The sequence below is a fragment of the Microbulbifer sp. CAU 1566 genome, assembly GCF_023156515.1.
Classification (GTDB): Bacteria; Pseudomonadota; Gammaproteobacteria; order Pseudomonadales; family Cellvibrionaceae; genus Microbulbifer.
In genome coordinates, this window is sequence record NZ_JALNMG010000006.1 from 1 (window position 1) to 230,686 (window position 230,686).

148 protein-coding genes, 1 rRNA gene and 1 riboswitch are annotated in these 230,686 nt (G+C 57.9%); of the genes, 83 read left to right on the forward strand and 66 right to left on the reverse strand.

The window, feature by feature from the left end:
• The first annotated feature begins 8 nt into the window (after nt 1–8).
• Nucleotides 9–124 (forward strand): 5S ribosomal RNA (gene rrf, locus M0G74_RS14735).
• 767 nt (nt 125–891) lie between these two features.
• Here the strand turns inward: rrf and M0G74_RS14740 are convergent.
• The 5 genes from M0G74_RS14740 to M0G74_RS14760 form a co-directional block, all read right to left on the reverse strand.
• The gene (locus tag M0G74_RS14740) at nt 892–1,608 is read right to left on the reverse strand and encodes an outer membrane beta-barrel protein (protein ID WP_248219128.1); all 717 of its coding nucleotides are present in this window, start codon (nt 1,606–1,608) and stop codon (nt 892–894) included.
• 99 nt (nt 1,609–1,707) lie between these two features.
• Nucleotides 1,708–2,361: a replication protein P gene (locus M0G74_RS14745; RefSeq protein WP_248219130.1), complete on the reverse strand. Its 654-nt coding sequence runs from the start codon at nt 2,359–2,361 to the stop codon at nt 1,708–1,710.
• Nucleotides 2,273–3,589 carry a DnaT-like ssDNA-binding domain-containing protein gene (locus tag M0G74_RS14750; protein WP_248219132.1) on the reverse strand — a complete coding sequence of 439 codons (1,317 nt, stop codon included), beginning with the start codon at nt 3,587–3,589 and terminating at the stop codon, nt 2,273–2,275. The genes M0G74_RS14745 and M0G74_RS14750 overlap by 89 nt, the downstream gene beginning before the upstream one ends.
• Nucleotides 3,590–3,692: 103 nt before the next feature.
• Nucleotides 3,693–4,358 carry a metalloregulator ArsR/SmtB family transcription factor gene (locus tag M0G74_RS14755; protein WP_248219134.1) on the reverse strand — a complete coding sequence of 222 codons (666 nt, stop codon included), beginning with the start codon at nt 4,356–4,358 and terminating at the stop codon, nt 3,693–3,695.
• The gene (locus tag M0G74_RS14760) at nt 4,355–5,590 is read right to left on the reverse strand and encodes an MFS transporter (RefSeq protein WP_248219137.1); all 1,236 of its coding nucleotides are present in this window, start codon (nt 5,588–5,590) and stop codon (nt 4,355–4,357) included. Before M0G74_RS14760 ends, M0G74_RS14755 begins: the two co-directional genes overlap by 4 nt.
• Before the next feature lie 236 nt (nt 5,591–5,826).
• Between M0G74_RS14760 and M0G74_RS14765 the strand changes: the two genes are divergently transcribed.
• Entirely contained in the window at nt 5,827–8,094 is a 2,268-nt protein-coding gene (locus M0G74_RS14765) for a heavy metal translocating P-type ATPase (protein WP_248219138.1), read from the forward strand.
• Nucleotides 8,094–8,462, forward strand: a complete 369-nt coding sequence (locus M0G74_RS14770; RefSeq protein WP_248219139.1) for a cupredoxin domain-containing protein — start codon at nt 8,094–8,096, stop codon at nt 8,460–8,462. The genes M0G74_RS14765 and M0G74_RS14770 overlap by 1 nt, the downstream gene beginning before the upstream one ends.
• Before the next feature lie 25 nt (nt 8,463–8,487).
• Here the strand turns inward: M0G74_RS14770 and M0G74_RS14775 are convergent, their stop codons facing one another.
• Nucleotides 8,488–9,099 carry a TetR/AcrR family transcriptional regulator gene (locus M0G74_RS14775; RefSeq protein ID WP_248219140.1) on the reverse strand — a complete coding sequence of 204 codons (612 nt, stop codon included), beginning with the start codon at nt 9,097–9,099 and terminating at the stop codon, nt 8,488–8,490.
• Nucleotides 9,100–9,254: 155 nt separating this feature from the next.
• Between M0G74_RS14775 and M0G74_RS14780 the strand changes: the two genes are divergently transcribed.
• From M0G74_RS14780 to M0G74_RS14795, 4 genes are all read left to right on the forward strand, one after another.
• Nucleotides 9,255–10,313, forward strand: a complete 1,059-nt coding sequence (locus tag M0G74_RS14780; RefSeq protein ID WP_248219141.1) for an MBL fold metallo-hydrolase — start codon at nt 9,255–9,257, stop codon at nt 10,311–10,313.
• A gap of 217 nt (nt 10,314–10,530) precedes the next feature.
• Nucleotides 10,531–11,487 (forward strand): alpha/beta hydrolase, encoded by a 957-nt coding sequence (locus tag M0G74_RS14785; RefSeq protein ID WP_248219142.1) that lies wholly within the window; start codon nt 10,531–10,533, stop codon nt 11,485–11,487.
• Nucleotides 11,484–11,876, forward strand: a complete 393-nt coding sequence (locus tag M0G74_RS14790) for a hypothetical protein (RefSeq protein ID WP_248219143.1) — start codon at nt 11,484–11,486, stop codon at nt 11,874–11,876. Before M0G74_RS14785 ends, M0G74_RS14790 begins: the two co-directional genes overlap by 4 nt.
• Nucleotides 11,877–11,917: 41 nt before the next feature.
• Nucleotides 11,918–12,529 (forward strand): hypothetical protein, encoded by a 612-nt coding sequence (locus M0G74_RS14795; protein WP_248219144.1) that lies wholly within the window; start codon nt 11,918–11,920, stop codon nt 12,527–12,529.
• 43 nt (nt 12,530–12,572) lie between these two features.
• Here the strand turns inward: M0G74_RS14795 and M0G74_RS14800 are convergent, their stop codons facing one another.
• The 9 genes from M0G74_RS14800 to M0G74_RS14840 form a co-directional block, all read right to left on the reverse strand.
• Complete coding sequence (locus M0G74_RS14800) at nt 12,573–13,412, reverse strand: copper resistance protein B (protein WP_248219145.1); 840 nt, start codon at nt 13,410–13,412, stop codon at nt 12,573–12,575.
• 11 nt (nt 13,413–13,423) lie between these two features.
• The gene (locus M0G74_RS14805) at nt 13,424–15,307 is read right to left on the reverse strand and encodes a copper resistance system multicopper oxidase (RefSeq protein WP_248219146.1); all 1,884 of its coding nucleotides are present in this window, start codon (nt 15,305–15,307) and stop codon (nt 13,424–13,426) included.
• Nucleotides 15,308–15,314: 7 nt separating this feature from the next.
• The gene (locus M0G74_RS14810) at nt 15,315–15,848 is read right to left on the reverse strand and encodes a DUF411 domain-containing protein (protein ID WP_248219147.1); all 534 of its coding nucleotides are present in this window, start codon (nt 15,846–15,848) and stop codon (nt 15,315–15,317) included.
• Between the two features lie 207 nt (nt 15,849–16,055).
• Complete coding sequence (locus M0G74_RS14815) at nt 16,056–16,502, reverse strand: hypothetical protein (RefSeq protein WP_248219148.1); 447 nt, start codon at nt 16,500–16,502, stop codon at nt 16,056–16,058.
• A gap of 106 nt (nt 16,503–16,608) precedes the next feature.
• Nucleotides 16,609–18,480 carry an NADH:ubiquinone reductase (Na(+)-transporting) subunit F gene (gene nqrF, locus M0G74_RS14820; RefSeq protein WP_248219149.1) on the reverse strand — a complete coding sequence of 624 codons (1,872 nt, stop codon included), beginning with the start codon at nt 18,478–18,480 and terminating at the stop codon, nt 16,609–16,611.
• On the reverse strand, nt 18,477–19,208 hold the full coding sequence (locus M0G74_RS14825) for a hypothetical protein (protein ID WP_248219151.1): 732 nt from the start codon (nt 19,206–19,208) through the stop codon (nt 18,477–18,479). Before M0G74_RS14825 ends, nqrF begins: the two co-directional genes overlap by 4 nt.
• Before the next feature lie 96 nt (nt 19,209–19,304).
• The gene (locus tag M0G74_RS14830) at nt 19,305–22,028 is read right to left on the reverse strand and encodes a TonB-dependent receptor (protein WP_248219153.1); all 2,724 of its coding nucleotides are present in this window, start codon (nt 22,026–22,028) and stop codon (nt 19,305–19,307) included.
• 186 nt (nt 22,029–22,214) lie between these two features.
• A complete protein-coding gene (locus tag M0G74_RS14835) occupies nt 22,215–22,622 on the reverse strand; it encodes a hypothetical protein (protein ID WP_248219155.1) in 408 nt (135 codons plus the stop codon).
• 266 nt (nt 22,623–22,888) lie between these two features.
• Nucleotides 22,889–23,605, reverse strand: coding sequence for a 4'-phosphopantetheinyl transferase superfamily protein (locus M0G74_RS14840; RefSeq protein ID WP_248219156.1), 717 nt, complete (start codon nt 23,603–23,605; stop codon nt 22,889–22,891).
• A 286-nt stretch (nt 23,606–23,891) separates the two neighbouring features.
• On the opposite strand from M0G74_RS14840, the gene M0G74_RS14845 reads away from it, so the two are divergent.
• The 5 genes from M0G74_RS14845 to radA all read left to right on the forward strand — a co-directional run bounded on the left by M0G74_RS14845 (nt 23,892) and on the right by radA (nt 31,608).
• The gene (locus M0G74_RS14845; protein WP_248219157.1) at nt 23,892–24,329 is read left to right on the forward strand and encodes a hypothetical protein; all 438 of its coding nucleotides are present in this window, start codon (nt 23,892–23,894) and stop codon (nt 24,327–24,329) included.
• Nucleotides 24,330–24,396: 67 nt separating this feature from the next.
• Nucleotides 24,397–25,719: a TolC family protein gene (locus M0G74_RS14850; RefSeq protein WP_248219158.1), complete on the forward strand. Its 1,323-nt coding sequence runs from the start codon at nt 24,397–24,399 to the stop codon at nt 25,717–25,719.
• A 13-nt stretch (nt 25,720–25,732) separates the two neighbouring features.
• Complete coding sequence (locus M0G74_RS14855) at nt 25,733–26,665, forward strand: efflux RND transporter periplasmic adaptor subunit (protein WP_248219160.1); 933 nt, start codon at nt 25,733–25,735, stop codon at nt 26,663–26,665.
• A gap of 12 nt (nt 26,666–26,677) precedes the next feature.
• A complete protein-coding gene (locus M0G74_RS14860) occupies nt 26,678–29,830 on the forward strand; it encodes a CusA/CzcA family heavy metal efflux RND transporter (protein ID WP_248219162.1) in 3,153 nt (1,050 codons plus the stop codon).
• A gap of 383 nt (nt 29,831–30,213) precedes the next feature.
• Nucleotides 30,214–31,608 (forward strand): DNA repair protein RadA, encoded by a 1,395-nt coding sequence (gene radA, locus M0G74_RS14865; RefSeq protein WP_248219164.1) that lies wholly within the window; start codon nt 30,214–30,216, stop codon nt 31,606–31,608.
• Nucleotides 31,609–31,631: 23 nt separating this feature from the next.
• Here radA and M0G74_RS14870 read toward each other — a convergent pair whose 3' ends face one another.
• Nucleotides 31,632–32,015: a DUF6249 domain-containing protein gene (locus M0G74_RS14870; RefSeq protein ID WP_248219165.1), complete on the reverse strand. Its 384-nt coding sequence runs from the start codon at nt 32,013–32,015 to the stop codon at nt 31,632–31,634.
• 195 nt (nt 32,016–32,210) lie between these two features.
• Between M0G74_RS14870 and M0G74_RS14875 the strand changes: the two genes are divergently transcribed.
• The 5 genes from M0G74_RS14875 (at nt 32,211) to cobO (ending at nt 37,871) form a co-directional block, all read left to right on the forward strand.
• Nucleotides 32,211–33,083, forward strand: a complete 873-nt coding sequence (locus M0G74_RS14875) for an ABC transporter substrate-binding protein (protein WP_248219166.1) — start codon at nt 32,211–32,213, stop codon at nt 33,081–33,083.
• Between the two features lie 7 nt (nt 33,084–33,090).
• Entirely contained in the window at nt 33,091–34,059 is a 969-nt protein-coding gene (locus tag M0G74_RS14880) for an iron ABC transporter permease (protein WP_248219168.1), read from the forward strand.
• Nucleotides 34,056–34,838 carry an ABC transporter ATP-binding protein gene (locus tag M0G74_RS14885; protein WP_248219170.1) on the forward strand — a complete coding sequence of 261 codons (783 nt, stop codon included), beginning with the start codon at nt 34,056–34,058 and terminating at the stop codon, nt 34,836–34,838. The genes M0G74_RS14880 and M0G74_RS14885 overlap by 4 nt, the downstream gene beginning before the upstream one ends.
• A 106-nt stretch (nt 34,839–34,944) precedes the next feature.
• Nucleotides 34,945–35,140, forward strand: a riboswitch (cobalamin riboswitch).
• A 130-nt stretch (nt 35,141–35,270) separates the two neighbouring features.
• Nucleotides 35,271–37,145, forward strand: a complete 1,875-nt coding sequence (locus tag M0G74_RS14890) for a TonB-dependent receptor (RefSeq protein WP_248219172.1) — start codon at nt 35,271–35,273, stop codon at nt 37,143–37,145.
• 108 nt (nt 37,146–37,253) lie between these two features.
• Nucleotides 37,254–37,871 (forward strand): cob(I)yrinic acid a,c-diamide adenosyltransferase, encoded by a 618-nt coding sequence (gene cobO / locus M0G74_RS14895; protein ID WP_248219173.1) that lies wholly within the window; start codon nt 37,254–37,256, stop codon nt 37,869–37,871.
• Between the two features lie 83 nt (nt 37,872–37,954).
• On the opposite strand, the gene M0G74_RS14900 is transcribed toward cobO, so the two are convergent.
• The 6 genes from M0G74_RS14900 to M0G74_RS14925 all read right to left on the reverse strand — a co-directional run bounded on the left by M0G74_RS14900 (nt 37,955) and on the right by M0G74_RS14925 (nt 56,479).
• Nucleotides 37,955–39,400: a coniferyl aldehyde dehydrogenase gene (locus M0G74_RS14900; RefSeq protein WP_248219174.1), complete on the reverse strand. Its 1,446-nt coding sequence runs from the start codon at nt 39,398–39,400 to the stop codon at nt 37,955–37,957.
• Nucleotides 39,401–39,670: 270 nt separating this feature from the next.
• Entirely contained in the window at nt 39,671–50,191 is a 10,521-nt protein-coding gene (locus tag M0G74_RS14905) for an isopeptide-forming domain-containing fimbrial protein (RefSeq protein ID WP_248219175.1), read from the reverse strand.
• A 113-nt stretch (nt 50,192–50,304) separates the two neighbouring features.
• Nucleotides 50,305–52,605, reverse strand: a complete 2,301-nt coding sequence (locus M0G74_RS14910; RefSeq protein WP_248219176.1) for a hypothetical protein — start codon at nt 52,603–52,605, stop codon at nt 50,305–50,307.
• 39 nt (nt 52,606–52,644) lie between these two features.
• On the reverse strand, nt 52,645–53,949 hold the full coding sequence (locus tag M0G74_RS14915) for an HlyD family efflux transporter periplasmic adaptor subunit (RefSeq protein WP_248219178.1): 1,305 nt from the start codon (nt 53,947–53,949) through the stop codon (nt 52,645–52,647).
• Between the two features lies 1 nt (nt 53,950).
• Nucleotides 53,951–54,778 carry an efflux RND transporter periplasmic adaptor subunit gene (locus M0G74_RS14920; RefSeq protein WP_248219180.1) on the reverse strand — a complete coding sequence of 276 codons (828 nt, stop codon included), beginning with the start codon at nt 54,776–54,778 and terminating at the stop codon, nt 53,951–53,953.
• A 120-nt stretch (nt 54,779–54,898) separates the two neighbouring features.
• Entirely contained in the window at nt 54,899–56,479 is a 1,581-nt protein-coding gene (locus tag M0G74_RS14925; protein WP_248219182.1) for a TolC family protein, read from the reverse strand.
• A 372-nt stretch (nt 56,480–56,851) separates the two neighbouring features.
• Between M0G74_RS14925 and ugpC the strand changes: the two genes are divergently transcribed.
• From ugpC to M0G74_RS14945, 4 genes are read left to right on the forward strand one after another with little or no spacing between them, the layout of a single operon-like run.
• Nucleotides 56,852–57,952 carry a sn-glycerol-3-phosphate ABC transporter ATP-binding protein UgpC gene (gene ugpC, locus M0G74_RS14930; protein WP_282450237.1) on the forward strand — a complete coding sequence of 367 codons (1,101 nt, stop codon included), beginning with the start codon at nt 56,852–56,854 and terminating at the stop codon, nt 57,950–57,952.
• Nucleotides 57,946–60,195: an extracellular solute-binding protein gene (locus M0G74_RS14935; protein WP_248219183.1), complete on the forward strand. Its 2,250-nt coding sequence runs from the start codon at nt 57,946–57,948 to the stop codon at nt 60,193–60,195. Before ugpC ends, M0G74_RS14935 begins: the two co-directional genes overlap by 7 nt.
• Nucleotides 60,192–61,112 (forward strand): sugar ABC transporter permease, encoded by a 921-nt coding sequence (locus tag M0G74_RS14940; RefSeq protein ID WP_248219184.1) that lies wholly within the window; start codon nt 60,192–60,194, stop codon nt 61,110–61,112. The genes M0G74_RS14935 and M0G74_RS14940 overlap by 4 nt, the downstream gene beginning before the upstream one ends.
• 50 nt (nt 61,113–61,162) lie before the next feature.
• Nucleotides 61,163–62,011: a sugar phosphate isomerase/epimerase gene (locus tag M0G74_RS14945; protein WP_248219187.1), complete on the forward strand. Its 849-nt coding sequence runs from the start codon at nt 61,163–61,165 to the stop codon at nt 62,009–62,011.
• A gap of 10 nt (nt 62,012–62,021) precedes the next feature.
• Here M0G74_RS14945 and M0G74_RS14950 read toward each other — a convergent pair whose 3' ends face one another.
• The 7 genes from M0G74_RS14950 to M0G74_RS14980 form a co-directional block, all read right to left on the reverse strand.
• Entirely contained in the window at nt 62,022–63,035 is a 1,014-nt protein-coding gene (locus M0G74_RS14950; RefSeq protein WP_248219188.1) for a LacI family DNA-binding transcriptional regulator, read from the reverse strand.
• A gap of 295 nt (nt 63,036–63,330) precedes the next feature.
• A complete protein-coding gene (locus tag M0G74_RS14955; protein WP_248219190.1) occupies nt 63,331–68,244 on the reverse strand; it encodes a discoidin domain-containing protein in 4,914 nt (1,637 codons plus the stop codon).
• A 403-nt stretch (nt 68,245–68,647) separates the two neighbouring features.
• Nucleotides 68,648–70,687 carry a glycoside hydrolase family 97 protein gene (locus M0G74_RS14960; protein ID WP_248219191.1) on the reverse strand — a complete coding sequence of 680 codons (2,040 nt, stop codon included), beginning with the start codon at nt 70,685–70,687 and terminating at the stop codon, nt 68,648–68,650.
• 255 nt (nt 70,688–70,942) lie between these two features.
• Complete coding sequence (locus M0G74_RS14965; RefSeq protein WP_248219192.1) at nt 70,943–72,454, reverse strand: tryptophan halogenase family protein; 1,512 nt, start codon at nt 72,452–72,454, stop codon at nt 70,943–70,945.
• The gene (locus M0G74_RS14970) at nt 72,451–73,980 is read right to left on the reverse strand and encodes a tryptophan halogenase family protein (RefSeq protein ID WP_248219193.1); all 1,530 of its coding nucleotides are present in this window, start codon (nt 73,978–73,980) and stop codon (nt 72,451–72,453) included. The genes M0G74_RS14965 and M0G74_RS14970 overlap by 4 nt, the downstream gene beginning before the upstream one ends.
• Nucleotides 73,981–74,091: 111 nt before the next feature.
• Entirely contained in the window at nt 74,092–77,250 is a 3,159-nt protein-coding gene (locus M0G74_RS14975; protein ID WP_248219194.1) for a TonB-dependent receptor, read from the reverse strand.
• A gap of 558 nt (nt 77,251–77,808) precedes the next feature.
• On the reverse strand, nt 77,809–79,371 hold the full coding sequence (locus M0G74_RS14980) for an MFS transporter (protein WP_248219196.1): 1,563 nt from the start codon (nt 79,369–79,371) through the stop codon (nt 77,809–77,811).
• A 268-nt stretch (nt 79,372–79,639) separates the two neighbouring features.
• Between M0G74_RS14980 and M0G74_RS14985 the strand changes: the two genes are divergently transcribed.
• From M0G74_RS14985 to M0G74_RS15030, 10 genes are all read left to right on the forward strand, one after another.
• On the forward strand, nt 79,640–81,241 hold the full coding sequence (locus tag M0G74_RS14985; protein ID WP_248219198.1) for a sodium/sugar symporter: 1,602 nt from the start codon (nt 79,640–79,642) through the stop codon (nt 81,239–81,241).
• Between the two features lie 405 nt (nt 81,242–81,646).
• Nucleotides 81,647–84,637 carry a TonB-dependent receptor gene (locus tag M0G74_RS14990; protein WP_248219200.1) on the forward strand — a complete coding sequence of 997 codons (2,991 nt, stop codon included), beginning with the start codon at nt 81,647–81,649 and terminating at the stop codon, nt 84,635–84,637.
• Nucleotides 84,638–84,745: 108 nt separating this feature from the next.
• Nucleotides 84,746–85,477: a SapC family protein gene (locus M0G74_RS14995; RefSeq protein WP_248219202.1), complete on the forward strand. Its 732-nt coding sequence runs from the start codon at nt 84,746–84,748 to the stop codon at nt 85,475–85,477.
• 9 nt (nt 85,478–85,486) lie between these two features.
• The gene (locus M0G74_RS15000) at nt 85,487–86,542 is read left to right on the forward strand and encodes a cupin-like domain-containing protein (protein ID WP_248219203.1); all 1,056 of its coding nucleotides are present in this window, start codon (nt 85,487–85,489) and stop codon (nt 86,540–86,542) included.
• A gap of 57 nt (nt 86,543–86,599) precedes the next feature.
• Nucleotides 86,600–88,093 (forward strand): tryptophan halogenase family protein, encoded by a 1,494-nt coding sequence (locus tag M0G74_RS15005; RefSeq protein WP_348983716.1) that lies wholly within the window; start codon nt 86,600–86,602, stop codon nt 88,091–88,093.
• Nucleotides 88,094–88,370: 277 nt separating this feature from the next.
• Nucleotides 88,371–91,148 carry a di-heme oxidoredictase family protein gene (locus tag M0G74_RS15010; protein WP_248219204.1) on the forward strand — a complete coding sequence of 926 codons (2,778 nt, stop codon included), beginning with the start codon at nt 88,371–88,373 and terminating at the stop codon, nt 91,146–91,148.
• Nucleotides 91,149–91,329: 181 nt separating this feature from the next.
• Entirely contained in the window at nt 91,330–92,868 is a 1,539-nt protein-coding gene (locus M0G74_RS15015; RefSeq protein ID WP_248219205.1) for a glycoside hydrolase family 16 protein, read from the forward strand.
• Nucleotides 92,869–93,094: 226 nt separating this feature from the next.
• The gene (locus M0G74_RS15020) at nt 93,095–95,653 is read left to right on the forward strand and encodes a glycoside hydrolase family 3 N-terminal domain-containing protein (RefSeq protein WP_282450238.1); all 2,559 of its coding nucleotides are present in this window, start codon (nt 93,095–93,097) and stop codon (nt 95,651–95,653) included.
• Between the two features lie 363 nt (nt 95,654–96,016).
• On the forward strand, nt 96,017–98,143 hold the full coding sequence (locus M0G74_RS15025) for a glycoside hydrolase family 16 protein (RefSeq protein ID WP_248219206.1): 2,127 nt from the start codon (nt 96,017–96,019) through the stop codon (nt 98,141–98,143).
• 139 nt (nt 98,144–98,282) lie between these two features.
• Nucleotides 98,283–102,479 carry a glycosyl hydrolase gene (locus M0G74_RS15030; protein WP_248219207.1) on the forward strand — a complete coding sequence of 1,399 codons (4,197 nt, stop codon included), beginning with the start codon at nt 98,283–98,285 and terminating at the stop codon, nt 102,477–102,479.
• A 59-nt stretch (nt 102,480–102,538) separates the two neighbouring features.
• Here M0G74_RS15030 and M0G74_RS15035 read toward each other — a convergent pair whose 3' ends face one another.
• Nucleotides 102,539–102,682 (reverse strand): hypothetical protein, encoded by a 144-nt coding sequence (locus tag M0G74_RS15035; protein ID WP_248219208.1) that lies wholly within the window; start codon nt 102,680–102,682, stop codon nt 102,539–102,541.
• A 79-nt stretch (nt 102,683–102,761) separates the two neighbouring features.
• Between M0G74_RS15035 and M0G74_RS15040 the strand changes: the two genes are divergently transcribed.
• Complete coding sequence (locus M0G74_RS15040; RefSeq protein ID WP_248219209.1) at nt 102,762–105,008, forward strand: discoidin domain-containing protein; 2,247 nt, start codon at nt 102,762–102,764, stop codon at nt 105,006–105,008.
• A 115-nt stretch (nt 105,009–105,123) separates the two neighbouring features.
• Here the strand turns inward: M0G74_RS15040 and M0G74_RS15045 are convergent, their stop codons facing one another.
• Nucleotides 105,124–106,032 (reverse strand): hypothetical protein, encoded by a 909-nt coding sequence (locus M0G74_RS15045; protein WP_248219210.1) that lies wholly within the window; start codon nt 106,030–106,032, stop codon nt 105,124–105,126.
• A 347-nt stretch (nt 106,033–106,379) separates the two neighbouring features.
• Here M0G74_RS15045 and M0G74_RS18400 point away from each other — a divergent pair, with 347 nt between their 5' ends.
• A complete protein-coding gene (locus tag M0G74_RS18400; RefSeq protein ID WP_248219211.1) occupies nt 106,380–107,282 on the forward strand; it encodes a lipase secretion chaperone in 903 nt (300 codons plus the stop codon).
• Nucleotides 107,283–107,325: 43 nt separating this feature from the next.
• Here M0G74_RS18400 and M0G74_RS15055 read toward each other — a convergent pair whose 3' ends face one another.
• Nucleotides 107,326–108,489 carry an AraC family transcriptional regulator gene (locus M0G74_RS15055; protein ID WP_248219212.1) on the reverse strand — a complete coding sequence of 388 codons (1,164 nt, stop codon included), beginning with the start codon at nt 108,487–108,489 and terminating at the stop codon, nt 107,326–107,328.
• A gap of 611 nt (nt 108,490–109,100) precedes the next feature.
• Here M0G74_RS15055 and glk point away from each other — a divergent pair.
• The 4 genes from glk (at nt 109,101) to M0G74_RS15075 (ending at nt 118,189) form a co-directional block, all read left to right on the forward strand.
• Nucleotides 109,101–110,063 (forward strand): glucokinase, encoded by a 963-nt coding sequence (gene glk / locus M0G74_RS15060; RefSeq protein ID WP_160154678.1) that lies wholly within the window; start codon nt 109,101–109,103, stop codon nt 110,061–110,063.
• A 233-nt stretch (nt 110,064–110,296) separates the two neighbouring features.
• Nucleotides 110,297–113,083: a TonB-dependent receptor gene (locus M0G74_RS15065; protein ID WP_248219213.1), complete on the forward strand. Its 2,787-nt coding sequence runs from the start codon at nt 110,297–110,299 to the stop codon at nt 113,081–113,083.
• Nucleotides 113,084–113,209: 126 nt separating this feature from the next.
• Nucleotides 113,210–114,706 carry a tryptophan halogenase family protein gene (locus tag M0G74_RS15070; RefSeq protein ID WP_348983717.1) on the forward strand — a complete coding sequence of 499 codons (1,497 nt, stop codon included), beginning with the start codon at nt 113,210–113,212 and terminating at the stop codon, nt 114,704–114,706.
• A 411-nt stretch (nt 114,707–115,117) separates the two neighbouring features.
• Complete coding sequence (locus tag M0G74_RS15075; RefSeq protein WP_248219549.1) at nt 115,118–118,189, forward strand: hypothetical protein; 3,072 nt, start codon at nt 115,118–115,120, stop codon at nt 118,187–118,189.
• A 68-nt stretch (nt 118,190–118,257) separates the two neighbouring features.
• On the opposite strand, the gene M0G74_RS15080 is transcribed toward M0G74_RS15075, so the two are convergent.
• Nucleotides 118,258–119,103 carry a universal stress protein gene (locus tag M0G74_RS15080; protein ID WP_160154674.1) on the reverse strand — a complete coding sequence of 282 codons (846 nt, stop codon included), beginning with the start codon at nt 119,101–119,103 and terminating at the stop codon, nt 118,258–118,260.
• Nucleotides 119,104–119,388: 285 nt separating this feature from the next.
• On the opposite strand from M0G74_RS15080, the gene M0G74_RS15085 reads away from it, so the two are divergent.
• From M0G74_RS15085 to M0G74_RS15105, 5 genes are all read left to right on the forward strand, one after another.
• Entirely contained in the window at nt 119,389–121,149 is a 1,761-nt protein-coding gene (locus M0G74_RS15085) for an alpha-amylase family glycosyl hydrolase (RefSeq protein ID WP_248219215.1), read from the forward strand.
• A gap of 411 nt (nt 121,150–121,560) precedes the next feature.
• Entirely contained in the window at nt 121,561–127,212 is a 5,652-nt protein-coding gene (locus tag M0G74_RS15090; RefSeq protein WP_248219216.1) for a PQQ-dependent sugar dehydrogenase, read from the forward strand.
• 12 nt (nt 127,213–127,224) lie between these two features.
• Nucleotides 127,225–128,649 (forward strand): DUF1552 domain-containing protein, encoded by a 1,425-nt coding sequence (locus M0G74_RS15095; protein ID WP_248219218.1) that lies wholly within the window; start codon nt 127,225–127,227, stop codon nt 128,647–128,649.
• Between the two features lie 40 nt (nt 128,650–128,689).
• Nucleotides 128,690–130,420 carry an alpha-amylase family glycosyl hydrolase gene (locus tag M0G74_RS15100; RefSeq protein WP_248219220.1) on the forward strand — a complete coding sequence of 577 codons (1,731 nt, stop codon included), beginning with the start codon at nt 128,690–128,692 and terminating at the stop codon, nt 130,418–130,420.
• A gap of 178 nt (nt 130,421–130,598) precedes the next feature.
• Entirely contained in the window at nt 130,599–131,309 is a 711-nt protein-coding gene (locus tag M0G74_RS15105; protein ID WP_248219222.1) for a hypothetical protein, read from the forward strand.
• Between the two features lie 87 nt (nt 131,310–131,396).
• Here M0G74_RS15105 and M0G74_RS15110 read toward each other — a convergent pair whose 3' ends face one another.
• From M0G74_RS15110 to M0G74_RS15125, 4 genes are all read right to left on the reverse strand, one after another.
• On the reverse strand, nt 131,397–132,230 hold the full coding sequence (locus M0G74_RS15110; RefSeq protein ID WP_248219224.1) for a DUF3014 domain-containing protein: 834 nt from the start codon (nt 132,228–132,230) through the stop codon (nt 131,397–131,399).
• Between the two features lie 143 nt (nt 132,231–132,373).
• Nucleotides 132,374–134,266, reverse strand: a complete 1,893-nt coding sequence (locus tag M0G74_RS15115) for an alpha-amylase family glycosyl hydrolase (protein ID WP_248219226.1) — start codon at nt 134,264–134,266, stop codon at nt 132,374–132,376.
• Nucleotides 134,267–134,290: 24 nt separating this feature from the next.
• The gene (locus M0G74_RS15120; RefSeq protein ID WP_248219228.1) at nt 134,291–136,753 is read right to left on the reverse strand and encodes a TIM-barrel domain-containing protein; all 2,463 of its coding nucleotides are present in this window, start codon (nt 136,751–136,753) and stop codon (nt 134,291–134,293) included.
• Between the two features lie 71 nt (nt 136,754–136,824).
• Complete coding sequence (locus M0G74_RS15125; protein ID WP_248219230.1) at nt 136,825–138,696, reverse strand: glycoside hydrolase family 13 protein; 1,872 nt, start codon at nt 138,694–138,696, stop codon at nt 136,825–136,827.
• Between the two features lie 350 nt (nt 138,697–139,046).
• On the opposite strand from M0G74_RS15125, the gene M0G74_RS15130 reads away from it, so the two are divergent.
• The gene (locus M0G74_RS15130) at nt 139,047–140,666 is read left to right on the forward strand and encodes an alpha-amylase family glycosyl hydrolase (RefSeq protein ID WP_248219231.1); all 1,620 of its coding nucleotides are present in this window, start codon (nt 139,047–139,049) and stop codon (nt 140,664–140,666) included.
• Nucleotides 140,667–140,842: 176 nt separating this feature from the next.
• Nucleotides 140,843–143,674: an alpha-amylase family glycosyl hydrolase gene (locus M0G74_RS18310; protein WP_282450240.1), complete on the forward strand. Its 2,832-nt coding sequence runs from the start codon at nt 140,843–140,845 to the stop codon at nt 143,672–143,674.
• A gap of 88 nt (nt 143,675–143,762) precedes the next feature.
• Here M0G74_RS18310 and M0G74_RS15150 read toward each other — a convergent pair whose 3' ends face one another.
• The 9 genes from M0G74_RS15150 to M0G74_RS15190 all read right to left on the reverse strand — a co-directional run bounded on the left by M0G74_RS15150 (nt 143,763) and on the right by M0G74_RS15190 (nt 151,840).
• Nucleotides 143,763–144,263 (reverse strand): GNAT family N-acetyltransferase, encoded by a 501-nt coding sequence (locus M0G74_RS15150; protein ID WP_248219232.1) that lies wholly within the window; start codon nt 144,261–144,263, stop codon nt 143,763–143,765.
• Nucleotides 144,264–144,350: 87 nt separating this feature from the next.
• Entirely contained in the window at nt 144,351–146,954 is a 2,604-nt protein-coding gene (locus M0G74_RS15155) for a TonB-dependent receptor (protein WP_248219233.1), read from the reverse strand.
• A gap of 316 nt (nt 146,955–147,270) precedes the next feature.
• Entirely contained in the window at nt 147,271–148,167 is an 897-nt protein-coding gene (locus M0G74_RS15160) for an MBL fold metallo-hydrolase (RefSeq protein WP_248219235.1), read from the reverse strand.
• A gap of 48 nt (nt 148,168–148,215) precedes the next feature.
• Nucleotides 148,216–149,004 (reverse strand): phytanoyl-CoA dioxygenase family protein, encoded by a 789-nt coding sequence (locus tag M0G74_RS15165; RefSeq protein WP_248219237.1) that lies wholly within the window; start codon nt 149,002–149,004, stop codon nt 148,216–148,218.
• Between the two features lie 161 nt (nt 149,005–149,165).
• A complete protein-coding gene (locus tag M0G74_RS15170; protein ID WP_248219238.1) occupies nt 149,166–149,537 on the reverse strand; it encodes a VOC family protein in 372 nt (123 codons plus the stop codon).
• Between the two features lie 42 nt (nt 149,538–149,579).
• Nucleotides 149,580–150,641: an alpha/beta hydrolase gene (locus tag M0G74_RS15175; RefSeq protein WP_248219239.1), complete on the reverse strand. Its 1,062-nt coding sequence runs from the start codon at nt 150,639–150,641 to the stop codon at nt 149,580–149,582.
• Nucleotides 150,631–151,278 carry a hypothetical protein gene (locus M0G74_RS15180; RefSeq protein ID WP_248219240.1) on the reverse strand — a complete coding sequence of 216 codons (648 nt, stop codon included), beginning with the start codon at nt 151,276–151,278 and terminating at the stop codon, nt 150,631–150,633. Before M0G74_RS15180 ends, M0G74_RS15175 begins: the two co-directional genes overlap by 11 nt.
• 33 nt (nt 151,279–151,311) lie before the next feature.
• Entirely contained in the window at nt 151,312–151,602 is a 291-nt protein-coding gene (locus M0G74_RS15185; protein WP_248219241.1) for a hypothetical protein, read from the reverse strand.
• Nucleotides 151,603–151,669: 67 nt separating this feature from the next.
• The gene (locus tag M0G74_RS15190) at nt 151,670–151,840 is read right to left on the reverse strand and encodes a DUF2986 domain-containing protein (RefSeq protein ID WP_160154649.1); all 171 of its coding nucleotides are present in this window, start codon (nt 151,838–151,840) and stop codon (nt 151,670–151,672) included.
• A 165-nt stretch (nt 151,841–152,005) separates the two neighbouring features.
• Between M0G74_RS15190 and M0G74_RS15195 the strand changes: the two genes are divergently transcribed.
• The gene (locus tag M0G74_RS15195) at nt 152,006–152,701 is read left to right on the forward strand and encodes an MnmC family methyltransferase (protein WP_248219242.1); all 696 of its coding nucleotides are present in this window, start codon (nt 152,006–152,008) and stop codon (nt 152,699–152,701) included.
• 32 nt (nt 152,702–152,733) lie between these two features.
• Here the strand turns inward: M0G74_RS15195 and M0G74_RS15200 are convergent, their stop codons facing one another.
• From M0G74_RS15200 to M0G74_RS15215, 4 genes are all read right to left on the reverse strand, one after another.
• Nucleotides 152,734–153,132, reverse strand: coding sequence for a hypothetical protein (locus M0G74_RS15200; RefSeq protein ID WP_248219243.1), 399 nt, complete (start codon nt 153,130–153,132; stop codon nt 152,734–152,736).
• A 57-nt stretch (nt 153,133–153,189) separates the two neighbouring features.
• Nucleotides 153,190–153,609 (reverse strand): hypothetical protein, encoded by a 420-nt coding sequence (locus M0G74_RS15205; RefSeq protein WP_248219244.1) that lies wholly within the window; start codon nt 153,607–153,609, stop codon nt 153,190–153,192.
• A 202-nt stretch (nt 153,610–153,811) separates the two neighbouring features.
• The gene (locus M0G74_RS15210; RefSeq protein WP_248219246.1) at nt 153,812–155,143 is read right to left on the reverse strand and encodes a type II toxin-antitoxin system HipA family toxin; all 1,332 of its coding nucleotides are present in this window, start codon (nt 155,141–155,143) and stop codon (nt 153,812–153,814) included.
• Nucleotides 155,137–155,472 carry a helix-turn-helix transcriptional regulator gene (locus M0G74_RS15215; RefSeq protein ID WP_248219247.1) on the reverse strand — a complete coding sequence of 112 codons (336 nt, stop codon included), beginning with the start codon at nt 155,470–155,472 and terminating at the stop codon, nt 155,137–155,139. The genes M0G74_RS15210 and M0G74_RS15215 overlap by 7 nt, the downstream gene beginning before the upstream one ends.
• Nucleotides 155,473–155,845: 373 nt before the next feature.
• Here M0G74_RS15215 and M0G74_RS15220 point away from each other — a divergent pair, with 373 nt between their 5' ends.
• The 9 genes from M0G74_RS15220 to M0G74_RS15260 all read left to right on the forward strand — a co-directional run bounded on the left by M0G74_RS15220 (nt 155,846) and on the right by M0G74_RS15260 (nt 165,636).
• The gene (locus M0G74_RS15220) at nt 155,846–157,417 is read left to right on the forward strand and encodes an MFS transporter (protein WP_160154642.1); all 1,572 of its coding nucleotides are present in this window, start codon (nt 155,846–155,848) and stop codon (nt 157,415–157,417) included.
• A 221-nt stretch (nt 157,418–157,638) separates the two neighbouring features.
• Nucleotides 157,639–157,920 (forward strand): hypothetical protein, encoded by a 282-nt coding sequence (locus tag M0G74_RS15225; RefSeq protein WP_248219249.1) that lies wholly within the window; start codon nt 157,639–157,641, stop codon nt 157,918–157,920.
• Between the two features lie 43 nt (nt 157,921–157,963).
• Entirely contained in the window at nt 157,964–158,623 is a 660-nt protein-coding gene (locus tag M0G74_RS15230; RefSeq protein ID WP_248219251.1) for a helix-turn-helix domain-containing protein, read from the forward strand.
• 76 nt (nt 158,624–158,699) lie between these two features.
• Entirely contained in the window at nt 158,700–160,079 is a 1,380-nt protein-coding gene (locus M0G74_RS15235; protein WP_248219252.1) for an alanine/glycine:cation symporter family protein, read from the forward strand.
• A gap of 218 nt (nt 160,080–160,297) precedes the next feature.
• Nucleotides 160,298–160,906 (forward strand): polymer-forming cytoskeletal protein, encoded by a 609-nt coding sequence (locus M0G74_RS15240; RefSeq protein ID WP_248219254.1) that lies wholly within the window; start codon nt 160,298–160,300, stop codon nt 160,904–160,906.
• A 93-nt stretch (nt 160,907–160,999) separates the two neighbouring features.
• Entirely contained in the window at nt 161,000–162,211 is a 1,212-nt protein-coding gene (locus tag M0G74_RS15245) for a class I SAM-dependent methyltransferase (RefSeq protein WP_248219256.1), read from the forward strand.
• A 118-nt stretch (nt 162,212–162,329) separates the two neighbouring features.
• The gene (locus M0G74_RS15250; RefSeq protein WP_248219257.1) at nt 162,330–163,697 is read left to right on the forward strand and encodes a hypothetical protein; all 1,368 of its coding nucleotides are present in this window, start codon (nt 162,330–162,332) and stop codon (nt 163,695–163,697) included.
• On the forward strand, nt 163,697–164,419 hold the full coding sequence (locus tag M0G74_RS15255) for an OmpA family protein (protein WP_248219258.1): 723 nt from the start codon (nt 163,697–163,699) through the stop codon (nt 164,417–164,419). Before M0G74_RS15250 ends, M0G74_RS15255 begins: the two co-directional genes overlap by 1 nt.
• Entirely contained in the window at nt 164,419–165,636 is a 1,218-nt protein-coding gene (locus M0G74_RS15260) for a hypothetical protein (protein ID WP_248219259.1), read from the forward strand. Before M0G74_RS15255 ends, M0G74_RS15260 begins: the two co-directional genes overlap by 1 nt.
• 105 nt (nt 165,637–165,741) lie before the next feature.
• On the opposite strand, the gene M0G74_RS15265 is transcribed toward M0G74_RS15260, so the two are convergent.
• The 3 genes from M0G74_RS15265 to malT form a co-directional block, all read right to left on the reverse strand.
• Nucleotides 165,742–166,347, reverse strand: a complete 606-nt coding sequence (locus tag M0G74_RS15265; protein WP_248219260.1) for a L,D-transpeptidase family protein — start codon at nt 166,345–166,347, stop codon at nt 165,742–165,744.
• A gap of 584 nt (nt 166,348–166,931) precedes the next feature.
• Complete coding sequence (locus tag M0G74_RS15270; RefSeq protein WP_248219262.1) at nt 166,932–168,587, reverse strand: alpha-amylase family glycosyl hydrolase; 1,656 nt, start codon at nt 168,585–168,587, stop codon at nt 166,932–166,934.
• 134 nt (nt 168,588–168,721) lie between these two features.
• Entirely contained in the window at nt 168,722–171,448 is a 2,727-nt protein-coding gene (malT, locus tag M0G74_RS15275) for an HTH-type transcriptional regulator MalT (protein ID WP_160154632.1), read from the reverse strand.
• 401 nt (nt 171,449–171,849) lie between these two features.
• On the opposite strand from malT, the gene M0G74_RS15280 reads away from it, so the two are divergent.
• The 13 genes from M0G74_RS15280 to M0G74_RS15340 all read left to right on the forward strand — a co-directional run bounded on the left by M0G74_RS15280 (nt 171,850) and on the right by M0G74_RS15340 (nt 186,796).
• The gene (locus M0G74_RS15280; RefSeq protein ID WP_248219265.1) at nt 171,850–174,879 is read left to right on the forward strand and encodes a TonB-dependent receptor; all 3,030 of its coding nucleotides are present in this window, start codon (nt 171,850–171,852) and stop codon (nt 174,877–174,879) included.
• A gap of 130 nt (nt 174,880–175,009) precedes the next feature.
• Nucleotides 175,010–175,729 (forward strand): SapC family protein, encoded by a 720-nt coding sequence (locus M0G74_RS15285; RefSeq protein ID WP_248219267.1) that lies wholly within the window; start codon nt 175,010–175,012, stop codon nt 175,727–175,729.
• Nucleotides 175,730–175,763: 34 nt separating this feature from the next.
• The gene (locus M0G74_RS15290) at nt 175,764–176,807 is read left to right on the forward strand and encodes a cupin-like domain-containing protein (protein ID WP_248219269.1); all 1,044 of its coding nucleotides are present in this window, start codon (nt 175,764–175,766) and stop codon (nt 176,805–176,807) included.
• Nucleotides 176,808–176,828: 21 nt separating this feature from the next.
• Nucleotides 176,829–178,331 (forward strand): tryptophan halogenase family protein, encoded by a 1,503-nt coding sequence (locus M0G74_RS15295; RefSeq protein WP_248219271.1) that lies wholly within the window; start codon nt 176,829–176,831, stop codon nt 178,329–178,331.
• 423 nt (nt 178,332–178,754) lie between these two features.
• Nucleotides 178,755–179,642 (forward strand): hypothetical protein, encoded by an 888-nt coding sequence (locus M0G74_RS15300; RefSeq protein WP_248219273.1) that lies wholly within the window; start codon nt 178,755–178,757, stop codon nt 179,640–179,642.
• A 249-nt stretch (nt 179,643–179,891) separates the two neighbouring features.
• Entirely contained in the window at nt 179,892–180,542 is a 651-nt protein-coding gene (locus tag M0G74_RS15305) for an MBL fold metallo-hydrolase (protein ID WP_282450241.1), read from the forward strand.
• A 222-nt stretch (nt 180,543–180,764) separates the two neighbouring features.
• Nucleotides 180,765–181,346, forward strand: coding sequence for a DUF2799 domain-containing protein (locus M0G74_RS15310; protein ID WP_248219276.1), 582 nt, complete (start codon nt 180,765–180,767; stop codon nt 181,344–181,346).
• Nucleotides 181,347–181,390: 44 nt separating this feature from the next.
• Nucleotides 181,391–181,822, forward strand: coding sequence for a hotdog fold thioesterase (locus tag M0G74_RS15315; protein ID WP_160154617.1), 432 nt, complete (start codon nt 181,391–181,393; stop codon nt 181,820–181,822).
• Nucleotides 181,823–181,844: 22 nt separating this feature from the next.
• Entirely contained in the window at nt 181,845–182,555 is a 711-nt protein-coding gene (locus M0G74_RS15320) for a SprT family zinc-dependent metalloprotease (protein ID WP_248219277.1), read from the forward strand.
• Between the two features lie 97 nt (nt 182,556–182,652).
• Nucleotides 182,653–183,021, forward strand: coding sequence for a DUF2750 domain-containing protein (locus M0G74_RS15325; RefSeq protein WP_160154615.1), 369 nt, complete (start codon nt 182,653–182,655; stop codon nt 183,019–183,021).
• A gap of 82 nt (nt 183,022–183,103) precedes the next feature.
• On the forward strand, nt 183,104–183,508 hold the full coding sequence (locus M0G74_RS15330) for a VOC family protein (protein ID WP_248219279.1): 405 nt from the start codon (nt 183,104–183,106) through the stop codon (nt 183,506–183,508).
• Between the two features lie 30 nt (nt 183,509–183,538).
• Entirely contained in the window at nt 183,539–184,471 is a 933-nt protein-coding gene (locus tag M0G74_RS15335; RefSeq protein WP_248219280.1) for an SDR family oxidoreductase, read from the forward strand.
• 231 nt (nt 184,472–184,702) lie between these two features.
• A complete protein-coding gene (locus M0G74_RS15340; RefSeq protein WP_282450257.1) occupies nt 184,703–186,796 on the forward strand; it encodes an SLC13 family permease in 2,094 nt (697 codons plus the stop codon).
• Between the two features lie 26 nt (nt 186,797–186,822).
• Here the strand turns inward: M0G74_RS15340 and M0G74_RS15345 are convergent, their stop codons facing one another.
• Nucleotides 186,823–187,269 carry a CBS domain-containing protein gene (locus M0G74_RS15345; RefSeq protein ID WP_248219282.1) on the reverse strand — a complete coding sequence of 149 codons (447 nt, stop codon included), beginning with the start codon at nt 187,267–187,269 and terminating at the stop codon, nt 186,823–186,825.
• Nucleotides 187,270–188,038: 769 nt separating this feature from the next.
• Between M0G74_RS15345 and M0G74_RS15350 the strand changes: the two genes are divergently transcribed.
• The gene (locus tag M0G74_RS15350; protein ID WP_248219283.1) at nt 188,039–188,518 is read left to right on the forward strand and encodes a hypothetical protein; all 480 of its coding nucleotides are present in this window, start codon (nt 188,039–188,041) and stop codon (nt 188,516–188,518) included.
• Between the two features lie 334 nt (nt 188,519–188,852).
• Nucleotides 188,853–190,955, forward strand: a complete 2,103-nt coding sequence (locus M0G74_RS15355; RefSeq protein ID WP_248219284.1) for a hypothetical protein — start codon at nt 188,853–188,855, stop codon at nt 190,953–190,955.
• Nucleotides 190,956–190,990: 35 nt separating this feature from the next.
• Here M0G74_RS15355 and M0G74_RS15360 read toward each other — a convergent pair whose 3' ends face one another.
• A complete protein-coding gene (locus M0G74_RS15360; protein ID WP_248219285.1) occupies nt 190,991–193,096 on the reverse strand; it encodes a TonB-dependent receptor in 2,106 nt (701 codons plus the stop codon).
• Between the two features lie 273 nt (nt 193,097–193,369).
• Here M0G74_RS15360 and M0G74_RS15365 point away from each other — a divergent pair, with 273 nt between their 5' ends.
• Nucleotides 193,370–195,283 (forward strand): hypothetical protein, encoded by a 1,914-nt coding sequence (locus M0G74_RS15365; RefSeq protein WP_248219286.1) that lies wholly within the window; start codon nt 193,370–193,372, stop codon nt 195,281–195,283.
• A 99-nt stretch (nt 195,284–195,382) separates the two neighbouring features.
• On the opposite strand, the gene M0G74_RS15370 is transcribed toward M0G74_RS15365, so the two are convergent.
• On the reverse strand, nt 195,383–196,693 hold the full coding sequence (locus tag M0G74_RS15370; protein ID WP_248219288.1) for an NAD(P)/FAD-dependent oxidoreductase: 1,311 nt from the start codon (nt 196,691–196,693) through the stop codon (nt 195,383–195,385).
• On the opposite strand from M0G74_RS15370, the gene M0G74_RS15375 reads away from it, so the two are divergent.
• Complete coding sequence (locus M0G74_RS15375; RefSeq protein ID WP_160154606.1) at nt 196,692–196,892, forward strand: hypothetical protein; 201 nt, start codon at nt 196,692–196,694, stop codon at nt 196,890–196,892. The two genes, M0G74_RS15370 and M0G74_RS15375, sit on opposite strands and share 2 nt — an antisense overlap.
• A gap of 42 nt (nt 196,893–196,934) precedes the next feature.
• On the opposite strand, the gene selD is transcribed toward M0G74_RS15375, so the two are convergent.
• The gene (gene selD, locus M0G74_RS15380) at nt 196,935–199,355 is read right to left on the reverse strand and encodes a selenide, water dikinase SelD (RefSeq protein ID WP_248219289.1); all 2,421 of its coding nucleotides are present in this window, start codon (nt 199,353–199,355) and stop codon (nt 196,935–196,937) included.
• 338 nt (nt 199,356–199,693) lie between these two features.
• Here selD and M0G74_RS15385 point away from each other — a divergent pair, with 338 nt between their 5' ends.
• Both M0G74_RS15385 and M0G74_RS15390 read left to right on the forward strand, forming a co-directional pair.
• Entirely contained in the window at nt 199,694–205,312 is a 5,619-nt protein-coding gene (locus M0G74_RS15385) for a DUF748 domain-containing protein (protein ID WP_248219290.1), read from the forward strand.
• A 60-nt stretch (nt 205,313–205,372) separates the two neighbouring features.
• Entirely contained in the window at nt 205,373–207,310 is a 1,938-nt protein-coding gene (locus M0G74_RS15390; RefSeq protein WP_282450242.1) for an aconitate hydratase, read from the forward strand.
• A gap of 89 nt (nt 207,311–207,399) precedes the next feature.
• Here M0G74_RS15390 and M0G74_RS15395 read toward each other — a convergent pair whose 3' ends face one another.
• From M0G74_RS15395 to M0G74_RS15415, 5 genes are all read right to left on the reverse strand, one after another.
• Entirely contained in the window at nt 207,400–209,085 is a 1,686-nt protein-coding gene (locus M0G74_RS15395) for an NAD(P)/FAD-dependent oxidoreductase (protein WP_348983718.1), read from the reverse strand.
• Entirely contained in the window at nt 209,015–209,821 is an 807-nt protein-coding gene (gene fetB / locus M0G74_RS15400; protein ID WP_248219292.1) for an iron export ABC transporter permease subunit FetB, read from the reverse strand. The genes M0G74_RS15395 and fetB overlap by 71 nt, the downstream gene beginning before the upstream one ends.
• A gap of 27 nt (nt 209,822–209,848) precedes the next feature.
• Nucleotides 209,849–210,454, reverse strand: a complete 606-nt coding sequence (locus M0G74_RS15405; RefSeq protein ID WP_248219294.1) for an ATP-binding cassette domain-containing protein — start codon at nt 210,452–210,454, stop codon at nt 209,849–209,851.
• 28 nt (nt 210,455–210,482) lie between these two features.
• Nucleotides 210,483–210,935, reverse strand: coding sequence for a DUF2214 family protein (locus M0G74_RS15410; RefSeq protein WP_248219296.1), 453 nt, complete (start codon nt 210,933–210,935; stop codon nt 210,483–210,485).
• Nucleotides 210,936–211,013: 78 nt separating this feature from the next.
• On the reverse strand, nt 211,014–211,709 hold the full coding sequence (locus M0G74_RS15415; RefSeq protein ID WP_248219297.1) for an NAD(P)H-dependent oxidoreductase: 696 nt from the start codon (nt 211,707–211,709) through the stop codon (nt 211,014–211,016).
• A gap of 114 nt (nt 211,710–211,823) precedes the next feature.
• On the opposite strand from M0G74_RS15415, the gene M0G74_RS15420 reads away from it, so the two are divergent.
• Together M0G74_RS15420 and parC are read left to right on the forward strand one after the other, a co-directional pair.
• Nucleotides 211,824–212,717, forward strand: a complete 894-nt coding sequence (locus tag M0G74_RS15420; RefSeq protein WP_248219299.1) for a LysR family transcriptional regulator — start codon at nt 211,824–211,826, stop codon at nt 212,715–212,717.
• A gap of 90 nt (nt 212,718–212,807) precedes the next feature.
• Entirely contained in the window at nt 212,808–215,057 is a 2,250-nt protein-coding gene (gene parC, locus M0G74_RS15425) for a DNA topoisomerase IV subunit A (RefSeq protein WP_248219301.1), read from the forward strand.
• Nucleotides 215,058–215,165: 108 nt separating this feature from the next.
• On the opposite strand, the gene M0G74_RS15430 is transcribed toward parC, so the two are convergent.
• Nucleotides 215,166–217,604 carry an MMPL family transporter gene (locus tag M0G74_RS15430; RefSeq protein WP_248219304.1) on the reverse strand — a complete coding sequence of 813 codons (2,439 nt, stop codon included), beginning with the start codon at nt 217,602–217,604 and terminating at the stop codon, nt 215,166–215,168.
• A 13-nt stretch (nt 217,605–217,617) separates the two neighbouring features.
• On the reverse strand, nt 217,618–218,742 hold the full coding sequence (locus M0G74_RS15435; protein ID WP_248219308.1) for a YCF48-related protein: 1,125 nt from the start codon (nt 218,740–218,742) through the stop codon (nt 217,618–217,620).
• A gap of 266 nt (nt 218,743–219,008) precedes the next feature.
• Between M0G74_RS15435 and M0G74_RS15440 the strand changes: the two genes are divergently transcribed.
• The 3 genes from M0G74_RS15440 (at nt 219,009) to M0G74_RS15450 (ending at nt 223,441) form a co-directional block, all read left to right on the forward strand.
• Nucleotides 219,009–220,046, forward strand: coding sequence for an AraC family transcriptional regulator (locus M0G74_RS15440; RefSeq protein ID WP_248219311.1), 1,038 nt, complete (start codon nt 219,009–219,011; stop codon nt 220,044–220,046).
• A gap of 143 nt (nt 220,047–220,189) precedes the next feature.
• Nucleotides 220,190–222,046, forward strand: a complete 1,857-nt coding sequence (locus tag M0G74_RS15445) for a DUF1302 domain-containing protein (RefSeq protein WP_248219314.1) — start codon at nt 220,190–220,192, stop codon at nt 222,044–222,046.
• 15 nt (nt 222,047–222,061) lie between these two features.
• Nucleotides 222,062–223,441, forward strand: a complete 1,380-nt coding sequence (locus tag M0G74_RS15450) for a DUF1329 domain-containing protein (protein ID WP_248219318.1) — start codon at nt 222,062–222,064, stop codon at nt 223,439–223,441.
• Between the two features lie 60 nt (nt 223,442–223,501).
• On the opposite strand, the gene M0G74_RS15455 is transcribed toward M0G74_RS15450, so the two are convergent.
• The gene (locus M0G74_RS15455) at nt 223,502–223,690 is read right to left on the reverse strand and encodes a hypothetical protein (protein ID WP_160154594.1); all 189 of its coding nucleotides are present in this window, start codon (nt 223,688–223,690) and stop codon (nt 223,502–223,504) included.
• Nucleotides 223,691–223,744: 54 nt separating this feature from the next.
• Here M0G74_RS15455 and M0G74_RS15460 point away from each other — a divergent pair, with 54 nt between their 5' ends.
• The 5 genes from M0G74_RS15460 to M0G74_RS15480 all read left to right on the forward strand — a co-directional run bounded on the left by M0G74_RS15460 (nt 223,745) and on the right by M0G74_RS15480 (nt 230,015).
• On the forward strand, nt 223,745–225,100 hold the full coding sequence (locus tag M0G74_RS15460) for an 8-oxoguanine deaminase (protein WP_248219321.1): 1,356 nt from the start codon (nt 223,745–223,747) through the stop codon (nt 225,098–225,100).
• A 67-nt stretch (nt 225,101–225,167) separates the two neighbouring features.
• Nucleotides 225,168–226,559 carry a nucleobase:cation symporter-2 family protein gene (locus M0G74_RS15465; protein WP_248219324.1) on the forward strand — a complete coding sequence of 464 codons (1,392 nt, stop codon included), beginning with the start codon at nt 225,168–225,170 and terminating at the stop codon, nt 226,557–226,559.
• A 325-nt stretch (nt 226,560–226,884) separates the two neighbouring features.
• Nucleotides 226,885–227,331, forward strand: a complete 447-nt coding sequence (locus tag M0G74_RS15470; protein ID WP_248219325.1) for a MarR family transcriptional regulator — start codon at nt 226,885–226,887, stop codon at nt 227,329–227,331.
• On the forward strand, nt 227,328–228,410 hold the full coding sequence (locus M0G74_RS15475) for an HlyD family secretion protein (RefSeq protein WP_248219329.1): 1,083 nt from the start codon (nt 227,328–227,330) through the stop codon (nt 228,408–228,410). Before M0G74_RS15470 ends, M0G74_RS15475 begins: the two co-directional genes overlap by 4 nt.
• 69 nt (nt 228,411–228,479) lie before the next feature.
• Nucleotides 228,480–230,015, forward strand: coding sequence for a DHA2 family efflux MFS transporter permease subunit (locus M0G74_RS15480; RefSeq protein WP_248219333.1), 1,536 nt, complete (start codon nt 228,480–228,482; stop codon nt 230,013–230,015).
• 187 nt (nt 230,016–230,202) lie between these two features.
• Here M0G74_RS15480 and M0G74_RS15485 read toward each other — a convergent pair whose 3' ends face one another.
• Nucleotides 230,203–230,616 carry a DUF2147 domain-containing protein gene (locus tag M0G74_RS15485; RefSeq protein WP_248219336.1) on the reverse strand — a complete coding sequence of 138 codons (414 nt, stop codon included), beginning with the start codon at nt 230,614–230,616 and terminating at the stop codon, nt 230,203–230,205.
• Nucleotides 230,617–230,686: the final 70 nt, after the last annotated feature.

The window sequence follows — 230,686 nt, forward strand, 5'->3', positions numbered from 1 at the left end:
CCAGTTTGCCTGACGACAATAGAGTTGTGGAACCACCTGATCCCTTGCCGAACTCAGAAGTGAAACGCAACATCGCCGATGGTAGTGTGGGGATTCCCCATGTGAGAGTAGGTCATCGTCAGGCATCTAAATAAAAGAAAAGGCCACCCATACGGGTGGCCTTTTTTTTATTTTGGATTTGATGAATTGCTGCCACTACCTCGCAGCGCCAAGCGCTGCCATGTGACAAGCAATGCACCGCAGGTGCAAAGCTTGGGGCGCCGAAGGCGTCGCGCAGCGATGTCGAGCGTAGCTCGACACCCACTGTAGGTCATCGACCCCGCCGTCAGCACAGCACCCCGATCAAACAAAAAAAGCCCTGACTGCTAACGCGCTCAGGGCTTTTTTATGGCTGAATAATGACCATCAGGTTACCGACGCATTTTTAAACGGTTACTGAAACCCAGCAACCACGCCACTCAAACCGCCTATCCCAAACTTATTCACAACTCTATCCATGAATTCTGTGAATAACTGAGTCACTTAACGTGCCAAACACAAGGATCAGCCTGAATAATTCACAGAAAACACAAGACTGTGGCTAACTATCCAGTAGAGGAAAGGTAACTCTGTTGCCGCAGTGTAATAAAACCTGGTTTTCCAAAGGAACTGTGGGGCGATGCTTTTTTGTGCGGACTTCCGGAGCCCTTACAGTGCGGGGCTTGCGGCGCCTATACGCAAGTTATACACAAGACTATCCCAAGATTCTGTTAGTAATCAGGGTTGTGGGTAAGTAGAAAAAAATATATGAAATCAAACGCTAATTTAACTTGACCTGGTGGGTAAAAGGCTCGGTGCCAGCCTGAGCCTGAGGGAAATCCACAGGCGTGGCAACGAGCGAGGGTGAGCTGGCTAAAAGTGCATGGTCCAGCCCAGGGAGGCAGACTCCACTTCGTACTCGCCACGCAGGTCATTGCTGCCAACTTCTGGAAATAGCTCCCACTCGGCTCTTACCGTCCAGCGGTCTCGGAAGCGGTAGCTGACTCCGGCGCCGTATCCCCAGTGAAAGCCACTGCCATTTTCCGAGAAGCTAGCGTCTACAGGGAACGCCATTGGTCCCACGCTGCCATCGATAAAGCGAACCATGGCGATTGCCTGTCCCCGTTGACGAACATCAACCTGGCTCAGCCAAAAGCCGCCACCCAGTTTTCCGAATACGCTGAACCCGGAACTATTTAATGGCAAGTGCCCAACCAGGTAGGCATTCCCCATGCGGGTCTGGATACGCTCTTTGATATTGAGCTGGGGCAGTTCAGGGCTGCTGACGTTAAACGTGAGTTCCGACGTCGATGTCTGCCTGAAGTCCGCCTCTACGGCCATATACGGTGTCCACTGCCAGCCTCCATAGAGCTTCAGTCCTGCTCCATTATCCGCGCAGCCATCGACCACTGCGCTTCGATCGTCGCGATTCAAGCCGCTTACAAAGCGGCTGGCGTCACTGCAAAGGCCTGAAAACGCGCTGTTCTGGATGCTGAGGCCGCCGTAGCGGTGGGAGTAGAAGTCCGCTTTTACAGCAGTGGCTGCAAAAGAGAGAAGGGGTACCACAAGCAGAAGAGGGAGCCGGACCATGGCGATACCTGCTGTGCGAAGGGAGTGATTTGAATCTTCCGCGGAACTCCTGTGCGGAAACTTACAGGGCCAGCATTATTATCTAGCCCTAACATCAAATCATATTTTCAGTTGTGCACGCAATTCTGCCAACTTTTTGGCATTTTCGGACTTGGAGAGCGGTTTACCCTGATTGTGCTCCAGCTGTACCTGCTCCGGTGCAGGCAACTGCTCTCCCGCCATCAATCGCTCACAAATTTTTTTATAGTGGGCAGCGAATACCGGAAATGCCGACGATTCGGGATTGTTGGCGAGGAAGAACCAGTCCGCAGCGCGACCGGCGTGGTAAACCGCTGGGTGGCTCCACTTCTGATTGGCCTTGGGGCTGGGGGCGTTGCAGGCTTCACGATACGCGGCTCGCACCTCCGGCAAACCGCCTTCACCCTCAGCACACAGCTGCAGCATACGATGTACGGTAGGTAGGTACTCACACTGTTTGATAGCGCGCTTGGCACCTGCCAGTATCTGCTCCGGGGTAAAGCCAGAGAGAGACTCAAGCCATAGCCGCTTGGCGTGATTCAGTGTTTGCACGTCCTGAAATGCGGAGTTGAACTGGTTGTGATAACTCAGTTTCAGCAGTCCGAACACCTCATTGAGAGCCCGCTTGCGCGCTTCCAGTTCTGGATTACCAGTTTGTGTCTGTGACGATGTCCCAGACTGATGTGTCTCTTGTGCGCTGGTTAACTGGGTGCCCGGAATCTTGTGGCTTGCCATGATGTTGTCCTATTGCGAACTTGTTGCGCTCCGCCCATTGGTAGCGCGCGTGGCGTACGAAAACAGCGTCCCAGCTCTTGCGTGCACCGCCCTGTTCCTGCCAGTAAAGACGGAACTCGGGTACCAGGCCGAGGGCAAATTCGCGGTCGATTTCACATTGATTTAGCAGGTGCCCGAGGCAGTCACTCGAGGGCTGCCAGTTGCGGGACATGGGCTTGGCCACCGGGTTCTTCTCGATCCCCTGGCAGTAATAGGCCCATTCTTCCCGCGCGTATTCGATAAACAGCTCACCCCAGCGGGCACTGTGGCCGCCGCGCTCAAGCCATTTATAAATAAATTCCGGGAGTAATTCTGCGGCAAAATTGGGGTTGATGGCCAGCCGGCGCAATTGCTCCCAGGTGTGCTCGCTGGGTTGCCAGTCCCGGGTTATAGGCTCAGGTTTGCGCTTTTCAATGAAGGGGGTTTCCTGCTTCTCCCAGTCTTCCATTACCCAGTCATTGAACTCCAGGTCCCAGGAAACGGACTGCTTGCCACTACTGCGGTGGTACTCCACAAAACGCTGCATACAGCGGCGGACGAAAGTACTCGGAACTCCCTCGTCAGCGAGCTTGCCTAGAGTGCCTTCACCGGGGCACCACTGGGAAGGAAGCGGTAGCTTGCGTCCCTGAGTTGCGCGGAAAGACTCCCACTTGCTTTTAACCAGCTTGAGAAACAGGGAACCGAATGAATGTCGGCTCTCACCCCGGTCGCGCCAGTAAGTGACGAACTCGGGTAGTTGCTCGCGCACAAAGTGCTCCGGTACACCCAACTGGGCAATACGCGCCATGGTCTCTGCATCGGGCTGCCAGCTGGGGGAGATGGTGTTTGCTGCCCGCGGCGTCGGTGCCGGCGTCTGTGGGGCGGGAGCACGACCATGTGACTGCGCTGTTGGCAGTGCGAACTTGAGCATGGCACTGCTGCCGTAAGGTGCTGCACCCAATAGAAGCGCGCCCTGGTTTCGCAGGCTGGTGGACACCCGCTGAATATCAGCCGGCTCCCAGAAAGGCAGCAGTTGCTGCAGCTGGTCGCTATCGGCGGTATACCAGTCCCTTCCTGGATGTGACTCCACCGGTAAAAACGGTATCAGGTCTCCCAGCGCACTTAGCAATACCGACTCCTCCAGGCCCAGGGTTGCGGCCAGAGTAGGGGATATGACGAGGGGGCGTTCCGGGAGTAGGGGGTGTTTCATGCCGCGATGATACCACCCGGGGCGCGGGCATCGGGAGTGGATTTGGCCGCTGACCTGTGGTTCAGGTAAAGACTCTTGAGTCTCGCAGCCACTCAGGCTGAAGCTATTGCGGCCGTACGGAAACCCGGTAGGCACAGCGGCGCGCGCCGTCCAGCAGGTACTCGCAGCGCTCTACATGAGCTTCCGGCAGGCATCGGCGGAATATCTCCAGTTCTGATCGGCAGAAACCGCGGCACTGGCGTGCTGCGGCACAAATCGGGCAGTGGTTTTCCACCAGCAACCATATGCCGCGCTTTTCCCGTATTGCCTGAGCCATATAGCCTTCTCTGTCCCGCAATTCCGCGAGTTTTTTGACCTTTGCCCCCAGGGTCTGACAGTTTGCCAGCGCGCGCAGGTACTCTGCCAGTGACTCCTTTTCACGCTGGCCAATCAGCGTATCGAGGCCCTGCTCACCGAAGACTTCCCGCACACTGTCGATCAGCTTCACGGCAAGGTCGCCGTGGCGATCCGGAAAGCGCTGCTGCGCTTTATCCGTCAGCTCCCAGTAGCTGGCCGGTCGCCCTACCTTTTCCGCGCGGTCGCAGCGGCTCAGCAATCCTTCATCTGCGAGCTGGTTCAGGTGCTGGCGAGTACCCACAGTGGTGATTCCCAGACTATCGGCGATAAACCGCGCGGATTGCGCGCCGCGGGTTTTCAGTAAGTAGAGGATTTGCTCGCGGGAATTGCCGCTGTCGTTTGGTTGTGTGGTTCGCGATTGGGACATGGTCATTGTGCGTCTGCCTTTGCGGGCCAATCATCGGATGCGCGGTGCAGTATTGCAAACCAGGCCGCACCTGCGAGGCACAGCAGGCCGCCGAGCATCAGCGTCCACTGGCTTCCCAGCAATGCCAGGCCGCTACCCATCAACGCAATTGCGGTGCTGGTAAGGCAGAAGTTGGCTGTCAGCAGTCCCATCACCCGCCCCTGGCCATACTGTTCGAAACGTTCGGACATGATGGCCGGAAACACACCATTCACCGTGGATATCCCGACGCCAATCAGGGCAAACAGGGCGAATGCGCCCTGGGCATTCACCCAAGGCAGTAACAGCAACAATACCCCCAGGCCTACGGCGCCTTTGTAAACCACAAGCTGCGCGCCGAACCGCTTTTTCAGAGTAGGAATCGCCAGTGCACTGGTAGCGATCATTACACCTGTGACAATAACGGTATTCCATGCGATCTGGTGGGATTGGTAGCCGAATTTTTCCACCAGCCAAAAGGGATAAAACTCATAGAACGCATTGACGCCGAGACAGAACAGCAGGTTGAACAGCGCCATGGCGCGGATTGCGGGTTCACGCCAGAGCGCCAGCGAATTCTGCGAGCGCACCAGCGTCATCAGCGCAAGGCCTTTGGATTTACGCTGCGTATCTGCGGGCATCAGTATTTGCGCCAGTGTCGCGCACGCGATCACCGCCACAGCACCGCCGCAGAACACAGTTTCGGGGCCGTTCACGCCGAGGTATCCCCCGCTGAGTGGTCCCAGCAACCAACCGGCATAGGAACAGGCCATGGCCAGAGACAGCGCGCGGGTGCGGTCGATGGTCGGATGCAGGTCTGCCGCCATTGCCCGGGCGATGGCGATATTGCCCTCGCAAAGCCCGGTCAAAAAGCGCGCCGCGGCGAACAGCAGGAAATTCTGGGCGCTCAGCGCGAGCGCCGATAGCGCATATCCCGCGGCCGCCAGTAACAGGGTGAAGAGCAGCGTGCGCCGCCGACCCAGCTGATCGGACAGGGCGCCGACGATACTGCTGCCGAGCAGTAAACCAAGGGGAAATAGAGCAAGTACTATGCCCAGCAACAGCTTGGGCGGCATATTCATAAAGTGGGTAAGGTCATTCGCCGGGCCGTCAAGAAACAGCGGCGCGAGCACTGGGTAAGGAAGTGCAATGCCGGCGGTGCCAACCAGGGTCACCAACATCACTGCCAGCAGTGTCGTTTTTGCATTGGAAATTGGCATAGGAATTAAGATAAGCAATCTGTTTTTTTATTAAAGTAGCATGACTTCTCGATAAGAAAAGTAAATGCTTTCTTATTGGGGCTATAGCCTCGGCCAATCCGCCACTGTTAACCGGGCCTATCCACTATGCTGTGTGTGACCGCACACCGGCGATAAAACACGCGTACAGTTTAATTGCCTTACCCTCACTGGAACCTTTTAGTATCGCGTCACGAATCCCGTTGATGGAGAGCAACATGAGTGACAAGTCATCGGCCTCCCCGCAAACCTTCCGCCTCGAGGGCGTGAGTTGTGCGGGTTGTGTGAAAAAAATCGAGTCTGCCCTGGCCGATGTGCCCGGGGTGGATGACGCGCGCGTGAATCTGGGGGACAAAACCCTGGTGGTCCAGGGCAGCGCGGCGGCTCAGGATTGCATCGCTGCAGTGGAATCCGCCGGTTACGGGGCGGAAGAGGTGCGGGCAAGTGCGCGCGAGTTGCGCGAGCAACAGCGCGAGGATGAGCAGAACCATTACCGGCAACTGCTGTGGCGCGCGGGTATTGCGCTGGGGCTGGGTATACCGCTGATGGCCTGGGGACTGCTGACCGGTGAAATGGGTGTGCACAACACCTTCCAGCAGATGGCCTGGGGCAGTGTAGGTGTGCTGACCCTGGCGGTGCTGATTTTCTGTGGCGGGCATTTCTTTACCGGGGCCTGGCGCGCATTCCGGCACCACAGCGCCACCATGGACACGCTGGTTGCCCTGGGCACCGGTACCGCGTGGCTGTTTTCCATGCTGGTGGTGCTGGTACCTCAGCTTTTACCGGAATCCGCACGCCATGTGTATTTCGAAGCCAGTGCCATGATCATCGGCCTGATCAACCTGGGGCAGGCTCTGGAGGTACGCGCCCGCGGCCGCACCAGCGCTGCGGTGGAGAAACTACTGCAATTGCAGGACGCCAGCGCGCGGGTGGTTCGCGATGGCGAAGAGGTGGATATCCCCATTGAGCAGGTCCAGGTGGGAGACACTCTGCGGGTGCGCCCGGGCGAAAAAATTCCGGTGGACGGCAGCGTAGTCGAGGGGGAAAGCCTGGTGGATGAATCCATGCTCAGCGGTGAACCCTTGCCGGTCAGGAAAGCCGCCGGCGACCCAGTTACCGCGGGAACCCTGAATAAAAATGGCAGCCTGCTGTTTAAAGCGGAAAAGGTGGGGGCGGATACCCGCCTTTCGCAGATCATCCAGATGGTAAAAAACGCCCAGAGCTCGCGAGTGCCCATCGCGCGACTGGCAGATACCATCTCCGCCATCTTTGTACCCAGTGTCATGATCATCGCGGTGGTTGCCGCACTGGTCTGGTACAACTGGGGGCCGGATCCCAAGGTGGCGCACATGCTGGTGGTGCTGACCTCCGTGCTGATTATCGCCTGCCCCTGTGCACTCGGGTTGGCCACACCCATGTCGGTAATGGTCGGTGTGGGCAAGGGCGCGGAAAATGGCGTGCTGGTGCGCAACGGCAAGGCCCTGCAGCAGGCCACGGGGCTGGATACCCTGGTGGTGGATAAAACCGGAACACTGACCGAGGGTGCGCCCAAACTGACCGATATCGAAAGCGATGGCGATGCCGATACACTGCTTCAGCAGCTTGCGAGCCTGGAAAGTCGTTCAGAGCACCCACTGGCGGAAGCCATTGTCAGTGCGGCGAAGGAGAAAAATTTATCGCTCAGTGAGGTAACCGGGTTTGAAGCCATCACGGCTCACGGTGTGTCCGGTGATGTGGATGGAAAGAAAGTTCTCCTTGGCAACCGCAAATTGATGCAGCGCGAAGGAATCGATAGCGGACCCTGGCACAAACAGGCCGAAGCACTGGCCGGGCAGGGTCGCACCGCCATGTACGCGGCGGTCGATGGCGCCATGGCAGGGGTTATCGCGGTCGCGGATCCTATTCGCAAAGATGCCCAGGCAGCGGTCCAGCGACTGAAGAAGCTTGGCCTGCGCATCGAGATGTTGACCGGTGACAACAAGGCCACAGCAGAGGCGGTCGCCAGGCAGCTGGGGATTGATCACGTGCACGCGGACCTTTTGCCGGAAGACAAGGAAAAGATCGTAGCCGATTTGCAAAAGGGCGGCGCCAAGGTGGGTATGGCCGGAGACGGCATCAACGATGCGCCGGCGCTGGCGCGCGCGGATGTGGGCTTTGCGATCGGTGCAGGAACCGATGTTGCCATCGAGTCTGCGGATGTCACCCTGATGCGCTCCTCACTGCACGGTGTTGCCGATGCAGTGGAGTTATCCCGCGCAACGCTGCGCAATATCAAGCAGAACCTGTTCGGCGCCTTTATTTACAACACCCTCGGCATTCCCATTGCCGCCGGTGTGCTCTACCCGATTACCGGTATGTTACTGAGCCCGGTGATTGCCGGCGCCGCTATGGCATTTTCTTCAGTGACCGTGGTGAGCAATGCCAACCGTCTGCGCTTCTTCAAGCCTTCCCACAATTCTTCTGCTGACAATGGAGGTAAAAAATAATGACCTCTTTATTGATTAACCTGTCGGGGCTGGCGGCCATTGCGCTGACAGTTTGGTGGTTCTGGCTGGCTGCAAAAGGAAACAAACAGCAGTCTGTCAGTGTCGACGAAAAGCTGGAGATACAGGTCAAAGATGGTGTCTACGAGCCCGACCGAATTCGCGTTTCTGCAGGCGAGGAAACGGTGCTGCACTTTCGCCGGGAAGATGCTTCTCCCTGTGCCGAGTGGGTACTGTTTCCCGATCTGGAGGTGAGCGCACAACTGGGGGTGGATCAGATTACCGAAGTCACCATTCCCGCGGCGGATGCCGGTGAGTATCTCTTCCATTGCCAGATGCAGATGTATCGCGGCACTCTGATCGTTGAATAAGGATTCTGTGCTCGGGCAGTTTCAGTCACGCGCGATAGTGGCTGAGGAACAGGGCCGCCGTGCGCTCCGCAAGCGCATGGCGTTCCTGTTGGTTGAGCAGGGGATTGACCTGCATTAACTGTGGCCAGAAACAGCTGCCCTTGATCAGGTTGTGAATCTGTTTGCTGCCGATTTCGATATCCAGCTGTTGCAGTCGCCCGTCGGCCAAGGCCGCCTTAAGCCAGCGAGTGATGGCGGTTTCGTAAGCTGAGAACTTTTCCATCTGCTCGCGCAATGCTTCCGGCTGATGAAAAAAATGGTCGAAAGCCACCCGGTTCAGCTCGATATATTCGCGGCTGCAGATGACCTCGATTTCCGACTCGATCAGGTTACTGAGCTGCGACTGCAGATCGGTGCCCGCTTCATAGGCGCCACCGGCACACTGTGTCGCCTGCTGCCAGAGTTCGCTCATCAATGCCATGATCAGCGCTTCCTTGCTGGCGAAATGGTTGTACACCGTGCGCTTGGAGACCTCCGCCAGGGCGGCCAGTTCGTCCATGCTGGTGTTGTGTACGCCCCGCTCCTGAAACGCTGACTTGGCGGCCAGTAAAATGGCCTGGCGCTTCAGCTCACTTCTTGTTGGCTTTTTTTCAGACATCTGACTCACTGGTCTCTACCTTGCACTCAACGGGAACCCGGGAATTTTACACTAGGTAGTTTACTTTTGGAGATTCGCTATTACACTACACTGTATAGTTTACTTTTGGCTTGGTTATGAAGATACGCGGGTTGGCAATTGCAGGGGTATTACTGATGGCTATCGGTCTTTTAAATGGCTGTTCCGTGGAACAGCCGAAGTTCTACAACAGCGGCATGGAAGAAAGCGCCGGTGCGAGCGATATGTGGGAGATCGCCAAAATGTATTTTCGCGCCGAGCGGGCGGCGCCGAAACCGAGTGCGCCAATACCCATGCGCGAGATCCCGGCCGCAGAGTTGGCGGAACCTGTGAGTGCAGCGAAGGTGTATCGATTGGGACATTCCAGCGTGCTGATCCGGCTCGATGGAGAGACGGTGCTGACCGATCCCGTATTCAGCGAGCGCGCCTCGCCAGTTCAGTGGATGGGACCCAAGCGTTTCCACCCATTGCCGTTCGAACTGGCGTCACTGCCGCGCATCGCGGCGGTGGTCATCAGTCACGATCACTACGACCACCTGGACAAGGGCAGCATCCTGGCGCTGGATGAAAAAGTGGAGCGGTTTCTGGTGCCGCTAAAAGTCGGGGAACATCTGCGTCGCTGGGGCATTGCCGATGACAAAATCGTAGAGCTCGACTGGTGGCAGTCGCACGCCGTCGGCTCCCTGAAATTTACCGCCACCCCTGCCCAGCATTTTTCCGGCCGGGGGCTGGGGGATCGAGACGAAACCCTGTGGGCGGGCTGGGCCATCGAGGGGCGCGAAGGGAAGATTTTCTTCAGTGGCGACTCGGGATATTTCGATGGCTTTCGTGAAATCGGCAAGCGCCTGGGTCCGTTTGACCTGACCCTGATTGAAACTGGTGCTTACAACGCACTCTGGAGCAAAATTCATATGTTGCCCGAGCAGAGTGTACAGGCGCATATCGACCTGCAGGGGCGCGCCATGGTGCCGATTCACAACAGCACCTTTGACCTGGCGTTGCACGACTGGTTTGAGCCCCTGGAGCGAGCCGCGGCGGCAGCGTGGGAGCGCAATGTACGATTGATCACTCCGGTTATCGGTGCCGCGGTGGCCATTAAACACCCGCAAGTCGCCGAATACTGGTGGCAGGATATGGAGGAGGCGACCCTCGTTGAGGCCGCTTCACTGTCTGCAGAAGAGGACGCACTTCGTTAAACCCGACACCGGCGATCGGCAGATAACGGATGCTGGAGCCCGGTTGCACAGTGATCGCGTTCCTGCTCGGGATTTACCCGCTATCGCCGGTTTTTCGGCGAAAAATTGATAAATGCCATTTTTAGGATTATCCGGCCCTGTGACCCGCTGCCGAAACGCGACATCTTTATTGGTTGGCGTTGGATGAAAATCACTGGGCGAGCTGGGCGGGATAGTTATGTTGGCATTGATCTGGAGGTGGTCGCTGCGTTTTCTGGGGACGCTGCTGGTATTGTTACTGTTGTTTATTGTTTACGGCGGTTTTGCCTACCGGGACCAGCCACTGCGCAATAGCGAGGCTACTCGAGACGTCTCTTTCTTGAAAACAGGGCACGCCGAGATTGCCTACCGCGCCGATGGTCTGAACCACGACGACACAACCCCCGTGATACTGCTACACGCGATGTTTTTTCACATGGGCATGTGGGATACATGGGTGCCGGAGCTGGCCCGCAGTCGCCCGGTTTACCGCTTCGATGTGCCCGGCCACGGCCTGTCATCCCTCGCGGATAATAATGACTATTCCCTGCAGAGCACCATAAACACACTGCGGAACTTCATGGATCATCAGGGTATCGATCGCGCTATTCTGGTCGGCGCCTCCATGGGCGGTGCAACCCTGTTCAATTTTGCCGCCGAGTATCCCGAGCGCGTTGAGAAACTGGTGCTGGTCAATTCCGGGGGGCTGGAAGGGCACGATAAAGCGGACAGCGGTGGACTGCCGGACGGCGCCTACTGGGTACTGCGATACTTGCCGGACTGGTCCCTGAACCAATTTGTGGATTGGCTGACAGCGGATAACCGGGCCAGTGACGCATTCAAATCCGAGTTTATCCACAACTTCCGTAACCGCGATATTCGACGCGGAATTATCGGGCGCATGCAGGACTTTAAGTCTCCTGAAACTCTTACCATATTACCCCGGATCCAAGTGCCGACACTGGTCATGTGGGGAGAAAAAAATCCCCAGTTACCGGTAGCCCAGGCCGAGCGTTTCAGGGCGCTGATTGAGAGCGGCGGCAGTCCGGTGGCACTGCGAGTCTACCCGGGTGCCGGGCACTTGTTACCGGTCGAGGGCGTGGATAGCGCAATGCAGGATTTACTCGCATTCGTTAATGAGGAGGCCGGCGAATGAAATTCCTCAAGCGGCTCGTACTGGTTGTCGTTGCCCTGCTCGCCGGCGGATGGGGCCTTTACTCCCTGGTATTCAAACCCGCTCCAGTAGTGTTGGCGGAGGCGAAGCCGTTGCCGGCAGACACGCAACTGTCGGCAATTTATGGGCTCGATCCCGGTCCCAATCCCATCAAAATCATACCCGCAATCCACCTCACGACCCGCGATGGGCCGCTGACGTTGACGGCGTTTTACCCCGATGCGGAAGGTGTCTACCCGCTGGTCCTGTTTTCCCACGGCAATTTTTCCAATCGACGGGCCTACGATCGCATCCTGTGTCACTGGGTGAGCCACGGTTATGTGGTGTTGGCACCGGATCACCGGATCACCGGGACGCGGGGGGCTTGTTGAACGGCATTCTGGCGATGACACGATTCGGCAAGGATGGCGTAATGCAGCAACGCCCCCGCGACCTGATCAATATCCTCGATAACCTGAATGCCATCGCAGACCAGGCCGCGGAACTGGATCGACGCATTGACCGCAATCGAGTTGTCGCCGCCGGCCACAGTTTCGGCGCATTTACCGCGCAAATGCTGGGCGGCGCTGACGCCGCTGTACCTGGGGGTGACCGGCGTTTGCAGGAGCGGGACGGGCGCTTTCAGGCGGTTGTGGCCTTCAGCCCGCCCGGGCCGATGTTCGAGATGGTGGACGAACAGAGCTGGCAGAACATGACGGTTCCCCAGCTGGTGACTACCGGCACCTGGGACGTCGAGCCGCGTTTTTTCCGCGACTGGCGCTTGCATGCGATGAGTTACGAGCGCGGTGTGGAGGGACTGAATAGCCTGCTGGTGACCGAGGGTGCCGACCATTACTTTGGAAATTTGATTTGTCGCCTGGAGCTGGACGCGGAGCCGCAGACCGATGCGCTGAGGATGGCCAATGCGGTCAGCCTGGCTTTCCTGGATGCGGAGATGAAAGGGGTAGCGCAAGCGCGGGACTTTCTGGCCTCGGATACGCTCGCAATGGCTACCGCGGGTTTTGCCCGCTTATACCGGCGTTAATGCCGGTACGTGAGCCCGCCTTGCGGCGGGCTCGTGCGGTGGTTCAGAACCAGGCGTGCAACCCGATAACCCAGGTTGTTTCACTGGTGGCCTCGCCGTCGTCACGGGCGAAGTCCGCGGTGTTGCCGAATTTCTTCTCGTAATTGACACCAATATAGGGTGCAAACTGCGGAGTGAATTCGTAGCGCAAGCGCAGGCCCGCTTCGACGTCGGAAAGACCGGAGCCGGTGTGGGTTTCTGGTGTGTTCTGGCCGAAGAAATTCACTTCAATTTCCGGGCTCAGAATCCACTGCTGGGTGAACAGCAGCTCGTATTCTGCCTCCAACCGCAGGGCGGTGTCCCCGTCTTCGCCGACAAACAGCGATGTATCCACTTCGAAGAAATAGGGCGCAAGCCCATTCAGGGCAAGGACACCCCAGTTGCGGCTGTCGCTTTCCAGTTCGAAGTCGTGGCGCACGCCCATCTGCAGATCCCAGTAGGGGGCAATGGCGCGGCTGTACAGTGCCTGCAATTCGGCTTTTTCAGTTTCGCCTTCCGCCCGTTCGACTTCCGTCTTGAACCACGCCTTGTGCTTGTCGCCGCCGAACCACACGCTGCCTTCCAGCGCGCTGCCATCGTCCTCGCGCGCCTCCAGCTGGTCGATGGTGACTTTGGTCAGCAGCACCTCGTGGTCCATCACGTGATCGGGTTCGTTGGGGGCGTGACGGTGGTTCGGTGCGGCGGCGGCGCTGGCTTCTTGCGGTGCCGGATAACCGTGCCCCATGCGCTGATGGGCCGCGTGTTCATCGTCCTGCATCGAATGGGTGTGCTGTGTGTGCGATTCTTCCGCGGCGTGCGCCAGCGGCGCCGCCAGGGTTAATGCCAGTAGGGTTTTTCTGTTCATTTGCATCGTCCTCACACCACTCTTACTTCGCGGAACATGCCGGGCATGTGGTACAGCAGGTGGCAGTGGTAGGCCCAGCGGCCGTAGGCATCGGCGGTCACCAGATAGCTGATCTTGGAGCCCGGCTGCACAATGATCGTGTGCTTGCGCGGGATGTACTCGCTGTCGCCGGTTTCCAGTTCACTCCACATGCCGTGCAGGTGAATGGGGTGCGTCATCATGGTGTCGTTCACCAGGGTGATGCGGATACGCTCGCCGTATTTCAGCATCAGGGGCTCGGAATCGTTGAACTTGATTCCGTCCATCGACCACATGTAGCGGTGCATATTACCGGTGAGATGCAGCTGCAGCTCGCGGGTGGGCTCGCGCCTGTCGATAGTGGGGGTAAGGTTGCGGATATCCGCATAGGTAAGTACCCGGCGACCGTAGCGGGTATCGTGATCGCGCAGTCCGATACCGGGATCATTCAGTCCGTTGCCGGGCATCTCTGAGCGCATATCCACGCCGTAGCGGTATTCGCTGGGCAGGTGCACGATGGGGCTGTTGCTACCGTGTCCGGCGCGACCGAGGTTGTCGGTAAACCAGACGCCCTGCATACCGCCAAGTTCGGGGCGTCCGCCGTGCAGGCTGTACTGCCCTGCGTTACCGGATTGCATGCCGGCGTGCTGGGAGTGATCCATGCCGCCCATGTTGCCCATGTCGTGGCCGCTGTGGTCCATGCCGCTCATGCCGCCCATATTGTGGCCGGAATGATCCATGCCCATATCGCGGTGAGTGAGGACCGGGGCGTAATCCATCGCCGGGACTTCGGCGCGCAGCTCCGGGTGCGGTGTCAGGGTGCCGCGCGCAAAACCGCTGCGGTCGATGGTCTGGGCGAAGAGGGTATAGGCGCGGTCGTCCACCGGCTCCACCACGACGTCGTAAGTTTCCGCTACACCGATGCGGAACTCATCCACGGTAACCGGCTCGATGTTCTGGCCGTCGCTCGCCACCACCGTCATCTTCAGGCCCGGAATCCGGATATCGAAAATCGACATGGCAGAGCCGTTGATAAAGCGCAGGCGCACCTTCTCTCCCCGTTTAAACTGCGCCATCCAGTTGCCATCCGGGGTCTGGCCGTTCATCAGATAGGTGTAGGTGTAACCGGTGACGTCGGAGATATCGCGATCGGACATGCGCATCTCGTTCCACATCTTGCGGTCCTGCCAGGTCTGGGCGACGCCTTTCTGGCGGATCTCATCCCACAGGTCGCCGGCGGTGCGACGTCGACGATTGTAGTAGTGCCCCTCTTTTTTGAGCTTGGCGTAAATGTCGTGGGGGGATTCGTCGCTCCAGTCTGAGAGCATCACCACGTAATCGCGATCGCAGGCCACCGGGTCGCGCTCTGCCGGGTCGATAACGATCGAGCCGTAATGCCCCTGTTGCTCCTGGAAGTCCGAGTGGCTGTGGTACCAGTAGGTGCCGCTCTGGTTCAACTGAAACTGATAGGTAAAGGTTTCGCCGGGGCGGATACCGCTGAAGCTGAGCCCGGGTACGCCGTCCATACCCGTGGGCAGAATGATGCCGTGCCAGTGGATGGAGGTGTCGTGTGCCAGATGGTTGGTGACATTGAGGGTGACGGTTTCACCTTCTTTCCAGCGCAATATGGGACCCGGCACCGAGCCGTTAGTGGCGACGGCGGTGCGCTCGCGGCCGGTGAAGTTCACCGGCTGATAATTCACGTGCAGATCAAACTGGTTGCCGCGCAATGTCTGTGGCGTTGGATTGGCACGGGGTGCAGTACTGCTGGCACCCGCGGGCATACCCAGCAGCGCCGCGCCGGCGGCAACGCCGGTGACAAAGCGACGCCGGGACAGGGCCGGCAGTGCAATCTGGGGTTCTCGGGATCTGTTCATGAGTACCTCAGTGTTGTTGTTCAAAACGATCGATACTCGCGTATACCGTGGTGCCGCCATCTTTGTTGAGCTGTAGCACCTTGTAGGGAGTGAAGCGGTCGCCCACTTCCATGCCGGGGCTGCCCAGCGGCATGGCGGGTACCGCCAGGCCACGGGCACCCGCGGGCGGGTTTTGCAGGAACTGGCGAATCAGTTTCGCCGGGATATGCCCTTCGAAAACATAGCCGTTCGGCGACACACTGGTGTGGCAGGACTGGAATTCTGCGGCAATCTGGTACTTGTCCTTGACGGCATTCAGGTCAGAGACGTTCTGTGCGTCGACTTCGAAGCCGTTGTCGGCGGCGTGTTCCACCCACAATTTGCAGCAGCCGCAAGTGGAGCTTTTATAGGTGGTCAGCGTAGAGGCAATGGGGGCGACGGTCGCGGACGCCACATCGGCGCTGTCTTCGCTCATATCGTGGTCGTGATCGGCTTTGGCGCAGGCGGTCAATGCGAGCAGTGCGGAAATGGCCAGGCTGCGCAGAAAAATATTCTGTTTCATAAATCAATTCCAACCTTGTAGTGGTCACGTTTGCGTGACGGTACTGTTTTGGTAACGGTGCTGTGTTGATAGCGGTGCTGGGCCCGGTTTCGACAGTGGGAGTGCGGGCGACAGCAAAACGCGTGCGATGACAAAGTGCGAAGCGCGGTTATCGCAAGAGTTTGAAATGGGGAAAAATGCGCCAGTCGGCGCGCGGGGATCCCCGGGTCAGGCAGACCGGGGTGGCTTGATCAGGGATTCGGGCTCGGCAGACGAGGCGAGATCCCGGTAGGTTACTTGCAGGGCAGTACGAGGCATGGGGATACCGGCCGTTTCCACTGGCGGCAACACGGTGGCGCAGTGGCTGGGGCAGCAAGTACAGCTTGCACTGCAAGAGTCGTCCGTGGTGTTCACACCGGTATCGGAGGACTGCGTACAGTGATCAGTACCGCTGGGCGACGGAGCGGCGGGCATATCTCCACAATGTGCGGATGTCTGCGCGCTATCCACCGCCTGGTGGTGACCCGCTTGGACGTCGATATCGGAATCAATATCCATGACCGTGGCTTTGGCCATCGCCGGTGCTGACATTTCCGCGCACGGCTGTGCCGCCGCCTGTCCGAAGACAGACAGCAACATAAGCGTTGCCATGATCCGTGCGATGAATGTTTGCATGTCAGCCGGTTGTTCGTTGAAGCCTGAAGGTTAGGGGTTGATATCGACTATGGCAAGTGGACAGCGGCGCGTACCGAAAGGTTTCCGGTGCGCGCCGTTTTTCCGGTCAATTGCCGAAATCATCAAACGCGATCTGTTCTTCGCGCACGCCGAGTTGCTTCAGCATGGCGATGCTTGCGCGCAGCATGGCGGGCGGCCCACACAGATAAAATTCGCAATTGCCGATGTCCGCATGTTGGCGCAGGTAACTGTCCGCAGCGATATCGCTGATAAAGCCGGTCGCACCCTCCCAGGCATCTTGCGGGCGCGGGTCCGACAGGCCCAGCTGCCACTGGAAGTTGTCGTGCTGCTGCGCCAGTTCATCGAACAGTTCCGTATAAAACACCTCGCGCAGATTGCGCGCGCCGTACCAGAAACGCATTGGCCGCAGTGTGCCGCGATTGCGTAGCTGGTCGACAATCATCGAGCGCAGCGGCGCCATACCCGCACCACCGCCAATCAGGACGATCTCGCGCTCGCTGTCCTGCACATGGAAGCTGCCGAATGGGCCGCTCAGCTGGACCTGGTCGCCCGGCTGCAGATTGAACATGTAGCTGGAGCCGGCGCCCGCGGGCAGGGTTTCCTGTCCTGCGGGGGGTGGCTGTATCCGCACATTGAGCAGGATGGATTCACTTGCGCTGGTGCTTTCCTGTGGCGCATTCGCCATGGAATAGGAGCGACGCAGGGGTGCTGCGTGGTTGCTGCCGGCGGCACCTAGCCAGGGCTGCCAGTCGTCGCTGTACTGTGTATCCAGTGGCGTGTCGGCGAGGCGCAGCTGGTGCGGCGGAATCTCCACCTGTACAAAGCCGCCGGCGCGGAAGCCAAACGGGCGCTGGCCTTGCGGCGCCAACCGGATCTCCTTGATGAAGGGCGTCAGGAAGCGGGTCTCCTGTACCTCGGCGGTGAAGGCACCGGCCTGCAACACACTGTCATCCAGTGTCAGGCGGGTGGCGGCCACTGCGCGCTGCTGGCAGGCGAGGCGCTGGCCGGCCGCCAGTTGCGCTGCGGACAGCAGGGCCTTCTCGCTGCTGGTGATCGGCGCGTCGGTGCCGAGCTGCACCTGGCACAGGCCGCAGCTACCGCCGCCACCACAGTTGGAGGGCAGTTGCACGCCACTGGCGGCGAGGCCGTCGAACAGGTTGACGCCGCTCGGCAAGGCCAGCTCCTGCACCGGAGTGGCGGCCTGATCGAGTAGAGTTACCGCCACTTTGCTGCCGCGCGCTCGGTTTAACAGGGCCAGCAGATTGAAGTCGTGGCGGGAGAAGCTGGAAAACAGCATCACACAGCCGGAAATGGACAGCAGCAGGGCGCCGATACCGAAAATCACCACGAACGGATTGTTGAAATCCTGGCGCTCGGTGTAGTCCATGATGTGCAGCATCCAGAAGATATCGAACAGCCGCCAGGTGTCGTTGCGGCGCTCAAGTACGCGACCGTCTGCAGCGGAGATATACAGGCTGGTATTACCTTCATCCGCAATATCCACACGCCATACCGGCCCGTCGTGACGGCGGGATTCCATATTCGGCTGTGAAAGGCGCAGCGGGTTACCGATCAGGCTGTCGTTGCCGGCGTAATCCCGCGCGGCGATTGCCGTGGCCAGCGCAGCGTCGATCACCAGCGGGTTGCCACTTTGCGCATCGCGCAGCTCGACCCCTTCACTGGTCTGTACCCGGTACACCGGGCGGTCAAAGCCCGGTTGCAGGCGGATATCCACCACGCTGCTACCGACGTTTTGGTAAAGGCCGACAATCTCGCTATGGGGGACCAGCGATGTGCCGGCGGAAAGCGGCGCGGTCTCCTGGCGCTCGGCCAGATGGCGGCCGCTGACGATATTGGAATCCAGCAGAGCGAAGGCGAGACCACTGGCCAGCCACAGTGCCAGTTGCACGCCGATCACCAGGCTCAGCCATTTGTGCGCGATCTTGATGAAATTCATTGTGCACCTCCCGCCGCGGCCGCGGTGCCGGCTGCTTTTTCCCTGCGCGCAAAGCTGTAGAACAGCAGGATCAGGCCGGCGAGTACGCCGGTCAGGCTGACAAGGGTGACGATCAGCAGCAGCGGATTGTGGATATTTTCCCGCGCCTCGTAATCCATGATGTGCAGCATCCAGAAGAAATCGAACGCGCGCCAGTAGTTGTGGCGGCGGGTGACGAGGGCGCCGGTATTCGGGCTGATATAGAGACTGGTGCCGTAGCGGTCGTCAAAATTGACCCGCCACAGGGGCAGTGCGCGGGACTGCAGCTCGGTGGGCGGATTGTCGGTAATCAGTTCGGCGGATGTCGCCAGCAGGCTGCCGGAATAGTAGTGCTCCGCCAGTGCGCGGGCGCGGTCGCCATCGATGGGCGAGACTTCGCTGCCGCTGCGGGCGTCGACCAGGTGTGCACCGTCCGCGGCCTGGATCACGTAGTAGGGGGATGCCTGCAGCGCTTTCAGCTGGATGGATTTCACCCCGCTATAGCGCTTGAGTAATGCCTGGGTGGGCGCCAGGGTGCCCTGCTCCGTCGGCAGTGGCTCGCGCAGGTTTTTGACCAGGTGATCGCCGTGGATAAAGTCCAGGTCCATCACCACCATGTAAACGCCGCTCAGGGTCCACAACAGGGCCTGGACGCCGACAAACAGAAATAGCCACTTGTGGATCTTTCTGGAAAGGGATGCCGTTTGCATTGGTTTTATTCTCGGGTGTTTTCTCAGATACAGCTGGTGAGAAAATACACAGCTGGCGGGAGTGTACCCCCCGCCGCTGTGAATGTCTCAGGGGACTCAGTCGAACCGGTAGGTCACACGCAGGTAGCTGCGCATGCCGGCCAGGTCGTAGGTCATGGTGTCGGTGTTGCCATCGGTCCAGCTGGCTACCCGCGGTGCCTCCTGGTCGAACAGGTTGTCGATACCCACACTCATCCGCAGCGCGTCGTTCATGTCGTAGTTGAACTGCACGTTGTGGTAGAACACGTTGGGCATTTTCGAACCGATACCGCTGTCCACGTTGAAGTCATCGCCTTCCCCAATCATGCGCACCGAGTAGGTGCTGCTCCACTGGTTGCCGCGAGTGGTCAGTGATGCGTTGGTGCGCCAGTGTGGGAAGCCGCCATTGCCGCTGCCGATGTAACCGTCGAGCACGAAGGGCTCGTCGCCATCGAACGCGGTGGTTTCATATTCCTTCAGGTAGGACGCCTTGAAGTTGGCAGTGTGCGACAGGCCAAACATGTCGAAGTCGTACAGGGCGCCGAAGTCGATACCCTGCATCATCTCGTTACCGGTGTTGAACTTCTGTGTGGACAGGTAATTCACGTCACCGTTGACCGGGTTGCGGGTGTGCTGGTCCGGTGCGCAGAAGGCGTGGCTCAGGCCCGCAGACTCGTAACACATGGCCAGTTTGGTGGAACCGGATACCTCGCGAATGGCGTCATCGATCTCGATATCGAAGTAGTCCACGGTGAGCGACAGGCCGTCCAGCGGTTGCAGTACCACACCCAGGGTGAAAGTCTCTGCACTCTCCGGGGTGAGGTCGGGGTTGCCGCCACGGTCGGTGAGGATGGTGGTGCCGAGCTGGGAGTAGTTCAGCGGTACACCGGCTGCCTGACAGTTCTGGTACAGGGTGCTGGACGGATCCAGGGAGGCATAGTCGGAACAGGGATCGGTGGTGGTGAGGTTGCCCTCGGACACGCCGCCGAAAAGCTCCGGGATATTCGGCACACGGAAGGCGGTGGTCATGGTGCCGCGCACTTTCAGCATGTCATTTACTTGCCAGTTGAGGCCGGCCTTGTAGGTGTCCTCGCCCTCGAACAGGTCGTAGTCGGAGTAGCGTACGGCCAGGTCCATATCCAGCGACTGCACCAGTGGCATGTCCGCCAGCAGCGGTACCAGTACCTCGGCGTAGACCTCGCGGGATTCGGTAGAACCGCTGATCGGATCTTCCTGGTTGCCCAGCGCGTAGCCCGCCTGAACCAGGGAGTCCGGCTGGCGCCAGCCGCTGTCTTCACGCCACTCGACGCCCGCGGCAAAGCCCAGGGTGCCCGCGGGCAATTCCATCAGCGAACCGTTGATGTTGGCACTCACGCTCTTTTGCTCGTTGCCGCCGGTGCCTTCCTGACTGAATACGATGTAATCCAGCACTTCCTGGGTGACATCACCGTAACCCAGGTAGTCGCCACAGGGGATGCCGTTCATGCCGCACAGGCTGGTATCCAGGGTTTCGCCCACGCGCTGCATGTTGATGTTGTTGGCGATGCCGTCGGTGGCCGTGTTGCGGCCCCAGTTCAGCGCCACGTCGTAGCCCCAGTTGTCGTTGATATCGCCCTCAATACCGGTGACCACACGCCAGGTATCCACTTCCTGGTAGAAATCGCGGGCGCCGTTCTCTAATAGACGCCGGCGTTCCAGCACGAAATCGCTACCGGTGGGGTTGGTGGGGTGGTCCGCACTGTAGGCAATGTCGGCCAGGCTGCCGGGAGAGGCCGGCTGGCCGGACTGGCGGTTGGTGTACATCAGCTCGGTGAACAGGGTGGCGGATTCCGAGATCTCGTAGTTCCCGAGGGTGGTGAAGCTGAAGCGCTCGATCGGCTGCACGGCATTGAAGTAGGGGTTGTAGTTGAAGCCGTGCTTCAGCCCGTCGTAGCGCTCGTAGAAATCGCCGTCGCCATTCGGATCCTGGTTGAAGTTGATACGGGTGTTTTCGGTCAGCACGGTGCCGTCGGCCAGCACTGCGCCCGCGGGCAGGGTGGCGCGGCCGCCAATGGTGGAGGAGCTACCGCTGCACTCGCTGTCGTCATTCAGGGGGCAGGGGACGCGGGCGTCCAGTGGTGAGGCCTGGTTGTCCTGGTAGCTCATGTTCACCATCAGGTTGCCGCGGTCGCCGGACACGCCCCAGGTCAGGTCGAGTACGGTTTCCTCGCCGTCACCCAGTGCGGTCTGGCCGTATTTGCCCTCGATTTCCAGTCCGTCGAATTCTTTCTTGGTGATCAGGTTAACCACGCCGGCCACGGCGTCGGCACCGTAGGTGGCCGAGGCGCCGTCCTTCAGCACCTCAATGCTGGAAACCAGGGACATCGGGATCATGGACAGGTCGACGCTGCTGTTGGCGCCGGTACCGCCATTTACCACGCGACGGCCGTTGACCATCACCAGGGTGCGGTTGGTGCCGAGGCCGCGCAGGTTGATCTGGGCGGTGCCGTAACCGTTGGAGGTCCAGTAAGCGTTGGTCTGGTTGCCGCCGAAGCCCGCTGCGGACGGCAGCGATTGCAGCAGCACTTCCAGGGAGCTGGAGCCGCTGGCTTCAATGGAGGCTTCATCGAGTACGGTGACCGGGCCCACGCCTTCAATGTCGGCGCGCTTGATGCGGGTACCGGTGACATTCACTTCTTCAATTTGTTTTTGCGCGGTTTCGCCCGCTTGCTGGGCAGAAGCCACGGGGGTGAAACCCGCGGCCACCGTGGCGAGGGCGATAAACAGAGGGGTTCTGGTCAGTCTGAAGCTTGTTGCATTCATGTTGTTGTCCTTCTCTGGGAGACTTTTCGTTATCGTCGCGTCCGCTGCTGCGATGCACTATTTGGCTCGAGGCGTCGCGGAGGCTGATGGAAATAGTGTCGACAGACGGGAGTACGCGGTGGCGCGGAAATTTGGCGCTCCTGCGGATGACCCGGGCACATTTATGCCGGGCGCACTGATCCCGTGTCAGAGAAGAATGGGTGGACGCAACTGGGCTTCAGGGAGGGGGGAGGCGTGTGAGTTGGAATAGAAGGCGCTGTAGGAGGCCAGGGGGCTGAGTTGGCTGGCGTGCTCGGTAACGGTGATGACGCTGGCACAGTGTCCGGGGCAGCAGCTGCAGGCCTGCTCACAGCTTTGTGCGGATGTCTTATCCGCTGAGTCTACTGTGGTGCCGGAGCCCTGATGGCAGTGGTGGGCGTTTGCGTCACAGTGGTTGGACATCGCCGAGGTCATCTGGTGGTGGCTGCCACTTTCGTTACTGTCGCTACCTTCGCTACTTCCCCCGTTGATGGAACCGCAGGGCGCTGCAAATGCCTGACCGTTGAGGGTCAGAGCGAGCAGTAGCAATAGCAAGCGGTACAGGGGAGTTTGCATCGACTCAGAGATTTTTACTTATTTTTAACTGAATAGGCGCCGAGCATATGTCGATTTGCTTGTATGTACAAGTTGGCCTGGCGCAATCCTCCGACTACTGGATTCCGTCTAATCCGTGGAAAATGCCGTAAGTGTAAGAAAGGTTTTACCACTCTCGGTCATCCGTGAAAGGTTTCTCCTAACCCTGGCGATCAATTTGGGCTCAAACCGGTTTTTTGATCAAAAAGCGGATGGATCAGGCGTTTCCGTCACCAGTGTGCCCCATATTAACCGAGCCCTCTGTGGATACTTTCCGGCGATAGCTCCCCCAGTGCCGGGTCGCGCCCGGCTAGTGCCAGGTGCAGGTGGTTGCCGTCGCGCAGAGGGTGCATGGAGTAGTTGAATTGCCATGGGGCGCCGGCATCGTCGATGGCCGCATCCAGCGCAATACCCTGTCCCAAATGGAAGCCGGCCAGATTTATTCGCCCCAGCCCCTCTGAAATCCCGGTACCGCGGGCCTTGAAGAAGGCCTCCTTCATTGTCCACAAGCGGTAGAAGTGCACCGGTAACAACTCCGGCGGCGAGGCTTCCAGCAGGGCACACTCCTCCTGATGGAAGTAGTGGTGGGCAATGCGCAGAAAGTCCCGCGGTTTGAGTGGCTGCTCGATATCAATACCGATATCGGATTCGCAGGAAACCCCCAGTGCGATCCACCGGCCGCTGTGACTGAGGCTGAAGTGCAGTTCCGGAGCCGACACCAGCGCCGGCTTGCCGGTGTCACTGACGGCAAACGCCAGAGACTCGGGAGCGCAGTTGCTGATTCTTCCCAAGACATTGCGCAGCAATCCGCGGCTCAATAGAAACCCGTGGCGAGCTTCGCCACTGGCATAGCGCAACTGGCGGGCACGCTCCTCATCTGACAGCAGGTCGGTCATCGCCCTGGCTGCGTCACTGTCGGGGGCAATATCGTCGCGATTGAGAATCCAAACGGCAGGTAAGGTCATAGGGTTTCGTCTTATGCAACTGCTTGCTCGGGGCTACTCGTGCAAGTTGGGACTCAGTGACGTGTAATGAGTCCAGCGGTAAAAAGAATTTCAGGGCTGTTGTTGAGTAATGCTAAGCCTTGCCGGCGCATGCCGCCAGTTTCTGCTCTGCCAGCTTTTGTAGTTTGCGGCACTATTTGCTAATTTCACGGTCAGTTCAACTATCTGGAAAAGTAAGTGGGTATCTGGAAAGGTAAGTGGGACCTTTGTCTCGAGTGTGTGACAGCAGGGCTCCGGTAGATTATCAATGTTGAAGTTCCGCCCCGTGAAACTGATTGGCTTTGTGCTGAGTATGCTGCTGGTATTCCAGTCGGCACTCGCCTGCTATGACGGTCACGGTGAGCTGCAAGCAACTGCGGAGCATCTGCCTGCAGGACACCAGGATGCCGCTGATGGCACTCCTCACCTGGATCACCCACAACACAATGGGCATTCGCCACAGGAACTGCAACTGAGCCAGGAAGAATTTCCGCAGTTATTGCAGTTGGAGCCTGCAGAACACGACAGTCCTGATATCGCCCAAAACTGTAATCATTGTTGTCACTGTCACAGTTCTATTTCCCTCTGTTTGCCCATCAGTTTTTATTCTCCCGCGCTCGGCTTTGGACACCAGTGGTTCGCTGCCGCAGACGCCGGTTTACCGCACGGTTTTATTTCTACGCTGTATCGCCCTCCCATCGCCTGAGTTTTTAAACGGTTACACGGTTGCATAAGCGGCCGTGAACATGGATTTAATAACTCGGGAAATTCTTATGACGTTATCTGCTGCGCTCAATCGTGTGCGCGCAATGGTTCACGAGCGCCTGTGCCTATTGGCCTGTGCACTGCTCGCCGGGACCGGGGTGGCCGCAGACGCCGGCCCTCAGGTACCGGCTCCCCTGCTGACCTTGGATGAAGCGGTTGCCCGCACCATGGCACAGCACCCTTCACTGGCAGTCTTCGATTTTCGCCAGCGCCTACTGGATGGCCGTGCCGTCAGTGCCAGCCTGCGCCCCGCGCTCAGCCTGGACGCAGAGCTGGAAAACATTGCCGGCAGCAATGGCATGGACGATGCCGAGCTGACGGTGGCGCTCTCTTCCGTGGTGGAGCTGGGTGGCAAGCGCGCGGCGCGGGGTGAAGTAATCAATGCGGAGCGGCTACTGCTGGATGCTGATCGCCAGGTGCAGGCGATGGACCTGTTGGGGGAAGTGCTGCGCCGCTACGTGCGTGTCCTCTCCGCTACCGAAGCCGCCGCACTCGCAGACGCCTCAGTGCGTCTCGCACAGGATGCCGTATCCGGCGTGGAAGACCGCGTGGCTGCAGGTGCCGCCCCGCAGATGGAGCTGCTGCGTGCCCGGGCCGCTCTGGCAAGGTCGCAGCTGGCTCAGCAGCGGCGTCTACAGCAATTGAGCGCGGAAAGGGTTGCGCTAGCGGCCATGTGGGGCGATACCGCGGCACGCTTTTCGGTGACCGGCGGTCACCTGTACCGACCCGGACCGGCGGGAAGTTTCGAGGAGTATTTCACGCGCGCACAGCAAAACCCGCTGATGAGCCGCTTTGTTAGTGAATCCCGACTGCAGGCAGCGCAATTACGAATGGCCCGCAGTGAAGCCCGCGCGGATTTGGGGTGGGCTCTGGGGGTGCGCGACAGTCGGGAAACGGACAGCCGTTCGCTGGTCGCGGGCGTGAGTATTCCACTGTGGAGTGGTGAGCGTGCCCGCGGCGGTATTCAGTCCGCGCAAGCGCAACTCGACGGTGTTGCCCTTCGCCAGCGAGCGGCGTCACTGAATCTGCATACCCAGCTTTACCGCGCCTTCAATCTTCGTGCCCAGAGCATCGCCGCCATGCATCGGTTACAGGTGGAAATTATCCCTGCACTGAGTGGCGCATTGGAGGAGAGCGAGCGCTATTACCTGGCCGGGCGTTATGGCTATCAGGAGTGGGTGTCCGCTCGTGAGGAATTACTGGATGCGCGCCGCGCACTGATTGAAGAGGCGACCGCCGCACTATTGGCGGGTGCAGAAATCGAGCAGCTCACGGCCGCCCCTCTGGTGTCGACTCCGCCGGAAAGCCCGGCGCCGTTGTTGGAAAAATAATTCTGGAAGTGCAATGACTATTAAAACCCTTTACGGAAACCCACTGCGGTTTAACACACGCACCTTTTTTCTGGTCGCGCTGCTGCTCATCGGCTGCTCTGCGTTTGCGAATGACGGCGATCACCACGAAGAGGACGCTCGCTTCATTGAACTGTCGCCACAGGCACTTAAAAACATCACCTTCAGTACCGAGGTCGCTGGTGCCGGTGAGGTCGACCGGAAACTGATCCTCTACGGACAACTATTGCCGGAACCGACCGCCGTGAGTCATATCCGTGCGCGATACCCGGGCGTGGTATCCCAGGTGAATGTTCATATTGGCGATGAGGTCAAAAAAGATCAGCGGCTTGCCAGCATTCACTCCAACGAAAGTATGCGTGAATACCCGTTGCGCGCGCCCTTCGCCGGTATGGTCATTGCCAAACATGCAGGCCCGGGAGAATTTGTCAGCGATCAGGTGTTGTTTGAAATGGCAGATTACTCACAGCTGTGGGCGGAGTTGCAGGTTTTTTCCGCGCGTATCAGCAGTGTGCGACCCGGGCAGTCGGTTGAAATTCTCTCCGGGGAGGCGTCCTTCAGCGGTAAGTTGCGCAGTGTGGTGCCCGCGGGAAAAGGGCTTCCTTTTGCACGTGCGCGGGTGTTGATAAATAACGCCGATCGCCGCTGGACACCCGGGGTTTTTGTGGAGGGGCATGTTCAGCTTGCCCGCAAAAACGTGGCCATCGCGGTGGATAACCGCGCACTGCAGGATCTGGACGGCAACACGGTGGTGTTTGTACAGGCCGGACCCGGTCGTTTTGAGGCGAAAACCGTGCGACTCGGCGAGCGCGGCAGCGCCTTCAGTGAGGTGCTTTCAGGGCTCAAACCCGGGCAGCAGTATGCGGTGGAAAACAGCTACCTGCTGAAGGCAGAGCTGGAAAAATCCGCTGCCGGCCATGGCCATTGAGGGAGAAAAATTATGATTGAATCCCTGTTGCGCTTTTCCATCGAACGCCGGTTTTTGATGCTGGGCTTTGCCCTGATGATTGTTGCATTGGGACTGTGGAGTTATCCACGGCTGCCCATTGATGCAGTGCCGGATATCACCAATGTACAGGTGCAGATCAATACCGAGGCGCCCGGCTATTCACCACTGGAGGCGGAACAGCGGGTGACCTTTCCGGTGGAGACCGCACTTGCTGGACTGCCCGGCCTGGCATACACCCGCAGCATTTCCCGCTACGGACTTTCGCAGGTGACGGTGGTGTTTCACGAGAGCACCGATCTGCATTTTGCGCGCAACCTTGTCGCCAACCGACTGCTTTCTCTGGCAGGCGACTTGCCGCCCGGGTTGACGCCGCAGATGGGGCCCATCGCCACCGGTCTCGGTGAAATCTTTATGTACACCGTCACGGCCGAAGAATCAGCCCGGCAACCGGATGGAACACCCTACGACATTACCGCGCTGAGAGAGATCCAGGATTGGATCGTCAAGCCGCAGTTGGCTCTGGTGCCGGGGGTGACGGAGGTCAACACTATTGGCGGCTACCGCAAGCAGTTTCATGTGACCCCTGATCCGCGCAAGCTGTTGAGTTTTGGCGTCACCATGGACGACCTGCGCAACGCCCTGGTACGCGACAACCGCAACCGGGGTGCGGGCTTTGTCGAGCGTGGTGGTCGGCAGATACTGGTGCGTTCGCCGGGGCAATTGCGGACACTGACAGAAATCGAAAGTGTGGTCGTCAAGATGCCGGAAGGTGTGAACGCGGCTACGCCCGTAACCATCGGCGATGTGGCGAGTGTTGCTATCGGCCGGGAGCTGCGCACCGGTGCCGCTACGGAAAACGGCCGCGAAGCGGTGCTGGGTACTGCGATGATGTTGGTGGGGGAAAACTCTCGTGCCGTTGCCCTGGCGCTTTCGAAGGCGCTGGAAAACATTCAGGCATCACTGCCGCCGGGTGTGCGCGCAGAAGCGGTGTACGACCGCACGACGCTCGTCGACAAGGCGATTGCTACCGTGCAGAAAAACTTGCTGGAAGGTGCGCTGCTGGTGATCGCGGTATTGTTCATCATGCTCGGTAATTTCCGCGCAGCACTGATCACCGCGGCAGTGATTCCGCTGGCGATGCTTGCCACCCTGAGTGGCATGCGCGCGAGCGGTGTATCCGCCAACCTGATGAGCCTGGGGGCGCTGGATTTCGGCCTGATTGTCGATGGTGCGGTCATCATTGTGGAAAACGCGGTTCGGCGCCTCTCCCAGGAATGCCAGCGTCACGGCGGCGCGCTCCCGCTGCGGCAGCGGTTACATACGGTGTTTACCGCGGCCAACGAAGTCATACGCCCCAGCCTGTTCGGTGTGTTGATTATTACCCTGGTGTATATCCCGCTGTTTTCCCTTACCGGTGTTGAGGGGAAGATGTTTCATCCGATGGCGGCAACCGTGGTGATGGCACTGCTGGCGGCCATGGTGCTCTGCTTTACCCTGGTGCCCGCGGCGGTGGCGATATTCCTGCGCGGTGAAATCCGCGAGCGTGAAAATGCCGCAGTACGTGGGCTAAAGAAAATATATCGCCCGTTGCTCAGTGCCGCGCTGGCGATGCGATGGCTGGTTCTCGGCTTGGCCCTGGTATTGATGCTGTTTTGCACGTGGCTTGCGACAACGCTGGGTTCGGAATTCGTGCCGGAATTGAACGAAGGCGATGTCGCCATGCACGCGTTGCGTGTGCCGGGTACCGGGCTCGAGCAGTCCGTTGCCATGCAGAGACAGTTGGAAACGGTACTGCTGCAACAGCCGGAAGTCGCGCGGGTGTTCTCGAAAATTGGCACCGCCGAAGTGGCCACCGACCCCATGCCGCCCAATGTGGCAGACACTTTTTTAATGCTCAAACCTCGGGTGGAATGGCCCGACCCCGGTGTGACACAAGACGTACTGATAGAGCGTCTGCAGCAGATCGCCGCGGAGGTGCCGGGTAATAACTACGAGTTTACCCAGCCAATCCAGATGCGTTTCAACGAGCTGATCTCCGGTGTGCGCGCCGACCTCGCGATCAAGTTGTTTGGTGACGACCTGGAGCAGTTACACCGATCCGCGCAACAGATTCTTGCCGTGGTCGACAAGGTGCCCGGCGCGGCGGACGCGCGGCTTGAGCAGGTGGACAACTTGCCGGTTCTGTCGTTGCAACCGAAGCGGGTGCCGCTGGCGCAGTACGGACTGGATGTGCAGACACTGCAAGATCTGGTGGCAACCGCCATCGGCGGTGAACAGTTAGGCTTGATCTACGATGGTGACCGCCGCTTTGAATTGGTGTTGCGATTGCCGGAAAATCAGCGGCGGGATATCGAGCGTTTTGCCTCTCTACCTGTGCCGCTCGTCAATGGCGGATTCGTGCCGTTGGAGGAAGTCGCCGATATCCAGTGGCTATCGGCACCAGGCCAAGTGAGTCGCGAAAATGGAAAGCGCCGTATTGTGGTCTCCGCGAACGTGCGCGGGCGCGACCTGGGTTCATTTGTCGATGAGGTACGTCAGTCGGTGTCAGACTCAGTAACGCTGCCGCCGGGGTACTGGCTGGACTACGGCGGCACATTTGAGCAGTTGCAATCGGCCAGCGCGCGCTTGCAACTCGTGGTGCCTCTGACGCTGCTGATGATTCTGTTACTTCTGCTGATGGCCTTTGGTTCGCTCAGGGATGCGTTGATTATTTTTACCGGGGTACCTCTGGCGCTGACCGGTGGCGTTCTAGCCTTGTGGTTGCGGGATATGCCGCTGTCGATTTCTGCGGGGGTTGGGTTTATTGCGCTCTCGGGGGTGGCGGTACTGAACGGTCTGGTGATGCTGTCGTTTATTCGCGAGCGCTGGCGGGAGAGTGGTGAGCTGTATACCTCCATTGTGGATGGTGCCATGTTGCGGCTGCGGCCGGTGTTGATGACGGCGCTGGTGGCGAGTCTCGGTTTTGTACCCATGGCGTTGAATACGGGCACTGGCGCTGAGGTCCAGCGACCGCTGGCTACGGTGGTGATTGGGGGGATTATTTCCTCAACCCTGCTGACGCTGGTGGTATTGCCAGTGTTGTACCAGTGGGTGCATGGGCATATTCGGGCCCCTCGGTTTTCCTCACGCTTGGTGGAGGGGTAAACTGCGGGCCTGATTAGTGGCTCGAAGCGGGTCCCCGGCGCCCCATGCCGATAGCCGTCTCCGGGACACGCCGTGAACCCATCCCTGGGGGCTTGTCGAAAAGGTCCCTCTTTTCGACAGTCCCGGAGACGGCTATCGGCACGGGGCTTCGCATCAAGTTTCAGTGTACGAAGATGTTTCTGTGAGGAGTTCTTCGATGCGATCTCGGCTTGATGCGAAGGTGTCGATACCGGGAGTCCTCTTGTGAGACCTTCTAAAACAGGGATGTTTTAGAAGAGCCCCCAGGGATGGGTTTACGGCGTGTCTCACAAGAGGACTCCCGGTAGCGGCACCGCCAACTCACTAGAACAAAGCCACTGAAGACCACCGTAAGAGATAGAACCTTGGCCAAAAAATCCAAAACCGCATTTGTTTGCAATGAATGCGGAGCCGACTACAGCAAATGGGCAGGCCAATGTGGTGCCTGTGGGGCCTGGAACAGTCTGAGTGAAGTGCGGCTGGGGCCGGCGCATACGGACAGCCGCTCCGCCAACTTTACCGATGCCCAGGCGGGCTATGCCGGCGCTGCCGGGCAGGGCAAGGTCCAGAAGCTTTCCGAGATCGACCTCAGCGAGCTGCCGCGTATTCCCACCAATGCCAGCGAGCTGGATCGGGTGCTGGGCGGCGGGTTGGTGCCCGGATCGGTGGTGTTGATCGGCGGGCACCCCGGTGCCGGCAAGTCCACCGTGCTATTGCAGACCCTGTGTCACCTCTCGCAAACCCTGCCGGCACTCTACGTGACCGGTGAGGAATCCTTGCAGCAGGTAGCGATGCGCGCTAAGCGCCTGGGGTTGCCGGCGGACCACCTACAGATGCTGTCCGAGACCAACGTCGAGCAGATCTGCCTCACCGCAGGCGAAGTAAAGCCCAAAGTCATGGTGGTGGACTCGATCCAGGTCATGCACATGGCCGAGGTACAGTCTGCGCCGGGCTCGGTGGCGCAGGTGCGTGAGAGTGCCGCCTACCTGACCCGCTTTGCCAAACAGACCGGTACCGCGCTGATACTGGTGGGGCACGTGACCAAAGACGGCTCCCTTGCCGGCCCCAAAGTACTGGAGCACATCATCGACTGTTCCATCATGCTCGAAGGCACCCACGACTCCCGTTTCCGCACCTTGCGCGCGCACAAAAACCGCTTTGGTGCGGTGAACGAGCTGGGGGTGTTTGCGATGACCGAGCAGGGCCTGAAAGAAGTCTCCAACCCCTCGGCGATATTCTTGCAGCGCGCCGACGAGATTGCTGCCGGCTCAGTGGTGACTTCGGTGTGGGAAGGCACGCGACCGCTACTGGTGGAGCTGCAGGCGCTGGTGGACGACAGCAGCCTCGGTAATCCGCGCCGGGTAGCAGTGGGGCTGGATCAGAACCGATTGAACATGCTGCTTGCGGTACTACATCGCCACGGCGGTGTGCTGGTTGGCGATCAGGATGTGTTTATCAATGTGGTCGGCGGTGTGAAGGTTGTGGAAACCAGTGCAGACCTGACCCTGCTGATCGCCGTGGTATCCAGCTTTCGCAACCGTCCGCTGCCGCGGGACATGATGGTGTTCGGGGAAGTGGGCCTGGCCGGCGAAATCCGGCCGGTGCCTTCTGGACAAGAGCGCTTGCGTGAAGCGGCCAAACACGGTTTTCGCAAGGCCATAGTGCCGGCGAGTAATCGCCTGAAAAACGATATCGATGGGATGGAAGTGATTGCGGTCAAGACCCTGGCCGAGGCGCTCAACGCCATCGAAATGAGCTGAGCGCGGTCGGCCGGTTTTTTTGATCAGGCGACCTGATTACGCGCGAACTGGTGCATGGCCAGGTACCCAAGGCCGATTGCCAGGGGAAGTGCGGCAATCGCCAGGATGGCCGAGAAGGCCTGGTTGCTCGGATCCGGGATGCAGTAGCCGAACAGGGCCATCCCCACGGCAACGGCAATCCAGACGATGCCCCGGCGCACGTCTTTCAGCGGGTGCGGCTTGTTGTTGGCGCCCATCTGGTCAATCAGTTCCGGTGACAGCGGCATGCCTTTCTCCAGGGCAATGCGGACGGTCTCCTGTATCGCCAGTGACTGTTTGTTGCGGAAGTGCAGTACCATCCACAGCGACATGCCGACCAGCAGAAAAAAACCAAAAGGCACCAGCAGCGCCAGGGTGTCCTCGTTCATGATGTACTCCAGGGAGTGTTATTAAGGATTCATTAAGGATTCATTGTTACTGCCAGTAGGATGCAGCGACAAGGTGATTTGGATGCAGCGGATGGGATCTTATTCAATGTGGATCGGGTATCGAGCGAAGTATCCTGGCATCCGCGGGAGGTTACCCAGGGGAAAATGAACCAAGGAAAAATGAATCAAGGGAAAATGAATAAAGGCAGAAAAAAGGAAGTCGAACGCCGGCCATCGATCGCGATATTGGTAGCGGTACTCGCAGTGACGTTGCTGCCGGCACTGGTGCCTGCGCCGGTTTTCGCACAGGCCAGAATTGCCTCTCTCAATCTGTGTATGGACCAGATGCTGTTGCAGTGGGTGGATCCAGAGAAAATAGTTTCGGTGACCTGGCTTTCGGGAGAAAAGCACTATCGGCGCGCGCCCCTGCCGGAACACCTGTATCTGAACCGGGCACAGGCGGAAGAGCTGTTGCCGCTGAAGCCCGACCTGGTATTAACCGGGCAGTACGGGGCCCAGCGGGCATCGCAGCGTCTGGAGCAGCTGGGCTTTCGTGTTGTTCGAATCCCCGATGCCTACAACCTGGCACAGCTGCAGCAGCAGCTGGTGTCCCTGCAGCAGGCGCTGGGAGAGTTGCCGGGGTTACAGCAGGAGCAGGGAAAGCTGCAGACGCTTCTGGCACAGGTACCTGAGGCCGGTAACCGCAATCCCGGTGCCCTGATTCTTTCGGCGAATAACATCACCTACGGCGACGGCATGTTAGAGCACGAATTGCTGACCCGGGCGGGATTTACCAACCTGGCGGCGCAACAGGGGATACAGCAACTGGGGCGGGTGAGCCTGGAACAGGTCATCGATGCGCAGCCCGAACTGCTGGTTTTCTACGGGGGGGAGCAGGACTTCGCCATTGCCCACCTGGCGGAACGCCACCCGGTACTGCGTGACTATATCGAGGCGGGCAGGGTGTACCGCTTGCCACAGGAGCTGGGATTCTGCCCGGCGCTGGCCGTAGTGGATGTACTGCAGCAGCTGACGGATAAGAGAAAAGAAATTGTTGGGCAACCCTAAACTCATATTGAGCCTTCTGGCATGCGCGCTGCCCCTGGCCTTGTTGGCGGCGCTCTCCAGTGGTCCGGTATCCATTGACCTGCCAGCGGCGATCGCCAGTGGCTGGCACAGCGAAAGCAGCGATGCGGTTATCTTCTGGCAGTTGCGCCTGCCGCGGGCAATGCTCGCGATTGTGGTGGGCGCGGCGCTGGGCTTGGGCGGCGCGGCGATGCAGGGGATGTTGCGCAATCCTCTGGCGGAACCCGCGCTCCTGGGCGTCAGCAGCGGTGCGGCACTGGCGGCGATTTTGGTGCTCTATTATGGCGCCGCGGTAAGCGGATACCTGCTGCCGGTGCTGGCCATTGTGGGGGCGCTGCTGGCCGTGGGCAGTGTCTGGCTACTGGCCGGACATGGCGCCAGCGCCAGTCGCCTGGTTCTGGCGGGGGTGGCCATAAATGCCTTTCTCTCGGCGCTTATGGCGTTGGCCCTGAATTACGCCCCGAGCATGTTTGCCATGCAGGAAATTGTTTTCTGGCTACTGGGTTCGCTGGCCAACCGGGGTTGGGATCAGGTTTTACTGGCTTTGCCGTTTATCGTCCTCGGTGCGCTATTTCTGTTTCTTTCCCGCAACTATCTGCGCGCGCTTTCGCTCGGTGAGGCCAGTGCTGCATCCCTGGGATTCGCGGGCCGCCGCTACCCTCTGCTGGTGCTGTTCGGTATTGCCTTTGCCGTGGGCGCCTCGGTGGCGGTGGCCGGAACCATCGGATTTATCGGTTTGGTTGTGCCGCATCTGATGCGACCCACGGTGGGCCAGGACCCGGGGCGCTTGTTGTGGGCCAGTGCCCTTGCCGGCGCGCTGCTGTTGTTACTGGCGGATGTGCTGGTACTGAATACGGTGGGTACCCAGGAGTTGCGCATCGGCGCAGTTACCGCGTTTATTGGAGCGCCTTTCTTTTTCTGGTTGATTGTCCGTAGCCGGCAGGGAGTAAATCTGTGAGCGTCGACATTCCGCAAATTTTGCGTTGTCGCAACCTCGGGCTCATTCGTCATCACCGGCAGGTGCTGGCAGGCATCGACTGTGTGTTCAGCCCGGGAGAACTGACGGCGGTAATCGGCCCCAATGGCGCGGGTAAAAGCAGCCTGCTGGGTTGCCTTGCTGGCGTTCTGCCAAACACCGCAGGGCAGCTCTCGCTCAATGAGCGCCCCTGTTTGACTATTCCCCGTGCCGAGCGCGCAAGGCTCTCTGCCTTTTTGCCACAGCAGGAAAGCCCTGCCTGGAGCATGTCCGCTGAGGATCTGGTTGCACTGGGGCTGCTGCCCTGGGGTCAAAGCGTCAAGTATTCCCAGCGCCAAACCCGGGTGGCCGCAGCACTGCAACAGGTCGATGCCCTGGAACTTGCCCGGCGCCCGGTAACACAACTTTCCGGCGGTGAGTTGCGTCGGGTGCAGCTGGCGCGATTACTGGTGGGGGATGCCCCCCTGCTGATTGCCGATGAACCCGGTTCGGCACTGGATATCCGACACCAGCTGCAGTTGATGGCGACATTTCGCCAGCAGGCGGACGCCGGAAAGACCGTCATTCTCGCGATACACGACCTGGGTCTTGCCGCCCGTTACTGCGATCGGATCCTGCTGCTGGAAGGTGGCCGTCTGCGTGCCCAGGGCTCTGCAGAAGAAGTGCTGACCCCATCGCTGGTGGCGGAGGTTTACGGTGTGGATAGCGAGCTGCGCCGACGGGGTGGCCGTGTGGAGTTTGTCGCGGGTGACCTGATTTAACCCAAGGGGCGCCTTATACTCCTGGTTTATTTCGTCCTCTCTGTCCTGTCTTCTCTATCCCGCCCTATCTAGGTCCCCTCTCTATGGTCTTGCGCCGCATTCCGCTATAATCGCCCGCGCTTCAGGTGCCCAGCAGTCCTACCGCCACAAGCGGTGAATTTGGCTGGGTTAAACGGGAAGTCCGGTGAACCCCTATATAAAGGCTTAGGTTTTAATCCGGCGCTGCCCCCGCAACGGTGATTCTTTTCCCCTAACGGATAGAAGAGATAAGCCCGATACCGGCCTTGAGTGACTCTTAGACGATAAAGCGGAGGGCTTTGTCTGGGCTTGTTTCGGCCGCGAGGTTTCTCCTGGATTCCCTCGTTGCCAGTCACTTTTCTCGCCCTTGTATTCCCCTCCCTCAATCGACCATTTTTCTGATTGGGGCTTTCCATGCATAAAACTATTCTCGCCGGCGCCGTCGCGCTGGTCGCGCAATCTGCTCTTGCGGACGAACGCAATCTTCAAAATAGCATCGAGAACAACCTTGATAATCTTGAGCAAATCACGGTAACGGCCAGCCGGGTGGAAGTGCCCAAGGCGCAGACTGCGGTATCGGTATCGGTACTGACCGCGGCGGATATCGAAAAGCTCGGTTACAGTACCCTGCTGGATGTGGTGAAAACTCTGCCGGGTATTTCCGTGGCCAACAACGGCGGTCTCGGCAAAGTCAGCAATATCTATGTACGCGGCGAAGCCGGTTCCCGCACCCTGGTGCTGGTGGACGGGGTGAATGTGGCCGACCCCACCAACACCCAGGTTACCGCTCAGTTCCAACATCTGCTGTCCAGTGATGTGGAGCGCATCGAAGTGCTGCGCGGCCCCCAGGGCATGATGTACGGCGCCGGTGCCGGCGGTGTGATCAACATCATCACCAAACGCGCACGTCAGCCTTTGGAATTGCAGCTCAGTGGTGAAAGCGGCCGCTACAGCACCGACCGCGCTCAGGCGTCCCTGCGCGGCGAGTTGAATAGCTGGAGTTATGGCCTCAACCTGAGCCAGCTGAACAGCGACGGATTCAATGCGCGGGAAAGTGATACCAGCGGCGAGCGCGATGGCTACGATAACCAGACCGTCAGCGCCAAGTTGGGATACACCTTCAGCGAAAACTTTTCTGTGGATGGACAGTTCCGCGAGACCGATGCGGAAACCGAATTCGATAACTGCTTCGCGCTGACCGATCCCTCCGACTGCCTGGATATCTATACCCAGACCACTTATCAGCTAGGCGCAGACCTGAAAACCAGTGTCGCTGCCCACCGCCTGTCCGTATCCCGCCAGGAATTGGAACGCGATAGCCTGGCTGAAGGTTTCAGCAGCTATGCGGTGGATGGATCCATCGAAGAAGTGAACTACGGTGGCAACAGCGCCCTGGCCGGCGGCGCCCTGTCCTGGGGCGCGGATCTTGATCAGCAGGAATTCCAGTCCGACTTCGATGGCCAGTCGATTGACCTACTGGGTGTTTACGGCGAGTGGCGCTCGGACCTGGCGGACAAGTTGTTCTATTCCGTGGGCTTCCGTCGCGATCGCCTGGAAGAAGAGAGCAACAACAGTTGGCGGGTTTCCGCTGCACTGCCGCAACTGCTTGGTGAGAATCAGCAGATCAAGTACCGTGCCAGCGCCAGTACCGGCTTCCGTGCGCCCAGCCCTTACGAAGTTTCTACCAACGTGGTCGGCGGCGTGGACGCGGTAGGCCCGGAAACCAGCCGCGGCTACGAACTGGGGGTGGAATACGCCTATGCCGATCTATTGCAACTCGAACTGGTGGCCTTCCAGCAGACAGTGACCGATGCCATTGTGTATGTGAATGGCCTGGGCTCCGCCTGGGGCGCCTACGCACAGGATGAGGGCGAGAGCGATTCCGACGGTATTGAATTGTCACTCTCCGGTGATCTCGGTGACGCCGGCCGCTGGTACGCCAATGGAACCTGGCTCGACAGCAAGGACAGCGCAGGCGAGCAGCGCTTGAACGTGGCACAGACGGTCTACAACCTGGGTGCGAGCTACCGCTTGTGGGGTGACCGCCTGACCCTGGCTGGGAACTGGCAGCGGGCGGACGACCGCCTGAGTCCCAACCCCGCTTGGGGTGGTGCACCGCTGGCGCAGGACGCCTATAACAAGCTGGACCTCAATGCGATTTACCGCTTCAACCAGCAGTTGGCGCTGACGCTGCGCGGTGAAAACCTGCTGGATGAAAATTATCGCGAAGTGGCCGGATTCAATACTGCCGGCGCTGCGGTACATGCCGGCGTACAGTTCTCCCTGTAACCAGCCGCTGTTCCGGTAAACAAGAAGCGGGCCCTAGCGGCCCGTTTCTTGTTTGTGTGCGAACTTTGTTACCCTTCCGCTATTCCCAACCGCACGAGAGTTATCTCCATGACCGATGACAACAAGCAGCAGCGCCACAAGAAACGCATGCAGGCGCGCAAGGAAATTGTCGATGCCGGCGTTTCCCGGGCATTGGACGAGCGCGGTATCGTGATTGTCTACACCGGCGACGGTAAAGGCAAAACCACCGCGGCGGTCGGTACCGTTACCCGTGCACTGGGCTATGGCTACAAAGTGGTGGTGGGGCAATTTATCAAGGGTGTCTGGGAGTGCGGTGAAAAAAACCTGTTGAGTCAGCTGCCCGCAGATCAATATCCGCTGCAATGGTATGAGATGGGCACTGATTTTACCTGGGAAACTCAGGACTTCGAGGCCGACAAAGCTGCAGCCCTGGCCCTGTGGGGAAAACTGAAATCAGCATTGGCCGACGACAGTGTCTATCTGGTGGTGATGGACGAGTTGACCTATGCACTGAATTACAAATGGCTGGATAAATCAGAAGTGCTGGACGCTATCAAAAACCGCCCAGAGGAGCAGAGCGTGATTGTTACCGGGCGTGGTGCCAAGCGGTACCTCGTCGATATCGCGGATACGGTGACGGAGATGAAATCGCACAAGCACGCGTTTGAAAACGGTATTTCAGCGCGCAAAGGGGTCGAGTGGTAATACGGGGAAAGTGCTAAAAATGGAAATAAAAAAGCCGGCACAGGATAACTGGGCCGGCTTTTTTTAATTTTCTTTCGAGTACTTTATTTGGTTAAACGCAGCATCAACTTCATCATCTTGTCTGCAAGATTGCCGTAAGGCGGCATCAACAGTTTCAGCGGATCCAGCGGGCCCTGGTAAAAAACAGGGCGTAGTTTGGAGAAGGTGAGGAAACCTTCATAGCCGTGATAGTGGCCCATGCCGCTCTCGCCGACACCACCGAAGGGAATATCGTGTTGCCCTACATGCAGCACTGCGTTGTTCACACTGACACCGCCGGACATCACATTGTCGATGTAGTAATCCCGCAGTTCCTTGTCGTTGGTGAAGGGGTAGATCGCCAGTGGGCGGTCGCCGCTGTTGATATAGTCGGCCACTTCTTCACGATTTTTGTAGGTTTTGATCGGTAGCAGCGGGCCGAAAATTTCCCGCTGCATGACATCCATCTCTTCACTGACATTGATCAGCAGGTGCGCGGGAAATTTTTTCAGCACATCGTCGCGGCTGCCCTGGCCGTCGGTGAGGTCGATGGCGGTCGCCCCTTTTTGTACCGCATCGTCCAGAGTCTGCCAGATTCTTTGGAAGGAGCGTTCGTCGATTACTGACGTGTAATCTGTATGCTGGATATCCGGGTAGCGCTTTTTGAAGACCTTTTTGGCTTTTTCGACAAAGTCGCCCACCTTGTCTTCCGGTAATAGCAGATAGTCCACCGTGGTGCAGATCTGGCCGGCGTTGAACAGCTTCCAGAAGAGCACGCGCTCTACTGCGGTGTCGGTGCTGTAATCCGGACCGACAATCGCCGGGGATTTGCCGCCCAGTTCCAGGGTCACCGGGGTCAGGTTGGCGGCGGCGGCTGCCATTACCTTGCGCCCGGTGGCGCCGGAGCCGGTAAAGATCAGGTGGTCGAATTTGAGGGTGGAAAACTCGATCCCCACACCGCCTATCTCCTCGATAAACACCAGCTTGTCTTCCGGAAAATAATCTCCGCTAATGCGCTTCAGCAGCGCGGTCAGGTTGCGCGAGTTCTCCGACATTTTCACCATGGCGCGGTTGCCGGCGGCGAAGATATTGATCAGGGGGCCGAAGGACAGATTGATCGGGAAGTTCCACGGCACTATCACTCCCACCACACCCAGCGGCTGGGGAATTACCTTGGTGGAGGAGGTGGGGAAGGCGGTAAAGTCGATATGACGCCGCTGGGGCTTCATCCACTTCTTCAGACGTTTGATAGTGTCCTTGATACTGTCCAGTGCCGGGAAGATTTCCGCAAACAGCGTCTCGTGATGGGAGCGGTTGCCATAGTCGGCGCTGACGGCCTGTACCAGTGCGTCCTGGTGGTCGCGAATCATCCGCGCCAGAGCGCGCAGGTCGTTGACTCGCTGTTCGCGGTCCGGTGACGGGTTGGCGAGGTAGGCCTGGCGTTGCTGATCCAGTAGCGACTGCAGGTTCACAGTCTGCTGGTTTTCTACGGGGGCGACGATCTCGGTCATGCTGTTGGCTCGACTTACGCTGCGACTCACGCAATGGCAATGGGTTGCAACTGGTTGCGATTATTGTGGGTATTTATTCAATAGTCCCAAATTGTACGGGAGCTGGCCGCTGTCCTCTGGGTTTTTGCGGACGGATTTCGAAATTCGGCACGGGAATAACCCACCGCAGCAGGATACTGTATCCACTGCGGTGGGAATTGACCGAACCGGTCAGGCTTTTGACATATTGTGGCGTCTGACAGGCGGAACTACTGACTGTCCGCCGTCCGCCTATTTGGCGGGCTTGTCCCTGGCCTCCTCTGCACTGAGCGCGGCGAAGGCGGCAAGCAGCGGCGATACCTGTGCTTCGCTCAATTCGCGGGCGATGTCATCCAACTGGCGCTGCAACTGGCTGCGCTCTGGAATCAGGTTGAGCGGTTCGTCGGCGCCAGGGCCCGACTGGAAGGGCGATGACTGGAGTGGTGCTGGCAGAGGCGCTGTTACCGGTGCCGAGTTGGTTGCCCCAGCAGGCAGTTCCGGACTCGCTGCCGGCCGTTCAAAATCACCGAATAGTGAATTGGCGCGGTAGCGCCCCAGATCCTTGTCCAGTGCCAGGGGACTGGACTTTTCCATGCCGGCCGAGGCACTGGTGTCGATAGACAGATCGTTGCTGAATACTCGCGACCAGTCATTGGGGTAGAAGCGACCGTCCGCGCTACCAAACCCGGGGTCGAAGTTGCCACCATTACGTGCACCCTGCAGGTTCGCCCTGAGATCTTCGGTTTCCTTCGAGATCAAACGGCCGTGCAATTCAGGCTGTTGGCGCTCCCACTCCCTGGGCGGATAGATGTACTCCGGGAATAGTTGCGACAGAGTAATGTTGTCGACATTGGGCCCGGGGTTGAACAGGTCGGTGACATCGTCGTCGCGGTTGTTGTCGATCTCCTGGTCCGGTCCGTGATTGCCATCGTCGGTGATTTCGGCCGTATTGTTGATCTGCTGCACCGTAGCATCCAGCGGATAGTCGATGGTGACGGCAAAGGTAATGCTACCGGTTTCTCCTGCGGCGAGAGTACCGACATCAAAGGTAAAGACATCGCCATTCTGCACCCATCCCGGACTGGAGTTGGCGGCATCGAAACTGGTGTTCGGCGGCAGGGTTTCGGTGATGACCACCCCGGTGGCTTCGGCGGTGCCGGCGTTGCCGTAACTCAGGGTATATACCAGGGTATCGGTTGGGCCGGGTTCTGCGTCACCGTGGTCCTTGTCGACAAACAGATCCACAAACTCGATGATCAGGGTTTCGTCGTCGCGGTTGTTGTCCGGCGTTGGGTCCGGACCGTTATTGCCGTCATCGTCGACCACCACGGTGTTGGTTTGTGGGCCGACATTGGCGGGAACTGAGTCGGCAACCACCGCGGAAAGTGTCAGGGTGACGCTGTCACCCACTGCCAGATCGCCGATGTTCCAGGTGACAGTACCGGCGGCTAGATCAATCACCCCGCCGTTACTCGCGGTGAAGTTGTTGAACAGGCTGGTGTCAGGGAGAAAATCTGTGACTACAACGCCGGTACCGTCCTGGTTGCCGTTGTTCGCAACTTCGATTGTCCAGGAAATGGCATCGCCGGGGTTCACTGGATCGTCGAAATTTTCGATCTTATCGATTTCGTAATCGGGCGCGGCAAGCACGATTATTGTAGGGTTGTCGCGGTTAGTCGAGATGTTATTGTCTAGGTTCTGATCCGGCCCACTGTTGCCATCATCCTCAATCGTCGCCACGTTGGTAAAGGACTCTACGCCCGCCGGCACCGGATTGTCGATGATAACGGCGAACTGTACGGAACCGGTATCGCCCGGTGCCAGGTCTTCGATATCGATAACGTATTCGTCTCCGACCAGCGTCCAGCCAGGTGTCGAGTTGGTTGGATCGAAAACGGTGTTTTGTGGCAGGGTTTCGGTAATGGTTACCCCTGTCGCCGTTTCTGTGCCGAGATTGCTATATCGCAGGGTATAGGTAACCACTTCACCAGGTGATGCCACGCCATCTTCATCGTTGATCTCTTTGTTGATCGCCACATCAACAAAGGTAATATCGAAAGGTTCCGAGTCAACATTGTTCTCCGGCGTCGGGTCCGCTCCGTTAGCACCATCGTCACTGACCTCGACCGTATTGGTCTGCGGTGGGAAGTTACCCGGTAACCTATCTACAATGACCGCGGTCAGTGTGACACTAGCACTCTCGCCCACCGCGAGATCGCCAATTTCCCAATTCACTGTGCCTTGTACCCTATCGACAATACCTCCATCACTCGCAGAGAAGTCGGTTACTAATAACCTGTTAGGCAGGTCGTCGGTAATAAAGACACCTGTGCCGTCCTGGTTGCCTTCGTTGGTGATGGTAATAGTCCACTGAATGGTATCGCCTGGATGCGCGGGATCGTCGAAGTTCTCGATCTTGTCGATCACATAATCCGGGCGGCCGTCGATGGGGGTTACTTCATCGTCGTCATTGTCGTCGGTGTTCTGGTCCGGGCCGCTGTCGCCATCGTCGGTGATGCTGGTGGTGTTGCTGGTTTCCTCCACACCGGAGGGAATCGGCTCATCAATGATCACCGCAAATTCCACACTACCACTGTCGCCCGCGGCAAGGGCGCCCACGTTAAATGTGAAAGTGCCGTCGCCGTTGTCGATCCATCCGGCGGTGGAGTTGGCCGCATCGAAGGTGGCGTATTCCGGCAATGACTCGGTGATGGTCACACCGGTGGCATCCGCGGTGCCGTTGTTGGCATAGGTCAGGGTGTAAACTAGGGTATCGCCCGGCTCGACGGTGACACCGCCATCGTCCTTATCGATGGCGAGATCCACATAGGTAATATCCAGATCTTCACTGTCGGTGTTGTTGTCCGGGGTCGGGTCCGGGCCGTTGGTACCGTCATCGTCCACGGTCACGGTGTTGGTCTGGGTGGGAATTACCGTGGGCACGGACTCTGCCACCACGGCGGTAAGAGTGAAGCTCACCGAATCCCCGGCGGCGAGATCGCCGATATTCCAGGTTACGGTGCCGGCATCCAGATCGATCACACCGCCGTCACTGGCGACAAAGGAATTGAACAGGCTGGTGTCGGGCAGGTTATCGGTGACTACCACACCGGTGCCATCCTGGTTGCCCTGGTTGCTGACTTCGATGGTCCACTCGATGGTATCGCCGGGATTGGCGGGATCGTCGAAATTCTCGATCTTGTCGATCACATAATCCGGCTGTGCATCGATTGGGGTATTGTCATCGTCACTGTTGTTGTCGAGATTCTGATCCGGTCCGCGGCCGTCATCATAGGAAATCTCGGTGCTGTTCAGTACCTCCTCGACACCCGCCGGCAGAGGGTCGTCGACGATTACCGCGAAGTCCACGGTGCCGGTTTCGCCGGGGTCCAGAGTGCCAAGGTCGAAGGTGAAGGTGCCATCTCCCTGGTCCACCCAGCCCGCAGTGGAGCTCGCAGCATCGAAGGTGGTATTCGGAGGCAGCGTCTCGGTGATGAGCACGTTGTCTGCCAGCGCCGTGCCAAGGTTGCTGTAGGTCAGGGTATAGACAACGGTGCCACCGGGTGAGGTGGTGATACCACCGTCGTCTTTGGTAATGGAAAGGTCCACCTCGGTTATGTCGAAGGGTTCGCTATCGACATTGTTTTCCGGGGTCGGGTCGGGGCCATTGGTGCCATCATCTGTGACTTCCGCCGCGTTGACCTGCAGGGGAATACGCGGTGGCACTTCGTCTGCCACTATCCCGGTAAGGGTAACCGTCACGCTCTCGCCAACAGCGAGATCGCCAATGTTCCAGACCACGGTGCCCGCATCGACATCGACGATGCCACCATCGCTGGCGGTATAGCCAGAAACAAACGGGGTGGAAGGCAACTGGTCGGTGATTACCACGCCGGTGCCATCCTGATTGCCTTCGTTGACGACGGTTATGCTCCAGCTGATGGTTTCACCGGGGAAGGCCGGATCGTCAAACTCCTCCACCTTGTCGATGACATAATCCGGTGCCGCTTCAATGGGCGTAACATCCACATCGGTATTGTCGCCCGGTGTGGGATCGGCGCCGTTACTTTCATCGCCATCAATGGACACAGTATTGTTGGTTTCTTCCACACCGGAAGGCAGTGGATTGATAATGGTCACGATGAGTTCGACGGAGCCGGTTTCACCGGCAGCGAGATCGCCCACGTCAAAGGTCAGAGTGTCCCCGTTGAGTACCCAGCCGGGATTATCGGCGGGGTCGTAAATGACATAGTCCGGCAGAGTCTCAGTGATCACCACACCGGTGGCATCTAGGTTGCCACGGTTTCCGTAGTTGATGGTGTAGGTGATGGTGTCGCCCGGTGCTGCGGGGTTGTCTACATCAATGCCGCCATCGTCCTTATCGATAAACAGGTCGACCGCTTCGATATCTGCGGTAACTTCATCGCTGACTTCGTACTCGCGCTCTATGTCGCTGTCGTCACCACCGTCCGGCGTATCCAGACTGGTGTAATCGGCAACCGTGGTATTCGTCGTGGTTTGTCCTATGGCGGCGGGGTCGCTGGTCACCCTGGCATCAATGGTGATGGTAATGACCGTGGTGCTGTCGATTTCACTGATATCTAGTAGCAACAGGTCTGCGATGGAGTTGTCGATGATGGTGGGCGAGCCGCCGGTAACATCAATCTGAACATTTTCCACCGAGGCGATATAGGGTGGCAGCGCATCCTGAAGCACTACGTTGTAGGCATCAGCACCACTGGCGGGATCCAGTTGTACCGTAATCTGGTACTGCGCGAGACCGCCAAGGGTCAGCGGAGTGGGACTGAGCAGTTGTTTGTCGATCAGCAATAGCGGCTCAACGACATCCACCGATGCACTGCTATTGGCATTGCCATCCAGGCTGCCATCGCCGTCTGTGTCGTAATTTAACTCGACATCATTACTCAAGGTAACGCCATCCACGTTCGCCGGGATGTCGGTGACCCGCAGGCGGTAGGTAAAGGTGATCGTCTCGAGGGTCGAGTTGTCGGTATCGGTGTTCACCAGGGTACCGAAATCCAGTCCAATCGTGTTGTTGGCTGGGTCATCAATAACGGTAACAGCACCGGGGTCCAGGATAATCGCATCCGGGTCGCTCGCAGTGACGCTGACAAGGTCAATAAATTCAAAACCGGGGCCGTAATTGTCGGTGATCTGGCCGATGAGCGTGGCCTCGGGCAGTGTGATCGTCACCGAGAATGTAACAATCTCACCGATGGTGGCCTCGGTATCGTCATTGAGATCATCGTTTTGCGAGGTGGACACCAGCACTTTATCCACCGTCGGCGTGTTGACGGTGATTACCGCATCATCGCTTACGGCGTAATTATTAAGATCATTGCCTTCGCCGTCTTCGCCAGTCCGTTCGTTATCGTCATCGCCGTCGAGACTGCTCCAACGCAGGTCTGTGTCGTTGACGATATCGCTACCGGCAACGGTATTGATCAGGGTTCCGGTGATGGTAATGGTGACCGTGGTGCCGGGGATAATATCCAGTTCGGATTGGGGGTTTAGGACCAGCTGGTTGGTGCCACTGTCGTAGTTGAAAAAGCCGGTGACATCGGAAGTGGCCCCGCCCAGTTCCAGCGTGGCTGTGAAACTGATGTTGTCCAGTTCTTCGGGTAGCAGGTCAGTGAAGATGACATCGTAGGCGGTGGTACTGCTGCCATCGTCCGGATTGGTGGCGGTAATAGTGTAGGTAACCTGATCGCCGTTATCTCCACTGGTGACATCGGCCACCTTGTCGATAAGCAATTGTGGTTCTATGACAGTAACGGTCGTAGAAGCCTCGGTGGTGCTGTCATCGGTAATGAACTGCGCATTGTTGGTGAGCAGGGTGCCGGCCTGGTTGGAGTCGACATTGGTTACCCTTACGGTGTAGACGATGGTAATCAGGTCCGTAACGTCATCGGTACCGGTGTTTATAACGGATGCCGAACCGAAATTGAGGGTGGTAGTGCCGTCGCCATTCACGGTAACAATTGGCGCACCGAGCCCATCCGCTGGCACCAACGTAATATCGTCGGCGACAATGATTTCGTCAAAACTGACAAATTCCATGCCCACGGGCAGGGTGTCCAGGATTTGGGCGTTAAGTACTACCCCTTCAGGTATTTCAAAGCTCGCCTGGTAGGTGACTTCTTCGCCGATTACCGCTTCGGTCACGCCATTAAAATTATTTTCCAAAGAACTGCTGAGAATGCTTTTTCCTGCCACCACATTGGCAACGGTAAATTGGGCACTGCCATCGGTTTCGTAATCATCTAAACCGCCAGTACCATCCTCACCGGTACGTTCGTTGGGGTCATCGCCGTCAATACTTTCCCAGTCAACGGTCGCGGTATTGGTGACGACTGAACCCAGAACGACATCGTTAACGACCGTAGCGTCGATCACCAGCGTTAGGGATTGGCCCAGTTCAAGATCAAAGGACTGCCCCGGTGCTGTTGAAACGGTATTGCCGTTAACAACAAATAGTCCGGCCGGCACGGGGGTTCCATCGATTGTGGCACTTGCTATCGCGACGTTAGTGAGCTCTGGAGGCAGTGTATCGGTAAAAATTGCGTCGAACGCATCGGTATCGGAAAACGCGGAGTGGGAAATCACAATGGTGTACTGCACCGCATCACCGGCATCGATAGGTTGCGGCGTGTTGGTCAGGGATTTAACTACCTGCAGGTCTGGCTCGATAACAGTGATATTTTCAGCGGAGTCTGTATCGTTAATTGTAGGGTTGTCGACGCCATCGTCGGTGCTGTCCCAGGAAAATTGCGCGCGGTTATTGAGCTGGACGCCACTCTGATTAGAAAGAATATTTTGCACCAACACTCGGTAGGTGATGGTTATGCTCTCTGTGACGGTGTTGTCCCGGTTTACATTGGTTAAGTCGCCGAGGTCAAAATCCACCTGTTGACCATTCGGGGTAACAATCAAATCCGCTTGGCTCCACGGGTCGCCAGCCGCATTCTGGATATCGGCCGATGACGAAGTTGCGGAAATAAGCTCGACGAATTGCAGGCCAGGATCCAGGGTGTCGAGAATGGATGCACTGGGTGTAACGCCTTCAGCAATTTCTATTGTCAGCGTATAAATAGCCGTTTCGCCGATTACGGCCTCGGTATCATCGTTATTTGGGGTGACGATACTGGTGGAGTTCAGGGTCTTGTCCACGGTGTTTTGTTTCACTTCTACCGTGGCATCATCCTGCCAATCAATATCCGTATTGCCCTCGGTGTAGTCATTACCTCCGTCTACACCACCGTACTCTTCCAGCTGTGCGGTGTTCACAATTTCCTGCCCGGGTTGTACCGCGTCGGTGGCAATCAGGTCATAGGTAATGATGATGACGTTACTGCCATCGGTAGTGGGGCCCGTGTCGGGATCGCGGCCCTCGTTGAGTGCACCCTCATCAGCAGAAGGATCGTCCAGGGTAATGCCGCCCGTGAACAGGTCACCGGTAAAGCCGATGGGGTTGCCGTCGCCGGTGAATACCTGGAGGTTGAGTCCTCCGGGGGGAATGGCGAAACCATCCGGCAGGGTGTCGCTGATAACCAGGTTGAAGGCATCGGAACCACCGGTATTTTCCACCACTATCGCAAAACGTACGGTATCGCCGGCATCGATGTCACTGAGGTTGGAGTCGATGGGGTTAGTATCCAGATTGTCGCTGGTGATATCGCCGGTCCAAGGCGGGCCTCCTCCATCGGGAGTACCGGCCGGATCAAAAGTGACAGGTCCGGGTGGGGCGGGGTCAAAGGTACCGCCGCCGTCACCGGTAGAAATGACACCTTTAGTGACATTAATCTCTGGAGATACTACTTCGATCTGGGCGTTGCCTGGCGGTAGCGTTACCGTTTCTTCGGTACCACTGACATTAATCGAAGCCACATTGGTAAAAAATAGACCATCAGTAAATGGTTGGTCATTGACTTCTACGGTGAATAACAGCTGTACATGTCCGCCCGCGGAATCGATCTGCTCAATCGGAACAAAGCTCCAGGTTATGGAGTTATTTGTGGAATCTGCGGAGACTGAAACGTTAACGCTTTCTAAATAACCAGGCGGCCAGTTATCAAAATCCGTTGCCGGTCCAAAACCCCAAAAATTTACCGGAGGTACATTGGTACCTTCAGCTGTATCGATAAAGCTTGGTGTGATGGCATCGAATATTGGTTGAGGCAGATAGTCAGTGATGGTTAGCCCTTCACTATCAAGGGTGCCTAAGTCAATATCAATGGCAAAAGTAACTGCCTGCCCGACACTAACCTCACCGAGATCTGCTGGATCGGTACTGCCATCGATGGCATAGACACTTTTACCGGAATCCGCCCCATCAATCTGCACATTCTCATTGCCACTGTTACTGACGTCCTGTCCATTGGCGGAGTCAAGGCTTCCGGTGATAGTGGCCTGGTTGTTGATTACATCGTAAACATTCACCGCGTCCCCGGTGGCCAGGTAGGTTTCGCGAACGGTGGCTTCGTAAGTGATGGTGACGGTAGTGGTGCCATCGACGGCGGTATCTTGGAACAGGTCGCCATTCAGTCCGCCGTTGGGGCTGATTGAGCGGTCGATCAGTTCCTGGGATAAGTCAATACTGACATCGGTACTGCCATCGCCACCATTTTCCGTTACCGATAAATTGCCGCTACCAATCGCATCCGGACCGAAGGTATTACCGTTGGTAAATATTTCGAAGTTAAATGAATCCGGGTCAACCTCAAGGCCGTCCTGAATAGAGTCCGTCAGCAGCAGGCCTGTCAGACGAATATAATCCGACACTTCGAGAGTGAGGGTGTATTGCAAACGGTCACCGGGAGTAATACCTGTTCCACCCACATCATCAATAAGCACCACATCTTTTTGCAGCGCCGTGGCGACCGCGGTAATGATGGCATCGTCACTGTCACTGATGGTTTGATCCTGATATTCACCGGTAACCGATACCTCATTGCGTATCGCATCATTGGCGCCGTCATTAATCACGATGGGATCGCCGTTGGCATCCACGTCGGGCACATAGCCGGTATAGGTAATGACGATATCATTGGTGGCGAGTGTGCCAGTAATAGGGTCGTTAAACTCGATGATCAGTTCAGAACCGTTGTTCGCCCCCTCTGGCGGTTCGGTAATGGTGACATTGAGGGGGTTGCCACCGGAATCGGTGACCACCACGTTTCCGGGAACGTAGTAGAAATTGTTCGGCACCTCTTCGGTGACTACCAGATTTTCCACGGTGGAGAGATTCGCGATATCCACATTCACGCGCCAGACAACGGGCTCACTGGGACCGGTAACCGTTTCCCCGTCATCGCCAATGGAATTGTTATCGCCATCGCCATCCTGTGCCGTTTTTTCCACTTCAATCACTGTGGGCGTGACCGTGGTTTCAATGGGGTTGGATACGATGGGGGGATCGGTGTCAGGGTTGTTCAGCGGGTCATTACCGTAGGCAAAGCCAGGTCTTACCCAAACCGGGATGGGCACGCCAACCATGGCACCAGCGGCTTCATCCAGAATGACCGACACATCGAAATCAAAAGAAGGCTGATCGGGAGAGTATGAACCGAAGGGCAGCTGAATCGCATACCAGGTGGAACCTTCTTCGCCCGGTGGCAGGGGAATAGCGCCTGTCTGGTTGAAGTCGAACGGGTGGAACAGTACGGGATTGCCACCGCTATCGACCCACTGCCCATTTTCGTAGGTATAGGTTTCGACATTGGCACCATTCAGGCCACTGGTGCTGTCAACGGTCATCCCCGGGCCGGTAACCACATCAATAAAGGGACCATAGCCCACGGTATCACCATCATTCTCAAAAGAGATACCGATGTCCGTGGACTCATTGATGAAATCTTCGCTGGGCGCATCCACCGTGGCACCCGGTGTGGCCACCATCAACCCTTCCCAGGTGCCTTGCAATAGTTTGGAAAAAACAATATCGGTTTCCACTTCCCCCTTCTGTTGCTCCAGCTCCCAGTCGCCACCGCGCAGTGCACTGCCGGTGGCATCGTCGGAGGCCGCGACATCCGCACCGGTGAGGCTGGCAATCTGATCGATAAAGCGTTCGCCGGTAAGGCTGTAGCCGGTGTTGCAGCCGTACAGCAGAATGTCGGCATCTGTGCTCAGGCTACTTTCCCAGCTTCGCAGCTGTGCGCTGTGATTGCCGTCTTCAGTGGCGGTAAGGCTGGTCAGGGATAGCTCCTCCCCGCCCACGTCGATACCGCCGGCACCGCCGTGGGAGATCAGATGAATGGCATCAAAAGTCTGGCCGCTGTCGGCGAGGAAATCCGTCACCGTCTGCAGGCCATCGCTGGCATCCAGCGTCAGCAGGCTGACACTGCGCTCGCCGATGGCCAGGTGCAGAATGCCGTTCTCTTCGGTCACTTTACTGGCCTGCTGGACCAGGTCATCGATCAGAGCCTGGGCATCGTTTAGTTGCAGGTCGATGACGACCAGTTCCTGGCGCTGACCTGCATCCAGCGCAAACCCTTCTGCAGTGCTGTCCTGGCTGCCGTTGTTGTCGGATTTGTTATCAGGATTGCTATAGGAATTGTCGTGCCCGTTTTTCGCGTCCGCGCTTTCGGCAATTTCCGGGCCTGAAGTATCACTGGCGGAATGGCTGATATCCGCCGCCACGGAAGCATCCAGTAGCACCCGCTTTTCCAGCACGCGGCGCAGGCTGGTGAGCTGGCGACCCTGCTGGTTGATCGCCTGGGCCAGGGATGATCTGGAAAACTCATTGAGTTCCATGGGATACCTCTTTCCTTGTGGTTTTCTGGCGCTGGCCTTCCGGGCCGAACGAGAAATTTCTGTGTTAACTGCAGAGTTGTTAAATAGCTATTTAAGAGCTGTTTAAGCGTTGTTTAAACACCGCTTTCGCGAATCACTACACCGGCTACCCGGTCGACAAACAGTTGAATCAGGCTGACAGGTTCACCGAACAGCACCAGGGTACCGGTGCGCTGGGATCGGGCGATGGAGTGGTCGTCCGTCGCCATTGGCGTGTCACTGGCAGCCTGTAACTCGAAATTGACCAGGTGCAATGCTTCGGCACTGCGCTCCGGATTATCGGGTAGCACTTGTAGTGGGCCGCCGTGTTCGGAACTGAGCGCCGGGTCCTGAATACGTCGCGACGCGATCTGTTCAACGCGATTTACGGTGACAGGCAGCGGCTGCCAGCGGCCGGGAACAAAAAGCCTGCCGGTCAGTGTGGTTGTTGGTTTCGCCGCGGACGAGGTGTGTGGCAAGCGCTTGAGTTGCTGCGGCTGGCCATAGGCGTGGCCCCGCAAGCTACTGCGGTCGGCGATGGCGATAAACAGCTGGTTGACGTCCAGGTATTGTCCCGGTGCCAGCCCCGGTAGCATCCAGTCGACGGTGCCGGAGCTGCTGGCGATGATCTGCAGCTGTTGTTTTTCGGTTTCCAGCGCACGCAGTAACTGTTGTTTGCTGAGTAAGTCCTGTAAATAAACACCGTCCAGCACGTCGAGCTCTTCCGCAAAGCCGTCGCTGTGTTGGCGGTGGCTCAGTAATTTCAATTCCTGCCGGGTGCGGGCGATGCGGTAGTCCAATTCATTGTCATGCAGTTCGGCAATGACACTGCCGGCGCTCACTGCCGTGCCCGGCGCCACGGCCAGGGATTGCAGAACGGCGCCTGCCGGCGCCATGACTTTCTGCTGGCTGGCAAAGTAAGTGCTGGCCGGGAGCTGTACCGGCCAAGGCAAAGGGATCAGCAGCAGGACGGACAAAATACACAGGGTGCCGGTTACCCAGGGGTTCAATAGCTGCAGGGTCTGCTTCAATTGTTGCAAGCGATTGCGACTACTGGTGGAGACATTATCCGGTTGCTCGCTGGTTGAATGCTCCGGAACAGTATTTTCCATGGCAGTGTCCTGTTGCGACGGCTTGGGATTGCCCTGACGCAGGGCCTGCTGTTTTTTCATGTGATTGAAAAATGCGCTCGCTTCCCGATACGTGGGGATAGCCAGCAGCAAAAAAATACACAGCAGAAACAGAGCGAGGCCTGCGGCCTTGAACAGCAATTGGTAGGCGGCGTAACTGATGGTGGCGAATACCACAATGCGATATAGCAGGCTGGCGAAGCCGAACAGCGCCAGCAGCCGCTGGCGGCGTCCGACGAGTTTCGGTTGTCCTTGCAGCAGCTGTGACCAGACCCAGTTGCGAAACGTGCTGGTGGCACTCTGTTGCAGATTTTTTTCCCGGGTGAAATCACTCAGCAGGTAGTAGCCGTCAAATTTCATCAATGGATTGGCATTGATGAGTAATGTAGTGACCAGTGAAGTGGTAAAGAGGTAGAACGTCAGCGATCGCAACAGGCCATCGTCCAGCAGGCACCAGGCTACCGCGGCGCCCATCCCGAGGGTGGCTTCGAAAATTACACCGGCGGCGGAAATATGTAACCGCGCTTTTCTGGGAAGCCGCCAGGCGTCAGTAATTTCACTGAACATGATGGGCATCAGTGCGATCAATCCGACCCCGATACTGTTGGCGCGTACCCGGTAGAGTCTGGCCACGCTGGCATGGCCCAGTTCGTGAAACAGGCTCAGTAGCAGGTAACAACAGAAAAAAGTGAGGGCGCCGAGGGCGTTCCAGCTGGCATTAAAGTAGGCGAGGAATTCCGCCCAGTGCTGTCCCACTGAGACGGTACAGAAAACGGCTATCGCGGCAAGCAGCACATAGAAGCTGCGGGTATCGGTGCAGCGGGCCAGGGGTAACAACAGCCGGCTACTGAGGTCGGGTGTGAATAGCGGGCGTCGCCAGAAAATACCCCGCTGCAATTGCATAAGTCGCTGTTGCTGCGGACTGACGGAAGAGAGTTTTTGTGACAGCGCTTCGCTGTCGGTCTGTAGCAGCTCGTTGTCGACGGCAAAGCGATGCACCGCGGCAACCTGCTGGGGAGAAAGTCCGCAGCCGTGATCCCGAGCGATCGCCTCGGCAATTTTTTTCTCGCAGCCGAGATGCCACTGCTGCAATACCAGAATTTCCAGTTCACCCAGCTCCAGGTATTGCCCGCGCAGTGGGTCAAACAGCATCCAGGTGTGCCGCTGGGCCTCTTCCTGTACCCGGTGAAACTGCAGGTCTGTACGCAGTTCGGGCCAGGTGCCGGTTTGCCGGCTAATAGGGCTGATGAAGGGCGAAGACTGCAATGGTTTACCTCTTACCTCTCGGGTACTCCTTTGGTGCCGCTAAATTCCGGCCCAGCGGCGGGCCGCGGCCAGTGGTCGGCGGAGCAAATAATAGATAAGAGGCACCCGTGCACCGTAAATACGTGCGTGGCCGCGAGTGTTGATGCGAATCTGTGGTCGATCCTGCTGGATGCTGGCGAGCAGGCGGTAACTAGCGGGAAGATTTTCACCCTCTGTGGTCAGCAGGCTGTGGTAGCGCAGTTGTCCCTCGATGGGCGACAGTGGGTCGGATTCCGCATAGAACACCGTGCTGGCGTTTTCGGGAAGCGCGATGGCATCGGCGGTGGGCAGGTCGATCTGAATCTGACGCGCGGACGGTTGCACTATCTCCATGACTTTTTCACCGGCGCGGATGCGGCGGCCAATCCACTCCGCGGGATCGGTATAGATCACCACACCATCACTGGCGGCCTTGATGCGGGTTTTATCCAGCTGGGATTTTTGAAAATCGAGATCCAGGTTGCGAATCGACAGATCCGTTTCTGCCTGTGCCAGTTTGTGGCCGGCTGAAGCCTGTTGGAAATTGTATTGCCGGGTCATGCGCAGGCGCTCCTGGTAGAGCGCTATCTCTTGTTGGACCCGGTCAATTTCTGCGGTGACCTCGGCGTCTTCCAGTGTGAACAGCAACTGGCCCGCCGTGACCGTCGCATTGGGGTGAATATTGATTTCGCGAATCACGCCGTCGGTGCGGGCGGAAACGATGCGCGGTTCAATTGCGGCCAGGGTTGCCGGCGCAAGCACGCTTTGGCGTACGGGGATTATGCAGATCGCGGTAATGGCCGCGGCGATGACCAGCGGCCGGCGACGCAGCCAGCGCCTGAGGGAAAACCGTTTTGTACCGCGCAGCGCCAGTATCGCCTGGGTGATGGCCGCGGCGACTTCGCGCACGATTTCCTGTTCCTGCCCGGAGAGTGGGCGCGCGCGCAGCAGTGCCAGGCAGCCCTCATCGCCGCCGCTACCGAGGGGCACAAGGGCGAGAGTCTGCTGCTGAATATCCTTGCTGGATTCCGTGCTGCGGGGGAGTTCCAGCTGTAGAAGCCCGTGCTGGACGGCGCCGGGGAAATGTTTGCGCACCAGCTGACGCCAGCGCTGTGCCTCGCTGCTGGTGGCATCCACCGTGGTGACATTGGAGGCACTGATCAATTTCAGCTCGCGACCGGAAAAAAATAAACCGGCATCGAAGTGCAACAGCGACTGGCTGTCGTTGCAGGCGATGCGCGCGATCTGTTGTGCATCGGTGGCAGCGCGCAGTCTTTTCTCCAGTGCGAGAAAATGGTTGAGCTTTTCCAGCAGCCGGGTATCCACGTCAGTTGGCTCCGCTCAATGCGGGATCGGCGCCATTGGCAAGCAGGTCATCGCCATTTTCCGGCAGTGAAAAGCGCGCTTCGCCGCTCATGCCGGAAATCAGTAGTGCGGGATTGAATCCGCTGGCACCCGTTTCCTGCGGCTGCCCGATGGTGCCGATGACCCTGACGGTGCGTGTCACCGGGTCAACCACCGGCACTATGCGCTGCAGTTCGGCGCTGTACTGGCGACCTGTTTCATTGATGGTGACTTCAAAGTGCGCACCGATGGTAAGTTTTTCCAGCCAGCCGGAGGGAATGATGGCTTCTACTTCCAGCCCGCGATTGTCCACCAATTCCAATAGGGGCGCGCCTACTTCTACTCGCTGGTGGGGCTCTATCGAGCGGCTCACCACAAAACCGTCAAACGGCGCGCGCACTTCGCAGTGGCTGTTGCGGTGTCGCAATACCTTGGCATTGGCTTTGGCTTCCGCCAGCTGCGCTTCGCTCTGCACCATTTCCAGCTCACTGATGTTGCCGCCCAGCTGGCGCAGGGAAATGTTCGCGTCCAGTTGCCGGCGTGCCAGCGCCTGTTGCGATTCAGCGCCTTCCAGTTCGGCCCTGAGCTCGGTGCAGTCAAAACGGGCCAGCAGGTCGCCTCGTTGAAAGCGGTCGCCGGCGCGCAGGCGCACTTCGGTCAGTCGGGCGGCGAGTTCACTTGAGAGTTGTACCCGGCTGAGGGCGTTGAGTTTGGCCGGGGCACTGGTCTCAGCGCCGGCCTCGGCATTACTGAATGAAGCGAGCCCCAACACCAGAACAAGTGCCGTTTGGGCCAGAGTTTGAATTTGCATTGCAGGTACCACGCGTACATCTACCACAGGGTTTGGCTTGGAGGTCGGGACTACACGCGATCGAGATCCGGTGAAGCCCTGGCCTCCGAGATCTATCCGTTGCCAGTTATCAGTTTTCGGCTACCAGTGCGCGGAAGCCTGGCCGTCTTCACGGATTTCCGCCTCGCGCTTTTCCACTCCTTCCGGGTTGTAGCCGCCAATGGGCAGCAGCTCCATGCTGGCGCTCTGGGTGCGCATGTCGGCCACTTGTTGCCGGATCACCTCCAGCGGTTGGCGATAGTCGATATAAAATTCCGGCTGGAAGCCCACCGCATTGCTCAGGCGGCCGTTGGCGCTGCGCCAGTCGGCATAGCTCACGTCGCGTTCAACACTGGAGAGCAGGGACTGGGTCGCGGCGTGAATGCTTTCCAGTTCGGTGCCCTGGCTGGATTGCCAGCGGGCGCGGGACTGGCTTGCCATCTCGCGGTCGATATCCGCCATTTCCATCGCGTAACCGTGATTGAGTTGCGCGCGCTTCACATGGCTGTGCGCCAGGTCGACCTGGGTGAGCACGGCAATGGTGAGTGCGGCGCGGCGCACGTCGCCGAGGCGCTCGCTATCCCGGGCGTATTCCACCAGGTCCCGCCCGGCCACTACGGTGCCCAGCAGGTCCCAGGTCAGGCGCAGGCTGCTCTCGGCCCAGTCGTTGTAGAGCAGGTAGCTGTTGTCGTCGTAGAAGTAGCCGCTGCGCAATTCCAGCCCGGGCAGCAGTTGCAGGCAGGCCTTGCGAATTTCGGTGGCGGCGATGCGCTGGCGGTAATCTTCTTCCAGCAGTTCCGGGCGGTTGCGCAGGCTGTACTGCTCCAGCTCCAGCACGCTCATTTCCGCGAAGGGGCTGCGCAATACGTCGCTGGGTGTGGCGCTGACGGTAAAGGCGCTGCCCGGGGGCAAGCCCATCAGCGAGGCCAGCTCCATTTTGGCGTTGTGCATGTCGCCTTCCAGCGCCAGCAGTTGCTGCATCAGGTCGAGCAGGTCGCGGCGATAGGAAAGGCTGGCCTCGGTCTGGCGCAGGCCGCGCTCGGCACTCTGGCGGGATTTTTCCAGGGCGCTGCGGGTCTGTGCGATCAGCCCCGGTAACTGGTTCTGCGCGCGCTGGGCGGCGGCGGCCATCCAGAAGGCGTATTCCACGTCCATGATGACGTTGTGCATCAGTTTGCGCTGGCGCTCGATGGCGATCATGACCCCATCGGCGGCCTGTTTGGCGGACAGGTAATTGATGCCGAAGTCGAGCACATTCCACGACAGTTCCAACCCGGCAGTGCTGTAGGTTTTGTCGAGGGAGGTGGACTGGGCCAGGGACTGGTTGCCGTTGACGTCCTCGCTACTGGCAAAGTGCTGTTTGTTGCGGTGGTTGTAACCGGCGCTGGCGGCAATTTCCGGCAGCATGTCCCAGCGGGCCAGGCGCAGGTTGCGATTGGCGACTACCGCTTCCATCAGTTTCAGGCGGTTGTCCATGTTGTAGGCAATGGCGCGGGCAATGGCCTCATTGAGGTCGATGGGACCGGTGACGGGTTGTTGATTGCCAAAGGCGGTTTGCCAGTCGCTGCTGGCGCGTTGGTCGATGGTGGCGTCGTCGATGGCAACGGGTCTCACCGAACAGGCCGACAGGGTGGCCAGTGTCAGGCCAAAAGCCGTGACGGTGGCAATGGGAGCCAGGCGCATATCTCTTTGTCCTTAGCGTACTTATTGACTTCTGAGGGCGCGGTACAGCTGCGCCCGTTAAATCTAGTACAGGGGTCCAGAACTGAAAGTTGGCTGAGGAATTTCGGCGGCTAGGGCTTCCTGACAGGTCGGTATCAGCTTGTGATCGGGCGTATTCGCGACTACGAATTGTTTAAAGTTTGATCTGTTGGCGTCGGGGCCCGGGTTCAGAGGGAGGTGGATGACGTGGGCCTACCGCATACGGTAGGCTGATGACCGGCCTTCTCCGCTTGTGCGGCGATCAGCCGCCAGGAGCCATTGAAGCGCGTCCGACGAAAATAACAATGATCAAAGATCAGACGATGAGATTGACGATGAAAGAGTCCCTTGCCCTTGGCCAGTATTGAATTCCAGCGCGTCAGCAAAGGCTACGGCGACAGCCCCGCCACCGTGCCGGGGCTGGACCTGCAGATTCGCGATGGCGAGTTCATGGTGTTGGTGGGTCCGTCCGGTTGTGGCAAATCCACCATACTGCGCATGATTGCGGGGCTGGAAACCGTCACCGCCGGCGACCTGTTTATCGGCGGCCACCGGGTCAATGACCTGCCCCCCAAAGACCGGGACATCGCCATGGTGTTCCAGAATTACGCGCTCTACCCGCATATGACGGTGTTTGAAAACATGGCTTTCGGGCTGCGGGTGCGCAATTTCCCCAAGCTGGGTATCGAGCGCCGAGTGCGGGAGGCGGCGGAGACCCTCGGGCTTTCTGGCCTGCTGCAGCGCAAGCCGGGGCAGCTTTCCGGCGGTCAATCCCAGCGTGTGGCGCTGGGGCGTGCCATGGTGCGGGATCCGCAGGTGTTTCTGTTCGACGAGCCGCTGTCCAATCTCGACGCCGAGCTGCGGGTACAGATGCGCGGGGTCATTCACCGGCTGCACCGCCAGCTGGGCACCACCTCCGTATACGTCACCCACGATCAGGTGGAAGCCATGACCCTGGGAGCGCGTATCGCCATTCTCAACCAGGGCGCATTGATGCAGGTGGGGACGCCCCTGGAACTGTACAACGACCCCGACAATACCTTTGTTGCCGGATTTATGGGATCGCCGCCAATGAACCTGGTGGAGGTGATCAACGATGGCACACAGTTGAGCTGCGATCTGCTTACCCTGCCGCGCCCCCAGTTGCAGGGCCTGGCGCGCAAACTGCTGCTGGGACTGCGCCCGGAAAAACTGCTCTACGCCGCCAGCGCGCCGGCCAACTGGCCGCGCCTCAGAGGCCAGATCGAGCTGGTGGAAAGCCTGGGAGCAGAGATGCTGGTGCACCTGCGCGCTGGCAGTGCGCAGATGGTGGCACGCCTGCCAGGTTTGCGGGCATTCACTCTCGGTGATGCCCTGGAGCTCGCCTTCGACCCCACCGCGATCTATCTATTCGATGCCGAGAGCCAGCAGCGTATTCGCGCAGACAGCGCCAGGGCGGGAGTGGGGCAGTGCTGAGGCGGCTGGCCTCCCTGGCTATTGTGCTGCTGTCGATGGCGCTCGCCGCCGGGGTCAGTGCCGCCGAAGTCCTTAATCTCTGGCACGGCTATCGCGGTGCCGAGCGCGCCGCCTTCGAACAGTTGATCGATGACTACAACCGCAGCCAGAGCGCGATTGAAGTAAAAGCCCTGGCGGTGCCTTTTGGTGGCTATGCCGACAAGCTTTCCGCTGCACTACCCCGTGGGCAGGGGCCGGACATCTTTGTGTTCGCCCACGATCGTCTGGGTGGCTGGGCCAGTGCCGGGCACACGGTGGCGCCCATCGACCGCTATATCAGTGCGCGGTTGTTGCGGCGTTTTCCCCCCAACCTGATCGATGCCATGACCTTTGGCGGTGACCTCTACGGCCTGCCGCTCGCGTTCAAAAGCCCGGCCCTGATTCTGAACACCGACCTGGTGCAAACCGCTCCCGCCACCACCGACGCCATGGTGGCGGAAGCCCGCCGCCATACCGATCGCAAGGCCGGGCGTTTCGGCCTCGCCTACAGCTATACGGAACCCTTCTTTCACGGCGCGCTGATGAACAGCTTCGGGCGCGGCCCCTTCGACCGCGGTGGCAACCTGGACCTCGACAGCCGTGCCAATATCGACTCGGTGGAAATGCTGGTGCGCTGGGTGCGCGACGATCGCATCCTGCCGGAGGAACCCAGCAGCACCCTGGTGACCAGCCTGTTCAACCAGGGGCGCGCGGCCATGGTGATCAGCGGCCCCTGGATGCTGGGGGAGATAGCGCCGCAGGTGAATTACCGGGTAGTCCCACTGCCCAGCAACAGCGAGAGCGGTTTGCCGCTGTCACCCTGGGTGGCGGTGGAGGGGTTGTTTCTCTCGCCCTGGTCGAAAAACCCCGCGGCGGCGGTGGCGGTAATGGATTTCCTTACCAGCCGCCCTTCGGCGGAAAAAATGGGTATTGAGGGCGGGCAGCTGCCGGCCAATATCAGTGCCTTCGAGCATTCGGGGATCGCCACCAATGACACCGCCATGGCGTTCCGTCGCCAGCTGGAAGTGGCGGTGCCGATTCCCAACCTGCCGGCCATGACGCTGCTGTGGGTGCCACTGGGCAATGCCCTGAAAAAAGTCGTGAAAGGTGCGGCCAAACCCGAAGCGGAAATGCGCCAGCTGCAGCGGCGCATGAGTGCAGACCTGGCGCGACTGGAGCGCTCGCGTGCACGCGGGGAAACGCCTACAAGCATGCCCCGCTGGCTCTGGCTGCTGCCACTGGCCCTGGTGCTGTTGGCCCTCTGGGCTTGGCGGCGCTACCGCGCGCAACTGGCCGCCGGCTGGCAGGCAAATCGTACCGCTTACCTGTACATACTGCCCGCCATGCTCGGCATGCTGGTGCTGGTATTTTTCCCGTTGCTTTACGGACTGCTGCTGTCATTCACCGATACCACCGTATTCAACGAGCACACACCGCTGTGGTCGCGCCTTGTGGGGTTTGACAACTACGCTGCGATTCTCGGCGACTTCCACCTGTGGCGGGGGCAGGGCGCCGAGGCGAGCATCGATTTCGACAACTTTTACTGGACCCTGCTGATAACCGTGTTGTGGACCGCGACCAATGTCATCTTGGCGGTGGGGCTGGCATTGCTACTGGCGTTGGCCCTGGACAAACCCATCTTTGGCCGCAACGGGTTTCGCCTGCTGCTGATCCTGCCCTGGGCCATCCCCAACTACATTACCGCGCTGGTATGGAAGGGGATGTTCCACCCGCAATTTGGCGTGATCAATCAGGGGTTGCAGGTTCTGGGACTGGCGCCGGTGGCCTGGTTCGATTCCATAGGGGCGAGCTTTTTTACCGGGCTGGTGACCAATGTCTGGTTGAGTATTCCGTTCATGATGGTGGTCATTCTCGGTGGCCTGCAGTCGATTCCGCGGGAACTCTATGAAGTGGCCAGGGTGGAAGGTGCCGGGCGCTGGTTTCAGTTCCGCTCGATCACTTTACCGCTACTCAAGCCGGTGCTGATTCCGGCGGTCATCCTGTCGGTGGTGTGGACCTTTAATATGTTCAACGTCATTTATCTGGTGAGCGATGGTGCTCCCGCGGGCGCCAACGATATTCTGATTACCAAGGCATTCCGCATCGGCTTTGAGAAATACCAGTACGCTTATGCCGCTGCCTATTCCATGGTGATTCTGCTGTTGTTGTTCGGCTACGCCATGTGGCAGATGCGCATAAGCCGCACCCTGGAGGCCGCGCGATGAACGGCGTGGCCTTGCGGTTCAGGCATCTGCTGCCGTCGCGGTTGGTCGCGGCCTTGCGGGATATCTTCAGTTGGCGGTTTGCGCTGCTGGTGGCCTCCTGCCTGGTGGTGATCTACCCTCTGTTGTGGGTAGTGAGCCTGGCGTTTTCCGGGCAGCAGTCATTGACGCTGGTGCGCCTGCCGGAAGGCGCCAGTGTCGGGCAGCAATTGCTGGCGCTGGTGCCCCTGCCGGAGCGCTGGACCCTGGATAATTTCCGCGCGGTACTTACCGAACAGCCGTTCCTGCGCTGGCTGGGTAACAGCCTGGTCGTCGCCATTGCCACCACACTGGTTGGGTTGTCGCTGAGCTGCAGCGCCGCTTATGCTTTTTCCCGCTTCCGCTTTGCCGGTCGCAATCGCGGCATGGTGCTGTTCCTGATTTCCCAGATGTTTCCGGCGGTACTGATGCTGATACCGCTGTATGTGATCGTGGTGCAGTGGTTGGGGCTGGGGAATTCCTGGCTGGGATTGATCCTGGTGTACTCCATCACCGCCTTGCCATTCTGCGTATGGATGCTGAAGGGCTATTTCGACACTTTACCCTATGAGATTGAAGAGTCTGCGCTGCTCGAGGGTGCCAGCCGCTGGACCATTTTTACCCGCATTATTCTGCCATTGGCGCGCCCAGCCATCGCGGTGACCGGGCTGTTTGCGTTTATGACGGCCTGGAACGAATTTATTCTCGCCTCTATTTTTATGGACGACGAATCCCGTTACACGGTACCGGTTGGACTGCGCTTTTTTGTCAGCGACTATGCCTCCGAATGGGGCTTTTTTGCCGCCGGTTCCATTCTGGTATCCCTGCCGGTTATGCTGCTGTTCCTCTCGTTACAGCGATTCCTGGTATCCGGCCTGTCTGCCGGCGCAGTCAAGGGTTAGCGTCCCTTTGCCGTGTGGAACAACAATAATCCAGCCAAAAGTTTTGTCTTATGAACATACTACGTTTTTATCGCTATTCGCTGGCGGGCCTTATCCTGAGTGTTTCGGCCGGGGCTATTGCCGCGCCTTCTATGGCTACGCCATCTATTGTCGCCAGTGCCAAGCCACAACTGAACGGCGTGCAGCTGTATACCCTGCGTAATCAAATGCAGGAAAGTGTGGACACAGCCCTGACCAAGGTGGCGGACGCCGGATACCAAACCGTTGAGTTTGCCGGTTTCTTTGGTCGCAGTGCCGGTGAAGTGCGATTGTTACTGGAACATAACGGGCTGGCTGCGCCGGCCAGCCATTTTCCGCTGGAACAAATGGAAGCGGATTTTGCCTCGGTCATTTCGGATGCAAAAGCGCTGGGTAGCCAGTATGTGGTACTGGCCTGGCTGGACCCGGGCCGGCGCACTGCGGACGACTATCGTGCGCTGGTGCAGAATCTGAATGACTGGGGCCGCCAGTGCCGCGAGGCGGGCCTGAGCCTTGCCTACCACAATCACGATTTCGAATTTGAACGCACCGACGGATTTATTCCCTACCAGCTGTTACTGGATAACACCGACCCGGCCCTGGTGTTTTTTGAAATGGATATCTACTGGATGCACAAGGCCGGGCAGGACCCACTGGCGTATTTTGAACGCTACCCGGGACGCTTTCCGCTGTGGCATCTGAAGGACGCCACAGATGACGGGGCCATGGCCGATGTGGGGCAGGGCGTGATCGATTTCCCCGGGCTGCTAAAACATGCGGAAAAAGCGGGGCTGGAATACGGTTTCGTGGAGCGCGACGATGCCGTCGCACCTTACGACAGCATTCACCGCAGCCTGCGCGCCGTGAAAAACTGGGATTAATACTGTCGGGTCAGCCGGCCGGCGCTGGTCCGGTGCTTTTGCGGATCATCAGCCGGTGCGGCAGTATCTTGTTGCAGGCTTCCATTTTTTTGCCATTCAATTGCGGCAGTAACAGCTCCATACATTCGATACCGATTTCCGTCATCGGCTGGGCTACGGTGGTAAGTGCGGGGTAGCAGTACTCCGCATAGGAAATATCGTCAAATCCCATGACCGATACATCCTCGGGAATCCGCAGGCCCATATCGTGCAGGGTGGCCAGGCAGCTCATGGCCATTTCATCGCTAAAATTGAAAATCGCCGTGGGTCGGTTTGGCTGCGACATCAATTTGCGTGTCGCCTGCTCCGCATCTTTCAGCCCGTAATTTCCCGCCTCGATCAACGCATCATCCACCTGGATACCCGCACCGCGCAGGGCGTAGCGGTAGCCTTTGAGGCGATCTTGGGTGCTGGGGGATTTTACATGACCGGTGATGGCGGCAATGCGTTTGTGGCCGAGGGATATCAAATAATTTACCGCTTCTTCTGCGGCCGCCACATTGTCGATGTTCACCTTGGGCAGGCCAGGTAAATCGATGGCCTCACAGGCGTTCACCAGCGGTGGCAGCTGCTCGCTGAGTGGGGTATCCGGATCGATATCAAATGGCAGGTTGGCGCAGAACAGCAGTATCCCGTCGGCCTGGCGCGAGCGGGCCATGGCGGCGAAGGAGCGCTCGCGGCTTTCCAGTTCCTGGGTGTCGCCGAGCAGCAGGGAATAGCCGTTCTCCAGCGCGATACTCTCGATGGCACGGATCACCGGGTAATTGAAGGCGCTGGTGACGTCGGGAATGATGGCTACCAGATTGTTGGTCTTGGCCTTGCGCAGCCCGGCGCCGAGATTGCTGGGGGTGTAACCGGTGCGGTTGATGACTTCGAGCACCTGGTTGCGCTTCTCTTCGCTGACCAGCTCCGGGTTGTGAATCACCCGGGATACCGTGGACGGGGACACGTTCGCCGCTTTGGCGATCTCAATGATACCTGTCATGGCGTTTTCTCTCGTTTTTATAATTGTTTTACTTCTGTACAAGCACGTCTTATCGGTACTGCATAGATCCCCGATGATAGCGCTTGTCGCAAGCTTGTGCATTGTCCCTACTGTCTTTGGGACGGGGGTTTAGGTTTTTCTCTTGCCTTGGGATGGATCGTTTACTCGAAACGTTTTCAGAAGGCGGCTAGTTTTAGTGTTGACCCTTATCGACTTGAAAATATTTTCACAATTGCTGGTTTTAAAGCGTAAAAAAGGGGCGCCTGAGCGCCCCGCAACTTACTTCTGACGAGATTTACTGAATCAACAGATTAAAGCCGGACTGGATAAAAATTGTATCCGGATGGGCCACATCGCTGGTGGTCCAGTTGTTGATATTGACGGTGCCGTTGCCGGTATAGGAGAAAAACGCCGCTCCCGGGTGTGGCGAAGAGAACCGCGAGGTGGTTACACCGTCGAGGCCGGTGCCGTCGATGACGATATCGTTGAACACCACATTCTGGAATCCGCCGCCGTAACCCACCTGGATGGCACTGCGCTGGGTGTCATAGATGGCCACGCGGGAAACGGTGACGTTGCGGATCGGGTTGCTGGAGGCTTCCAGGTCGATCGCGCCGCGTTCGCCGTTGTACAGGTCCTGGCTGGTACCGCTGCGGATGATGGTGCTATCGGTAAACTCCACCCCGGTGTTGTTCTGGAAGTGATAGCCGGGGAATACGGTGTTCATACGGAAACCGGAACCGCCCACGGTATCCACGATCAGGTTGTGGCTGGCCTTGTGTCCGCTGCCACCAAAGAAAGCCACGGCCGCCGCGCGCCAGTTGTTTTCAATGGTGTTGTGGGTGAACAGGTTGTTTACCCCGGGCGGTGCCGCGTTGTAGTTGCTGGTCCACACCGCCAGGGCGTCGTCACCGTTGTTGCGCAGGTTGCAGTTGCGCACGATGCTGTTGCTGGTGCCCTGGGCGAAGTTGACCCCGTCTGCCAGGTTGTTGCGGATACGGCTGTGTTCGATGAGCAGGTTCTCTGCGTGAATCGCCGGGTTGTGCGCATAGTCTCCTACCCAGAATCCCGCTTCGAAATGCTCCACCCACACATTGTGGATATAGGAATCGTTGCCGAAGTTATCCATAAACGCTTTGTAAATCGCATTCTGGCTGTAGCGCGAGCGCAGGTTGGAATTCAGATATACATGACTGAAATCCAGCTGGCCCAGTATGCGCAGTGAAATACCACCACTGGCAGAATTGGCATTGGTGAACTGGATATTGGTGTGCCAGATGCCGGCGCCGAGTACCGTCAGGTCCTGGATCATATTGTCGGTACTACCCACCCGCCACATATCGTTCAGGTGGAAGGTGCCCGCCGGGATATACAGACTCTGGCCGGTGGCTACCGCCTGGTCCACTGCGCTTTCAAACGCGGCAAGGTCGTCGATACCGTCATTGGCGACAGCGCCAAAGTCGGTGACCGCCACCGCATTGGCCGGGCGGGGTATGGCCGCTGGCACGTCCTCGATCTCGATGAAGTCCACACCGTACTCGATGGCATCGGGGCCTTTCTGAATGCGGATGACATCGCCCGCCTGCAGTGGGGAATCCAGCTTCCAGTGCACCTCGTCAAAGCGGAACAGCGGGCGACCGCCGCCCGGGGCATCGTTGGGGTGATCGCCGGAGAAATATTGCCAGGCGAAGTAAGAAGTGAGATCAATGGACTTGGCATACTGGCCGTTGACGTACACATCCAGCGAGCCGTTCATACCCATACCATCGCCAGAATCCGGCATGGTAAAGCGCATGGTCACACCGGCACCGCCCTCACCGTTGCGCACCGTCCACTGGGCATAGCTGCCACTGGCGGGCAGGGCGATATAGCTTTGTGCGCTGGCTTCCGAAGCAATCTGACTCTGGTCGAAAGTAGGCGCACTGCGCACGACGGCGCCGCCGCCAGTGCTTGCGGTATCGGTGTCGTAACGGTGGTAGGGCATGGCCGCGCCGTGGCTACCATCGGGTTCCGGGTGGGGCGAACCGGAGCTGCCGCCACTGCTAGAACCTGATCCGGAGCCAGAACCTGAACCAGAGGAGCTCGAGCTGGAACTTGAGCTGGAAGAGCTGGAACCCGCACCGCTGGAACTGCTTGAACTACTGGAGCTGCTGCCGGTACCGGAACTACCTCCGGAGCTGCTACTGGAACTCGAGCTGGAACTGGATCCATTTAATCCATTGATGGTGATATGGAAATCTGGCGATTCATCCTTGATGTTCACCACATTGTTGAACAGGGTCAGGTTGTTGAATTCCACATTGCCCACCGCGGGGCCCTGGCCAGCTTCCGGCATGGGGTTGGACCAGATAGCGAAGCCGGAGCGGTTCGGGTATTGCGGATCGACCTTGGCACCGGAAATGGTGACATTGGTGAACACCGTATCCTCGAACACATTCTCGTGCTGGCTGCCGGAGTATTTGGTCTGGAACATGATGCCGTGATACGTGGGGTCGACAATTTCCAGATCCGAAATGCGAATGCCGCGGAAGGTGCTGGAGGCGGAGAACAGCCACATGGCCGGGAATACCTGATCTCCCCAGAAGTGCCCGCCGGAGCGCAGGATGGTAATGCCCTCGAAATTGGTGGTGGGCGTGTACTGGAAGCCGGTAAATGCATAGCCGAAGTCCAGTGAGCTGATGGTGACGCCGCTATAGGTTAGGGTATCTTCCACCTGAATATTGCGGAAACTGTTGCCCTGGCCGCCGTAGCTGGCGAGCCCAGCGGCGCGCCAGGGAGTCATGGCGGTGAGGTTTTCATACAGGTTGTTCTGCACGATACCGCCACCGTTATCCGTCGCCGCGAACAACGCAAAGCTGTCGTCGCCAGTGGAGCGGGCTTCGCTGTTGAACACATGGTTGCCGCTGGAGCCGTTGGTGAAATTCACCCCGTCGGCAAAGGTGTTACGGATACGCGCGTTCTTGATCACCGTATCGTGCACACTGGCGCCCCAGAACATGCACACCTGGTGTTCCACCCACAAATTGTCCAGCGTCATATTGCGCACGCCGTTGAAGTCGAACACCTTGCCGGGACCGTCAATGCGGCCGACGTAGTTACCGAAGAACGCAAAATTGGCAAAGGTCGAACCGTTGGCTGCCTGGGCTACTGCAAAGCCCGCATCCGTGTTGGTCTGGGTGGACGGGGTGTAGAAGCGTGTATACCAGGGGCCGGCGCCGACAATTTTCAGCGGCGCCTGGGTTACCTGAAACTTGTAATTGGTCTCGTAGTTACCCGCCGGCAGATAGACGCCTTCCGCACCGCTGCCGGCGGCATCGGTAATCGCCTGCTGCACCGCCTGATGTGTGAAACCATTCGGCACCACGAAGGTCCCCGGGTTCGGGTTTGGGATCGGTGCCACATTTTCCAGGCTGACAAAGTCGATGGCGTACTGGCTGTTATTGCCCGCGTCTTTCTGCAAGCGAATCACACTGCCCGCGGGAATGACCCGGTCGAACATCAGATTGGCTTCGTCGTAAATATGCCGTGGCGCGCCCGCGCCGGGATTGTCCTGGGGCGAGGCTTCGTTGCCGTACAGCCACGAGTGCTTGGAGGTCAGTGACAGTGCTTTTTCAAACTGACCGTTTACATAGACATTCAGGCTTGAGGAAATACCGCCGCCGCCCGCGGCATCGGGTATGGAAAAACGCGTAACCAGGGTATTGGTGTCTTCCTGGGTGGTGAATTCCACATAGGCACCGGTGTTATTCAGGGTTACCGCACTGCGACCGGAAGCCTCGCCGGCGAGGTCGCCGATAATACGATTGGGCGCAAGCACCTGGGCGCCACCACCAGTTACGCCGTTTTCCGCCTGGTAGATGGAATAGGGCATATCGGCACCGCGCACGGTGGGATCCGGGTTGGTGCCTTGTTGCTGAGTGGTACCGGTGACGCTGTTGCTATCACTGGAGGTGCCGAACTGATTGTAGGCACGCACCGCGTACTGATAACTGGTGGACGGGGTGAGCCCGCTGTCCGCGAAAGAGGTATCCGTGGTGTTGTTGATCACCTGGCCATCGCGCAGGATCTCATAGCCGTCGGCCAGTGCCGCTGCATCCCAGCTCAGGAACAATGTCGTGCTGGTGCCGCCGGATATGGAAAGGTTTTGCGGTACCTTGGGTGGTACCGGATCCGGGTAGCCGTGGATTTCCACTTCCGAAAACTGTCCCGCATTCCAGCCGGTATTGCCGGATACTTCTAGACGAATAAATCGCAGTGCGGTTTCGGCAAAGCTGGCAAAGGTGCTATTGCCACTCGCCGGGTCAAAGCTGTATCCCTGCGTTGCCGCTACCGGGAAGAAGTTCGAGCCATTGTCGCTACCGGTGATGGTAATGGTCTGGGTACGCGCCTGCCAGGCAAAATCCGGTGGCAGCTTCATGGTCACTTGATCTACCGTGTACTGGCTGCCGAGATCAAAGGTCGCCGTCTGCGGAAAGCCCGCACCGCTTTCCCAGTAACTGCTGCTATTACCATCGGTCATGTTCGATGGCGGAAGGTGGCCGACCGCACTGCTGGCACTGGCACTCGCATCGATCACCGGATAAGTGCTCGGTGTACCGCCACTGCTGCCGCCGCTACTGCTACTCGATGAACTACCGCCGGAACTGCTGCTTGAACTACTACTGGAGCTGCCACTGCTATCGCTGCCGTATATTTCCAGCTCCGAGGCTTGCGCCGCGGGCCAGCCGGTATTGCCGGTAACCGTAACCCGCAGATAGCGCGCGTCGGTTGCACCGAACGGAATGGTGACGGTGTTGCCGCTGCCCTGGTCAAACTGATAACTGGCACTGCCAACGATGGTGCTGTAATTGGCCCCATCACTGCTGCCGCTGACGCTCAGGGTCTGGTTGCGAGACTCCCAATTGGTCGGCAGTTTCAGTGCGATACTGGTGAGCGATTTACTGCTGCCGAGATCCGCGGTGAGTGACTGTGGAAATGCGTTGTTGGCACTTTCCCAGTAACTGGCCTGGTTGCCATCATTGGCGTTACCTGCGCCGTACACATCGGCGTAGGAGCTGGCGCTCAGCTGTGCGCCCGGTGCGAGATTGGTTTGTGCCTGCAGGGGCAGGGCGACCAACAGATTGATCCCGGCCAGGCCCATTGCGAGGCCAAAAGGCCTGCGCCCGGCACCGCGCCGACGCCTGTGGGCGCTTTGCGTTTTCTGATTCATCATCGATTCCTCGATCCTGTTTATTGTGTAGTTCTAGTTGGGTAGTTCTGTTTAATCAGGCATACCCAATCCTGTGAATTACGCGCGCACGAACCCCGTAAGGACACTCAATAACAAGTTCCAGGTTCGATAATCGTGCGTGTGGTTACCCCGGCCACAGGGCGCCGGACTGCCGGTAATAATTGAATACTGTTCGCGCTTGATGGAGCGCAAAATGACGGCGTGGTACAGAACTATCCGTACCGTCTGCTTTAGAGTGCTTTTATTATTGTTATTGTAAAAAGGGCACTGGCCCTGTCGGGTATGCCGCCCGGCTACCGATACCTTAGCCGGGCGGACTCATCTATGAATACTGTCCTCTGAGTACGAGAACCGAGATCGAGAGTGTGAGTTAGTGTGTGAGTTAGTGTGGGTCCGCCAGCAGGCTGATCGCCATACCGCCGCCGGCGGCCAATTGAGCGCGAACCTTATCGCCGGCTTTCACCTTGCGGGTTTCGATAACATAGTCTTCGGGGTTGCGGCGATAATCTGCCTTGTCACCATCGCGATAAATGGTGGCGGTGTAACTCAGGTCCTTGTTGAGAAAATCCAGATTTACCGCAATGTCGCGGGCCTTCTCATCGGTAATCGCGCCGACAAACCAGTTTTCACTATCCCGTTGCTGGCGCGCGATGGCGATATGCTCGCCGATTTCACCGGACAACACTTTTGTGGTTTCCCAGTCCGTCGCCACGTCCTTGATAAACTGAAAAGCATCCGGGTATTTTGCATAGTTTTCCGGCAGATCTGAGGCCATCTGTACCGGTGAGTAGATCACCACATAGAGCGCCAGCTGTTTTGCGAGGGTGGTATTGACCTGATTATCCGGCCGGCTTGGTAGCGAGATATCGAAAGTGCCTGGGGTAAAATCCATGGGGCCGGCCAACAGGCGGGTAAACGGGATGATGGTGGTGTGGTCCGGCGGGTTACCCCCGTCCTTGGCCCAGGCATCGTATTCCTGGCCCCGCGCGACTTCCCGCGAAATCAGGTTGGGGTAGGTCCGCCGCTCGCCGGTATCTTTCACGGTTTCATGGGCGACGACCATGACCTTGTGCGCGGCAGCCACTTTGGTGACCTTCTCCGCATGTTGCACAAACTTCTGTCCGTGGTGGTAATTGCCATTAGTGAGCAGTTCGCCGCTCTCCACATAGCCGGTTTTTACCGCTTTCATGCCGTGTTTCTGCAGGAAATCGTAGGCGTCTTCCAGCTGGCGCTCGTAGTTATCGGTTTCCGCACCGGTTTCGTGGTGGCCGATAATGTACACACCCTTGTCTGCGGCGTACTTACTCAACGTATCCACATCGTAATCCGGATAGGGCTTGGTGAAGTTGAACGCGGCCCCGCCGTGATTGAACCACTCGCCGTCCCAGCCCCAGTTCCAGCCTTCTACCAGCACACCGTCGAAGCCATTGGCGGCGGCGAAGTCGATATACTTTTTGGTATTTTCGGTAGTGGCTGCGTGTTTCGGGCCCTGGTTCCAGGTGCCTTTTTCCAGGTGTAACTCCCACCAGATGCCGACGTATTTACCGGGCTTTATCCAGGAAGCGTCACCCAGTTGATTGGGCTCGTTCAGATTCAGGGTAAGGTAGGAGGTAATCAGATCCGTTTCCTTCTCGGCAATCTGCACCGTGCGCCAGGGGCTGGCAAATGGCGTACTGGTTTCCACCTTGACCGGGCTGTCTTTATGAATGGGTACCAGTGCGGCCTTGAGGCCAGTGCCATTACCGGCAAGATTCATGGTGGCGTAATCTTTCAGCGCCGCTTCGTGAATGGCGATGGCAAGACCGGATTTATCTTTCATGGTAAACGGTGTATGTACCAGCTTTACCTGGTCCAGCGGCGTATTCTCGGTCAGGTACTCGTACTTTTCGCCCGCCAGCGCGGGGGTCCACCAGCTGGAGTGGTTCCCCAGCAGATTGAACTCGGTGGCCTCCTGCATGATTTCCACTTTGTCCAGACCTTGCTGCTGGGGGACCTGATAGCGGAAGGCGAGGCCGTCGTCGTAGGCGCGGAAAATCAGGTTGAGCTTGCGGGTGGCGGGTCCTTTTTCTTCCAGCGCGATCACAGCTTCATTGAAGTGGTCGCGAATATAATGCTCCTCACCCCAGGGCTGTTCCCAGGTGCTGTCGGCACTGCGGGTTTTTACGTCGACGATGGAAAAGTCATCCAGCATGTCACTGGCGGACTTGAAATCCAGTCCGAGCAGGGACTCACCAATCACTGGCTTTCCGGCAAAGCTGGCGCGATAGGCCGGTTGCCCCTTATCGGTCAGGTAGAAATCCACCGCGATCTTTCCCGAGGGCGACGCCAGGTTTGTTTTGGATATCTCGTCAGCGGTGGCGCCGGCGCTCAGGGCCATGGCGATACCGGCTGCTAGTAGAGAGGACAAAGGGAAGTTGTTCATCGCTGGTTAACTCTTTTTATCACAAATGATTTTTATCTGTTTTCAATGCATCGATGGTAAAGATTCACTTCGCGACCTGTCTATAGATTGAAATCGTTTTCAACCTTTTCATTTTCAGTTCTGAACATCATTACTTCGATACTGGAATAAAAAATCCCCGGGGCCGTTAATGCTGGACGCGGGGAAAGGCGAAGATGACTCAAGAGAGAGTCTGACATGCACAAGGTGAACACTTTCTAAAATGACGCTTGATTGCTATGCCGCCATGGGTTTCTCCGAGGGACAGTTTTTAAGGATAAACGACTGGTGATCCGGGAGTTGCTGGATAAAGTCTTCCAGAGCCTGGCGGTAATTGAGCAGGTGCGCGCGGGTGGTGTTGTAGTCGAAACTGTTGATCAATGGAGAATAAGATGCGGGGCGCAGACCCATGCCTTCGCACACGGAGCGCCAGCTGACCGGCGCAAACAGCGGGTCCATTGATTCCGGAAGGCCGCCCTGAGCCTGAAAATAGTCCAGGGTCTGACGCAGTGAATCCGGCAGTGTCATATTCTTGCACCAGCGCCAGAAGGCAGTATCTTCGCGCTGTGTCAGGCAGTAATGCAGTACGATGAAATCACGAATTTCCTCGTAGTCCATGGCCATGCGGCGATTGAACTCTTGGGCCAGTACCGGTTGGCAATCTCGTTCCGGGAAGTGGCGCATAAAATGCACCATTCCGCGGGCAATCAGGTGGATGGCCGTGCTTTCCAACGGTTCAATAAACCCGGAGGCCAACCCCAGGGCGAGGCAGTTGCCTTTCCATATCTCGCGTCGCATGCCGGTTTGGAACGGAATCACCCGTGGGTCGGTCAGTGGCCGTCCTTCCAGTTGTGCCATCAGGGTATCGATGGCCTCATCGTCAGAACAGTATTCGCTGGCGTAGACATATCCATTACCGGTGCGGTGCTGCAAAGGAATTTTCCAGCTCCAGCCCGCCGGCTGCGCGGTAGCGCGAGTGTAGGGCGGCGGCGCACTGACATTTTCTGTCTGTATGGCGATGGCGCGATCACAGGGCAGGAAATGGGACCAGTCTTCGTAACCCGCCTGCAGCGTCTGTTCGATCAGCAGGCCGCGGAAGCCGGAGCAGTCGATAAAGAAGTCGCCGGTAATTTCACGTCCATCCTGCAGTTGTACGGCTCGGATATGGCCGCTGTCCTTTTGATGCACTCGAACCACTTTCCCTTCGGTGCGCTTCACTCCCCGTTGCTCGGAGTATTCGCGCAGATAGCGCGCAACAAGGTTGGCGTCCAGATGCAGTGCATAGCGCGCCTCGGACACCGGTGTTTTGCTTGCGCCCTGGGGCAGGAAGAATTTTTGGTGCTTTGCCATCACCGAACAGGCGGAAAAATCCTGCAAGGCAAAGTCGTCGCCCTTGCTGCAGGATTTCAGCCAGTTCTGGTAAAACACATATTCATCCATATTGGCGCTGATGCTGCCAAAGGGATGGAAGTAGGACTTCCCCCGTTGCTTCCAGTCGGAGAATTCGATGCCCAACTTGAAGCTGGCCTGGGTCTTTTGGATAAAGTCTTTTTCGTCGATATTCAACGAGTGCAGCAGTTCGAGAAACGGCGGTATGGTGGATTCGCCCACGCCGATGGTGCCGATCGCCTCCGACTCCACCAGCTCCACCGTGAGTTCTTCCGGCGAAAACTGGTTGCACAGTACCGCAGCAGCAATCCAGCCTGCGGTGCCGCCGCCTACGATGGTAATTTTTTTCAGGGAATTCATGCGGCTTCCTCATCGGGTTCTGCGGCAGCGCCGTGCTCGCGAATAAACTGGTAGTGATCCGGTGCGCCCGCCACCGCGTTGCGCAAGCTAGAGCGCAGGCCCTCAAGGTAACTCTGCCGTTGTGCTTCCGGAATCTGGTTTAGGCGCAGGTCGTAGTGGTCGGGTAGCAGGTCGAAGCCGGAGAATATGGCCAGCCAGCTTGGCTGGTGGAACATCTCCCAGCGGTAATTGACGATATGTCCGCTGGCGAGAAAAAGATCCAGCTTGTGCTGGAGCGTGTCGGGGATGGACATGTTGCGGCAGTAACGCCAGAAATCGCTGTCATCTCGTGCCGTGGCTTTGTAGTGCAGAATCAGGAAATCCCGAACCCGCAGATACTCGAGTGCCGTAGTTTGATTGAATTCATTGACCATCGAAGGTTGTATATCAAAATGGGTAACCAGGGTTTTGATTTTTTCGATGGCAGTTTCGATCAGTGCGATACTGGTGCTTTCCAGGGGCTCAAGAAAACCCGCCGCCAGTCCGATGGCAATACAGTTCTTCTCCCAGGTGCGTACCCGTCGCCCGGGGGTAAACCGTATACGCCGCGGATCTCCTGTCAGTTGTCCGGGAATATTGTCGCGAAGAATCTGCTCTGCACGTTCGTCGTTCAGATATTCGCTGGCGTACACATGCCCGTTGCCGTCTCGCTGTTGCAGCGGAATCCGCCATTGCCACCCGGCAGTCTCGGCGTTTACACGGGTATAGGGCTTAGGCGTCTCGACCCTCTCACTCTGCACGGCCACTGCGGAATCGCACAGCAGCCAGTATTGCCAGTTTTCGTAAGGGACGCCCAGGGTTTCCTCGATGAGCAGCGCACGAAATCCGGAGCAATCGATAAACAGGTCGCCCTCGACCTCACTACCGTCTTCCAGGTGCAGAGCTTTGATCCGACCGTCTTCATGCTGGGATACCCGATGGATAACCGCATCTACCGCACGGACCCCCTTGCTGGTGGCGTGGTCCTTCATTAACTGTGCAAACAGCGCTGCGTCAAAATGCAGTGCCCAGTCATAAACCCAGAGCGACGATGGCGGATTGGGTGACGGAAAGGTAAATTTTTCCGCTTCGGCGAGCGTTACGCCCAGGGAGTATTCACCCAGTGGCGCGGCCTTTCCCTGGTGATGTTGCTGCAGCCAGAGTTGATGAAAATCGATGGATTGGCCAGAGGTCTGAATATTTTGTCCGTAGGTACCGAAGGGGTGAATAAAGGAAGATCCGGGCTTGTGCCAGTTGTTGAACTGAATACCCAGTTTGCAGGTCGCCTGAGTCGCCCGGATAACATCCAGGTCCTGCATTCCCAGGCTGCGATAGAAATTGCGGATGGTGGGGATGGTTGCCTCGCCGACACCGATGCTGCCGATCTTCGAGGACTCCACCAGAGTTATTTCCGCCTGAGAGCCAAAATGCTGCGATAGCGCTGCTGCCGTCATCCAGCCTGCAGTGCCGCCCCCGGCAATCACAATTCGATTGTTTGGCCTGCCCATTTTTATTCTTCTCTTTTTCTATTTCTTTTTTATATGAGTATTTTTATTGGTGTTTTAATCGGGTGCGGCCTGTTGTCCAGGCCGCACCACTACTACAGAAAAGACATTCGTTTAAAACTTGGCTCGAATACCCAGGGAGTAGCGTGCCTCATTGTCGTAGATCAATGCTTCCTGTTCCACGCCGTCGGCGATGCGATACACCTCGCGTACATCTTCGCCCGTCAGGTTGGAACCCTGGAGATATACCGTCACATCATCCAGTACATCGTAGGAGATGTTCGCGTCCAGATAGGTTTCCTCCGGTGCGTACTTGGCAAAGTTCAGCGGGCCGTAGGACTGGATAAAACGTTCGCTGCGGTGGTTCACCGCCACACGACCCTGCCACTTGTCCTTCTGGTACCAGGTGATGAAGTTGAAGGTATTCTCCGAGTTGTTCGCAAACGGATATTTCATGCCGGTTACGTCGGAGTGATCACCGGGCACCTCACTGGGTGAATAGGTGTAGTTCGCCTCGATACCGAAGTCGCGCACAATATTCATCTCGGTGAGATCGGACAGCGCCAGCTTGGCTCCCAGCTCGACACCTTTCACTTCACCGCCTTCACCCACTACCGGGCCATTACCGGTAATGTTATAGGTTTTACCGTTGTAGTCGACCTCGATGGTACTTTCCTGAGTCTCCAGGAAGGAATCAATTTTCACCAGGTAGGCGCCCATGCTCAACATGCTGGCATCACCGAAATAATATTCCGCGGAAATGTCAAAGTTGTTGGTGAGCCAGGGCTCCAGATTGATATTGCCCGATGAGTTCCAGCCACTGGGAATACGCTGGGTGGGATCATCCGGGTCCGCCGCGGTGAAAATGGTGCGGCTGCTGCCGTAATTGTCGAGATCGAGATCCTGCTTGTTCTTGGCCGCGGCGAATCGCAGCATCACATCATCGGTGACATTCCAGGCAAGGTTCAGAGATGGCAACACATCGGTGCGTTTCTTGGTCTCGGTGGTGCGGCCGGTGTAGTAGTTGGAACCGCCGTTGGTGCGGGTAACGCTGGTGGTTTCGTAGATGACCGCCTGGATCTCGGAGTCGATTACTTTAACCCCGAAGGTGCCGAACACATTGCCGAACTCGAAATCAGACTGTACGTAACTGGTCAGCTCGTTAAGGGTTAAATCATAGCTGGTGCCGGGATTCACAATGGGTTTGATATCGCCAAAGATTTTGCGGTTGATACCTTCGCCGTTATCCAAGCTTTTTGGATCTACCGCCCAGAATCCCGGAATACCACTGACGTTATCCCCCAGGTCATCCACAAAGGTCAGGCCCAGACCGTGGAAATCCAGTCCCTGCGGCGGCAGGGTGAAGTAGGGAACAAAGGACGAGCCATCATCCTCGGCGCCTACTAGGCGTTCGCCCGCGGAGCACTCGGCGCCGGTACCGCCACCGTCAAACTTCTGGTCGATGGAGCGCCACTGGGCATAACAGCCCACCTCGTTGCTTGCGGCGGCCAGTTCCGGACTGGTCAGGCGGTTGTCGGAGCCCACGTAGAACTGCGCCCAGTAATCGTAGTTTTCTTTTTCCACTGTACGACGGCTGGGACGCAAACCGAATTCCACGTCGGTGACGAACAGGTTTTCTGGTTTGAAGTTAACGTTGAGGTTAACCGCGTTCAGGTCCGATTCGATATTGCTGTTCTGCTCCAGCTGCAGGCCTTCCATGATCCAGCTGTCTTTGTTGGCCATATACTGCGCAAGGGTCTTTTCACCGTTGGCATCGGTGAGTCCCCCGGCAATTTTCTGGTCGAAGCCGGACAGAGCAACTTGGTAATCCCGGTAGGCCATTTTCAGGCGCGGGTCTTCGTTGTAGCCGAGCGGGTTGGGCAGTACAAAGCGGCCGCCGTTTACACCTACCTGATCCAGCTTGTCCGGATCCAGGGTGAGGTTGTAGCGCTCGATCACATCGCTGGGATAGAAGTGATTGTCGATGGTCTGAACCGTATTACCACGGAAGCTGTTGATACCGCCCTGGGCCGTGGCATAGACCTGATCGTTGTTGGCGGTGGCGCTGATGGCGCGCAGGCTACCACTCCAGGGGCCGCCGTTGTCCCAGTTCAACTCCACATTGAAGTTGGTGGAAGAGGTGTCGATTTTGCGGTTGGACGTGAGTGAGTAAATCCACAGCGGCTCGACATCAAACTCGTCTGCGACCACCCAGTTGCGCCCGTCCTTGCCGGTAACGGAATCACTGATGGACGTGGGCGCCGCAATCTGTGCACCGCTCCAGCCGTTGGGGTCACTGTAGCGGGGATGCCACTGTGCCTGGCGGTCGGCGCTGGTGTTGCCCTGGCCCTGCCAGCGGTTGGACAGGTTCAGGCCCACTCGGCGCTGGTATTCGGTGGCATCGGTGTGGAACCCTTCCACCACCAGGTCGAGACCGTTGCCCAGGTCTGCCTGCAGTGCCAGGTTAATACCGTCGCGGTTGCGCTCATTTTCCGCGTTGAAAAATTCGTAGCCGTGATTGGTGTTCACGGTCCAGGATCCGTTGAAATCGGATCCGGGGCCCATTTCCAGTCCCGCCGGGTCACCCACATGGCCGACATAGTCGTTGGCCAGGTTTTTCTGGCCGGTGACACCGGAGACCATCAGGCCGATATCGTCGTTACGCCAGTTCACCAGCGCATTGAAGGTGCTGTCTGCCTCGCCGCTGATTTCACCGTAGGAAACGTCATAGCCACTTGCGGTGCTGAGGCCGTCCTCGAAATCCAGCGGGCGGAAGGTTTCGATATCGATGGTGCCGGTAATACCGGAAACCGCGTTGCTTACATCCAGGGTTTTATACACATTGGCGCTGCGCAGCAATTGCGAGGGCACATCGGTGAAATTGGGCTGTGCGTTTGCCAGGTTACCGGCGGCGAGGAACTGTTCGCCGTTCAGCATGACCGCTACCTGTTGCATACCGCGTACGCTCAGGCTGCCGCCTTCACCGGCAGAGCGCTGGATCTGTACCCCGGTAATGCGCTGCAGTGAGTCGGTGATGGTGGTATCCGGCAGCTTGCCGATATCTTCCGCGGCAATGCCGTCAACGATGGATTTTGCGTCGCGCTTGGTGTTGATGGCGGTTTGCTGGGACTGTTTCACCCCGTAAACCACAACTTCTTCCAGTGACGCATCACTATTTTCCTGCGCCAGTGCGGCTCCCGCTACGCCAAAGAGCGCGTAGGAGGCGACCGCGGCAGCAAGGGTTTTCTTGCAAAAACGGTTGGAATTCTTCATGAATCTCCCCTGATCACCAATTATTGGTTACTTGTTATTGATCCCAAACAACGAAAGCCTGCACGTGACAATCTGAGCAAGCGCTTCGCCCGTGGGGTGGGCGAATCCGGTGGTGAAAGGAGCGGTTGGCGGGGTGCTGGCGGAATGCATTGCCAGGTCAAACTTTGCGAGCCGGGGTAGGAATCCCGGGCGCCACAAAGGCCGGTTGTCTCTTTCTCTCATCTGCTACGGCGTTCCGGTTGCTGGTGTTATTTTTGCAATGGAATCGCTTCATTTTTCGCGAAGTGTCGGAGTTTTCTGGCTCCGGTTTTCTGCGATTTTTTTCAAATGTAATGAAGTCAAATTCCGAGCGTCAACGGAATTCCCATGAAAACAGGATGAAAACGTTTTCTCCAGCTGAAAACGTTTTCAGTCGGAAAACGTTTTCAGAAAACATCAAATATCGGTGGGAGGAGACCTGGCGAGGCCGCAACGCCGGAAGCGACAGGAGGCAAGGGAGAGAAGAATCACAGGGGAGCAGTGAACACAGGCACGCATTGGCAGCCGCGGACACGCCGCTTAAATGGCGGCAGATCCTGCGGCTTCTGCGGGAGCGGATTCTATGCGGACAAAACAGGTGGCGCCGGCCGCGACAAGCAGCAGCAGACCAGCCAGCCCGAGCACGTAGATGGCCTGGCCGGCAAACAGGTGGTGCACGACCAGTGCCAGCAGGCTGGAGGCAAGAATCTGCGGAATCACGATAAACAGGTTGAAGATCCCCGCATAGGTGCCCATTTTATGTTGCGGCAGGGTGCAGGTAAGGATGGAGTAGGGGATCGCAAGAATGGATGCCCAGGCAAAGCCCATGGCGACCATCGAAACCAGCAGCCACTGCGGATCGCGAATCCACAAAAATGACAGCATGGCCCCAGCGCCAAGCACCAGATTGAGAATATGCGCGCGCTGAATACCGATCGCGCTGATCATCCAGGGGATGGCAATGGCGGCCAGCGCGGCAAAACCGTTGTAGGTGGCAAACAGAATGCCTACCCAGTTGGCGCCCTCGTTGTAGAGCGCGGAATTTGCATCACTCGCGCCGAAGTGAAAACTGGCAACCGCCGGCGTACCGTAAATCCACAGGGAAAACAGCGCGAACCAGGTGAAGAACTGGACTACCGCCAGCTGGCGCATGGTGGTGGGCATCTCCAGGATGTCGTGCATGATCTGATAAAGACCGTTGCGGTACTTGCGCCGTCGGTACATGTTGGCAGCGAGCAGCTGGAAGGCGCCGTAGCCGACAATCCCCAGAGTTAAAATCAGTAACTTCTTGTCCAGTGCCAGGGCCAGCACGGCGAGTGTCGCCAGCGCACCGGACAGGGTAAACAGGGTACCCTGGCGGAGAAAACGCGGCTGGTTTTTGGCCGCATTGTAGGTGTCCTGCCACTTCTCCCCCAGGCTGTGCTTTTCCCGTTGCAGCTGCTCCGGGCTGTACTCGCGGGTGCTTACGCAAGTCCACAGCACCGTAAACAGTACAATCGCCGCGCCGATGTAAAAGGCGTAGGTCACCGAATCGGGGATGGCTTTACCGGCGGTGGTATTGGTTACATCGAACCAGTGATTCAAGGTCCAGGGCATGGCCGAGGCCACCACGGCGCTGACACCGATAAAAAAACTCTGCATGGAAAAGCCGCTGGAGCGCTGTTCTTCCGGCAGCATATCGCCCACCAGTGCTACCGAGGGACCGAGCATCACATTCAGGGAGGCATCGAGAATCCACAGCATGGCCGCGGCCATCCACAATTCCGTGGAGTTGGGCATCACTAGCAGCGCTGTTGCCGCGGCAAAGGCGCCGGCAATCAGGAAGGGGCGGCGGCGACCGAAGCGGTTCCAGGTGTTGTCACTGAGGTAACCGACGATGGGCTGAATCAGCAGGCCGGTAATCGGCGCGGCGACCCACAGGATGGGAATATCTTCCACGCTGGCGCCGAGGGATTGGAAAATCCGGCTGACATTGGCGTTCTGCAGGGCAAAGCAAAACTGAATACCGGCAAAGCCAAAGCACAGACTCCAGATTTGCCAGAAATGCAGTTTTGGCAGTTTGGGTGCTTCCGGTGCTGTCTGTTCACGAGGACTGTGCAGCATTTTATTGTTGTTCTTTTGCGTTAGGTCCCACAGAGAGTATGGGGTGAAAACGTTTTCCGCAACCGCAAACCCCATGACCTTGGTCGCAATCCAGCACAAAATGGTTTTCCCACTATGTGAAAACGTATTCATGGGAAACCGCGGTGTTCCCCGCTACCCGTTGCCGTTAGCATTGCCCCCGTCGATCGACCACTGAATAACAATAACCGAAAACCGGAAGCGTCAGCCGTTGTGCGCAGCTTCCCTGTGGAAGAGAGAAAAGACAATCATGGATTTCCCGCTGATTGGCGGCTCGCTGGTGGATACCGGCGTGGTCGCTGTATATATCGTATTTCTGGTGACCGTCGCCTGGCTGGTATCCCGGGAGAAAGACGGGCGTCAGAAAAGTACCCGGGACTATTTCCTGGCCGGCAAGGGGTTGCCCTGGTGGGCGGTGGGGGCATCGCTGATTGCGGCGAATATCTCTGCGGAGCAGATTATCGGCATGTCCGGTTCTGGCTATGCCATTGGCCTCGCCATCGCCTCCTACGAGTGGATGGCGGCCATCACCCTGATCATCGTCGGCAAGTACTTTCTGCCGGTATTCCTCGCCCGGCGTATCTACACCATGCCCCAGTTCCTGCAACAGCGGTACGACAACCGGGTGAAAACCATCCTCGCGGTCTTCTGGCTCGGGGTCTATGTGTTCGTCAATCTCACGGCGATCCTGTGGCTGGGGGCACTGACCATTCATACCATCGCCGGTGTGGAGCTGGCCTATGGCATGGCGTTTCTGGTGGTACTGGCACTGGCCTATTCCCTGTACGGCGGGCTCAAAGCGGTGGCGCTGACCGATGTGATTCAGGTAGTACTGCTTATATTCGGTGGTCTGGTGCTTTCCTATATAGCCCTGGACCTGATCGGCGAGGGCGCCGGGGTGTTCGCCGGATTTACCATCTTGGCCGAGCGGGCCCCGGAAAAGTTCGACATGATCCTCTCTGCGGACAGCCCGCATTACGCGAGCCTGCCGGGGATCTCGGTGCTGGTGGGAGGGATGTGGGTGATGAACCTGTCCTACTGGGGGTTCAATCAATACATCATCCAGCGGGCACTGGCGGCGAAGGATCTGCGGGAAGGCCAGAAGGGGATAGTATTCGCCGCCTACCTCAAACTGTTGATGCCGCTGATAGTGGTGTTGCCGGGGATCGCCGCGGTGGTGCTGCTGCCGGACCTGGCACGCGCGGACCAGGCCTATCCGGCGCTTATGAACCTGATGCCGGTTGGGCTGAAGGGGCTGATCTTTGCCGCCCTGACTGCCGCCATTGTGTCTTCCCTGGGGTCCATGGTGAACAGCATTGCCACCATCTTTACCATGGATCTGTACTGCCACCGACGCCCGGATGAGAGCGAGGCGCATTACGTGCGCGTCGGTCGCATCGCCGGTGCGGTATCCCTGCTGCTGGCAGCACTGTGTGCCCGGCCGCTACTGGGCAACTTTGACCAGGCGTTCCAGTACATTCAGGAGTTCACCGGCTTCTTCACGCCGGGCATTGTGGTGCTCTGCCTGCTGGGGATCTTCTGGCCGCTGGCCACGGCCAATGGGGCGCTGGTGGCGGCACTGGCTTCGGCGGTGTTGTCGCTGTTGCTGAAGCTTGCCTGGCCGGAACTGCCGTTTATCGACCGGGTGGGGCTGGTGTTCCTCTGTTGTCTGGCGCTGGCGGTCATCGCCTCGCTGCTGCAATCCGGAGCGGTCGCTGGCGGAGCGGGGGAGCCGACAGAAGTTCGAGGGGATGTGGTCAGTCAAACGGGCTTTGCGACCGATCAGTCTTTTAACCTGGCGGGTATCGGCGTGGTGCTGTTGCTGACCGCGCTCTATGCCACCTGGTGGTAACCGGCCGATCAACATCCGCGGCGGTCGGCTTTGCTGGCCGCCGCTGTTTCTTCAGCGCATCTCGGTTGGGCAACTATGTCTAGCCGGTCATTCCTGTGTTGCGACCCCTGGGCCCCACTTTTCTCGCCGCTTGCCCTCATCTGGACGGCATTCTGCCCACGGCTGGTGCATAAATGCGCCAAATCTTTAAGTTGTTGAATTTAAAGGTTTTTTTCGTTCCCGCTTTGCCTGGTTCAAGGTGGGATAGTCCATTTTGGGCCATTTCCCCAAGGTGGGACGACTCATATTGAGGCGCAGCGGGAGTATAGCGTGGCGCCAGATCGGGTTATCCTATTGCGGTCTCTGAGGTACCCACCCTGGCGAAACCAATAACGAAAATGACGTGACGATGGGGGAGACAACTCCATGAATAAAATGACCGGATTCAAGAAGAATTCCATTGCGGTAGCCATCGCTACCCTCACGGGCATTAGTGGGCATGCCCTGGCTCAAACCGAACAGGATGCAGCACTGGAAGAAGTGGTAGTGCTGGGTATTCGCGGCAGCCTTGAGAAGTCCATGGATGTGAAGCGCGATGCCAAAGGTATTGTCGACGCCATCTCCGCAGAAGATATCGGCAAGTTCCCCGATACCAACCTCGCAGAATCCATGCAGCGTATTACGGGTGTATCCATCGACCGGGTCAACGGCGAAGGCAGCCGCGTTACCGTGCGTGGCCTGGGCCCGGACTTCAACCTGGTAACCCTGAACGGACGCCAGCTGGCCCGTACCACCGGTGGCCGCTCTTTTGATTTCCAGAACATCGCTTCTGACATGGTAACCGGCGTTGAGGTTGCCAAGACCAGCGATGCCACCCTGCCGTCCGGCGGCATGGGAGCCACCATCAATATGTTGACTGCGCGTCCGCTGAACACCCCGGAGCGCACCATGCGCTTTGCGGTGAAAGGCGTGATGGACGAGTCCTCCGAAGATGCCAACATCACCCCGGAATATAGCGGTTTTTTCTCCGATACCTTTGCCGACGGCAAATTCGGTGTGGCCATTTCCGGCAGCGTATCCGAGCGTGAGAGTGGCAGCGCCCAGGCTACCGTGCCCGGTGGCTGGATCAGTGTGCCCGGCCAGATGGACAACAACTGGGATGGCGTGAATGATGCCTGGGGTGCGGTACCGGTAGACAATCAGGTGAACCGTCCGGGTGAGGGTGACATCTCCTCCATTCCGCAAAACGCTGCATACAAGTTTGAAGAGCAGCAGCGCAAGCGTACCAACGGCCAGCTGGTACTGCAGTGGGCGCCGAATGACGACGTGACCGCGACTCTGGATTACAACTACTACCAGAACAAGATCGCCAAACAGTTCAACGATATTTCCGTGTACCACGCCTGGCAGGGCGACCAGCGCGCAGTGTGGAGCGATGGCCCCATTGCGACCCCGCTCATTTACTCCGAGTACTACGGCAGCCCGAGCGATGTGGCCATGGGTGGCGGCAGCACGGCGGAAGTCTACGAAGGCGATATGCTGGGTGTGAACCTGGAGTGGCAGGTGAGCGACCGCCTGAACCTGTTCTTTGACGGCCAGCATTCCGAAGCCGAGCGCCGCCCGGACAGCCCCTGGGGTACCAGTAACGTACTGACCGTTGCCGCCATGGTGCGCGAGGCTAGCAGCGTGGACTTTACCGGTGACCTGCCGGCAATCTACGTGGAAACGGCCAATGGCCTGAATGCATCGGATATCCAGGTGACCGGCTCCGTGTTCACCAACTCCAAGGACTTCTCCGAGATTGACCAGTTCCGCTTTGGCGGTAACTTCGAGCTGACCGAGTCCAGCGATATCGACTTTGGTATCTCTCGCCAGGAAGTCACCAACCGCTCGCAGTCCGCATTTGTACAGCGCAACTCCTGGGGTGGCGCCGGCCCGGCTTCCGACCTGCCGGATGGGCTGTTTACCGCGAAAAGTATTTCCAACCGCTTCAACGAATCCTGGGGTGACTTCTCCGAAATCGGCGGTCGCGATCCTCTGAACATCTATTACGCGTGGGACTTCGATGCGGTGCGCGCGGCGGCCGAGAGCCTGTACGGCAACGATGCAACCGACATCGCCAACAGCAACCGCATGGGTGACTGTGGCACTTCCTTCTGTGCCTCCACCGATTACGCGTCGGACACCGACCGCGCTACCACCGAAATTTCTACTTCGGTCTATGCCCAGTACAACTTCGCGTCGGAAATGTTCCGCATGCCCTACGAAGTACACGCCGGCCTGCGCTACGAAGAGACCGATGTGGATTCCACTTCCGTGGTGCCTTCCTACAATCGCGCCGAGTGGAACTCCAACAACGAAGTGGTCATTCTCGGCGACGGCGAGCAGGAATACCTGAGCGAACAGGGCAATTACGACTACTGGCTGCCGAGCCTGTCCTACAAGCTGGAAGTGACCGAAGATGTGGTCGCCCGCGCTGCGGTCAGCAAGGCCATCACGCGTCCGAACTACAACGACATCAAGGGCGGCACCACCATCGGCACCGTGGCCAATGGCGGTATTGGCGGTGGCTCCACCGGCAACCCGGGCCTGTTGCCGTTCGAGTCCGTCAACTACGACTTGTCGGTTGAGTGGTATTACGGCGAAGCCAGCTACGCATCCATCGGCCTGTTCCGTAAGGATGTGTCCAACTTCATCAGCGCTTCAAAAATCGACAAGACCATCTTTAACATCGCCAACCCGGCGGACGGTGCACTGGTCGATGAAGCGCGGGCCAATGGTGCCAACGACGCCCAGGCGGTGCGCGACTATATCGCGGCAAACTACGAAGACAGTGATTACGTCGACGTAGTGCGCGACGATATGGGCGAGATCACCAATATCTTCATCAAAGGCAATCCGGCCACCGACCGCGATATGGTTTTCCGCCTGGATACGCCGGTGAACGGCGATGTGGAAAACACCCTGGACGGTGTCGAGCTGGCGGTACAGCACATGTTTGGTGAATCTGGCTTCGGTATCCAGGCCAACTACACCCTGGTGAAATCCGAGCTCGAGTACAATGCCTTCCTGCTGGAAGATCATGAAGCAATGGATGGTCTGAGTGACTCCGCCAACCTGGTGGGTTTCTATGACAAGCATGGCTTCCAGGCCCGCGTTGCCTACAACTGGCGCGATGACTTCCTGATGTCTCGCGGCCAGAACACCGGTGCCAACCCGCAGTACACCGAGGGCTACAGTCAGATCGATCTGAACGTCAGCTACGAAGTGCAGCAACTGGATGGTCTGCAGGTTTTCCTGGAAGGTATCAACGTCACTGACGAGCACAAGCGTGACCACGGTCGTTCGTCCTATCAGTTGATGGGACTCTACCAGGGTGGACCGCGCTGGCAGTTGGGCGCACGTTACGCCTTCTAAACCATTCCACAGGATGGAATAGTAGTAAGCAGGGAAGCCGCTGGTCCTAAGGATCAGCGGCTTTTTTGCCTGAAAATAACAATGATAATTTGAGATGAGACAAGCGTTATGGCCAATGCAGTATTGCTGAATAACGTCGAACACCGCGAGTTACGCGTGATTACCGAGCGTTCCGGCAAGTTGGGCGACAACAGCTGGTATGCGCTGACCTTCCCACTGGAATTCCGCGCGTTACAGGGCCAGTACCCGATTTTTTTCCAGAAAGACGCCAACACCGGTAATTTCTTTCCGCTGGTACTGCTCGGCCTGCAGCCGGGAGAAAACCTGTACCTCCGAGGCGAACAGTGGGCTGCTTCACATATCCCACTGACCATTCGCCGCGACCCTTTCCTGATCGGTCGGCAAAGTTTTGTCGAAGATGGCATCCAGAAAAGCCGCCGTGTCATTCATATTGATCTCGACAGTCCGCGTATCAGCCGCGAGCAGGGTGAGCCCCTGTTTCTCGAATACGGTGGCAGCTCGCCTTTCCTCGACAGCGTCTCCGATATGCTGGATGCCATTCACATGGGGATCGAGCAGAGCGAAAAATTTGTTCGCGCACTGCAGATTCACGGGCTACTGGAATCCTTCACCCTCGATGTGACCCTGAACAACGGCGAGAGCAGTCAGCTCAAGGGGTTTTACACCATTGATGAGGAGCGCCTGCGCGCCTTGAATGGTGAAGACCTGAATGATCTGCACAAGGCCGGTTTCCTGGAGGCCATCTACATGGCGATTGCATCCCAGTCGCAATTGCGCCGGCTGATCGATGAAAAAAATCGCCGGCTTGCGCTGCAGTAAGGTGATTCGATGATGTCTACCCTTGCCGAAGAAAAAATACCCTATATCGAAAGCGCCGGTCTGCCGCATACGCAAGAGCTGCACGGGGTATCTCCGGATAATGTGTTGGAACTTGTGGCTGGCGCAACCCGCCCGCTGATTCTGCGGGATTATTGCAGCCACTTCCCGGCGGTAGTTGCCGGCAAAGAGTCCCCGCAGGCGACTGCTGACTATCTATTGCAGCAGTACAGCGGAAATCCGATCATTGGTTGTTACGGCAGCGCCGAAACCGGCGGCCGGGTTTTTTACAACGACGACATGAGTGGTTTCAATTTTGACAGCCGCCGTGTTCCGCTCCGCGAATTACTTGACGACATTCTGGCTTCTGCCGAAACGGCGGAAATGCCCATGCGCTATATGCCGTCCAGCGAAGTGTCCTACTGGTTTCCGCAGTTTGCCGCGGACAACGATGCCGGTGTCAGCAGTGTTTCCCCTATTGGGTCCCTATGGCTGGGGAACAAAGTGCGGGTCGCCGCGCACTACGATTTTCCCAATAATCTCGCGTGTAATATTGCGGGAAAACGCCGCTTTACCCTGCTGCCCCCGGAACAGATTGCCAACCTTTATCCCGGACCTCTGGAATTTGCGCCCGGCGGCCAGGAAGTGAGCCTGGTGGATTTTTACAGCCCGGATTTTGAAGCATTCCCGCGCTTTCGCGACGCCTTGCAGCAGGCACAGATTGCGGAACTGAATGCGGGGGATGCACTGTATATCCCCGGTATGTGGTGGCATCACGTGGAGAGTCTGGGTGTACTGAACGTACTCTACACCCACTGGTGGCGGGATTCTGAAGCCTACATGGGGCGGCCAACCAATGCCTTGCTGCATGCCATCCTCGGTCTGCGCAACCTGCCGTCTCACCAGCGCAAGGCATGGAAGGCACTATTTGATTACTATATTTTCGACGCCGAAGCCGGCGCCGCCGAACATATTCCGCAATCTGCCCGCGGCGTGTTACAGCAGCCGCTTGGGCTGGAGGCGGCAATGCAGTTGCGCGCGAAACTGCAGAACGATTTAAAACGCTGATATAAAAAACAGTATTAAGAAAAGCACTATAAATAAAAATATTGAGAGAGTATTTGCGTGAACGACGAGAATAGAATTCGCAGGGTCATCATTGCCGGCGGCGGTACCGCCGGCTGGATGACCGCCGCTGCCCTGGCCAAACTGCTGGGCAAGAATCTGGACATCAAACTGGTGGAGTCGGAAGCCATTGGCACCGTGGGCGTGGGCGAAGCGACGATTCCCACCCTCCATTTGTTCCATCAGCTGCTTGGCATCGACGAGCGCGAACTGATGGCCTACACCAATGCTACGTTCAAACTGGGCATTGCGTTTGAAAACTGGAAAGACGTCGGCCAGGACTATATCCACTCCTTCGGCGCTGCCGGCAAGGATTGCTGGGCGTGCAATTTCAGCCACTTCTGGGTGAAGGGGCGACAGCTGGGTATCCACCACGATATTGGCGATTACACCAGGGAACACCTGGGGGCACGGGAAGGACGCTTTGCCGTATCCCCACGCAGTGAGCGCACCCACGCTTATCATTTTGATGCGAGTCTCTACGCAAAATTTCTGCGCAACCTGGCGGAGAAGCACGGCGCGCAGCGTATCGAAGGAAAAATCGAACAGGTACAGCTGGATCATCACAACGGTCATATCAAGGCGCTGAAACTGGACAGTGGTAAGCTGCTGGAAGGGGATCTGTTTATCGACTGCACCGGCTTCCGCGGACTGTTGATCGACCAGGCGTTGCACACCGGTTATGACGACTGGGGCCACTGGTTACCCAGCGACCGCGCCGTGGCCGTACAGACCGGCAAGAGTGAAAATCCCGTAGCCTACACCCGCTCCATTGCGCGGGAATCCGGCTGGCAGTGGCGCATTCCCCTGCAGTCGCGCACCGGTAACGGGTTGGTGTACTGCAGTCACTATATGAATGACGATCAGGCGATGGAGCAGTTGCTGGAAAATGTGGAAGGCGAACCGCTGATCCAGCCGCGGGTGATTCCCTTCCGCACCGGTACCCGCCGCAAGCACTGGAATAAAAACTGTGTTGCCATCGGTCTATCCAGCGGATTTATCGAGCCGCTGGAGTCCACCAGTATTCACCTGATTCAGCGCAGTATTGTGCGCCTGATGACTTTCTTCCCGGCCAACGGCTTTGTGCAGGCGGATATCAAGGAATTCAATCGGCTGATTCGCGAGGAAACAGAAAACGTGCGGGATTTTGTAGTGTTGCACTACAAACTGACCGATCGCCAGGATACTGAGTTCTGGCGCCACTGCCGCGCCATGGAAGTGCCGGATAGCCTGGTTCACCGTATGGAAATGTTCGAGCAGGGCGGCCGGGTTTACCAGAATGGTACCGAGTTGTTTGGCGAGAGTTCCTGGTTGCAGGTTTTGCTCGGCCAGGGGTTGATGCCCCGTAGTTATCATCCGATTGTGGATATGATGAGCGACGAAGAACTGGCGCGCTTCCTGTCAGGTATTCGTAGCGATGTACGTGCGGCCGTAGACAGTTGGCCGAATCACCTGGAATTTATCAATCACTACTGCAAAGCCAGGTTAGAGTAAGTTTAGAAAACTCTTGTTAGAGTCTGATGATGCTCCGGCGTGCTCGCCACTCCGGAGTATCAGTATCACTTCATCTCACCAGCGCTGAGAGAAGCGCGTCATAAAATCTTCGCCTTATTCCTTCTTTCTCGTCAGTAAACGCACCAGCTTGGTGAAGTTCCTAAAGTGGGACGACGCCCTAGCGGGGGATAATTACGGTTACGCGTGTATTCGTTGCGATGATGAATACCAGTGTTCGCAATCCCGAATAGAAAATAAATAACGACGAGGATCGATCATGCGTCAACTCCCCTCAGGGCGAGGCAAGCTGCTGCGGCCTGCTTTTTCTCTCATGACTGCTGCAGTACTTTTTTCAATAAGCACGGTAAGCAGCGCGCAAGCTAATAATCTGGCAACCGGCGCTCCGGTTTCTGCCAGCACCGCAGATCTCGCTGCAAGTAATGCGGTCGACGGCGACAATGGAACCCGCTGGGCATCTGCGGCCCAGACCGATCCTTCCTGGATCAGTGTCGATCTCGGCCAGCCCTATGACCTGGATCAGGTAGATATTTTCTGGGAAGCGGCAAACGCTGAGACGTACCAGATTCAGGGTTCCAATGATGGCGCTCAGTGGTCCACGTTATCGACTCAGACCGGTGGTGTGTTTGGGCATAGAACCGATACCGTCGCGGTGGACGGCATTTACCGGTACGTGCGTATCAATGGCATAACCCGGAGTGCGGGCAATCAGTGGGGCTACTCCATCTGGGAGCTTGGCGTTTATGGTACGGCCGCCAGTTGTGATAACGGCTGTATCGTTGAAGTCAATGGAACTACGGCGCAGGCGCGCATGAGCGGCGGCGATATTGTGGATGTGCACTATTCGGTCAATGGCGGCGGGCAGCTGAACGTACGTATGACGCAGTCGGGAAATGACTGGTACCACGATATTCCGAATCTTTCTCCCGGCGATTCCCTTTCGGTTTACTACACAAAAATCACCAATGGTGTTGGTGAGACCACAAGTCCTGCGCAATACACGTTTACCGGGCAGGGTGGTTCTTCTTCCGGTGGCGGTTCCAGTTCCAGTAGTTCAAGTGGTTCTGGTAGCTCTTCTGGCAGTTCCTCGGGTAGTAGTTCTTCTGGTGGCTCCAGTAGCTCATCTTCCGGCGGAACGCCCAATCTTGGAAATATAGTCCCCTTGTATGACAGCGCTACCCCTCTGGAGCCGGTGCAACAATACGAAACCGCAACCGCGCTGGTTACCCGTTTCTCCGATCGTGCACGGGACCGTCATGCGAAAGAGGATCACTTCCAGGCCTACGATCATTACCTGAGTTTTTACTGGGAAGATCGCACGGCGTCGATTGAAATCATCGATGAAGTCGCCAAGGGCGGCGACACGGTACGGATGAATGTGCGTACCCAGTTCAAGCTGAGTGATACCGAGGCGGAGAATCGCTGGTTCTATCGTGGTGTTGGCACCGTAGCGGAGTACTGCGACAACGGTGTTATGACCGTGGTGGATAACGAGCACTACTTTAAAGAGCGCAGTTTCAATTGTCGGGAAAATCGCCCCATTCAGGTTGGCGATAAACTGGAATTTGAAATCAGCCAGTTTCTGGATGCCAGTGTCCCTAACGGGCGTGCGAATTATTACGGCACTACCTTCCTGTATATCGTCGGTGAGGGATTGGTCCCCTGGGATGTAGGTGGTACCACGCCGTTTGGCGGTATCAAAGACTCGTTCAAAATTCCGGAAAAAGCCTGGCTCGGTGGCGACACCAGCATTCATGCGCTGACTTCCGGAGAGACCGACAATCACTTCTTGCAGATGGCGACGAATCTCGGCTACGACAATGCGCAGCCGTTTATGCTTGGCCGCCGTGTATTACACAGCTCCGCCATCGACGGTGTGCACGATGAAAAGCCGCTGGAGAATCCCGCATTTGCACCCATGGTCAATCTTGCAGGGCCCCATTACATCAATAGCAGCTGCGGCAGTTGCCACGAGCGCAACGGTCGCGCAGCACCGGCAGCAGTGGGCGAGCCGCTGGAAAAATGGACCTTCAAAGTGGCCGATGCCAACGGCAACCCGGATCCGTACCTCGGTTCGGTATTGCAACCGAAGGCGCGCAGCGGTGCGGCCAGTGAAGGTAATGTCTCGATCGCGTACTGGAGCGAACAAAATGGTTTGCGCTCGCCGAACTATGCATTTACCGGGGTGACGCCCGCGCGCTTTTCCGCGCGCATCGCGCCCAACCTGGTGGGCATGGGATTGCTGGAAGCGATTGCGGAATCTTCGATTGTCGCGTTGGCAGATGCCGGAGATAGCAACGGCGATGGCATTTCCGGTCGCGTTAATCGCGTGATCGATCCGGAAACCGGCGACACCCGTCTCGGCCGCTTCGGCTGGAAGGCCGGTGCCGCCAGTGTTCGCCATCAGCTGGCGCGCGCGTTCAATACGGATATGGGTGTGACGACTTCCGTATTCCCCAACCCGGATTGCGGCAGCAGTCAGAGCGATTGTGGCAGTAGCGGGGCGGAACTTGCAGACAATCACCTGCGGGATCTGACCAAATATATCTCGCTGCTGGGAATCCGTCCGCAGCGGGATTACGACAATGCGGCGGTGGTCAGTGGTGAGCAGGTATTTGCGAATATCGGCTGCGCCGATTGCCATACACCGACAATGCAAACCGGGGAGTTCCATCCGTTGGCTGAATTGCGTAACCAGACCATTCATCCCTACACCGATCTGTTGCTGCACGATATGGGCGCGGGCCTGGCGGACAATCTGGGCGAGGGTGAAGCCAGTGGCTCTGAATGGCGCACACCGCCGCTGTGGGGACTGGGACTTTCCGCCTGCGTAACCGGTGGTTTGGAAAATCCGATCGGCGGCCAGGGCAATGAGGTGTGCACACCGGTACACAGCTACCTGCACGACGGTCGCGCGCGGACCATTGAAGAGGCCATCCTGTGGCATGGCGGCGAGGGCCAGGCGGCGAAAAATGCCTATCAGTCTTTGTCTGCCGGTAACAAGCAGAACCTGCTGCAGTTCCTCAATTCACTGTAACTGTCGATTTTCTGTCTACTTGGGGCGATATCTCTATCGCCCTTTTTTTATCTCTCTAAAACGTCGGCCCACCTTGTGCGCAGTGGCAAGGTGGGGCGACGGTTTTCACCGGCAGGCGCTAAAAGAACGCTTCTCTCCCGAGAGAACATGAAAACAATAAACAAAAGATGAGGAGGCAGCGATGTCCAGAATTCTGTTCAGATCTTCCGCTCTGGCAATGGCGATTGCCGCGACCGCCTGTGGCGGCGGTGGCAGCAACAATGATGACGATGGCCAGGTCAATATACCCAACGATCCGCCCGCGAACGAGCGGCCGGAACAGTGCCTGGAAGATCCGCTGAACAGTGGTTACTGCCTGGTGTGGGCGGACGAATTTTCCGGCGAAGCCATCGACAGCGAAAAATGGTCCCACGAAAAGAACTGTACCGGCGGCGGCAACAACGAGGCCCAGTGCTACACCGACGCCGCGGAAAACTCCTGGGTTGCCGGCGATATGTTGCACATCAAGGCGATCCGCGAGGACGCCACTGGCCCCAATCTGGTGGACGACGATCCGAATTACGATCCGGGCGATACCAGTGGCAGCGGTACCTACACCTCCGCACGCCTGCGCACCAAAGGTATGGGCGACTGGAAATACGGCCGCTTTGAAATGCGCGCGAAGTTACCGCAGGGGCAGGGCAGCTGGCCCGCTTTCTGGATGCTGCCGAGCGAGTGGAAATATGGCGGTTGGCCACTCTCCGGCGAGATCGACATTCTTGAGGCGGTGAACCTTAAAGTGGGTGGCGAAGATCATGTTCACGGCACTCTGCACTACGGCGATGTCTGGCCCGGCAACAAATACACCGGTGTGGCTTACCAGATTCCCGGTGGCCTGAATCCGGCGGATGATTTCCACACCTATGCGGCGGAATGGGAAGAGGGCGAGATCCGCTGGTATGTGGACGGTGACCACTACGCCACCCAGACCAAAGACGGCTGGTACAGCGCCGCGGCGCTGGGCAACCCCAACGCCCCGTTTGACCAGAGCTTTCATCTGATCCTCAACCTGGCGGTGGGCGGCGACTGGCCGGCCAACGTGAACGACACCGGTATCGACGAAAGCGCCTTTCCGCAGGAATACGTGATCGACTATGTGCGTGTTTACCAGTGCAGCGAGGATTTCGACACCGGCAAGGGCTGCGCCACTACCGACAGTGACTTTGTCCTCGAGCCCGGTATCGCGCCGCCCCAGGCGCCGGAAGGCGAAGAGGTTTCTGTTTTTGACGGAGAGGCCAAAGATCCCTACCAGTGGTTCACCTGGACCGCCTTCGGCACTGTGGATTTCGAGGTGGTGGATGCCGGAGGTGACTACGGCGACGTAGGCCAGATTTCCTGGAACACCGACCAGGGTATCGGTTTCTTCCAGTCCACCAACAGCTATGACCTGAGCGATTACACCTACATGGAATTTGACCTACGGGTTCTGGAGGAGCCGGATGATTCCGGTTCCGCATCACTCACCTTCCGCGCGGACTGCGGCCATCCGTGTTCCTCCGGTGACTACCCGCTGGATATGCCCGCGGTAGATCAGTGGACCCACTACCAGATCCCCATGCTGGAGCTGGCGGAAATGGGTCTAAACACCGCGAGCGTGAATACGCCATTCGTTATCTCCCCCGCCTGGGACAACCAGATGGGGGCGGTTCTGCAGGTGGATAATGTGAAACTCACCAAATAAATCTCGCTCCGGAGCGTCCCATTTTGGTGTTTATGCCGGGGTGGCAAGGTGGTTTGCACCATTTTGTGCCCGGACTTCAAAGTGGGACGACCCTTTTCTGCGCAATCCGTACAACGGAAGCTGGAAAAGCCGGGTATCCAGGCTCAAACAATGAGACTGATCAGCGGCGGAAAGTCACACGACGATTCAAAAAATAACGGCGAACAGGAATGGGAGTTTTGCGGTGATGAAAAAGCGAATTCTGCTGGGGATCATCTCCGGTCTGATAGCGGGCGGTGGGCTCGCGGGCTGCACGGAACAGAATGGCGCTCAGAAAATGACCGCCGAAGGTTCATCCAAAACCGCCGGTAGCAATGCCGAAGTGAGCGCCCACTGGCCGCAACTGGCTAGTGGTATTGCTAAAGATCCCGCAGTCGAAGCCCGTATCGACGCGCTCCTGGCCAAAATGTCCACCGAGGAGAAAGTCGGCCAGATGATTCAGGTGGAGATCCGCTCGGCCACCCCGGAAGATGTGAAGCAGTATCACATCGGTTCCATCCTGAACGGCGGCGGCGCCTTCCCCTACGACAACAAGCACGCCTCCGTGGCCGATTGGGTGGCGCTGGCGGATGAATATTACAACGCCTCCATGGACACCAGCGACGGCGGTGTCGCCATCCCCATGATCTGGGGCACCGATGCGGTGCACGGTCACAACAATGTGATCGGTGCGACCCTGTTCCCGCACAACATCGCCCTCGGCGCCGCGCACAATCCCGCGCTGCTGGGCAAGATCGGCGCGGCCACCGCGGCGGAAGTTAAAGCGACCGGTATTGACTGGGTATTCGCGCCGACTCTGGCGGTGGTGCGTGACGACCGCTGGGGCCGCACCTATGAATCCTACTCCGAGGATCCCGATCTGGTCCGCGCCTACGGCGGCGAAATGGTGGAAGGCATGCAGGGTGCTGCGGGTAGCGAAGACCTGTTGCAGGGCAAGCATGTCATCGCCACCGCCAAACACTACCTGGCCGACGGCGGCACCCTGAACGGCATCGACCGCGGCGACGCGATGATCAGCGAGGAAGAGTTGGTGCGCCTGCACGCCCAGGGCTACTTCTCTGCAATCGAGTCCGGTGTACAGACTGTAATGGCCTCCTTCAGCAGCTGGAACGGCGAGAAGATGCACGGCCACAAATACCTGATGACCGATGTGCTGAAAGGTCGCCTCGGCTTCGACGGTTTCATCGTCGGCGACTGGGCCGGTCACCAGTTCGTGAATGGCTGCAGCAATGTGAGCTGTCCCCAGTCCGTCAACGCGGGTCTCGACATGTTCATGGCGCCGGACCCGAGCTGGAAGGAGCTGTACAAGAACACCCTGGCCCAGGCGAAAAACGGCGAGATTTCCGCTGCGCGTCTCGACGACGCGGTGCGCCGCATCCTGCGGGTGAAAATTCGCGCGGGCCTGTTTGAAGCCGGTGCGCCATCCGCGCGCGCGTTTGCCGCCGATGAATCCCTGATCGGCGCGCCCGAGCACCGCGCCATCGCCCGCCAGGCGGTGCGTGAATCCCTCGTGCTGCTGAAAAACAACGACCAGCTGCTGCCGCTTGCGCGCAACCAGCGCGTACTCGTGGCCGGTGACGGTGCCGACAATATCGGCAAGCAGGCTGGTGGCTGGAGCATTACCTGGCAGGGTACCGGTAACCAGAACAGCGACTTCCCCGGTGCCACTTCCGTTTACGGTGGTATTGCCAATATCGTGCAGGCTGCTGGCGGCACCGCCGAGCTGTCGGTCGATGGCAGCTTCGAGCAGAAGCCGGATGTGGCCATCGTGGTCTTCGGTGAAGACCCCTATGCGGAAATGCAGGGCGATATTTCCAACCTGCAATACAAAGGCGCCGGTGACCTGGCACTGCTGAACAATCTGCGCGAGCAGGGTATCCCGGTCGTCAGCCTGTTTATTACCGGTCGCCCGTTGTGGGTGAATCCACACATCAATGCCTCCGATGCCTTCGCGGTCATCTGGCAGCCGGGTACCGAAGGTGCCGGTGTGGCGGATGTAATTTTCCGCAACGCCGATGGCGAAGTGAACCACGACTTCAAAGGCAAACTCACCTTCTCCTGGCCGAACGATGCACAGCCCACCGTACGCAACCCCGGCGAAAATGAGGCGCTGGCCCAGTTCAACTTCGGTTACGGCCTCAATTATGGAAGCAGCGTTCAGTTGGCCGCGCTCTCCGAACAGAGCGGCCTGAAAATATCCGATGGCAAACAGGCACTGGCAGTATTCAACGGCCGTGCACTGGATCCCTGGAGTTTTCAGGTGATGGATGCCACGAACAATCTTTCGGTCATTTCCAGCAGCGTGGCAAAACTGGCCGGTATCAGCGTGCAGTCCGTTGACCGCAATGTTCAGGAAGACAGCCGTCGTCTGCAGTGGAATGGCGAGGGCAATGCCATGGCCGGCTTCTTTGCCAACAGCCGCACCGATCTCAGTAGCTATCTGGGCAAGCAGGGCGCCCTGGTGTTCGATGTAAAAGTGGATGCTGCGCCGAGTGATGCGGTGAGCCTCGGTATGAACTGCGGTATGGATTGCGGTGCCGAGCAGTCCATCACCGAGCTGCTCAAGGGCGCGGCGCCGGGCGAATGGAAAACCGTCGCGGTAGACCTGCAGTGTCTGGCGGATGCCGGTGCGAAACTGGACATGGTGCTGTCACCTTTCTATGTGCGCACCGCCGGCGCGCTGGATATGACCGTGCACAATATTCATATCGCTTCCAAGACAGTTGCAGATATCCACTGTGGCTGAACAAACTCGCTAGTTTGATTTTCCCGGCTGCCGCCACCAACAAGGGTGCGGCAGCCGAAATTCGCGAAGCGCTCACAAGGCGCGGGCCGATTGCAAAATAACAATAAATTCTGAATTCATAGCAGTTCCTTTTCTGATGCCGGCGATCAAACACCCGGCGATATAACACCTAGCGATATAACACCTAGCGATATAACAGTAGTACCCCTCTGCCAGCGGTTCCGGCAGATTCCGAGCAGTATCGATCTCACAATATGCCCACGATTTTCAGGGACGGCATCTGTGCGCTCGAAATAAGCCGATCGGGTCTGTGCTTGCGCCTATTCCGATCCCAAAATTCTAAAAAGCGTGATGGGAAAAATAATGAAAAACCAAAGAGCAACGGTGAAGTGCCGTATGTTGCTGACGGCCGCGTGCCTGTTGGCGCAACCTGCACTGTTCAGTGGCGCGCAGGCGCAGACAGCACCGGTCTGGGCGGATGAATTCAATGGCGAACAGATCGACCGCAGCGTGTGGACCTACAACACCGGCGGCAGTGGCTTCGGCAATGGGGAAATGCAGTTTTACACCGCGTCCCAGAACAATGCCTACATCGAAGACGGCAATCTGGTGATCGAGGCGCGCCGGGAAAACTACGAAGGGAAACCGTTTACTTCCGCGCGACTGCATACCAACGGTCGCGTCGGGTTCAAATTTGGCACGCTGGAAGCGCGTATCAAACTGCCGAAACTGGACAATGGCCTGTGGCCCGCATTCTGGATGCTGGGTGATAACTTCGGTGTCGATGGCTGGCCGAAATCCGGGGAGATCGACATCCTTGAAGCCGGTTTCAAGTCCGCGATTGAGGATGGCACGGTCAACCATGCGGTCTCCGGCGCGGTGCACTGGTGGCACGAGACCGGAACCTGGAGCGACTGGCTGCAGGCGGACCACGCCCAGCACGTGGTGATGGCCGACCCGCTGTATGCGGACTACCACACCTATCGTCTTGACTGGACGCCGGAAGAAATGGTGATTTCCGTGGACGATACCACTGTGCTCACCATGGATATCACGGACCCCGCACTGTCGGAATTTCGCGATAACCCGATGCACATTCTGCTCAACCTCGCGGTGGGCGGGTGGAATTTTGTCGAAATCACCGATCCCGCACAGATCACCGCGGATTTCCCCGCAAAAATGTATGTGGACTATGTGCGCCTCTATGCCAATGAGCACACCGAGCTGGAAGTGGCCAGCGAAAACTACCGCAGCGGTGACTTCGGCATATTCACCGAGTCGCACCCGGTGACCGATGCGCTGGACTGGGAAGACAACACCAACCTCTATGTGTGGAACAACATGGTGGGAGCTACTCCGGTTCCGTTCGAGGGGGCGGAGTCTCTCGGCTTTACCGTGCAGCCGGGTAACTGGTGGGGCATGGGTCTGCTGCACCCGGACTACAACCTTCGCAACTATGCACACGGCACCTTGCACTTCGATATGAAGTTACACAGCGACGTGAATGTGGAGGTGCATATGATGAGTACCTCCGGTGGGCAGGGCACCGTGATACTCGCGAACGGTGGCGAGCAGTACGGTCTGGCGCGCGACGGTGCCTGGCATCATGTGGCGATTCCGCTATCGAAATTCGGCGGTGTGGATTTTGAAACGGTACAGACCCTGTTCGCCATGTCCGGTCCTGCGCCGGCCGAGCCCTTTGACATCGCGGTCGACAATATCTATCTCACCGAAAGTGAACCTCTGGCAGCGCCGGAAAACGGCAGCTTCGGCATCCACACAGAATCCGAGGCCAACACAACGGCCGGCGCACTGATGGAGGGTGTCGACAGCGATCTGTTTGTATGGGAAGGCACACTCACCATGACCCACGGCAATGCGATTGAAGGTGAGTCCGCACTGAACCTTGCCTCCACCGGTCGCGGCTGGTTTGGAATGGGGTTTGCCGCCCGCGAGGGCTTCGATCTTTCCGCGTTTGACAACGGCGACGCGGCATTACATTTCTCCATGCGCAGTACGGATCAGACGGAATTTCGCATCGGCCTGAAAAGTGGCAATGTCCAGAATATTGGCCAGACCTGGGTAACCTTTGCACCCGGTAGTGACCCCTATGGATTTGCCCGCGACGGCGAGTGGCACGATATCGTCATACCCGTTTCCGATCTCGCTGCGGACCTTGAACTTGCGGATATGCTTCAGCTGTTCCAGCTGTTGGGGTTCGGTGAGATCAGCGATCTTTCTATCGACAATGTCTACTTTTCCGGCGGTGCCAGTGACGATGCCTGTGCGCCAGTACGGTCGCGTCTCGAGGAAGTGATTGTTTGGCTGGAATCCCACAAGGAACGGAATGGAAATTTGGGTGCTGGTTGGCTGAAGGCTTTGCTGAAACACCAGCAAATCCGCGAAGACTGGCTGGAAAAAAAGCGCCGCCATATACGGGAATTGCGTGCGTGTGTCGCCCAGCATTCCGAAAAGCGACGCGGACAATAAATTGTAAAAAGTATTCGTTGCCGGTATTCGGCACTCCATAAGCGATGTAGTAGTCGTGGCTCAATGTTTCTCCGGAGCATGCTTTTCCGGCGGGCCGCATTACATCATTTTCTTAAAAAAACGCATGATGGGAAAAATAATGAAAATCAAAAGAGCAACGGTCAAACGCCGGCTGCTGTTGACGGCCGCGTGCCTGTTGGCGCAACCAGTGATTATTGCCACTGCCCAGGCGCAAACAGCGCCGATATGGGCGGATGAATTTGATGGTGAGCGGATCAACCGCGATATCTGGACCTTCAATACCGGTGGCGATGGCAACGGCAATGGCGAGCTACAGTACTATACCGCCTCGCAGAATAACGCCTACCTGGAAGACGGCAACCTGGTCATCGAAGCCAAGCGGGAAGCCTACGAAGGTAAGGAATTCACCTCGGCACGCCTGCACACCAACGGACGTATGAGTTTCAAATACGGCACCCTGGAAGCGCGTATCAAGTTGCCGAAGCTGGACAATGGCCTGTGGCCGGCGTTCTGGATGCTGGGAGATAACTTCGGTGTCGACGGTTGGCCAAAATCCGGTGAAATCGACATCATGGAAGCGGGGTTCAAGTCCGCCATTGACGACGGCACCGTGAACAATGCGGTTTCCGGCGCGCTGCACTGGTGGCACGAGACCGGCGACTGGAGTGACTGGCTACAGGCAGATCACGCCGCCGATGTGCTGCTGGACACGACCGTTTACGAGCAGTACCACACCTACAAACTGGACTGGACGCCGTCGGAAATCGTGATTTCCGTGGACGACACCCAGATCCTGACCATGGATATTACCGACCCCAACCTGTCGGAATTCCGCGATAACCCCAACCATATCCTGCTCAACCTCGCTGTGGGCGGCTGGAATTTTGTCGAGATTGAAGACCCGGCGCTGATTACTGCGGATTTTCCGGCAAAAATGCTGGTGGACTATGTTCGCCTTTATGCCAATGAGTACACCGAACTGGAAGTGGCGAGTGACAGCTACTATCGCGGTGACTTCGGCATCATGACCGAGACTCATCCGGTACTGGATGAGTTCAACTGGGGCGACAAAGCCAACCTGTACATCTGGAACAACATGACCACCGTGGCGACAACGCCGGCCGAAGGCAGTGCTGCTTTGTCTTACTCGGTCGCCGCCGGCGACTGGTGGGGCATGGGTCTGTTGCACAAAGATTACAACATGCGCAATTACGCGCATGGCTATCTCCACTTCGATGCCAAGGTGAATTCCAACGTGGCGATCGAAGTGAACCTGGCCAGTACTGCCGGTGGTGATGCCAAGGTCACCCTGGCCGAAGGTGGTGACCAATATGGTCTGGAGCGGGATGGCGAGTGGCACCACGTAGCAATCCCCATGTCCAAATTCGGCGGCCTGGACCTGGAAACCATCAAGACCTTCTTCAGTGTGTCCGGTCCCGGTGCCGCGGAAGATTTTGAAATTGCCTTCGACAATATTTACCTGACCGAAAGTGTAGCCCTGGAAGCGCCGGAGTACGGCAGCTACGGTATTTATACCGAAACCAGTGCAAATATGGATGCCGGCAACTTCGGCTTCGGTGTCAACGGCGACCTTTTTATCTGGGATGAAACCCTGACGCTGAACACTGGAGATACCCGTGAGGGTAACTCTGCACTGAACCTGACCTCTACCGGCAAAGGCTGGTTTGGTCTCGGCCTGACCGCGCGGGAAGGTTTCAATCTCACCGCCTTTGACAACAGCAACGCCAAGCTGCATTTCTCCATGAAAACCAGCGATCAGACCGATTTCCGAATCGGCCTGAAAGGTGGCAACGTGGATGGTATTGGCCAGGTGTGGATCGACTTCAAACCCGGCAACGATCCCTACGGCTTTACCCGTGATGGCCAGTGGCACGACATTGTCATTCCCATGAGTGCGCTGGCGGCGGATCTCGACCTGTTCGATATGCGCCAGGTATTCCAGGTGCTGGGCTTTGGCGAAATTGCCGATCTCTCCATCGACAATATTTATATTTCCGGTGGCGAACAGGCCAAGGATCCGGGTACCGATGGCGAAGTGGTCAACCGTGCGCCCATGGCCGCAGTAAAACCTTCGGTAATGGGTGGGCCTGCCGGCACAACCGTTACGCTGGACGGTAGCCAGTCTTCCGACGTTAACGGTGATGCGCTGACCTACAGCTGGGATTTCGGTGACGGTACTACCGGGACCGGTGCAACCGTGGCACACACCTACGCGGATAACGGTAGCTATCGTGTGGTTCTCACCGTTAACGATGGTCAGGCCACCGATACGGCCGTAACCAATATTTTCATCGACGACAATTACGGCTCCGCGAAAAGCAGCAAGCGCGGGTTGGGCTATGGCCATCACTCGGTGGAAGACTTCGAGGTCATGTCCCAGGGTATTTCCTGGTGGTACAACTGGAGCCACGCCCCGGATGTGCAGATCGCGGATATTTACCAGAACTATGGGGTAGAGTTTGTACCCATGGCCTGGAACGGTGCCTTCGATGACCAGGCCATGCGCGCCTACATCGCCGCCCACCCGGATGTGAAATATATCCTCGCGTTCAACGAGCCGAACTTTATTGATCAGGCCAGCATGACGCCGTCTCAGGCAGCGGCCGAGTGGCCGCGCCTGGAAGCCATTGCCGACGAGTTTGATCTGGATATCGTCAGTGTGGCGATGAACTTCTGCGGCAACTGTGTGACCGAAAACGGTACTACCTATTACGATCCCATCGATTACTTCGATGACTTCTTCGCCGCCTGTCCGGACTGTCGTGTGGATGCCATGTCCATTCACGCCTATATGCCGGTGGTGGGTGCCATCGAGTGGTATGTGGATCTGTTCAAGAAGTACAACCGCCCGATCTGGCTGACCGAGTTTTCCGCCTGGGAAGACACCACGACGGAAGCCGAGCAGCAGCAGTTCCTGATTCAGACCGTGGACTACCTGGAAAATGATCCGGACGTAACCCGCTATGCCTGGTTCACCGGTCGCCGCAACGGTCATCCCTATAACGGTCTGTTCGACTACCGTCAGTCCGGTGTGCTCACCGAGCTCGGCAATATCTATGTGAATATGCCGGTACACGGCGCGGCGAGTGTGCACAACCTGCCGAAGAAAGTGCAGGCCGAAGCTTACGGCACCATGAGTGCGGTGCGCGTGGATAAAACCACCGATAGCAGCGGCTTCCTGGATATTACCGAAACCGCGGCAGATAGCTGGGTGGAATACAACCTGGTGGGCGCGGCAGGCAATGCCGAGTTGAAACTGCGCGTAGCCGCGGAAGTGGCAACCAGTATCGAGGTTCTGGTCGATGGCGTCAGCCAGGGCACGGTTGCAGTAGCGGCTACCGCCGGCGCTTGGGATACCCTGACCACCAATGTGAACCTGAAAGACGGCGCGCAAACACTGCGTCTGGTATTTGGCGGTGCGGTGCAGCTCAACTGGCTGGATATCGGTGGCGAAACCGTTGATCCGGAACCGGAGCCGACTGGAAACCTGGCGCTGGGTAAAAACGCGACGGTTTCCTCCATGGAAAACGGAGACCTCAGCGGCGCCGCAGCGGTCGACGGCGATATGGGTACTCGCTGGTCCAGTGCCTGGAGTGATCCGCAGTGGATTTCTGTCGATCTCGGCAGTGTATCCACCATCGACAGCGTGGTGCTGAAATGGGAAGCGGCCTACGGACGCGCCTATGAAGTACAGGTTTCCAATGATGGACAAAACTGGAACACCGTTGCCACGGTAACCGACAGCGATGGTGGTGAAGACCTGGTTTCCGGCCTGAATGCCAGTGGCCAGCATGTTCGGGTGTTTATCACCGAACGCGCGACCGGCTGGGGCGCCTCCCTGTGGGAGCTGGAAGTGTACGGTAGCGGCGGTCCAGTTATTGAACCTCCCTGCTGCGAGCCGCAGCCCGGTGGCGACCTGGCTCTGAACAAGTCAGCAACCGCGTCTTCTGCGGAAGGTAACTACTGGTTTGCCGACTACGCGGTGGACGGCGACAGCGGTACCCGCTGGGCGTCGGACTTCAGTGATGACCAGTGGTTACAGGTGGATCTTGGTGCTGTCTACAGTCTCAGTCAGGTAGTACTGAACTGGGAAGGTGCCTACGGCAAGATCTACGAAATCCAGGTGTCCGATGACGGAAGCAACTGGACCACGGCTGCCAGTGTCAGCAATGGCGATGGCGGTGTCGACCAGCTGAATCTCAATGCCAATTCCAGTGGCCGCTATGTGCGGATGCAGGGCATCGAGCGCGGCACCGGCTACGGTTATTCCCTGTGGAGTTTTGAGGTCTATTGATCTCGATGATTTGAAGCGCCGGCGCTGCACCCTACCCAGAAGGGGATGGCGCCGGTGGTTCAAAAAAACCAGCGGGTAATGTTAATCCTGCGCTGACCCTGCATTTCAGCGCATGCCGCGAGGCTGCCTTCTTTCAGATAGAAGCCTGCCGCAGTTCCCGGTACCCGCTGTTCTCTTTTTCCTGTTATTTCGTTTGCTTGCATTTTTATGGCTGCTTTTGGCGGACAGGATTTTTGCGCGCGCGAAAAACAGGATTTATCAACACGCAATGCGAGAGAAAACATGAACCGAAAAATAATTCAGCATCCGCTTGCCCGCGGGGTTGCATTGGCGGCTAGTCTTGCTGCTGGCAATGCCGCCGCGCAGACATTGATCTGGTCGGATGAATTCAACAGCGGCAGTCTCGATGAGACAGTGTGGAATATCGAAACCGGGACCGGGATCAACGGTAACTGGGGTACGGGACAGTTGGACCGCGCCACCGAGCGCCCGGAAAACCTGAATTTTATCAATGGCGTACCCGGTGCCGATGGGGGTGTCCTGTCGATCACCACCCGCAACGAATCCTATATCGATCGTGATTACACCTCCGGTCGTATCAATACACAGGGTAAGGTGGCCTTTGGTCCCGGCCACAAAATCGAGGCGCGGGTATGGCCGCGGGATGTGCGTTACCAGGGGCAGGGATTTGCTTTCTGGATGATGCCCAACGAAATTCCCTCGGGGTTCGACTACCTGATGTGGCCGCAGGGTGGCGAGGTCGACATCATGGAGTATGTCGGTTCCATTCCCTACCACAACCTCGCCACGGTGCATTACGCCTGGTTCTGGGAAAACAATGAATACCAGGACTGGAACCATGGCCACCTGGGTGGCTACTACAGCTTCAAAGATCAGCAGGGGCCGGATGAACCGGAGTGGATTGCGGTGGACCTGGGACAGAGCATGTCCTTCGATCAGGTGGTACTGCACTGGGAAGGCGCCTACGGCAAAAGCTACAAAATTCAGGTGTCTGACGACAACATTAACTGGAGCGATGTTTACGCAACCAGTAATGGCGATGGCGGAACGGACACATTGAATCTCAATGGCAGCGGTCGCTACGTGCGTATGTACGGCACCGAGCGCGCCACCGAGTGGAGCTATTCGCTGTTCGAATTTGAAGTCTTCACCGGCGGGGTTAATCAGGCCTACGGTAAACCAGTGACGACCTCGAGTAGCCAGGCCAGCGATCTCGCCGGTGCCAACGCGGTGGACGGCGAGTACAGCACACGCTGGAGTTCCAACCTGCGCAATCCCGGCTACGGTGGCTACCCGCCCCTGGCCGGAGATCCCAGTGCCGGCAGTAGCGGTTTCCATACCTACGGTATCAACTGGTACCAGAATCGCATCGAATTTTATGTGGATGACAATGTGTATCACATCCACTACCTGAACGATGGCGATGCCTATGCGCTGGACGGCAACGACGAGGCGCACACCCAGAAAATCGATGGCCGCCGGGTGTATGTCTCGGAATATTCCAATCACTTTGACGAGTGGCACCCGTTCGAGCGGCAGATGTATCTCATCCTTTCCGCCGGTGTCGGTGGTCCAAGCGGCTACACCTATGGCGGCGGCATAGTCCCGGAAGCGCAGTTCCCGGTATCGGTGCTGGTGGACTGGGTGCGGGTTTACCAGATCGATGACGATGGCGAGTCTACCCTGCCGGATCCGGAGCCTAATCCCGATCCGGACCCTCAAGAGAATCTGGCATTGGGCAAGGCCGCCACTGCATCCTCGAGCGAAAGTGAAGCCATGAACGCGACGGCCGCGGTCGACGGTAATAGTGAAACCCGTTGGGCCAGTGCCTGGAATGACGGTGAATGGCTTGCGGTGGATCTCGGGGCCAACTACACCATCGACCAGGTGTTGCTGGAATGGGAAGCCGCCTTCGCCTCGGGCTATCAGGTGCAGGTGTCCGGCGATGGCCAGAGCTGGCAGACGGTGCGCACCGTGGTCGATGGCGACGGTGGTCAGGATGTGATTGCGAACCTGAATGCCAGTGGGCGCCACCTGCGGATTCTGGTGGATCAGCGCGGTACCGGTTATGGCGCATCTCTGTGGGAGCTGGAAGTTTATGGCGATAGTGGTTCACCGGTAGATTCCAGCGTGGACAAGGCGGCAGGAAAACCGGTCGCGGCATCGTCTGTTGAGGGGAATTACTGGTTTGCGGAATACGCGGTAGACGGTAATCCGGGTACCCGCTGGGCCAGTGACGACAGCGACCCTCAGTGGATCAGTGTGGATCTTGGCGCGGTGGAGCCTCTCAGCAAAGTAGTACTCGATTGGGAAGCGGCCTTCGGCAAAAGCTACCAGGTGCAGCTCTCCAATGACGGTGTCAATTGGGTAACGGCCGCCAGCGTTTCCAACGGCGATGGCGGTGTGGATGAAATTGCGATCAGTGGCAGTGGTCGCTATGTGCGCATCTTCGGCACCGAACGCGGCACCGGCTATGGCTATTCCCTTTGGCGCTTTGAGGTTTACTGAGCGTCGTTAAAATAAAAAAGGGCACCGAACGGAGTCGGTGCCCAAAACGCCTATCAAACTGCGTGGTAAAAATGGACGATCAGATGTGCTGATCCGTCGGGGAAATTGCTGTCGATCAGGGGATATTCGCTTTCTCGAATTCAGCCACATACAGCGGCGGGCGGTCGAGGAACTGAGCCCAGCGGGTATCGCCATCGAGATAGGTTTTCTGGAAGGCCAGTGCCAGTTGCCCTACGTAGCGGTTGGCATCTTCCGGACCACCCCAGACAAAGTGACCGGCGTTGGACGCTTCGTAAAACAGTTTCGGTACACCGTTGGGGATATTGCGGTATACCCCATCGCTTTGCCCAAGGCCGCCGAGATAAGTCGTATCCAGTGAGCCATTAAACAGAATCGTCGGGATACGGGTGTTGCGGCCACTGGAATCGCTGTCCACCGCGGTAAGGTTGTGGCCCGCGAAAGACATGGCGGTTTTCAGACCACTGTATTCTGCAGAGGTAATCCAGGTGGCGCCGCCACCCATGGACCAGCCGGTTGCACCAAAGCGGCTGGTATCCAGTTTGCCGCGCAGCGGGCTGCCGTAACGGGTATTTTCATCCTTCATCGCATCCAGTACGTCCTGCTGCTGATCTGCGCGGGAGTCTACGCTGTCGTAGATGGTGCGACTGTCCATGGTGACCAGAACTATGCCGTGTGAGGCAAAGAAGGGGCCCCAGTCGCGGTACATGATCTGGGTGCCGGTGTAGGGCGGGGTGAACACCAGCAGGGAGTAGGGCGGCGCGGCATCGGTGGGGTAGTAAACGGTGGCACCGCCGGGCGTAGAGAAGGCGGGCATGCTATAGCTGTCGTAACGGAAAGGACCGTTGTCACTGTAGCTCCCTGGTGTGTCTTCATAGCGACAGATGGCATCGGAAGGACAGCTTTGTGCCTGTGCGGTGGTGCCGGAAAAAATACCGCCCAGGATTATGCCCAGTGCCGGCAGCAGGGATTTTATCCGCTGGTTTTTCATCATTACTTTTTTCATCACTATCGTATTTGCCTCAATTGATTGGATTTATTCTCGGCCGAATTCAACCTGGCCCCTGTGGCCATAAAAAACTGCGTTATGACAAACAGCGCTCTCGGATACAGTGCTCTTGTAAATTGTTGTATGAGTTGGCGTGCCGCGAGCTGGGTCAGATTAGGTTGTGATGCCCCTGGCCAGAAAGCACATAAAGCACCAAAAAGCCGCGTTAAGGTCCTCTGCTGTCACACTGGCGTTGAATCCATTGCGTTACTGTATGAAATTCTCTTGCGCAGACATTTCGGATCAGCGATTTTTATCCGGTCGCTATTCGCGAATTATTTTTCGATTACCTGAAGGGTAACTGTGTGAAATTTTTTATTACCTGTGCGGTTATTGTATTTATTGCGGCTGTTGTGATTGCCGCGGGCTTTGTCGGTGATGCGGCCGAGTCAGAAATTGCGATAGATAGTGCTGCGGCAGTGAATCAGGCGCTTGCTGCAGAGTCGCAAGCGATTGTGCAACCGGATGCACCGGCGGCCGCAGGGGAAGTGGCAGTGGCGAATACCGTGGATGCCGTGGCGGCAGTCGAGGCACAAATAGAGCCGGCAGACGTCCCGTTTGACACGCTGCCTGTTTACGATGCACTACTGGCCCTGAATTTTTCTGCCGACGACTCCCTGCTGCTTGACCGCAATACCCTCGCCGCGTTGCAGGCAATGGAAGCCGCACTGGGGCCGGACGCGGATGCTGACGCCGTCGCTCAGTTACGCCAGCTGTTGGAAGAAGCGCTGCCAGCGGGTATCGCTCTGCAGCTAATGGAATTGACCAGTCAGTATTCCGCCTATCGCCGCGCCGAGCTGGATGTGCGCGCGGCCTTATCACCGCACACAGCTGACCCGATGCAGGGCTATGACCAGCTAGTGGCCTTGCGGCGGACATACCTGGGGGAAGAGGCGGCGGGCAAACTGTTTGCGGAAGAAGAGGCGCAATTGCCCTACATGACCTCGGCCTTTGCGGTGGCCCGGGATGAAAATCTCACGCAGGAGGCGCGCCGGGCGCGTTTGTCGGAGCTGCAGGCGGCCTTCAATGATACCGCCAGCCGGATGGATTCCCCCCTGGCAAAACAGGTGCTGGCTGCGCGGGTGGCGAGAATGCGGGCAGGAGGTGCCAGCGAGGAGGAAATCTTTGCCCTGCGCAATCGCCTGCTGGGCAGTGCCGAGGCCCAGCGCCTGGCGGAAGCAGATCAGGCCACCGGGGTGGCTCGCTGATCAGCTGTTGGGGGGCGTGATGAGGTTACTGGCGCGACGGGTGTTACTGGGTGTCGGACTGAGACTGGGCAGCCAGCGCCTGCTTGCGAAACTCGGTGGGTGACATTCCGACAAGTCGACTGAAAAAGCGGTGGAAAGCCGATTTGCTGTTGAAGCCGGATTCCAGCAGTACGTCCAGCACCGTCATATCGGCCTTTTCCGGGTCCGACAGCAGCGTTTTGGCGGCTTCCACCCGGTAGCTGTTTACATACTCGAAGAAGTTGGTGCCGAAGTGCTTGTTGATCACCGCGGAGACCTCTTTTGCGGGCAGGTCTATGCGGTCTGAAAACTGTTCCAGGTTGAGGTTTTTCTTCAGGTAGATCCGGTCTTCCTCCATCGCCGTGCGCACCTTGGCAATGGCTGGCTCGGAGGGTTCCTCCTCGCTGGCGGTTTCCCGAGTCTCTTCTTTTGGCTGGGTCACCAGCAATTGGTGGGCGTAGGTCAGGCTGTAGGCAAAGAAAGCATTGATCAGGATGAAGGTCAGGTAATTGTCGGCGATGCCCATATAGTCGGCGACGATATCGCTGGAGAACTTTGCCACCACATGCACCAGCATGGTCCATGTCCAGGAAATACAGACCCCCCAGGCCAGGGAGAAGAGCCAGTGCAGCTCGACTTCGGAGTAGTGGGAATACTCGTCTTTCAGGGCGTGGCGGTAGCGGCGGATCTGCAGCAGGGCGGCAATCGCATAGATGAATGGCACCAGCGAGGCCAAGTCCCAGATAAATTCGATGGCGGTAGCGGGAAGCGTCTGCCCGGTATCCGGAACGTGCCGCAGGTCGCTGCTGGATATCCCGAAAATTGCGATGCACATCAGCACCAGTAGTGCGGGAAGCAGGTGCAGCGCCTGGCGCCGATTGAGTGCCAGTTTCTGCTGGGTCAGGGAGCACACATACAGGTAGATCGCCGGGCCTTTCAGCAGCAAGGCGGCAAACAGCAGGTAGGGCAGCAGGGTCTGCTCAAACCAGGGTGCCAGGGAAAACTGGTCGTTCCACAACAGCAGGGTACAGCCGGAAGCCGTGGCGATAATCAGCAGGAATGCGGTGAGCAGCCTTCCATCGTGGCGGGCACGGGTCGGCAGTATCGACTGGAACACCGCCAACAGCAGGCATTCCGCCGCGGTCATCAGTAGAACCACGTCGTGGATATTGAATATGTATTGTTTCATTGGGCCATCGCAGGTCGGGATTTTTTCGTTTTTATGTTTTTATCGCTCTTATGCGAGGCAGTATAAGAGAAATCCCCGGGGGGGAGGAGATCTGGCGGCGACCATCCGTACAGATACAGCTCCCGCTTGTGGTGTGAGGCAAAGTGATACCGCCCAGTTTGCGGATTTTCAGAAAGTGGGGCGACCGGTGCACCCCGCGGGCGCACACTGGTTCCATCGATTGTTTGCGCAGTGGCGGGCGCAGTTGGGGGTTTCCCCTTATGGGTTTCTCTCAGAGGTTTCCCTGCGAACGCCGCGGTGTGGTCACTCGACATCATCTCTCTTCTCCCGCTAGTGGGTCCTTTCTCGTCGACCTCCCGTAAATTAGCTGGACCGGCAGGTTACTCCTGCCGGCATTTTTTTGTGTATGGAATCAAGCTTGCGGACTGGTCAGTCGCCACTTTCCCCTGCCGGCGCCTCCTCCCCCCAACTTTGTGACCGGAACCGGCGGGGAGGGCTGGAGTTTTTGTCGGCAAATCATTACCTTATACCGCCATTTTTTCAGGGGTTGTGCCGGGTCGCCGAGGTCGGCGGTACAGGCCATCCATAAGGAACGTGTTAAGGAAAGCGCCATGACTAGAATCGTCGCGGACATCGGCGGCACCAACGCCCGCTTCGCCATTGCCCATCCGCATCAGGGGGGCTACCGGCTGGAAGCTATTCATGTGGTGAATTGCGCCAAATTTGGGGATTTTTACTCCGCGCTTGGTCAATGGCTCGAAACGCTTGAGTGCGAGCGCCCCAAGCAGGCCTGTATAGCGGTTGCCGGGCCGGTGAAAAAGACACCGCAAGGTGGCCAGGTCACCATGACCAATCTGGGTTGGGATATCCGCGCCGAGGAGCTGTGCGCGCGATTTGCACTGGAGCGCGCTCTGGTGGTCAATGATTTTGCGGCGCTGGCGCTGTCCTTGCCGCGCCTGCAGGCGGAAGACAAGTGGGCCCTGCGGGACGTGCCGTCTGAGACTAACGGCTGCATGGCGGTACTCGGCCCGGGTACCGGACTCGGGGTGGCCGCCATCATCCACGAAGCCGGCGCCTACCGGGTGGTACCGGGGGAGGGCGGGCACGCCAACCTGTCCGCCGGCAGTGAGCGCGAGCTGGAGTTGCTGCAGATCCTGGCCCGCGAACAGATGCCGGTTTACAACGAGTATGTGCTGAGTGGCGGCGGCCTGGTCAACCTGTACCGGGCGGTATGCGCACTGCACGGCCGCCCGGCAGAAGATCTCACGCCCCCGGATGTCAGCAGCCGCGGTCTGGATGGCTCCGACCCGCTGTGCCGCGAAACCCTGATCGACTTCCTCAACTTCCTCGGCAGTGCCGCTGGTGATGCGGCTCTCTACTATGTGGCCCGCGGCGGCATTTTCCTGGGTGGCGGCGTGCTGCCGCGGATCGAGTCCCTGTTGCCGGAGAGTCAGTTCGAGCAGCGTTTCACCAATAAAGGCCGCCTGAGCGAATGGTTGCAGGGCGTGCGCGTTGAGGTGCTCAAGGCCGGTTACCCCGCGTTGATCGGCGCTGCGGCCTGGCTGGAGCGCTGAGGCGCCCCCCGGCTGGCTCCCCCTCTTTTTTGATCGACTTCTCCCCAGTTACAGGCTGAACATTTTTTGTTCAGCCTGTATAATTCCGCGCTTGGTGTACGACTGCGGGCCTCTCCTCCTCTACGGCCCTCAGCTTCTCCCCCCTCCTCCCCCCTTGGGGGTGGAGGATATGGACTTCGGGTAGGCCTAGGATGGCATTACTCACCATAACGATAAGTCCAAGGGAGAAGATGATGAGTCTGACTAACAAACGTTTCCGGCCGGCGCTGCTATCAGCGGCCATCGCCGCGTCCGTCACTTCCATGGGAGTGTTCGCTCAGGAAGAAGGCAACACTAGCCTGGAAGAAATTACCGTTACCGGTTTCCGCAAGAGTCTGCAGGACTCCATCGACACCAAGCGCGATGCCAAGGGCGTAGTCGAGGCAATCTCTGCTGAAGATATCGGCAAACTGCCGGACTCTTCCATTGCAGAGTCTCTTTCCCGTCTGCCGGGCCTGGCTGCCCAGCGTCTGGACGGTCGCGCCAGCAGGGTGTCCATCCGCGGTTTTGGTGAAAACGAAAGTGCCACTACCTTCAATGGCCGCGAGCAGGTTTCCATTGGCGATAACCGCGGTGTGGAATTCGATCTCTACCCCTCCGAGATCATGGCCGGTGTCACCGTATACAAAACGCCGCAGGCGAGCCTGGAAGCCGAAGGTATTGCCGGCGTCATCGATATGCAGACCGTCAAGCCGCTGCAGCGCGGTGAGCGTGCCATCCAGTTCAATGCGCAGATGGAGCAGACCGGTTTTGACAAGCTGAACCCGGACGGTGAAGACCAGGGCCAGCGCGCCACCTTCTCTTATATCGACCAGTTCGCCAACGACACCGTGGGTGTGGCCTTTGCCTACAACACCATGAGCTCCCCCAGCCAGGAAGAGCGCTGGAATTCCTGGGGCTACCCGGAATTCGAAGTGGATGGCCAGAACTACTCCATCCTCGGCGGTGCCAAGCCGTTCGTGCGTTCCTCCGAGCTGAAGCGCGACAGCGCCATGCTGGTGGTTGAGCTGCAGCCCAACGAAAAACTGCACACCACTTTCGACGCGCTGTATGTGGACTTCAGCGATGAGAAGATTCTGCGCGGTATCGAAATCCCGTTTGCCTGGGGCCAGGGCGCCCTGTCTGCAGACTTCGCCGATGCCGACCCGGATTCCGGCTTCCTGACCAGCGCCAACACCGATGGCCAGCGCGTTGTAGTGCGTAACGACCTCGAAACCCGCGCTGCTGAAATGACTTCTTTTGGTGTTAACACCAAATACGATTTCACTGACAGCTTCCAGCTGGAATTCGATGCCAGCCACTCCAAGGTTGAGCGTGAAATCTGGAGCTTCGAGAGCTACTCCGGTACCGGCCGTGGCGACAGCGAAGGTGTTGCCGACAACCTGGGCTACACCTTCCGCCCGGGCAACACCGGTGCCCAGTTCTCCCACGAGCTGGACTACAGCGACTACAACCTGATTCAGCTGGGAGGCCCGCTGACCTGGGGTTGGAGTGCGGCTCTGAACGACAAGTACAACCTGGCGGGCACCCCCTACGAAAATGCCGCCCAGGATGGCTTCCTGAATGCACCGGAAATTGACGATGAGCTGACCCAGTTGAAGCTGGCGGCGACCCAGTTGGTTGAACTGGGCCCGGTCAATGAAATTTCCTACGGTATTTCCTACCGCGATCGCGAAAAAGTAAAACGCTCCCAGGGCTACTACATGACCCTGGCGAACTTCGACGGCACTGCAGAAAACAGCACCATGATCGTGCCGGAAGAGTACCGTCTGGGTAGCGTTTCCCTCGACTTTATCGGCATGGGCGACATGATTGCCTATGACGCAGCGGGCATGCTGCGCGACGGTCTCTACGACCTGACCGACGAAGCGCTGACCGGTATTCAGCACCTGACCAAGTCCTACAGCGTCAGCGAAACCGTGACCTCCGCCTTCGCCCAGGCCGGCTTCGAAAGTGAAGTGGCAGGCCTGGCGCTGACCGGTAACTTCGGCGCGCGCTATGTGTACACCGAGCAGCAGTCCCAGGGCTTCGGTGGCCAGGTTATCAATGGCCTGGTGGTTGCAGAAGAAACCGACCTGAGCCACGACTACGGCCACTTCCTGCCCAGCCTGAACATGGCACTGGCACTGACCGAAGATCAGACCCTGCGCTTCGGTGCGGCGAAAACCATTTCCCGCGCGCGCATGGACCAGATGAACGCGTCTGTGGAAATGACCTACAGCCAGACCCCGGATGCCAACGGCAACCATTGGAACATCAGCGGTGGTAACCCGCTGCTGGAGCCGAAAGAAGCGGTTGGTGTAGACCTCTCCTACGAGAACTACTTCAGCGAAGAAGGTTACTTCTCCGTGGCGCTGTTCTGGAAAGACCTGAAGCAGTGGCACTTCGACGGTAACTACGAAGTGGATCTGGCAGGTGTTGCTGATCCGGCTACCGGCGTAGTCCCGGAAAATGCCTCTGCAACGGCTTACGGCAAGATCAATGGCGGTGGCGGCACTCTGCAGGGCTACGAACTGGCGGTAACCCTGCCGTTCAACATGTTCCACGAGAGCTTGGACGGATTCGGTGTTCTGGCGAGCCACACCGGTATTTCTTCCGATGTCGAAGATCCGAACGGTAACGAGTACGAACTGCCGGGCCTGTCTGACAGCATCCAGACCATGACTGCCTACTACGACAATTACGGCTTCTCCGCTCGCGTCAGCATGCGTAAGCGCGATGAGTTCAAGGGCGACGTCTACGGCCTGGGCTTCGACACCGTACAGGTGGACGTAATGGGTGAAACCATCGTCGATGCCCAGATCGGCTACGACTTTGCCGAGTCCAACATCAACGGTCTGGAAGGTCTGTCTGTATTCCTGCAGGGCCAGAACCTCACCGATGAGCCGTTCACCACTCTGAGTGGCGACAATAGTCTCCAGGTTCGCGACTACCAGAGCTACGGCAAGACCTACTTGCTGGGCTTCAGCTACAAGCTGTAAGCGCGACTGAGTTGTCTCTGTGGCCCCTGTGATCTCGATTGCAGGGGCCTTTTTTGTTTTTATACGGGAGTTACTGGCAGGGAAAGCGAGAAGTCATTTGAGAGAAGTCCTCAACGGGGGATATTTGTGAACAATAAAAAAATAAAGAAGTTAGTCATTCTTGGCGGTGGTACCGCGGGCTGGATGACAGCCGCCCTGGTTGCCCGCAGCATGCGCGAGACCGTCGACATTACCCTGGTGGAATCGGATCAGATTGGTACCGTGGGCGTCGGCGAAGCCACTATTCCGCCGATTCAGAATTTCAATCGCGCCCTGGGCATTGATGAACAGGAGTTTCTCAAGGCGACCAGGGGCACCATCAAGCTCGGAATCCAGTTTGAAAACTGGTCGCGGCCGGGCAGTAGCTACATGCATGCCTTCGGCAATATCGGCAAGAACTTCCCGTTCTGCGATTTCCACCACTACTGGCTGCGCGCCCGTGCCAATGGCGATACCAGCAGCCTGTGGGATTACTCGCTGAATTATCAGGCGGCAATAAATAACCGCTTTGCGCCGCTGGCCAATATACCCAACACCAATCTTCCCGGTATTGCTTACGCCTATCACTTTGACGCCGGGTTATATGCACAGTACCTGCGAACGTTCTGCGAGCAGCGTGGTGTGCAGCGCATCGAGGGCAAGGTCTGCGATGTGCGTCAGAACGAAAGTAACGGGGATCTGGAGAGCCTGTTGCTGGAAAACGGACAGACCGTAAAGGGAGACCTGTTCGTAGACTGCTCCGGGTTTGTGGGGCTGCTGATCGACAAAGTGTTGTGTAGTGAGTACGAGCGCTGGGACAAATGGCTTCCCTGCGATCGCGCGATGGCGGTACCCAGCAAGTCTGCTGAGCAGCTTGTTCCCTACACGCGGTCAATTGCCCACAGCGCCGGCTGGCAGTGGCAGATTCCCCTGCAACACCGCACGGGAAACGGCATGGTGTATTCGAGTGCGCACTGGAGTGACGAGCAAGCGCGCAACGCACTGTTGGCTAACCTGCCCGGTGAGGCTCTTGCGGAAGCCCGAATCATCCCGTTCAAAACCGGGCATCGCCGCGAACAGTGGAAAAACAATGTGGTTAGCCTGGGGTTGGCAAGCGGATTCCTGGAGCCACTGGAGAGCACATCCATTCACCTGGTGCAGTCCGCGGCAAGCCGCCTGATCAAGTGTTTCCCCCACAGGGGTATTCGCCCGGAGGAGGTGGCCGAGTTCAACCGCCAGTCGCGGATAGAAATGGAGCGCATCCGGGATTTCATTATCCTGCACTACAAAGCCAACCAGCGTCGCGACAGCGACTTCTGGCGTGACTGTGAAGAGATGGCAGTGCCTGACACCTTGAATGAAAAAATCGAGTTGTTCCGCAGTACTGGCAAGGTGTTTCGGGATTACGATGACCTGTTTACTGAGGTGGCATGGCAACAGGTATTGATCGGGCAGGGCGTGCTGCCAAAGGATCACCATGTCATCGCGGAAGGGCTGAGTGACGGACAATTAAATGATCTTATGCAGAGTCTGAAAACCCTGATACAGGGCACGGTTGCCCAGTTACCTACGCACGAAGCGTATTTAGCGGGGCCTAGACGCTGAGAATTCTGGAGTGGCATATCCCCTGATATGTCACTCTATTTAGTTGGTCGATGATTGATGTTAGTTCGTTAACCAGGAAGTCGACATAGATATCGTCTTGCCTGTAGAGGAGGGGCGAACTGATCTGAGAGGGGATATTTGTCACTTATGGCAGGTTCGCGCTAGTGGCGTCGGTCTGTGTGTTAGTCACGCTTTTATATATCTCTACCTGTATATACCTCTACCTCTATCTACATCCATCTATACGCGTCTCAAAGTTTCAATTTAATACTCTGTATATCCCATCATGGGCTGTATTCCTCTCGATATTGGCGATATATTTTTAAACCTATGTTGCCGGTTTATATTGCTCACTAGATATGTATCCCATGTGAACCTAAATATCGAATAATTAAAAGCTTTGGATGGCCTATGAAAAGGAATTCTCTACCCGGGTGCAAGCTGCTTGCACTTGCCATACTTACCTTCAATCTGGCTGCTTGTGGGGGCGGCGGTGGCGGTGGTTCCGAGGCCCCGACGCCTTCGCCTCAACCCACACCTCAATCGACACCCCAGCCGACGCCTGACCCTGAGCCAACCCCGGATGCGAGTGGTGTGATTGTCGACAGCCCCATCGCGAATCTTCACTATCTGACAACGTCCGGCATCGAAGGTACTACCGATAGCAGCGGGGCCTTCCAGTATGTCACTAGTGACAATATCGTTTTCTCGCTGGGTTCGCTCCAGTTCCCGGCAATCCCCGCCGCAAGTGCGGTCACTCCGCTCGAGTTATTTGCAGTAAAAGATATTCGAGATCCCAGGGTGGTGAATTTTATTCGCCTGGTACAAAGCCTGGATAGTGACGGTGATATCGATGAGCGTATCCAGCTGCGCGAAAATACAGCGGAAGTCATCAATTCATCGGGTCTTTCACTGGAGCATTTCAATCAGGACCCATTGATTTTTGAGACCAGTAATGAAATTACTGCGGTTCTTTCTGGGGCAGGGCTCGGCCAACTGGTTGACCTCGAAAGTGCAGTTACGCACTTCTCTGCCACCATGCAGAACTCAACCGATATCGATTCCGACCTCGATGGAACATCCAATGCAGACGATACCGATGACGACAATGACGGTATTGAAGATGCACATGATGCACAGCCCTACGACCAGGAAATAGGTGGGGATGCAGACCTGGATGGTGTCGACAACATTGAAGACGCCGACGACGACAATGACGGTGTCTTGGATTCTGAAGATGCGTTTCCCTATGACGCATCCGAGCAGCTGGATTCAGATGGTGACGGTGTTGGAAACAATGTTGATTCCGATGATGACAATGATGGGGTTGCCGATGGGCGGGACTCAGCCCCATTGGACCCGGAAGTTTCCGGTGATTTCGATGATGATGGTATCGACGATCTTCACGATTCGGATGATGACAACGATGGTGCGCAGGACGCGGTAGATGCTTTTCCCTACGACGAGACCGAGCAGCATGACACCGATGATGATGGTATTGGTGATAACGCTGACCCGGACGATGATAACGATGGTGTCGAGGATCAATATGACCAATATCCAAAAAGTGATCTGGCCAGCGGCGATCTCGATGGTGATGGTGAAGATAACATCGCCGACAGTGATGACGATGGAGATGGCGTAGAAGATACGGAAGATGCCTTCCCGTTCGACGCTGCAGAAACAGAAGACTGGGATGCAGACGGTATTGGTGATAACGGTGATCCGGATGATGATAACGACGGTGTTGTGGACCTGTACGATGCTTCACCGAACGACCCGGAACACAGCGGAGATTATGACAGCGATGGGTTAGACAGCATTGTTGACCCGGATGACGACAACGATGGTATTGAGGACGAGTCTGATCAGTTTCCGTTTGATGAGACGGAAAGTCGAGATTTTGATGGGGATGGCATAGGTAACAATGCCGACCCGGATGATGACAATGACGGTACTCCGGATTTTCTCGATGAGGCTCCTTTGGATCCACAGGTGACCGGTGACACCGACGGCGATGGCATTGATAACCTGTTCGACCCCGATGATGATAACGATGGTTATGTGGATAGCCAGGACAGCTTTCCACACGATGCCAGTGAGCATCGGGATTTTGATGGTGACACCATCGGTGATAATGCAGATGTTGATGATGACAACGACAACCTGCTGGACACCGAAGACAGGTTAAGTATCGTCGGCAACAAATCGGTTTACCTGCAGGAAGAGCCGATTGTATTGAAGGTCGAGGGATTTGATCCAAATTTTGAAAAGGCCCTGGATGAAGACGGCTGGCATGTTCAGTTTAATACTTATGATGTAAATAAGCCGGAGCGGGCTTTGTCAGAGTACTTTGCTGAGGGTGTGTACAACGCGAACTATGATTTGAGTACGGGTACTTGGAGGATTGAGTACTGGGCTCCACGTGTTCCAGGCAGCTACAAAACTGAAGTTGTTTTGTATTGCTCTATGTCACCAAGTTACTGCGAAGATACCTTTCCCTATCTGCAGGTAGAGCAGTTTATCTATTTTGAATCGACCTGTGAGGAACCGCCCTGTACTTATGAACTGGATGCTCCAACAGGTAGCTATGTAACCAACACCTACGAGCATTCTTCTGCGCCAAATTTCACTCAGAGAGCAAATGGCGAGCTGGTGGCTGTGTATAACGAGCTGGAAAATACCTATCTTGTTCATTCTGTGGATCAGGGTGCGACCTGGAGCGCTGTAGCGGTAGTACCTGAGAAGATCTCTGAAAATGCTGCCTTGATTGAAAATAGTGCGGGAAATTTATTGCTGCTGGGTCGATGTAGTTATAGAGAGCTTTGTATATATGAGACGAAAGATGGTAGTAGCTGGCTGAAGACAGAATTAACTGGCCTAACCAACTTTGCCGGCTGCGATCAGGATAGCTGTGATATTTATGACATACAGCTTGATTCAATGATCGAGAGTCTTGGGGGGCGGTATGTTGTCAGTTACTCAGTGCATGATTCGAGCAGTGCGGAAAGTCGATCGAAAGTGTATGTAACAACGAGCGGAGACTTTCAGAGTTGGACGGATCCCGTCCTGGTATCGGAAGGGGATGATCACAACATTGCCTCGCAGCTGATGCAGTCCAGCGATGAAAGTTACTATCTCAGCTATATTTCCTACTCGTCTGGCGGGGTGGTTGTGGCTGAATCCACGGACTTGCTCTCTTGGAATAATCGTTATTCCCTGGGCAGCTATGGTGGCTACAGCTATTCATTTCTCGTCGAGGTATCAGGGTTCAAACACCTTTTCTTCTCAAGTTGGGATGGGCTTTACCACAGCGAGCTATCGGCAGCGGGCTTCTCTGCCATCACCACGATTGCTGACGATATAAAATACCCCGGTGCAATGTTACTGCTCCAGAGTGGAAACATCGGATTGATCTATGACAAGGATCTGAACAACCAGCATGATGTTTTCTATCATGAGTTGGCTGTGCCAGACCTTTAGGAGTGAAAGGCGGACGCAAAAAAGGGGCTGATTTTCAGCCCCTTTTCTTTTCTTAAGCGGTATCGGTTTTAGTGCGCGGTGGTGGTAAAGGCGTTACACACCATTACATCCGTTTCCACAGAGCCGATGACCCGCTCGGCGGTATTGCCGCGCAGCAGTGAGCCGGTTTCTCCGTACTGGTTCAGGGTGCCCATCACCACCACATCGGCGTCGATCTCCTTGGCGATCTCGGCCACCACTTCGTTGGTGTAGCCCTGCTTAACGTGAATGCGGTCGGTGGGTACGCCGGTTTTTTGCGCCAGCTTGGCCAGGGCGCCGCGATCGGGATACAGCATGGAATCCAGGAAGGCATTCACCAGATGCAGCTCGGCACCGTAGACTTCGGCGATATAGCCTGCACGCTCGGTAATCTGGCGGTTGAGCTGGCGCTGCTGGGTGGTCTGGGCCTGGTAGTTGACGGTGGCCAGTACCACTTTGCGGCGGTCCTTGGCACCGGGGCGAATCAGTACCACTGGGCACTTGGCGTGCTTCAGTACCTGCCACTTGGACTCGGCAAAGGTAAAGCGGCGGCTGCTGGTACGCGCGTGCACCGGCAGGTAGATCATTTCCGCGTTGTAGCGCTTGGATTCCTGAATAATCGCGCCCTGCCAGTCACTGGACCAGCAGACGTTGATTTCAAACTCCACGCCGGCTTCTTCGATGGGCTTGCGGATCTGGTCGCGGAACCAGAACTCGTCGCGGAACAGGTGGTCGTTCACCGCGCGGGTGTCGACGGCTTCGCCATCCACGGCGACGAATACCGCGAGTTTGGGTTGTGGATTGCGCTCGCGGGCGGTGGCCAGGGCGCGCTCCAGCGCTACGTGGCGATCATCGTTGGGGTCTACTACCACGAATACGATGGGTTTTTCCTGCATGTTCACTCCTTCAAATTTGGAAATCTGGTCCCTAAGTTCTCTCATATAAGAGTCTCTCATTGAGAGTTCTCTCCGCATGCCACGTATCAGCGGACGTGAGCGGATGCCACCCTTTGTTCTGAATGCCTGAAATCGGCTTGTGGGTGGCCCCATGACTGGGAGGTCAAGCCTATCACCGGCCGCTGCTTTTTTCATCTACGCCCCACCCCGGGAGGATGAAAAGTTGGGGCCGGCGGGTACATTAGGCTGCAGTGATGACCGTTCGATAACGACCGAGAGAAGATAATGAGAAAAATGACCGGTTTGGCAGCCCTGATTTCCGCAGCGGCACTGACCATCACCGCCTGTTCCGACAGCGAGTCTGTTTCTGCAGCTGGCGCCCGGGAGAATACTCAGGCGGCCGCATCATCGCCGGAAATGGCGGCATCGGCATTGACCCAGGTCAAGCCGGGCGCGGTGGATCCTTTCTGGAACAATGCCACCATTTATTTCATGCTCCCTGACCGTTTCTACAACGGCAACCCGGACAATGACCTGTCCTACGGCCGCAAAAATGATGCAGCGTATATGCGCGGCTTCCTCGGTGGCGACCTGCGCGGCGTTATCCAGAAGCTCGAAGAAGGCTACTTCACCGACCTGGGGGTAGACGCCCTCTGGATGTCACCGGTGGTGGAAAACGTGCACGGCTTTGATGAAGGCGACAAGCGCACTTATGCCTTCCACGGCTACTGGCCAAAAGACTGGACCGCGGTGGATGCCAACTTCGGCAGCGAAGCGGATCTTGCAGAACTGATCGAGGTTGCACGCAGCAAAGGTGTGCGCATCCTGCTCGACGTCATCATCAACCACACAGGCCCGGTCACCAGTGAAGATCCACTGTGGCCAGCAGACTGGGTGCGTACCAATCCCCAGTGCGACTGGAGCAGTTTTGCCCAGAATGTCGAATGTGCCCTGACCGACAACCTGCCCGACATTCTCACCGAGAGCGAGAAACCTGTTGAGCTGCCAGCGCAGCTGACCGAGAAATGGCAGCGTGAAGGACGTCTGGACCAGGAAGTGGCAGAGCTGGATGCCTTCTTTGCCCGCACCGGCTATCCGCGCGCGCCGAAATACTACATCGTCAAATGGCTTACCGACTGGGTACGGGAGTACGGTGTGGATGGCTTCCGTGTGGATACCGTAAAACATGTTGAACCGGAAATCTGGGCGGTACTGAAAAAAGAAGCCAGCCTGGCGCTGGCAGAGTGGAAAGCCAAGCACCCGCAGAAGAAACTCGACGACCGCGAATTTTTTATGGTGGGTGAGGTATACCACTACGGTGTGAACAATTTCGCCAATAGCGATGGTCGCCTTTATGACTACGGCGATCGCAAGGTGGATTTCTTCAACTACGGTTTCGATAGCCTGATCAATATGGGCTTCGCGGCCCACGCCGGCCAGGATATGGAAAGTATCTTCAGTGAGTACTCCAGTATTCTCCACGGCGGTGCCCTGGAAGGCGTTTCGGTTCTGAATTACCTGGGCTCTCACGACGACCACGGTTCCTTCGATCGCGAACGCAAACAGGTCAAGAGTGCCGCACTGAAACTGATGCTGGCACCCGGTGCCGCGCAGATCTACTACGGGGATGAAATTGCCCGCCCGATGATTGATGAACAGGCCTACGGGGACGCGTCCATGCGTGTGCCCATGGACTGGAGCAGCATCGAACAGGCGAAAACCCGTGAAATTCTGAGTCACTGGCAAATGCTGGGACAGTTCCGCCAGTCGCACCTCGCCGTGGGTGCCGGTGTGCACCAGAAATTGAGTGAAGCGCCGTATATATTCTCGCGCTCGCTGGATGAAGACCGGGTAATGGTTGCGCTGGATATGCCGGCCGGTGAAAAAACCGTGAATGCCGGTGATGTCTTCGCCGAGGGTGCGCTGGTGAAGGATTACTACTCCGGTGCTGAATCCCGGGTTGAGAATGGCACCCTTCGGTTCGATACGAAGTTTGATACCCTGCTGCTGGGTACTAAAGATGCGCAACAGGTGAGTGCCCGTTAAACCGTTTTGAAAAATTATTGATCCGACCCCAGGCGTGATCGGTTCGATACTTGAGCAGCAGATGGCTGCGTGTGACCCCAACTTCTCTTTCTCGTCGAAAGACTTGCCGGTATCGGAAACCCCGATACCGGCTTTTTTTTGCCTGCCATTTCTTCCTGCCATTTTTTTCTACGATTTTTTCTTAAAAGTTTCGCTTGCTACCGTGCTGAACGCTGAGTTTTGTATGGCGCGGTGAAGTACTACGCCCTGGGGGAGGGGGAGGTAATACCCGGTAAACAGCGTAGGTTTAAGTTGTGCCGAAAAGCAGTTAGCGCACTCACCGCGCTGAGAGGTCGTCAGCGAATAAATAAAAAAGCCGCCCACGAAAAGAGGGACGGTTGTCCGGATAAAAATAACGCCCGGAGCATAGCGATGATTTCTGTATCCCCCATGGCCGGAGTGCCGTACTCCGTTGCTACACTTTGCCTGCGCCTTTTATTGGCACTGGTATTCCTGTTACCCCTGAGCGCCAGTGCGCAGAACTGGGGCGAGGCCTGGTTCCGCGGTACTCCAAACGATTGGGGTTCTACGGCGATGACCTACGACGCCAGCACCGGCGTCTGGGTCACCGAACAGACCTTTGATAACACCAATCCGCGCTTCAAAATCAGCCACTACCAGAACTGGGATGAAGCCTATCCGGCCAATGATTACCTGCTGGAAAATGGTCACTACCGCATCACCTTTGATGATGCGAGCAAGGCCATCACGGTCACGGAAATTGTCGAGCCACCGCCCGAAGGCACCTCAACCAGTATCTGCTTCGACAACCCCCCAAATTATGCGGCCCCGTATATTTACTTCTGGAACCCAACCCCTGCCGGCAGTGTGAACAACTTTCCCGGCTGGCCGGGTGTGGCGATGACAGAGTCCGCGGGAAACTACTGCTATGACTTCGCCACGCATTTGAATAACGGCGTTATGCCGGATTCGCTCAATGTCATCTTCAATGACAATGGTGGCGCGCAGACGGCGGACCTGCTGTACAGCGGTGATCCCTGCTACATCGATAATCAGTGGCAGCCGGCGGCGGTGTGTGGGTTGGATGAAGAAACGGATGAAGATCTTCCTCCGAGCACACGGCCACTGTTGGCACAGCCGCTGAATTTCCCGATTAGCGGCAATGTATCCGGCGGCAACTACCGTTTCGAGGTGGCCTACCCGAACCTGCAGGGCCAGTTTATGTCCCCGGTCATGGTGATTCCGGATGGCATCAACGACCTGCTGTATGTGGTGGATAAAACCGGCAGCATTTTTGTATTTCCCAATCGCGAGGATGTGGCGCCGGGGGAAATCCGCGAGCTGTTGAATATCAGTGGTGAGGTACGCAATTACCACGAGCAGGGGCTGTTGAGCATGGCCTTTGATCCGGGCTACGCCAGCAACGGCCACATTTACATCTATTACATTCACGGTAGCGACGACAACGAGCGTGCGCCCGATGGCAGTTATGGCGACGGGGTTCTCGAGCGCTGGACCGTGGATAACCCGAACGATCCGGTTCAGGTATTGGTCTCCTCGCGCAGAGAAATCCTGCGGGTACCCCAGCGTGGCCCGGATCACAAGGGTGGCATGATGCAGTTCCACCCGGAAGACAACTACCTGTACCTGGGTATCGGCGACGGCGCCTACGGCCACAGCGCCACCATGAGTTATCCGGAAGACCCGCGCACCAACAATGGCGCTCAGGAAACCGACAACCTGCTGGGCAGCTTTATCCGTATCAAACCGGTGGAGCAGGCGGTCAGCGGTAAGTATTACGAAATCCCGGCAGACAACCCGTTTGTCGGCGTGCCCGGTTTCCGCGAAGAAATCTGGTCCTACGGCCACCGCAATCCCTGGCGCTGGAGCTTCGATACCGAAGCGCCCTATACCCTGTGGGAAACCGAAGTGGGCCAGGCCGGGTTCGAAGAAGTGAACCTGATCGAAAAGGGTAACAACTACGGCTGGCCCGTGTGCGAAGGCACTAACAACCGCGGTGACCTTGGCGGTGACCCCGGTAAAAATTGCAGTACCGATTTCGAACCGCCGCGGGATGGCTACGCGCACCCCACCGGTTTTTCCATCATCGGCGGTGTGGTGTATCGCGGCGATGCGTTGCCGGGACTGAGTGGCCACTTTGTTTTCGGTGATTACGTTACCAAGCGTATCTGGTCGATTGTGGATGGCGAAGCCAAGGAGTTAATCAGTGAAGCCTTCCCGGAAAATATCGCTTCGTTCGGCACCGACCTGAGCGGCGATACTCTGCTCGTCGCTACCTACGGTGTGGAGTACGGCGGTCAGTCGACCATTTACAAAGTGGTGGACGACGATGCGGAAGCGGCGGTGATCCCGGCCAAACTCTCCGAGACCGGATTGTTCGCCGACCTGCAAACCCTTGAGCCAGTTGCAGGTGTGCTGGAGTACAGCCTCAATACTCAGGGCTGGTTCGACGGTGCGGAACTGCGACACTTTATCGCGGTGCCCAACAACGAACAGATCGAATTTGATGAGACCAATAAATGGGATCTGCCGATCGGCACAGTGCTGGTAAAACACCAGAGCATCGCCACCGCAGGCAATCCGCAACAACCGTTTACCACGTCCGTACTGTTCCGCCAGGACACTGGCAAGTGGCAGGCGGCCAACTATTACTGGAACAGCGCCGGTACCGACGCTGACCTGGTGACCGAAACCCTCACCGTGATGGACGGCGGCATTGAAAACCGTCAGCGGGCCGTGCAGTCAGCCGCCGACTGTGGTTCCTGCCATATAGGAAGTGGCAGTCGCGAGCCCCTGGCGGTGCACACCCGGCAACTGAACCGGCAATTCCAGTACGGCGAGAGCGAAACCTCGGTTGCCAATCAGCTGGACGTGTTTAATACCATTGCGCTGCTGTCCGAGGACATCGGCAGTTCCGATAACCACGACAAATTTGTCGATGCGGCGGACACCGGTGCGGATCTCGACGAGCGCGCGCGCACTTACCTCGAAACCAACTGTTCCCACTGTCACGCAAGCGGCTTTATGGATCTGCGCTACGACACCCCACTCGGGGATATGCGTCTTGTCAATGTGGAAACCACCGGTGGCGCCGCCCGTTTGCGTCCCTTCGATCACGCCAGCAGCCTGGTGTATATCTACCAGACCACCGACAACAACCGCATGCCGAAGGGCACCCGTTATACCAACCCAGTGGCAGAAGCGCTGTTCCGTGAATGGATCGACGGCACCGGTTTACAACAGGTAGGTATTCAGCTGGATGCCGGCAGTGACCGTCTGAACGGCGGCGATGCAATGACGGTGGAGGTGTACTCCCTGTACGACAACGGCTTTACCGCGCCGGTACCTAATGCGCCCAGCGTCAGCTCCAGCAACAGCAATGTGCTTGCGGTGGAGTCGGTAGGCAGTGATGACTTTGTGCTGCGCGCCGGCAATACCGGTACCGCTATTGTCACTGTGCAGCAGGGGGGCTTCAGTGCCCAGCTGACCATTGCGGTGACCTCCATCGATACCGCTATTACCGGACTGGAAATCGCTCCCAAAGGACAATCACTGGAAAGCAGTCGCCAGCTGGTTGCGGTGGGGCTTCGCGCCGATGGCACCCGGAAAAATATTTTTGGGCAGGTCAGCTGGTCGGTTGCCAGCGGCCCCGCCAGTGTTGATCAGACTGGCCTGGTTACCCGCACGGGAACAGGTGCCGTTACGGTGGAAGCGAGCCTCGGTGAATTCACCGCGTCGCTCACTCTGGCGGAAGGTTTCGATGGCATCCGCCTGCGTTTCGACAACCCGGATAACTGGGAGCAGGTTTATGTACACCTGTGGGTAACCGTGGACGGCCAGGATCAGCCGTTGACCCAGTGGCCGGGGCTGTTGATGAATGGGCCCGATGCCGACGGCTGGTGGACACACTCGGTGGAACAGGAAGATCTGCACAACGGCCAGATCAACCTGGTGTTCAACAATGGCAATGGTGAGCAGACCGGAGACCAGCGGAATATCGACGAGTCTTCCAGCTTTGTCGGTGGCGCCTGGGAACCCTGGACACCGGACGGCCCAGTTGGCGGCGACACTTCGCGGGTTTCCGTGATCGGCGGTACCACTGCCGACGGCGGGCGCGACTACTCCATCGGCAGTGTGATTACCGTCAACGCCGATGACGCGCCGCTGGGCACTGTGTTTGGTGGCTGGAGCGGCGATGCTTCGCCCTATATCGTCAGCGATCCGTCGCTGCCGCAGGTGCAGCTGCTGATCCCGCAACACGACCTTTCCCTGGTGGCACTCTTCCCCAGTGCAACCAATGAATACGAGACGGGGCAGAACTTTTACGCGGCCCAGTGCGCGAGCTGCCACGGTGACCAGGGTCAGGGCGCGGTTGCCCTGGCACTGGCGGGCAAGGGTGCCAACTGGCAGCTCGGGGACCTTACCCAGTACATCGAAGACTTCATGCCCATGGACGCCGCCGCCAGCTGTACCGGCAATGAGGCGGGTGCCTGTGCCTATGAAGTGGCGAGACTGATCGTGGATGAGGCCTGGAGCAGCGGCAACTGTAGTGGCAGCGACTGCGATGGCAGCAACCTGGATCAGCGCAACCTGCGCCTGCTCACCCGCGAGGAATACCTCAACAGTGTGCGGGATATTTTCGGAATCGATTTCGATAGCTCGTTGATGAACCCGGTTCCTGCCGACGGGCGCTACCGCAACTTCGACACCGCGTCTTACCTTTCCGCGGGTAACGATCGGACCCTGGGTTATGAGATGGTGGCCGAGCAGGTGGCGGAACTCGCCATCGGGCAAACCGGTTTCATGAATCTGGTGAGCGGTTGTGGCGATGTGCAGTGTGTGGTGGATACCCTCGGCTTCCGCCTGTTCCGTCGTCCGCTGCAGAGTGCAGAGATTTCCCGCTACGCCGGACTCTACAGCAGCGACGACGACGGCCGCCTGGCTTTACAGGCAATGCTGATGTCGCCGCACTTTATGTATCGCTCCGAACTGGGTGTGCTGGACAGCGAGAGCGGACTCTACCGGCTCGATAACTACGAAGTAGCGACACTACTGTCGTATACCTTCTGGGCCACTACACCGGACGACACTCTGCTATTGGCCGCGACCGAGCAGAACTTCGATGTGGCTGCGCAGGTGGATCGCCTGTTGGCGGACCCCCGTGCGGAACGCGGTCTGCGTCGGTTTATCAGTGGCTGGCTGATCAACAATCAGTATCCCTTCCCGGCAATCACCGATACCAACCTGGTGGCGGCTTTCAAGGAAGAAACCGTGGGCTTTGTGCTGGAGAACATTCGCACCAATGCCGCCTTTGGTGAACTGCTTTCTGCCAATTACACCTGGGCCAACGGTGATCTCGCAGCACATTACGATCTGGATACCAGCGGCAGTGACTGGGCCATGCGTACTTTCCCGTCCGGCGATCCGCGCAGCGGCAGCGGCCTGCTGGGCCATGGCAGCTTCCTCGCTTCCCGTACCAGTACCGTGAACCCGGCGCCGATCAAACGCGGTGTCTATGTGCGTGAAGTACTCATGTGTCAGGAGTTCCCGCCGCCGGCCGCCGCGGACTTCAACGTGGTGTTTGAGGATACCGACAGCAACCGCGAAGCTACCGCCCGTCATACCTCCGATCCCGCCTGTGCCGCCTGTCACCAGTTTATCGATGGTGTCGGTTTTGGCTTCGAGCGCTTTGGCAGCGATGCCCTGTATCGCACCATCGAGACCATCGGTACCGGTGAACAGCGGGAGATCGATGACAGCGGCAGTATCAAGAGCCTGTATACGCCGGCCACGGTAATGGATCCCACCAGCCCCAGTTACGATTTTTATTCGGTGCCGGAACTGGCCGGCTTGATCGCTGGCAGTGACCAGGGTGAGGCTTGTTTTGCCCGGCAGTTCTACCGCTACGTGGTCGGCCGCGAAGAGGGCGCCAGTGACGATGTGATCATTCACTCCACCAGTGAAGACCTGCGCAATGGCGGCGGTATGCGCGACATGCTGCGGACGCTCGTTTTGTCCGATGCTTTCACCCTGCGCCGTTAGGAGATAACAATAATGAAATTCTTCAATAAATTTGGTTTCACCTCAGTCAATGAATCCACCCGCCAGTCGCGCAGAAAATTTCTGCGCAATCTGGCGCAAGCGGGAATGCTGTTGCCGCTTGCAGGCAGCATGCTCGGCCAGCGCGTATTCGCCCAGAGCGGTGGCGCGCAGCGGGTGCTGTTTCTTTACTATCCAAACGGTGTTGTGCCTTACAACTGGCTGCCTAACCAGGGGCCGGGCAGCATCAGTGGCAGCCAGGAATTGAGCTTTGGTTTAGGGCCGCTGTCGTCCTGGCACAATCGCTTGATTGTGCTGCAGAACCTCACCCTGGATATTGGTGATGGTGCCGGCGCTCACTACAACGATATGCGCGGGATTCTTACCGGTAACAATGGCATCAGTTATGGCAGTGCCAGTATCGACCATTTGATTGCCGAGCAGCTGGGCAATGAAGGTGTATTGAGCCTCGGCGTGCGCACCGGTAACCGCTCCGACATCATGATTTCCAAACCGCGTAACGTGGATTCCGCGGAGCGACCAATTCCAAACAATGATCCGGCAGATGCCGCACAAAAACTGGCGGTAGGCATTTCGGGTGGAGGGACTGGCGGCAGTGCTGACCCGGATAAGCAGGCTTACTACGAGGCCATTCTGAATGATTTCGATAGCCTGGCAGACGTCACTCTGGAAAACGCGCAGCGGGATAAACTCACTCTCCACGAAAATGCGCTGAAACGGCTGCGGGATCTCGCTGGTAATCAGGTGGGTGAGTGCAGTTTCAATACCAACGTAATGACGGATCCTTATTACGCATCCTCCAGTCCGCTATCGCCCACCGAGTGGCAAATGTTCCCGCATCTGGCGAGGGCGCAGGTGGACAATATTGTCGGTGCCTTTTCCTGCGGTTTGCACCGCGTCGCCACCCTGCAGCTTTCCAAGGGCGATGAAAACGGCAATCTGGTGAATTACTCCTACGACGAATGCTGGCAGATGGCGCAGGACGCAATCAACCAGGGTATTCAGCACAACAGTACAAGTGGCACGGTCGGTTCCATTACCCGTTGGTACAACGAATTCGCCAGTCACAGCGCCTCCCACCGCCCCGGCGATGTACCCCATACCGCGCAAGTGCGCTGGTATCACTCACTACTCGCCTACACCCTGCAGCAGTTGGAAAACAAAGGCTTACTGGACGATACCCTGGTGGTGATGTTTTCCGAAGTGGGCGACGGCTCCAAACACGGTGGTGCTGCCGGTGCCGTCACCCTCGCTGGAGGCGCCGGTGGTGCGCTGCAAATGGGCCGCATCATCAATTGCGGGGACGGCATCAACAACAGTCAGCGTATTTATGGCACCCACCAACTGTTCGGGGATGTGGCGCGGTATCTGGGGGTAAACAGTTTGCCGGAAAGTCACTGGTCGGGCGGAGCCGTCTAAGCGGAGTAGGGCAACAATGGTCGTAAAGCAGTATTCGTTAGTGGCACTTGTACCTCTGTTGGCGCTGGCAGTATTCGTTGCAGGCTGTGGCGGCGGTGGTGGCGCTGCTGGTGGAAACACCGGTGCACCACCGTCGTCCCAGCCCGCACCTCAACCCGAATCTCAACCCGAATCCCAGCCCGAGCCGCTACCGGAGATTGCCGTCGATCCATACTGGCGCAATGCGAGTATCTATTTCCTGTTGCCGGATCGTTTCAACAACGGGGACACCGCCAATGATCTGGCTTACACACGGCAGGCGGATGGCGCACCGCTGCGCGGATACCTCGGCGGTGATCTGCGCGGCGTGATCAACAAACTGAACGAGGGCTATTTTTCCGCGCTCGGCATCGACGCTATATGGATGTCACCGGTGGTGGAAAATATCCATGGGTACATGGAGGCTTCCGGTCGCACCTATGCCTACCACGGCTACTGGCCGAAAGACTGGACTGCGCTGGATGCCAATTTCGGCAGCGAGGCGGACCTGAAGGAGTTGATCGACACCGCCCACGGCCAGGGCATTCGCGTGTTGCTGGATGTTATTGCCAATCACACCGGACCTGAGACCGCCCAGGACCCGCTGTGGCCACCGGAGTGGGTGCGCACCGCGCCGGTGTGTGACTGGTCGGGATTTACCGGTAATGTCACCTGTACCCTGACTGACCACCTGCCAGACATTCGCACAGAGAGTGATGATGCCGTCGAGTTACCGCCGTTCCTACAGGAAAAGTGGCGGCAGGAAGGAAGGCTGGACCAGGAAACCGCCGAGCTGGATACCTTTTTTGCTCGCACCGCTCACCCGCGCGCACCGCGCTACTATCTCCTGAAATGGCTTACCGACTGGGTGCGGGAATATGGTGTGGATGGATTTCGTGTGGACACCGCCAAGCATGTAGAGCCGGAGTTCTGGGCAGAGTTGAAACTGGAGGCGGGCGAAGCACTGTCGCAGTGGAAACAACAGAACCCGGACAAGAAAATCGACGATAAGCCATTTTTTATGCTCGGCGAAGTGTACGGGTTCGGAGTGGACAACTTCTGGAACAGCGACGGACGTCAGTTCGACTTCGGTGATCGCAAGGTGGACTTTTATCAGTACGGTTTCGATAGTCTGATCAATATGGGGTTTGTGCACCAGACGGAGCAGCCCCCTGCGGATTTATTTCAGCAGTACGCAGACGATCTCGTTGCGGGAAGTCTCAAGGGCGCAGGGGTACTGAATTACATCAGCTCCCACGATGATCTGGAAAGCTTCGACCGCGACCGCAGTCGTACCTTTGAGTCCGCCACCAAACTGGTTTTGGCCCCCGGTGCTGTGCAGATCTATTACGGGGATGAGATCGGCCGTCTATTGACCGACGCAACGGCGATCTACGACGCGCAATTGCGTTCACCGATGAACTGGCAATATCTGGCCAATCCTGATGTACAGCAGCTGCTGGCGCACTGGCAGAAGCTGTTGCAGTTCCGCCGCGGACATCCATCCGTCGGCGCCGGCGCGCATCGGGTTCACCAATCGACGCCTCTGGTGTTTTCCCGCACTTTGGGAGACGACATGGTGCTGGTCGCACTGGACAATCCCGTTGGCGAGAAATTGATTCCCGTATTCGGCATTTTTGCCGAGGGTAGCGCCGTACGTGACGCCTATTCTGGTAATACCGCTACGGTGGAAAATGGCGCGATCACACTGGATACCGAATACGAACTGGTGCTGCTGGAAGCATCGGAGTAGACGGTGGCTGGTTGAACGGCCCGGTTGACGGTAGATTTCCCTTGTTCTCTATCCCCCTTCCTCTGTCTCTTACCACATGCGCAATAGTATCGGCGCCTTGTTCTATTCTTTCTGCTACGAGCACCTAAAGTGCCCGCCGACCTCTGGCTGTGCTCGCTAACGAACAAGGAATAGTGGAATGAAATTACGAGCGCCGCTATGGATGCTGGCAATGCTGCCGGGTGTTTCCGCGCTGGCGGGTGAAAACCTGGTTGACCGGGTTTTCGATCCCTATGTTGAGTATCAGGAAAAAGAACTCGAATGGCGTGCGGTGCGCACCGGGGATAGTGATGAAGAAGAGCTGGACGGGTTTTGGCAACACCATTTCAGTGCCGGCTACGGTTTTTCCGAGCATTGGTTTGGTGAAATTTATGCCATTGGGGAAAAAGCCCCGGGCGAGAATTTCGAGATAGAGGCGGCGGAACTGGAAGCCAAGTGGCAGCTCACCGAGGAAGGTGAGCACGCCGCTGACTGGGGGATGCTGTTCGAGCTGGAGCGTATTTTTCCGGAAAACCAGTGGGAGGCGGCGGCGACGGTACTTGTCGCCAAAGAGTGGGGCCGCTGGACCGGTACTGCAAATGTCGGGGTTGTTTACGAGTGGGGCGATGAAACAGAAGGCTTTCAGGGCGAGTTCCGCGCACAGGCTCGCTACCGCTACTGCGCGGAGTTTCAACCGGCAATCGAACTCTATGGGGCGGAAGACCTGCTGGGCATAGGCCCTGTTGCCGTAGGTAATTGGCACCTGGGCGAGGAGCGGAAGCTGCACTGGGAACTAGGACTGATCCTGGGTATTACCGATGAGAGCCCGGACCAGTCGCTGCGCTTACGTCTGGAGTACGAATTTTTTTAAACATCCGCTATCCCGGTGGCTGGATGCACCGGGATAGGCGAGATAGTGGGTATAGTCGGTATAGTGGGATTTTCCGGACCAGCGGGGTTATTCGCTGGGCAGTTGTTGCAGGCTGGCTTTCAGCTCACGCAGTTTCTCTTTCACCCGTGCGGCGTTGTCCGGTCCGATGCGAATCATCAGTTTGTGCAGGCCCGGCATTTTCTCCAGCTTCTCATCTTCAAACTTGTAGTACACCGTCGGGCGCACCAGTTTGATCGGGCCCTCGATTTCCGGTGCGGCCAGGGCCTGGTCGATGGCGGCCAATACGGCGGCGTGGAAGTTCTTGTTTTTCAAGCCCAGTTCACCGTAGGCCTGCTTCAGGCGCGGGTACCAGAACTGGTAGAGGTTGACCGCGGTGTTGGTATCCACCATGGCAAACAGGCGAACCGGCTGGTCGTAGCGCTGGTAGTTTTCCTGGGAGAGGACGTAAACTTTCTGGCCGTCGCTGCGGGTTTCCAGGTCTTTGACCGCGATACCGCCTTTCAAATTTTCGAAGGGGCGGTTCTTGTGCATCAGGTCGCCCTTGGTGGCGGTGTTTACCGCGGCGACCCATTTGCGCACCACTTCATCGGGCACAATCCATTGCGCCAGAGCGCCGTCTGCAGATAAAGAGATGATGTCTTTGCGAGCTTCACTGTCGCTGTCGTTGAGGGCCGGCAGTGTGCGTGGGGGTTCTACCGGTGGGGCAGGCTCAGGGGCCGGTGCAATTTCCGGTTCCGATGGTTGCTCCAGGTCGACACCTGCGTCGGTTTCAGGCGCCGGTTCGACCACGGGCGCGGGGAGTTCGGGTTTGGGGGCTTCCCGCACGGCAAACCAGTAGATGCCAAATACCACCGCCGCTGCAATCAGCAGCGCGATCAACCAATCCTTAACTCCGCCCATTTGCCTTCTCCTCCCGTTGATCCCATCGGTCTAAAAATCAGTGTAATCCACTGACTGTGAAGTCTACGACAGTATCAGTTGGCGAAGGTTTCGGATACAGCGCTTTCGCCGCGGGGCGAAAGCGCTGGGTCTGGCAGGATGACTTAATCGGTGAGTTTCAGCACCTGCCCGGAGAGCGCGGCCAGTTCCAGCCGGACGCTGGCATTCAGGTCGTCGCCGACCACCAGCTCGGCGGCGCCCGCCTGCAACTGGTTTGTGAGGACATACTTACCCGGGCTCAGCTGCCACTGTGCAATCAGGTCAGCGGGAAGCTTGAGGGTAACGGGGTTGTCGCTCTCGCCGAAGTTGGCGGTCACCAGCAGACGCTCCTGGTCAGTCCAGCGGGCGAAGCTGAAAAGTTTGTCGCTGTAGTGATCGCCGTGGGTGCGGTTGTAGCTGTGCAGGTCGCGATACTCGCCGGTAAGCGCACTGCTCTGGCGTGAGAAGGTCAGCAGCTTGCCGTAGAAGTCCCGCAGGGATTGCTCTGACTCACTGAGATTTTCGCTATTGAACTGACCGCCATTATTCCAGCGGCGAATGCTGGGCACAGACCAGTAGTCGAAAATGGTGGTGCGGCTGGCTTTGCCGAAGCCGGCATCGCCGGCACCTGGCTCACCCAGTTCCTGGCCGAAGTAGAGCAGGGTGGGTGCGCCACTGATGGTGGTGGAGACCACCATGGCGGGGATACCCGCGCGGGCGTTGCCGGCGAATTCGGGGCTGCTGATACGCTGCTCGTCGTGGTTTTCCATAAAGCGCAGCATATGGTCTTCGATACCGCTGAGGCTTTGCTGTATCTCCACCAGTGGGTCGGTGCCCGCCTTGCCTTCCATTACAGCGCGGATGGCGTCGTAGGTACCTACCTTGTCATACAGGTAGTCCATCTTTCCGAGGTGAATGTAATCCCGGTAGAGATCCGGCTGGTAGATTTCCGCCAGTAGCAGGGCATCCGAGTTTTGCATTTTGATGCTGGAGTTCAGGTAGCTCCAGAATTCCACCGGCACCATGCCGGACATGTCGTAGCGAAAACCATCCACGCCGAAGGCGAGCCAGTAGTCGGTGATTTCGCGGAATTTTTCCCAGCTGCTGGGTACATTTTTGTCCGCCCAGAAAGCCGCGTGTGCGCGGAAATCCTTCTGCGCATAGTCCGCGGGTAACTCGGCGAAGTCATGGCTGCCGTCCGGGCGCACGCCGAAGTTGATCTTGACGGTCTCGTACCAGTCGCCCTGTGCCGGTTGCGGCGCGCGGCTGCCATTGCCGGTCCACTTGGCCGGGACCTCGGAGAATTTGCCGTCGATCAGGTCGTGGGCTTCACCGTTCAGTGGCTGGTAGCCATCGTCTGCTACGGGCACCTGGAAGGGTTCACCGGGTACATAGTAGAAGTTGTTGTCGCGGGCGTAGGCCACGCTGGTGTCATCGTCTGCACCGAAGTCGCGCACGCGTGCGGGCTTGGCCAGAGACTGGTAGTTGCGCGCAACATGGTTCGGCACTATGTCGATAATGACCTTGAGACCCGCCTGGTGAGAGCGCGCAATCAACGCTTTGAATTCTTCCAGGCGCTTGGCGGGATCGTCAGCGAGATCCGGGTTCACGCTGTAATAGTCTTTTACGGCATAGGGTGAGCCCGCACGGCCTTTGATCACATCCGGATCGTCGTTGGCGATGCCGAAGGCGGTGTAATCCCGAACCACCGCGTGGTGCAGTGAGCCGGTGTACCAGATGTAGTTCGCGCCCAGCGCGCGGATTTCTTCCAGCGCTTTTGGGGTAAAGTCGCTGAACTTGCCCACGCCATTTTCTTCGATGGTGCCCCATGGCTTGTTGGTGGCATTGGTGTTGCCGAACAGCCGCGGAAGCACCTGGTAGATGACTGGCTTGCCGTTGCTGGCACTGGCCGTCGCCTGTGGCTCGCTGGTCTCTGCGGTTTCGGTGTTCTGGTCACAAGCGGTCAGTGTGCTTGCCGCAATGGCAGACGCCAGAAGTAGCTGAATAAACTTGTTCATAATCTTTCTATTTATAAATCGTCGTTAAAGGTTGACCGAAAGCGCCTGGCTCTGTTCAGACCAGTTGAATTTCACATGCAGGGTTTTCGCGCGCTTGTCGTACCAGGCGGTGTTGTCGGCGAACTGCTTCTCTCGGTCCACCAGATTGATCTGCTGAGTGCCGGCGTGGATGCCTGAAGGCGCTTGCTGCCAGTTGTGTACGACCAGCTCCACGCTGCGGTTCTGCGGTGCGCTGGTGTAACCCTCGCCCTCTTGATTGAAACGGAATGCGATCCCGGACTCGGTACGTTCGCCGGCAAACAGCAGTTTCTGGTACTCGCCCTTGGCGAAGGCATTGGCGGTGACGCCATCGTCCTCGTAGACGTAACCGGAGGACTGCTTGGCGGACTCATGGGCGTAGTAGTCCAGGCGCAGCTTTGCGCTGGAGTATTCGCGGGTGTTTTTCATGTTCGCCACGGTCGGGATAAAGGCACCGGCGCGCACCAGTACCGGAATGGTTTCCAGGTCCACGTCTACCCTGGCCAGATCGCCGCCGTACTGGTTGTCGTTCCAGTAATCAAACCAGACACCGCCGGGCAGCTGCACCGCAACTTCGTCGATATCTTCGTTGGTTACCGGTGCCACCAGGAAGTCGTTGCCCCACAGGTAGGCGTCCTTGTTATCCATCAGCGCCAGGTCGCTTTCATTTTCAAAAAACAGCGGACGCATCAGCGGCAGGCCGGTCTGGCTGTTTTCAAACGCCAGCGTGTAGTTGTAGGGCAGCAGGCGGTAGCGGAGTTTGATGAACTCGCGGGTGATGTTGCGGGTCTTGCGGTCGTGGAATACCGGCTCGGGTGCGATATGTTCCTGCGCATGGGGGCGGTAAACCGGCTGGAAAACACCGTACTGCAGCCAGCGGATATAGAGTTCTCGGTCGAATTTCTCACCGCCGGCAAAACCACCCAGATCCGAGTGGGTGTAACCAAAGCCCAGCAGGCCCATTTGCAGGGAGAGTTCCACCTGCGGTTGCAGGCCGCCCCATTCCCGCGATACGTCGCCGGTCCAGGGAATCATGCCGAAGCGTTGGGAGCCGGGAAATCCGGAGCGCATCATGATGAAAGGCCGCTCGTCCGAGTTTGCCGCTTTTTCGTTGTCGAACAGCATCTGCGCCCAGCGGTGACCGTAGGCGTTGTGGATTTCATCCGCCATACCGACCGCGTGCACGGTATCCGAGGGGTGCACTTCCGGTTCGCCAAGATCGCCCCACCAGCCGGCGACGCCCTGTTCTTTCAGGTCTTTGTAGATATTCCAGAACCAGTCGCGGCCGTCTTCGGAGAAAACATCGATCAGGCCGGTGTTGCCAAAGTAAAAATCAAATTGCTTGGATTTGCCGGTCAGGTCTTTGGCTAGCGCATTGCTGGCGACCGCATCGCTCCAGCGCTCGGAGGTGGAGAGCACAAACGGCTCGGTAACCAGGATGGTGTTGATACCGTCTTCGCGAAGATCCGACATCATCTCCACCGGCGACGGGAAGGCATTTTTGTCCCAGGCCAGGTTGCCCATATGGCCCTGGATATCCGGGCCGAACCAGTAAAGATCCAGTACCAGCGCATCCAGCGGGAAATCTTCCTCACGGAATTTTTTTACCACATCGCGCACTTCCTGTTCGCTGCGGTAGCCGAAGCGGGAGGCGAAGTTACCCAGTGCCCAGCGCGGTGGCATCGGCTGGCGACCGGTGACATCCACATAGTGCTCGATCAGTTGTGGATAAGTCTCGCCGGCAACCACGATATAGCCGGTGCGCCCGGCCACGGCTTCGAATTGCATGACGCTGTCTTCGCTGGCACCGAGGTCCATGGTGCCGGTGGCACTGTTGTCGAACAGCAGAATGTATTTGTTGCTGCTCATCACCGCCGGCAGGCTGAAATACATCTGCTCGGATTCGGTGGTGTAGCCGTAGTGGGCTTTGTTATACAGCGGCAGGCGATGGCCGCGGCGATCCATACCCAGCACTCGCTGGCCACCGCCAATCAGCTTCTCCTCTTCGCTGAGCTTGAAGCGGAAGCCGCGCATGGTCTGGTTGGCGAAGAAGCCGTGTTCTTCACTGAGGAGCGGTTTGTCATCGCGCAGATATTCGATGTGAAAGGGCGACTTGTGGATAACCGCGGTCAGTTCACCCAGTGAATAGCGCAGCGCCTGCTCGGAAACACTCAGCTGTGCCTGAACGTCGGCTTTCAGTTGATTTGAGCGGGCAAAAGAGGGCAGTTGTTTGAGCCCGTCACGCTGGTAGTGAACTTCCAGTGCAGCGCTGTTCAACGGCGTGAGGGTCACCTGGCTGTCGCTGGTTTCGATCACCAGCTTGTTTTCGAGCAGCTGGTGGCTTTGATAGCTGCGCGGTGAATCCGCGATCGCTGACTGCACGGTGCCGGCGATCAGGGCAGGCACCAGTGTTGCCAGCCCGAGTTTGCGGAACAGACTTGTGGGCTTATTGCTTTTTAGTACTTTCATCGTCGCTTTCTTTTAAGTCGCTTTCTTTAAAAGTCGTTTTCTTTTAAATCGTTTGCTTTTAACTGGAATAATTAAAGAACTTCGGCAACCAGCACATCGCTGGGGGCAATGACCAGTTCGGTCAGCGGTTTGGATTTATCGGTGGTGATATCGATCGCGGTGGATTTGTCGCCGAGCATTTCCGCCAGATGTGCCAGCGGCAACTCCCGCGGTTTATCGCTCTTGTTGATCGCCACCATCACCGTGTCTTTTTCGTCGTAGCGGAAGTACACATAGAGGCCGTCGATGGGCGCAAAATGCTTGAGATTGCCGCTGTGGATAACGTCTTTGTCTTTGCGCCAGTTGAACAGGGTGCGCACAAATTGCTGTGCTTCTTTTTGCGCCTGGCTCAGGTTCTCGCCAGTAAAGGCGTTGGCCTTGTCCCCGGCCCAGCCGCCGGGGAAATCACTGCGCACTACACCGTCATCCCGCTGCTTGGGACTTTTCGCCAGGATTTCATCGCCGTAATAGAACTGGGGTATTCCGCGCATGGTGGCGAGGTAGGCGACGGCCATGCGGAACTTGCCCGGGTCTTCGTCCAGCTGACTGTACAGGCGGCTGGTGTCGTGGTTACCGCCGAAGATGACCAGATTGTTGGGATCGGGATAGAGCACATCGTTGGCCAGGGATTCGTACAGAGTAACCAGGCCGGTGCTCCAGCTTTCCGGCTTTTCCAGTCCTTCGCGCAGGCCGTAATGCAGGGGGAAGTCCATCATGCTCGGCACGTGGGAGACGTAGCCGTTGCGGTTTTTGTTACCCGCCTGCCAGTAAGCCACCAGTGCCGGTTGCCGAGTCCACTCCTCGCCGACGATGTTGAAGTTGGGGTATTCGCGCATCATGCGCGCGGACCAGTGGGTGAGAAAATCCGCATCGGAATAGGCATAGGTGTCCACGCGAATACCCGAGAGGTCGGCGTATTCCACCCACCAGACCGCGTTCTGGATCAGGTAGTTGGCCATGCGCGGATTGCGCTGATTGGGGTCCGGCATGGAATCCACAAACCAGCCGTCGGTAAACAGCTGGTGATCCTTGTGGCTGGCATAGGGATCCATATGCACGGTACGCGCGTGGTTGGTGTATTCGTATTCGCCTTTTTCTAACCCCTGGCCGTTTAGCCAGTCATCGCCCGGCAGGTCCTTGAGCCACCAGTGCCCGTCGCCGATATGGTTCGGCACCATGTCCTGGATTACGCCGATGCCTTTTTCCTTCGCCGCTGCCACAAATGCGCGGAAACTTTCATTGCTGCCGTAACGGGGGTCGATGCGGTAGTAATCGGTGGCGGAGTAGCCGTGGTAGGAGTATTGCGGCTGGTTGTTTTCGATCAGTGGGTTGGGCCAGATCTGGGTGAAGCCCATCTCCGCGATGTAATCGAGGTTGGCCTGGATGCCGGCGATATCGCCGCCGTGGCGACCGCCGGGATTCTTGCGGTTCGGGCCTTCCAGCATATCCGCGGTGCGGTCATTGGCTGTGTCGCCGTTGGCGAAGCGGTCCGGGGTGATCAGGTAAATGGTGTCACTGCTGTCGAAGCCCTGGCGCTCGGCAGAGCCGGCACGACGCTGCTTCAGTGTGTACTCCACGGTCACTCGGGTATCGCCGCTGCGCAGTTCGATGGGCAGGGTGCCGGGCCTGGCGCCATCACTGATGGCGAGGTTGATAAACAGGTAGTTGGGATTCTGCTCCCGCTCGGTGCCGGTCACGGTCACTCCCGGGTAGTCCAGGCTGACCACAGCACTCGCAATATCCTCCCCGTGCAGCATCAGCTGCAGATTGGGCTCCGCCATCTGCGTCCACCAGAACGGAGGTTCTACACGCTCGACCGCGGGCTGCTCTGCGGCGCTGCAGCCCATGGAGAGCGCCATCAGTGCGGACAGCAGGGCTATGGGGCGGGGTCTATCCATCATCATCGCGGTCACCTGTATCTGGGACCCGGGGGCATTGCCCGGGGGGATTATTCGCACTTTTTTTCATCATTGTGCCCGCAGATCCCGCTGCTGTTATCCCCCTCCCGCCGGGGGGAGTCGCCCGTGCCCGCACACTTGCTGATCAGACGCATCTTTCCACTGCGCCCCGGTAGATTGCTGCCCGCCCCCTCGGGAGGAGGAGGAAATGACCGGCTAGTTCGCCAGTATGTTCAACTGCCCGCGAGCGAGAAGCTATATCTGCGCATCCCGGTGGGCCCTTCCAGCAGTATCTCGCTGGCTGATGAATGTAAAGAAAGGATGGCTCGCCAGTAATGGTGTCCACATACCAAACCATGGAATTGCAATTTCACGCTGACCCTTCCCTGTTACCGCGCGCTGTTTCCGGCGGTGTTCGCTTTATCTACGATGCTGCACCCGGAGTGTCCACTGTTGCACTGGCGGGGACGTTCAATAGCTGGGTAGGTGACGCCTGTATGCTGGAGCGCGTCTCCGTCACCCGCTGGCAGACCACCTTGCCGATACCCGCCGGGCGGCATCTTTACAAGTTTGTGATTGATGGTGAGGACTGGATTGTTGACCCCGCCAATCCTTGGATATCGGAGGACGGCCAGAACAATTCGTGTTTAACCGTGAACGAGACGGGAGAGGTGTTGATACGCCAGCACGGTCTAAGCGAATCGGCGCCGGGCCCTCTGTACGCACGCCCCTCGATCGCCAGCCCCGACTGGCTGCGGGATGGTGTTATTTATCAATTGTCGGTCCCCGCTTTTGGTGGCGACTTTGATGGTGTGCGTACCAAGCTCGGCTATTTGAGTGAGTTGGGAGTGGATGTGCTCTGGATTATGCCTGTGCACCCCATCGGTATTGTGGGGCGGCGTGGCGCGCTGGGTGATCCATATGCGGTACGGGACTTCGACGCGATTGATGCCGCATTGGGGGATGATGTTGCGTTGCGCACGCTGGTGCACACTGCGCATGAGCGCGGTATGCGTGTGATTCTTGACTGGACACTTAACCGCAGTAGTGTTGATCACCCTTTCACACGTACGCATCCTCATTGGTACACACGGCGTGCGGACGGCAGCATTTATTATGCCGTTCCAAACCGAGAATACTTTGCCGGTTTTGACTTTTCGGGTCGCAAACTGCGACGTTACCTGATCGACAGTATGCGCAAGTGGATCGAACTCTTTGATATCGATGGCTTGCGTTTTGATGATTCCGACATCACACCCCGCGATTTCCTCGATCAGATCCGGACTGAGCTCGCAGCTGTGCGCCCGGATATCGCACTGATCTCTCAGGCCTATGACGAGTTCCACCACCTGGCCGCCTGTGATCTGACTTATGAGGGCGGCACCCGTGAAATGCTGCGCCGCTGCGTGCGAGGGGAGGTCGATAACACGGCATTCGCGCGCTACTGGAACGAGTCGACCTACAGCTTCCCGCGCGGTGCATTGCGTATGCGCTGGTTAGAGGAAAAGGAGCAGGGACGAATCTCCAATTTTTTGGGGCACTCTGCTCACCGCCCGGCAGCGGTCGTGCAGCTGACCATGGACGGGGTCCCACACATCTTGATGGGACAGGAGTTCGCTGAGTCTACCTGGACAGACTGGGCCGTGCTGTTTGATCCCTACCAGCTGAAGTGGAGCGCCTTCGACAGTGACCTTTACACGCATTATCAAACCCTCATTCGCCTGCGTCGTAGCCACTCGGCACTGCGCTCAGGCTGCACCGATTTTCCGCAAGATATTCCCGCCGGCTGCATCGGTTTTATTCGCCGTAATGACAGCGAGAGAATTGTTGTTCTGGTGAATATGTCGGCGAAGGTGTGCGAATTCGACTCCCAGTTCACACATGCCAAACCACTGTATGCCCACGGCTGGGACGGCGTTGGTGTGACGCTGTCACCCTATGGCTGGATGATTGGAGCGATTGATCTCGAGCAGTGAGCAGTGAAGGGACTCTACGCTCTGGCCTGGCGCGTATTTTTACCACGCCCCGCGTGGGGAGGAGGTATTACTCCGGCAGTTCGCCAGTATGTACAGGAGCCCGAATCAGAGTGGAATTGCGGTAGAAAATTCGCCGGGCGCGCGACCGAGAAAAATAATCAACCGAGATGATGAACATGAACAAGAGCTACCTGGCCCTGGCGGCACTGCTGCTGGGTGCGAGTTCTATGGCGCAGGCGGAGTGGTTCCTGCGCGGTACCCACAACAACTGGCAAGCGGACCAGATGACCGATGTCGGCAGCAACACCATGGTTGCTGAAGATGTGGTGTTCACCGCGGCGGGCCAGTTCAAGATCGACCGCTGGGGCGACTGGAGCGAGAACTACGGTACCAACCAGCAGCAGAACGGCCCGGACATCGCCGTCGCCGCCGGCACCTGGGATATCGAGTTCTACACCGACACCAAGGACTACAGCATCCAGCCCGCGGGTGCACCTGATGCGGATAACGACGGCGTACCCGACAGTCAGGATCAGTGTGCGGATACCCCCGCCGGCGCTCAGGTCGATGCCAACGGTTGTGAAGTTGTGGTCACCCTGCAGTTGCACCTCCGCGGTACCCACAATGGCTGGGTAGCCGGTGATCTGCTGAGCGATATTGGCGGCGGCCTGTACAGCGCTTGCCGCAATTTTGTCGGTGGCGACGGTGGCGGTGGCCCGCGCTTTAAAATTGACCCCAACGGCGGCTGGGGTGGCGACGAGTTCCCGGTAGCCGATGTAGTGGCAAGCGGCTGGACGGAAGTCGTGGTTAACGGCAACAGCCTGAGCGTGGCCAGCGTGACCACGGACATGGCCGTTAACTGCGGTACCGGCGGAGCCGACTCGGACGGCGATGGTGTACTGGATGGTGCAGATCAATGCCCCAACACACCCGCCGGTGCGCAAGTGGACGCAAACGGCTGTGAAGTCATTGCCGACACTGATGACGACGGCGTGCCAGACTCCACCGATCAGTGTCCCAACACCCCTGCCGGTGCGACTGTTGACGCGAACGGTTGTGAAATCCTGCCGGGCTTATCCCTGCACCTGCGCGGCACCCACAACGGCTGGGTAGCGGGCGACCTGCTGACCCGTGTTGCCGGGACCGATAATTACGAAGCCTGCCGCAACTTCATTGCCGGTGACGGCAACGGCGGCCCGCGCTTCAAGATCGACCCCGATGGTGGTTGGGGCGGTGACGAATTCCCGGTGGAAGATGTATCGGCCAGTGGTTGGACCAAAGTTGTTGTCGATGGTGACAACAGCGCCGTGATGAGCGTGACCACCAACCTTGGCGAAAACTGCGGTGCCGCTCCCCAGGACAGTGATGGCGACGGCGTACCCGACGGCACAGACCAGTGCCCGAATACCCCGGCTGGCGCTACCGTGGATGCAAGTGGCTGTGAAGTTGTACAGCCGGTGCTGAGTGATTTCCGCAACCGCAGCATGTACTTCGTGTTCGTGGACCGTTTTGCCAATGGCGATACCAGCAACGATAACGGCAACAACGCCGCCGCTACCTCCAGCACAAAATCTGCCGGCGGCCTGTCCGAGTGGAAGAAATACTGGGGCGGCGACATCCAGGGCCTGATCGACAAGCTCGACTACCTGGAGGCCCTCGGCGTAACCGCCATCTGGGTCACTCCGCTGAACGATAACATCGACAATTCAGGCTCGGATGGTGCCTACCATGGCTACTGGGGTCGCGACTTTTATGAAGTTGACGAGCACCTGGGTGACTGGGCGCTGGTGGATCAGCTGGACGCTGAGATGGAAGCCCGCGGCATGAAGCTGGTGCTGGATATCGCTCTCAACCACTCCAACCAGGACGACCAATACGAGTTCGGCGCACTCTACAAAGAGGGCACCTTCATCACCGATGTGAATCAGGACAACGGTACCTGGTACCACCACAACGGTGCCATCTCCGACTGTGGTGACAGCGATCCTTCCACCACCTGTGGTGGCGAGTGGGATGACCCCTGGGCATTCCGCAACAAAACCCTGTTCAACCTCACCGACTTCAACCACGGGGTAAACAGCAACAGCGCTGCCGATCAGTACCTGATCGATGCGGCGATCAAGTGGATGAGCCATGGGGTGGATGCTTTCCGTATCGATGCCATCAAGCACATAGAGCCAAACTTTATTAACCGCTTCAGCCAGGCAGTGCGCGCGGTCGACCCGGATGTATATATCTTCGGTGAATGGCACGGCGCCGGTGCCGGTGAGAGCCTGTCGATGACCTTCCTCAATGAAGACCGCGGCTCCGAGCTGTTGGATTTCCAGCTGCGCAATAACATCGAAGCGGCCATTGCCGGCGATATCACCATGACCCAGCTGAACACGCACATCGTGTCCCGCGCGGGTGCGATGGGCAATCGCGAAAGCTGGCAACCCATCTTCCTCGACAACCACGATGCGACCCGTACCAGCGTGTTCCTGCAAACCACCGGTCCTGTGGACAACGGCCGTACCGGTAAAGGCTTCACCAAGTCTCTTGCCGACGCGCGTCAGAACCTGGGAATGGCGCTGGTCATGACCCTGCCGGGTATTCCTACTATTTACTACGGCAGTGAGCAGAACAGCACCTGGTTCACCGCCAACGGCGACGGTCAGGTCGGCCACGACCCGTTCAACCGCGAAGGTATGCCATCCTTCAGCGAAACCACGCAGGCCTTCCAGCTCATCAGCGCGCTGGCCAACCTGCGCGCCGTAAGCCCGGCTTTGGCTTCCGGTAGTTACAGCGAGCGCTGGGTCAATCAGGACGTTCTGGTGTTCGAACGTGTCCAGGGCAGTGACGTGGTAATGGTTGCAGTCAACCGCGGTGGCAACACCTCGATCAACGTGAGCAGCCTGGCGCTGGCGGATGGGCAATACAGCAGTCTGGTGGGCAGCGACACAGTGAATGTCAGCGGAGGCTCCGCGGTATTGAACCTGGATGCCAACGAGGTCATCGTGCTGCACTAGGTGAGCACAGAGAGATTAAATAGCGTTGTAATAAAACCCCGGGCCAGCCCCGGGGTTTTATTTTCTGGAGAAACTAATCGGGAGCTTTCTATGGCGCTTCTGCTGATATTGCCCGCACCATGATGTCGACCATCTGTCCCTTGTAAGCCTGACGCCTCACCAGCGTCCACCCTAGCGTCTCGTAGTAGCTGCGGCTTTCCGGCGTAAACAGGTAGAGCTGCTTTACCGCGTTTGCTCGGCAGAACTGGGTCAGGTGTTTTATCAGCTGCTTACCGACACCGCGCTGGCGGTAGTCGGGATGAACAAACAGGTTCGCCAGCCAGGGCGTCCAGGGCTCGTCGATCTCCATATCGCGTTCGAGCAGGCTGATGGATCCGATGAGCACGTCATTTTCCCTGGCCACGAAGGTCGAGGGCACCGGTATCGCAGCGGTCGACGCGCGGAGATCGGCGATGAAATCTGCGAGGGATTCTTCCGGGTACAGCTGCTGCCACTCGTCGTAGTGCCAGCGCGCCAGTGTCTCGATTGCTTGTGGGATCTGTGCAAGATCGACGATATCCATGGATTGGTTACTGCTTGTGATAAGCACTTTAAGTGCATGGGGTTTTCGAAAGTAAGTATTTGGCAGGCAAAAAAAAGCCTCCCGAAGGGGAGGCTTTGTAGTATGCCGTGTTGATTAGAATTCCGCACTTGCGCGCAGGTACCAGAAGCCACCATTGAAACCAAACGGCGACGTCAGCGATTGACGAACACCCAGGAACTGCAGGGTGGGATCGGCTTCATCATCCGGCTGAACATCGAAAATATTCTCACCGCCGAGGGAGATCTTGTAGTTCTCCTTGAGGGTGATCGTGGTTTCGATGTCTACCAGAATTTCACCACCGTAAGACGAGGCATCGGAAGCGTCACCCGGGCCAAACAGGCCAAACGTGCTCTCCCATCCGCTGTAGCGGTTGAAGCGCAGGTAGCCGTTGAACAGGTCACCGCTGTCGTAATCGAACGTCAGGGTGGTGCGGTCACTGGGAACCTGGTTTTCCAGGTCGAACACTCGGGACTGGTTGATGGTGTTGGGGGCAACCTTGCTGACTTCCTGCTGGTTGTGGTTGTGGCGCAGGTCCACCACCAGCAAGCCGCCGGCGACGTCAAAATCGCTGGTTACCGCCAGATCGATACCCGATACATCGGAGTCGAAGGCGTTGACAAAATAGTTGGCATTACTGCCTTCCAGCAGCGCGGCATTGGTTACGCCGGCGCCGTCCAGCAGGGCCACTTCAGCCGCACCGATGGTGTTGTTGCGCAGTGCCAGGCGGTCTTCGATTTCGATGTTGTAGTAATCGATGGTTACGCTGGTGTTGTCCAGCGGGCTCCACACCGCACCCAGGGTAAAGCTGGTGGATTCCTCCGGGGTCAGTTCCTTGGCGCCGAGCGCCATGGCCACCGGGTGATTGACCGGGTAGGTGCCGTTCGGGATCAGGTTACCTGCGGAGTCCGAGGTAGTGGTCACGTTCAGGGTGTTCACCTGGCCCGGGGTCGGAGCGCGGAAGCCGGTATTGGCGGTACCGCGCAGGGCAAAGTTTTCGGTGAAGTCGTAACGGGCGGACAGCTTCCAGTTTAAGGTGGAGCCAAACTCCTCGAAGTTCTCGAACCGCAGGGCGGAACCCAGCAGCAGCTTGTCGGTCACATCCGCTTCCAGATCCACATAGGCGGCGGTGCTCACACTGCTGTATTCACCGGCGGCTTCTACCGGGAAACCCTGGAAGCCGTCGGAGCCCACACCGAAGACGGCAGCGGTGGGGCCTACGGCAATGGAGGCTTCATCGCCGGCACCGATCTTGTAGGTCTCGTCCCGCCACTCCATACCGAACGCCAGGTTCATGGGGGTGGCAAAGGCGGCTACATCGATTGGTTTGACGAAGTCCGCATTCACACTGGTTTCTGACTGGGTCAGGGTGCCCGGGTTAAAGGTGGTGGGAGAATTGATACCCAGGCTCGGGTTGATGGAGTTTTCCAGCACATAGGAAACCTCATTCTCGGCGCTGCGCGCGCGCAGGTCCCAGCTGATACCGTTGGCCCACTCACCGCGTGCTCCAGCCACCACCGAGAGATCGGTGATATCGGCACCGAACGCCGGGTTGTAACCACCGGGGAACTGGCTGTAGATGGGGTTGCGCAGAACAAAGCCGCTGTCACTGGTGCTGTCGGCCACCAGATAGTCAGACGGGTTCAGGCCCTGGGCAATAATGTCGTCCACCAGCGACTGGGGCGCTGCGTCGGGCATGAAATCCCCGTCCGCGTCTTTTTGTAGCGTCTCGCGGGCCGCGAACTCGGCGGACGGATCCAGCACTGGGCCACGGTAGAAGAAGTCGGATATGGTCTCGTTTTTCGAGTAACCCAGATTGCCGTACAGCTCAGTGGTGTCATTCAGGGAGTAGCCGGTATTGAGGAAAAACTTGGTGGCGGTCACTTCCGGGTCGCCCCAGCGCTGGCCGAGCCCATCCAGCGGTACATTTTCCTCGCCCACGATAGTGCCCACAAACTCGGCGTCCGGACGCGCGGCACCGCGCCAGGTTTTATCGGCGGTGGAGTGTTCAATGGTGGCGTTCACGAAGCCTTGCTCGCCCAGCGCAAAACCGCCGTTGGCGGCGAGTGTGGTGCGCTGCCCATCGCCCTCAAAGTACTCGCCGGTCTGCGCAGACAGGCCGAAACCTTCGGCGTCGTCTTTCAGGATCACGTTCACCACGCCGGCAATGGCGTCGGAACCATACTGGGCGGAAGCACCATCACGCAGTACTTCCACCCGCTCAATGGCCATGGATGGCAGTGCGGCAAAGTCCACGGCCTGAGCGCCCTGGTTGGTGGTGCCGAGCGGTGCCAGCTGCAGGTTCACCAGCGCGGAGCGGTGGCGGCGGGTGCCGTTCACCAGCACCAGGGTCTGGTCGGGAGAGAGATTGCGCAGGGTCACCGGACGGATAAACGCGGTGCCATCGGCAATGGGGAAGCGCTGGGTGTTGAAAGAGGGGGCCACTTTGGCCAGGGATTCGGTCAGGTCGAAACTGCCCTGATCGGAAAACTTGTCACCGCCCAGTACATCGACCGGGGAGAGGGTTTCGGTGGGCAGAACCCCTTCCTTGCGAGTACCGGTGGTGATGACTTCTTCCATCACGCCGTGATCGGTCGCCGCCTTCTCTTCGGCGGCCTGTTGTGAAAATGCCAGCGATGCAGGCAGTGCGGTTGCAGCAGCGACCGCCAGGGTCAGTGCCTTGATTCGGAATTCTCGCATAATCATCCATCCTATTATTTTTATGATATCGGGATCGATAGCTCGCTTTTTTCGTCACGACGAAAAGCTATCGTGACCCGATTATCGTTATTGTTTTTTAACTAGAGCCGCACCAGAGTAGGGCAATTGCAAGGCTGCTTCAATAAAGGATGCGCGAAATGAAAAATGCGCCAAAAAATGCATAGACCTTAGCGGAAAGCGTTAGATATATTTCGCACATTAGGTGCAGGCAAGATGAATATCCGCGAGGGAAGGCGGTTTGGCTGCTGCCCAGTTCCGACAGATGAAAAAGTTTCGCGCCGTTTTCAGGAAGTCGTTAAAACTCAGCGTCGATGTCGGGTCGAAAGTTGAAGTAGGAGACTTCTACCAGCGACTTGTAGACCCCGGCAATATTTAGCGGCAGCCACTCATCGTACATTGGCAGGTCGGCATATTCAGGAAGTTTTATTTCTGACTGGAGTGCCTTTAAGGACTTACCTGCCAGCATGCCATCGCGGACGGCAGCGTAGAGTGCTTCGAGGTAAGCGAGGTAGCGTGCGACATCCTTGCGGCTCCCGGTTTCTGCGTGGCCGCCAATAAACAGGTCAAAGGGCTCACCGGAGAGGATCTCGCGGGTCGAGTGAATCATGCCGTGGATGTCATACCCCAGTAGATCTCGATAAGGCATTCGTCCAATAACAATCCAGTCGACTACATACAGTACATTGGCCGGCATAAACCGCATGCTGACCGAGCCGCGCCCGTTATTTGGTCCGTGATAGCGGAGTTCCACGCGACTGTCGCCCAGGGCAATATCCAGTGTGTCGCGAAAAGTAATGTTGGGTAGGGCAGTGGGAGCCCTGGTCCATTTCAGGTCTTCCGCGGCATATTCATGTGCCACTACGTCTGCGCCATCCTGTGCCAGAATCTGCCCACCGAGCGTATGGTCTACATGGTTGTGACTGTAGGCGATATAGCGGATTGGTACATCGAAGCGTTTGGTCAATTGCTCCCGCAGATACTTCGCCGCTTCATCGCTGATGGGATCCGTAACAAAGATCCCTTGCTTGGTCACCATGAATACCGAACGGTAATGCCCCGCGCTGAAACGGTAGACATTGTCCTTCATGTGTTCGATTTTATACGCACTCTTTTCCTCGGCACCCGCACTCGGAAAGTGCAGTAGCAGAATGGAAAAGACCAGGGAAAAAAGCGCTTTGGTTGACTTGCTCATGATTCTCGCATTAAGGAGCGTTTGGGCTTCCCCGTATTCATAGCATATCTATCCCCATTGCGGAGTGGAGCTTCCTCTACACCCATTCTTTAATTCGATGGCCTGTAAAAAAGCACCTGGTTTTTCGAGCGTGCACAAGGTTTTCTCGTCAGGAAGGCAGCTCGCATCGGCGTACCGCAATAACTCCGGAACCGGATCGCAGAAAAGAATATCCAGAGAAAGGCGGCCCATACCGTAAATGCCGCGGTGAATCATATTGGCGCTGAATGCCAGGAGGTCACCGGCATTCAATGGGATGGTCACCCCGCTAGCTAGAGGCTCGTGGTTCCGATGACCGTTGCGCTCCAGCCGCACATCCAGTTCTTCCGTGCTATCCCAGCGTTTGTGGGTTCCGGGCACCAGTTCCAGCCCCGGCTCATCCACGAGCGGAATGCGGAAGTGCATGGCATTGGGGCCGTGCAGTGCCTGTTGCTGCTCGGCAAGCGAAAAATCATATTGCGAGTCCCGGTGCCAGTAGTTTTTCTGCGTGGCATTTACCGGATCAAAGAACAGCTGCGTGTTCATAAAGCTCGCCCCGTCGCCCATGATCCCGGTCACGATTTCCATCAATTTGGCGGAGCCGATAAACTGGAACAGCGTAGTTCGGTCGATCTCTTCGAGATGTTTGCGACCGGTGAGGTAGGCTGAGTTGATTGCCCTTGTCGCGTAGAACTCGGCGTTTTCCTGCTTCCAGGACTGGTGGAACTTCTCGATCACGTTTCTAAGTGGCGTAAATTCATTCCCATTGAGGAAGTTTCTGCAATAAACGTATCCGTTATCGGTGTAGGAATTTATCATCGAGAATCCTTAAGGGATAAGCTGTAGAAAGGCGTAGTCGTTCCTTATTAAAACTCCAGTATCGCCAACGGCATCGAAAAAGTATTCTGTCGTCGGATATTCTGGCGAGTTCTTAGATAGCGTTGAGGTTATCCCGGGATACTGGGGACTTGTATACGCAGCTACCTGTGCTGATCAATCAGGATCGGATTGCCATCAGGATCTTCAATGACAATACTGCCCGGCCCCGAATCGCCCGTTGCACCATCGTTGACAATTGTGATCCCGCGCTGCACCAGCGCCTCGCGCAGTTCACGCACGTCAGTAAAGGCGTCAGTATTCTGTGCGGACTGATCCCAGCCGGGATTGAAGGTGAGCATATTTTTGTCGAACATCCCCTGAAATAGACCGATGATATGGTCACCGTTCTTCAGTATCGTCCAACCCTGACCGCAGTCGCCCCCCAGAGATTCAAATCCGAGGCTCTCGTAAAAATTCTTGGAGGCTTCGATATCCTTAACTGTGAGGCTGATTGAAAAAGCGCCTAAGTCCATAGTCTGCTCCTGATCATTTAGGGTTCCTACACGTTTATCCTGTCAAAGAATCTTGAGGTTCATTAGCCAATGAATGGTATCCGCAGTCCAGCGGTCACTCTCTTTATTCTGTTTCTTGACGCCAAATGCATGACCACCAGTCCGGTAGGTAATGAGATCTACTTTGACCCCCGCGCCTTTCAATGCGCTTTCATAAAGCTCCGAGTAATAGACCGGGTTGGTTGGATCGTCCTCAGCGTGTATTAGCAATGTTGGCGGAACCTCATCCGTTACCTCAATGTCGGTATTCAACTCCTGCGCGGCCACTGATTTCGGTCTTTTGTTCTTGTGCTCCATGGTCATGTGGCCAGGGTAGACCGGAATAGCGAAGTCAGGTCGGCTGCTGACTTGGTCAATCTCGTCGAGCGGGGTATAGGTTCTATTCCGGGAGCTGGTGCTGGATAGCACTGCCAGATTGCCCCCTGCGGAAAACCCAAGAACGCCGATTTTTTTTGGATCTATACCGTATTTTTCCGCATTGAAGCGGACGGTAGAAATTGCCCGTTGTGCATCCTGCAGCGCCAGTGGGATATCCGGCGTCTCGTGCTGGCGAGTCTTCTTGTTGTAGTTGCAGCCGGTGTTAGGCACCCGATACTTCAAAATGATACAAGTGACACCTGCTTCGTTCAGCCATCCGCACACATCGGCACCATTAAACCCAATCGTGCTTTTCCGGGCTATCGCGACTCCTTTGTAGCCTCCGCCGGGGAATACAATAATCGCAGCGCGCGATGTGTTGGTTTCAGGAGGGTAGATCAGTAACGACGGGTGAGTAATGACGAGTTCGGGATGACTGTTGGCGAATGTATCTCTGGAGATCTGGCGTATCCCATCTTGTAGTACCGAAGAGCTCTCGGACCACAGTGCCACTTCCTCGGAGAACTCGGCAGGCAATGATGTATCGATATAAGCACTGCCTATCGGAGCTGGTGTAATCGTGTCGGTGCTTATGATTTGGCCCTCGACGGGAGCGGCGAGGGCAGTTGAAATGGAGAGGCCGAGGAGGATCGCTCCCAGTGTCATTAGCCGGGCGGTAATGACGGGCATTATGGTTTTAATCGCCACCGCAGCCGCCTCCACAGCCTCCGTCGGAGCCGGATGATCCGCCTGCACACCCGCCACTGCAGCCCGACCCGCACCCGATATGGCCCGCGCAATAATCGTTGCAGCCTCGGCGGGTACAGTCCAATGCGTAATTGAATCCATCCGGTATCTCCAGGTGGGCGTCGATCGCGAATAGCAGTGGCAGCTTGTGTGCAGTTTTGGGCTTGATGTTTTCCCTATAGCAGGAAATTCGCCAAGCTCGCTTGATACCGGATTGCGCAAGGGTAGGTGATTTCATGGCTTCTGCGGGAGTATGGTGCAGGAAGCGTCCCAGCGCTTTGTTACAGAAGTGTTCATATTTTCTGGTAAAGAGAATGAACTCATGCCAGGCAACATCCACAACCTGTGATGGCATGGATACCATCCGGTTGCCGGCGACATTGCAAACGTGAAAATACTCCCTGAGACCTTTCAATACACGCCGGGCATCCGATTCACTCAAGTGCGGGTATTTGTCGATAATTTTGGCGGTGATGGTGTTGGGAAACTGGAAGGCATCGATCAGTTTGGCACGCTTGGCGGCGAGTGATTTCTGATAACCCCGATACAGTGTGTAAGTCAGGATGGTGATGAAAATGGCGGGTAAAATGATCTGCATGGTTTTTGATTCTTGATGCGTTCTTGGTATTTCTTAGAGATCTATATCAAAATCCGGGCCGCTCTTATTGGAAAGTAGGCGGCCCAACCCCCGCAACAGGGAAGCAATCAGTCGGAAAGGCAGTTCGACGATGAGCTCCGCGATATCCAGCCAGACAGAATCACTCTCTTTCTCCTTTTTCGGCCAGGTATAGTAAGCCAATAAGTAGAAGACGATTGTGCCTGCCAGAACAGTCAGGCTAAATCCCTGAGCGAAAAGATCAAATACCAGGTAGATGCTGGTACTCAGAAAAAAGACGGATAGCAGTTGTCGAATTTCAAGCATTGTTCTTCATCCTTGATGGCTTGAGTCAGGCGAGGTCTGGCGGTAAGTCAGCCAGTATTGGCTGGTTCTATTTGTGTTCTGCTTCCGATTCCACTACCGGCAGATCGCTCGTTTGCTGCTCCAGTTTCGCACGTTCGGCCTTGGATATGTAGCGCGGTTTGCCTTTGGGGTTGAGCTTGTCGTTTGCCTTCTTGGCCTTCTTTTTCAGAATTTGGTTGACTTTCTTTCTGCGGTTCATGATCAGCTCAAAAAAATAAGTGGTGTGTGTCAGCGGTATCCGGTCATTTTAACGTCATCGGCACAGTGAACCAACGTGTGCTACATTGCGCGCGTTATCCACACCTGCTGTCCCTACAATCCGCCCGGTAACCCGTAAGCCCTACAGCCCATAAGTGAGCCCCGCATGAAGCCCTGGATCGAACTCGGTAGTGCCCAGATTCCCAATAATGGCGGCACCCTCACGCTACGCCAGCGTGATCAGGAGTTCTCCATCTCCCTGTCCGGCCCTCGCGGTGAGCTGATGAACAGTCGTCGGTTTCACAGCGAGCAACAGCTGTCGATTCTGGGCTGTGCGCACTTAAAGAATCGTGAAAAAGCCCGGGTGCTTGTCGGTGGTATGGGGATGGGCTACACACTGGCCGCGGCGCTCGAAGCTGTGCCTGCCAGTGCGGACGTTATCGTCGCTGACCTGATCCCGGAAGTGGTGGAGTGGAACCGCGGGCCCCTGGGCGATTGTGCTGGCCGGCCACTGGACGACGGTCGTGTGACGGTGCATATCGGCGATGTAGCTGAATTGCTGGTAGCGCCCAAAGAACAATACGACGCGGTACTGCTGGATGTAGACAACGGCCCCGAGGGGCTGACCCACAGCGACAACAATTGGCTCTACTCGGTGGAGGGCACCAGCTGTATCTACAAGAGTCTTAAACCGGGAGGTGTACTGGCCGTGTGGTCGGCATCACCGGATGCGGTGTACGCGAGCAGGCTGAAGAAGGCGGGCTTTCAGGTGGAGGTGAAAACCGTGCGCGAGAGGCCCGGTAAGGGTGCCCGGCATGCGATCTTTCTGGCAAAGAAACCTGCCGGTAAGCGTGGCGGTTAGCGGCCTTGACCGCCAACCGCAAGTCTCTCCGGTCACTCAAGGCGCTGCCAAACCTCGTACTCTACGCGCTCACCATCTTTCCAGCGTTCGTTAAACCAGAGCGATTCCTCGATTTTGGTAGTGAACGCAAAGGTTGTCCCGGCTGGCTCCCCGAAGGAGTTGTAGCGTAACGTTTCGATATATTGGCCTTCGCTCAGTTCGTAGCTGCCGGTACCGGACGCCCAAAATACGTCGCCCTTCATTGAAGTAAAGCTGAAGTGCGAATCCGAAATCACCTTTAATGCTTTTAAGTCCAGATCTTTGTAATTGACCAGCTTGCCGCTGCCATCGACATAATTGCCGGAAACCAGCTCCCAGACACCGGTAAGGTCCTTGGAAAACGACAGTGAACTAAACAGCGAAAAAATAACGGATAGAATAAATCGTTTCATGGTGCTCCCTGCGGGTAAACGCTAACCTGCGAAAAATACTGTACGCGAACTAAAGGCTCAGGCTTTCGTTTTGGCTCTAGAGTGATTGGCCACCACCGCCGCGCCAGTCGAACCTACTACAGCGCCGGCGAATATCTTCACCAGATCGATATAGCCAGACACATCCGGCACCGGCTCACCCTCTTCGGTCGCGATGGAGATACCGAAAGCGATGCAGCCGAAGACAACCGCGAGTAATGCGGAAATCAGGGTGACCGCGGATAATTGGGAGAGAATGTTTTCACGCCAGGAATGTTGCTTCGGGTCCGGAAAGCGCATGCCCGGGGCATACTCCTTCGCCGCTTCCGACAGCGCCGCCGCCTTGGTGAGCTCGTTATCGGCATCAAGCAGTAGTTCTTTTGCCCGTGCGACAATCTTTTCGCGAATCTCAAAGAGGTGGTCGTCCAGCCAGAGGTCATCCTCCAGCTTCGCATCCATTTGTTTTGCCAAACTTAGTGTCTCAGTCATTTTTACTCATATCCCTGTTCATTTATTGTTGATGTGTTCTTCTTCGGAAGTCTCGTGTTCGGAAATCTCGTGGTCTTGATCGCTTCCTGTCTCCCTCATGCCTGTTCGACTGAAGCTTGTCGCTTCTATCGCATGGCTCATTCAAATATTCGGCATACCGAATTTTTTTGAATCAGAGTTGAAGCCTAAGGTTCCCCTCAATTTCCTCGATCAGTGAGAGTGGCACTTCGTGCTCGAGGGCGAGGCTCCGCCACTGTGATACCTGCTCCACCACCTTATCCACAATGCTATCGATCTTTCTGCGACTAAACAGCGGGCTGACTTTTTCCAGGCTGTAGATATCTTCGCGGGTAAAGCTTTCCCGCTTGCCGTTCAGGCTCATCCAGTGACTGTTTACCCAGCGGCTGCCCGGCTTGTAGCTGTAGGCCAGGTCATAGGCGGGGGCCAGTTGCCAGGTTTTTCCATTGAGCTGGAAGGCGAAGTTTTTTGCGTGGTCATCGTGGTTGCGAGCGACGATATTGAACACCATGCGTATCAGCAGTTGCTCGGCTTCTTTTGCGCTGAGTTTCAGTTGCCGGGCGATGCCAAAAAGCTCCGCGTAGGAAAAGGACCCCGGGACTTTGTAATCCACGTGGGCGATGCCGTTCAGGGTCTGGATATGGACCTTGTTGTTGCCGCGGCGGTCGAAGCGTTCGGTGACGAAGTGCCGGCGATGGCCTTCGTTTAGCAGGTGGCAGGGCATCATCTCGATACCGCAGTTACTGGCCATCTGGTGGTAGACGTATTCCATGGCACCGAAGCCCATCGGGTCGCCGAAGGTTTCCCGGTCTTTGTTGTGTTCGCTGACCCCGTCGAACTTCATCAGGTAGTGGGTGAAGCCTTCGGGTACGTCGGTCTGTCCGGAGCGCACATGGGTGAAGTCTTGGTTGAAGGCGAGGACTGCCTTGGGGCGGGCGCCGCCAGCGCTCATGCCGACGGACATCAAAGCCATCATCGCTTCGCGGTTGTCTTCGCCGGTTTTGTCCAGGTGCACGTTGAAACTGCTGTGGTGGTCGAGCACTTCCTGGGCGATGGCCACCAGTTCGTCGATGGCGATGTCCTGGGAGGCATTGAGTTTTTTGATGCGGGTGGCGGGGGTGTATTCCAATGCACCCATGCCGCGCCTGCCGGTGTACTGCAGCCGCTGCAGGGGCGAGATGTCTTGCGGGTGTTTGCCCTGGGCGGCCATCCAGGCATTGAGTACCGCATTGCCGAAGTCGTCGGGGAGGGAGTCGGCAATCAGGCCGGGCAGGCCGCGGAAGGTATCAAAGCGCAGTTCCGGGAAGCTGTAGATGCGCCGCGCCAGGGGCATCTTGAGGGGGGAGAGTTCGATACCGGTGTCGATGAATGCCGGGTCGTATTCGAAGGCACCGACGCCGGTGTCGGTGTCGAAGCTGACCGCGCCGGCGGTCTGCTCCTGCCCGTCTTGCCCTAAATAATCCACGCCGATGACTTCCATTACCATTCCGGTTCCTCCTGGGTGTCGTCGTCACCCCCTTCGTTTTTGCCGCGCTGGCCCGAGGCCCGCTGGCGTTTCTTGCCCTGCAATTTGGCCAGCTGGATCGGCGAGGGCGGCTGCGGTGGCAGGAAGTTGTCCAGCTGGGCCGTGAGGTCGAGGGCCTGGAGTATGGCGATCAGGACTTCCAGCTGGACCTTGCCCTTTTCCGCATTGAGCACGGCCTTGCGGCTGACACCGGCGTGCTCGGCCACTTCCAGCTGGGTGAGGTCACGGTTCAGGCGTGCCTGCTTCAGGCGCTGGCCGAGGCTTTCGGCAATGGCGGCGGGAGATTTCAATTCAGGATCCATAAGGTGCTTTATATGGGATTTAAGAATCAGTTTTAGAGATTATGTCCCTTTTTTGGGATTTAATGAATAAGTTAATTAAAGTTCTTATATTGGGACTTTATAGTTTTTTTAATTAATAAAGATCCCATAATTGCACTTTACGGCCATTTCAAAATCCATTCTTGACTGCCTGGACACCTACGGTAAAGCGCCGCTGGCGCCATACTCATCAAGAGTGTCGATTCTGGTGTGGGTGTAGACGTGGGCTAAATAGAGAAGTCTGGAAACGCCGGCCACCTCCGCCCCCGCCGGGGAGGATGGCCACGCTTGCCGCTGCTGAGACAATTGCCGCATAACCATAAGTCAGTCAGCGGTGATCCCAATGTCTCAAAATCCATCTACAGCGGCGGTTGCCGGCGCCAAGCCCCAGTTGAGCTTCTGGCAGATCTGGAACATGTGTTTCGGCTTTCTCGGTATCCAGTTCGGCTTTGCGCTGCAAAATGCCAATGTCAGTCGTATCTTCCAGACCCTTGGAGCCGAGATCGACGATATCCCGGTACTGTGGGTGGCCGCGCCACTGACCGGCTTGCTGGTACAGCCGCTGATCGGCTACTTCAGTGACCGCACCTGGACCGGCTTTGGCCGTCGCCGTCCCTTCCTGCTGGCCGGTGCCATTCTGTCCTCCATCGCCATTCTGTTTATGCCGCACTCGCCCACCCTGTGGATTGCCGCGGGCATGCTGTGGGTAATGGATGCGTCCATCAACGTCTCCATGGAGCCCTTCCGTGCGCTGGTGGGCGACATGTTGCCGCAGAAGCAGCGCTCTTTTGGTTATGCGTTGCAGAGCTTCTTTATTGGTGTGAGCTCGGTGGTCGCCTCGGCCATGCCGTGGATGCTGGCAAACTGGTTTGATGTTTCCAATACCGCACCGGAAGGTGTGGTGCCGGATTCCGTGCGCATCTCTTTCTATGTGGGCGGGATCGGTTTCCTGCTGGCGGTGCTGTGGAGTGTGTTCAAGACCCGTGAGTACAGCCCGGAGCAACAGGCCGCGTTTGAATCTGCTGAGTCGCCAGAGCTGGCGGGGCAGGCGGACGAGCCGGTGCAGGATCACAGCGCAAGTTACCGCACCATCGGTGGCGCCATGCTGTTGGTGGGTGCCGCTTTCGCGGGTTTTGTGTGGCAGCAGGGACTGGATCAGCAGTTGTACATCCTTGCCGGCCTGATCGCCGGGCTGGGTGCCCTGCAACTGCTGGCGCTGGTGTTGCGCGGGCGCGCGACTGGTAAAGAAGGGATGCTGGAGGAAATTGTCTCCAATCTCTACTCCATGCCCGACGCCATGAAGCGCCTGGCGTGGGTGCAGTTCTTTTCCTGGTTTGCGCTGTTTGCCATGTGGATCTACACCACCGCGGCGGTGACCAGCTTCCACTTCGGCACCAGTGAAGTCACTTCCCAGGCCTACAATGACGGTGCCGACTGGGTCGGTATCCTGTTTGCCACCTATAACGGCTTTGCGGCCCTGGCCGCGCTGCTGATTCCGGTGCTGGCGCGGCGCCTGGGTATGCATTTGTCACACAGCGTGAACCTGGCGCTGGGTGGCCTCGGGCTGCTGTCCTTCCTGTTTATCCGCGATCCCCAGTGGCTGCTGCTGCCGATGCTGGGTGTGGGCTTTGCCTGGGCATCGATCCTGTCGCTGCCCTACGCCATGCTGTCTACCCACGTACCCCAGCGCAAAATGGGCGTGATGATGGGTATCTTCAACGGCTTTATCGTCATTCCGCAGCTGCTGGCGGCCAGTGTGCTGGGGTTTGTGCTGCGTACCTTCTTCGACAACGAGGCCATCTACGCGTTGGTGCTCGGTGGTATCAGCTGGCTGCTGGCAGCCGTGTGCGCCCTGTGGGTCAGCGAGCCGAAAGCGGCAGAAGCCGAGACGGACCTGGCACAAGCGGGCAACTGATCGAGTGACTGCTTTCTCCCCGTTTCATCTTTGATATCGCCAATTGATGTCATCTTGCATTGCCCCGCTGGTCGGGGCTTTTTTTTGCTTGTTTTTCAGGCTGAAGCGCGGTGAAAGCCTGCGATCCCATGCTATTCCCGAATATTCCAGTTTATTCCTTCCCGATTTCGGCAACCCGAAGGTAATTTCTGCGCACTATCAAACACATTGAGGAGCATCCTATGCGTTCTATTGCCGCCCTGATTTTATCTATCCTGCCAATTATCGTTTTTGCTGCCGACGACTTGGTTGAGTTGACCACGGAAGGTGAGCCGTTACTGTCGGTGTGGCAAAACGTGGTGGAGCAGTGTCCTGAATCTGAATACATGCACCAGATTATCCATGCTGAGGAACTGGTGACCTTGAAGGTGGAGGGGGTTGCCTGCCGTGACGTAATGAAAATGTTGGTAGACTTTGATCTGGGCGCTGGCCCGTCAACGTCAAACCACGCCGCGATGGAATAGTCCCCCTGTTCTTTTGCAGCCACAAAATAGCTGTTGTCGGTATATGGAGAGTCTGGGAAAACGTCTGAAACTGATTCGTGCGCGGCTGCGCTGGAGCCAGACGGAATCGGCACGGAAAATGGCGATCGAGCAGTCATACCTTTCAAAGCTGGAAAATGACCAGGCGCTGCCCTCTGCAGATACTCTCGAGAATATCTGCCGGGTGTATGGCGTGGATGTACAGCAGCTGCTGGTGGGCTTAGAGGAGCAACTCAGGCGAAAACCGGAATTGCAGGTTTTGCAGCAGTCCACTGGAAGTGCGCCTGATGGAAAACGGTGGTCGTCAATGCCCGTGAGGCTCGCGCTGTCCCTGGTGATTTTGTTCGTCTTTACCGGTCTGGGGATCGCCATTGCTCTTGGACCTGTTGCCGGCAGGGAGGTCCCAGGCCCCGAACACGAGATGCTGTCCATGAAGCTGGAACAGGTCAACGGTCGCGAGGTGCTCGAAATGTTTGCGGAATTTGGCGGCCTGCAAGTCAGTGGCCTGGAGCTGGTGCATGGGGATATTGACCACCTGCAGATAGATCAGGTGCCCTGGGATGTTGCCTTGGCACAGGTCGCGGAGAAACTGGGCCTGAGAGCGAAAATATCCGGGGGCTATGTGACCCTGATTCCACTGCAGCCCGCTAGGATAGCGCCGGAGACCGAGCGAATATCCCTCTAGATGATACGCCCGGTTTGAGATCTGTGCGGGATTGCGAGAGCATTACCGGTTTAGCAATCGAGCCACTCCGCATTTCATGAACTTTCTCCAAACAATCGAATCCGCCCTCGATACCTTCGTTGCCTACGCCTGGGGCACGCCGCTTCTGGTGCTGCTGGTAGGCGGTGGTCTTTTCCTACTGATCAGTTCGCGCGCGCGGCCTTATCGCCACCTTGGCCACAGTATCGACCTGCTGCGGGGCAAGTATGATGACCCCAATGATCCCGGCCAGGTGCCCCACCGGCAGGCGCTGTCCACTGCGCTGTCTGGCACCCTGGGGTTGGGCAATATTGCCGGGGTGGCCATTGCCATCAGCACCGGTGGGCCCGGAGCCATTTTCTGGATGTGGGTGACGGCGCTGGTCGGGGTGGCCACCAAGTTCTATACCGCCACCCTGGCGGTGATGTACCGCGGCCGCGATAGCAACGGCGAAATCCAGGGTGGTCCTATGTATGTCATCCGCGAAGGGCTCGGCAAGCGCTGGCAGCCGCTGGCTTACCTGTTTGCCATTGCCGGCCTTTGTGGCCTTCTGCCTTCGTTCCAGTCGAACCAGATGGTGCAGTTACTGCGGGTTTCCTTTGCTGAACCGCTCGGCTGGGTGAGCCCGGATAATGCACTGCAATTTGATTTTGCTATGGGAGTGCTGTTGGCTCTGGCGGCGCTGGTGGTCATTGCGGGGCGCATTCAGCGCATCGGGCGTTTTGCCGTGCGTATCGTGCCAGCCATGGTGCTGTTCTATCTGGTGCTGACGCTAGGGGTTATCGGTTACTTCTGGCAGGAGATCCCCGCGGCCTTTGGCCTGATTTTTCGCGATGCGTTTTCCGGTCAGGCGGTGGTCGGCGGCGCGCTGGGTACGGTGATTGCCATCGGTATCAGTCGCGGAGCCTTCTCCAATGAAGCGGGTATCGGTACCGAGTCCCTGGCCCACGGTGCGGCCAAAACCACAGAACCGGTGCGCGAGGGTGTGGTGGCCATGCTGGGCCCGATCGTTGATACCCTGATTATCTGTACCTGTACCGCCCTGGTCATCCTGCTCACCGGAGTCTGGCAGGACGCAGAGGGGATTGCGGGCGTCTCGCTGACTGCCAATGCCTTCAGCAGTGTATTTGGCGGCTGGGGTCCCGTGTTGCTGCTCATCATGGTGGTGCCGCTGGCGTTCAGTACCATTGTTACCTTCTGGTATTACGGCATGAAGTGCTTTGTGTTCCTGTTTGGTACCCGTTTCCAGGTGGTGTACACCGTGATCTATATGCTGCTGATTGTGTCGGGGGCAGTGTTGTCGCTGAATATCGTCAACAGTTTCATTACCGGCATGTACGCAGTGATGGCGATACCCACAATGGTTTCGACCTTGCGATTGTCCGGACGGGTTAACCGGGCTGCGCACGATTATTTCGTAAAAACGCCGGAAGCCTGACGCCGGCACTAAAATTGGGCGACGCAATGGGTTGCGCGCTTTTTATGCGAAAGTCGGGATTTATCCGTTGGCGCGTAAAAAATTATTGTGAAAGTTCTCACAAAGTGAGCGTGCCAACGGATTTTTGTCACGCTCGCTATGGGAACTGTCAGAGAAAAAAGCTACAAACGTCGTTTCACTAAAAACAAAAGCACTCTACGGTTACATTAGGTGGAACAATGGCGAACCCGCTCGACCCAAAACCAGATGCGAATCTGGATTCCAACTCTTTTCTTTCCGGAATGAACGATAGTGGTGCAACCGAGCGTCCGTTCGCGGATAAGCTTGGCGCATCCATGGCGAAGGATCGCTCTGTAATCGGTAAAAACATCAAGTTCCGTGGTGAGCTGATTGGTACCGAAGACCTGCATATTGAAGGCACCATCGAAGGCACCGTTATCATGGAAGGCCACGACCTTTCCATTGGTCGCGAGGGTGAAATCAATGCAAATATCCACGCGCAGAATATTGTCATCAACGGCACCCTGACCGGCGACGCGCTGGCGGATGAGCTGATTGAAATCCGCAACACCGCAGTGGTTAAAGGCAATCTGATTGCCCCGCGCATCCAGCTGGACGATGGTGGTAAATTCCGCGGCTCCATGGATATGGTCGATACCGATGACGAAATGAAAGCCCGTCATTCCGAGTTCAAAGAGAAGCTGGTTCACCCGAACCTGCCACCGAAAGATGAAGTGCCGAGCAGACCTGCCGCCGCGAAAAAATCTTTTGCCTCGAAAGAAACTGCCAAGGAACAGGCCAAGGAAGCGGAGCTGGCTGACAGCTGATAGCCCGTTGCAACGCCGCATCATCCCCCCGAGCGGCGTTGCATACTCCTGTTTAAAAACCCTGGCTCACGCCCCGAATTCTTGCGATAAACAATGCAACACCGCTCTTTTGGCCTCGCTGCGTTAACGACCGAGATGGTCAAAAGCGGGGACCGAATTCTCGATCTCGGACCTCTCTCGTCCGGCACCACCCAGGCCTTTCTCAGTCTGAATTGCCAGTGTCATATTGAAGACCTGGTGGAATACCTCGCTGACAATCAGCATGGCGGTGATCCGCTACAGGCATTGGAAGATCATCTGATCCCCAAACCCGCGAACCTCAAGTTCGACGTGATCCTGTGCTGGGACCTGCTCAATTTTCTTGAACTTGATGTTATCCAGCATCTGATTCGCCTGCTGCAGCCGCACCTGAAGCAGGGCACGATTCTGCATACCATGCGCTATACCGGGCGCAATCAGCCGCACAAGCCGCGACGTTTCCGCCTGCTGGAAAACTTCTGTTTCGAATATGTGGACGACCCCAGTTATCCGGAAGTGCCCTCCAAGGGACACTCCACGGTAACCCTGTTGAAATGTATGGATCGCTTCAGCCTGTTCAATTCCCTGATGAAGCGGGAAGGCATGGATCAGAATGTTACCGAGCATTTTCTCGAATACGACAGCATTGCGTCACGCAACCAGGTGCGCAGTGGTGGTGCCTCCGATGTGAGTGCCTACTTCCGCCAGGTGCGCGATGACGAGCGCATGGAGTTTGCCGGCATTCGCAAAGCGCTGGAGTCATTGCCGGCCGGCGCCACGGTGCTGGATTGTGGTCGCAAAAACGGACGCAACATCGATGCCCTGAAAAAGAAAGTGGGCGCGCTGTATGTAGAAGACCTGCACGCCTCCCTGGCCTGGCGCAAGAAAATGCACGGTGAACGCAGCGGCTTCAGTGAGTCCATGTTCAGTTTTGATCCCGGCACCAGGCTGGACGGTGTATTCCTGTGGGATCTGCTGAATTTCTGCAGTCCCGAGCAGATCGAAGCGCTGGGAGAATTGCTGGCGGGGCGGATGGTACCTGGCGGCCAGTTGCATTTCCTGGTGTACAAATCCAGCCAGCAGCCGCAGCGGCCGGCCATGTTTGAAGTGCTGGAAGATGAACGGGTAGCGGTGACCGGAAACTCCGAAAGTCGCAGTGACCGCACCCTCGGCAGCACCGCCGACCTGATGCGGCTGTTACCCGGCTACCGCCTGTTCAGCCACCACCTCGGGCGTTTGCCGTCCGGGGATTCGGTGCAGGAATTTGTGCTGCAGCTGAAGGCGTAACCGGAAACCGAGCCTGTATAAAACCAGGGTTGCATAAAACAAGGCTGTATAAAGCAAGCCCGTATAAAACAGCTTCTATAAAAAACAATTCGAGAAGATTCCAAACGAGATTACTTCCATGTCTGAATTTTTGCGCTCTGTCTTTGTTGCCCTGAGCCCGGATGCGGTCACCGAAGGGTTCCTCTCCCTGATGCTGGTGTTGTTTGCATTGGCGCTGGTGTGCCGTTTTGCGCGTCGCGCCGCGGAATTCGTTGAGCAGGCTCCGGGACTGCTCACTTCCCTGGGTATTCTCGGTACCTTTACCGGCGTGATTATCGGGCTGTTTGAATTTAGCCTTGCGGATATCGACCAGAGTATCGCCAATCTGCTGGATGGACTGAAAACCGCTTTTATCACCAGTGTGTGCGGTATTGGTCTCTCTATACTGCTACGAGCGCTGACCCGCTTTATCCCGATGCCCGGAGAAGCTGCTACCGTAACGGAACTGGCCGATATCCACAGTGCGCTGCAGCATTTGCAAACTGCGCTGGTAGAAGGGCAGGAGCGTCAACTCGCGCAGAGTGAAACTCAGCTGGCAAATCTTTCCGAGCAGGTCTCCCAGGCACTGGTTCAGGAGATGGAGCAGGTCGTGGTGCGTTTCAATGAACGCGTGGAATCCCAGTTCGGCGACAACATGACACGCTTTGGGGAAAACTTCGGCCGCTTTGATGGCATGGTGGAAACCCTGACGCGCGAGTACAAGGCCCACGAGGAGCGGGTGGAATACTGGTCCGAACACTGTGACACCGCGGTGATGGGGCTGGTACAGGTTGCGCGGGACCTGCAGCAGATTCACCAGCAATTGGCAGAGGTACCGCAGTTCTTCGAGGGCATGCAGGGGGTCAACACCCAGGCCCGTGAGCAGATGCAGGCGCTCAACGAGCAACTGGAGCGTTACCGCGGCGTGAGTGTGCAAATGCAGGACGTACTGCCACATCTGGGTGAGCGCATCGACCAGTTCGTGCAGGGTATCGATGTGGTGCAGCAGGTGATGACCAGCGATATGAAGCAGTCGCTGGTGAGTATCGCCAAGCAGAGCGAACTGCTGGGTGCCCAGATCGAGGCGGTCTCCGGTGCCTTCGAGAAAATGTCGAGCCTGGATGCGGACTTTATCCAGGGGTTGGTGCAGGAGTCCGTTACCACCCACCGCAATGGTATGCAGGAACTGGCCCTGCAACAGGCGCGCACCCACAAGGAAATGATGGATGCCCTCAGCCACGTGATCCGCAAGAGCATGGGCGACGCGGAGAATTCCATCGGCAAGCAATACCAGTTGGTGGAGCGCAAGATGGAAGAGGAAGTGGAGGGCGTTATCGCGGCCATGGGTGAGGCGCTGGCAACCATTAGTGGTCAATTTACGCGGGATTACCGCCAGTTGGTGGCGCAGATGCAGCGCCTGACACAAGCCGCCGCATCCGCAGAGCGCGCGCGCGAGGAAATTGCCTGATGTCCACCAGGTCGGGGTTTTCCCGTTCCGGAGTGCGCAGCGGCAGTGAGGGCGAGGCCTCCTGGATCAGTGTGTCCGACCTGATGGCGGGGCTGATGATGGTATTCCTGTGTATTGCTGTGGCGATGATGCGTTCGGTGATGATCGAGCGGGAAAAGATTCGCACCATTGCCATGTCCTACCGGGAAAACCAGCTGGCAATTTACGAGTCCCTGCAACATGAATTTGCACCGGACCTGGCGCGCTGGGGCGCGACCATCGATCGGGATACCCTGACCGTCGCCTTCAATAACTCCGATGCCATGTTCGATACCGGTGAGGCCGCGCTCAGCGCCAGTTATCAGGTGGTATTCGAGGAATTTTTCCCTCGCTATATGAACGTACTGGCGCCCTTCAAGGCGTCGGTGGAGGCGGTACGTATCGAGGGGCATACCAGCTCCGGCTGGGGCCAGAGCAGCGATCGCAACGATACCTACTTCAATAACCTGCGCCTGTCCCAGGACCGCGCGCGCTCGGTATTGCGCTACGTTTACACCCTGGACGAAGTAACCGCTCACCACGCCTGGATGATGCAGAATGTGGCGGCGGTCGGATATTCTTCCTCGCGGCCGATTTACAATGCCGACGGCAGTGAAAATATCGAACAATCCAAGCGAGTGGCCTTCCGCGTGATCACCAATTCTGAAACCAAGATCCACAGTATCCTCGAGGAGTCACTCTGATGGGGCGCTGGAGCCGGCATCTGGAAGCACTCACTCAGGCCATCTCCGGTATGGGGACACCGCCCGATGCGCGGCATTCCGATGACGATATCCTGCTGACGGAAGATGCTGTTGACTTGGAAAACGGCCCTGAATCGGTAAGTAGCCCGGAGTCAATTAACAGCCCTGAGCCAATTAACAGCCCAGCGGAACCCGAGGCCGATGAACTACCAGACACGGAAGACCTCACCGATCCCTCTGAAATATTAGACGCGCGGGGCGACGCTATCGCGGAGGCTCTGGTCAAGGGGATGGAAGTCACACTCGGCGATCTGGATCAAACCGAGCACGGCTGGATGTATCGGGGCCACCCGGTCATGGTGTATGCGGTGGATGTGGCTGCGGTGGAAGATCAGCAGATCCGTGGGGAGTTCTTTCACCGGGTGCACCTGGCCAGTTGCTGTGGTGCACTGGAGGACCCGCAACAAGTGGTGTGGATCGGCACTGCTCGCGAGGCGCTCGCCGCACCGGCGCTCACGGCGACGCCGCACCCCTGTGAGTACTGCCTGGCCAAGGTAAACCACCGCGGCTTCCGCGGCCTCGGTCCGCGCGATCGCAACCGGGTTGCTGCCGCCTTCAGTTTTCACTGGCATGTCAGCCAGTATGCGCAGGAATTTTTCCCCGGAGATGAGGCCAACTTCTGGGCGCCCGGCAAGGTGGTACAGGCGCTGCAGCAGATAGCACCGGAGTCCGCCGAAAGTGGCACCTGTGGCTTCTGTGAATGGCAGGTGCCTGCCGGGCAGCACTGGTTTGTACCCGTTGAGCGTGGAATGGCTCTGGGGCTGTCCATTGATGCCTGTGTGCTCTGTGCACAACAGCAGGCGATGGGGGTGCTTACGCTACCGGGTAACAGTGCGCTGGAAGCCAGTCACGCGCGGCGCAGCGCTCAAATCGAAAGTTCGCACTCACCGGTGCAGGAGTCCGACGCGGAGAGTAACCGGGAATGGTCCTGGGTGCGCAGGCAGCTTCCCTTGTCGTGGCATCCGCTGTGTGAGCAACTGGAGCGAAAACTTTCCGCGCCGGTGTTGTTCCATCGTTTTGCCGGATACGAAGGTGTTGCGGTGCTGGCATGGCCGGAACATCGCCGGGGTATTGTCGCCAGTGAAGAGGACCGCGCACAGCTTCCGGAGGGCTGGGACTTCTGGACCATGCGCAGTGTGCTGGGAAGCCTGGGCTGATATCAAAAAATAGCAAACAAAAAGGGCAGCGAAAGCTGCCCTTTTTGTTTTTGCGCACCTGAATACAAGGTCGCGTGTTTCGATGGTGAAGGATAACGGCGAAGGTTAATGTCGAATGGTCACCTTGGTGCCCATGGGCGCATTTTCATAAAAAATCTTTGCCATATGCCAGGGCAGCCGGATACAGCCGTGGGATTCCGGGCGCCCGGTGACCTTGCCCGCATGCATGCCAACGGCGCCATTGACCCGCATGAAAAAGTCCATGGAAGCACCGCGGAACATGGTGCCCGAAGGACGTGAATCCCGGCGCACATCGACACTGGATTTGCGCACATAGCCGGCGCGGTCCACATAGTGGCCAAACAAGTTGGATCGGTGATCGATATCTTTTTCGCTCACGCGGAAGCTGCCCGTAGGCGTCCGATATCCGGAGATTCCCGTGGCCACAGGAGAAACACCGGCAAGCTGGCTGCCCTTGTAGAAATACGCCCGCTGTTCACTGAGATCGATAATGATATGTGGCGCTCCACCGATCACATCCCGGCGCCACCAGGCGCTGCCATCGGTCATGGATCTGTGCTGCTGGTAGGGGTAGGGGTAATCACCGGCCTGGGCGATGGGGGCGAAAACCGCGGATGCGGCGAGAATCAGGCTGCTGCCTACAAGAATTTTTTTCAGCAAGGAAGAACAACGTTGTGCAGGTAAATGCATAGATACCTCATCTGCTCTTGCGAGCGAATTTCAGGTCTCTGTGTACGCGCTTCCGGTATTGCCAGCTGAGCCCGCTGAGAGTGACGCTCGCTCTGGCAAATTTCAGGGTATAGAAACCCCTGCACCCTGGGCGCACAAAAACCTGTGAATTTCCCCAAAGCGGCGCGTCGGTGTTTCCCGATTTGGCCGCGGGATGAGCCCTGCCGGTTGGTTTTGCAGACCTCTGGGCAAGTGAGAGGCATGGTAGGATCGGGGTTTGGCGCCTTTTACATTTAAATGGAATGACGGGCGATGGTGATAGATGAATTTCGTTCAGGGCGAGACAGGTCAAAAGTAGCGGGCAAAAAAAAGCCGGCTAAGGAGCCGGCTTGAAACAATCCAGAAAGTCTGGAAAGCGTGCTTTGACGAGAGAGCAACAAAGTGAACGTTCTTATTGAGAGGTAACCCTTTGAGTGCGATACCCGGGCCCGGTTCGCTGCACTTGCACAAGTGCGCGCCAATTTCTCAATAAGTCCGAAATTTTTCCTGTTTCGTGGCGCCGTTTATCTGCGGCGGTCTATTTACGGCAATTTACTTACCGTAATTTATTTGCGATAGAAAACCCGCGCGGCCGCGACCGGCAGTTCTACCTTTTCACCGTTAACGGTGCCAGCGAAGCCGCTGGGGGTGATGTCTTCACTGCCTGTAAATTCTTCCGGCAGGGTTAAGCTTGTCGCCTCGTGGCCCAGGTTCAGTACCACGAAATAGCCTTCGCCTTCCTCATTGCCGCGCTCGAATACCAGCAGGTCATTGGCGGTATCCAGAATGCGCTGGCTGGCAGTGGCCAGTGCCGCTGGCAGATCCGCATGCCACTTCAGTAGGTCGCGGAAGCGGTTCAGCATCGAGTGCTGGTCATCTTCCTGTACCGAGGCGGCCAGATGGTAGTGTTCTTCCGCCACCGGCAACCAGGGTTTTACCTTGGAGAAGCCGGCATTGATTTCGCCACCGTTGTACCAGGGCATGGGGGTACGGCAGCCGTCGCGGCCCTTGAATTCCGGCCATAAATTGATGCCGTAGGGGTCCTGCAGGTCTTCAAACGCCACCTCTGCTTCCGGCAGGCCCAGTTCCTCGCCCTGGTACATGCACACGCTGCCGCGCAGCATCAATTGCATCAGGAAGAACAGCGGCGCGCGGGCGCGGGCGGTTTCCGGGTCGAAGCCCTTGTTCCAGCGGCTGAAAGAGCGCGGTACATCGTGGTTGGAAATGGACCAGCAGGGCCAGCCTTCCTCGATCACCTGGCGGTTCTTTTCCAGGGTGTCGCGCAGGAACTGCGCGCTGCAGTCTTCCGCCAGCAGGTCGAAGGAATAGGCCATGTGCAGGCGGTTTTCCGTGGTGTACTCGGCCATGATCTTGTGGGTGTTGTCGTCGCCCACTTCGCCCACGGTCATGGTGCCCGGGTACTCGTCCAGCAAGGCGCGCACGCGCTGCAGGAACACCAGGTTTTCCGGCTGGGATTTGTCGTGAATGTGCCACTGGTACTCGTAGCTGTTTACCGGCGGCAGGCCATTTTTATCCAGCTTCACCGGGCGCGGCGGGTTGTTTTCCAGCGAGCGGTTGTGGAAAGCGTGGTTGATGGCGTCCAGGCGGAAACCGTCGACCCCACGGTCTAGCCAGAATTTCAGGTCCGCCAGCAGCTGCTCCTGGACTTCCGGATGGTGCAGGTTCAGGTCCGGCTGTTCCTTGAGAAAGTTGGTCAGGTAGTACTGGCGGCGGCGGGTGCACCAGCGCCAGGCGCTGCCACCGAAGTTGGACATCCAGTTGTTCGGCGCGCTGCCATCTTCTTTGGCATCGGCCCATACGTACCAGTCGGCCTTGGCATTGTCGCGACTTGCGCGACTCTCTTCGAACCAGGGGTGCAGGTCAGAGGTGTGGCTCAGGATCTGGTCGATGATCACCTTAAGGCCCAGCTCGTGGGCTTTTTCGATCACTTTGTCGAAGTCGTCCAGATTGCCGAAGATCGGGTCTACATCGCGATAATCGGACACGTCGTAGCCGAAGTCCACCATGGGTGACTTGAAGAAGGGGGAGATCCAGATGGCGTCCACACCGAGGGATTTCACATAGCCGAGCTTCTGGCAGATGCCCGGCAGGTCGCCGATACCATCGCCATTGGCGTCGCAGAAACTGCGCGGGTAAATCTGGTAAATGACGCCGTTGCGCCACCATTCCCCGGTTGATTTGTCTGTGTGAATACCGCTCATACCGTGAGTCCGTTATTGAAAGCTTTTTATGGATAGCTATTAGCTTAGGGTCAGTATGGCGACGCCGGTGGCGCCTTACCTCCTCCCCGAACGGGGGGGAGGGTGCTTTGCAGGGCGGTCGGGAGGCGGGGTGATCAGGGCTTATCCTGTACTGATCGCAGCAGTTGCTCCGCCAGGGCAATGGCCTCCTGGCGGTCCTTCACGTCCAGTTTCTGGTAGAGGCTGCGGATATGGGTCTTGATGGTGCTTGGGGCCACCTTGAAGTGGCGGGCGATGCGCTCGTTGGACAGGCCGGAGTGGATGGCGTTCAGCACCTGCCACTCCCGCGGGGTGAGGGGGGAGTGGCGCAGGAAGTCCGGCACCGCATCGCTGGCGAGGATTTCGCGCACGATGGTTTCGTCCAGCTCGATGCGGATGCCGCCCCCCAGCTCTGGCTGCTGCTGGGCGAGCTTGATCAGTTGCTGGGCCTTGTCTGCCAACGGCTCGCTCAGTGCGAGCTTGCCGGTTTCCTCCAGCGCCGCTTTTAAAATCACGATCATCGGCTTGCCAACCTGCAGGAAGCTGGCGATAAGGTCGCTGTCCTGCATGATGGTGAGGGCGGCGCGGATATGCTCCAGCGCCTGTTCGCGGCGCTCGCGCAGCCAGGCGAGGTGGGCGGCAAGTACCCGGTTGCGCAGCTGGTCGGTGACCAGACCGCACTCCACGGCCACCTGTTGCAGGCGACCTAAAAGACGGTTCGCATCGGACCAGCGGTGCAGGGAAATCAGCGCGCGCACATGGTTGCGGCCGTAGCACTGCTCGAAGTGGTTGCTGGGGCGGTCGACCACCGGTTCTGCCTGCTCCTGCCAGCTGGCGATGGCATCGGTATTTTCCAGCGCCTGCCACACGCGCATGCGCGCCGCATCCGCATTGGCTACCCAGTCGCGGTGGTACTCTTCGCCCGCCAGCAGGTGTTCCACACGCTCCAGCCACTCGAGGGTTTCATCTTTATCCCCCCGCGCCAGTGCCACTTTCAGCAGCAGGGTGTATTCCGGCAGCAGCCAGCGCTCACCGACCTTGCGGTTGATCTGCATACCCCGACGGGCGGATTCCGCGGCGCCATCCAGGTCGACGGCTTCCCACTGCAATTGCCCTTTCAGGCGATAGATAAATTCGGAGATCGGCAGGCCCACCAGGTGGTGTTCCTCGATCAGTCGCTGGGCGCGGCCCTGCAGCGCCGCAGCCTTTTTCAGCAGGCCGTTGGCAAAGGCGATTTCGGTCTGCTGGCACAGGGCCCAGGCGGCGTTGGGAATGTCGTGGCGAGCGAGAGTGGCCTTTTCCACCGCTTCCATATGGTGCATCGCCTGATCCAGCTCCCCCAGGCAGAAACTGGTTTCACCGATGACCAGCTGGGCGGCGATGCGCTCGCTGTCTTGCTCTTCCGGTAACAGCTCCAGCGCCTCCTGGGCGTACTCCTTGGCTTTGAGAATCTGGCCGCGGGATACGGAAACCTGCGCGCGCATGGCTGCAAAGGCCCCCTCGAATGCTTGCCACTGCTGCGGGTCTTCGCGTTGCAGCCAGCTCTCGGCGGCGGCCAGCAGCTTGTTGCAGCGGTCGTAGTTGAAGCTGTCGCGGGCGAGGCGGGCGGCCAGTAGGGTGAAAGAGGCGTGGCGTTTGAGCTGGTCTTCGCCGAGCCAGTTGAGGCTGTCGTTCAGTACCCGGAACTGGCCTTCACGCAGGAACTGTTCACCCTGCTCGGCGATAAGGCGGTGTACCCGCGCGCGGTCTTCCGCTTCCAGCGCATGGCGCAGGGCTTCCAGTGGCTGCTTGAGCTCCTGCCAAGTATCGCTGGCGGTCTGGTGCAGCTGGGTGAGTTCTTCACCGTCGGACAGCTGGCGCTGCAGGAAGCGGGCAAAGACCGGGTGGAAGCGGAACCACTGGCGGCTGGAGTCCTGCGCCTGCAGAAAGAGGCCGCGGCTGGCGGCGGTTTCCAGCTGCTGCTGGCCGCCACTCTGACCGCTCAGACGCTCCGCCAGCAGCCCGTTGACCCGGGTCAGGATGGAGGTGCGGGCCAGCAGCTGGCGCAGTTCCGGGGCCAGCCGTTCCAGCACTTCCTCGGCAAGGTAATCGAGGATATGCCCGTGCCCCTGCTCCAGTTCACCCAGGTAGCGGTCCACTTCCTCCTGGTTGCGTACCGACAGCGCAAACATCTGGATCGCCGGTGGCCAGCCCTCGGACAGCTGGTGCAGCTGCGCTACGCGGTCGCTGCCCAGTGCAAAGGGCAGGCGCCGGGTCAGCAGCTGGGTGGTTTCGTCGATGGTCAGTGCCAGGTCGTCTGCGGTCAGCTCCAGCAAGCGACCCTGTAAACGCAGGGCGCCAAGCCCCAGTGGCGGCTGGCTGCGGCTGGTGATGACCACGCCGATACCGGCGGGTGCGTGGCGCAGCAGGAAGCGGGTGGCATCGTGCACTGCCGGGTTGTCGATCTGGTGGTAGTCGTCGAGGACGATGCGCAGCTCACTGGGCAGCTGGCGTAGTTCCGACAGCATCTGGCTGATGACCAGGGAGGGGTCGAGATTGTGCTGGGCGGCGAGAATCTTGCTGGTTTCCGGTACCCCGTTGCCGGTGGCGCGATGCACACTTTCCACCAGGTAGCGGCAGAACTGGCCGGGCTCGTTGTCACCGCCGTCGAGGGAGTACCAGGCCACCGGGTTGTCCTGCTCCGTGGCCCAAGAGGTCACCAGGGTGGTCTTGCCGTAGCCGGCGGGCGCGGTGACCAGTAACAACTGGTCACTCTGGCTCTGTTCCAGAAGTGATTGCAGCCGGGGCCTTTGCAGGGTGTGTTCCGGGCAGTCGGGGAGGCTGTACTTGGAGGCTAGAAGCATGGCAATAACCGGTCAGCAGGGCTTGAGCCGGGGTTTCCATTCACCAGAACCACTTCAGAACCCCGGAGGCGCAATTGTACAACGTTAGTGTGCCAGCCCCGCTATTCGTTCGCGTCCTCCCCCAGGGGGGAGGATACCGATGGGCCCGGATCTGCGCTGTTCGCGCGGCTGTTTCCCCGACAATCGGGAGGTTTTTTCTTCGCCGGGGGGACTATCCCCACGCATCAATCGTCTTCCCCAGTAGATAGAGCTGAAACCCTGTGTTCCTGGAGCGATCAGGTGAGCCTCTATTTTCTCAAGATCGGAATTTAAACAAAAACCAATAAGAGCCGCCGAGGTAGCTCCAGTGACGTTCTGTCGGAGACCGTCGACCGCGGCGAAATGCGAAGAGGGAAATCCAAATGTTCAAACGCACGAAACTGTCCGGTGCTGTGGTGGCGGCCATCGCTTCCATGACCTGCACGCCACATTTGTTCGCGCAGGAAAATACCACCCTGGAAGAAGTCACCGTGACCGGTATACGCGCGTCCATGGAGCGCGCCATGGATATCAAGCGTGACTCCGCCGGGGTGGTGGATGCGATCTCTGCCGAAGATATCGGCAAATTCCCCGACACTAATCTGGCGGAATCCCTGCAGCGGATTAGCGGTGTGTCGATCAATCGCGTAAACGGAGAAGGTTCTGAAATTACCGTGCGCGGCTTTGGTCCGAGTTTCAACCTGGTGACCCTGAACGGCCGCCAGATGCCCGCATCCAGTGTGTCGATGGTTGGTGGCGACCAGTCCGTCGAGGAAAACAGTGATGCCGGTACCGGCCGCTCGTTCGATTTCTCGAATCTGGCGTCCGAGGGCGTGGCCGGTCTTCAGGTATACAAAACCGGTCGCGCCTCTTCGCCCACCGGCGGTATCGGTGCGACGGTGAATATCAATACGGTGCGGCCGCTGGATAACCCGGGTATTCAGGCATCCCTGGGTGTGAAAGGCATGCACGATACCGGTGTGAATTTTGAGGGCGATGATATCACCCCGGAAACCTCCGGGCTGTTCAGCTGGAGCAACGACGAAGAAACCTTTGGCGTGGCTCTGTTCGGCTCTTATCAGGAGCGCAACGGTGGCGCCCGCAGTGCGACCGTAAACGACTGGGATATCCGCACCGGTGCCTCGATCAATGACGGATCCAGTGAATTTGTCGGCAATGACACGGTGATCAACAACGCGCCCGCCGATGACCAGCTGGTAGCCGTTCCCAAAGACAGCCGCTACCACGTGTCCACCAATCAACGTGAGCGTACCAACGCGCAGCTCACCATGCAGTTCCGCCCCCGTGAAGACCTGACCCTGACTGCCGATGCGCTTTACGCCAATAACGAGCAGACCGAACAGCGGGTTGACCAGGGTAACTGGTTTAACGCTATCCGCAGTGAAATGACCTTTGATGGTAACTCCACTGTCGCTACGCCGCTGTATCAGTACCAGGATATTCCCGGTGATGTAAAAGACCTCAGTTTTGAACAGCAACTTCGCTCTACCGAGAATACGCTGCAGTCTTTCGGTTTCAATGCCGACTGGGATGCCAGTGACGACCTGAGTTTCCGTTTCGATGCCCACAGCTCGAAATCTGAATCAAATCCCAATGGCCCACTGGGCACCAGCTCCATCCGCTTTGGTATTGGCGCATTTGTGGTAGATGGACACTCCCTCGATGTCAGCAGTGGCTTCCCGGTTGCGGACATCATCGTCAACGACGATCACTACAACGGCAATGGCCAGATCGATGCCAATGAACTGGCGACCTCGGTAGCGCGCACTACCACCGCCAGTCAGGAACACCAGATTGATCAGTTCGCGGTGGATGGCAGCTGGGAGTTCGACAACGGCCGTATCGATTTCGGTTTGAGTTCTATCGCGTCGGAAATGACCCAGCAGAATATGCGTACCACCCAGACGCTGGGTGGTTGGGGTAACCGCAACCCGGATGTGCCCGCCGATCTGGTGGAAGCCTTCTGCATGACTTGCATGTTTGATGATTACAATCCCGGCAGCGACGGGATCACGGCGTATCGAGGCAACGCTGGCCAATTGTATGCCGCGCTGGCAGATCCCTGGACGGCGGACAATATTGACACGCAAATCTATAACGTGGTGGAAGAAGATATCCAGTCGGCCTATTTCCAGTTCACTCTGGATGGTGAGCTGGGAGATTTCCCGACCCAGCTGGTGATCGGTACCCGCTTTGAACAGACCGATACCACCTCCACTTCACGGGTCTATATTCCGTCCAATATGGTGTGGAAGTCGGACAACGATTTTGAGCGCAGCCTGTCGGACAATGTGCTGCCGGTCAGCCTGAACGGAAAGTACAACAACCTGCTACCCAGTCTGGATTTCTCCATCGACTTACGCGAAGACCTGAAAGGCCGCGTGTCTTACAGTAAAACCATCGCGCGCCCCGACTACTCGGCAATTTTTTCCTCGGTTTCTGCGGAAAAACCTTCCGGGCCCACCGCGCTTGGCATAGTACCCGTCGGCAGTCGCGGCAACCCGGAACTACTGCCGCTTGAGTCGGATAACTTCGATCTCTCGGTCGAGTGGTACTACGGTGATAGCAGTTATGTATCGGCTGGATTCTATGAGAAACGGGTTGCCAACTTTATCGGCGACGGCAAGTTCCGTGAATCCCTGTTCGATCTGCGTGACCCGAGCTCCGGCGCCCCCGGTACCCGCTCTGGCGATGCGCTGGCAGCCCTGGAAGAAATGGGCATAGATGCCAGCGAGGCGCATCTGTTCACCATGACCGCATTGATCGATAACTTCGGTGTTGCCGATGCGAAAACCATGTTCGAAGGTGAACTGGTGGACGGTAACCTGCCTCAGGGTTACGTAGACCAAATCCTCACTGAATACGATGTGGTGGCGAATGCGGATGATCCCTTCTTCGAATTCGATGTGACCTCCAAGGTCAATAATCGCGAAGCCAAGATCCATGGATTTGAAGTTGCGGCGCAGCACTTCTTTGGTGAAACAGGCTTCGGGTTACAGGCAAATCTCACCACGGTGCGCGGTGATGTCGGCTTCGACAACGGTGCCGACCCCACGGCAACCCAGTTCGCACTGCTCGGCCTGAGTGACAGTGCCAACCTGGCGGTGATCTACGAGAACTTTGGTGTTTCCGCGCGGCTCGCCTACAACTGGCGGGATCAGTTCCTGTCTCAGGTAAACCGCGGCGCTTCCAACAACCCGGTCTATGTGGGTGAGTACGGACAGCTGGATATGAACATCAGCTACGAGGTGAACGACAACCTCACCGTATTGTTCGAAGGGCTGAATCTCACCGAGGAAAGCCTGGAACATTTCGGGCGCGATGAGAGTAATGTGTGGTTTGCCCAGGAACTGGACGCTCGCTATCTGATCGGCGCTCAGTACAAGTTCTGATGCCCATCGGCAGCGTAAGCTTGCCAGGAAGACGCGAGGGGCCACTGCAATTGCAGTGGCCCCTTTCTGCGTTGTAGCGATACCGTGATAGAACGATAGAAGACAGAACAATAAAAGACAGGTGAGAGTCATGAATCAAACAACATTGTTGGACAACGTCAACCATCACGATTTGAAAATCATTACCGAGCATGGCGCCCGATTCGGTGACAACGTCAACCAGGTACTGACCTTTCCCTCTGAGTACGCGGATATTCATCGGGAGTATCCGATTCTGTTTTATCGCGATAGCGCGGGCGGCGACTACCAGTCGATCGCCCTGCTCGGGCTGGCGCGGGACGAAAACCTGTTTCTGGATGAATCTGACTGGGATGCCAATTACGTTCCTGCGGTAATTGCCCGCGGCCCTTTCCTGATCGGGCTGCACGGTGAATCGGGTGAGCCCATGATCCATGTCGATATGGATAGTCCACGGGTGAACCGGTCACAGGGCCAGGCCGTTTTTCTTACCCATGGTGGTCATTCGCCTTATCTCAAGCGGATCAGTGAAATTCTCCAGCGGATTCATCGTGGGGTAGCCGGAAGCCCGGACATGTTTGCCGCTTTTGCAGCCTGTGACCTGATCGAGCCGGTAAAGCTGGAGCTGCAGCTCAACGATAATGAGCGCTATATCATCGATCACTTCAGTACCATCAGCGGGGAAAGAATGGCGGCGTTGACCGGTGCGCAACTGGAATCGCTGAATCGCCAAGGATATCTGCAGCTGGCATTTTATGTACTCGCGTCACTGGGAAATATTCCCCAACTGATTGAGCGGAAGAACCGCCGTAGTGTGGCAATGGTTAGCTAGGGTTCGCCAAAAAAACAATAAATTCGGGATCACCATGATTGAAATAAAAAACAAAGTACCCGTGAAAGTACCCGTGATCGATGGTTCTGACCTGACGCAGCTCCCACTGCAGCAGCTGCTGGATGCCGACAAGCCTGTGGTAATGAAAGGCTTTGCCCGCAACTGGCCGCTGGTGCAGGCTGGACTCGAATCGCCGCAGGCGGCAATGCGTTACCTGGAGCAGTTTTACAACGGGTCTCCGCTTGTGGCCTATATCGGCGCTCCGGAAATTGACGGGCAATTCGGCTATAGCGCCGATTTCAGCGGGCTCAACTTTTCCAGTGAGCGAATTTCGCTCAGCGATTTTCTTCAGCACGTCGAGAATAATCTCGATGAAGACGCGCCTCCCTCTTTTTATATCGGGTCCACCACCGTAGATGCCTGCCTGCCGGGCTTTCGCGCTGGTAATGACCTGTTATCCCGGTGCGAGTCGCTTGCCAGGTTCGCTCCGCTGGCCAGTATCTGGCTGGGCAACCGCACCCTGGCCCGGGCGCACTTTGACAAGTCCCACAATATCGCCTGCTCACTGGTAGGTCGACGCCGCTTTACGCTGTTTCCACCGGACCAGGTGGCCAACCTTTACCCCGGGCCGCTGGAACTCTCGCCGGGTGGGCAGGTGGTGAGTATGGTGGATTTTCGCAATCCGGATTACACGCGTTACCCGAATTTTGCTGAGGCATTAAAAGTGGCCCAGGTGGCGGATCTTGAACCGGGCGATGTACTTTTTTATCCGGCACTCTGGTGGCATCAGGTGGAAGCACTTGCACCATTCAACGTCATGATGAATTACTGGTGGAACCCTTCGCCCGCGTTTATGGATACCCCAATGCATACCCTGCTGCACGGTATTCTGAGCCTGCGCGACAGGCCGCAAAGCGAGAAGCTGGCCTGGCGCGCCCTGTTCGAATACTACCTGTTCGGCGATGCGGAATTGCCCCGGGCGCATTTGCCGGAACATGCACGCGGTGCCCTGGAAGAACTGGATACCCTGAGTGCACGCCGACTGCGGGCGCAACTACTGCAGCGCCTGAATCGTTGATCAGGGGCGGGAGAAACTGACATGAAAAATCACACCGTGAAAAAAGTTGTCATTGCCGGCGGTGGTACCGCCGGCTGGCTTGCCGCTGCTGCACTCTCGAGACAGCTGGGTGCACTGATCGAAATAGAACTGGTGGAGTCGGATGCAATCGGCACCGTCGGAGTAGGGGAGTCCACAATTCCCACCATCTGCTCTTTCCACGCGCTGCTCGGGATTGATGAAGCGGAGTTTATGCGCGCGACACAGGCCACCTTCAAGCTCGGGATCGAGTTCGAAAACTGGGGGCGAGATGGCGATCGCTATGTGCACGGCTTCGGGCAGCTCGGCAAAGCCACCTGGATGGGCGAATTTCACCAGTTCTGGCTGCATGCGAGAAGCCTCGGATTTGGTGGCGATATTGGTGACTACTGCCTGGAAACCCGGGCACTCAACCATCGCAAGTTTGCCACCTCGAAAAACCCGGTGCTGAACTACGCCTACCACCTGGACGCAACCCGCTACGCCCAGTTTCTGCGCCGTCATTGCGAAGCGCGGGGCGTGTCGCGCACCGAGGGAAATATTCGTGAAGTGTGCCGCGCTAAGGAGAACGGCTTTATCCAGTCGCTGCTGTTGGACGACGGAAGGGCAGTGCAAGGGGACCTGTTTATCGACTGTACGGGTTTCCGCGCGCTACTCATGGAGCAAACCCTGGACGTTGGCTTCGAGGACTGGGGACACTGGCTGCCCACGGATCGCGCCTATGCGCTGCAGTCACAGCCGGTGGAACCGGCACGGCCGAACACCCGCGCCATCGCCCACAGTGCCGGCTGGCGCTGGCAGATACCGCTGCAGTCGCGTATGGGTAATGGCATGGTCTTCTGTAGTGAATACCAGTCTGACGATGAAGCGCGTGCGGCATTTCTGGCAGAAATCGACGGCAAGCCACTATTCGATCCGCGCCTGATCCGCTATCGCGCCGGTCGCCGGAAAAAGGCCTGGGAGAAAAACTGCATTGCCCTCGGCCTGTCCAGCGGATTTGTGGAGCCATTGGAGAGCACCAGTATTCACCTGATCATGATCGGTATTACCCGTTTGCTGCAGTTGTTCCCCTTCGACGGCATTGCGCCTTCACTGCAAGACCGCTTCAACCAGCAGTCTCGTGACGAACTGGAGAAGGTGCGGGACTTCGTGGTGCTGCACTACAAGCTGACCGAGCGCGAAGACAGTGCGTTCTGGCGCTATTGCAAACACATGTCGGTGCCGGATTCCCTGGCCGAGCGCATCCAGCTGTTTCGCGAAAGTGCCCAGGTGCACCGCAATGCCGACGAGCTGTTCCGCCCCGACAGCTGGGTACAGGTAATGCTCGGCCAGCGCCTGTATCCGCAAAGCTACCACCCCATGGGGCGGTTGATGAGCGAGGATCAGTTGCGCCAGGCGCTGGACGGGCTGAAAAGCAATATCCACAGGGCTGTGGATAAGTTGCCGGCACACCAGGTATTTATCGAGCGCTACTGCGCCGCGGCCAGTACAGCAGTGATCACTTAACCCGCCACCGGCCTGGCAGGCGGGCCAGGTATTACATCCGGGGATCGGCTATTTGCACATAAAGAAAAGCCGGCGCAAGGCCGGCTTCAAGCAGAGATACGATGAGAGAGTTCGATCACTACACGCTGACACTGCGAGCGCGATCTAGGGGAACTGTACTGTTTGACGGTGCTCTGTCGCTTCCGTTCCCTTCCCGGCACACTTTTTTTTAAAATTTCGTAAAAAAACGCCGATCGGGCCGCATTTCTGGCGCGAATCTTCCCATTGTGACCAACCAGTGGTAGCTTTTTCCGCTTGTGGTGACCCGATTGCCGTTCGTTTCATGAAGGGCGGCACAAAAACAGACAATAAGAGGATGCGCGGGCAACCCCGGAGAAGTATTCGTATCCAATAAAAATCAAGAAAAACACTGGGGAGCGAATAATGGCCGATCTGGTAATCCTGGCGGCGCCGGGTATGGGCGCTGTGGACGAAGGCTTTGCCGAGCCGCTGTTTCAGGCACTCAAGTCTGCCCTCGGGGACGACTGGTCCCGCATCCACGCCGAACCCATCCTGTGCCAGGCACACCTGCAGCCGAACCTGGAACGGGTGTTCGAAGCCATGCAAAAGCGCGATATGGACTACCTGCGCGCCCGCAAATTCATGCTCTACGGTCTCGCCGAAGCTTCGTCTCAGCTGGCTGACATAGACCAGCGCGGCGGCAACTACGACAAAACCCAGCAGGCCATCTACCAGACCTTCGAACACGCCGCCAAAGCCACCAGCGACAACGCCCCGGTCATCCTCCTCAGCCACTCCATCGGCTGCAGCATCCTGTCGAACTACCTGTGGGACGCCCAGCGCGCCACCATCAGCCACGGCATCTGGCGCGACGGAGGCCCCAAAGGCGTCCACAAAGGCTCCGCCAAAGACCTCTTCCTGCGCGGCAAAACCCTCGCCCACTGGTACACCCTCGGCGCCAGCAACCCCCTGTGGACCGCTGCCATGGCCCGCGACCAGATCCAGGCCGTTACCTCCGACACCCGCGGCTACAACTTCCGCTGGAAAAACTTCTACCACCCCGACGACCTCTTCGGCTGGCCCCTCAAACCCCTCAGCCCCTCCTACAACCAGGCCGTCTACCGCGACTTCGAGACCCGCCCCCTGGCCGACTGGAGTGCCGCCAGCTGGGGACCACAGCTGGTCTCCCACGATGGCTACTGGCAGAGCGAGCTGGTGCAGAAGACGCTGATTGAAGATGTGAAGGAACTGCTGAAGAAGTCCACCGCGCGCAGACCGAGCCCGTTGCAGCGGGCTACAGCGATAGCCTGAACGAACGAGACTGTGGAACGGGATGCGAAGGTGTTGATACCGGGCAACCTCTTGCGAGACCGTCTGCGGCCAGGACGGCCGCAGCCGAGCCCCCAGGGATGGGTTAACGGGGGGGCGCCTAGCTCGTGTCTCTCAAGAGGTTGCCCGGTAGAGACACCGCCACAGGAGCAAATCGAGACCCCGGAGTTACCTTAGCCGGATAAGAGCGCGAGCGTTATACTCGGCACCGAAGACAAAACAGGTATTCCCATGGCTCTGCAATTTCACTCGGTTCCCGTCACGCCCTTCCAGCAAAACTGCACCCTCCTGTGGTGCGACGACAGCAAGCGCGCGGCCGTAGTAGACCCGGGTGGCGACGTTGACCGCATCCTCGCCGCCGTCGAAGAACGCGGCCTCAAACTGGAAAAAATCCTCCTCACCCACGGCCACCTCGACCACGTCGGCGGCACCAAACCCCTGTCCCGCGACCTCAAACTGCCCGTCGAAGGCCCCCAGCAAGCCGACCAGTTCTGGATCGAAAAAATCGAAGTCCAGGCCCAGATGTACGGCTTCCCTCCGGTCGAAACCTTCACTCCCGACCGCTGGCTCAAAGACGGCGACACCGTTACCGTCGGCGATGAAGTGCTCGAAGTCGTCCACTGCCCCGGCCACACCCCCGGCCACGTCATCTTCTTCCACCGTGCCAGCAACCTGGCGCTGGTTGGCGACGTGCTGTTCGCTGGCTCCATCGGCCGCACCGACTTCCCCATGAGCAACCACCAGGACCTCATCGACTCCATCACCAAAAAGCTCTGGCCCCTGGGCGACCAGGTGAAATTCATCCCCGGCCACGGCCCCATGTCCACCTTTGGCCAGGAACGCCAGACCAACCCCTTTGTTGCCGACAAGCGCTTTGGTTGATTCAGCACCGATTCACTCTGGAGCAGGCTAAATGGGAGCTCTGAATCTCGGCGGTGGCGGCAAAGCACCGGGTACGGGTTTTCAGGACCGAGCTGGGCGCCCCCCTGTGAACCCAGTCCCTGGGCGCTGCGGCGCAAACATCCTGTTTGCGACGCTCCTGAAAACCCGTACCCGGCACTTTGCCTTCACAGCAAGTTCGTCACTTCGAATCACAGGCCAGCTATGAAGCTCTGGAAACTATTCACCTTCCTTTCCCTCCCCGCCGTCTTGGCACTGTCCAGCGGCTGCGCGGTAATTTCTGAAAATGAATGCCAGGCCGGGCTCTGGTATGAGCGCGGTATCGAAGACGGCGCCCGCGGCCGCAGCCAGGCAACGGTGTATCAAATAGCGCAGAAGTGTCACGAGTACGGCGTGCGCACCGACACCGACGCCTGGATGCGCGGCTACGAAGAGGGGGTAGAGCGCTACTGCACCCCGGAAAACGGGTTTGTTGTCGGACGCCGCGGACACAACTACGAAGGTGTGTGCACGGGTCCTACCGCCGACCTGTTCATGGTCAACTACGAGCGCGGCCTCGCGGTCTATCAGGCCGAGCAGCAGTACGCCGCACTGGAAAACCAGTACAACGACGTGGAGCGTGAAGTGTACCGGGTGGAAAAGGCCCTTGATGAGGCCGAGACCAAAGAGGAAGCCCGCGCACTGCGCAGCCAGCGCCGCAGCCTGCTGCGGGAAATGCGCCATCTGGAAGCTGAGATGATGCGGTTTGGCGGCTTTGGTGCTTTCAATCCGGCCCTGTTTTACTGATATTCATCCGCAGTTTCAGTGGTGAATGTTAACAAGGTGTAACTATGGCAATCTGGCACGGTAACCCGACACTCGACGCAGTGAACCAGAGCATGGGCAATTGCATGCCCACCTATCTCGGTATGCAGATTACGGAAATTGGTGACGACTACCTGGTGGGCACCATGCCGGTTGAAGACCGCACTCGTCAGCCGTTTGGCATTCTTCACGGTGGCGCCAGTGTGGCACTGGCGGAAACCCTGGGTTCCATGGGCGCCAACATGGTGGTGGATAACAGCAAGTTTTACTGTGTTGGCCAGGAGATTAATGCCAACCATCTGCGTCCGGTACCCGAGGGCACGGTAACCGCCAAGGCGACCGCGGTGCACCTTGGTCGCTCCAGTCAGGTGTGGGAAATTCGTATTCACGATCCCAAGGGCAAACTCAACTGTATCTCCCGGATCACCATGGCGGTGGTGCCGGTTCCCTCCCAATAAACTTCGCAGTAGTTCGATCGTTATGCCGGCCAGCGGGGAGCTATTTACCTTCGAAGAGGTCTCCTACCGTTTGTTGCGCTCTCCCCGGCGCAAGCGGTTGGGGCTGGTGGTGACAGAGCGCGGCGCTGAGGTGCGTATTCCCCAGCGCTGCGCGGAGCGCCACGGCCATCAATTCCTACGGGACAATATCCAGTGGGTGCGCGAGCAGCTGTCGCGCGCGGCACAGCGCGAGTCCCAGGTTCCCGATCATCACTTTTCTTTTGGCGCACACTTTCCCTGGCTGGGGGCCTCCCTGGAGTTGGATCGTGCGGCCTGTGCGGCAGATGCGGGTATCCGGGATGGCTATATCCAGCTGTACAGTCGCAGTCGCGCACCGGATGAGGGGCAGATTCAGGCAGCTTTGCAGAAGTTGTATCAGCGTGAGGCGTTGGCGCTACTCTCCGACAAGTCGCGTTATTTTGCCGGGCTGCTGGGGCTGGAATTTGCATCGGTAAAAGTGCGGCGCACGCGCAGCAAATGGGGTCACTGCACCATTCGCGGTGAGTTGCAGTACAACTGGCTGGTTTGCCTGGCACCGGAGCCTGTTGTGGATTATCTGGTTATCCATGAGGTCTGCCACTTGCGACACCACAACCACGGCCGGGAATTCTGGGCGCTGGTGGCAAGTTTATGCCCCGACTACAAGCGGCTGCGGCGGTGGTTGAAGGAAAATGGCCACCGGCTGCGGCTGTAACTTTCTGCTCGTTTTCCGCACACAACCCAGCGCAAGTTTCTACTTATCACCGCCAATCTGGCGTAAACTGCGAAAATCATTTTTAAGGCAAGCCGGTATGGAATTGGAACCTCTCGGAGACGACTTTGAGGAAAACTGCGACCGCTTCCTGCCCGAGGCAGTAGAGCAGGGTTGTGTGTGGGCGTTGGAAGGGGAAGATGGATTTGCCCTGTGTGAATCGGAGCGCCACGCCGATACCGATGTCATGCCCTTCTGGTCCCAGCGGGAGTTCGCCGAGGCCCACGTGGCTGACGACTGGGCGGACTACCAAGTGGTGCCGGTCGATCTCGAAGAATTTATGGACGATTGGCTCACCGGTATGCACGAAGATGTACTGCTGGTGGGCATCAACTGGAATGCAGAGCTCGAAGGGGAAGAAATCGAACCCCTGGACCTGCTGGAACAGCTGGAGCAGGAGCTGCAATAGTTCTGAGTCAATCCTGCTCAAAATACAGACAACAAGAAGCCGGCGCCAGTGCCGGAAATAATGCTCCGCTAGGAGGTCTGAGGTGAGTCAGTTTTTGGGGTTACGCACTGTTATTTACGGTGTGAGTAACGTAGAAGAAGCCAAGGCGTGGTATACCGCGTTGCTCGAGGTGGAACCCTATTTTGAGGCCGAGTGCTATGTCGGCTTCAACATCGGTGGTTTCGAGCTGGGATTGGATCCGGATGCACGCAACGTCACCAGCCGTGCCGACGGCGTGGTGGCCTACTGGGGTGTTGAAGATATCGCTGCCCAGGTAGAGCGGATCAATGGACTCGGTGCCCGCCAGCACGGCGAAATTGTCGATGTGGGGGAGGGAATACTGATGGCCAGTTTCCTGGACCCGTTTGGCAATGTCTTCGGGTTGATCGAAAACCCACACTTCAAACTGACACCCACCCCGACCCCAACTACGGGCCCCTCGGATTGAGCCCTTTGAAAGCAGTTTTGGAGCAGTAACGTGAGCAAGCCCCCCGCCAACCGGTTCCGTCCTTCCGATCACAGCTTTGCGGCGGAGAGCCTGGCGCAGATCGGCCGCGGCTATGTGGTGCCGGACCGGGTGGCGCTGATCACCGGCTGTTCCAGCGGTATCGGCCGTGAACTGGCACTGGCATTGCACAGTCGTGGCACCATTGTCATCGCCACCGCGCGCCGCGCCGAAAGCCTGCTGGAACTGGCCGACCTGGGTATCGCTACCGAGGCGCTGGATGTGAACTCCCAGGCGGATATCAACCGCGTGGTACACGCCATCAAAACCGCCTACGGTCGCCTGGATATCCTGATCAACAATGCGGGCTACGGGCAGATGGGCCCGCTGCTGGAACTGGACACCCGCGCGCTGGAGGCCCAGTTCCGCACCAACGTTTTTGCCCCCATGGCCTTGGCCCGGGCCTGTGCGCCTCTGCTCAAATCCCGGCGCCACGGCATCATCTGCAATATCGGTTCGGTGTCCGGGGTCCTGCCCACGCCGTTCTCCGGTGCCTACTGCGCCTCCAAATCCGCCCTGCACACCCTGTCTGACGTGCTGCGGTTGGAACTGAAGCCCTTTGGCATCCGTGTGATTACGGTACAGCCCGGCGCCATTGCCTCGGAATTTGGCCGCCATGCGGAAACCTCACTGCGCGGTATGCTGGCACCAGACTCCTGGTACAAACGCAGTGAAGATTCCGTAAGGGCACGGGCGGTGGAGTCCCAGCAGAACGCCACCCTGGCGCGGGACCTGGCCAAGCGCCTAGCCGCCGAGTTACTGCGCAAGCGCCCGGCAACGCTCCTCAGAATCGGCAACAAAAGCCGTCTGCTCCCCTGGATGGCCCGCTGGCTGCCCCGCCGGCTACGCGACCGCCTGCTGTCCAAACGCTTCGGCCTAAAGCGTCTGCAGTTTTCCAACCAGTAACTCTGTTCATAATCCGCGCCATAACCGGATGCGAAGGCACTGCCAACGGGTAGGACTTTGCGGGACCGTCTGCGGCCAGGACGGCCGCAGCCGAGCCCCCATGGATGGGTTAACGGGGGGGCGCCTAGCTCGTGTCCCGCAAAGTCCTACCCGGTGGTAGTGCCGCCACAAAACACTGCGACAGGCATCCAACCACAAATCCACTATGTTTGTGGTTAGCCCAACGATTTTCTGTGGGCCGAATCAGATCTGGAATTCTGTCCCGCTATGGCCCTCGACCAGATAATCATCCTTGTCATTATCGCCGTCACCATTGTCCTGTTTATCTGGGGCCCCTGGCGCCACGATATGGTTGCCCTGGCATCGCTGTTGGCCTGTGTGTTCACCGGGCTGATCGAGCCGGAAGATGCCTTTACCGGCTTCGGCCACCCCGCCGTAGTGACCGTGGCCTGCGTACTGATTTTGAGCCGCGGGCTACAGAATACCGGCGCCATGGACGCGCTGGCGCAGAAAGTCGTGCCCAAGAAGGGCAGTATCACCCTCGCCATTGCCGCACTTACCGCCCTCGGTGCCGGCATGTCCGGATTCATGAACAACGTCGGCGCCATGGCCCTGCTGATGCCGGTGGCCACGGACCTGGCGGACCGCTACCAGCTGCCTCCCGGCAAGGTACTGATGCCGCTGTCTTTCGGCACCATTCTCGGCGGTATGACCACCCTGATCGGCACCCCCCCGAACCTGATAGTGTCCGGCTTTCGCGCCAGTGCCGGTGCGGGCAGCTACGGCATGTTCGATTTCACCCCGGTGGGGTTGGTGGTGGCGCTTGTGGGGGTGATGTTTGTCGCCTTGATCGGCTGGCGGCTGGTACCGGCGCGCACCCAGGCGGGGGCGGGCACCTTTGATACCGGCACTTATCTCACCGAGGCGCTGGTGGGTGAGAAGAGCGCGGCCATCGGCAAGTCCCTGGCGGAACTGGTGAAAATGATCGGGGATGAGGATGCCCAGGTGATCGGCCTGGTCCACAACAATGCGCGGGTATCCACCGCCATGCCGGGGCTGCGGGTGCGCGCGGGGGACCTGCTGGTGATCGAGGCAGAACCGGAATCCCTGTCTTCGGTGCTGTCGAGCCTGGGGCTGACCCTGGCGGCAGCCCCGGAGAGCGGCGAGGCCGACAACAAAGACAAGGAAAAGCAGGCGAACGGGCAGGCGGGCGAAAAAAGAAACGGTAACGGCAAGGCGGACGGAGCTGGCGGGGACACCGAGGCCGACAAGGCTAGTGAGAGGGCGCCCGCGCCCGCATCGGCGCCCACCGGTACGCGTAAGCTGGTGGATATCGACGAGGTGGAAATTCCCCCCGAGCTGACGCGCGAAGGTGTCGCCCCGGAAACCCCGGCGCCAGTGTCTGACGAAGCCGGCGACGGTAAGCGAGAGAAAAAAGAGTCTGAAGAGAAGCGCGCCAGGGATAAAGCGGATCTGGTACTGCGCGAGCTGGTGGTACTGCCGGATTCCTACCTGATCGGCCGTAGTGCGCAAAACCTGCGGCTGGCGGGGCGTTACGAAATCAACCTGCTGGCGCTGTCCCGCCAGGGACGCCGCTCGGTGAAGCGCCTGCGTTCGACGCCACTGATGGCGGGGGATGCACTGTTGATGATGGGCACCGAAGAGAACCTGAGTAACTTCGCCAACGAGCAGCGCTGCGTGCCCCTGGCGCAGCGGGACATCACCATTCCCAACAAGGAGAAGGCCTATGTGGCGCTGGTGGCCATGGCGCTGGCGGTGGCCGGTGCCGCTTTCGGCCTGTTGCCGGCGGCCATTTCCTTCGCCACCTGTGCCCTCGCCTTTATGGCGCTGAAGGTGGTGCCCCTGCGCAATGTGTACGAGGCGATCGACGGCTCGGTGATCGTGTTGCTGGGTGCCCTGATTGCGGTGGCTGAGGTGATGGACTCCTCGGGGGCGGCGGACGTGGTGGCCAAATCGATGCTGGACAATCTCGCCCAGGGTAATCCGGTCATCGCGCTGGTGTTGATCCTGGTGGTTACCATGACCCTGTCGGACTTTATGAACAACGCGGCTACGGCCGCGGTGATGTGCGCTATTGCACTCAGCGCGGCAGGGCAGTTGGATGTGAATCCAGACAGTTTCCTGATGGCGGTGGCCATTGGGGCTTCCTGTGCCTTCCTGACACCCGTGGGGCACCAGAACAACACCCTGATCCTGGGCCCCGGTGGCTTCAAATTTGGCGACTACTGGCCCATGGGGCTGCCCATGGAGATACTGGTGATACTGGTTTCCGTACCCATGCTGCTGTGGGTCTGGCCGCTGTAAACTGTGTAATTCGCCGGTTGGCGTCGTTAGGCAACGTCGTCATCCGGTGACTGTGCCAGATCCGCCAGATACTCGCCGCAAAAGCGCAGGGCATCGGTCACAGTGATGATGCCCGCCAGTTCTCCGTCTTTCATCACCAGTACCGAGCCGATACCGGTGTCTGCCATCGCCAGCAGGATTCTGTCCAATGGGTCATGGATGTCTGCGATATAGGGGCGCCGGGCACACAGGTCGCGCACATACAGTTGCTGTTCTTCCAAGCGGTGGCCGGGAGACTGGGCCCTTTCGATGTCGCCCCGGGATATGATGGTTTCCAGGTCGCCGTCGCGGGTAACCGGCAGGTGATGGACGCTGTGTTCCTCCATCAGCGCCTGTGCCGCTTCGATGGAGGCATCAATATCGATATGGTAGGGAAAGGGTGTCATCAGTGCCGCCAGGGTCGGCATATGATGGATATCCCGCACTTTTGTCATGGCTATGTTCCCCCGTGGCTGGATTTACTGCGGTATTTACCGTTTAGACAAGAATAGAATAGCGAGGCGTTGTGGGCCGGGGCAGAAATGTCGCCAATAGCAGTTAAAAAATATAAAGCCAGTTGGCTAGCGGCGGACAAATCAGTATTATGCGCACCCTCAGGGGCTGCGCTTTATATAGCCCGGGCTTTAATATCTGCCCCCCGTTGAAATATCGGCCGTCGACCTCATTAATAGTGAATTCGAATGGATCCGATAAAAACTCTTAATCGCCGTCTGCTCGCGTTGTTGCCTACTTTCTTTAGGGCAACCGGGCTATAGAGCAATCGGACTTTAGGGTAACCGGACTTTAGCTCGAATGGGCTTTAGGGGGGCGCGAGCGTTGCGATACGGATATATCCGGCGGGGCTGGGAAGGCTTCCAGGGGATATAAATCGCACTCCGATAATCACCATGCATGTACCCGCGGACGAACGAATATATCGTTCGACATATGGGTGGCTGAACATATGTACGGTAATTCGGAAATTCGGTGAATCGTTTGCCCCCGAATAGCGTCCGTTGGATATGGATATATTTCCGAGTGGGTTTGTCTATTTGATATAGGCCGGTATATAGCGCCAAGCCTGCCTGGCTCGCGCTGAATCCCCGCAGGATCATTTACTCACCGGTATTGGCCGGCGAGCCACGAATTACAATACTGGCGATTAATCGCCAGCAACACACGATCGAAACAACATAACTTGATTGTTACAGAGGCTCCACAACCATGTTTCAGGAATACGACCAGATTGAACAGCAAATCGCTGAGCACCAGGCCAAAATCGAAGAGCTGCAAGAGCAGAAGGCCAAAGCAGAACGTAAAAAGCAGGGCGTAATTGCCTTTGATAAGGCGCTGATCAATCTGGCGGCGGAATATGAAGTAGAAGAAGAAGAGTTCTACTCGGTTCGCGGTGAGCAGATTGTTGACTGGCTGGTCGGTCAGTTGGGTGAGGAAGACGCACCGGATTACGTACGCACCCTGAAGGCCCGCGTTGCCCGCGCGCTCAAGCGTGAAAGCGAGGGCGGTCGACGCACCACCCGCCGTGCAGCAGCGACTTCAAAGCCGGCAGAACCGAAACTGGAAACCGGTCACTACCGCAACCCTTACACCAATGCCACCATCGAGAAGAAAAAGCGCAATCCCAAGCAGTTGAACCAGTGGGTTGCTGAGCATGGGCTGGAAAAAGTGCAGTCCTGGAAAATCTGATTTCCCTGCTCGATAAGATCCCGATTCCGGCGGCTGCGGCCGCCGGAATACTTTTTCCTCTTTTGTATTCCCTTTTTTGTACTCCCTTTTTTATATTTCCTTTCATCGCTTTATCGCCGAATTGTTTTTTACCGCGCGTCCTGCCCGTATATCGTATCCCACCTGATTTTGGACGCGGCGTATTTCTTCCCTTGTAGCGGTGCAACTCCTTTCTTTTTACGTCAATCGGTGTTTTCCCGCGCTATCCACAAGCCGTTGCCGGGGGTTATCAACAATACTTTCCTAGATCTGAACGGTACGTATTAGTTTGTTGTTGATCGACAAGGAGTCGCCCGTGCCTGTGAGGCTAGTGCCACTGGGTGTCATTGCCCGCCATCCGCGTTTGCCCTCCGGGTTGCCATTACGCCTGTGGCATTCCTTGTGTCATTCATTGTGCTTCTCACTGTGTCTCTCCCTTTGCCTGTTGCTTGGCGGGTGCGATTTTGGTGGCGATTCGGATCGCGACCCCAGCAGCCGCGCCCTGGGCAGTGGCAGCAGCAGCGGTTCCAGAAGTGGCAGTTCCAGTAGCGGCTCGGGCAGCAGTTCTGGTGCCGGTACCGGCCCGGAATTACGCGGCGAATTTATTGGTATTCAGGGGCTGCGTTTTGAGACCCCAAGCTTCTCCGGCGTGACCGACAGCAGCGGTACTTTTCGTTACCGCGCTGGGGAAGAGGTGTTCTTTTCCCTCGGCGGTATTGCGCTCGGTTCGGCAACGGGAGCGCCGGAACTGAATCCCTTTGATCTGGTGGATGCGGTGCCCTTTACCGAAGAGGCCGCTCTGCGCACCGCGCTGGAAAATCATCAGCGGGCGGATGCCCTGGATTTGGTGTCGAATATGATGCTGCTGTTTCTCACCCTGGACCGGGATCGGGACGCGGAAAACGGCATCGACCTCAGCGACTGGGATTCGGATCTCGCCGATTACCGTTTGGACTTCGCCTATGATCTCTACGCCTTTCCTTTCCGCCGCGGCCTGGATTCTCTGCCTGCGATAAAAACCGCCTTTGATATCGATTACTGGGTGCCCTTGGAGGAACCGCTGGTTTATCTCTATGACGTCCTTGGTATTTTTGTGCCCACGCTGGTGCCAGTGCGCGAAACCCGCGATTTTGACGACAACAATACCATCGAGCAGGAAGTGCGCTGGGTGTATAACGATTTCGGGCTACCGGAGGATATTCGCCTTACCTTTCTGCCGGACACCGCCAGTACCTGGCGGGAGCGGTTGCTTTACGACTACGACAGCATGGCGCGCCCTGTTTTCATGCTGCGGGAAACCGATACCAACGAAGATGAAACCATCGATTTTTTCTATCGTTCAGAGCGTTTCTTCAATGACAATGGTTTCCTGGTAGAAGTTATTGAGGAAGACGGCCAGCCATTACTGAGTGAGCGGCGGAATTATCGTTTCAGCTATGACAAGGGCGGCAATAAAACCCTGTTTCGCTACCGCCAGGATATCAATGTGGATGAGATCTACGATCGCTTTTTCCGCATCGAAAACCGGTACGACGACGATGGCCTGCTGATTGTCCGACTGGAAGAAACGGATCTTAATGGCAATGGTCTGCTGGAGCGCCGCCGCCGTTTCGAATTTTTCTACAACTCCGCCGGTTTGTTGGTGGAGCAGTTGGATGAGCTGGATGATGGGGTAAGCATCGCTATAGACGAGGTGGTTGATGAGCGAATGGAGGCCACTTACCGCTACAGCAGCAGTGAACGTTTACTGAGGCAAACCCTGCGCTTTGACGACAATGGCGATGACATTGTCGACCGTGAAAATACCTATCAGTTTGCCTATCTGAGCAATGGCCAGTTGCGCGAAGAAGTGTGGGAATCCGATGTCAACCTGGACGGTACCGCGGACTTCCGGCGTACTTTTGAGTACCGCTACAACAGCGATGACAACCTTATTCGGGTTGAAATGTCGCTGGACGAAAATGGTGATGACATTCTCGAGGGCAGGTCACTGACCGAATACCTTTACAACACGCGTGGGCAGTTGCGGGAAACCGAAATCACCACATTCAATGGCAATGACGAGCAGCAGAGCGTGATCACCATCACCCGGGTGTATGGATCACGCGGGCAACTGGAAAACTGGTATCGGGAAGGGGAAGGGTTGACCGGTATCAGTAATACACCCTTGCGGCTGCGCTGGCGTTATCTGGAAATCGACGATGGCCTGCGCTACCTGATTGACCACTTCCGCTACCGCCAGCCCATGTACACCGAAGTGGGTACGCTGGACCTGAACCTGCCCTGCTGGAATTACCGTTTTGCCGAGGGCGGTACCCTGTGCACCCTGAGCTGGCCCCAGCAATGGCAATTGTACTGGGACGAATTCTGGAAAGCCCCGGGCGTTAATCTCGGTGGGCCCACGGTCATTAGGCCCTGACAGAAAACGGCGTCTTCTGCCGGATATGGACTCGCTCAGAAATTGAAACGGATATCGCCGTAAATGCTGCGTGGCTCACCGATAAAGTAGCGGTCGCCACCACCGAGGCTTGAAAAATCCGCGCGCTCTGCGTAGTCGGTATTGGTCAGATTTTCGATCCGCAGCCCCAGGGTCAGGTTGCTGCGCAGGGACTGCAGTAGCCGAAGGTGTAGCAGGTCGTGCCCGGTATAGCGATGCGCATTTTCGATATCCGTGAAGTAGCTGCCCATAGACTGCCACTGCAATGCCAATCGGGTGCCATCCATCGGACTGAAATTGACGGTAGCGGAGTGCATCTGGCGCGGTGCCGTATCAATATCATTGCCGTCGCTCAGAATCAGTCCGGAACCCGGCTCACTGACGTTGCTGGTGTAGAGGTGGCGGGCAAAAGTGCCGGCCAGATTCAATGACAGCTTGTCGGTCAGTGTCCAATCCAGCGCGTATTCCAGTCCATAGTGCCGGCTTTCCCCACTATTTAAATTGAGCCGGTCGGAAGACTGAAATACGACATTGGACTTTTTCATGTAAAAACCTGTGAGGCTGTAGTCCAGCGCGGTGCTATTACCGTTACCGTTTCGGCCTCGAAATCCAAACTCGAAACTGTCAATTTCCTCGGAATCCAGGTCTGCCTGTGTCTGGCCATTTTGCAGTCGGTACAGCTCGGTGGATTGCGGTGCGCGAAAGCCATGGGCAATGCGCAGGGTAGCGGTTAACGCACTAGTGAAGTGATGGAGCAGGCTGGTATTGACGGACAGGTTGGAAAAGCTATCGCTGCGATCGTCGGGGCGTGAATAGCGGCAACCGGTGGCACCGCTAAAGGTGTTGCTACACACTTCACCACTGTCTTTGGTATCACCGCCGATCATGTGGTTGTCGTACTGGTAGTGCAGGTATTCTGTGCGGGCGCCCAGTGTTGCGGTGGTGCTCTCATTGACGTTCAATTCCGCATGACTGAATAACGCAGCGACGGCCGCGGTAACCGAATAATCATAGTGTTTGCCCTCAGGAAAAACCGAGAAGCCGCCGTCCTGGGTCTGCCGGAGCCAGGCATCGGTGTATTCCAGATCAATACCGCTGCTCAATTCCAGATGGTGATTCACCGTGTGGCGATAGGCGCTCTGCACGCCCAGCCCCTGCTGGCCATTTTCCTCCACTGGGGTGCCCGGCAAAAAATGCATCAGAAATTCCATGTTCGTGTGACGGACGTAGGGGGTGAGCTGCAGGTGGTTGCCATTGTCCAGCGTGCGCGCCAGTTGCACCTGGATGCGTGCGGACAGACTTTCGCGAAAGGCTTCCGGGTTCGGGTTTTCCCGTTTGCGATCCTTGTCTTTGTAGGTGTCTTTTCCCGTGACGTAGCCCGCGGTTTCCTGGTTCAGGTTGGCCAGACTAACCAGCGTTTGCATTGACCAGTCTCGCCAATCACTATCATTGAGCAGTTGCAGTTTTTGCTGATCATATCCAGCGTCGTGTTTGTAACCGCCGTCGCGGCTACCACTGAAGCCGATACGGAAACCTCCCTCTGTATCACCACGGCTGTGCTGCAGCTTTATCCGCTGATAGTCGTTGGCGCCTCCCTCGATGACCGCGCTGGATTCCCGCCCATTCGCCGGCGCTTCGCTGAGCACGTTGATCACACCGTGTTGGGCATCGGAGCCGTAGAGCACCGTGCCCGGCCCGCGCAACACCTCAATGCGTCCGCCCAGTTCAAATGCGGTATCGAACAGTTGATTGACGTTACAGAAGCCGGTGCCGCGCACGGGAACCCCATCCTGGGTGATGGCAAAAGCACCACAGCTGCCGGCGCCGGTAAGTACCGGTGAGCGCAGGGCAATCAGGCTTTCCTGGCCGTTGCCGCGACTGACGAGTGCCCCGGGCACTGTGGAAAACACCTGGCTGGGATGGATGGGCGCGGCAGACTGCAGGGTTTCCCGGTCCACCACCGAGAGAGATTCTGCCAGCTCGCGACTTGGGCGCAGCTCGCGGGTACCGGTGACCGTCAGCTGTTCCAGCTGGCCGTCGTCAGGCGAGGTGACGGCAGCGCTCAGGCTGTTAGTAAAGAACAGCAGGCCAGAGGCGATCAGGAAGTGATGGCAATGCTTCATTGTGGCGGGGCGTTTATTTCGTCCTGGATTTCGGGGTGCAAAATAGCACGAATACACCGGCTCTTCCCGCTTGCATACTCTAATACAAGGTTGGCGGGTTATTTATTGTGTTGAAGCCCAATTCATTCCAGATCGTTCAATGCAGTGGGCCCTTTCTTTACATTGCCCATCGGCGTTGCTATCAATAATCCCGGTGTGCTGCTCGGTGCCGGATAAATTTAAAGCGGCCATTTATCGACGGAATGAAATCGACAAAATAATAAGGAGACATCTGTGGCGATACTGTGCTCGGCAGAATACTGCCGCCGATTGTGTAGTGGTATCTCGGTGGTCTGCTGCCTGTTACTGTGCGGTTGTGGTTCAGGTGGGTCTGGATCTACGGATTCTGGTGGCAGTAGTAGCTCAAGTTCCAGCAGTGGCTCGGGTAGTAGCTCCGGGAGCGGCGGCACGGGTGAGGAAGCCGAGGGCATATTCAACGCTGGCAAAATTACTGGCGTTTTTTACGAGACCCTTAGCCACTCCGGCTTGATCGACGCCGACGGTATTTTCCGCTACCGCGACGGAGAAAGCGTGCGTTTTGCCCTCGGTGGCATTGAGCTGGGTTCGGCCCGCGGCGAGCCGACCCTGGACCTGTTTGATTTGGTGGGTGCCCAGCCGGTGGTCGACGAAGCCGTGCTCAGGGCTGATCTGGGCAATCGCGCGCGTGTCACAGACCTGGATCGGGTGGGCAACAGAATACGCTTATTGGCGACTCTGGATCGTGATCGCGATCTGGATAATGGGATCAATCTTGACGGCTGGCACGCTGAACTGGCGGATTACCAGGTCAGTTTCGAGTCCGATCTTTACCTCTTCCCACAGCAGCGCAACCTGACTGCGCTGACCACCCTCCGCACCGCATTCGATATCGACTATGAGCCCTCCTTGGCGGCACCGCTGGTCTTTCTATACGACAGCCTCGGCCTGAAAGTGAAGGCACAGCTGCCGGTAAAGGAGTCGGTGGATTCCGGGGAGGACGGTAGCGTGGAGCACGAAACCGAGACCAAGTACAACGATTTTGGCTTGCCGGAAACAGTGCAGCGTATGCAGATCCCCGGCAATGGCCAGACCTGGCGTCAGGTCGTATCCTACCGCTACGATGATGAGGCGCGCGTGCTGCAACAGCAGTCCGAACACGATACCGACAACGATGGTCTGGCGGACTCCCGGTTTTCCTACCACTATCGTTACGACAGCAGCGGGCTGCTACTTGAGCAGTCACACGAAACCGGCGATCCCGAGGTGAATGCGCGCTCAGTTTCGCTGTATCAGTACGATAGTGGCGGCAATCAAATTCGTCTGGAGTACGAACGGAAGGATGCCGAAGGCACACTGCTACGCCGGGACCTTACGGTCAGCCGCTTTACCGGTAATGGCCTGGTGCGTGACATAGAGCGGCAAAATAATACCGATGGCGATTCGGGTCTCGAGTTGCACCAGCGCATTGAGTATCAGTATTCCTCCGCCGGGCTGAGATCCTCCTCGCTAAATACCATCGATGGCGGCAGCACCGGTGCCGATGGCGTGATCGATACACGCACCGAGTCGACGTATATGTACGACAGTAGCGACCGACTGATTCAGGAGGTGCAACGCACTGACGGGCAGGCCGATGGGATAGTGGATAGCGAATTGACTACTCGCAGACGCTATGACAATCGCGGCTTTCTGGTTGAGGAAATCAAAGAGTCTGACCGTTACGCGGATGGCAGCATCGAGTCTCGCCATACCCTGCTTTACCGCTACGATAATAGCGGCAACCTCACGGGGTTGGAGTCACGCTTTGATCGCGATCTGGATGGCAACCCCGAGACTACGTACACCACCGAATATAGTTACAACAGTCGCGGGCAGTTAGTGTTGCAAGAGAACTCCTCACATCACAGTGATGGTACAAGCGGTACGGATTACAGTGAGCGACGCACCTATGGCGTTCATGGGGAAATGTTGACCCGACGTACCGAAAGCCACGGAAGCACTTACACGGTAAACACGCCGGTGATCACCCGCTGGGATTACCAGCCGAGCGACGATGGGCTGCGACACCTTATTGATCACTACAAGTATTCGGGATCGCCTGTCGCGCTTGTAGCAAGCAGCTGTATGGCACTGTCGTTTGGCGGTGGCGTTATTGCTTGTGCCGATTGATCGACGGGCAAAGTAGGCTTAAGGCGTAATATGCAAAAATTGAAAAGAGGCCCGGATGGGCCTCTTTTTTTGCGCAATGTAACTTTGGCACAGTATGGATCAGTGCATTTTCAGGCGGGGCTTCACAAAGCGGTTGGCCTGCCCGATCAGATACAGCAGCATCGCTTTGGGCCAGCCGTGCAGCGCTGCCAGGTGCATGCGGTACAGCGAGCGATAGGCGAGCCCTGCGAGCCGCCCCTCGATCGTCAGGCTGCCTCTGACCAGTCCACCCATCAGGCTGCCCACCGCATCGAACTTGGATAGCGACACCAGTGACCCCCGGTCTTTGTAGGTAAACCCTTGCAGTTCTGCCGCGGGGTTTTCCACCAGTGCGATCAGGTTGTCGCGGGCGGTCTTTGCCATTTGCTGCGCAGATTGCGCCCGCGGAGGCACTTTGTGATCGGCGGAGTCGATACAGCCGGCGCAGTCGCCCAGAGCGAAAATGCTGGGGTCCGTTTTCGAGCGCAGGGTGGTTTCCACCTCGATCTGGTTCTGGCGGTTGAGTGCAAGCCCGTCCATTTGCTGCAGAAAGTCCGGCGCCTTTACCCCCGCCGCCCACACGCGAATGGCCGCGGGAATTTCCTCGCCGTCTTTGGTCACAAAACCGTTGCTGGTCGCTTCCGCGACCTGGGTGCCGGTGAGCACCCGCACGCCCAAGTTGGTGAGTTCCTTTTCCGAGCTGTTGCCGAGGCGCGGTGGCAGCGCCGGTAGCAGGTGCGGGCCGGCCTCGATCAGGGTGACCTTGAGGTCGCCGTTTTTGATGCGCCCGTAGTGCCCCATTTCGTGTACTGCATCCACCAGCTCCGCGGCCAGTTCCACCCCGGTGGCACCGCCGCCGACGATAGCGATGTGCACTTCCTCGGTGACCCGGTTTTCCAGCTGCAGGAACTGATCAAGCAGCTTGGTGTGGAATTTCTGCGCCTGTTCCGCGCTGTCCAGGAACTGGCAGTTGGCGCGCACCCCGGGGGTATTGAAATCGTTACTCTGGCTGCCGAGGGCGAATACCAGGTAGTCGTATTCAAGTTCGCGCGCGGGTACCAGCGGTGTGCCATCTTCCCCGCATACCTCGGCGAGCTGAATGGTTTTTTCTTCCCGGTTTAATCCTTGCAGGCTTCCCAGTTCGAAGTGAAAGCCGTTGGCACGGGCATGCACCTGATAGTTGAGCGCATCGAGGCTGGAATCCAGTGCACCGGTGGCGACCTGGTGCAGCAGGGGTTTCCAGATATGGGTGCGGTTTTTGTCGACCAGGGTGATCTCCGCAAGCGGGGACTTGTTGCGGCGGTGGAAGCGGTTGAAGGAGAAATGACGGCCGAGGCTGGTAGCCAGCTGTAAACCACCGGCACCACCGCCGATTATGACGATTTTCTGCATGACAGAGTTTCCTGTAGAGCTAAAAAATATTGTGCTCTCCGCGCCTGCCGGTGGCGGCGCGCTCTGTGATGACCCTGTACTTTTGTTCTTGTACTTTCGTTATCGACTTTCTGCGGGATCGATTTTACCCGGCAGTATTGCCGCCAAAGCGTTGTTTGGCAATCGGAGAATGGTTTCAGTAGAAATTATCACGGCCTGAAGTGCGGCTCGGATCGCGGGTGGCGATAGCGGCGGCGCCCGCTCAGGAAATCATTTCCGTATAGCGCAGGGCCATCCGTTTCCAGTCGCCGCTTTTCGCCAGGTAGACCGGCTGTGGCGCCAGCTGAAGCGCCGGTGAGGCAAACGACAACTGGTCGCGGTTCGCGGGCAATTCGTCCACAAAGCCGATAATGGCAGCGTGGCGGCAGCCAGCGGCGTGCAGTGCGGTGATGCAGTCCTCGGCAAAATCCGCGGGTACCGAGGCCAGCAAGCCGCCACAGGTTTGCGGGTCTACCAGCAGTGGCAGGTGCGGGTCGGCTTGCCAGGCAGCAGGGTTTTGCAGCGCCGCATAGGCCCGGGTATTGTGCTGGTGCAGGCTGGAAACAAGGCCGCGTTCCGCGCAGTAAGTGGCGCCGGGTAACAATGGCAGTGCGTCGGCAAACAGGCTGGCACCGAGCTGCGTTTGGTACTGGCCGCCGGTACTGCTGGTGGCGGCAACCGGTGGTGTGGGATTGATGACACTGGGCTGCCACTGCAGCATTTCTAGCAAATGGCCGAGAAGGCCGAAGCCGGTAACGTCGGTGAGCGCATTGGCGCCGTTGCGCGCAAAAATTTCCGCAGCGGTCGCATTGCTCTGCAGCATGACTTCAAGCGCCTGTTGCAGCCAGCGGCCCTTGGCCTTGCCGAGCCCTTCGGCGGCAAACAGGGTGCCAATGCCCAGGGGTTTGGTCAGGATCAGGCAGTCGCCGGCGCGCAGATCGGTTTTGTTGAGCAGCTGCTGGTGATCGGCGATACCGTTAACGGTGAGCCCCAGCTGCAGCTCGGCGCCTTCGGAAGTGTGGCCGCCACTGAGAACGCAGTTGTGCTGGTTCAATTCGCGCACCGCGCCGTCCAGCAGTTGCTGCAGGTCGCGACCGGCAATTTCTGCTGCGGCCAGCGGCAGCGTGACGAGCGCCTGCGCGGAAACCGGCTGTGCGTGCATGGCAAACAAATCCGACAGCGAATGCAAAGCCGCCAGGCGTCCAAACAGCCAGGGGTCTGCCACCGGCGCGCGCAATTGGTCAGAGCTCTGTACCAGTAATTTCCCGGCCGGCAGTTTCAGCACCGCGGCGTCGTCACCGGCACCGCGTAACAGGCCAGGCGACTGCTGGGGCGGCAGTTTCGCCAGTGCATTACCGAGAATGTCGGCCGCCACTTTCGCGCCGCTGCCATTGGAGCGAATTTTTGCGAGCGAGATATTGTCGCGCTGTTCCAGAATTTGCGGATTGCGTCCAAGCAGTGATCCCAGGGACGCGGGGCGATTGGCCGCCGCGCGATGCGCTTGCCCGGTTACCGGCAGTTCGGCAAAGCGACGCATAAAACTGCGGTCGATATGGTCTTTCCAGTGCCACAGGGATTGGCCGGCAGCGGCAAAGCCGTTGCGCGAAGCGATGGCTTTCTGGCTGCCACAGGTCAGCAGGCTGAGAAAATTTCGCTGCGGGCGGTAGGGCTTAAGGGGCTGTTGTAACAGTGTGGCGCGCAGGTTGCGATACAGGGCGGGGCCCTGTCGCAGGGCGAAGGTCCCGGCTTTTGGCTGCGGATTCTGGGCCAGGCTGGCGACGTCGCCCACGGCAAAAATATGCGGGTGATCCGGTGCCCGCAGATATTCGTCGATCAGCACAAATCCCGCGTCATCCAGCGCCAGCCCGGACTGCGCCAGCCACGGTGGCGCCGCCGCTTCGGTGCACAGCATCACCTTGTCGACCGGAAGGAATTTCCCCTCATCACTGTGCACACCCTGAGGGGTAATTTCAGTGACACGCCAGTTGCGGTGCACCTGCACCTTCAGGCGGCTTAATTCCCGCGCTGCCAGCCTGCGGGCGAGCAGTGGGTACTCCTGGGGCAACTTGTTGCCCGCCTGGATCAGGTGCATTTCCACCCGGCCACTGTACAGCTGTTCCTCTAAAGCCCAGGCCATGGCCATGGCCAGTTCACAACCGCCGACGCCACCACCGACCACGCCGAGCCGCAGGGGCAGGTGTTCGCGGTGTACCTGTTGTTTCAGTTGTTGCCAGTAGCGGTGAAAGTGGCCGATGGGTTTGACCGGAATGGCAAGTTCCGATCCGGGAATATGCCGGCAGGGGGTGGCTCCCACATCCAGTGAGAGCAGGTCAAAGTCCAGGTCCGGGCGCCCGAGCAGCGACACTTTTTTGCTCGCGAGATCAATATGGTGGGCGCAGGCCTGAATAAAACGGGCGCCGGCGGCGCGACACAGGCGCGGCAGGTCAATGTGAATATCACTGTAGCTGTAATGGCCCGCCACCATTCCCGGCAGCATGCCGGAATAGGCACTCTGTACCTGGGGAGATACCAGTGTCAGGCGCGCGCCAGGCAGCGGATTCTTTGCCCACATCTGCAGCACCATGGCGTGGCTGTGGCCGCCGCCAATCAGCACTATGTCCTGATAGTGAGGATGCTCCTGCATGGTCGTCTACCTGATGCCCGAAAAATGGTTCGCTATGTGTGTCTGGATATGACGGTTTCGATCTGGGTTGCCGGGAAAGTCTTCTTTTGATCGAAATATATACAGTGTAACGGCGCGCGACCGATTAGCACGGATTCGACGCACAGTTTGGAGGCATGTGGCGCCGGAATTAGTGCGCTCGGATGGGGACAGTAAGAAAAGACCCGTAAAAATATTCATAAGAGGTTGCTGGCGACATCTGGCCAACGCCGGCTGGTCTTTAATGTAGAAAGCGCGCAGTTCGGTCTTCTGCCATAGACCGCTGCCACTGCGCGAAATTCCCAGTGCGCCGAGCTTTGATGTCTACTTCGCCCGCTACAGATCCTGCCCAATCCAGAGGAATACGCCGCCTGCTGTGGCTGCTGATGTTCTTCCTGTTGTTTATTGGCGGATTGAACATCTTCGTATCCCTGGTTTTGCCCGGCGCGGTACAACGCTGGCTGCAGGAGCGCGGTCTGGAAGCGCAGGTCGCCCATGTGAATGTTTCCCTGCCGCGCCTGCGCGCACATTTGCGCGGGGTGCAGGTGCGCAATGCGTTCGAGCGGGGGTTCAGCGTCCGCGAGGCAACCCTGGGGCTCAGCTGGTGGAAACTGCTCCAGGGAAAAATCCACGTCAAGGAAACGGTACTCGAAGGGGTGTACCTGGATCTGGAATCGGAGCCCGGCGAACGCGGCCGGATCTGGGAAATCGGTGGCTGGCATTTGGGGGAAGGGCCGAAAAAACCGAAGAACTGGCATGTGGATCTCGCCGGCGCCAAATTGCGCGACGCGGTGGTGTGTTACCAGCACAAACCACAATGGAAAAGCCCGAGTTGCGCACGCATTGGTGCACTGGCGATGGAGGATTTTTTCGTCGCCGGATTCCGGGAAAAGCAGGAGCCGCTGCAGTTTTCCATCGGAGCCGATGATTTTTTGCTGGAAAACATGCTGGCCTGGGATGAATTACCCGGCCAGTCCTATCCGTCGGGGTTGGCGAGAAAAACCCAGGAAACGGGCGAAGGCGATATGCGCAAGTCGCCGGAAGAAAATCCCACCATTGCACTGGTTCGATTGAAGACCGGGAAAATCCGCTTTGCGCGTCCGGGCAATGCGCTCACCACCGCAGAAGTGTTTACCCGCAAGTTTGCCGCTTGCCTGCCAGACCGCTGGGCGCAGGCCGTGCCGGGGCTGGGGCGAATCACCGGCCATTGTGCCACTGCACGCCGCCTGCAGGTTAAGGGCCCCGCGTTGTTTTCCTTTGGCAATGGAGCCGAAATAGCCTGGCGCCGGGTCGAGGGGCAGGAAGTGCGCCTGCGCTATCGCAATCGCCGCCACCCCAACTGGCACGCCGAAACGATCGCACTCAACGGTTTTGACTACCTGCGGGAATCAAAGACCCTGCAGTGGCAGAGTGCCGGCAGCAGCGGATTTTCCTGGTGCCCCAACCGCCTGCGTACTGGTCCGGAAAAACCCGCCGTCCACCACTATTGCATTCGGGCCGGCAGCCTCCGGCTGCCGCAAACGACCGCGATTGGCTGGGAACAGGGACTGGCGGTGGACCTGACCGAAGCCAGTCTGGTGCAGGGCTCGGTTGTCGACCTCGATGCCAACACCCCGCTGGAAAAGCCGCTGACCAGCAATAACCTGCGCCTTGGTGCCTTGCAGTACCGCAACCAAAGTCGCCGTTTGCGCTTGCAGCAATTGAGTCTCGATGGTGCCTCTGGGTGTGTTCCGGGACAATTGTGGGGGCGGGAGGATCACTGCGTATTTCTCTCCCGGCTACAGGTGCCGGAAAACCTGACCCTGCAATTTGCGCGCAAAGTCGCACGCGGTGATGCACTGCCCCAGACCTGGGGTTTGCAAAGTGGACCGGTGCAGCTGGCGAAATTGCGCCTGAACACCGGCAAAGCGCGGGGCCTTGCGAGTACCGGCAAACTGGCGCCGCAAAATGGCATCGAGTTGACGCAGTTGAACTGGGCGAGGATGGAAATCTCCGCCACGGATCAGCGCTACCTGGTGGAAGACATTGCGTTGCAGCAATTGCGGGGCTGTGTCCCGGAGGGGTTAACGCCGCTGAGGCTCTCACCACTGTGTACCAGTGTCCGAGGGCTGGATGCGAAGGGCGACTTTATCCTGGCGCTGGAAGATTCACCTTACCTGATCCTCGGTGAACTGGGGCTGGAAAGCCTGCTTCTTTCCGATCATCTCAGTGCTGATCCAGCGCAGCAGACGGGACTGCTCGTTAATCAACTACACACCGGCGTCGGCTTTTTCCGATTGCGCAGCCAGCAGCTGCGCGCCGGGGAATACTTCGCGACGGACGATGCATTCTGGTGGCCGGGGGGCGCTGGCCAGGCGGCGTCGGGCTCAGATCCGGCGGATGATGGCGCTGAAAAAGGTCAGTTGCCACAAGACGGGACACAATCGCTGGCCGAGCACGCCGGCGAAGATTTATTGGCGTCACCCGGTGGTACGGAACAGGGTGGCTCCGCGGGGCGGGCAATCGGAGACATGAATGCGACGCAGGAAATTGTTGCGCGCGAAATGGAGCTGGAACTGGCTTCACTTTCTCTCGATCGCCTCGATGGCTGCCTGCCGATCACCTGGCAGGCATTGCTCGCAAGCGGTGCGGGAAAACGTCGTCCAGAGTGTTTTGCGATCCGCGAACTGCAGCAGAAGCAGCCGCTGAATCTGGCGATCGACCGCAAGCGCAGTGTTGCAACCGTTGCGGAAGACAACACGGCTGGTGATAGAGATACGGCCGCTGATGTGGCGACTCATTCGGCCAACAGGGGCAGCGGCGGACATTTTCGGCTGGTGTTTACCGCGGCGGATCTGCAGCTGGCGCAGGCGGATATCCAGGGGGCAGATAAGCAGCCCCTGCTGGAGCTGTCGAAGTTGCAACTGCCGAAGGCGGCGCTTCGGATCCAGTCGGCGGCCTCGCCGTCATCCTCTGCCCGTATGCAATTGGATATTCCCGGCGCGTCCCTGGACAAGGCCGCGTTCTGCCTTTCCCCGGCGCGTTGTGTGGACCTCGATAAATTGCACACCGGTGAACAGTTTTCCCTGGATTACGACCACAACCGACTTCATGCAGACCTCAAGGACCTGGCGCTGCAGCACTTTTCCCTCACCGGTAAAAGTACCGATGTCACGGCAGAAATTTCACAGCTCGCCAGCGTGTCGTTGCGGGTGAATTTACCGCGCAATGCCGGCGCCCGGACGAACTGGCAGTTACAGGACCTGCAAGCCGCGCAGCTGGATTTTTGCTGGCCGAGTCCCGGAAGCCCGCAGCAACGGCTGCCGCGCTGTGTCCGCGGTAGCGATTTACAATCCGTAGGCAATGGCCTGGTATTACAGTCCCTCGCCCTGCACCGGGAACTCGACGACCCGCCACAACTGCTACTGGGCCGCTTGCAGATAGAAACTCTGGGCATGCGGCAGTCCCCCGGCGCGGGGCAACCACCGGTAGAATTCAATCTACACAATATTCAGCTGAGCAGCATCCGCGGTTGTGGCCTGCAGGAGTGGCTGGCGGCTGCCCGCCAGCGGGGGGACGCCAGCGGCCGCTGGGGTGGCTGCATTTCCTCCGGCAATGTGCACCTGAGTGGCGACAACCTGATTCCCCTGGGGCGTACCGCAGCCGCTTCCGAGAATAAAACCCTGAACCGTCTTGTACTGGGTCCGCTGAGCGCCAGTGATCTCAGATTGGTGCCTGCCGAAGGGCAGGCACCAGCGCTGCAGTTGGCGCAGCTGCATTGGCAATCCCTGGAATGGCCCGGCGGCGCGCGCGTGCAGGTGGAGGAATTGAATGCGGTGGACTTTGCCGGCTGCCTGCCAAGCGCAGCCGGTGTGAATGACCAACAAGCGCGCTGTATTTCATTTTCACAGTTGCATATTACCGGTCGCCAGCGCCTGGCCGCAGGGGAGGAATTGCGGGCAAACGGTCAGATTGCGGTGTCGGACTTTCTCTTCCGCCAGGGAGAGCGCCAGCGCATTGGCTTTAGCCACCTGGCGGTCAACGGCCTGGTATTTTCAAGTGATGCAATGGCGTTACAGCAGGGAAGCTTAAGTGGCCTCAGCGGTTGCATGAGTCCCTTTACCCTGGCGGAAAAGGCATTTTCACCCTGTTACCAGGTGGGGCGGGTCACGGTAGAGACCGAGCATAAAATCCGCCTGGGCAGTTTTGGTAGCGGCGCATCCCAGCGGCTCTTCAACAACATCCGGGTCGAGGGCGTACAGGTTACCCAGCAGGATTACCCGGCGGGCCTGCCGGCGCAGCTGTTGCATATCGAAAGCCTGCAGGCAGAGTTACTGGGTTTCGGCAGCCGCCAGTTGCTGAGTAAAAACCTGCAAATACACAATGTCAGTAGCTGTATTCCCAAGGGCTATATCAATGGCATCAATCACTGTATCAATCTCGCCGAAATCCTGACGACGGGTCAGTTCAGTTTCGAACAGCGGCAACTGGATCTGACGCAGGCAACACTGCACCAGTTGATGGTGCTGGATGCGGGGGGAGATCAATTACTCGAAAGCGAGTTGATCGAAGCGCGGGAGCTGGCGGTCGCGCGGGACAAAGTCCGCCTGCTGTGGTTGGAATTCGCCAACAGCAAATTGTTTCGCCGCAGTGAACGCGCTCAGGACTTCGTCAATCACCAGTGGAACACGGAAGTGGAATCCCTGCAGCTGAGCCAGTTTAATTATGACCCCGACAGCAAAGCACTGGATATCGATACCATCGACCTGATCAAGCCCCGTAGTATTCTTGCGCGCGGCATAGAAGGTGATCTGGGGGCCTGGGAGCGTTTTCGCAGTGAAACCCCGGAGTTGGCACAGTATCAGTATCGGCGCGGTGATATTGCGCGCGAAGCCAACCGGTTTAAATATCGCATCCGCCAGATTTATGTCGATCGCGGGCGCTTCCTGTGGATGGACAATACCGGCGAGTACGAGGCAAAAGTCCCGATCCGCCGTATCAATCTGTTGCTGCAAGGGGCCAGTAATTACCATGAGGACCCGCCTGCAGTGGTGGTCTTCAACGCCCGCCCCGGGGGGTTTAGTGAAATGCATCTGGCAGGACAGATCAATTTGCTCGAAAACAGCCATTGGGATGCCGGCATACTGGGTTACGTGGAAGGTGCCAACCTGATTCCCACAACCCCGTACTTCGCTGCACTGCTAGGGTACAAAATTTTGCAGGGGCAACTGGATGCCGAGGTCAATATCCAGGTGAAAGACAACCAGGTAGATGCGCTGGCAAAAATGAATCTGCAGAAAATCAAGGTGCGTCGGGTGCGGGATTCCGATCACCTCAAGGTCAAGAAAAGTATCATTCCCCTGAGCCTGGCACTGGCATTGATGAAGGATGGCAACGGCGATGTGCGTTTCAAAATGCCGGTTACCGGTGAACTCTACGATCCCAAGTTCTCTTTCAGTTTTATTTTCAGTGACCTTTTGCAGCGCGCCATTCTCGAAGCACTGTTCGCCTATTTCACGCCAGTTGGTATTTACAGTCTGGCAAAACTGGCCTGGGCGCGTTTTCGTGCAGTCAGTTTTTCCGAGCTGGAATTTACCCCGGGTAGCGATGTGCTGAGCGCCCGCGCCGAGGCCGACCTGAGTGAGATGATCGAAACACTGCGCGACAACCCCAAGGCCCGCCCTGGTATCTGCGGTGTGGCGACCGCACAGGATCTGGAGATGATGTTCCCCCACGAAGTCGGCGCCATGCGCGCAGCGGAGAGGAATACACGGGAAGAGTTCTATCGCGATCCCCCCAGGGGATTGCGCGAGGAATTATTACAGTTGGCCAATCGCCGCAGTCGCCATGTACAAAAGTTTTTGATTGAAGCCGGTCTCGACCAGGAAGATTTCATCCAGTGCGCACCGGACTATATCGGAACCGACTCCGGAGCGCCGCGGGTGGAGTTTTCCAACTGATGTCACTTGGCGACACGGCGTTGTCGGCTTGCACTGAATGATGATTCGGAGAATATCGTTATGGCAAAAAATCTCGCCCACCAGTTGATCGAGCAACACCTTGTCAGTGGCAACATGAAACCCGGTGAGGCGGTGCAGCTCAAAATTGACCAGACGCTGTGTCAGGACGCCACCGGCACCATGGTGATGCTGGAATTCGAGGCGCTGGGATTACCGCGCGTCAAGACCGAAGTCTCCGCCCAGTATGTGGATCACAACCTGATCCAGGCAGATTTCAAAAACGCGGACGACCACCTGTTTCTACAAAGCGCCAGCCGAAAATGGGGTATCTGGTTTTCCCGCCCGGGTAATGGCATTAGCCACGCGGTGCACATGGCCTGTTTTGGTATTCCGGGTAAAACCTTGCTGGGCTCCGACAGTCACACCTGTGCCGCGGGCTCCATGGGGATGCTGGCAATGGGGGCTGGCGGCCTGCAGGTCGCGCTGGCTATGGCCGGGTTACCCTTTTCACTGACCATGCCGGATGTGATTGGGGTGGAAGTGACCGGTAAGCTGCCGCCGTGGGTCAGTGCCAAGGATGTGATTCTGGAAATGCTGCGCCGCTACGATGTCAAAGGCGGCGTGAACAAAATCTTTGAATATTATGGTTCTGGCCTCGCCAATCTCACGGCGATGGATCGCCACGTAATTGCGAATATGGGCCAGGAGATGGGGGCCACCGCCAGTGTCTTCCCCGCGGATGACAATTTGCGGGCCTTTCTCCGGCAGCAGGGCCGGGAAAAAGATTTTGTCCCGATGCAGGCGGAGACGGGCGCCAGTTACGATGCCCACGACAGTATCGATCTCTCTACCCTGGAGCCACTGATTGCCTGCCCCTCCAGTCCGGGAAAAGTGGTCAGCGTACGCGAGGTCGCGGGCAAGCCTATTTACCAGAGCTATATCGGATCCTCCGCCAACCCCGGGCTGCGTGACTTTTCCGTACCCGCGAAAATGGTGGCGGGAAGGCATTTGCCGCAAGAAATATCCCTGGATATCAACCCCAGCAGCCGCCAGCTACTGGAAGAACTGAGCCGCAGTGGCGACCTGAACACCCTGCTGCAGGCCGGGGCGCGCCTGCACCAGACCGGCTGCAATGGTTGTATTGGCATGGGGCAGGCCCCTGCCAGTGGGCGCATCAGCCTGCGTACCGTGCCGCGGAATTTCCCCGGTCGCTCCGGCACCAAAGAAGACCAGGTCTACCTGTGCAGCCCGGAGACCGCGACCGCCAGTGCGCTGATGGGCAAAATTACCGATCCCCGCGATATGGATATGGATTACCCAATCTTTTCCGAGCCGGAAAAACTCAATGATATGCGCCCACTTATATTGCCTCCGCAGGACACCAGTAATGAAATTCCGGTAGAACTTGAAAAAGGTCCCAATATTCAGCCCCTGCCAGACTTCGCGCCTTTACCGGACAAAATCGACGGGCCGATTTTGCTGAAGACTGGTAACAATGTGTCCACCGATGAAATTCTCCCTGCGGGAACCGATATTTTGCCGTTGCGTTCAAATATTCCTGCCATCAGCCACTATACCTTCTCCCGTATCGATGAAACCTTTTACTCGCGGGCAAAAGATCTGGATGGGAATAGCTTCGTGATCGGCGGTGAAAATTACGGCCAGGGTTCCAGTCGCGAACACGCCGCCATTGCTCCCCGTTATCTGGGAGTGCGAGCAGTAATTGCCGTCTCCATGGCCCGCATAGCCCGCCGCAATCTGATCAACTTCGGCGTGGTGCCGCTGCTGTTCAATAAGCCTTCGGATATCGCGCGCCTGAATCAGGGAGACATGCTGGGCTTGGAGAACATCGCCCAGCAGCTGCAGGCCGGACGGGAGATTGTTGTACAGCTGGCTAATGGTAAGTCACTGAACGTTACGCATGATATGAGTGAAGAGGAAGTATCGACAGTCATTGCCGGGGGGCTGATCAACAAGGTCAGGAATGAAAAACTATAGAAGGTAAAGTCGTTAAAGTATCCGCAGCAGGCGCCGTGATCGGTGCCCGCTGCTTGTTTCATTGTTCACTTTCCCGTAGCGGGTAAATCTCAATCTTTCAAAATCTCCCGCGCCGCATTGTGCCCTGGCACGCCGGTCACTCCACCGCCGGGGTGGGTGCCGGAGCCGCAGATATACAGCCCCTTAATGGGCGTGCGGTAATCACTGAAGCCCATAAACGGACGGTTGCTCCAGAGCTGATCCAGCCCCAGTGCGCCGTGGAAAATATCCCCGCCTATGAGTCCGAACTTGCGCTCCAGGTCCAGCGGTGAATGAATCTGGCGGGCGATGATGGCATCGCGGAAATTGGGCGCGTATTCGGTGACGGTATCGATGATGGTATCCGCCGCCTGCTCGCGCTCTTCATCCCAGCTTCTGCCGTCGGGCAATTGCGGGGCAAACTGCTGGCAGAACAGGCTGGCGACATGCTGCCCTTCTGGTGCCAGCGAGTTATCCACAGTCGACGGGATCAGGATTTCGACAATCGGTTTTTTCGACCAGCCAAACTGCTTGGCATCCAGGTAGGCCTGTTCCAGGTATTGCATGCTCGGGCCGATGACGATACCGGACTGATGGTGTGGTTGCAGTTCCCTGCCGGGGCGGCAGGTAAAGTCGGGTAGTTCTTTCAGGGCGACGTTCATGCGGAAAGTGCCGGAGCCGACCTTGAAGCCGCGCACCCGGCGCTGGAATTCCGGATCCAGATGTTGTTCGTCGATCAGCCTGCCGAACAGCAGTTTCGGGCCTACGTTGGCAATCACCTTGTGCGCGCGGTGGGTGTCACCATTGATAAGGCGCACGCCCTTGGCTTGGCCATCTTCGATCAATACCTCTTCCACCTCGGCGCCGGTAATCACCTCGACGCCCAGTTGTTCGGCTTCTTTTAGCATGGCCTGGGTAATCGCCCCCATACCGCCGATGGCGTGCCCCCAGGCCCCTTTTTCGCCGTTGACCTCGCCGAACACGTGGTGCAGAAGCACATACGCTGAGCCCGGGGTACTCGGGGCGGCGTAGTTACCGACGATGGAATCAAACGCGAACGCAGCCTTCACATGGTCATTTTCAAACCACGCATCCAGCACATCGGTGGCACTTTTGGTGAACAGGTCCAGGGTGTCGCGGCGCTGTGTCATGGTGAGCTTTCTAGCGCGCATGCCGAAGCTGCCTGCGCGGATCAAGTCCGTGAAACCGCCGCCGACATTCGGTGGTGTGCGCAGCAGCTCTTCCCGCAATACATCGGCCACGGTTTCCAGCATTTCGTAAAAAGCAGGCAGGGCTGCGGCGTCTTTTTCCGAGAAGCGCGCAATTTCCGCGAGGGTATCCTGCGGATTTTTATGGAACGACAGGCTGCCGCTGTCGGAGAGTGGGAAAAAATTATTCTGCGGGCGCAGCTTCACTTGAAGGCCGTGCTTGTGCAGGTTCAGGTCCTGGATAATCTTGGGATTTAACAAGCTGACGGTATAGCTGGCGACAGAGTTGCGAAACCCGGGGTGGAACTCTTCGGTAACCGCGGCACCGCCGACGATATCTCGGCGCTCCAGAATGGTTACTTTTTTGCCGGCCTTTGCGAGGTAGCAGGCGCACACCAGGCCGTTGTGGCCGCCGCCGATGATCAAGCAATCGTTCATTATTATCTTCTCTACTTCTTGTAATTTTCTTGTTGCCGATTCAGGTGCTTCCCTCGCTGCGCAATCGGTCAAGTCGCAATCGTTCGCGTCCGTCAAATAATCTGCGTGCACAAATCGTCACTGCCACAAAAGTGCCAAAGCCGGTACCGGCGGCAATGGTGAACATAATCAGTATCTGGTACTTCACCGCCAGCGCCGGCGCGGTGCCGGCGAGGATCTGGCCGGTCATCATACCTGGCAGCGAGACAATCCCGGCCGCGGCCATGGCGTTGATGATCGGCGTCAGTCCCGCGCGCATGGCTTCACGGCGGAATTCTCCCAAAGCCTGTTGCCAGGGCTCCCCGAGCATCAGGCGGTTTTCGATGATAGCGCGGGATCGGCGCGCGCTCTCCGTCAGGCGGTCGAGTGCCAGGGCGATGCCGGTCATGGTATTGCCGAGCAACATGCCCAGAAGCGGAATTGCATATTGTGGCGTGTACCAGGGCGTAGGGTTGATCACCAAGGTCAAGGTGAGCACGGTAACCGCGAACGCAGAGATAAACATCGACAGGGTGCCGATGCCAAAACTCCAACCTCCCCGCAGGCGATATTTCTGCCGTGCCACCACTTCGCGTCCGGCAAGCAGCAACATGAGCACACCCATCAGTGCCACCCACAATAAGCGGTCGGTACTGAACAGGGTTTCCAGTACCAGGCCGATCAGGGTCAGCTGGATAGCGGTGCGGGCGGCGGCGATCAGTAGCGACTTGCCAATTTTTAATTGTGATAGCCAGGTGCAGACGGCAAGGGCGAGCACCAGTCCGGCGGCGATGCCCAGATGCCACCAGCTGAGATCAATCACGTTCACAATGCGCGTTCCTTTAGTTTGCCTGCACTAGTTCACCTGCACTAGTTCGCCTGCACTATTGATATGGAAATGGCGATCCGCGACCCGCGCGATCTGCGCTTGCGCGTGGGCTACCCAGAGAACCGGGAGCTGGCGCCTTCGGATTTCGTCCAGCAGCCAGCTTTCCACCTGGCGTGTGGTGTCTTCGTCCAGATTCGCGGTGGGCTCGTCCAGCAGTAACGCGCGCGGGTTTCGGGCGAGCGCGCGTACCAGTGCCAGCCGTTGCTTTTCACCTGAAGACAGGCGCGAGACTGGCCAGGAAATACACTCCTGTGGCAGCCCGAGACAAGGTGGAATAGCGGCGTTCTCGGGGTAGTGCGCGGCCACGGTTTCAGCCCACCAGGCACTCTCCGCGGGTACCATCATCACCGCCTGGCGCCAGCGGTGTGCAGGAACTGCTGAACGTGATGTATCACCGAGACGCACCTGTCCGTCATGCGGCTCTAGGTCGGCGATGGCGCGCAGCAACCTGCTTTTGCCGATGCCAGATGGCCCGGAGATACACACGATTTCCCCCGCCGCGACGGAAAGATCCAGTGGCGCGAGATCGCCCGCGGCAAGCTGCGATATGTTCAGTGTGTTTATCGACCCCAAGGCAAGGTTCCCATCTCAGTAACCGCTCTCAACCAAAATAGCCGATCCCCTTGGCCATCAGTGCCCCACACAGAGCCATGCCAACCAGTGCGGTCAATTCCGTATGCACGATGATCCGCAACCAGCGGCGGCGACTATCCGCCAGTTGTGGCACCTGGCCCACGGCGATCTCCCGGCGCCACTTCAGAAATTGAATCGTAGGTAGCGTGGATAAGGTTGCGGCGAGGGCGAACAGGGCTAGCTTTGCGTGAAACGCGACATTGTGGAAATAGTACTCGGTGCCTTTTTCAAAGTAATACACCCGCAGTAGCCCGACGATCAACAGCGCCACCGCCGAGGCACCGACAATGCGGTCCACAAGCTGCAGCTTGCGCGCACTTGGCAGGGTGAGGGGTTGTCCCAGCACAACCAGTTGCACGGTGAGGGTGACGGCCAGGGCGAGGAAGGCTAGGTGGTGTAGAAAAGCAAATAAAGCGGGCATATGGCGTCCCCTGCAATCCTGGGAATAGTGATCCTGGTTGCAGGAGAAGTTAACACAGATCCTCTTGATTGGAATGCTTCAGGCACCGGTGCTTGCGACGGGTTCAGAGTCCACGGTGCTTAATCGGACAACCAGTTGATCAACGGCACGGTAGGCATTTTCGATGGACCGCTGATGGCGCTCGTCACCGAACTCCTGATACTCAATGCCGATTTCATAGAAGTTTTCGACTCCCAGGTAGTGGCTCAGGGTACGTATGTGTGGCCCCAGGTGATTCATGGACTCGCGAATACCGCCAGGACCAAAACCGAATTCGCCGCTAGAGGTCAGCAGTACCAGAGTTTTTCCGGAAAACACCGGCTGCAGGGGGAAGTCTCCGCGCGCAAGGTCAAAGGTGAAGGTTTTATTGACCCTGACAACTTGATCAAACCAGGCCTTCAGACTTGCAGGCATACCATAGTTATACATTGGTGTGGAGATCAGTATCAGATCTGCCATGGCAACTTCCGCAATCAATTGCTCGGAAAGCGAGAGCAATGCCTGTTGCTCTTTGTTGCGTTTTTCTTCCGGGGTAAATACACCTGCTATCCAGTTCTGGCTCACGAACCCGGGCGGAGTCGCCCCGACATCTCTATGGATGAAATTATCTGATTCGTTGTGTTCCAGCCATTGCTGTTGAAAATGCGCGGCCAACTGACGAGACAGAGAGCGGTAAGACGCTGTTTCATTGTCCAATGCGCGGGCGCTGGTATCAATTTTCAGTATTTTTTTCATGGCGAACTCCAAGGTATTGGCTGTGGTTATGATGTAACTATGGTTATTCCTGGAGATATTGACAAAAGATACCTCCTCACCTATAGATGAGAAAAATTCATTTGTTGGTGGAAAATGCAGGAGCTAATCGGAAATCTGAATGGGGTTCGCGTGTTTGAAGCGGCTGCACGATTACTGAGCTTCAAGGACGCGGCGGAAGAGCTGCATATTACGCCCACGGCAGTGTCTCACCAGATTCGTAATCTGGAACAGCAACTTGGTGTCGCACTATTCGAGCGGCGTACCCGCGCGGTGTCTTTAACCGATGCCGGGCGCGTGCTGGCAGATGCCGCGCGCCTGAGTTTGCAGACGCTGGCAGATGCCGTCGAAGAAATTTCCGGTGAACCGAAAGTGTTGACGGTGAATACCACCAGTGCCTTTGCGGCCTTGTGGTTGGTGCCGCGTTTACAGGGTTTTTATCGTGAATTTCCGGATCTTCGCGTTGTCGTACAGACGGATGAGAGACTGGTGGATCTGCAGCGGGACCGCAAAGTAGATCTGGCGATCCGATATGGGCCGCCGCCTTCTGATGCTGAGCTTCTGGCACCGGAAACCTTCGGCCTTTATGGCGCACCGCCAGTTATTGAGAAACTGGAAAAGGGGCGGGCTGTCCCGGTATTTGAGACCCGCTGGCAGAATTCCGGGCTGCCAGCCGTGACTCTTGACCACTGGTGGCGACAATTTATGCCGCGCCGCAAAATCCCATTACAGGCGCATTTTGATCAAGAGATGCATGTCATCCAGGCGGCACTGGCCGGGCAGGGCGCGGCATTTGTGAGTGACCTGCTGGTAGAGATGCCCGTACAGCAGGGGTGGCTATTGCCATATCGCGCAAACTGCCGGCTACCCGGGTTCACCTATTACTTGTTGGAGAGGCGGCAGAAACCCTCTGAGAAGGTCGTAAAGTTCAAAGGTTGGTTGAAAAGTGAACTATCGGGAACACCGCAAAGTGATGTCGTGCCGCAATGAGCTTGCTCCCTCTTTGAACCGGCTGGCATTCGCCGCCATAATCCCCCTCTTGTATCCAGACACCGAACAAAATAACGAGACTCTCGCAGTATGACCGAGCCCTCAGTCTACGAAGCATCCGAACGCCAGCATTTGGCGGAATATACCGAGAAGGCGTACCTGGACTACTCCATGTACGTGATCCTCGACCGCGCCCTGCCCAATATCGGCGACGGCCTTAAGCCCGTTCAGCGCCGTATTGTCTACGCCATGAGCGAGCTGGGGCTGAAGAACACCGCCAAATACAAGAAGTCCGCGCGCACCGTGGGCGACGTGATCGGGAAATACCACCCGCACGGCGACAGCGCTGTGTACGAGGCGATGGTGCTGATGGCGCAGCCGTTCAGCTACCGCTACCCGCTGGTGGATGGCCAAGGCAACTGGGGTTCCCCGGACGATCCCAAGTCCTTCGCGGCCATGCGTTACACCGAATCCCGCATGGGCAAATACTCCGAGGTACTGCTGTCCGAGCTGGGGCAGGGCACTGTCGACTGGCAGCCGAACTTCGACGGCACCATGGACGAACCGGCGGTTCTGCCGGCGCGGGTACCCAATATCCTGCTGAACGGCACCACCGGTATTGCCGTGGGTATGGCCACCGATATTCCGCCGCACAACCTGCGCGAGGTGGTGGATGCTACGGTGCATCTACTGGAGAACCCCAAGGCTACGGTCAGCGAGCTGTGCGAGTACATCCAGGGCCCGGATATGCCCACCGAGGCAGAAATCATTACCCCGCGCAGCGACCTGCACAAGCTGTACGAGACCGGCAAAGGCTCGGTCAAAATGCGCGCGGTGTGGACCAAGGAAGATGGCGATATCGTCATCACAGCGCTGCCCTACCAGGCCAGCGGCTCCAAGGTACTGGAGCAGATTGCCGCACAGATGCAGGCGAAAAAGCTGCCCATGGTCAGCGACCTGCGGGATGAGTCGGATCATGAAAACCCGACGCGCCTGGTGATCGTGCCCAAGACCAATCGGGTGGACCTGGAGCAGGTGATGAATCACCTGTTCGCTACTACCGACCTGGAAAAAAGCTACCGGGTCAACATGAACATGATCGGCGTCGACGGCCGCCCGCAGGTGAAGTCCCTGGACAAGATCCTGTCCGAATGGCTGAGCTTCCGCACCGTCACTACAAGACGCCGCCTGCAGTTCCGTCTCGACAAGGTTGAGAGGCGCCTGCACCTGTTGGATGGTTTGTTGATTGCCTTCCTCAACATCGATGAAGTGATCGAGATCATCCGCACCCACGACGAGCCCAAGGCGGCGTTGATGGAGCGCTTCGGGCTTTCCGATGTGCAGGCGGAATATGTGCTCGACACCAAGTTGCGTCAGTTGGCGCGCCTTGAGGAAGTGAAGATCCGTGGCGAGCAGGCAGAGCTGGAAAAAGAGCGCGATACCCTGACCAAAACCCTGGAAAGTGAGCGTCGCCTCAAGACCCTGATCAAGAAAGAACTGCTGGCGGCCGCCGACGAGTTCGGTGATGAGCGTCGCTCGCCCATCGTCGCACGGGAAGAGGCCAGAGCCTTCAGCGAAACCGAGCTGCTCACCTCAGATCCGATCACCGTGGTGCTGTCTGACAAGGGCTGGATTCGCCAGGCCAAGGGCCACGATATCGATCCCACGTCCCTCAGTTACAAAGCCGGCGACGGCTTCAAGTACGCCGCCCGCGGCAAGAGCAATCAGCCGGCGTTGCTGCTCGACAGCACCGGGCGCAGTTACGCCATTGCCTCGCACACACTGCCTTCCGCGCGGGGCCAGGGCGAGCCACTATCCGGCCGTATCAACCCACCCTCCGGCGCCACTTTCGAGGGGCTGCTGATGGGCAACGACGACCAGAAAGTGCTGCTGGCCAGCGATGCCGGTTACGGCTTTATCGCCACTTACGCCGACCTGCAGTCCCGCAACAAGGCCGGTAAGGCGATGCTGAGCCTGCCGAAAAACGCGCGGGTACTGCCGCCGCAGGAAATCGAAAATCCCGAGTCTGCACTGCTCGCCGCGGTTACCAGCGAGGGCCGCATGCTGGTGTTCCCGGTAACGGAACTGCCGCAGCTGTCCAAAGGCAAGGGCAACAAGATCATCAATATCCCGTCCGCCCGCGCCGCCAGCCGGGAAGAATTTGTGGTGGGCATTGCGGTGCTGGAAGGCAACGATGTATTGCTGGTCCACGCCGGCAAGCGCCACACCAAGATCAAAGTGTCCGAGCTGGAGCATTATCAGGGCGAGCGGGGCCGCCGCGGTAACAAACTGCCGCGTGGTTTCCAGAAGGTGGATAAAGTGGAAGTACAGGAAAAATAAACTCCCGGCAGTGACACCGAGTAAGCTTCACCGCAGTCGGAAAAGGGCAGCCAAATGGCTGCCCTTTTTATTTACCGTTTATTTTTCACTTGTTTATCGCCTTTGGATTCAGGCCGGCTCTACTTCCCGTTTCGCTTTCTCGGAGGCCACTTGAGTTTTTGACTCAGGTGTCGCTGCCGGTGCAGTTACTGGTTTCGCAGCCATATTGTCGATCCGCAGCAGCCAGGCAATGGCCGGTACCAGGATCAGCGCGCCGAGCATATTCCACAGGAACATGAAGGTCAGCAGCAGGCCCATATCGGCCTGGAACTTGATCGGTGAGAAGACCCAGGTGGCGACACCAATGCCGAGGGTGACACCGGTAAAGGCCACCGCCTTGCCGGTCTGGTGCAGGGTGTAGGTGTAGGACTCCACCAGGTTTTTGCCTTGTGCCAGGGCTTCGCGCACCTTGCTGAAAATGTAGATGCCGTAGTCCACGCCGATACCCACACCGAGGGCGATCACCGGCAGGGTGGCGACCTTCACACCGATACCCATCAGCGTCATCAGCGCCTGACCCAGCAGGGAGGTCAGCATCAGCGGCAGCACCACCGCGAGCACAATGCGCGGCGAGCGGAAGGTGAGCAGGCACAGGGCGATGACCACGCCGTAGACCCAGATCAGCATTTCCGTCTGTGCCTTTTCGATCACGTCATTGGTCGCGGCCTCAATACCGGCGTTGCCAGCGGCCAGCAGGAATTCCACCGAGTCCGGCGTACGCTCGGCATTGAAAGCGCGCATCGCGGCGACCACGCGATCCAGGGTTTCCGCTTTGTGATCGTTGAGGAACACCAGCACCGGCGCCATGGTGCACTCGGAATTGATCAGTCCCTCCGGCGCCTTGGCGACCGAGGCGTTGGTGATGAACTGGTTGCGGTTGAGGCCGTACCATTTCAGCGAGCCCTCGTTCATGCCGAAGTTGCCGAACTTGGAGACATCCGCCACCGAGGCAACCTTCTGCACACCGGGCACATTGCTGAGGTGGGCTGACAGCTGATCCATCCACACCAGGTTGCTGTAGGCCACGCACTGCTCGGCTTCGGTTTTCGCCATCACCACGAACACGTCGGTGCTGGTGCTGTAGTTTTCCACCAGGTAGGCGTTGTCACGGTTGTAGCGAGAGTCCGGACGCAGTTCCGGGGCACCGGCGTCGAGGTCGCCGATCTTCATGAACTGCGCGTAGTAGGCGCCGGCACCGCACAGGATCAGGGCAATGGCCAGCACCGCCTTGGCCTGGCGCGGGCGCGCGAAGCGGGCGAACAGGCGCTCCACCAGTGAGGGCTGGTGCTGGCGCGCACGTGCGTAAGCCACGCCGGATTCGGAGACACCTACGAAGCTTGCGATGATCGGCAGCGCCACCAGATTGGTGACGATGATCACTGCCACGCCGATACTGGCGGCGATGGCCAGCTCGCGGATGACGCCGATGTCGATCACCATCAGGGTGGTAAAGCCGATGGCGTCGCTCACCAGCGCGGTGATGCCGGCCAGGTACAGGGAGCGAAATGCGAGCTTGGCCGCGGTCAGTCTGTCGGCACCCTGCACCGTGTTGTGCACCACCGCGCTGATGATTTGCACCCCGTGGCTGACGCCGATGGCGAATACCAGGAAGGGCACCAGCATGGAGTAGGGATTGATGCCGTAGCCCAGCAGGTTGAGTACACCCAGCTGGCAAAACACCGCAAAGATGGAGCAGGCGAGCACCGCGAAGGTGCTGCGCAAGCAGCGGGAGTAGAGCCACAGCAGGGCGAAAGTGATGAGCACCGCGAGCACGAAGAACAGCACTACCTGCACCGCACCGTCGATCAGGTCACCGATCACCTTGGCAAAGCCGACAATGCGAATCTGGGCCTGGTCGCTGCTGTATTTGTCGCGCACATTCTGCTCGAGGAAATCCGACAGCTCACGGTAATCCAGCGGCAGTCCGGTTACCGGATTCACGTCCTGCAGCGGCGCCAGCACGATCGCGGAGCGGAAGTCGTTGCCTACCAGCACGCCAACCTGGCCGGATTTGAACACGTTGGCCTTCAGGTGCGCGAGCATGGCCTCGCTGCCGTCGTAACCATTCGGAATCACCGCGCCGCCGACAAACCCCTCTTCGGTGACTTCCTGCCAACGTACGTTGGGTGTCCACAGGGACTTCATCCCGTCGCGGTTCACTCCGGGGACATAGAACACCTCGTCGGTGACCTGCTTCAGCACTTCCTGGAATTCAGGGGTGAAGATGTCGCCTTGCTTGCTCTCCACCACGATGCGCACCACGTTGCCGAGATCCGCGAGTTCCTGGCGGTAATCCATGTAGTTGTTGATGAACTCGTGGTTGCCGGGAATCATTTTGGTAAAGCTGGCTTCGGGGCGCACCTGCAGGCCCTGCCAGCTGAGGAATACCAGTAACAGGGACAGGACCGACAGCGCCAGCGCGCGCTGTCCGAACACCAGAGATTCGAAAAATGCCTGTACCCCGGAGGCCGGTGCAGCAGCTTGTCGGTTCGAAATTGTATTGCTCATGCTTGCCGCTACCTCAGTTCATGTGCCAGGCGGTGACGCCGAACTGGCCCGCCAGAATCAATTGCTCGCCCTCTACTGCCACTGCGGAGAATGCCGCACCGGAGGGGTGTTTGCGCACGGTGATGTCGTCGGGCTGCGCGATGGAGAAGCTGGCGACCAGGCCGCCGTGGCCAACCAGTACCACGCGGCCGCGGTCATCGATGGTGCCGCCGAGGAGGCTGGCACCGGCATCCAGCTGGTGGTGCTGCCAGCTGTTGCCATCGTCGCGGGAGATCAGCACATGCCCTTGCAGGCCGAAGGCCACCAGGTTGCGGGAGCCCGCCTGGCTGACGATGCCAAACAGGCTGCCGTCGTAGGGCAGCTCCATGGCTTCCCAGCTGTCGCCGCCATCACGGGAGGCAAAGCCCGTGCCGCTCTCACCGACGATATACAGGCTGCCATCGGCACCGCGGGTGATGGCGTTGAGGTGAAAGCGGTCGGGGTTGTCGAGGCCGGCGCTGGCGAGCTGCCAGCTTTCACCGCCGTTATCGCTGCGCAGCAGGGTGCCGTAGGCGCCGGTGGCGAAGAGCCGCTGGTCGCTGGCGGCAACGACATCGAGCAGCGGCTTGTTGGGGCCGCTTTCCAGTTCGGCCTGGGTGTCTTCGAGGGCGAATTCGAGTTCTTCCAGTTGGTACCCCAGCTCGTCGATATCGGCATCTTCCTCCGGGTTGTCGATCTGTTGCTGCAGCTGGTCGCGGCGCGACTCCAGTGCGGCGATCTGCAGGCGGGTGAGGTCGTAGCCGTCAAACACCTTCTGCCAGTCACCATCCCGGGAACGGTGCAGGATGGCTGCGTCGTGGCCCACCGCCACGGCACTGCCGCCGGCGAGTGTTGCGACCGAGGTGAGGCCTACGCTCACGGGAGAATCCAGCTGCTGCCACTGGCCATCGGACTGCCACTGCAGCAATAGGCCGCGCTCACCGGTCAGCAGGTAGCCGGCGTCCAGCGGGTAAAGATTAGTGATGACGCCTTGGGCGGCGCGGCTGCTCTGCAGCGCCGGTGTTTGCAGCAGCTCGACCTTGGCGCTGGCGGCCAGGGGCTGGGCAGCGATCATTGCCGACAGCAGAAGCTGGGGGAAAGAAAGTCTTGAAAGTCTCATAAGTCGCTTTGCGTGTTTATTATTCGTTCGCCCGATTATCTGGTAGCCCTTTCGCGACTCGATATGTCATTCGCGCCAAATCATTATCCGAGCCCGCAGGGTCTTTCGCGCCCGCGACAAGTTATCTCTCGACGTCGCTGTGAATTTTCGGTGGTCATGAGTCACTGATTCCTGCGCAACAGGCCAGATTGTTACGGCATCCTGATTTGAGTGTTGATAGACTATCGTCCAATTATGTTCACTGTCATAAAAGTCAGGATAAAAAAGTGAATATTGAACACGCGGTGATGAGCGGTTGGCTGATCTTGATGGTCAGGGCCATGCAGGCTTGTGATGTCGATGTGCAGGAGGCGCTGGCGGCCTGCGAAATTGACTGGGAGGAACTCGGGGATCTGGAATCCAGGGTGACTCTCACCAAATTGGTGGAGCTGCTGAACTATGCCAGCACCCGAGCCCCCGGGCGGGATATGCGGGTGCTGATGGCAGAAAACTTCCACCCCAGCATGTTGCACGTACTGGGCTACGCCATGATGTCAGCGCCGAGCCTGTGCGAGAGCCTCGATTACATCGTGCGTTACCGGCGTATCGTTTCCAGCCTGTGCAATGTGCGCCTGCAAGAAGTGACCGGCGGTTTTGAATTCGGTATTCGCCCGGTGCGCCTTGAACAGCGTGTAGTGCCGGGGCTGGGCATGCGCGAGGCGGAAGTCTTTATTGCCTCGCTGGTCAAGTTCGCGCGGGACCTGGTAAGCAGTGATCTCACGCCGCTGTGTGTTTATCTGGAGGCCGAGCAGCCGAGGCAAGCGGTGGATCCTTTACAGGAATTCTTCGGTTGCGAAATCCACTATGGCCACAGCTATAACGCGGTGGTTTTCCGGCAAGAGCATGCCAAGCGCAAGCTGCTGACCCACAACAGTTTTCTCGCCCGCAGCCACGAGGCGATGCTGGATGAGTACCTGGCCCGGGTGGACAAGAGTGATCTGGTGAATCTGATTCGCTGCAAGATCTACGACTATCTGCCGGGCAGTGCGCCGGCACAGACCGAAGTGGCTGAGGGTCTGGGTATGAGCCTGCGCAACTTGCAGCGCCGGTTGAGTGAGCAGGGCACCAGCTATAAGGAAATCCTTGAGCAAACCCGCAGGAAGCTGGCGGTCAAATACATGGGGCAGGCCAACCTGTCCCTGGGCGAAATCGGTTACCTGGTGGGCTTTTCTTCGGTCACCAATTTCAATCGAGCATTCAAGCGCTGGACCGGGCTGACACCCGGTGACTACCGGGAAAACCAGGTGGTGCATCACCTTAATTAAGCCGGTGCTTTTTACGATCACTGGCATCACTGTCCCTGTGCGGCATGTACGGATAAACAACTGGCACGTAACGCACATTGAACGGGATCGACCCTTGGCGGCTCTCGTTTTAAGTTTTCCCATGCATGAATGGGAGAACACCAATGCCTATAAGAATAAATTTTTCTGGTTTCAATCGAGTTTTGCTCGCTGCGGCCATCAGCGCTGCCGTAGTACCCGCACAGGCCGCCGAGTTCTATTTCGGTGCAGACGATGACATTTCACTGCGGGTGAACTCGCAACTGGACGTTGGCGCAAGCTGGCGTCTTGGCGACGCGGACCCTTACTTTATCGGTTACCTCAACGGCGGAACCGGCTTCACCAGCACCACCGATGACGGCAATCTGAACTTTGAAAAAGGCGAGACTTTTTCAAAAATTATCAAGGGCGTGCACGACATCGAGTTGTCGAAAGACAACTTCGGAATGTTCCTGCGGGTCAAGTACTGGTACGACAAAGAGCTGGAAGGTGAAAACCGTGCTCACGGTACCAACTCGAATAATTACGCAGCCAATGCGCCGCTTTCCGACGAAGGCTTTTCCGAATTTGCCAAATTCTCCGGTCTCTCGGTGCTGGATGCCTACACCTACCTGGATACGGAAATTGCCGAGATGCCCGTCAGCCTGCGCCTCGGGCGCCAGGTGTTGAGCTGGGGTGAGAGTACCTTTATCCAGGGCGGTATCAATGCCATCAACCCGGTAGATGTGAGCGCATTCCGACGCCCGGGTGCGGAATTGAAAGAAGGCCTGTTGCCGGTGGGGATGGGCTACTTCAACGCCGGTGTTACCGAAAACCTGAGCATCGAAGGCTTTTACCAGTACGAGTGGGAGAAAACCCAGATCGACGGTTGCGGCACCTACTTTTCTTCCGCGGACTATGCGGCGGACGGCTGTGATCGCGTAACCATTCAGCTTGCAGATCAGGCCGCGGTGGAGCAGGGCTTTTATGCGCAGCGTCTGACAGATATCGAACCGGAAGATGGCGGTCAGTACGGTCTTGCCGCGCGCTACTATGCAGCTGCGCTGAACGATACCGAGTTCGGTGTTTACTTCATGAATATTCACTCGCGCATGCCTTACGTCAGCGCGATTCGCTCTTCTGTGCCAGCAACGGGCGCGACCGACCAGCTTGGAAACCCGCTGATTTTTGTTCCCGAATCTCTGGATCCTACCGGTGGCCAGTTGTCGGCGCTGAACCCCGGATATCAGGTGAGCTTTCCCGAAGACCTGAAAGTATACGGCCTGAGTTTTGCCACCAATGTGTCCGGCATCGCCCTGTCCGGTGAGTTGTCCTACAAGCCCGACACCCCGGTGCAGATCAACGGCACCGATGTTCTTTACGGCGCACTGACAGAGAGTCCGATATTCACCTTTTCCAACCGAGTGAACGCGGTCGGTTATGGAGAGGCTGTTGCCGGATTTGACACCTTCGACCAGACCCAACTGCAGGTTACCGCGATCAAGTTCTTCGAGCGCGTACTCGGCGCTTCACGCCTGGCCCTGATCGGTGAAGTGGGTGTGTCCATGCTGGACGGGGTGGAAGATTCCGACCAGCGCTACGGCCGCAACACCGTGTTTGGTATTGGCGATTTCGATCTGGGTAACGGTGTGAATTGCTCCAACCTGGTGGCCATGGGGCAGATCGACGGCGACTGTCGCGCCGACGGTTATGTCACCGACTCCGCCTGGGGTTATCGCGCGCGTGCGGCACTGGAATACCCGAATGTATTTGCCGGTATTTCCCTGAATCCGACACTGGCCTGGTCCCACGACGTGGACGGTTACTCCGCGGAGCCCGGTCAGCAGTTTAACGAGGGTGCCAAGTCCCTCGGCCTGGCAGTGGAAGCCGTGTACAAGCTGAAGTACAGCGCGACCCTCGGTTACACCGCGTTCGACGGTGGCAACCACAACATTCTGGAAGACAAGGATTTCGTATCCCTGAGCTTCAAACTCTCCTACTAATAAGAGGTAGCGGACATGAATAAGACCATGCAGAAAAAAATGACTGTGGCAGCCATGCTGCTTATGTCGCTGGTAGCGGGTAGCGCGTTTGCCAAGGTTTCCGAACAGGACGCTGCCAAGCTGGGTGATTCCCTGACACCCCTGGGTGCAGTAAAAGCGGGCAATGCGGAAGGTACCATTCCCGCCTGGAATGGCGGCCTGATCAGTGGCGGTGAAGTGGCCAAGGCCAACAGTGACCCGGGTCGCCCGGTGAACCCCTACCCGGAAGACAAGCCGCTGTTCGAGATCACCAACGCCAACCTGGATCAGTACAAAGACAAACTGAGCCCGGGCCAGCTGGCCATGTTCAAGAAGTACCCGGAATACCGTATGCCGGTATACCAGACCCGCCGTTCTGCAGCTTACCCTGAGTCCCTGTACGACGTGGTGAAGAGCAATGCCGTCAATGCGGAACTGGTTTCCGGCGGCAATGGTGTCACCAATTTTGATACTGTGATTCCTTTCCCGATACCGCAGAGCGCGCTGGAAGTGGTGTGGAACCACATCACCCGTTACCGCGGCGGTTCCGCGATTCGCAACACCACTGCAATTCCGGTGCAGGCCGACGGCTCTTTCGTGCCGGTTAAATTCACCGACCAGCTGGTGTGGCCGGAATTCCTCGACGGTGGTCGCGACGACAAGGGCGACGACAATGTGTTGTTCTACTACCTGCAGCAGATCACCGCACCGGCGCGTCTTACAGGTACCGCGCTGCTGGTACACGAAACCGTGGACCAGGTGAAAGAAGCCCGTCGCGCCTGGGTCTACAACGCCGGCCAGCGCCGTGTGCGCCGCGCGCCGAACGTGGCTTATGACGGTCCTGCCGAGGGCACCGACGGCCTGCGCACTGCCGACAACCTGGACATGTACAACGGTGCCCCGGACAAGTACGAGTGGAAACTGATCGGCAAGCGTGAAATGTACATCCCGTACAACGACTACAAGCTGATGGATACGGCACTGAAGTATGACGACATCGTGCAGGCCGGCCACCTGAACCCGGAGCACCTGCGCTATGAGCTGCACCGGGTGTGGGAAGTGGAGGCAACCCTGAAAGACGGCGAGCGCCACATTTACGCCAAGCGCACCATGTTCCTGGACGAAGATACCTGGGGCGTGTCGGTCGTGGACCACTACGATGGCCGCGGCAATTTGTGGCGCCTGGGTGAGGGCCACAACGTGATGTTCTACGACGTGGGTACCCCCTGGATGTCCGCCGAGGTATTCCACGACCTGGATTCCGGCCGCTACCTGGTGACCGGACTGGCGAACGAGGAACCGAAGTTCATGGAGTGGGGCAGCAAGGTTAACCGCCGGGACTTCTCTTCCGCCGCGCTGCGCAGAATCGGCCGCTAAACAATCTCTCTATTGCGGTGTCCTCGCAATTTCTCTTGGGCCGGCTTTGCCGGCCTTTTTTTATCCTGTGTTATCCACACCTTCGCCTGTTTCATCCCCGTCGGCGCCGGCCGAATCCCCGCAGCCTGGCGGAACTTTTGCCTCTTCGCGCCTACCACGTCTCTCCCCGATATTTTTGCGGTTGACATCCGCACCCAAGTGGGGCAATTTTGAATACATTAATGTATACAAAAAAATAAACAACTGCATACCGGGGTTCCGGTGTGCGCCTGCGATGCGAGAAAGGCGAGGAAGGAGAGACCTGTGAAGCGAGAAACTGCCACTTTGTGGATTCGCAATCCATTGGCCTGTAGTGATGATGACGCCGGCGGCGGCGTCGTTATCGACGGCAACCGGATTGTGGAAAAGGTGCCTGCCGGTGGCCGGCCCAGTGTGCCGCCAGACGAGGTGTTCGATGCCTCGCAACACGTACTACTACCGGGCCTGATCAATACCCACCACCATTTCTACCAGACTCTCACCCGCGCCTATTCCCCGGCGCTCAACAAAGAACTTTTCCCCTGGCTGGTGACGCTTTACGACGTCTGGGCCAATCTCGATGAAGAACAACTCAGTGTCGCCAGCGAGCTGGCGATGGCGGAGCTGTTGATGTCGGGCTGTACCACCGCGGCAGATCACCACTACATATTTTCCGGAGCCCTGGCGAACGCCATTGATTGTCAGGTGGAGGCAGCGCACAAACTCGGGGTGCGCGCGGCGCTGACTCGCGGCTCCATGAGCCTTGGCAAGGAGGACGGCGGCCTGCCACCCCAAGCCGTGGTCCAGGACGAACAGACGATTCTCGATGACAGCCAGCGACTGATCGATCGTTACCACCAGCGCGGCGAAGGCGCGGAGATTACGGTGGCTCTGGCTCCCTGCTCGCCGTTTTCCGTAAGCCGTGAATTGATGCGGGAAAGTGCGCGCCTGGCTGAGAGCAGCGATGTGCGACTGCACACCCACCTCGCCGAGACCGGCGATGAAACCGAATTCTGCCAGCGTCTGTTTGGCATGCGCCCACTGGACTACCTGGAGGACTGCGGCTGGTTGTCGGGCCGTACCTGGCTGGCACACGGCATCCACTTTGACGACGCTGAAATCCAGCGCCTGGGGAGCGCCGGCACCGGTATCGCCCACTGTCCTTCTTCCAACATGGTACTGGGTTCCGGACTTTGCCGGACTCTGGAACTGGAAGCGGCGGGTGCGCCGGTGGGTCTGGCGGTGGATGGCTCCGCATCGGCGGATCACTCGAACCTGTTACAGGAAATGCGCCAGGCCCTGCTACTTGGCCGCCTGCGCTACAGCCCTGCGGAGGTAACCCATCAGGCGGTGATCCGCTGGGCTACCGAAGGTTCTGCGCGCTGCCTCGGGCGCTCGGATATCGGCACCCTGGAGCCGGGCAGCCAGGCAGACCTGGCGCTGTTCCGTCTCGATGAGCTGCGTTTTTCCGGTGCGGAAAATCCGCTGGCCGCGCTGCTGCTCTGCGGCGCCAGCCGCGCAGACCGGGTGATGGTCGCGGGGCGCTGGCGAATCCTCGACGGCCTGCCGGTCGACCTGGATCTGGAGGCGCTGATGGCGCGACACGGCCAGGCCGCCGAGCGCTTGCGTCGCGCACTCTGAATCCGAAAAAACTGAACAACGACCTGAACAACTACCTGAATAACGATAAAAATCAGGAGAAACACCCATGTCTAGCCTCTCTACAGGCCCGCAAGTGGCCGACGGGACAGTTGCGCCCGAAAATCGCGATGTGAACTACATGCCGCCGCTGACGCGTGCGGTGCCCCTCGGTATCCAGCATGTACTGGCCATGTTCGTGGCCAATGTCACGGTACCGATTGTGATTGCCGGCGCTGCCGGCTTATCCGCGGAAGACACTGCCTTTATGGTACAGGCGGCGATGTTTGTAGCCGGTGTTGCCACCCTGATCCAGTCGCTGGGAATTGGCCGCATCGGTGCGCGCTTGCCCATTGTTATGGGCACCAGTTTTGGCTTTGTACCGGTGCTGATCCCCATCGCCGTGGGGATGGGGGTGCCCGCGGCACTGGGTGCCGGTCTCTGTGGCGGTATCGCCATGGCCCTGGTGGGATTCTTTTTGCCCTGGCTACGGACCCTGTTTCCGCCCATCGTGACCGGCACCTTTGTCATCATGCTTGGTATTCTGCTGATGCCGGTAGGGTTTGCGTATATCGGTGGCGGTTACGGTGCCGAGGATTTTGGATCGCTGCAGCATATCTCCCTGGCGGCGCTGGTGTTTTTCGTAACCGTGGGGCTGCACCAGTTTGGCCGCGGCATCTGGTCAGAAGCCGCGCCACTGCTGGGCCTGTTGGTGGGATTTGTGACGGCCATTGGTTTTGGCATTGTTAATTTCGACAAGGTTGCCGAGGCGAGCTGGATTTCACTGCCGCGGCCGTTTGCCATCGGGATTGAATTTCATATGGCGGCGATCGTGCCGGTGGTGCTGCTGTCGCTGGTTACCTGTGCCGAGTCCATTGGCGATATTGTCGGTACCACCGCCGGCGGCCTGAACCGGGCACCGACCCAGCGCGAGCTGTCCGGCGGCGTCATGGCCGACGGGCTCACCACGGTGTTTGCCGGGATCTTCAACAGTTATCCACAGATCAGTTTCAGCCAGAACGTGGGCATGGTGGCACTCACCGGTGTCGTCAGCCGCTATGTGGTTGCCATCGGTGGTGGCTTCCTGGCGATTGCGGGATTGGTGCCGAAACTGGGGGCGCTGATCACCAGCATCCCCAGCGGTGTGCTGGGCGGGGCGGTGATCATCATGTTCGCGATGATTGGCAGTGCTGGTATCCAGATGCTGAGCCAGGTTGAATTCAACAAGCGCAATATGATGGTGATCGGGTTGTCACTGGCGGTGGCCATCGGCCTGCCGGCGAACGAGGGGCTGTATATCAACCTGTCGGAAAACCTGCAGGCGATTATTGAATCGGGGCTGATTCCCGCGGCGATTACGGCGATAGTGCTGAATCTGGTGCTGCCGGGGCGCGAGCGTGAGCTGGGCGAAACGGCTGAACCTGAAATGACGGTCGGGGAAATTAGCGCACAATCACTTTAGGATCTCTGCTTGATCAGCGGTCCGGCGCCGTATGTCTGCGCCGGGTCGCTATTGTCATCTCCACTCCTGAACAGTTGCCGGTTGTAGCGGCTGCCTTCTTCGCTTCGATTCCTTTCATCCGCTTGTCATTCTCTTTTCAGCGTTCCTCCATTCCTCCATTCCTCCATTCCTATCTCTGACGCTTGCTCTGACACTCGCATTGCCGCGGGGCTGAATTCCCGGTCACCGGATGTTTACGGGTGCTTGTCACTCGGGGCTAACTTGCCAAATTCGTAAGCATGCTTACAATAAGCACCCTCAAAAATACCCGGAATGCAAAAAATCCGTGAATAAAACCGATACCGCAGCCCAATTGGGCTTCGAGTTACATACCGCCGCGCGCCTGTTAAAACGCAATTTCGACCGCCGCGCCAAAAGCCATGGGCTGACCCGCTCGCGCTGGCAGGTCCTTTGGATCCTGAATAAAGACCAGGGGCTGAAGCAGGCGGCGCTGGCTGAGCGCATGGACGTAGCCCCGATTACCCTGACCCGCCAGATAGACCTGTTGGAATCTGAGGGGCTGGTGGAACGCCGGCCTGATCCCCAGGACCGGCGTTGCTTCCGTATTTTTCTTACCGATGCCGCCGCCCCAGTGCTGGACATCCTGCAGGGGCTCGCCGGACATACCCGCGCCCAGGCGCTCGCAGGTATCAGCGCGGATGAGCAGCGGCAATTGATGCATTTACTGAGCCGGGTGCGTGACAACCTGAGCCGAGAGGAGACGGTCGAGTGACTGAGGTCGTGAACAAAATAAAATCCCGCCCACTGGCGTTTGGCTTTGGTATCGCAATCGCCGGCGCTATCGCGGCTTGGTGTATCTGGGGTGGTGGCAACAGCGTGCACACCGACAATGCCTATGTGAAAGCCGACAAGCTGTCCCTCGCGCTGGAAGTCAGCGGCATCGTCGCCGAGGTGCCCATCAAGGCCAACCAGCACGTGAACAAGGGCGATCTGCTGGTGCAGCTGGACGACACTAACTTCCGCCTGGCAGTGGCGGAAGCCGAGGCCCATCTCGCGCAGATGAAAAACCAGGTACACGCCCGCCAGGCGGATTACGCCGAGGCAGAGGCCGAGTTGCAGCAGGCCCAGACCGATGCGGAATTCTACCGCCGCCAGCTGGACCGCAATGAAAAGCTCGGCAAAGTCGCGCTGTCGGAATCCCAGCTGGACGAGTCCCGCCAGAAGCTGGATCAGGCCCGCGCGAAAATTGCCATCAGCTCGGAACAGCTTGCCAGCCTGCGTGCAGAGCTGGGTGGCAATTCCCAGGTGCCGCTGGAGCAGCAGGCCGATGTGATGGTGGCCCAGGCACAGCTGGAAAAAGCCCGTTATCAGCTCTCCCGCACCCGCATTGTGGCGCCGGTGTCTGGCGTCATCGCCAACCAGACGCCACAGGTGGGTGAACTGGCAGTGACCGGTATGTCTGTGGTGACACTGCTCAGCACCGATGACATGTGGATAGAAGCCAACCTGAAGGAAACCCAGCTGGAGCATGTACATGCGGGGCAACAGGCGGAAATCACCGTGGATGCCTACCCCGGCGTCAAATTCCAGGCACTGGTGGAAAGCCTGAGTGGCGCCGCCGGCAGCGAGTTCGCGCTGATCCCAGCGCAGAATGCCAGTGGCAACTGGGTGAAAGTGGTACAGCGGGTACCGGTGCGCCTGCGCCTGCTGCCGGTGGACCATGTTGCTGACAGCCCGGTCCCAGTGCTGCGTGCGGGCATGAGTGCGGAAGTGGTGATCGATACTGCGGAAGACAAAAAGCTGGTTTCTGCCCGCGCCGCCAATGGCGATGACAGCCGTGTCGTACTTTAAGCGGTTGCGCCTGACCGCGAGTCGATTGGTGTAAGTCAGTGGGTATGAGACAACGGGTATGAAACGGGTATGAGTCAAACGGCACAAGCCAGCGCCCAGACTGCGCCGGGTCCCCAGGCCAAAGCACGCGGTGGCGAACTGCTGGTGGTCCTCAGCGTCATGCTGGCCACCATCATTCAGGTACTCGACACCACCATCGCCAACGTCGCCCTGCCACATATGCAGGGCAGCCTCGGCGCCAGCAGCGACCAGATTACCTGGGTGCTTACCTCCTACATCGTCGCCGCCGCCATCATGACCGCGCCGGTGGGCTTTCTCGCCCAGCGCTTCGGTCGCCGCCAGCTGTTCCTGTGGTCGGTAGGTGGCTTCACCATTACCTCCATGCTTTGCGGCCAGGCCAGCAGCCTGAATGAAATGATCCTGTGGCGGCTACTTCAAGGTGTATTCGGCGCATCACTGGTGCCGCTGTCCCAGGCCACCTTGCTCGACACCTATCCCAAGGAAAAGCATGCCTCCGCCATGGGTATCTGGGGCGTCGGTGTGATGATCGGCCCGATCCTCGGCCCCACACTCGGCGGCTGGCTCACCGAGTATTACTCCTGGCGCTGGGTGTTCTACATCAACCTGCCGTTCGGCATCCTGTCCATGCTCGGGATCTACTTCTTCGTACCCGAAACTGAAACCCGCAAACTGCGCTTCGACGCCTTCGGCTTCGCCATGCTCGCGCTGGCGGTGGGTGCCTTACAGATGCTGCTGGACCGGGGCGAACAGGTGGAGTGGTTCGAGGCACTGGAAATCCAGCTTTACGCCATCGCCGCGGCGCTCGGTCTGTACCTGTTTATCGTGCACTCGCGCACCACCAGCAACCCTTTCCTGTCGCCGGGGCTATTCCGCGACAAGAACTATGCGTCCGGTGTCGTGTTCATTTTTATCGTCGGCATTACCCTGCTTGCCACCATGGCCCTGCTGCCGTCCTTCCTGCAACAGTGGAAAGGCTACCCGGTCGTCACCACCGGCCTGATCCTCATGCCGCGGGGCATCGGCACCATGATCTCGATGATGCTGGTGAGCAAACTGATGCAGCGTTTTGACGCGCGCGGGTTAATTTTGCTGGGAATGGGGTTGATCTCCTTCTCCCTGTGGCAAATGACCGGCTTCAACCTGCAGGTAAGCCAGCACGACCTGATCGTTACCGGTGTTGTACAGGGCCTGGGACTCGGCTTGGTATTCGTCCCCATCTCCACCCTGGCCTATGCCACCCTGGAGCCGCGCTTGCGCGGCGAAGCCACCGCCTTGTTCAGCCTGTCGCGCAATCTCGGCAGTAGCATCGGCGTGTCCATCGTGATGGCCGCGCTGACACGCAACCTGTGGATCAATCAGCAGCAGCTGGGCGAGCGGGTGCAGATCCCACCGGGAATGAGCCTGCCATCCGCTGATCAGCTCAGCACACTGCCGGCGGAGGTAATGAGCACCATTACCCAACAGGCGGCGGAGATTGCGTACGTGAACGATTTCCAGATGCTGATGTGGATCAATATCGCGGCGATGCCGCTGGTATTTTTGCTTTCAAATCCGGATCGACCAGAGGGGAGAAAGGCCGGGTAAGCGGAGTGGTTTTATTGTGTGAGCGTCGCTGTGAAGGTGGCGATGCCGGGTAAAGCCTTGTGAGACCTTCCGCGAGAGGGACCTCGCGGAAGAGCCCCCATGGATGGGTTGAGGGGGGGCGCCTAGCCCGTGTCTCACAAGGCTTTACCCGGTAGCGGCACCGCCACCTAACTAATTCAGTACTTCTTTACTTCACCGGATACCAGGTCTGGGTGCGATAGAAGAAGCCGAGATAGCCCCGCACCATCAAGTTGCCGCCTTCTTCCCACATCCGGCAGTCGTATACCTTGCCCTTCACCGGGTCGAGGATCTGTCCGCCTTCGTAGATATCTCCTTTCTTCACCATCCCGGTGATGATATCCATGCCCACAATTTTCTGGCCTTTCTTCGCCCCCGGGCAGGCCTCACACACCGTATCGTCCGGCTTCATCAACAGATCCACCACCCGGCCGTAATATTTACCGCCTTTCTCATAAACCTCCACGATCGACTTCGCCTGCCCGGTTTCATCATCGATCGTCTTCCAGCGGCCGACAACATCGGCGAACGCAAGCTGGGTGCTCAACAGCAAAGTGGTAATTGCAAGGAATAGAGTTTTCATAAGGCATCCATCGCTAAGGGAAACAGGGTGTGACCATAACACCATATCTGGTCTATTTCCGCCTCGGGGC

Coding starts and splice junctions, on each gene's coding strand:
- M0G74_RS14740 (WP_248219128.1), bottom strand. CDS start 1,608: ATGGTCCGGCTCCCTCTTCTGCTTGTGGTACCCCTTCTCTCTTTTGCA.
- M0G74_RS14745 (WP_248219130.1), bottom strand. CDS start 2,361: ATGGCAAGCCACAAGATTCCGGGCACCCAGTTAACCAGCGCACAAGAG.
- M0G74_RS14750 (WP_248219132.1), bottom strand. CDS start 3,589: ATGAAACACCCCCTACTCCCGGAACGCCCCCTCGTCATATCCCCTACT.
- M0G74_RS14755 (WP_248219134.1), bottom strand. CDS start 4,358: ATGACCATGTCCCAATCGCGAACCACACAACCAAACGACAGCGGCAAT.
- M0G74_RS14760 (WP_248219137.1), bottom strand. CDS start 5,590: ATGCCAATTTCCAATGCAAAAACGACACTGCTGGCAGTGATGTTGGTG.
- M0G74_RS14765 (WP_248219138.1), top strand. CDS start 5,827: ATGAGTGACAAGTCATCGGCCTCCCCGCAAACCTTCCGCCTCGAGGGC.
- M0G74_RS14770 (WP_248219139.1), top strand. CDS start 8,094: ATGACCTCTTTATTGATTAACCTGTCGGGGCTGGCGGCCATTGCGCTG.
- M0G74_RS14775 (WP_248219140.1), bottom strand. CDS start 9,099: ATGTCTGAAAAAAAGCCAACAAGAAGTGAGCTGAAGCGCCAGGCCATT.
- M0G74_RS14780 (WP_248219141.1), top strand. CDS start 9,255: ATGGCTATCGGTCTTTTAAATGGCTGTTCCGTGGAACAGCCGAAGTTC.
- M0G74_RS14785 (WP_248219142.1), top strand. CDS start 10,531: ATGTTGGCATTGATCTGGAGGTGGTCGCTGCGTTTTCTGGGGACGCTG.
- M0G74_RS14790 (WP_248219143.1), top strand. CDS start 11,484: ATGAAATTCCTCAAGCGGCTCGTACTGGTTGTCGTTGCCCTGCTCGCC.
- M0G74_RS14795 (WP_248219144.1), top strand. CDS start 11,918: ATGCAGCAACGCCCCCGCGACCTGATCAATATCCTCGATAACCTGAAT.
- M0G74_RS14800 (WP_248219145.1), bottom strand. CDS start 13,412: ATGAACAGAAAAACCCTACTGGCATTAACCCTGGCGGCGCCGCTGGCG.
- M0G74_RS14805 (WP_248219146.1), bottom strand. CDS start 15,307: ATGAACAGATCCCGAGAACCCCAGATTGCACTGCCGGCCCTGTCCCGG.
- M0G74_RS14810 (WP_248219147.1), bottom strand. CDS start 15,848: ATGAAACAGAATATTTTTCTGCGCAGCCTGGCCATTTCCGCACTGCTC.
- M0G74_RS14815 (WP_248219148.1), bottom strand. CDS start 16,502: ATGCAAACATTCATCGCACGGATCATGGCAACGCTTATGTTGCTGTCT.
- nqrF (WP_248219149.1), bottom strand. CDS start 18,480: ATGAATTTCATCAAGATCGCGCACAAATGGCTGAGCCTGGTGATCGGC.
- M0G74_RS14825 (WP_248219151.1), bottom strand. CDS start 19,208: ATGCAAACGGCATCCCTTTCCAGAAAGATCCACAAGTGGCTATTTCTG.
- M0G74_RS14830 (WP_248219153.1), bottom strand. CDS start 22,028: ATGAATGCAACAAGCTTCAGACTGACCAGAACCCCTCTGTTTATCGCC.
- M0G74_RS14835 (WP_248219155.1), bottom strand. CDS start 22,622: ATGCAAACTCCCCTGTACCGCTTGCTATTGCTACTGCTCGCTCTGACC.
- M0G74_RS14840 (WP_248219156.1), bottom strand. CDS start 23,605: ATGACCTTACCTGCCGTTTGGATTCTCAATCGCGACGATATTGCCCCC.
- M0G74_RS14845 (WP_248219157.1), top strand. CDS start 23,892: ATGTTGAAGTTCCGCCCCGTGAAACTGATTGGCTTTGTGCTGAGTATG.
- M0G74_RS14850 (WP_248219158.1), top strand. CDS start 24,397: ATGACGTTATCTGCTGCGCTCAATCGTGTGCGCGCAATGGTTCACGAG.
- M0G74_RS14855 (WP_248219160.1), top strand. CDS start 25,733: ATGACTATTAAAACCCTTTACGGAAACCCACTGCGGTTTAACACACGC.
- M0G74_RS14860 (WP_248219162.1), top strand. CDS start 26,678: ATGATTGAATCCCTGTTGCGCTTTTCCATCGAACGCCGGTTTTTGATG.
- M0G74_RS14870 (WP_248219165.1), bottom strand. CDS start 32,015: ATGAACGAGGACACCCTGGCGCTGCTGGTGCCTTTTGGTTTTTTTCTG.
- M0G74_RS14875 (WP_248219166.1), top strand. CDS start 32,211: ATGAATAAAGGCAGAAAAAAGGAAGTCGAACGCCGGCCATCGATCGCG.
- M0G74_RS14890 (WP_248219172.1), top strand. CDS start 35,271: ATGCATAAAACTATTCTCGCCGGCGCCGTCGCGCTGGTCGCGCAATCT.
- cobO (WP_248219173.1), top strand. CDS start 37,254: ATGACCGATGACAACAAGCAGCAGCGCCACAAGAAACGCATGCAGGCG.
- M0G74_RS14900 (WP_248219174.1), bottom strand. CDS start 39,400: ATGACCGAGATCGTCGCCCCCGTAGAAAACCAGCAGACTGTGAACCTG.
- M0G74_RS14905 (WP_248219175.1), bottom strand. CDS start 50,191: ATGGAACTCAATGAGTTTTCCAGATCATCCCTGGCCCAGGCGATCAAC.
- M0G74_RS14920 (WP_248219180.1), bottom strand. CDS start 54,778: ATGCAAATTCAAACTCTGGCCCAAACGGCACTTGTTCTGGTGTTGGGG.
- M0G74_RS14925 (WP_248219182.1), bottom strand. CDS start 56,479: ATGCGCCTGGCTCCCATTGCCACCGTCACGGCTTTTGGCCTGACACTG.
- M0G74_RS14940 (WP_248219184.1), top strand. CDS start 60,192: ATGAACGGCGTGGCCTTGCGGTTCAGGCATCTGCTGCCGTCGCGGTTG.
- M0G74_RS14945 (WP_248219187.1), top strand. CDS start 61,163: ATGAACATACTACGTTTTTATCGCTATTCGCTGGCGGGCCTTATCCTG.
- M0G74_RS14950 (WP_248219188.1), bottom strand. CDS start 63,035: ATGACAGGTATCATTGAGATCGCCAAAGCGGCGAACGTGTCCCCGTCC.
- M0G74_RS14955 (WP_248219190.1), bottom strand. CDS start 68,244: ATGAATCAGAAAACGCAAAGCGCCCACAGGCGTCGGCGCGGTGCCGGG.
- M0G74_RS14960 (WP_248219191.1), bottom strand. CDS start 70,687: ATGAACAACTTCCCTTTGTCCTCTCTACTAGCAGCCGGTATCGCCATG.
- M0G74_RS14965 (WP_248219192.1), bottom strand. CDS start 72,454: ATGAATTCCCTGAAAAAAATTACCATCGTAGGCGGCGGCACCGCAGGC.
- M0G74_RS14970 (WP_248219193.1), bottom strand. CDS start 73,980: ATGGGCAGGCCAAACAATCGAATTGTGATTGCCGGGGGCGGCACTGCA.
- M0G74_RS14975 (WP_248219194.1), bottom strand. CDS start 77,250: ATGAAGAATTCCAACCGTTTTTGCAAGAAAACCCTTGCTGCCGCGGTC.
- M0G74_RS14980 (WP_248219196.1), bottom strand. CDS start 79,371: ATGCTGCACAGTCCTCGTGAACAGACAGCACCGGAAGCACCCAAACTG.
- M0G74_RS14985 (WP_248219198.1), top strand. CDS start 79,640: ATGGATTTCCCGCTGATTGGCGGCTCGCTGGTGGATACCGGCGTGGTC.
- M0G74_RS14990 (WP_248219200.1), top strand. CDS start 81,647: ATGAATAAAATGACCGGATTCAAGAAGAATTCCATTGCGGTAGCCATC.
- M0G74_RS14995 (WP_248219202.1), top strand. CDS start 84,746: ATGGCCAATGCAGTATTGCTGAATAACGTCGAACACCGCGAGTTACGC.
- M0G74_RS15000 (WP_248219203.1), top strand. CDS start 85,487: ATGATGTCTACCCTTGCCGAAGAAAAAATACCCTATATCGAAAGCGCC.
- M0G74_RS15010 (WP_248219204.1), top strand. CDS start 88,371: ATGCGTCAACTCCCCTCAGGGCGAGGCAAGCTGCTGCGGCCTGCTTTT.
- M0G74_RS15015 (WP_248219205.1), top strand. CDS start 91,330: ATGTCCAGAATTCTGTTCAGATCTTCCGCTCTGGCAATGGCGATTGCC.
- M0G74_RS15020 (WP_282450238.1), top strand. CDS start 93,095: ATGAAAAAGCGAATTCTGCTGGGGATCATCTCCGGTCTGATAGCGGGC.
- M0G74_RS15025 (WP_248219206.1), top strand. CDS start 96,017: ATGAAAAACCAAAGAGCAACGGTGAAGTGCCGTATGTTGCTGACGGCC.
- M0G74_RS15030 (WP_248219207.1), top strand. CDS start 98,283: ATGAAAATCAAAAGAGCAACGGTCAAACGCCGGCTGCTGTTGACGGCC.
- M0G74_RS15035 (WP_248219208.1), bottom strand. CDS start 102,682: ATGCAAGCAAACGAAATAACAGGAAAAAGAGAACAGCGGGTACCGGGA.
- M0G74_RS15040 (WP_248219209.1), top strand. CDS start 102,762: ATGAACCGAAAAATAATTCAGCATCCGCTTGCCCGCGGGGTTGCATTG.
- M0G74_RS15045 (WP_248219210.1), bottom strand. CDS start 106,032: ATGAAAAAAGTAATGATGAAAAACCAGCGGATAAAATCCCTGCTGCCG.
- M0G74_RS15055 (WP_248219212.1), bottom strand. CDS start 108,489: ATGAAACAATACATATTCAATATCCACGACGTGGTTCTACTGATGACC.
- glk (WP_160154678.1), top strand. CDS start 109,101: ATGACTAGAATCGTCGCGGACATCGGCGGCACCAACGCCCGCTTCGCC.
- M0G74_RS15065 (WP_248219213.1), top strand. CDS start 110,297: ATGAGTCTGACTAACAAACGTTTCCGGCCGGCGCTGCTATCAGCGGCC.
- M0G74_RS15075 (WP_248219549.1), top strand. CDS start 115,118: ATGAAAAGGAATTCTCTACCCGGGTGCAAGCTGCTTGCACTTGCCATA.
- M0G74_RS15080 (WP_160154674.1), bottom strand. CDS start 119,103: ATGCAGGAAAAACCCATCGTATTCGTGGTAGTAGACCCCAACGATGAT.
- M0G74_RS15085 (WP_248219215.1), top strand. CDS start 119,389: ATGAGAAAAATGACCGGTTTGGCAGCCCTGATTTCCGCAGCGGCACTG.
- M0G74_RS15090 (WP_248219216.1), top strand. CDS start 121,561: ATGATTTCTGTATCCCCCATGGCCGGAGTGCCGTACTCCGTTGCTACA.
- M0G74_RS15095 (WP_248219218.1), top strand. CDS start 127,225: ATGAAATTCTTCAATAAATTTGGTTTCACCTCAGTCAATGAATCCACC.
- M0G74_RS15105 (WP_248219222.1), top strand. CDS start 130,599: ATGAAATTACGAGCGCCGCTATGGATGCTGGCAATGCTGCCGGGTGTT.
- M0G74_RS15110 (WP_248219224.1), bottom strand. CDS start 132,230: ATGGGCGGAGTTAAGGATTGGTTGATCGCGCTGCTGATTGCAGCGGCG.
- M0G74_RS15115 (WP_248219226.1), bottom strand. CDS start 134,266: ATGAACAAGTTTATTCAGCTACTTCTGGCGTCTGCCATTGCGGCAAGC.
- M0G74_RS15120 (WP_248219228.1), bottom strand. CDS start 136,753: ATGAAAGTACTAAAAAGCAATAAGCCCACAAGTCTGTTCCGCAAACTC.
- M0G74_RS15125 (WP_248219230.1), bottom strand. CDS start 138,696: ATGATGATGGATAGACCCCGCCCCATAGCCCTGCTGTCCGCACTGATG.
- M0G74_RS15130 (WP_248219231.1), top strand. CDS start 139,047: ATGGAATTGCAATTTCACGCTGACCCTTCCCTGTTACCGCGCGCTGTT.
- M0G74_RS18310 (WP_282450240.1), top strand. CDS start 140,843: ATGAACAAGAGCTACCTGGCCCTGGCGGCACTGCTGCTGGGTGCGAGT.
- M0G74_RS15155 (WP_248219233.1), bottom strand. CDS start 146,954: ATGCGAGAATTCCGAATCAAGGCACTGACCCTGGCGGTCGCTGCTGCA.
- M0G74_RS15160 (WP_248219235.1), bottom strand. CDS start 148,167: ATGAGCAAGTCAACCAAAGCGCTTTTTTCCCTGGTCTTTTCCATTCTG.
- M0G74_RS15165 (WP_248219237.1), bottom strand. CDS start 149,004: ATGATAAATTCCTACACCGATAACGGATACGTTTATTGCAGAAACTTC.
- M0G74_RS15170 (WP_248219238.1), bottom strand. CDS start 149,537: ATGGACTTAGGCGCTTTTTCAATCAGCCTCACAGTTAAGGATATCGAA.
- M0G74_RS15180 (WP_248219240.1), bottom strand. CDS start 151,278: ATGCAGATCATTTTACCCGCCATTTTCATCACCATCCTGACTTACACA.
- M0G74_RS15185 (WP_248219241.1), bottom strand. CDS start 151,602: ATGCTTGAAATTCGACAACTGCTATCCGTCTTTTTTCTGAGTACCAGC.
- M0G74_RS15190 (WP_160154649.1), bottom strand. CDS start 151,840: ATGAACCGCAGAAAGAAAGTCAACCAAATTCTGAAAAAGAAGGCCAAG.
- M0G74_RS15195 (WP_248219242.1), top strand. CDS start 152,006: ATGAAGCCCTGGATCGAACTCGGTAGTGCCCAGATTCCCAATAATGGC.
- M0G74_RS15200 (WP_248219243.1), bottom strand. CDS start 153,132: ATGAAACGATTTATTCTATCCGTTATTTTTTCGCTGTTTAGTTCACTG.
- M0G74_RS15205 (WP_248219244.1), bottom strand. CDS start 153,609: ATGGATGCGAAGCTGGAGGATGACCTCTGGCTGGACGACCACCTCTTT.
- M0G74_RS15210 (WP_248219246.1), bottom strand. CDS start 155,143: ATGGTAATGGAAGTCATCGGCGTGGATTATTTAGGGCAAGACGGGCAG.
- M0G74_RS15220 (WP_160154642.1), top strand. CDS start 155,846: ATGTCTCAAAATCCATCTACAGCGGCGGTTGCCGGCGCCAAGCCCCAG.
- M0G74_RS15225 (WP_248219249.1), top strand. CDS start 157,639: ATGCGTTCTATTGCCGCCCTGATTTTATCTATCCTGCCAATTATCGTT.
- M0G74_RS15230 (WP_248219251.1), top strand. CDS start 157,964: ATGGAGAGTCTGGGAAAACGTCTGAAACTGATTCGTGCGCGGCTGCGC.
- M0G74_RS15235 (WP_248219252.1), top strand. CDS start 158,700: ATGAACTTTCTCCAAACAATCGAATCCGCCCTCGATACCTTCGTTGCC.
- M0G74_RS15240 (WP_248219254.1), top strand. CDS start 160,298: ATGGCGAACCCGCTCGACCCAAAACCAGATGCGAATCTGGATTCCAAC.
- M0G74_RS15245 (WP_248219256.1), top strand. CDS start 161,000: ATGCAACACCGCTCTTTTGGCCTCGCTGCGTTAACGACCGAGATGGTC.
- M0G74_RS15250 (WP_248219257.1), top strand. CDS start 162,330: ATGTCTGAATTTTTGCGCTCTGTCTTTGTTGCCCTGAGCCCGGATGCG.
- M0G74_RS15255 (WP_248219258.1), top strand. CDS start 163,697: ATGTCCACCAGGTCGGGGTTTTCCCGTTCCGGAGTGCGCAGCGGCAGT.
- M0G74_RS15260 (WP_248219259.1), top strand. CDS start 164,419: ATGGGGCGCTGGAGCCGGCATCTGGAAGCACTCACTCAGGCCATCTCC.
- M0G74_RS15265 (WP_248219260.1), bottom strand. CDS start 166,347: ATGCATTTACCTGCACAACGTTGTTCTTCCTTGCTGAAAAAAATTCTT.
- M0G74_RS15270 (WP_248219262.1), bottom strand. CDS start 168,587: ATGAGCGGTATTCACACAGACAAATCAACCGGGGAATGGTGGCGCAAC.
- malT (WP_160154632.1), bottom strand. CDS start 171,448: ATGCTTCTAGCCTCCAAGTACAGCCTCCCCGACTGCCCGGAACACACC.
- M0G74_RS15280 (WP_248219265.1), top strand. CDS start 171,850: ATGTTCAAACGCACGAAACTGTCCGGTGCTGTGGTGGCGGCCATCGCT.
- M0G74_RS15285 (WP_248219267.1), top strand. CDS start 175,010: ATGAATCAAACAACATTGTTGGACAACGTCAACCATCACGATTTGAAA.
- M0G74_RS15290 (WP_248219269.1), top strand. CDS start 175,764: ATGATTGAAATAAAAAACAAAGTACCCGTGAAAGTACCCGTGATCGAT.
- M0G74_RS15295 (WP_248219271.1), top strand. CDS start 176,829: ATGAAAAATCACACCGTGAAAAAAGTTGTCATTGCCGGCGGTGGTACC.
- M0G74_RS15300 (WP_248219273.1), top strand. CDS start 178,755: ATGGCCGATCTGGTAATCCTGGCGGCGCCGGGTATGGGCGCTGTGGAC.
- M0G74_RS15305 (WP_282450241.1), top strand. CDS start 179,892: ATGGCTCTGCAATTTCACTCGGTTCCCGTCACGCCCTTCCAGCAAAAC.
- M0G74_RS15310 (WP_248219276.1), top strand. CDS start 180,765: ATGAAGCTCTGGAAACTATTCACCTTCCTTTCCCTCCCCGCCGTCTTG.
- M0G74_RS15315 (WP_160154617.1), top strand. CDS start 181,391: ATGGCAATCTGGCACGGTAACCCGACACTCGACGCAGTGAACCAGAGC.
- M0G74_RS15320 (WP_248219277.1), top strand. CDS start 181,845: ATGCCGGCCAGCGGGGAGCTATTTACCTTCGAAGAGGTCTCCTACCGT.
- M0G74_RS15325 (WP_160154615.1), top strand. CDS start 182,653: ATGGAATTGGAACCTCTCGGAGACGACTTTGAGGAAAACTGCGACCGC.
- M0G74_RS15345 (WP_248219282.1), bottom strand. CDS start 187,269: ATGACAAAAGTGCGGGATATCCATCATATGCCGACCCTGGCGGCACTG.
- M0G74_RS15350 (WP_248219283.1), top strand. CDS start 188,039: ATGTTTCAGGAATACGACCAGATTGAACAGCAAATCGCTGAGCACCAG.
- M0G74_RS15360 (WP_248219285.1), bottom strand. CDS start 193,096: ATGAAGCATTGCCATCACTTCCTGATCGCCTCTGGCCTGCTGTTCTTT.
- M0G74_RS15375 (WP_160154606.1), top strand. CDS start 196,692: ATGACAGAGTTTCCTGTAGAGCTAAAAAATATTGTGCTCTCCGCGCCT.
- M0G74_RS15370 (WP_248219288.1), bottom strand. CDS start 196,693: ATGCAGAAAATCGTCATAATCGGCGGTGGTGCCGGTGGTTTACAGCTG.
- selD (WP_248219289.1), bottom strand. CDS start 199,355: ATGCAGGAGCATCCTCACTATCAGGACATAGTGCTGATTGGCGGCGGC.
- M0G74_RS15385 (WP_248219290.1), top strand. CDS start 199,694: ATGTCTACTTCGCCCGCTACAGATCCTGCCCAATCCAGAGGAATACGC.
- M0G74_RS15390 (WP_282450242.1), top strand. CDS start 205,373: ATGGCAAAAAATCTCGCCCACCAGTTGATCGAGCAACACCTTGTCAGT.
- M0G74_RS15410 (WP_248219296.1), bottom strand. CDS start 210,935: ATGCCCGCTTTATTTGCTTTTCTACACCACCTAGCCTTCCTCGCCCTG.
- M0G74_RS15415 (WP_248219297.1), bottom strand. CDS start 211,709: ATGAAAAAAATACTGAAAATTGATACCAGCGCCCGCGCATTGGACAAT.
- M0G74_RS15420 (WP_248219299.1), top strand. CDS start 211,824: ATGCAGGAGCTAATCGGAAATCTGAATGGGGTTCGCGTGTTTGAAGCG.
- parC (WP_248219301.1), top strand. CDS start 212,808: ATGACCGAGCCCTCAGTCTACGAAGCATCCGAACGCCAGCATTTGGCG.
- M0G74_RS15430 (WP_248219304.1), bottom strand. CDS start 217,604: ATGAGCAATACAATTTCGAACCGACAAGCTGCTGCACCGGCCTCCGGG.
- M0G74_RS15435 (WP_248219308.1), bottom strand. CDS start 218,742: ATGAGACTTTCAAGACTTTCTTTCCCCCAGCTTCTGCTGTCGGCAATG.
- M0G74_RS15445 (WP_248219314.1), top strand. CDS start 220,190: ATGCCTATAAGAATAAATTTTTCTGGTTTCAATCGAGTTTTGCTCGCT.
- M0G74_RS15450 (WP_248219318.1), top strand. CDS start 222,062: ATGAATAAGACCATGCAGAAAAAAATGACTGTGGCAGCCATGCTGCTT.
- M0G74_RS15455 (WP_160154594.1), bottom strand. CDS start 223,690: ATGCAGTTGTTTATTTTTTTGTATACATTAATGTATTCAAAATTGCCC.
- M0G74_RS15465 (WP_248219324.1), top strand. CDS start 225,168: ATGTCTAGCCTCTCTACAGGCCCGCAAGTGGCCGACGGGACAGTTGCG.
- M0G74_RS15480 (WP_248219333.1), top strand. CDS start 228,480: ATGAGTCAAACGGCACAAGCCAGCGCCCAGACTGCGCCGGGTCCCCAG.
- M0G74_RS15485 (WP_248219336.1), bottom strand. CDS start 230,616: ATGAAAACTCTATTCCTTGCAATTACCACTTTGCTGTTGAGCACCCAG.